Raw genomic sequence first — 230,686 nt, forward strand, 5'->3', positions numbered from 1 at the left:
GCTTATCAACGATAGCGATGTCAACATCACCTAGCGCTTTAGCGGTTGCACGAGCACGTACAACACCACCAAGGTCTGGAGAAACCACAACTGGGTTTTCTAGGCCACGGTTAGCCATGTCTTCTAGAAGAACTGGAGTACCGAAGATGTTATCAACAGGTACATCGAAGAAGCCTTGGATTTGCTCTGCGTGTAGGTCGATAGTAAGAACGCGGTCAACACCAACGTTAGAAAGGAAATCTGCAACAACTTTTGCAGTAATAGGCACACGAGCAGAACGTACACGACGATCTTGACGGGCATAACCGAAGTAAGGGATTACAGCAGTAATACGGCCAGCAGAAGCACGGCGCATTGCGTCAATCATTACCACCAATTCCATAAGGTTGTCATTGGTTGGTGCACAAGTTGATTGAATCAGGAATACATCGCTACCACGAACGTTTTCATTGATTTGAACAGCGACTTCGCCATCAGAAAAACGGTCTACAGTAGCATCGCCAAGAGAGATGTATAGACGATCAGCAATACGTTGGGCTAGTTCAGGTGTTGCGTTACCAGCAAATAGCTTCATATCAGGCACGGTGGAAACCTCGGGTTGCGTCCAGTTTTAAATAGATTGTGGGTGGGCTGATTGGTATTCAGCCAAAGTTTCTTTCAAAGGCGAAATGTTTCGTCCTCTCGCGACAAACGCGGAAACTGTGTCAGGCAGTTGCTCTAGCACCGATTCGGCTTCTTTTTTGCTGCTAAATTCAGCAAAAACGCATGAACCCGTACCAGTCAATCTCGACGGCGCGTATTGTAGCAGCCATGAAAGTTGCTTATCAACCTCTGGGTACAGCATTCGCACAATTTTTTCGCAATCGTTTACGTATTCTTGCTCTAGAAGCGTTGCTAGTGCTCGCTTCGGCGTATTTCGAGTTAATTCTGAATGTGTGAATATGTCTACAGTTGCTATGCTCACTTGAGGTTTAACAACGAGATACCATTTTTCATCCGGATTAGCGGGCTGTAGCTGTTCTCCAACCCCTTCTGCAAAGGCGGCGTGGCCTCGAACGAAGACAGGAACGTCTGCGCCAAGCTGCAAACCGATTTCGGCAAGTTGATCATCAGAGAGGTTGAGTTGCCATAAATAATTAAGCGCGACCAGCACGGTTGCTGCATTTGAAGAGCCTCCACCAATGCCACCTCCCATTGGCAACACTTTCTTGAGTTCAATATCCGCACCGAAAGACGTTGAGGTATATTGCTGCAGCGCAGTAGCGGCTTTCCAGATCAAGTTGTCTTCAAGTGCTACCCCAGGAATTTCTGGTGTGATTGTTATCGAGCTAGTTTCTGAGTTTGCACTAACCGTCAGTTCATCGCCAAACTCGACAAACTGAAATAAGGTCTGAAGTTCGTGATAACCATTATCGCGTCGGCCAGTGATATAGAGAAATAAATTCAGTTTAGCCGGAGAAGGCCAGTGGGTTGGCGTTGTTATCATTTTTTCAGTGTCCACTTCGAAACTACAATGTTGATTTTGTTCTCGTCTTGCTTGAATGACAATCGAGTAGGGAGTGGGATTGTCTCTACCTTAGTGTTGTCTTTACCAGATAATAGTGTACTCGGCATCTCTGTATTTCGATAGTTATCAAAATTCAGTGTCCATAGTTGGTTGCTAACTTGTTTGGTGAGAGATTCAAGCGTGTTGGTGGTGTTCAATTGGTAGTTATCGGCTTGGTCTGGAATGCCAAGGAACCATTGTGGTAGATGGTCAATGGGAATCTGTAATCCAGTAAGTTGTTCCACAAGAACGGAAGCACTTGCATGAGTAAAAACTTGGTCATCATAAGTGACTACCTTGGCACCCGATGGGTCAATGGTGAGGTTCAAGGCGGTTTGACCAAGGAAAGTGGTCAGTCTTAATTGACTCTGATTTGGGGAATGCTTCCAAATGAAATTTAGGCTTTGGCGTTGCTCTGGAGAAATGTAAGCGAGCTTGCCTGAGGCTTGATAGTTTTCTATCTGTAAAAGCCGATCTTGGTGACTTTGCCACTCGACGCTGGTCGGTTGTTCTGGGATAGAAGAGCAACCCACCATAATTATGGTCATAAAAATAAGAGACGTGATTTTACGAAGCTTGCTCATATTTGCTCACAACTTGTTCAAATTTATCTAAAAAACGTCTCAACTATAGCATTGAATTCACGAAGTCAGGAAAACAAATCCCGCTTGCTCTTTAAATAGAGCCATGCATCAAGTAAAATTCGCCCCTTGTTTCCATTCCCTGATCGAGAACTTCTGATACATGTCTTTGCTTGCCGTAGGTATCAATCACAATACAGCGTCGGTTGAATTGCGAGAAAAAGTCGCTTTTGGTCCAGATAAATTATCTGAGGCACTCAAGCAACTTAACGCAAATGCACACGTAAATGGAAGTGTCATACTTTCTACCTGTAATCGAACTGAAGTGTATTGTGACGTCAAAGGCGTGGCAAAAAACAAGCTCATCGATTGGTTGTCAGTTTTCCATCAAGTTAGCCCTGAAGAGCTAAAACCCAGCATTTATATCCATGAAGAGCAGGCTGCGATTAAACATTTAATGCGCGTAGCTTGTGGTTTGGACTCCTTGGTATTGGGTGAGCCGCAGATCTTAGGTCAGGTGAAGCAAGCTTATACGGACTCGCGAGAGAACAAATCTGTTGATGCTTCAATGGAAAAACTGTTCCAGAAATCATTTTCTGTCGCCAAGCGTGTTCGAACTGAAACTGAAATTGGCGGAAGCGCGGTATCTGTTGCTTACGCAGCCTGTACGTTAGCTAAACACATCTTTGAGTCGATTGCCGATTCAACCGTGTTATTGGTTGGTGCGGGTGAGACGATTGAATTGGTGGCTAAACACCTTTCTGCGAATGGCTGCACTAAGATGATAGTGGCTAACCGAACTCGTGAGCGTGCTTTAGGGCTAGCTGAAGAGTTTGGTGCTGAAGTGATCAGTCTGAATGAGATTCCTGACCATTTGCATAGAGCGGATATCGTGATCAGCTCAACTGCAAGCCCGCTGCCTATTATTGGTAAGGGCATGGTAGAGACCGCACTTAAGACAAGAAAACATCAACCTATGTTGTTGGTTGATATTGCAGTTCCTCGTGATGTGGAATCTCAGGTCGGCGATCTGAATGATGCTTACCTATATTCCGTTGACGATTTGCAGTCGATCGTTGATGGCAATATTGAACAACGAAAAGTAGAAGCGATTCAAGCTGAAGCAATAGTTAGTGAAGAAAGCGCCGCGTTCATGAGTTGGATGCGTTCACTGCAAGCGGTAGACAGTATTCGTGATTACCGTAAATCGGCCAATGAAATCCGAGAAGATTTATTAAGTAAGAGTTTACAATCACTTGCCGCTGGCGGTGACCCTGAGAAAGTCTTACTTGAGCTAAGTAATAAGCTCACAAACAAATTGATCCATGCTCCAACGCGTGCACTTCAAAGTGCAGCTGAGCAAGGAGAACCTGCAAAATTAATGGTCATTAGACAGAGTTTGGGCTTAGAAAACCCTCAATAATATTCGACCTCCAACAGAATAAGACATTATGAAAGCCTCGATTCTAATAAAGCTTGAAACACTTGTTGAACGCTATGAAGAAGTTCAACATCTACTTGGTGATCCCGGTGTACTTGGGAATCAAGACAAATTCCGTGCCTTGTCAAAAGAGTATTCTCAATTAGAAGAGGTGACGGGGTGCTTCAAATCATACCAGCAAGCTCAAGAAGATTTAGAAGCTGCTGAAGAGATGGCAAATGAAGACGACGCAGAAATGCGCGAAATGGCTCAAGAAGAGATCAAAGATGCGAAAGCGAACATTGAACGTCTGACTGATGAGCTGCAAATTCTTCTGATTCCAAAAGATCCAAACGATGAGCGTAACTGTTTCTTAGAGATTCGTGCCGGTGCTGGTGGTGATGAAGCGGGTATTTTTGCGGGTAACCTTTTCCGCATGTACTCTAGATTTGCCGAGAAAAAAGGTTGGCGCGTTGAAGTAATGAGCAGCAACGTTTCAGAGCAGGGCGGCTTCAAAGAGATGATCGCTAAAATCAGTGGCGACGCTGTTTACGGCACTATGAAGTTCGAGTCTGGCGGTCACCGTGTACAACGTGTACCTGAGACTGAGTCTCAAGGTCGTGTTCATACATCAGCATGTACTGTTGCGGTTATGCCTGAGATCCCAGAAGCTGATCTACCAGAAATCAAAGCTGGCGATCTTAAAATTGATACTTTCCGTGCATCTGGCGCGGGTGGTCAGCACGTTAACACCACGGATTCAGCAATCCGTATTACTCACTTACCAACCGGTACAGTAGTAGAGTGTCAAGACGAGCGTTCTCAGCATAAAAACAAAGCGAAAGCGATGGCTGTTCTTGCGGCTCGTATCGTTCAAGCTGAAGAAGAGCGTCGTGCTGCTGCGATTTCAGATACACGTCGTAACTTATTAGGTTCTGGTGACCGTAGTGACCGTATTCGTACGTACAACTACCCTCAAGGCCGTGTTTCTGATCACCGCATCAACTTAACTATCTACCGCCTGAACGAAGTTCTGGAAGGTGATATGCAAAGCCTGCTTGATCCTGTTCTACAAGAGCACCAAGCCGATCAACTAGCAGCACTTGCTGAGCACAACTAATTACTATGCAGTCAGCATATACGGTTGAAAGTGCTTTAAAGTCAGCAATCGTACAGCTTCAAGAGGGCGATAACACATCGCCCTCGATTGATGCTGCGGTACTGCTTTGCCACGCCTTAGATAAACCAAGATCTTACCTACTGACTTGGCCTGAGAAGCATCTCACTTCAGAACAAGAATCCGAATTTCATACCCTTCTAAAACGTCGCTTAACCGGTGAGCCTGTGGCTTATATTGTTGGTGAGCGTGAGTTTTGGTCGCTGCCGTTAAAAGTCTCTCCTTTTACTTTAATCCCACGTCCAGATACGGAGCGTTTGGTTGAAGTCGCTTTGGATAAAACTTACGGTAAACAAGGTGCGATTCTAGATTTAGGCACGGGCACAGGTGCTATCGCGTTAGCATTGGCGTCTGAGATGCCGAACCGACCAGTGACGGGTATTGATCTTCGTCCGGAAGCGCAGCAACTTGCGACAGAAAACGCTCAGCGATTAAATATCACTAACACCACTTTTTTACATGGCAGTTGGTTTGAGCCTTTGAACTCGGTGAATTCTGAAGAAGAAGTTGTGAAGTTCTCGTTGATTGTCTCGAACCCACCTTACATTGAGAAGAATGACCCTCATTTATCTCAAGGTGATGTGCGTTTTGAACCGATCACCGCGTTAGTTGCTGAAGAGAAAGGTTTAGCTGATATTCGATATATTTCTGAAAACGCACGCGGTTTTTTAGAAAACGAAGGCTGGCTAGCATTTGAACACGGCTATGACCAAGGCTTGGTGGTACGTGAGATAATGCAACAACTGGGCTACTTGGATGTGGTTACAGAAAAAGATTACGGTGGTAATGACCGAGTGACATTGGGTCGTTACTGTTCATAGGCTGCTGTTCATCATCTAGTGAGCAACAGATGATGAACTTGCTAAATTGATACCTTTAACCTCGACAATACACTTAACTCGATAATGCACTTAACGCGGAAATACAGAGAATTAACGCAGAAACACAGGGCATTAACGGGTATTGTTTGGCTCGTGTTAACGAAAGCACATATAAAAATATAAAGGAATACCATGTACGAAGGTTTAAAACATTTTCACCTACTAACGATTGCTATAAGCGCGCTACTTCTTTCGATTCGTTTCGCTCTGATGATGGTTAACTCACCAAAGCTTAAGCATCCTTTCTTGCAGCGTTTCCCTCATATTAATGATTCGTTGCTGTTGCTATCGGGTATTGGTTTGATTTTTATCACTGGCTTTATTCCATTTACACCAGCAGCGCCATGGTTAACCGAAAAACTAACTTGTGTTATGGCTTACATCGCACTGGGCTTCTTTGCACTTAAGTTGGGTAAAAACAAACTATTGAGAGTTTTCTCTTTCTTTGGTGCGCTTGGCTGGTTAGCGATGGCAGGCAAAATTGCAATGACGAAGACACCAACATTTTTCGGTTAATTATCTCCTTATTTCGGTTAGTTACGTATGTACGAATTTTTTGATGAAGACTTTGACCAGCTAGAGTTAGCTGAAGGTGCATTGATCTTAAATAAAGCGATTAACCCAGAAACTCAAGACAGCTGGGCTGAGCAAGAACTGGCGAGATTGTTAAAAGACGCTGAGTTTGCTTTGGTTAATGAAACCGATGAGCAGCAGAAGTTTGAATCTTTTATTCGACTATTCTTTTACGAGTGGGGTTTTGCTGGCGATAAAGATGCGTACTTCTCTTCGGAAAACGCATTCATCGATAAAGTGCTCGAGAGAAAGAAAGGCATCCCAGTGAGTCTTGGTGCGATTTTTCTTTTTCTAGGTCGCAAGCTAGGCTTCCCTGTAGAGGGCGTCTCTTTCCCTACTCAATTCTTGCTAAAAGTGAGTTGGTACGGGCAAGCAGCCGTCTATATTAACCCTTACAACGGTGAGTATGTTGGCGTACAAACTTTACGAGCTTGGTTAATCGGACATGATGGCCCACTCGCTAAGGTGAAAGCGGAACACTTAGACGTTGCCGATCACCCAACGATTATTGGTAAGTGGCTAGCGTTGCTTAAGAGTGCATTATTGCGAGAAGAGCGTTATACGCTTGCATTGAAGTGTACTGATCTTGCGTTAACCTTTGTGCCGGATGATCCGTATGAAATCCGTGACCGTGGCTTTATTTATCAGCAGCTAGACTGTCATCAAGTTGCTGCAACGGATTATCAATACTTTATCGACCAATGCCCAGATGACCCTGCATCTGAGTTACTGAAATCTCAAGTGAACGTCATGAACGAAAAGACAGTGGTTGTTCACTAATTAATAATTATTTAGAGAGAATATGATGGAACAGAAAACAGTACACATTGGTGACATGCCAATTGCTAACGACAAGCCATTTACGCTATTTGCAGGCATGAACGTTCTTGAATCTCGCGATCTAGCAATGCAGATCTGTGAGCATTACGTGAAAGTCACAGAGAAGTTGGGCATCCCTTACGTATTTAAGGCGTCTTTCGATAAAGCAAACCGCAGCTCAGTTCATTCATACCGTGGTCCAGGTATGGAAGAAGGTCTTAAAATCTTCCAAGAACTGAAAGATACCTTTGGCGTGAAAATTATCACGGATATCCACACAGAAGCACAAGCTCAGCCTGTTGCAGATGTGGTTGATGTAATCCAGCTTCCAGCGTTTCTTGCTCGTCAAACTGACCTTGTTGAAGCGATGGCTAAGACCGGCGCTGTAATCAACGTGAAGAAGCCTCAGTTCATGAGCCCAGATCAAGTGGGTAATATCGTTGATAAGTTTGCTGAGTGTGGCAACGACAACATCATTCTTTGTGAACGTGGTTCTTGCATGGGTTATGACAACTTAGTTGTTGATATGCTTGGTTTCGGTGTAATGAAAAAATCATCAAACGGCAGCCCAATTATCTTTGATGTGACTCACGCGCTTCAAATGCGTGATCCATCAGGTGCTGCCTCTGGCGGTCGTCGTGAGCAAACCGTTGAGCTTGCTAAAGCGGGTCTTGCGACGGGTATTGCGGGTCTGTTCCTTGAGGCACACCCGAACCCTGATCAAGCACGCTGTGATGGCCCATCGGCGCTACCTCTAGATAAACTAGAGCCGTTCTTGAAGCAAATGAAAGCACTTGATGACCTTATCAAAGGCTTTGACCACATAGATATCAAATAGCTTTGGCTGATGCTAAATAACTAGCATTAAATCGCTAATTTTAATGAATTTAAGTAGTTATTTAACTGCATAAGATAAACGCCCAACTCTTAGAGTTGGGCGTTTTTGTTTAACGGACATCCGTTCAGTTAATTAAAGCCTCGGCCTATTTTGACGATGACCAAGTTGTTTTTCGATGACTAAGTTGTTTTGACTATGACTAAGCTATTTTTCGATGACTAAGCTGTGTAGTCGTTAGCTAACTTGTTTTTCAGAGTACTAATCAACGGCAGATGATTAATTCTTTGTTAACAGAACCTCTGATTCCTTAAGAAAGTGGTATAGGTGTGTGAGGTCTGTCCTGTTTATAGTAAATTACTGATGTTCATCACACTTTATAAGTAAACGATTGCCTGTGATGCAGGGGAAGTTTGAGTGTAATCTCATAATTTTGTTACACTTAACTGCCGATCTATGCGTGACCAATTCGACATAAATATGAAATCGTCGTGTTACATCTAGAATGTTAATTTAAGATTAGTCATGTTGAAGTCTTATTGTTCGAACTCCAGGAAAGGGGTCGCAATAGATTATAAAAAGCAGTGGATTCCCCTAAAAAGTTCAAAGGTATGACAATGAAGCAACGCCTTATTCTAAAGACAGCACTAAGTGCTGCAATCCTAGCTACTCTAGCTGGATGTGCGTCTCAATCAACTCAAGATTGGAACCAAGACGAAACTTACAAGCTAACGGTTCTACACACTAACGACAACCATGGTCGCTTTTGGCAGAACAAATACGGTGAATACGGCATGTCTGCGCGTAAAACGCTTGTTGACCAACTTCGTGCTGAAGTTGAAGCAGAAGGCGGTAGCGTGTTGCTTCTATCTGGTGGTGACATCAACACCGGTGTGCCAGAGTCAGATCTTCAAGATGCAGAACCTGATTTCAAAGGTATGAATAAAATTGGTTACGATGCAATGGCATTGGGTAACCACGAGTTTGACAACTCTTTAGACGTACTACAAAAGCAGATCGACTGGGCTAACTTCCCAATGCTATCTGCAAACATCTACGACAAAGCAACAGGCGAACGCAAGTTCCAAGCTTACGAGATGTTTGAAAAGCAAGGTATCAAGATTGCTGTTATCGGTCTAACCACTGAAGATACGGCAAAAATCGGTAACCCTGAGTTCATCGCGAGCATTGACTTCCGTGACCCTAAAGAAGAAGCGAAGAAGCTAATTGCTGAACTTAAAGAAACAGAGAAGCCAGACTTAATCTTCGCTGTGACTCACATGGGTCACTACGAAAACGGCCAACGTGGTGTTAACGCACCGGGTGATGTAGCACTTGCTCGTTACCTAAACGAAGGCGACCTAGACATGATCGTTGGTGGTCACTCTCAAGAGCCTGTATGTATGGAAGGCCCTAACGTTGCGAAGAAAAACTTCAAGCCGGGTGATGAGTGTAAACCAGACGTACAGAACGGTACCTACATTGTTCAAGCTCACGAGTGGGGCAAGTACGTAGGTCGTGCTGATTACGAATTCCGTAACGGCGAGCTAGAGATGGTGAGCTACGATCTGGTTCCAGTTAACCTTAAGAAGAAAGTTAAGATTGACGGTAAGAAGCAACGTGTTCTTATTCAAGATGAGATCGCACAAGATCCAGAGTTGCTTGAATTCCTACGTCCTTTCCAAGAGCAAGGTCAAGCACAGCTAGAAGTTCAAATTGCTGAGACAAATGGCAAGCTTGAAGGCGATCGTAACGTGGTGCGTTTCCAACAAACTAACCTAGGTCGTTTGATTGCGACTTCTCACATGGAGCGTGCACAAGCAGACTTCGCTGTGATGAACTCTGGTGGCGTTCGTGACTCAATTGAAGCGGGCAATGTCACTTACAAAGATGTATTGAAGGTACAACCTTTTGCAAACATCCTGACTTACACAGACATGACAGGTAAAGAAGTTCTAGATTACCTAAACGTTGTGGCGACGAAACCAATCGATTCTGGTGCTTACGCGCAGTTCGCTGGCATTTCAATGACAGTAGCAAATGGTGAAGTATCGAATGTCTTCATCGGTGGCAAACAGCTTCGTTTAGACGAAACATACCGTTTCACAGTGCCAAGCTTCAACGCGGCTGGTGGCGACGGTTACCCTAAACTGTCAGATCACCCTGGTTACGTGAACACAGGTTTTGTTGATGCTGAAGTACTGAAAGAGTACCTAGAAGCGAATAGCCCAGTTGACGTGAACAAGTACGCACCTTCTGGTCAAATGGTTTACAAGTAATTAAACCCAGTTGATAGAGTCAATAGGTGCTAAATTAGATTGACTCTAGCACCATGATAAATTTAACTAAAGCGACGCCTCGGCGTCGCTTTTTGTTTATCTATCGTTTGGATTTGTTATGACCCCTGCAATCAATCTCGCCAAGAAAAAGAAAATCGCTCATAGCGTGCATCAATATCACCACGATGCGAATAACACGAATTATGGATTAGAGGCTGTCGAAGCGCTTGGTCAAGATCCCAAACGTGTATTTAAAACGCTTTTGTTCTGTTTGAATGGCGTCGCTAAAGATTTAGCTGTGGCCGTTATTCCCGTTGATCAGAAGCTAAACCTGAAGCTTGCGGCAAAAGCGGCAAAAGGCAAAAAAGCAGAGATGGCGAATCCTGATATTGCTCAGAAAACCACGGGTTATGTGGTGGGTGGGATCAGCCCTCTTGGTCAGAAAAAAGCCTTGCCTACCTTTGTTCATTCCAGCGCTACCGATTTTGAAACGATATGCGTGAGTGCAGGGAAGCGCGGGCTAGAAATTGAACTCGACCCGAAAGACTTAGCGCTACTGACTCGCGGTCAGTTTGCTGATCTATGTTTATAGTTTGTCGTCGTCATGATGATACAACTACCGAATGACAAACAAAAACGCCCGCTAGATTAACCTAGCGGGCGCTTTTATATTGAGTGTCTATCCTGAAATGTGCTTGTACATTGAGGACGAATTATGACTACTTCTTCAGACCTAAAGTACCACCAACACGCTTCGGTGCAGGCTTACCGCTTCGACGATCGTTATTGTTGCGATCTGTGCGGGTGCGATCCGAACTGTTTCTATCTGAATTAGAACGCTCTGAACGAGAGTTCGATTTCCAGTTCTCGGTATTGCCACCGCTTTCACCATTCGATGAGTTACGGCCATGTTTCGAGTTAGGCGCATGACGGAATTCATCTGCATTATTACCGCGATAGGTGCGAGTACGGTTCTCGTTTTGATTACGGCGCGCTGTGGAAGTTTGGTTTTCTTCACGGCTATCAAAAAGTTTTGCGTCTGTCGCTTTGCGAATGCGTTGACCTTTCGCGTTCATTTTTGATGCATCTTCAGTACTTACAGAGCCTTCACACATCGCTAAAATTTCAGTGATCTCTTCGTCGCTCAGGTAGCGCCATTTCCCGTTAGGAATGCCGTCTAATGAGATGTTCATAATACGAACACGGCGCAGCTTAAATACCTCGTAACCTAATGCTTCACACATACGGCGAATTTGGCGGTTAAGGCCTTGCGTTAGTGTGATTCGGAACGAAAATTTGGTTTCTTTCTCGACTTTACATGGCAAGGTAACAGTATCGAGAATATGAACGCCAGCGCCCATTTGCTTCAAGAACTCAGTCGTAATCGGCTTATCTACACGCACCACGTATTCTTTCTCGTGGTTGTTACCGGCACGTAGGATTTTGTTTACGATGTCGCCATCGTTGGTCAAGAAGATAAGACCATCAGAAGGCTTATCTAGACGACCAATAGGGAAAATACGTTTGTGGTGGCCGATAAAGTCGACGATGTTGCCAGGAATATCACGTTCAGTAGTACAGGTGATGCCTGTTGGTTTATTAAGAGCAATGTAGATCGGTTTCTCTTTTGAGCGAACAGGCTTATTGTCGATCTCAACATCATCACCGGGCAAGACCTTAGTACCCATTTCAGGGATCTTACCGTTAATAGTAACTCGGCCTGCATCAATGAGTTTGTCGGCTTCGCGGCGTGAGCAAAAACCAGTTTCACTGATGTATTTATTAAGGCGTTTAGCTTGGGATTCTTGTGACATGATATTCTCTTAGCGTTTCACAACGGAAATATAGATAAACAAAAAACAACTTTTGGATAGCTGCTTTGAGTTGGGATTCATTAACTGAGGACAATTTTAGCACTTGGTGTGAGTCTAGGCACTAAATATCGATCTTGATGCAATTCGCTATCAGTGTACTTATCTGTTTGAACCAGTTAACTGGTGCGTTTTTGATGGCGCTCTCTGTTCTCTAGCTTTTTCTCATTACTCTTTCTGAGCATAACGTAGACTGCGCCAGTACCACCATGAAATTGCTGAGCAGAGTGAACACATTGAACGTCGTTAATTTGCGTGAGCCAATTCGCCACGTAGCTTTTCATCATTGCTGGTGGATTCGAGCGCTCACCTTTACCGTGAACAATGATAACGGTGCGAACATCCATTCTTAAACACTGACGTAAAAATGAGAGTACTTCGTTACGAGCATCTTTCAGTGTTTTCCTATGAAGGTCGAGTTTGGCCTGAATAGGGTATTTGCCTAAGCGCAGCTTTTTGTATACGCCTTCTTGTACACCATCTTTCTTGTAAGCAATGACGTCGTCTGGCTTGATCATTGGTGAGTAGTCTAATGATAAGTAGTCTTTCTCGTCGTCAGACAGCCACATAGCAGCTTCACGCTTAGCAAGGTGAGATTCTGTGACTCGGTGTACTTTCTGGTGTTCGGCGGTGTCATGGTCGATACGTTTAACATCGCCCATCATTTCTTGGAATAGATCTAAGTCGTCATCATGAGACATAGTGTGTATCTCAAGTTGGAGAAGGATAGGGTAAGTATACCTAAGTTGAGGCCGGGTTTAAAAATGAAAAAACCGGAGAAGACAATAAGTCTGCTCCGGTGCAAAGCGTTTTTACATCCACCCAAAGAAAATGATACTTAAAAGTAGATGACTTAGGCTGAGCGATTCTAGTGAGGAGATTTTTCAGTCATAACTTTGTAGATGAAGAAGCCTCCATAGAACATCATGAGACCCAGAGCCCCGAATATTACTATCATTGAAGATAGTCCCACTGCATTACCAAATAGGAGTTCTAGCCAAAAGTCCATGTGTATACCTCAAAGTTATATGACATGGCTTAGTGTATTAAGTAGCGTTATCAATTCACTGATCTGGATCAATCCTGTTTCATAAGTTAAATACTTGTTGTTGAGTGTGTGTTTTTCGTCACATTAGCCGTTAGGTTGTACGTCTTTTGTTCGAACGATTCGATATTGTAAAAAAGAGTGAAAAAAGCTCTTGCGCATAAATTCAGAATCCGTATTATACGCTTCATCGACAGGCAATCAGCCAGTTAGATATCTCGGTGAATAGCGCAGCTTGGTAGCGCATCTGGTTTGGGACCAGAGGGTCGGGGGTTCGAATCCCTCTTCACCGACCACATTAAAGAAAGCCGTAGCACTCTTTGTAATAGAAGGGGCTACGGCTTTTTTGCATTTCAGGATAAAGATAATCACTTGGTCAACGGGTTCGCCTGATGTTCAAAATAAGCTCTTCACCGGCCACATTTAGAAAGCCTGCTCATTGAGCCGGCTTTCGTCGTTTCCGGGTATGAGAAATGGGATTAGAACTTAGGTAGGGTTCGCCTGATGTTCAAAATAAGCTCTTCAACGCCACATTAAAGAAGCCGTAGACCATTTATTATAGAGAAGGGCTACGACTTTTTTGCATTTCGGTATGTGCGTCATTCCCTAGAGTGACGAAGGAGCGAGTCGGGAATCTCTTGTTGTTCTAAACATCCCGCATAGAGAAAAGGATTGACTCAATAAGCCCGTCCCAAATCTGTTTACTTCACATCACAAGTGATGTTCTTGATTGGCGTCTCTGAGGTAACAAAGCAAACATACGCTTCAACAGAGTTATTTGGACCAATTCGAATGTAGCCTGCCTGTACTTCATCTTCGTTAAAAGTCACCGAGTGAGAGTTACCTGTCTTGCCATCGTAAAAGCTTGCTTCAAAATTACCATTCATTTGGCTTGCGATACGGTTGCGTGTCGTAGACGTCGTGAACGTAATATTCGCGCATCGCATGGGTGGCTTTTCAGTAATCAAAAACTGTCCGCTTTCTTTATCTAGCACGCCGCCTTTTGTATCTGGCTGAATGTCGATGGCTTGAAACTGTTCGATGGTACAAGTTTCTTTGGCAGACGCTGCCGTGGGCATCAGGATCGCGAGGGCTAAAGGTAAAGCGAAGAGTACTGGTTTCATGAGAACAACACCGTGTATAAAAAGAGCGAAAGATAATAGCACCGTTATGGTGCTATTAAATGTAATGATTCTGTTATTAGGTAATGGTTATATTATGAGAAGGTCATAGTATCGAATTTAGTTAATTGTCGTCACTAACCTCAAATTGACACTGAGCCTGTTGGCTTTGTGATTGTTGAGTGACATTAAAACCTTTCTCTTTTAACAACTGTAAAAGGTTACCTTCGCCAACTAGGTGCAAGGCGCCAACCACGATCAAATAATTCCCATTTGAATCGAGTTTCCAATCATTGGCGGATAGCTTGTTTGCCCAGTCGATATTGCGATTGGTTAAAAATGCCTTCTCTAGTTCAGGCGACATTTCTGACAGCTCTGCGAAGGCTTCCAGCTTCGCTAAATCACCTGCTTTCCAGCTTTCGATTAAGCAATGAACCACACGATCAGTTTGGTCAAATTCTTCAAGGCTACTGACTAACCATTCTTTACCGTCGTCCTTTTGTTTTGTCATCAGGTCTATTTGGAACTGTAGGGGCTCTAAACTGATTACCGGAACATCTTGGATCGTTGCTTTGTGAGCTAGCGTCGCATCAACGCCGCTGGCGGAGCCATAACCAAGGTTTTTTAGCTGCTGCATCTGTATGGAGAGAGAAGTCGCCCAAGGCGGTGAGCTGAGCAGTTGTTGCGTCGGCATCTCCAACGATTTTGATATGTCGGTTAATAATTGCAGTTGTTCTTCATTGAGCACATCGGCTGTGGTGAGTTTGTTGTGGGGATATACAACGCCATCAGACTTTCTGATATCCGTTTCGATAACTAACCCATCACTGTTTTTTAGCGCGTCGGTGATTGCTGAAGGAAGTGGGTACATACTCTCGTCCCCAACGTGCACGGAACCTAAGATAGTGAGTGTCAGTTCATCCTTTTTTGCTTGCCAATAAAGGGGCTCGGCGACCGCTTGCCTAGCTGAAAAAGCGAGAACGAATAAAGTCATGTAGAAGAATGGGCGCAAAGGGATCTCCTTTAGGAAGTCTTAAACTCGTTAAAATCGATTTTGACGGTGTTTTTTAACGGTTTTTTTTGAGAACGATGTCACGTTGTTTGTACGAAAAGTATAACAACACCAACAAACTCTTAAACCTTTGTCAGTAACAACGACACGATTTTATGAAATCCTTTCAAAAGATTGTGATTCAATTCTCAAATATTACGTCAAAATAAAACTGACGGAACTGTCGATGTCGGTAACTTTATGATTTTAATCAGGTTAATTTCATCAATATTTTTTAGATTTGAAGTCGATCACTTTATTAACTTGATTTAATTCACGGCGAAAAATAAGGCCATATAGTTTATCTAACTTTTGAAGCGTTCTATTTTGCTTCTAACTCAATTTTTTAAATTTATGGGTGAATACGATGTTGAAGAGAAACTTATTATCTGTAGCGGTACTGGCTGGTTTAACGGGGTGTGCGGTAACACAAGCACCAGAACAAAAGGTGGTTAATGCACTGGCTGATAACCTTGATGTGCAATACGAAATTTTGACGAGCCACGGCGCAAACGAAGGCATGGCTTGTCAGGATTTAGGCGCAGAGTGGGCATCATGTAACAAAGTGAACATGACTCTGACCAATGACGGTGAAGCGATCGATTCGAAAGATTGGACTATCTACTTCCACAGTATTCGCCTTATCTTAGATGTTGATAATGAGCAGTTTAAAATCACTCGTGTAACAGGCGACCTACACAAGCTAGAACCTACAGATAAGTTCGATGGTTTTGCCGCTGGTGAAGAAGTGATTCTTCCACTAACAAGTGAATACTGGCAACTGTTTGAAACCGACTTTATGCCGGGTGCATTTGTAACGGCGCCAAACGCTGAACCTAAGATGATTGCTTCATTGAATACGGAAGATGTCGCGTCGTTCGTAACAGGTTTGGAAGGAAACAACCTTAAGCGTACACCTGATGACAACAATGTCATGGCAACAGCGGTTACTCGCTTTGAAAAGAATGCTGATCTGGCAACGCAAGATGTATCAACCACTTTACTACCAACGCCAATGTCGGTAGAAGCGGGCGAAGGTTCAGTGAGCATTGCTGGTGGTATTGCCCTACCTAAAGACGCATTCGATGCTGAGCAGTTCGCTGCAATTGAAGAACGTGCAGATGTGGTAAACGTAGATGTGAGTGGCGACCTACCTGTTAGTGTTGCTGTTGTTCCTACTCAGTTTACGGGTGATTTAGCGAAATCTGGCGCTTATGAACTAAGCATCTCGGAAGAGGGGATTGCGATTAAAGCGTTTGATAAAACAGGTGCTTTCTACGCAGTTCAGTCTATTTTGGGCCTAATAGACAGTCAGAACGCTGAATCATTACCACAACTGTCGATCCAAGATGCGCCACGCTTTGACTACCGTGGTGTGATGGTGGATGTTGCTCGAAACTTCCACTCAAAAGATGCCATCCTAGCCACGCTAGATCAAATGGCAGCCTACAAGATGAACAAACTGCACCTTCACTTAACGGATGATGAAGGCTGGCGTTTAGAAATCCCGGGTTTACCAGAGCTAACGGATGTAGGGTCTAATCGTTGTTTTGATTTGGAAGAGCAAAGCTGTTTACTGCCTCAGCTAGGTTCGGGTCCAACAACAGACAACTTTGGCTCTGGTTTCTTTAGTAAAGCGGATTACGTCGAGATCTTAAGCTACGCAAAAGCGCGCAGCATCGAAGTTATTCCAGAAATTGATATGCCGGCACACGCTCGTTCTGCTGTGGTATCAATGGAAGCGCGTTACACTCGCCTAATGGCGGAAGGCAAAGAAGCTGAAGCAAGTGAATATCGCTTGATGGATCCACAAGATACTTCAAACGTGACGACGATTCAGTTCTACGATAAGCACAGCTTCATCAACCCATGCATGGAATCATCGACTCGCTTTGTTGATAAAGTGATTACTGAAATTGCAGCAATGCACAATCAAGCGGGCATGCCGCTAACGACTTGGCACTTTGGTGGCGATGAAGCGAAAAACATCAAGCTAGGCGCAGGCTTTCAAGATGTTGATGCTCAAGATAAAGTTGCATGGAAAGGTAACATTGAGCTAGACAAGCAAGACAAACCATTCCAACAGTCTCCACAATGTCAGTCTTTGATTGCTGATGGTTCAGTGAGTGATTTCGGTCACCTACCTGGCTACTTTGCAAAAGAAGTATCAAAAATTGTTGCAGACAAAGGAATTCCTCACTTCCAAGCTTGGCAAGATGGCTTGAAGTATGTGGAAGAGGGTGAATCTGGCTTCGCTACTGAAACGACTCGCGTTAACTTCTGGGACGTTCTTTACTGGGGCGGCACTTCATCAGTGTACGACTGGTCAGCGAAAGGTTATGACGTGATTGTCTCTAACCCAGATTACGTATACATGGATATGCCATACGAAGTAGATGCAGCAGAGCGCGGTTACTACTGGGCAACGCGTGCAACGGATACTCGTAAGATGTTCGGTTTCGCACCGGAAAACATGCCACAAAATGCGGAAACGTCATTAGACCGTGACGGCAATGGCTTCAGTGGTAAAGGCGAGATTGAAGCGAAACCTTTCTACGGTTTGTCAGCGCAGCTTTGGTCTGAAACTGTACGTACTGACGAGCAGTATGAATACATGGTGTTCCCTCGTGTTCTTGCAGCAGCAGAGCGTGCATGGCACCGAGCAGATTGGGAAAACGACTACAAAGTGGGCGTTGAGTACTCTCAAGATACTGACTTAGTGAATAAGCAGGCTCTAAACAGCGACTTTAATCGCTTCGCGAATATTGTTGGTCAACGTGAGCTGGCTAAGCTCGAGAAAGCGGGTATTGATTACCGACTACCAGTTCCAGGTGCTCAGGTTGTTGATGGTAAGCTAGCGATGAACGTTCAATTCCCAGGCGTAGAGCTTCAATACTCAGCTGATGGTGAAAACTGGCTGACTTATGATGAGCAGCAACGTCCTTCGGTTTCTGGTGAAACGTACATCCGCTCTATCTCTGAAAGTGGCGAGAAAGTAAGTCGAGTAACTTCGGTAAAATAATCGACAAGCAACATTAATAGAAGAGCTCCCTAGCTTTTATCTGATTCAGATAAGAGTGGGAGCTTTTTTTTCGTCCAAATCAAGTTAGCCACTTCTCTTAAACTGAAACATATAGAAATAGCCTTTATGTATATCGTCAACAATGTACATAAGGTGAGTTCCATCGCAAAAGTGACGCGCTTCTCATTATTCTCTTCAAAAAATAAGTCTCTCATCAAAAACTCTAAATCAGGTGTGATTCAACCAACTAAATCTAATTTTGCATCGTAAAATAATGTGATCCTGATCTGTACGTTTTTTAATCTTGAGTTTTTTATCAATTTTTATGTTTTTAAGTGACTGATTTTAATGTGTTAAATAACTTGTTCTTTTTTGATAGTGAGAGAGATCACTCTGCTCATTCTTTTATTTTGAAACGCAAATTAATTCGAGCAACATAGATTTCATGCCAGGGAGGCAACTAACTACTCAAGCGGTGAAGGTGAATGATATACCGAAGATGTGCCGCTGAAAAAATCAAACTAAGGCAGTTTACTATGAAAAAAATTATCGCTCTAAGTGCACTTTCTCTTGCTTTTGCTTCTAGTGCTTTTGCTGGTTCTTCTTACGTTACAGGTAACATCCAAATTCATGACGATGGCCGTATCCACGGTTCTGATATGACTTCTACGCTAGAAGCTGGTCACACGTTTGACAACTCTCTAGGCGGTTTCACGGTTTATTCTGAGTTTGATGGTATCCAATTGGGTGAGCTTGAAGGCCTGACTTCAGCTGAAACTGGTGGTGCGCCAACAACAGGTAACAACACTCCGGGTATCACTGTAGGTGGTGAGCAATCTTTCAACATCACTGACAAGTTATGGGTTGCTGCGGGTTACCAACACCTATTCTCTGCGGGTGAGAGTATTCAGTTCCGTCCATTAGTTAAGATCGGCTACAACTTCGATAACGGTATTTCTATTAGCAACCGTACTCGTGCACACATCGATGATACTTCTGCTAATGCTGATACAGATTACCGCATGGATAACCGCATTGGTTACACAGTGAATGCTGACCTAGCACTTAGCTACAACAACGTATACATGATTGATGCTGAAGCGATGGACCATGAGTTACGTGCTACATGGACTCGTCAAGGCGTTCAACCTTACTTTGAGTTCCGTAGCCAAGCTAACGGTGTAGATTTCGCAAACGGCGCTTCTAAGCAGAACAACGCATTCGTATTCGGTGCTTCTTACGGCTTCTAAGCCGATTCACTTGGCTGCTTAGTTTATTAGATTATTAGCCGAGTGAGCTTCTTCGCTAAATAGCTTTTTTGTTAAATCGCTTTTTGCTAAATAGCTTCTTAGCCAATTAGCGAGTAGAAATATAGCGGCACTAACAGCCCGGTTGGTGCCGCGACAAGATTTGCTTTACTGTCCAAAAGCAAAGAGCCTAGCAAGTAAACCACAGTCTTGGGTTTACTCATGCTAGGCTCTATTTTTATGACTTCTTTTTATTGCTTTGCGTTGGTCTAGTTAAGCTTTATTTTCCGTTGTAATGACGGTACTCAAACACCTGACCTTCTTCATTAAACGCATACACAGAATACTCGTCTTTCTTATCGCCATACTCCATGCCTGGTGAGCCCATTGGCATACCTGGAACCGCTAAGCCAATCGCATTGCGTGGTGGGTTTTCTAAAAAGGCTTTAACGTCCTCTGCTGGAATGTGCCCTTCAAATACGTAACCGTCGATCTCTGCCGTGTGGCAAGAGGCTAGTTTTTGCGTTACCCCTAACTTCTGCTTTATTGGATTCATATCATCGTGGAGCTTCTCTGTAACATCGAACCCAGCATCTCGCATATGTTCAGTCCATTCTGTGCAGCAGCCGCAGTATGGGGATTTGTGGTTTAGAACATCAGTAGCTAAAGCTTGTCCTGAGATTGCAGCGAGTGCAGTAAGAGTCATAATTTTACGAATCATGGTGAACCTCATGAATATGGTTTTTGTTGATATTAGAATGTGTGGGTTTAAACAGTCTTAATCTGTTGGCATTGCTTACTACCGTGATTGACGACATCGCCATCGCAGCGCCTGCAACTACAGGACTAAGCAGAAATCCGAAAAATGGGTAGAGCACACCGGCTGCGATAGGAATACCAAGCGAGTTATAGATGAAGGCACCAAACAGGTTTTGCTTCATGTTTCTTACGGTCGCTTGGGACAACTCGATCGCATTGCTTACTGATAATGGCGATGAGTTGAGTAGCGTCATTTGCGCACTTTCAATCGCGACATCACTGCCACTGCCCATTGCGATTCCTATATCTGCTTGAGCAAGAGCTGGTGCATCGTTAATACCGTCTCCGACCATAGCAACACTCTTATATTGCTGTTGAAGCTGAACAATATGCTGAGCTTTCTGCTCTGGAAGCACCTCCGAGATAACCTCGTCGATACCGACACTTTTACCAATCGCTTGAGCAACAGAATCGTTGTCGCCTGTTAATAGCACGGTGTGAATTCCGGCGGATTTTAGTTGAGCAATGGCTTGTTTGCTATCTATTTTTAATGCGTCTGAAATGCCCAATATACCTTCGAGTTTTTGGTCAATCACAATGAAAATAGGCGTCCACGCTTGCGAGCGGCAAAGTTCGATAAAATCCGCGCTAATCTCAGTATTGATGCCTAACTGGGTTAGGTATTTAAGCGAGCCAACTTGCACGTTCTTGCCGTTAATTGTTGCCTGTACGCCAAGCCCTCGTTGGTTTTCGAACTCGCTATGAGGTAGTGCTGAAACTTGTAGGCTCTCTGCATATTGGCAAACGGCTTTGGCGAGTGGGTGCTCAGATCCCACTTCTACTGAATAAGCATAAGCCAGTAACTCTTGCTCCGTTAGATTAGAGTAAAAGGCCTGTTGAACGGTTGGTTTTCCTTGGGTCAACGTACCTGTTTTATCAAACACAACAGCATCGATCTTGCTGGCAGACTGCAATACATCCGCATCTTTAATTAGAACGCCAAACTCAGCCGCTTTACCCACGCCAACAGTAATCGACAGTGGCGTTGCTAGGCCTAACGCACATGGACAAGCGATAATCAGTACTGTGGTTGATACGACTAGCATGTAGCTCGCGCTTGGCTGTGGGCCAAAGAAAAACCAAACTAAGGCGGCAACGGCTGCGATTGCGACGACGACCGGAACAAAAACGGCTGAGATAGAGTCAGCAAGCTTGGCAATCGCAGGTTTGCTGCTTTGTGCTTGGCGAACCATTTGAATGATTCGAGCCAACATGGTGCTTGAGCCAATTCCAGTTGCTTCAATAATTAAGCTGCCATCACCATTAATAGTTCCTGCTGAAACCCCATCATCGAGCGATTTGACGTTGGGAAGCGGTTCACCAGTCAACATTGATTCATCGATATAAGATTCGCCAGATACCACTACACCATCGACAGGTACTTTTTCTCCGGGTTTCACTCGTACTTGCATACCGACTTGAATCGCCTCTACGGCGATGGTTTGTTCTTTATCATCGACAATAACTACCGCTGTTTGAGGCTGTAAGTTAATCAGTGCCTGTAAAGATTTCGTGGTGCGTGCTTTGGCTTTGGCTTCAATGTAATGCCCTAAAGAAATAAGGCCGACAATCATTGCACTTGCTTCAAAATAGACATGACGCGATGGTTCTGGGAACCATGATGGAATCAGCACAACCAGCATTGAATAGAACCATGCAGCGCCCGTACCTAAAGCAACTAACGTATCCATCGTTGCACGCTTATGCATGAGAGACTGCCAAGCGTTAGTGAAGAAGCTGCGTCCTGAAGTCGCAAGCAGTATCAAACAGACCACACCAACTAATCCCCAAGCTAATTGGTCGTTAGATGTAGCAATGGTCATGCTGCCACCGAACAGACCCCACGCCATCAGCGGAGCACCGATAAACAGCGCGCTTACTGAATTCTTTAGGAAAGCTTTTTGGGTACGAAGTTGTTGCTCTCGCTGTTTTTGTTGTTGAGTTGCTGCGTCATCAACGAACTCGGCGCCGTAACCAGCGGCTTTCACCGATTCTATTAGAGCGTTTTCGATGACGTCACGTGTTTTAGAGGTGAAGACCAAGGCTGTCTGTTCCGCGAGGTTGATCTGAGCTTGGTCGACGAACTCATTCTTTTTCAGCGCTTTCTCTACCGAAGAAACACAACTTGCACACGTCATTCCCTCAAGAACAAGGTGGTAAGTATATTGGCTAGCTGCAGGTTTAGCTTGTGTCGGTTCAGCCGGCGTTGGTTTTTTATTTTCTTCTGAATCTGAACCTGAATTAGATAAAAGGTTATTGGCTTCAGAGTAGGGAGCTGCGTGATAACCCACACTTTCGACCAGCTCAATAATCTCGGATTCTTCAAGCAGAGTAACCAACGACAATTCATGTTTGGTGACGTTTAGATTTGAGGCTTGCTCAGTTTGTTGAATCGCCAGAGTCAGCTTGCTCACACACTTACCGCAGCTAAGACCAGATAGCGAAAGGTGCAGTTTATTACCCATGCTATAACCAAGCGTCGCTAGTTGTTCGTTGAGTTGAACGTAACTAAAAGGAGTGGAAATATCGATGTATGTCGGCGATATGTCGTTGATCTTCGTATTATCGAGACCATCAAACAGTGTGCGGACTTTCTTCGCACATCCCATGCAATTTAGGCCGTTGAGTGCAGTTGTGTAATGCTTCATATCGATACTCCAATTCTCATCTACGCCCAACATAAACCTTACCGTAAGGGTAAGGTCAAACATAAATTCAAGAATTTGATCTTAGTGGCATATGAATGGGTGGTTAAGTTTGTGGGATAGGCGAGAGTTAAAGAAAAGCATGGCTATAATTTACTGGCTCAGGCTATAGATTTGCTACATCGAAGCTGGATTTGGCCTTTCTACAGTCGCTTTCGCACAAGATCCGCGCATTAATCATTCACTACTGATTGTAGATTTAAGCGGTGGTGATAAAATAGCGCCCAAAATTTAGTGATATTTTTCTGTTGCAGGCTTTGTAATGGCAATCACTAAAAGAATCACCTACATAATCAAGGTATTTAAATGACGGTTAAAACTCGTTTTGCTCCTAGCCCAACTGGCTATCTTCACGTTGGTGGTGCACGTACTGCACTTTACTCTTGGCTATTCGCTAAGAATCAAGGTGGTGAATTCGTTCTGCGTATCGAAGACACGGACCTTGAGCGTAACTCTCAAGAAGCGGTTGATGCAATTCTAGAAGGCATGCAATGGATGGGTATGGAATGGGATGAAGGTCCTTACTACCAATCTAAGCGTTTTGACCGTTACAACGAAATGGTTGATAAGCTACTTGCTGAAGACAAAGCATTCAAATGTTACGCGTCTAAAGAACTGCTTGATGAGATTCGTGCAGTACAAGAAGAAAACAAAGAAATGGCTCGTTACGATGCGAACCACCCTAAAATTGTTGCAGCAAACGAAGCAGCAAAAGAAGGTGATGCATGCGTTATCCGTTTCCGTAACCCTAAAGAAGGTAGCGTAGTATTTGATGACCAAATCCGTGGTCGCATTGAAATCGCAAACAGCCAACTTGATGACCTAATCATTCGTCGTACAGACGGTGCTCCAACTTACAACTTCGTAGTTGTAGTGGATGACTGGGATATGGGCATTACACACGTTGTTCGCGGTGAAGACCACATCAACAACACACCTCGTCAAATCAACATCTACGAAGCACTAGGCGCGCCAGTTCCAACTTTCGCTCACTGTGCAATGATTCTTGGTGATGACGGTGCGAAACTTTCTAAGCGTCACGGTGCTGTATCAGTAATGCAATACCGCGATGAAGGTTACCTACCAAATGCACTAAACAACTACCTAGTTCGTTTAGGTTGGTCTCACGGTGATCAAGAGATCTTCTCTCAAGAAGAGATGATTGAATTCTTCAGCCTGAACGCAATTAGCAAGTCTGCATCTGCATTCAACACTGAAAAACTACTTTGGTTGAACAACCACTACATCAAGACTTCTGAGCCTGAGTATGTTGCAAAATACCTGCAATGGCACCTAGATGCACAAAAGATCGATACAACAAACGGCCCGGCTATCACTGAAGTGATCAAGCTAGTTGGCGAGCGTTGTAACACGCTTATCGAACTTGCTGAGCAATCTCGCTACTTCTACGAAGATTTCTCTGAGTTTGAAGCTGGCGCAGCGAAGAAGCACCTACGTGGTGTTGCTAAAGGCCCGCTAGAGCTTGCTCTTGCTAAGGTTGAAGCACTTGAAGAGTTCACTACAGCAAACATCAAAGATGGTGTGATTGCAGCAGTATGTGAAGAGCTAGAGATCGGTATGGGTAAAATCGGCATGCCACTTCGCGTAGCAGTAACAGGTGGCGGTCAGTCTCCTTCTGTTGATGCAGTGATGGAGCTTGTTGGTAAAGAGCGCGTAATCGCTCGCATCAAGATGGCTCTTGAGTTTATCGCTGAGCGTGAAGCTAACGCTTAATTGAGCTTTTGCTAGATTCAAAAAAGGGTCAGTAACTTGGTTACTGACCCTTTTTATTTGTCTCGAGTTTTAGCTAATCAATAAGCTTAAATCTTTTTGAAGATGATTGAGGTGTTAATTCCGCCAAAGGCAAAGTTGTTGCTCATCAGATATTCAACATCTAATTCACGACCTGAGCCTGTGATGTAATCAAGCTTGCCGCAGCGTTCGTCGATGTTCTCAAGGTTCAATGTTGGGCTGAACCAGCCTGAATGCATCATCTCTAGGCTCAACCAAGCTTCAATCGCACCACACGCACCAAGCGTATGGCCAAAGTAGCTTTTCAACGAACTGATTGGCACTTCACCAAAGATGTTTGCGGTCGCATTACTTTCTGCAATATCGCCTTTTTCAGTCGCCGTTCCGTGCGCAGAAACATAGCCAATTTTCTCAGCAGGAAGTTGTGCGTCTTTCAGTGCTTTCTCCATACAAATTTGCATGGTTTCCATCTGGGGTTGGGTCACATGAGCGGCATCGCAGTTGCTGGCAAAGCCGATGATCTCAGCGTAGATTTTTGCGCCACGAGCAACAGCATGTTCATACTCTTCAAGAACAAGCGTACCTGCGCCTTCACCGATGACTAGACCATCGCGCTCACTGTCGTAAGGGCTAGGGGATTTTTCTGGCGTGTCGTTTTTTAAACTGGTAGCAAAAAGGGTATCGAAAACGGCAGACTCAGTTGGGCATAGCTCTTCACCACCACCCGCAACCATCACGGTTTGGTAGCCGTGTTTGATCGCTTCATAGGCGTAACCAATCGCTTGGCTTCCTGAAGTACACGCACTGCTGGTGGGAATCACGCGGCCGCGCAGGCCAAAGAACAATCCTACGTTGACCGCAGCGGTGTGAGGCATCATTTGAACATAGGTGGTTGCAGTGATGGCGCGTGTCGACTTCTCGTTAAGCATCACACCAAATGCACCAACCGCATCGGTACTACCCGTCGAAGAGCCGTAAGCAATGCCTGTTTCGCCATTGGTTAAAATGTCGTGGCCAATCAGTCCGGCTTGTTCTAGTGCATTTTCTGTCGCAACGGTTGCTAGGCGAGACACACGTCCCATGCCGCGTACCTGTTTGCGTTTGTAGTGTTTTGGCAGTTGGAAGTCATCAACCGGAGCAGCTAGCTTAGTGTTGAGGCCATCATATTGCTCAAAACTTGGCATATATTGAGTGGCATTTTCACACGCTTTCAATTTTGGTTCGATGTGCTGCCAATCATTACCAAAGGCAGTAACACCTGACATGCCAGTTACAACAACGCGGCGGGTCATACTAAGCCTCCATTGACTGAAATTACTTGGCGAGTGACATAGCCTGCAATATCGGACATTAAGTAGCTCACTAGGCCTGCTACTTCTTTTGGCTCGCCCATACGGCGCAGTGGCACTTGAGGGAGCGCATGATCTTTCACGTGCTCATCAACCATGCCGGTATCAATTAAGCCTGGAGCGACACAGTTTACCGTGATCTTGCGTTTCGCTAACTCTAAAGCTAGAGACTTAGTTGCGCCAATTACGCCCGCTTTTGCTGCAGCATAGTTGGTTTGACCACGATTACCCATGATGCCCGATACAGACGCCAGAGTAACGATGCGACCGCCTTTGCGTTTCTGAACCATTGGCATCACGCACGGGTGAAGTACGTTGTAGAAGCTGTCGAGGTTGGTATGGATCACGCCATCCCACTCTTCTTCCGTCATGGCTGGGAATGCTGTGTCACGAGTAATACCCGCATTGTTCACCACACCATAGTAAGCGCCATGATCGGCAATATCTGACTCAAGTTTTTCGCGACACTCGCTGCGATTGCTGATATCAAATTGGATAAGACGCCCCGCGCCACCCAGTTCGGTGATCGACTTTAACGTGTCTTCAGCACCTTGCTTGTCACCCATGTAATGAACGGCAATTTCAAATCCTTCTTTCGCGAGTTGAATAGCGATCGCTTTACCAATGCCTTTGCTGGCACCTGTGACTAAAACCTGACGGGTCATGATGGGCTCCTAGTTTTCATTTCTTGTAATTTTTGTTCGGTCGGCACGTAGACATTGAGTTGGCATTGAGCCACTAACTGACCTTGGTCTTCGACTCTGGCGGTAAACACTGCCATGCCACTGTCTTCCATCAATTGCTCGGCGTAGATATCAAGGGTCTGACCTTGAGTAAACTCATCACACAGTGACTTGTAACGGCGAGAACCGAGTAAGAATCCGATTGGAGGAGTGGTACCGTTTTTCAGTGCATGATATCCAGACCATGCAGCCACAGATTGCGCCATAAATTCGATACCGACATAAGCCGGTACGGTTTGAGATTCAGCATTAAAGAACAGATTATGAGCTCCAATATCGACCTGACAGTGAATCGACAACGCCTCTACGTTGATAGCACGATCGATTAATATCATCGGATCATCGTGTGGAAGAAGTTGGTCTACAGAAGGGATATCAGTCATTTACTACACCAAAGATCAGGCTAATGTTGTTGCCACCAAAAGCGAACGAATTGCTTAAGATGTTCTTTACTTTAAGTTTCTGGGAACAGTTTACCAAATCAATCTCAATATCTTCAGCTTTATCCTGACATTTTTGTAAGGGAAGCGGTAAGTCATATTTTAAAATATGCCATGCTATTGCAGCCTCTATTGTACTTGCGGCTCCAAGAGTATGCCCGGTGAGAGGCTTGGTGGAACTGACGGGAACCTTGTTTGCAAAAATACGATGAATGGCTTTGCTTTCCATTGAATCATTGAGTGGAGTTGCGGTGCCATGAGCATTGATATAACCGATGTCTTCAGCTTGTAACTGAGCAGAATCTAACGCTTTTCTCATCGCTTGTTCTGCGCCATTTCCTTCAGGGTGGGGCGCTGAAATGTGGTGTGCATCAGAGCTATCACCACAGCCTAATAAAGCAATGCTAGGTATATTCTGGTTTGTATCAGCAACATTCAGTTTTGTTTTACTGAGCAACATAAATGCCGCTGCTTCACCGATGTTGATGCCATTTCGAGAGGCACTAAATGGCTGGCAATGTGTGGTCGAAAGTGCTTCCAGGCCATGAAAGCCATTGAGCGTCAGCTTACATAAGGTGTCTACACCTCCAACCAACACAGCATCAGCCATTCCAGAATCTAACAAGCGTTGAGCGGTAAGAAAAACACGGCCGCTTGATGAGCAGGCGGTCGAGATTGCGTAGCTTGGCCCTGTCAATGAGCAATATTGACTAACAAACTCAGAGGGATTCCCTAGCTCTTGTTTGGAGTAGTGATAATGCTCAGGAAACTCACCGTTTGCCAATTTATGTTTGAAAGCGGCTTCACCATCAGAAATCCCCGAGGTGCTTGTGCCGATAACCACAGCAATTCTATCTGCGCCAAATTGTGATTTTGCTTGCTCAATAGAATCTTTGATTTGGTTTAGGGCCGATAACGCGAGCTGGTTATTACGAGTAGCGTATTCGGCAAGGTGCTGAGGAATTTCAGGCAGTTCGCCCGCTACCTTACCAACGACAGTCGACTTGCCGTCATTCAGCATATCGTCCACTTCAACCATGTTCGAGCGGTGCTCATTTGTAAGGCAGTCGTGAATTTCAGCAACGCTTGAGCCTAGCGCCGAGTGGAAACCACAGTCTTGGATGTAAATAGGCATAGTGTTCAGCTCTTACTTGGGTTATCGACAATCGTTGAATTCAACGTTTGTATGGTGATGGTGTAGCCTTGAATCAAATGTTTGAAAACAATGTCGCCGCTAGTTTTGTCAGCTCCGGGCTCCGCTTGGTAATCAATTTGAATGATCGCCTGTTGGTTATCGTCAAACACTGTGCGGCTGTTTTCTGTGTCGACCAAATGCCAGTCGATATTTTTTAAAGGCTGAGTCCACGCCTCAACTGGCCATAGGGTCAGCATTAAATTAAATAGCACCTGTTCGGGTTGCGGCAGGGTCGCCCCAAGGCCAGATAAAACCTGTGTATCAATCACTTGGTTTTGGTACTGCAATGACAAAATTCGAGTACCCCAAGATGAAAAACCAGCTAACACCACTTTATCTGGTGTCACTTCAACTTGGACAGGAAGTTGTTGAGTCTCGTCTTGCCAGGTCGCGTTAATCAACTGGCTCGCCGTAAATGAGTATCCAAGCTCAGAAGGCAAAGGTAAGGCTAATTCGGTGTCATTATCGATAGACACACTTGCGCCAGTCGGCAGCTGAGAAACCATTGAACAGGCACTGAGTAGTAAACCCAATACAACGCCCAGCGTTATCTGTATTGTATTTTTCATCTAAAAGCCTCATGAGTTTTTGGTTTTCTTGCGGCTTTCTCTGTATTGATTGCGAGTGGAGAAAGCAACCACGCCACAAAAATACCCGTTAAGACGGTAACACCGAAGCTATGAATGGCATGAGTCTGACTTAGTGACAGTAAACCAAATGAAAGCAGCGTCGTGAGGCCAGACAAGGTAATGGCTAACAAGGTGCTCAGTGATTTCTTCTGCTCAGCAAAGAAAAGGGTGTAGTCGATGCCAATCCCTAGAATCAGAATCAGACCCAGTAAGTTAAACAGGTTTAAGGTCGAACCTAAAACGCCGGTGATCGCTAGCCCTGCGATTCCCGCAATCAAAGACGGCAACAGCATCAACAGGCTCTGTTTTACGCCATAGCGCCAACCTAAGACCATTCCAATGGCTGCCAATGCTATTAATAATAGCTCGGTGATCTTGACTCTGTATTCCGCAAAGAGAGCGGAGATTTCATCGGCTTTATTAAGGTATTTAACACCTTGTTGCTGAGCAAAGCTTGAATCGAGCCATTGAGAGAACAGTGCTGAGTTTGTAACGTCTTTGATCAAAATGACTGACGCCGCTTGTCCATCGATAGGTTTTAACCAAAGTGGTCGAACAGGTTCTGACACCGGAGATTCTAAAAATCCAGATACCGTGATTGGTTCGAATTCTGGTAGTTGTGGAAAAGTAGACCAACCTAGCGTGCTTTGTAAGATATGGCTTTGCTGGCGATATAGTTGTTCAACCAATTGATAGTTATCATGCTGGTCTTGTTTACTTAACAACTGCTGATTGATGCTGCGATATCCTGAGATACCTTGGCTATCGATTAAAGAGTCTAAGCTTGTGGTGATTTCTGCCAGTTTTTTGAGTAGCTTTTGGTCGCTCTTGGCAGTCACCAAAAGCATATTTTGGCCACTGCCTAATCCTGATATCTCAGTAATGGCTTGCTCTTGCTGTTTGAGTTGATCAGGCATCGCTTGAAGTTGGCGAATATCGTCGTCGTAGCGAATTTGACTGAGTGATATCAAGCTAACGACAGTCACTATTAATGGTAAGCCAATTCTAAACTTTTGGTTGCTCCAGAGACTTAACCAAGTATGCCAAAGCTTCGACAAGGGAAGCGGGCGTTCTTGGCTTGGTTTTGCAGCTAAAACTGGGTACCAACACACCACGCTGGCGTAAGCCGCAATAAGCCCAATCGACGAAAACAGAGCAAGTTGCTGTAAACCCGGGAAAGGTGCCACCAACAGACCTAGGTAGCCAATCAAGCTGGTGATCAGACCCAAGGTGATCGCAACGATAATATGTTTCAACCCTTTGTCGCTTTGCCATTGGTTACCAGCCGCCAAACGGTCAGTCAGGTAGTGAAAGGAGTAATCGATGGACACGCCAATTAAGCTGGCACCGAACACCAAACTAAACAGGTGAATCTTGCCGAAGATAGCGACGGTGCTTGCCAGCGCTACCAACAACCCAGTACTGATGGAAAGCAAGGATAAGGCAAGTGGAAGGGCACTACGAAACGTCAGCCACACCAATAAAACAACACCGGCTAATGAGCCCAAACCAATGGTACTGATTTCTGATTTCGCGCTTTCGGTGCCGTAATTTGCGTAGAACACCACACCGGTATGCTGCACTTTGACGCTAAACTGTTTTTCGACTTCGCGCTCAATGGAATCAAGATCAGGAAGTTGTTCTTGAATCGCCAAGCTATAAGGTGAGCCAGCCAGAGTTGCCGTGACCAAAATATGAGTTTGGTCATTAGATTGAGCGGTGAGGTACCCTTCTTTCAGAACAAAGTTACTTGATTGAACGCCAACAGCACTGATGTAGTCGCGAAATAGCAGAAATGGATCCATCGACAGTTCGGCTGCAGTGACGCCTGAGAAAGGATTGTACAGAGATTGGATGACATATTGAGCTCGCAAATCCGGCGAGTGTGTCAGTGTCTCTTTTTGTTGTTGGGTCAGCAGTTGAGCTCGGTGACGAAAGTAGAAATCGCTCCACTGGCTTTGGGTGCTGGCGTTGATTTTGCCTTGAACTTGCTGAAACAGAGTTGGCTGACTTGAAAAAGCTCTTTGGTTGAGAGCTTTTTCAAAAGCGTCGGTCGCAATCATGGCTTGGTTGATGTCGGGGGCGCTGATGATAAACACTACTTGCTCGCTCATCGAGCTGGATATCTGCTGAAAGGCTTGCTCTACCATTGGGTCTTGCTGGTTTTCTGGTAGTAACTTTAGAATGTTGCTTTCAATCGGTACCGACGAAGAAAAAGCGAATTGTTTTATTAACAATCCGCTAAATAGTACTACGATAACAAGCCAAACAAGGGCCAGACTAGAGTTGGAATTGTTGCGCTTCAGCATCTGATAATACTTCCGGTAGATGGCTTAATTGGCTAAATTCGATCACCGTGCTGTCTCCACGAATCTCTTTCAGCTCAATGCGTTCAATATCGTTGTTACCTTGTAGTGTGATGGCTTCAAATACCGCATTCATTGGCGTACTTTTGGGCTTTAGAGTGAGCGTCCATGACGTACTCTTTGTGCTTTCATTTACACTTTCATCTGAGCTTTGCTCAGTCGCGGGTTCAAACGACAGTGAGAATTGCTCTTGGAGTTTTTGAGTATCACCGTGGAACACCGATAGGAATATATGGCTGAAATAAAACGCCATCGGGTTTTCTTGGTCGGTGATGATCTTGGCTGGTTGATCAGCAAACCTTTGGCTCAGTTTGTTGTCGGTTAGCACCAAGCTAACAGGAAAGGGGGTAGTTTGTGTCCAAAGCAAACCATTCGACTTGTCTAACAGGAAAGTACCTTGTGATGTTAGAGGCTGGGCGAACATTTCCATGTTGCGTGTTTGGGTGAACTCACCACGCACTATGTTGTTTGCGCTTAATACTGTTTGCAGATCTGAAATAGAACCAACCGTAGCTGTACTTTCATTAGCAATAACAAAACTACTCGCCATCATTGAGGCAAGCCCTAGTAGTGCGATGCTGATGTGTTTGCGACTGCGTTTAAACAGACTCATGTTTCACCTGCTGCTGTGTGTTAGATACTTGAGGTTGGTCTGATTGTTGGTCGCTTGGTTGCTGCTCAGTTGATTGGGGTAAGCAGCCAAACTGGTGCCAGTGCCCGACTTTATCTGTAAACACTTTCGGTGAAGCGAAGCACATCTCTTGTTCTTCAATGGTCACCGCAACCTGCATTGTGTGGGCGCGTGTCATGCGAGCACCTGTGTTGGCATCGTGAATTTCGTAGTCAACACGCAGGCGGTTTTCCCATTCAGTCAACTTAGCCGATACCTTGATCTGATGATTGAACGGTATAGCCTTAATGTACTTTACACGCGTGTCGATGATTGGCCACATGTAGCCTGAATCCTTCATCTCATGGTAGTTGTACTCAATCTTATCCATCATGATGCGCCTTACTTCTTCAAAAAATCGAAAGTAATTGCCGTGATAGATCACGCCCATCGGGTCGGCATCTTGGAATGAGGTAATCAGAGTCACCTCAGATTGTAATGGATGAAGGATTTCAGACATAAATCGCTCTCAACAATATTGCGTAAAGGGTTAGCTACTCTATGAGTAAAGTGACCAGTGCTGACTTTGAATACGAGCAATGAAGTGGCGTAGATCGCCTTCAAGTGGTCGATCTTCTACGATAAATTCAAACTCTTTAAGCACTTCGTCGCGAATATGCTTTAGGTTTTCACTCATGTGGTGCTCATCAAGTTCATTGTGGCGTTTACGAAGCTCAAGCGCTTGTGTACCCGCCAGAAGAGATGCTGCCGCAACTTGTTCAGTCAGTTCAAGAACACGTAGACAATCACGAGCTGCGATGGTGCCCATACTGACTTTGTCTTGGTTGTGGCACTCGGTTGAACGAGAGAACACGCTTGCCGGCATGGTGTGTTTCAATGCCTCTGCTGTCCAAGCTGAAACGCCAATCTGTACCGCTTTGAAACCGTGGTTGATTGGTTTACGTTCGCCTTCAGCGCCTGTTAGGTTAAATGGCAGGCCGTTATTGAACTTGTAGTCCATTAGCTGCGCCATTTGGCGATCAAGTAGGTCTGCAAGGTTGGCTACCGCTGTTTTTAGGGTATCCATTGCCATTGCGATATGGCCACCGTAGAAGTGTCCACCGTGCAGTACGCGCTCATTGTCGCCATCGATAATTGGGTTATCGTTAGCGCTGTTTAGTTCGTTCTCAATCATTTGGCGTAGCCAAGGTAGAGAGTCTTGAACCACACCAATAACATGTGGAGCACAACGTAGTGAATAACGATCTTGTAGGCGATCACTGTTGCGTGGCGGGCGATCTGCTTGCAGGTCATCGCGCAGCCATGCTGCAACTTGTTGTTGACCAGGGTGAGGTTTCACTGCGAACAAGGCTTCATCGAAGTGGAAATCGTTGCCTTGCATACCCACAGACACCATTGCCGTGATCTTAGTCGATAGTTGAGCTAGGTATTCTGCGCGCTTGTAGGCGATACAAGCCAGAGCCGTCATTACTGACGTGCCATTCATCAATGCTAAGCCTTCTTTTGGCTTAAGCTTGATAGGGTTAATCCCTAGCTCTTTGTAGACGTCACTAGTAGGGCGAACTTCACCTTTGTAGATAACATCGCGCTCACCGATGAGTGCGGCTGCCAGATAAGACAGCGGCGTTAAATCGCCACTGGCACCCACCGATCCTTCTTGAGGAATACGTGGTGAGATATCTTGGTTGATCAGAGTAACGATCTGGTTGAGCAAATCATGAGTCACACCAGAGACACCTTGCGATAAAGAACAAAGGCGCGTTGCTAATACCGCACGAGATTGTTCGTGAGACAATATTTCGCCTAAACCACAACCATGAAAGCGTGTTAAATGCAGTGGTAGCTCATCAACTAGGTTTGGCGGAATCGCAACGGTACATGAGTCACCGTAGCCCGTTGTCACACCATAGATCACGCCTTCTTCTTTCAATAGGCGCTCTAAGAAAGCGACACCACGGTCGATCTTAGATGTGAAGGCTTCACTTGAGTTCATCGAGGCTTTTGCGCCTTGTGAGATAGCGACAACATCCTCAATCGTGAGGCGTTCGGCACCAAAGGTGATGCTATTTGGATTCTTTTTCGTCATGGTGCTTGCTCAATGTCCAAAAATTAAAAAAGTTGTACCACTGAAGCGGTGCTTTCAGTGTGTAGTGCTCAAGTCGGTCTGCGTATTTTTGCACGACTTGCTGTAAAGATTGTTCGCGAGTTTTTCTGGGTAGTTCTATCTTGTCGCTAAAATGCTCGAAATAGACATTAAAATGCGGCTTAGATTGTGAGTCATCACGTAGCCCAAATAATAGAAATACTGGCGCTTTGAGAACAGAGGCTAACATAAATGGTCCTTGAGGGAAGGGCGCTTCCTTACCCAAGAACTCTGCCCATACTGAACGGCTCTCTTTGCTGGTGGAAGTTCTATCGCCGACAATCACGATCCATTCGCCTTGCTCTAGTTTCTGTTGCAACAAGATAGCGGTATCAGGTCCCATTGACGTTACCTGAATCAGGTTTAAATCAGACTGCGGGTTAACCGCTTTCATCACCGAATTGAAACGCTCGGCGTGCTCGGTGAAAACCAGTGCATTGATTTTGATGTTTGAGTGTCTGCGACCTAAAGCGCGGCACAATTCGATATTGCCAAGATGAGAACCCAGAATCAGCACACCTTGTTGGTTTGCCACCATGCTCTCAAATTGTTCTTGACCATGAATGCTCAGGTTATCGACCGAAAAATCCCCTTTCCATGCAGCCAACTTGTCTAGCATGGTATGGCCAAACGAGAGCAGATGGTTATAACTGGTTAATTCCGCTGGTAACTCAATATTCTGTTGTTCAGCGTATGCCTTAAGCTGAAATAGGTACTGTTCTGAGGCGTTTCGTGCACGTTTGCCCGTTAGATGGTAGTAACGCATCACACCGCGTAAAATCAGATTAAATACGCCTCGGCCTAACAAGGTATAAACGGCCAATAACAGTTTGATTCCCAGCACAGTGCCGCGTTCTTGAGTACGTGACCAATGGGGTTGTTCTGAACCTATCTGTTCGGAATTTACCTGTCTTGAATCTGCCGAGGAACCTTGGCTATTTTCAGCCGATAAATTCTTCGCTGAGTCCGACTTGAAATGACGCGCGATCAATTTTGGCGCTCTTGGCAGCATGCCGAAGAACAGTCGCGTGTGCATCCAACTGATTTTTACGTTGTCCCACAGTGCATCGAAATGAGAGATCCCATTTTCTGGGTAGATAACACGCGTTTCAACGAAGTCGATATCGCAGCCTTCCCAATACAGGCGAACCAGAATCTCGATATCAAAGTCCATTCTCGAACCGACATCGTATTTATTCAGTACGGTTTGCGTCTTATCGATTGGATACGCTCTAAAGCCACACATGCTGTCTTTAATCGAGAGAGATAGGGTTTCTATCCATACCCAGATATGTGTCGCGTAGCGTCCGTAGAGCCTTGCCTTAGGCACGCTCTCGTCATAGACAGGCTGACCAGAGATAAGGCGCTGGGGCTTAGTTTGTGAAGCTTGGATTAATGTGGGTAGGGCGTCTAGGTCATGTTGCCCATCAGCATCAATTTGAATGGCATGACTAAAGCCGAGCTCTTGCGCTCGCTTGATACCCGCTTTTACTGCGCCGCCTTTGCCTTGGTTCTGATGAAGTGTTACCAAAGTCACGCTTGGGCTATCGGCAAGTGGAGTCAGAAGCTGTTTGGTCTCTAGTTCACTGCCATCATCAACAATAATGATCGGAAGTTTGAAATTAAGAAGTGATGAGACCACCGAGGGCATGGTTGCGCCGTGGTTAAAGCACGGAATTAGGAAGCAAGCCTTGTAGTTGCTTTCTTCAAGTGCGTGTTGAGAAACAGCCTCAGCGCTATTCACTTTTCTCTCCCAGCTTCATTTTGCCTGAAGAGTGAGTTTGTTCGCCATTGTTCGACGTGTAACTAAAGCTCAATTTATCTTTGTCAGCATCCCACTTGAGTGACAGCTGAATGGTCGAATCAGGCAGGATCGGCTCTTGGAATTTGATGACTTCCATGCCTTTAAAGTAACCAGGGACATTCAGCTCTTGAACTGCATAGTGAAGTGCCCAATCAATCTGTGTAACACCCGGAAGAATAGGGAAGCTCTTGAAGTGCCCCTTAAAATCGGTGATGTCTCCAGCAACATGGAGTGTCAAAGTCGATTCTTTCTCTACAGTGTCAACAGCAATGACGTTTGGTTTTCTCTTATCCATAGCGCGTGCTTAGAATCCTTGGGCTGAAAATGGGTGTTGTGACAAAAATATAAAAAGACAGTCTCAGTGTAAAACACGATAAGCGATTTCTATGATTTTACGAGCTGCTCTATGTGAGAGGTTAACCGCTTACCTTGGCTGTTGAGGGGAATCTCGTCAACAACACGATATTTTCTTGGGATAGCGATCGGTTCTAACCACTTTCTCAACTCTGAACGCAGCATCAACCAGAATTTACCTTTACTCATGGTGGCGAGTTTCGCTTGGCCTTCCTCTGATAATACCAAAACCGACGCTAAGATTAAGCGCTCAGGTTCTTCAAATGGAATCACCACGCACTCACTGATCCAAGGAAGTTGCTCTAGTCGCTTTTCGACTTCAACCAGTGATACTCGTTTTTCTTCTATCTTGATCACTCGATCGGTTCGGCCTTTCAATATGAATTGATTGCTCGAGACCATTTCGCACTCATCGGCGGTTTGATACCAGTTGTTTTTGTCGATGTACGGCGACAATAACTTAATGCAATTCTCACTGTTGAGACTAGCCTCAATACAGTCAAAAAGCTGCCAAGGTGTTTGAGCGCTCTCTTGCTGACGAAATGCGATACCGCCGGTTTCAGTGCTACCAAAAACCTCGATGGGAAAATGTCCTAACAAGTTAAGTGCTTGGTGAGCCGATTCGGTTGGTAAAGGGCCACCAGAAGAAAACACACCAGCTAGCTGTGCAGACTTTGTCTCGTGTTTTAATCGCTTGAGTAGCGCAGGGCTACTGATCAGCACGCTCTGTTTGTTAGCGTGAGATAGGATTTGTTCAGGGTACTCAAGGTTGCTTCGAGCAAATGGAACACCAGAACAGAGTGGCCATAAGATTCTAAACAGCAAACCATAGATATGTTGATGTGAGACCGTACTGTGGACTCGGTTGCCCTTAAGTAAATCGCCCCAGTTTTTATCTAGCTGAGCGATTTCAATATCTAGGTGCTCTAAGGTTTTGTCTATAGCTTTGGGCGTACCACTTGAACCTGAAGTAAACAGGGTCAAGTGGATGGCTGCCAAATCAATGGGCGCAAGATTATCGATTAGAGGTTGTTGTGCTTTGGGGTTTGAGTCCAATAAGGTTTGGATATTGCGAACGTTACTAACATCAACTTCACCAATCGAGTCATCAACTAACAGGCAGTCAAAATGTTCACTCAATTCGGCAAGTGCACAAGGTTGATAGTTACCCGGTAAGATGATGTGTTTTTTGCTGACAGCACATGCCAAAAAGGCCACCGAAAATAGGCAGCTGTCTTGGGTACAAATCGCAACTCGTTGAAAATGGGATGAAGATAAAAGGTTCACGAGTTGAGATAAGTCGTCGTTAAATGTTTGCCAAGTAATCTCACTATTGTCGTCAAAGCAGACAATAGATTCAGGGGCTCGGTTTTGAGTGAGGAGTTCAGACAATGAGATGTAAGATACGGTTTGGGTCATAACAATTTAACTCTGACGAATGCGCTGTCTTACCACCCACTCTCCTGCAAAGAGTAACCCGGCGAACAAATAGCTGAGTAAGCCATTGTATAGGGTCCAGATTTCAAGAGACTGGAAGCAGGTGTAAAGGGCGATAGAGCCATTGATAACAAAGAACAAACACCAAACTTTGGTGACTTTTCGTGTGTAATCAACGCCACTTTGCGGAAGTTCAGGCTCTTGGAGTCGAGCAAGACGTTCGATAATGGTTTGCGGTTGCCATAGGCTTGAAGCGAATACAGCCAACATACAAACATTAACGATGACGGGATAATAGGTTAACCAGCCATGCTGTTTGAAGGCTAACCCTAATGCCAGTAGAACAATTCCGGCACTTCCACTGATCCAAGCTAGGTGTTTTAGCTCTTTGATCTTAGCCTGACCGCCGGTGAAAATGCGGACAGCAAAGATAGCGGCTAAGACGATACCAACGGTTTGTAGGCCAAACTTGTTGAGTCCAAAGTAAACCGCTATTGGATAAGTGAAAAGTATGATTGCCGACAATAAAGTCAGCAGAGGACGCATTAGGCGTCCTTCAATAGTTCAGCCACAGACTCCACAACGTCATTAACGGTGCGTACTGCTTTGAACTCTTCAGGTTTGATCTTCTTACCCGTTACGTTCTGTAAATGAACGACCAAATCAACCGCATCAATGCTGTCTAGGTCTAGGTCGAGATAAAGGTGTGCTTCAGGCGTGATATCTTCAGCATCAAGCTCAAACAGCTCAATAAGCGCATCTTTAACCTGATTGTATACTTCTTGTTGGTTCGCTTGTGTCATAAAGATCTGTCTAGTTGTTTGTTTGAGAAGAGATGTAGTTCGCTAGATTTTCAACTGACGCAAAGTGCTGTCGAGTGTTTGAATCGTCGGCATCGATAACAATGTTGTACTTTTTCTTGATAGCAAGACCAAGCTCAAGTGCATCGATAGAATCTAGTCCAAGTCCATCACCAAATAGTGGAGCTTCTGTTTCAATCTCATCAATGCTCATGTCTTCAAGGTTCAATGCGTCGATGATCAGTTGTTTCAGTTCGTTGTGTAATGTTTCCACTTTGGCCTACTTAATGCTTTATCTGAATGCTGCTTTAAGGGGGCGATTCTACATTATGCGATGTATTTTCGAAATGCCGATATCGCCGGTTGTTTTATTGATTAGCTAAATGTTTTCTTCGGAAGGGAATATAGTATGTGCAAGATGATGATTAAGGCGTCTTGCTGCCGAAGTTAAGTTATTTGCATTCTCAATAAATGGTGCGACTTCTATTTTACCTTTCACCGCGATATGAAAAAAGGGTTTCGTAGCAGGAACTTGATACCATTTTTTCTCTTTCGTTAAGAATGTCGGAGAAACCGTAATATGAATCACGCGTAAATCGGTTTGTGTTCGAGTGGCAATTTGCGCCGCACCACGTTGTAATGATGGTTCAATTCCTGGTGTTGTGCGAGTCCCTTCGGGAAAAACCAGCAGTACATTGCCACGTGAAAAGCGTTCTTCACAACGTTCTAAAAGATCGTCAGGAGCTTGGTTGGGTATATAACCCGCCGCTTTGACAATCCTTTTCATAAAAGGGTTTTCCCAAATTGCGGCCTTAACGAGGCAATCACATTGAGGAAGTTGAGAGGCGATCAGCACATAGTCGATTAAGCTCGGATGGTTGGCAACGATGATGCAGTTGCGATCTTCGCGTAGCAGTTCGGCGCCATCAATTCTGTAATCAATTGCGCCTGTGAACTTCATGATTTGGCAAAAAGCATTGAAGGAGAAACGAATCAGTCGCTGAACTTTGAGCTCTCTTTCAATGGTATTGGGTGTCGTTATCGCAATAGAAGGTAAGATTATGAAGCTTAATACTAAGCCTCCCAGCCCAAAAGTGGTAAAGCAGAACCCTGTCGCAAACACTCGCCAATATTGGTCTAACTTGCTCATTGCTGTGTTCCTGTCTTGGCGTTATTTATCCACGACCAAGTTTGGTGCTTGCCAGCAACAGTCCACTTATTTGTACCCAATAAGATATGTTGGAGCGTTTGTAGCCCTTGTGGTAACCCGGAAGATGCTTGGTTGGCTTCTACTGTTCTAGTAATAGAGTATTCACTGCCAGTCGTGAGCACTAAGCCCAGAGCATAATCAGCATAGTGTTGTGTTTCGTATTCTTGGTAAAGCTCAGGTAAAGGCTGGTCGAAATCAATGACGAGCACACGATGTGACGGATACTGATGTAGGTAAAGATAAGCTTCGATCAGAGCATTGTGGAAAGTATCTTGCCCAGCAGCGATAGAGGTCAGTGGAATCGGCGCTTTTGCGGCAATCGTTGTGAGACCAGCAGCGGTATTGTGCACCGACTGCGAGAACGCCATTGGTGAGGCGTCATCACCTTCTAAGATTGATTGAATCAATGTGGCAGTTCGGTGCAGCTCACCATGTCGGCTGGCAAAAACCAGAAAATCAACCGAGGTGTCTTTTAATAGAGTCAATGCAGTTTGGACGGCAAGCTTACTTTGCAGGCTCATTCGACGGCGCATCATCGGCGGGATTGCTTTAAATTCAGTTGAGCCATCTTGTGGCCAATCTATATTTGTGCTCCATGTTTGCCATTCGGCAACGGAATTGAGCCCCGCAGAATTTGCAGACCATTTCTCAATATTAAACGACATTAATTGGGATTGATTTGACATAGAGTATTGATTTGCTTTGGGTCTAACTAAATACTATGCGTGCTTATAAATAAACACAGGTAAGGAATTTAAATGAAATTACTAAAAATAGCCGTTTCAATGTTATTCATATTCGTTCTTGCAGGGTGTGGACGTGTCCAACCTGTAATGAATGTTGAGGATACTCCAGTTGCACTTAATCTTCAAAGTAAACAGGTGAAATCAGCTATTTATGAGTCTGCTGAAAACCGAGGCTGGTTGGTTTCAGAAATAAAGCCTGGCTTGATCCGTGCAGAACTGTATGTTCGTTCACACCATGCTGTGATTGAAATTCCTTATAGTGACAAGTTTTACTCTATTCTTTACGTTGAATCAGAGAATTTGAAGTACGACGATGGTGAAATACACCGTAATTACAACCGTTGGGTTAATAACTTAAACGTTGATATTAAACGTAAGCTTGCACAAATGGCAGCTGAGTAATCCTCTATTATTTAAAGTTAGGTTTTTCGTGTCGGAATATAAATTAGATCCATTCAACGCATTAGAAGCAAAAACAGAAGCGCAGAAATTGTCTTTCGCTCCCATTGTTTTTCATACTGCCCGTACACTTCGTGATTTAGGTATCTTGAAAGCGTTAGATGACGCGGGTAATGATGGTTTACCTGCAGAGACTCTTTCGGAAATAACGGGCGTATCTGAGTACGGCGTAAAAGTTCTGCTTGATATGGCGTTAAGTGCTCATATTGTTACTTGGGACAAACCTAACTATAAAATGGCCAACCTTGGTTTTTACCTTCTGCACGATGGTATGACCAACGCAAACATGGATTTCACAGCCGATGTTTGTTACGCAGCGATGATGCATCTAACCGAAGCTATTGAAGAAGGCACACCTGCCGGCCTGAAAGAACTGGGTGATTGGGAAACCATTTACCAAGGCTTGTCTCAATTGCCAGAAAAAGCCAAAGATAGTTGGTTTAAGTTCGATCACTTCTATTCGGACCGTTCGTTCCCTGTTTTGCTTGAGAAAGTCTTCAGCAAGAAACCTAAATCGCTGGTGGATATCGGTGGTAACACCGGTAAGTGGGCAATGCAGTGCTGCAACCATGACTCCGACGTTGAGGTTACGATTGTTGATTTGCCACAGCAACTAGAAATGGCAATGGCAAACGCAACACAACATGGCCATCGAGACCGAGTGACTCCATTTCCAGCCAACATGCTCGATAAACAACAAGCGTTGCCGACAGGCGCGGATGTGTGGTGGATGAGCCAGTTCCTTGATTGCTTCTCGCCAATGGAAATTCTGAGCATATTAAAGCGTGTTCGCTCTCATATGTCAGAAGAGGCGACGGTCTATATCCTTGAATTGTTTTGGGATGCACAGAAATACGATGCGGCTTCTTATAGCTTAAACGCGACCTCTCTTTACTTCACTTGCTTGGCCAACGGCAACAGCCGTTTTTACCGCAGCGAAGATTTCTTAGAGATCGTTGAAGAAGCTGGCTTTGAAGTGGTGACCCGTACCGACGATATCGGCCTTGGTCATACGCTTCTTGAATTGAAAGCTGGCGCGCAATAAAAAATAACAAACATGGCTTAAATTAATGAAAAAACTGTCAACTCAAGTAGTGATCATCGGAGCTGGGCCATCAGGGTCTATTGCCGCGTCTTTGCTTCACAAAAAAGGCATCGATGTACGAGTGATTGAAAAGAGCCTTTTCCCGCGCTTTTCTATTGGTGAAAGCTTGTTACCGGCTTGCATGGAAGTGATTGAACAAGCTGGCATGAGCGAAGCGGTGGCTGACGCTAACTTCCAATTTAAAGATGGTGCCGCTTTTCGTAAAAATGGCGTGTACACCGCGTTCAATTTTGAAGATAAGTTCTCTGCTGGGCCGGGAACCACGTTTCAGGTTCAGCGAGGGGCCTTTGATAAGGTGTTAGCAGACACAGCCGAAGCACAAGGCGTTACTATTGATTATCAACATGAGTTGATGGGTATTAACTTCACTGAAGACAGTACCATTTTAGACGTACAAGTGCTTGATGGAGAACACTATCAGCTAGAAGCTCAATACGTGCTAGATGGCAGTGGATTTGGTCGCGTGCTACCTAAGATGCTTGATTTAGAGGAGCCATCATCGCTTCCTCCACGTAAAGCTATTTTCACGCATGTTAACGATCATATTTCAGAGGTTGATACCGACCTTGAATATGATCGAAACAAAATTCTGATCTCGGTGCACCCGACCAACCCTGACGTTTGGTATTGGTTGATCCCGTTTAGTAACGGAGTGTCTTCGTTTGGTGTCGTCGGTGAGCCTAAGTTCTTTGAATCATACCCACAAGATAAGATTGCCGCTATTAAGCAACTGGCAATGGAAGAGCCGGGTTTGGCTGAGATTTTGGCAAATGCAGAGTATCCGAACCCTGCGGGTGAAATCGGTGGCTATTCTGCCAACGTAAAACACCTTGCAACAGACAAGTATGCGCTATTGGGCAATGCCGGTGAGTTTCTTGACCCTGTTTTTTCATCAGGCGTGACGATTGCGATGAAGTCGGCTCAGTTTGCGGTTGAGTGCGTGGAAAAGCAGCTCAATGGTGAGAAGGTTGATTGGGACCGTGATTATGCGGATCCGCTGATGGTTGGCGTAAACACCTTTAGAACGTATGTTGAAGGGTGGTACTCAGGTACTTTGCAGGATGTGATTTTCTATCAAGATCCCAACCCGAAGATTAAGCAAATGGTGTGTTCTATTTTGGCTGGTTACGCATGGGATCAAACTAACCCCTATGTGAAAGAATCAAAACGCCGACTGACGACACTGTCGGAGATATGCCGAAGCTAGGTGGTCGATTAAGGTGTAGCAATCTGCTAAAGCACCATAATGATAAAGCCTATAAATCAAAACAGCCGCAATGCGGCTGTTTTTGTATCTGATAAATATGGAAAGCTGATTTTCAGTTAACTCGCTTTACTGAAGTTGATACTACTTCAGGTCGATGCTGTTCAGTCGTCCCATAAAGATAAGCAGCTCAATCACGTCTTTGTGGGCCTCAAGGAGCGCTCGTTTGGTTTGGCTGTAGGCGGCGAGTCGCCCGTGCTTTCTTATAGAACATACTTTGGTTTTGTATTTGTATTCACCACTTTCAGAGAATACGCGCCACTTAGCGATGTAGCATTCATCTCGATGTTCGGGATCTGTCTGAGTCGGGTTTGGTTTGAATACTATTTTAGGTTCTAAACTGTGCGGTAAACGCGTCATCAGATAGGGCTCTCTAAGGACTTTTGGCCAAAACTTTCCCCAGAGCTTTCTGCCAAGCTCATCTCTTAACTTGATGGTTTTCTTTAGTGCTTTGTCTTCACCCATACGAACAAAACCGACAGAACGATGTAACACCGTATCTTCGGGAGTATGGATGTGGATTTTAAAAGCGGTTTGGCCTTTCGATATAAATCGATAACCGGTCGCACCAATTAGATTATTCTGGCTCATAGTTTGCTAAATGATGATTATGTTATTAATAAGGTTACGACAAATACGTTAAAACCGAAACTAATCATCATGAAAAAAATAAAGCCTTAACAAAAGTGCTAAGGCTTTATTAGAAACTATGAAGTGAGCTTGTCGCTAACTACATGATTTTCTGCATTACATCACCAATTTGAATGCTTCCAGCAAGGCTAGGTTGATCAATCGTGAGCTCGGCTTCATTTTCATACACGCGAGAAACCGTCAGCGTGATATCGCTTTGAGAGACCTTATTACGTGGCAAGCCTCGTTGGTCGATAAACGAACCGGTGTGCCACAGTTGCAGTTTGTCACCTTGTTGAACGCCATGCATTCGACCTAAATCAATGGTCACAGTGTTACCAAATACTGCAGCTACCTCTGGAAGTGTGATTTTACATGATACTTCTGATTCCAAGTCCAACATAATATTGCGGCTGACGCGAAGCATCATACTGCCGTAGGTCGATGCCCAGAAACGAGCACTGCGCGTATCAACCTCACTGGTCTTAGCAAAAGGCCATTTTGCCACTTCACGGTAGCTACGGTTATAAACCTGATGACCTGTCTTACCGTCAAAGACTTGCATCTCTAACGCAAACTGGCGGTTTATAATGTCGTCTTTTAGAAGCTTGGATTCAATGGTCGCAGTTAAATCGGTGATATCACCGCCGATAATGTACTGTGCTCCCGTGTCTTGTGCGATCATTTTGATCACTTCCGGTCGACGCTTGTCGATATCGTAATTGGTTGTGCCAACAGAAACAAAGCTACGAGATTCTTGCGCCAGTTGTCGGTCAACGACATGGCTAAAATCATCACCAATATTATAGATTCTGCCCATTACAGCTTGTTGTGGGGAAGTCACATCAATGTTGCCGACCAAAAATGTTTTCTTATATTGGCTCTCATGGCAAGCATTTGCCGAAGGGTAGATGTCGATCCTTGCAGTGATCATTATATTGCCACTGCGTTTCTTCTCTTTTTCTACCAAGATGTAGCGCACTTCATGATTGGTAAATTGAAACTCTTTCTTCTTCGCGTCGAGGTAGGGCGTGAGGTTAGCAATGCTACCAATGTCAGCACCAGAGAACTGGATCGCTTTATATACCGCGTCTTCCAGCGCATGGACTCTTGCGGCTTCCTCTGACGATACGATGGTTGCTGTACCGGTAACTTCATACCAAGAGGCATGAGCACTGAAGCTTATGGTTATCAGTGAACTTATTGAAAATAAGTAAGAAATTATTTTTTTCATCTATTCGTTACCAGTTGGGTATAAATATTGCTTAACAAATAACTATAAGCTTGAAGCTGACTTAAGTGCGTTTTTCTTAATCTGAACCATTAATGAAAAGCAAAGACTGTTCCAACATTGTAATCCATTGAAAAGAATAATGGTGAGAACATATTGGAATAGGTAGCACTAAACATATCTGGAGATTAGAGAATGAAAAAATGGCTCGTAGTAATGAGTGTCATGTTACTGACATCATGCGCTTATTCGCCGATCTATAACGGCAAGTCTGAATATTCAGGCAGTCAGTTTATGTTGATGGACAGCCCTCGTCATACCATGGACTTTTTCGTGGAAAGTATGACTGAAGATTTGATCATTTCGAATACGAGTATTTCAGCAAGAACCCCAATTGCGATTACTTCGTTTGTTGACCTGCAACACATGGACACAACAAACTGGCTAGGTAATTCAGTTTCAGAAGGTTTTATTCATCAGTTTCAGCGTCGTGGCTTCAAGGTGGTTGATTTTAAAACAACCGGTTCGATCCAAGTGACTCACCAAGGTGATTTTGCATTAAGCCGTGATTGGAAAGACTTAGCTCAAGAGCAAGATGTCCAGTACGTGCTGACAGGCACTATGCTTCGTCAAGAGGGCGGTGTTCTTGTTAATGCTCGTGTGGTAGGCATGCAAACTCGTATTGTGGTTGCTTCCGCGCAAGGCTTTTTGCCAGCGGATCGTATTGGTCGAGATCTAGATACTCTGAACAGCATTCGAACTCAAGATGGTGTCATTATTCGTTCTGATCCAACGATGACTCAGCCTTACACCGTTATTCTTCGCCCCTAGGAGTTCGAGATGAAGAAGTTAATATTTGTTGTTGCCGCTTTGCTGCTTGTTGGCTGTCAGCCTCTGCAAAACATGAGGCCAGACGATTACTTAGTTGCCGTTGGTTACGCGAGTATCAGTGAGCAAAAGGGACGTAACGACGAGGAAAGGCGCATTCGTGCGATGAGAGCTTCCAAGATCGATGCTTATCGTGAACTTGCTGAACAAGTGTATGGCATGCGAGTGAGCGGCCGAGCAGAGCTTGAAGATCAACGCCTTGGCACTGAACGTACTTCTGGTGCAGTTGATGGCGTAATCCGTGGCGCAGAAGTAGTGCGCAGCTACCCAGTGGGTGATAGCTATGTAACAGAGCTCCAATTAGATATCCGTAAGATGGAACAGCTACGTAATTACGGTGAAGTTCAGGCAGTGCCTGAGAAGAGACAACAAACGTTGTTCTAGTTTTAGGAGCATCCAGTTATAGGCTTACCTAATTATATTGGCTGCCACTCGCTTTCCAGATGGCGTGTCGGCAACAAATAACGGTTATGACTAAAAAAGCGGCAAGTATGAAAATACTTGCCGCTTTTTTGTGTTTATCGTTTATTAGGGGTATTTACAGGTTTAGAGAGACTTTGACGGTGTAGTGAGAAGGGTAGGCTGAGATAGAGATAGAGATAGAGATACAGATACAGATACAGATACAGATACAAGCAAGAAGGGTGTTGTGCGAAGAAGATTAGCCCAATTAGGCTTTTACATTGGTTCCCAGCGTAGAAATCGTATGCGTTTGGCCACCGGCATTGTAAGTCATACCAATTTTACCATGGCTTTGCTGCATCATATTGCTGAGTTTTTTGAAACTGAGGTGTGCTCGATTCAAGGCTTCGCCATTGACTAGGTTCGCTTGGTGGCAGTCGTGCACTATGGACTTGATGGTCTCGACTAACTGAGCAAGTTCAGGGTTCTCGGTCAATTCTGAGATATTGGTATGGGTAGCAATTCGTTGATCGGTTGATCTTAGCTGTTCAACAAGGACCACTTTTTCTTTGGCGATTCGCTCAATATCGTTTGATTGTCGGCTCGTAATAGCGGTTTTCTCTGAACTTAGTAATTCAGATAAGGCTTTGGCATTTTGAAGTTGAAAATTAACTAAATCTGCTAGTGCCGCCATAACGTAAACCTATTCATAACCTCGTGTACTTTAAGACAATAACTTCAATGAAAAGTTAGTGTTTTCTTAAAGGCCTTTTAATTCATCTTCGAACTTGATCATGTTGTCAGCCAGTTTCTCTGGATCGACAGTGTATGAACCATTCGCAATCGCTTCTTTGATCGCAGCAACTTTTACAGAGTCAAAGCTTGGTTGTGCTGCCATGTCTTGATGGAGCTGGCCAATCGCTTTGCCTTGTTGGCTTAGTGAAACCGCGTCTTTGCTTGCTGGTGATTTAGTTGACGCATCAGAACGTGATGCCTCAGAGCTAGAATCAGAGCGTACTGCTGGTCGGTTAGTGGTCGTTAGGGTTTGCCCTGAACGAATATTATCAATGCCTGCCATAGTTAAGCCTTTTTCTTCAAAAATGGGAACCTGTACAGTCAATATCGACCAAGGGTTCGAATACTTTAGCAATTTTTAGCTCAATAGTCGAAAAGGGACAAAACACCGCAGCCGCTATATTTTGGCGTTAAAGTTGAGAGCAAAATAACTAACGATACCGTCAATTTAGAAGTAAAGAGTTAAAAGTAAACCGTGACTTCAGACATGCTGGTAACAATACCTTCAATTATACGCTGTGATTTATCATTTTTCACTCTTACTTGATCACCCATTGAGCCATCCGTAAGCGCAGTCCCTTTGGTGGTAATGGTCATGCCACCTTTTATTGCCTGTATGATAACCTTCTCGTTTCGGCATACGACACAGATATCGCCTCTTTCGACAACATCACCTGGCCTCAGGTTCTTTTTTACCTTAGCGCCGATCACTTGTTGGGGAGCGGTGAAACCTTGGCGACGAAACTTGTTAAGCGAAATCATAGCGGTGGTGACATCGTATTGACCAACGATTTCGCCTCTTGCTAGTGAGCGTGTTGTTGTGACTAGTGGTACTGACATTGAAAGGCGTACCGGCACGTAAACTCGCCACTCATCAGGAACACATTGCACTAAAACCGTAATGCTACTACGGGTATTGCTGGTGGTTGAGGCGCTGGTATCTAGAGGAATAGGGCAATCTGTTGCTTTGATTCTAGAGTCCACATTTGCTGAGTTAACAAAGAGTTCGCCGCCTTGTGGCTGCTCAACTGTCTCTAGGATGTGTTGTTCGGCCGCAGACTGAATCATTTCAATTTGCTCTGGAGTCGCAGCTTGTACAAAAAAACTAAACAATATTGATAAAATGCCGATAAACTTAGCGACAGTTTTAAAAGTAGCTCTACACATTGCTATGGAAAAAAGCGGCAGATTTGTTTTATGATATATCATTCCGTTTCTCTAGTGGTTCGTAGCCTGCAGTAGACTAACACTTTTTATCCAAAAAAGTTTGATATGGAGATGAGCTCATGACGGGTATTCTTGATTCAGTGAATCAGCGTACGCAACTCGTCGGTCAAAACCGATTAGAATTACTAACCTTTCGCCTAATGGGGCGTCAGCGTTACGGCATTAATGTTTTTAAAGTAAAAGAAGTACTTCAGTGCCCTAAACTGACAAAAATGCCAAACTTGAACCCACTGGTTAAAGGTGTAGCACACATTCGTGGCCAAACGATCTCTGTAATCGATTTGAGCTTAGCGATTGGTGGCCGTCCTACAACGGATGTTGAAAAGTGTTTTGTGGTTATTTCTGAGTTTAACCGAACCATTCAAGGTTTCTTGGTCAGTTCAGTAGAACGCATTATTAACATGCACTGGGAGTCGATTCTTCCGCCGCCAGATGGTGCAGGCAAAGCCCACTACCTGACTGCAGTCACCAACATTGATAATGAGCTGGTAGAAATTCTTGATGTAGAAAAAATTCTAGCGGAGATTTCACCTGTTGATGAAACAATGGACAGCAAAATTGCTGAAGAAATCGCACAAGTAGAACAAGGTAAAGAATTGGTTCGTCGTATCTTGATTGCTGATGATTCAACCGTTGCTCGTAAGCAGGTTCAGCGTGCGATTGAGTCGATTGGTTTTGAAGTTATTTCAGTGAAAGATGGTAAAGAAGCTTATGAGAAGCTGGTGGAGATGTCATCAGAAGGCAGTATTTACGATCAGATTTCATTGGTGATTTCAGATATCGAAATGCCAGAAATGGATGGCTATACGCTGACTGCTGAGATTCGTCGTCACGCCGAACTTAAAGATCTATACGTAATTTTACACTCATCATTGAGTGGTGTATTTAACCAAGCCATGGTTGAGCGTGTAGGAGCTAACTCCTTCATCGCGAAGTTCAACCCCGATGAGCTTGGTGCAGCGGTAAAAGCTGCGTTAACTAACTAAAAGAGACATTAATGACTGCTATAACAATAAGTGATCAAGAGTATCGCGATTTCAGCCGTTTCTTAGAATCTCAATGTGGCATTGTATTAGGTGACAGCAAACAGTACTTAGTGCGCAGCCGTCTAAGCCCATTAGTAACGAAGTTTAAGTTAGCTTCGTTGTCTGATTTGTTGAGAGATGTAGTAACAGGTCGAAACCGTGAGCTGCGCGTGGCTGCAGTCGATGCCATGACGACGAACGAGACACTTTGGTTCCGTGATACTTACCCGTTTGCTGTGCTTGCGGATAAACTTCTACCGGAAATAGCGGCAAATAAACGTCCTATTAAGATTTGGTCTGCGGCAAGCTCTTCAGGCCAAGAAGCATACTCAATGGCAATGACGATTCTTGAGACTCAAGCTCGTAAGCCAGGTATGTTGCCAAATGTATCGATTACCGCAACTGACATCTCAGCAAGTATGTTGGATATGTGCCGCACTGGCGCGTACGACAACCTTGCATTGGGACGTGGACTTTCTCCTGAGCGTCGTCGTACTTTCTTTGAAGATGCGGGCGATGGCCGTATGAAAGTGAAAGATAACGTTAAGCGCATGGTGAACTTCCGCCCTCAGAACCTGATGGACAGCTACGCATTGTTAGGTAAGTTCGACATCATCTTTTGTCGTAACGTGCTGATTTACTTCTCGCCTGATATGAAATCAAAGGTACTTAACCAGATGGCAAACAGCCTGAATCCTGGTGGTTACCTATTATTGGGTGCGTCTGAATCGTTAACAGGCTTAACGGATCGCTTTGAAATGGTTCGCTGTAATCCAGGCATCATCTACAAATTAAAGTAATGAGTGGCACCAGTACTAGGTGCAACGTTACTGCCTAATTTCAAAACCCAGCCAAGTGCTGGGTTTTCTTTTTTCCGTTAAAGCTATATCTTTAAGTCAGAGTGACATTCCAATTTACTCTATTTTTTGGCTTGTATATTGCAAGTTTACCCACGAGTAACCTGTAAAAGTATTGATAGCCCGCTTTGTTTTAAAAGTTGGTATATATATTGCTTTGGTTATCTCATAACAGTCAGTTCTTGAGTTGAGGTTTACATGGCTATTTCTTTTGACAATGCTTTGGGCATTCACCAACACACGGTTGGTGTACGTGAGCGTGCCGCTGAGGTGCTTTCCACCAATATCGCGCAAGCCAACACGCCTGGGTATAAAGCAAAAGGATTAGACTTTAAGAAATCACTGCAAGCGGCAAGTTCTGGGGCAAGCATTGGTCTTAGTCGTACAGATGGTCGGCACATTTCTGCCTCAACAACGGTGAACGGGGAAACGAAGTATCGAATTCCTACCCAACCTGATACAGGAGATGGCAACACGGTTGATTTGGATTTGGAAAGAAACCTTTTCATGCAAAACCAAATTAGGCATCAAGCCTCTCTCGACTTCTTAGGAAGTAAGTTCAAGAATTTAACTAAAGCGATTAAAGGGGAATAATTAGATGAGTTTATTCAATGTATTCAATGTGACTGGTTCTGCGATGAGTGCTGAATCTGTTCGTCTAAATACGACCTCGAGCAACCTTGCGAACGCGGACAGTGTAAGTAGTTCTGCTGAAGAAACTTACAAGGCTCGTCACGCAGTGTTCGGCGCTGAGTTAAATAAAGCACGCAACAGTGGTCACACTGTGCCTGTGAAAGTATTAGGTATTGTGGAAAGCGATAAGCCGCTGAGCGCGGAGTACAACCCGGATCACCCATTAGCGAACAACGAAGGCTATATCTACAAGCCTAACGTCAACGTTATGGAAGAAATGGCAAACATGATTTCGGCATCACGTGCGTACCAAACAAACGTACAGGTTGCTGACTCGAGTAAACAAATGCTGCTGCGTACGCTGCAGATGGGTCAATAAGGATAAGGAGGTAGCAAATGGCTGGAATCAACAACAATGTTGGTCAAAGCGGCTTGTCCTATGTTGACCAGCTGAAGAGTCTTCAAGATGGCGCGAAAAAGCCCGACGAAACAACAGGTAAGCAGGATCTTAAACAAGAAGACTTCTTATCTTTGTTGACTAAGCAATTAGCCCAACAAGACCCTTTTAAGCCGGTTAGCAATGACCAGATGATTGCGCAAATGGCTTCATTTGCGACCGTAGATGGCATTGGCAAAATGAATACACAGTTTGAAAGCTTGAATTCATCAATGACTTCTAACCAAGCATTACAGGCATCCTCTTTGGTTGGCCGCGATGTATTGGTTCCTGGTGCGGCAGGTGTGAAACCCGGTGATGGCGGTATGGCGTCAATGGTTAAGCTTCCTCAGGCAATGGACAATGTAATCGTCCGTGTTGAGAACGAAGTTGGACAATTGGTTCGCACTTTTGATATCGGCTCTAAACCATCAGGCGACACACGTGTTGAATGGGACGGAAAAGACGAAGACGGTAACCCATTGCCGGCTGGTAAATACAACGTGAAAGCGTCGGGTTTACTGGATGGCGAGAACACAGAGTTCCAAGTTTCCAGTTATGCGAACGTGAACAGTGTGCTTCTTGGTAAGGGCGATGGCAACGTACTACTCAATCTGGCTGGTTTCACATCGCCAGTACGACTTGCTGAAGTACTAGAAGTTGGTAAAGCGTAACGCTTTAAAAGAGTGATTATGCTAGCTAGAGAGATTAGGAGAATATTGGAATGTCATATGTAGCTTTAAGCGGTCTATCCGCTGCACAACTAGACCTGAATACAACCAGTAACAACATTGCGAACGCAAACACATTCGGCTTTAAAGAGTCACGTGCGGAGTTTGGCGATGTTTACTCAAGTTCGTTATTCACTAACGCAAAAACGACGGCAGGTGGCGGCGCGCAAGCTAGCCAAGTGGCGCAACAGTTCCATGAAGGTTCAAGTATTTATACGAACAACCCAATGGACTTACGTGTAAGTGGTACAGGTTTCTTTGCAGTATCGAAAGACCGTATGGTACCGGAGATCAATGAACTCACGCGTAATGGTGCATTTCACCTAAACAAAGACAACTACATGGTTACTGCTAACGATGAGTTTCTTTTAGGTTACGATGTTGATCCAAACTCGGGTGAAGTTCTTTCTTACGCGCCAAAGCCTCTCGACATTCCTGCTGAGTTTGGTAAGCCAAAACAGACAGAAAACATTGAAGTAGGAGTTAACCTTCCTGCAAACGGTGATCTTAAAGACCCGGCTGCATTTAACTTCAAAGATGCTGATACCTATAACCGTGCAACGTCTTCGACGGTATACGATTCTATGGGTCAGTCTTACAAGTTAACGACTTACTACCTCAAAGATCAGACTCAACCAAACACTTGGCAGACGTACTACACCATGTCAGATGAGAACGGTGAAAAGCCGGTCAATATCACGGGTGGTGATGCGACAAATGCACAAGGTCATGTTGGTCACACAATGAAGTTCAACAATGACGGTACGTTGGCGAGCCTTAACAATGGCCAGCCAATTAACTCTGAAGCACTAGGTGCTGGAGCTAACCCAATTGATTTGAACGGTGCTGATCCAACGCAAGTGCTTAAGTTTGGTCTAGATTCGTCAACTCAGTTTGCCGCTCCATTTGAACTCACTAAGTTCGATGAAGATGGCGCGACAACAGGTTTCTTAACCAAAATCGATTTCGATGAGTATGGCAGTGTTTTAGGTACTTACTCAAATGGTGAAAACGTGATGCTTGGCCGTGTAGGCTTGGTTCGTGTACCCAATGAGCAAGGCCTAGATAAGAAAGGCGGCACTCAGTGGGATTCTACTAATGACTCAGGTTCTAAAATCTGGGGTGAATCGAACAAAGGTTCATTTGGTAGCATCAACAACGGCTCGCTAGAGCAGTCGAACATCGATATGACACAAGAACTGGTTGATTTGATTTCTGCTCAACGTAACTTCCAAGCGAACTCGCGTTCTCTAGAAGTACACAACCAACTGCAACAGAATATTCTTCAGATTCGTTAATCGTTTCGAGCGTTTGAATCATCTGTGAATACCCAATTCAATATCATTGAATTGGGTATTGTTGTTGAATTTGATATGGCTGTTTGCTTTTCTATTTGCCGCCCCTATTGCCGCCCGGTAATGCCTCTGGCAACAATTATTCCTCAATGATCCTTTGACGATCACCCATCTTCGTTCTTTTTCCATTTAAATTACTGATAAATAACAGTAAAAAATATTGGCACAGTGTTTGCTTTATTAGCCCCAGAAGATGATTTTTTGGAGCAAAATTATGGATCGCGCACTGTTTCTTGCCATGAGTGGCGCTAAGCAAAATATGCAAGCTTTGCAGCTACGTGCTAACAACCTTGCCAACGTAAGTACAACGGGTTTCCGTGCTGATTTAGCACAAGCACGTTCAATGCAAGCGTACGGTGAAGGCATGCCTACTCGTGTTTTCAGCATGACAGAACGTCCGGGTCATAATTTCGCACAAGGTAGTGTGGTCACCACTGGCCGAGATCTTGATGTCACTATTCAAGGTGATGGTTGGATTTCAGTGATGGATAACACAGGCCGTGAAGGTTTAACGCGTAATGGTAATCTAAAGGTTGACCAAAACGGTTTGTTAACCAACGCAAGCGGTCACTTGGTGTTAGGTGAGAATGACGCGCCAATCACGCTCCCAATCCCGGTCAGCAAAGTAGAAATTGGTACAGATGGTACGATTTCGGTGATTCCTCAAGGCGCTCCAGCTGAAGAATTAGCGATTGTTGACCGTATTAAACTTGTACGCCCAGACAACCAAAGTTTGTTTAAAGATACGAATGGTCTATTCCGTTCGAAAAACCCAGATCAGGCATACGAAGCAGATGCAGCGGTAACGTTGCTTAAAGGTGCTATCGAAGGCAGTAACGTAAATGCTGTAGGTGAAATGACCAGCCTAATTGACTTGCAACGTCAGTTTGAAATGCAGGTCAAGATGATGAGCACGGCAGAGGAAATGGACAAGTCGTCTGATTCACTGCTTCGTATGAGCTAATAGAATTTAAAGGAATTTGCTATGCATCCAGCATTATGGGTAAGTAAAACAGGTTTAGACGCACAACAAACCAATATCTCAACGATTTCGAACAACCTTGCCAACGCCTCGACCATTGGTTTTAAAAAGAGTCGTGCGGTATTTGAAGATCTGTTCTATCAGAATATCAACCAGCCAGGTGGCCAATCGTCTCAAAATACTGAGCTGCCTAGTGGCTTGATGTTAGGTGCAGGTTCAAAAGTAGTCGCAACTCAAAAAGTGCACACTCACGGTAACGCGCAAACAACGTCGAACAGCTTAGATATGATGATTGAAGGCGACGGCTTCTTCCAAGTTGAAATGCCAGACGGTGAAACAGGTTACAGCCGAAATGGTCAGTTCACTCTGAACGGTGACGGCGCGATCGTTACATCAGGTCAAGGTTATGCTCTGCAACCAGAAATCGTGATTCCTGAAGATGCGATTTCGGTAACTGTTGGTAACGACGGTGAAGTATCAGTACGTCTACGTGGTGAGCAAAACAACGTCGTGGTTGGCCAAATCACCATCACTGACTTCGTAAACCCAGGTGGTTTAGAGCCTGTAGGTCAAAACCTTTACTTACCAACCGGTGCTAGTGGCGACCCGCAAGAGGGGGTTCCTGGCTTTGATGGCTTAGGTAATATTCGTCAGTCGATGCTCGAAACATCGAACGTCAACGTAACCGAAGAGCTGGTGAATATGATTGAAGCTCAACGTGTCTACGAAATGAATTCGAAAGTTATCTCGTCGGTAGACAAGATGATGAGCTTTGTTAACCAACAGCTGTAATTGGTTTATTAGCCGTTTAATTATTGATAATTAATTGATTTTTCCAATTAACTGACGTGTTTCTACCAATTGATCTATTTACCATTGCCTGCTGAGAGTATATCGCCATGAAACGTATTTTTTGTTTAGCTCTGTTTATGTCTATGACGGGGTGTTCTGTTTTGGATCCTATTGAGACTCCGGCAGAAGAAAACGCAACCACAGTGGTTGATGCCGTGGAAGGTGATAAGTCAGCGCAAGAGAGCTCAGGCATTATCGATACGCTTCGTGGTCGAACCGATCCAGTTGCTGGTGACCCAGCATGGGCGCCAATCAATCCAAAAGAAAAACCGGAACACTACGCAGCAGCAACGGGCTCACTGTTCAATGTTAATCACATTGGCAGCATGTATGACGACTCAAAACCTCGTGGTATTGGTGACATCATTACCGTGGCGTTAGACGAGAATACTCGAGCGACCAAGAAAGCCAACGCAGACATGTCTAAGTCGAATGATGCAACGATGGAGCCGCTGGCAGTTGGTGGTCAAGAGTTGACGATCGACAAGTACAACTTTTCTTATGATCTGAGCAACACCAACACCTTTGCGGGTGACGCGTCAGCCAACCAAAGTAACAGCATCAGCGGCTACATTACCGTTGAAGTTATCGAAGTCTTAGCCAATGGTAACCTAGTGGTCCGTGGTGAAAAGTGGATGACACTGAACACGGGCGATGAGTACATCCGCCTAAGCGGCACCATCCGTCCTGATGATATAGACTTCGAAAATACCATCGCTTCAAACCGTGTTTCTAACGCACGAATTCAGTATTCAGGTACGGGCGTGCAGAAAGATATGCAAGAGCCTGGATTCTTGGCACGATTCTTTAATGTATCTCTGTAGAGCTTGATAGGGCGTCGGGATACTGACAGCCCTCATCAATCACAAATATTTCGCTAAGTTATTATAAACTAAAGCAATACAGACAGGTTACTCAATGAAAAAACTCACACTCGTACTATTCGGCATGCTATTTCTTGCCACCAGTGCCCATGCTGCGCGTATTAAAGACGTGGCAAAAGTGGCGGGTGTTCGTAGTAACCAACTTGTCGGTTATGGTTTGGTTACGGGTTTGCCGGGGACAGGTGAGACAACTCCCTTTACCGATCAAACGTTTAACGCAATGCTGCAAAACTTTGGCATCCAATTGCCGCCCGGCACCAAGCCAAAAACTAAAAACGTCGCCGCGGTAATTGTTACCGCTGAACTCCCGGCATTCTCTAAGCAGGGCCAGGAAGTTGACGTAACGGTGTCTTCTATCGGATCAGCAAAAAGCCTTCGTGGTGGTACCTTACTGCAGACTTTCCTGAAAGGTCTAGACGGTCAGGTGTATGCGGTCGCGCAAGGTAACTTGGTAGTAAGTGGCTTTAGTGCACAAGGTAACGACGGTTCTAAGATTGTCGGTAACAACCCTAATGTCGGCATCATATCTAGCGGTGCGACGGTTGAACAAGAAATCCCAACTCCATTTGGCCGTGGTGACTACATCACTTTCAACCTAATCCAATCCGATTTTACAACGGCTCAGCGCTTGGCTGACGCGGTTAATAATTTCCTAGGCCCACAAATGGCTTCAGCGGTCGACGCGACTTCAGTCAAAGTTCGTGCGCCACGTGAAATCAGCCAACGCGTGGCTTTCTTATCGGCAATCGAAAACATCGAATTTGATCCTGCAGAGGGTTCTGCAAAAATTATTGTTAACTCCCGCACCGGTACTATTGTGGTTGGTAAGCACGTTCGCCTAAGAGCGGCGGCAGTAACCCACGGTGGTATGACGGTTGCAATCAAAGAAAATCTAAACGTAAGCCAGCCGAATGCATTCTCTGGTGGCCAAACGGTAGTGGTTCCTGATTCTGATATCGAAATCACGGAAGGCGATGGCAAGATGTTCAAATTTGAACCGGGCCTAACGCTGGATGATTTGGTCCGCGCAGTTAACGAAGTGGGCGCAGCGCCTTCTGACTTAATGGCAATCCTTCAAGCACTGAAACAAGCCGGTGCAATTGAAGGTCAATTGATCATTATCTAGGGAATAACGCATGATTAAGAATAACAATGACATCGGCTTTATTCACGACATCGGTAGTTTAGACCGTCTTCGTCAACAAGCCGTAAATGGTGAAGAAGGCAGCGAAAAAGAGGCGCTAACTGCGGCGGCAAAACAGTTTGAATCGATTTTTACTTCGATGCTGTTTAAGTCGATGCGTGATGCTAACTCTAGCTTTAAGTCGGATATGCTGAACAGCCAGAACGAGCAGTTTTATCGTCAGATGCAAGATGACCAAATGGCGAGTGAGTTGAGTGCTTCTGGTTCATTAGGCCTTGCGGACATGATTGTTGCTCAGCTAAGTGCAGGTCAAGCAAGTGATGCGACAGAAGACAAGGTTCGCAGTGAAGGTTTTGATACCTCACTGGAAAGACCTCAGTATTCAGGTCGTTCAGAAGAGAAAGTATCTCAAGTTCAACCAGCATCTGCTATGTCAGCAACAGCCATGTCAGCAGCAAAACAACCCGCTTCATTTGATTCTCCAGAATCGTTTGTTACGTCGATGAAGCCTTACGCTGAAAAAGCGGCGAGCGCACTCGGTGTTGACTCGTCACTGCTACTGGCGCAAGCGGCACTTGAAACAGGTTGGGGCTCTAAGATGATTAAGAACTCTTTGGGCAACAGTAATAACCTATTCAACATCAAAGCAGATAGAAGCTGGAAGGGCGATAAGGTCGCGACTCAAACTCTTGAGTTCCATGGCAAAACCGCCGTTAAAGAGTCTGCTTCTTTCCGTTCTTACTCTAATTTCGAAGATAGCTTTAATGATTACGTGAAGTTCTTGAATGAAAATCCAAGATACGAAACGGCGCTACAGCATCAAGGCAATTCAGAGAATTTCATCAAAGGTATTCATCAGGCTGGTTACGCAACTGACCCTAACTATGCAGACAAGGTTTTACGAGTTAAAGCCAAGATTGATGAGATGAACTAGCGTCATAAATCAACATAGAGAGCTTGCTACTGGCAGGCTCTTTTCTTCTCCGCCCCTTCAGTTCTTACGCGTAATCCATAGTTATCTCCTTACACTTCAATAAATTATCGTCTTTTAACTCTCCATTGTTTGTATTGGCACATATATTGCTTTTATCTTAGTAATATACGGTTGTAGTTAATCAGTTCATTCTGGTTTTGTTAAGTTTTTGGGGGGCATTATGGCGTCGGATCTTCTGAATGTAGGGGCACAAAGTGTTCTTACGGCTCAGAGACAGCTCAACACCACAGGTCATAACATTTCTAACGCCAACACAGAGGGCTATAGCCGCCAGTCTGTGATTCAAGGTGTGAATGACCCGCGCCAGTACGGTGGGCAATCCTACGGTATGGGTGTGCATGTGGAAAATGTTCGCCGCTCTTGGGATCAGTTTGCCGTCAAAGAACTTAACTTATCGACAACCAATGCCGCCAACAAAGGCGATACCGAAGCCAACCTCGATATGCTGTCGAGCATGTTGTCGTCGGTCGCTTCAAAGAAGATTCCAGAAAACCTCAACGAATGGTTTGATTCCGTTAAGACTCTCGCCGATACCCCGAATGATGTGGGTGCGCGTAAGGTCGTGTTAGAGAAAGCAGGGCTTGTCACTAAAACCTTGAATGAATTCCATGAAACGGTACGTCAACAGTCTGATTCTACGAATAAAAAGTTAGAAGTCGGCATCGAACGTGTTAACCAAATTGCGGTTGAGATTCGTGATGTTCAGCGTTTGATGATGCGAACACCAGGGCCTCACAATGATTTACGAGATCAGCACGAAAAGCTGATCAATGAGTTATCTGGCTACACCAAAGTGACAGTAACGCCACGCTCTAATGCGGAAGGATTTAACGTCCATATTGGTAATGGTCATACCTTGGTTTCTGGTAGCGAAGCCAGTCAACTGAAGTTGGTTGATGGTTTACCTGATACGCATCAGCGTCGACTGGCGATTGTGGAAGGTAAGTCTTTGAAGCCGATCACCAGTAATGATATAGATGGAAAAATCGGTGCCATGCTCGATATGCGAGACGAACATATCCCTGACATCATGGATGAACTTGGACGTTTGGCGACGGCTTTCTCTGAGAAAGTGAACTCACTGCAATCACAAGGTTTAGATCTCAATGGCAATGTTGGCCAAGACATCTTCACCGATGTGAACTCTGAGCGCGTGGCGAAATCACGCGTGACGGCTGGTAGCCAATCAAAGGCTGATGTTGCCGTATATATTGATGACACCTCTGCCTTAAAAGGCGGCGAGTACGGTCTTAAATATGACGGCAGTGACTATGTCGTGACCAAGCCTGACGGTGAAACCGTAAAAGTCAGCACGAATGCAGCAGGCAATGCTTTTTACCTAGATGGTATGCGAGTCGAAGTTCGAAACCCGCCGGAATTGGGTGAGAAGCTGTTACTGCGTCCAACTCGCAACTTTGCTGCTCAGATTCAGATGGAAACCAAAGACCCGAGAGATATTGCCGCACAAAGTTATGAGGCATCGACCACGTTTGCGAAAGGCTCGGCGGGGTTCAAAATCCTAGCGGCCGGTCAATTGCGTGAGTTTGAAGTGATTGTTTCACCAAAAGGTGAGCAGTTTGCCGTGACTGACCCGAAAGGCAATATTTTAATGCAGCCGCAGCCGTACCCACCTGAAGGTCCGGTTACGATTAATGGCACGACTTTCGAGTTGACCGCTGGGGCTGTGGCAAACGATAAATTTACGGCAAACCTTGTCCCATCAGAGGGTGACAACGGTAACTTGCGTAAGCTGCAAGATCTCCAAACCGGTAAGATCTTGAATGATGGTGAGTCTACGATTTTGGACCTTTACCATAACTTGAATACCAACACGGGCCTGAAAGCGTCGACGGCAAATCGCTTAAGCGACATTGCCACCTTAGAAAAAGAATCCGCTCAGGAACGTATTGCTTCAGTGTCGGGGGTTAACCTCGATGAAGAAGCGGCAAATATGATGAAATTTCAGCAAGCGTATATGGCTTCTTCACGCATCATGCAAGCAGCCAATGATACGTTCAATACTATTTTGGCTCTGAGGTAGGAAGTATAAATGTTGAATCGTATTTCTAGCTTCCACAATTACCAATCTGTTCAGAATGACTTGCGCCGTCAAGAGAACAAGATACATCACAACCAAGCACAACTTGCTTCCGGTAAGAAGTTGCAGTCGCCAAGTGATGATCCTCTTGCGACCCACTATTTACAAAATATTGGTCAGCAATCAGAGCAGCTTAAGCAATATAGTGACGCAATCGTCTTGGTTCGTAATCGATTAGAGCATCATGAGGTATTGGTCTCCAACACCGAAGGCTTTGCTGATGAAGCAAAACGAACCGTGATGGAAATGATTAACGGTGCGCTTTCTCCAGAGGACCGTTTAGCGAAGAAACGCGAGATCCAAGAGCTATCAAATAATTTCCTGCATCTAGCTAACTCTCAAGATGAGTCGGGTAACTACACGTTTGCGGGTACTAAGCCGAAGAATCAACCCTTCTTTAGAGATAACCAAGGTAACGTCAGCTATCAGGGCGATGACTATCAGCGAAAGATGCGTGTAGCGAGTAGCTTCGAGATGGCGATGAATGATCCAGGCAGTAAGTTATTTATGGAAATAGATAACCCGTTTGGTGATTACGAACCGCAGTACGAACTCGAACCCGCTTCTGAATTACTTTTGGAACGTGCGACGAACTCAGCTGAAGATGGGTCAACGTATAAAGTGACGTTCGTTGATATGCAGACAGGAAATTATGCTTATCAACTTGAAAAAGATGGCGCAGTGGTGGCCGCAGAAGACTTTGATCCTTCGACTGGCATTGTCTATGAAGGGCTGAATATCCAAATCAAAGGCCAAATCACTAAAGGTGATTCGATCACCTTAGAACCGCGAGAGACTTTCTCTATCTTTGATACGTTCAAAGAAGCTGCTGAGCAGGCTGAAAACCCGGTATCGGATGCATCAGCAACAGCGAAATTGCACCAAGTAACCGAAGAGTTCCACGCCGCGTTTATCCATTTGACCAAGGCGAGAACTGATGTTGGTGCGCGTTTAAGTACGCTGGATATTCAAGAGCAACAGCATGAAGATTTTAAGTTGTCTTTAGCCAAAGCGAAAAGCAACTTTGAAGATTTGGACTACTCGAAAGCCATCATTGAGTTCAATGAAAACTCTCGAGCATTGCAAGCTTCTCAACAAGCGTTTGGTAAAACCAAAGACCTGACCTTGTTTAACTATATTTAATGATCAATCGATATTTAGTGGTGAACTAACACTCACCATTGAAGTTAGATTCTTTGCCGTATGTGCTATGCCGTATGAGCGAATCACTTCAACCTTTGCCGGTTTTTTATACAAGATGTCATCTGTCTGAAAATAGCGGCAAAAAGCGGCAATGGGTCAACGAAGGTACTTTTTGTTCCCCAAGCTAGTTAAACCAAATCGAGTTAAGTTTTAATTTAAGTGATTGATTTTATATATATTAAAAATTAATCGAAACAGTATTAAACTTGGCATATAACTTGTATCTGTATTGGTCATTAAATGATTTATACAGATCTTAAACCCTGCATAGGGTTTAGCGAGTAATACACGGTCAGTGCTTATCCATATGAGAGTAAAGCTGGCCGCTTCGCAGAAAGTTTGCGAACTCATAAGGAGAGCAAAATGGCTATTAATGTAAGCACTAACGTTTCTGCTATGACAGCACAGCGTTACCTGAATAAAGCGTCTAATGATTTAGCGACCTCTATGGAGCGTTTGTCGTCAGGGCATAAAATCAACAGCGCGAAAGATGATGCAGCTGGTCTGCAAATCTCTAACCGTTTAACGGCGCAATCACGTGGTTTAGATGTGGCAATGCGTAATGCCAATGATGGTATTTCAATTGCACAAACCGCTGAAGGTGCGATGAACGAATCAACCAACGTGCTACAACGTATGCGTGATCTGGCGATTCAATCATCAAACGGTACGAACTCGGCAGCGGAACGTACCGCGCTTAATGAAGAGTCTTCGGCACTTCAAGATGAGCTAAACCGTATCGCGGAAACGACCTCGTTTGGTGGCCGTCGTCTGTTGAATGGTTCATTTGGTGAAGCATCTTTCCAGATAGGTTCTAGCTCTGGTGAAGCAATGATTATGGGACTCACTAGTGTTCGTGCTGATGATTTCCGTATGGGCGGTACTACGTTCGATTCTGAAAATGGTAAAGATAAAAGCTGGGAAGTGCCGCCAACCGCGAGCGACCTTAAGTTTGAATTCAGAACCAAAGCGGGTGAAGACATCGTTTTAGATATCAACACCAAAGCGGGTGATGATATTGAAGAGCTTGCTACTTACATTAATGGTCAATCTGATCTTGTGAACGCATCGGTTACCGATGATGGTCGCATTCAACTATTTGTTGCTGAACCTGACCTTGAAGGTGCAATGTCGATCTCTGGTGGCCTAGCATCTGAGCTAGGTATTAAGAGTGAAGGCCGTGCAACATCGGTTCAAGATATCAGCCTGACTAGCGTTGCAGGTTCACAAAACGCAATCAGCGTAATTGATTCTGCAATGAAGTACGTAGATTCACAGCGTGCTGATTTGGGTGCTAAACAGAACCGTCTAAGCCACAGTATTAATAACTTGGCAAACGTTCAAGAGAACGTAGACGCTTCTAACAGCCGAATCAAAGATACGGACTTTGCGAAAGAGACGACGCAAATGACCAAATCACAAATTCTGCAACAAGCAGGTACTTCGATACTTGCTCAAGCAAAACAGTTGCCTAACTCTGCAATGACACTATTGCAATAGTTATTGGTTGAACTTGCTGCTCGTGTTCAGACGTGAGCCATGCAGCAAGGGAAACTGGCAAGCATACTTACTATGAGTGTTTAGCTCTCTCATCTCTCACCTGCTATTCATTTTTACGGTAAGAATGCAACGGCGAGTCAGAAATGTGTTCATTTCTCGATGATCTCCACACAGGCTCTGACCTGCCAACTAGCCCCGGTTCTCTCAAAGGAAAAGGGGCTTTTTCCTTTCTGCTCTTTATCTCTCTGTTTTCTATCTTCTGCTTTTTTGTTTTCCTGTCTTTTGCGTTTCCCACTGGTTTCTAACTTTAGAATTCTGATCTTTAAGTTTCCATTCAACCCATTTTCTTCGTTACAAGTGTTCTGCTTGGCTAAATGAATTGCACAATCTTTATGCCCATCAATGATCTTTGGTGATTGATCATTTCTGAGCGTTGACCATTTTGAACGGTAGTTAGCGTGTTTTTTGAACAAATTAAGATTTATACCCGATTAAACTCTATCGCCTTTTTAGAAAAGTGTGAGATTTAACTTACTGATAAGTAAAAATTTAATATTTTATTTGTGGTTTTTTAAAAGTTTTTCTAAAGCTTCGGGATTTTGAGCCGTTATTAAATGTAACTTTGAGAGAACTACTTGGTTTTCCGAGACGTCGGAAACCGCTATACCGGAAAATCAATTGGAGAAATCACCATGGCAGTGAATGTAAATACAAACGTTTCAGCGATGACTGCGCAACGTTACCTAAACAACGCAAACAGCGCACAACAAACATCAATGGAGCGCCTAGCTTCAGGTTCTAAAATCAACAGCGCGAAAGATGACGCTGCGGGCCTACAAATCTCTAACCGTTTGAACGTTCAGAGCCGCGGCCTTGATGTTGCTGTTCGTAACGCGAACGACGGTATCTCTATTGCACAAACTGCTGAAGGTGCAATGAACGAGACAACCAACATCCTGCAACGTATGCGTGATTTGTCTCTACAATCTTCAAACGGCTCAAACTCAAAATCTGAGCGTGTAGCGATTCAAGAAGAAGTAACAGCACTGAATGACGAACTAAACCGTATCGCGGAAACCACGTCTTTTGGTGGCAACAAGCTGCTTAACGGTACTCACGGTACTAAATCATTCCAAATCGGTGCGGATAACGGTGAAGCGGTAATGCTTCAACTGAAAGACATGCGCTCTGATAACGCTCAGATGGGTGGTAAGAGCTACCAAACTGAGAACGCGAAAGACAAAGACTGGAACGTTCAAGCTGGCGCAAACGACCTAAAAATGTCGTTCACTGATAACTTCGGCCAAGCACAAGAAATCGATGTGTCTGCGAAAGCGGGCGACGACATCGAAGAGCTAGCAACTTACATCAACGGTCAACAAGACTCTGTTAAAGCGTCTGTAACTGAAGACGGTAAGCTGCAAATGTTTACTGGCAACAATAAAGTTGAAGGCGAAGTGGCATTCTCTGGCAGCCTTGCTGGTGAACTAGGCATGCAACCTGGCAAAGATGTAACGGTTGATACTATCGACGTAACATCAGTTGGCGGCGCACAAGAGTCTGTTGCAGTTATCGATGCGGCACTTAAGTATGTAGATAGCCACCGTGCTGAGCTAGGTGCTTTCCAAAACCGTTTCGACCACGCTATCAGCAACTTAGACAACATTAACGAGAACGTTAACGCATCTAAGAGCCGTATTAAAGATACCGATTTCGCGAAAGAAACGACTCAGATGACTAAGTCTCAGATCCTTTCTCAAGCTTCAAGCTCGATCCTTGCTCAAGCGAAGCAAGCGCCTAACTCGGCACTTAGCCTACTAGGTTAATCGATTAAAAAGCCACGTTGCCACGTTGGTTATAAGCGCTGTTGATCATAAGCGTTGTTGATCATAAACGTTAACGTTAGGCTTCCACAAATTAGCTCGTGGTGAGAGATGAGCGCTAAACAGACCCAGCTTCGGCTGGGTTTTTTATTGCCTGCAATTTGGCGAAGGTGTATTTGGAAAAGTGTAATGTTGGTTAATAGAAGCAAAAGCGAGATTCCCTATCACGTTCGTTCCTCACTGTAGGGAATGACGGGAATTGGGAAATGATGATTTCCTCGCTTACTACATCGAAGCAGTCTTTCGTCATCCCAGAATCGAGTAGAACGAGATATCAGGGATCTTTTTTGGTTTTTATATTCAACACCACGCCCATTAATCCGAGCTGAATGGAAACTTTAGCGAATGTCGCTCTATTAATTGAATCCCGATCACACTTTTCTTTGTTGTTGAAAAGAATATGAAAAAAAGCACATTTTTTATTAAAGCTTCTAATTAAGGGGCCGTTAAAGGGATTGAGAGAAATGATATGTACCAATGTAAGGTGAGAGAGACACTGGTGCATAAACAAAATTGACATGTATTTGTGTGAGGTGAGAGTCACATAAGTACATTAAAAAATGCCTAAAGGAGATCAACTATGGCGATTAATGTAAGCACTAATGTGTCTGCAATGACGGCTCAGCGCTACCTAAATAGCGCGGCTGAAGGTACTCAAAAATCAATGGAGCGTTTGTCTTCTGGCTATAAAATCAATAGCGCAAAAGATGATGCTGCAGGCCTACAAATCTCTAACCGCTTAACGTCGCAAAGCCGTGGCCTAGATATGGCTGTGAAAAACGCGAATGATGGTATCTCTATTGCACAGACAGCTGAAGGTGCAATGAATGAGTCAACTAACATTCTGCAACGTATGCGTGACCTTTCTCTTCAATCTTCAAATGGTTCAAACAGCAAATCTGAACGTGTTGCGATCCAAGAAGAAGTCTCTGCTCTAAACACAGAGCTTAACCGTATTGCTGAAACGACCTCTTTTGGTGGTAACAAGCTTCTTAACGGTACTTACGGCAGCCAATCTTTCCAAATCGGTGCAGATTCTGGTGAAGCAGTAATGCTGACTATGAATAACATGCGTACTGACACTCAAGACATGGGTGGCAAGAGCTACGGCGTTACAGAAGGCAAAGATGCTTCTTGGCGTGTAGCTGCAGGTTCTGATCTGACTATCAAATACAACGATAAGTTTGGTGAAGCACAAGAGTTGTCTATTTCTGCGAAGGAAGGCAACGATATGGAAGAACTAGCAACTTACATCAATGGTCAGAGCCAAGACGTTAAAGCGTCAGTTGGTGAAGGCGGCAAACTGCAACTTTTCGCTTCAAGCCAAAAAGTTGAAGGTGATGTTGAGTTCGGCGGCAGCCTTGCTGGTGAACTTGGTATTGGTGCAGCTAAAGACGTTACTGTTAACGACATTGACGTAACTTCGGTTGCTGGCGCGAACGAAGCGGTATCTATCATTGATGGCGCACTAAAATCTGTAGATAGTAACCGTGCTTCTCTTGGTGCTTTCCAAAACCGTTTTGACCACGCAATCAGCAACTTAGATAACATCAACGAAAACGTTAATGCGTCTAAGAGCCGTATCAAAGATACCGATTACGCGAAAGAAACGACAGCAATGACGAAGTCTCAAATCCTACAACAGGCGAGTACTTCTATCCTAGCTCAAGCAAAACAATCACCATCAGCAGCTCTAAGCTTATTGGGCTAAACTTACCTCGGTAAGTAGCGGTAAACTCTACTCTGGGTAGAGTTTTACTGTATGGCTCACAAAGGAGGGAGGGAGACTGTTATGGAAATACCATCCAACGCATCGAACATCCAGCCTTATGGCTCACCTAATGGCATTAAATTTGCAAGCGATGAAGGTAGTAGTGCGTCGAGCACTTCACGACTGAAAGAAGCAACATCTTATGGCAAGGTAGAAAAATCGAAAGAGCAAGCTACCGAAGCGGCGATTCAATTAGCTCAACATCGACAAGAGTTAAACGATGAAGAGCGAGTCAAGATGGTAGAGAAGGTAAACGAGTTTATCTCCTCTCTCAACAAGGGTGTTGCCTTTAAAGTCGATGAAGAGTCGGGGAGAGATGTGGTTACCATTTATGAGACCACAACCGGTGATATTATTCGCCAGATCCCTGACGAAGAAATGCTTGAAATTCTAAGACGCCTAGCAGCCCAAAATTCAAATAGTAGAATATTTGAGGTGAAGGTTTAAGTCGTATTATTGAGGTGGTTTAATGAGTTTTGGCCCAATGGGGATTTCGTCTGGCATGGATATCAATTCCATGGTCAGCAAAATTGTTGATTCGGAGCGTGTACCTAAACAGCAACGAATTGATAATGAACGAACGCGAATCGATACCAGCATTAGTGCCTATGGAAGACTCAGAGAATCCCTTGATTCGATGAAAAACCTGATGACAAACTTTCGTCAGGAAAAAGCTTTTGCTGTGCGAACAGTTGAAAGTACCGATGAAGGTCTTGTCTCTGCAACCGCGACTACCGAAGCGATCGCTGGCAAATATGCCATCGATGTGTTGCAGCTTGCCCAGAGTCATAAAGTGGCTTCTGATGTACTGTCAGAGGACATGAAATTTGGCCCAGGTAAGCTGCAGGTTTCGCTTGGTGATGACAGCTTTGATGTGCAAGTTGGCGACAGATCGAAACTTATCGATGTCGTTCGCAGTATAAACGGCGCAGATAGCAATCCAGGCGTTCGTGCATCTATTATTAATGATGTCGAAGGCCCACGACTTATTGTCGCCTCGAACCAGTCTGGTTCAGATCAGCAGATCAGCATTAATGTAGAGTCTGATGCTGCTAACCCTCTAAAAAAACTCGAATACAAAACTCTAGAAGAGCGTGTGAAGGCGCTTGAGAAAGCGCGCCTTGCTGCTCAAGATGTTCTTGCTCTAACCCCTGCAGGAAAAGCCGTTGAACTCATCGATGAAGCGATCGCTAACGATGACCTAAATGCGAGTGAAAAACTCGATGAAGACGGAAATGTTACCCCAGCAACCCAAACCGATTCTGCCTCAGATGTTGACGGAGACTCTCAAAGTCTTAGCTACGGCGAGCAAGCTGCAGCAGATGGTCAAGCTGCCCTAGACGCAGCTCAGGCGTCAAAGTCTGTGATGCCCGAAGACAATATCCCAGGTTGGACTGAGACAGCCTCAGGAACTCTTTTAGATTCTTACTACACACCAGAACTTGAGCTTGATGAAAAAGCGATAGAGAAGGCGCCTGACGTGCCGGGGTGGTCAAATGCTGCCTCGGGTACTCTGACCGATTCCTACGTGACGCCGAAAGAAGCTCAGCAAAAGCTGGAAGCTGAACAAGCGCGAATCGAAGATAAAATTTCACAAGAAAAAGCCGATTTGGCTGAGAAAGTTCAAAAAGGCGAATTGACCGCGGAACAAGCCAAAAAAATTGAGCGTGCGAAATTAGAACCCGAAGAGCGTGAGCTTTTAGAGAAAGTCGATAAAGTGCAAGCTGACCTCGAACAGGCACAACAGTCTTTTGATACCTACAGCGGTATGGCTGAAGTTCAGGCGGGGCAAGATTCAATGGTCGTTCTAGACGGTGTTGCACAGCTTTCGAGTAATAACAATGTGATTGAAGATGCCGTAGAAGGTATCGATATTACGGTGAAAGGCAAAACGCCAAAAGATAAGCCACCGGCCGAAATCGGTGTTGAGTACGACCGTAATAGTGTGCGCCAAGACATTGAATCTTTCGTTAACTCTTACAATCAGTTTTATCAAGTATCTAAGAACTTGGCGGGTGTTGATCCAACGACTGGCCAAAAAGGGCCGCTTTCTGGCGACAGTACTGTACGTAATGCCGACTCGCGATTGAAAGGGGTGTTCTCATCAAGTATTGAAGGCGCGCCTGCTAATCTCAAGTCATTGACTGAATTTGGTATCACGACCACAAGGCAAGGCTCGCTAGAAATTAACTACGACATGCTTGATCGTCAACTTAATAATAACTTCGATAAGTTGGGTGAGTTCTTTGGCGGCAACAACGGTTTCGCCAAAAAAGTGGAAGATGCGATTCAAGGTATCACTGGTATCACAGGTTCGATTCGTACTAGAGAAAAGAGCTTAGTCGAGCAAAACTACCGCTTGGTTGATGACCAAAGCGCACTCGATCGACGCATGGACAGCCTAGAAAACCGTACACATTCTAAGTTTACTGCCATGCAAGATGCGACTAGCAAGATGCAATCCCAGCTGGGCAGTATGATGAATGCGTTGGGCTAATAGATGAACAGTCAGCTGCAAGAGCTTTGTGAACTAGATCAATTAATTATCTCTAAGCTTGAATTTAGTGAAATTAATGCTGAAGAAATAACGCGGCTTGTCGATAACAGAGAACAGTTATTGCAAAACGTGCTTCAAATAATCGACTCACACCCCGACGTTAAGCAAAGTTCTGAATGGTTTGAAGCCATTACCAGAACCAGAAAATTAGTCGAATTGATGCAGTCTGAGACGAGTCGAGTAGGTAAGACCCTACACAAGTACCGTCACGGCGCTAAATCAGTTCAACAATACAAAAAGTTTTTATAAAAGAGGTTTACTATGCGCGGTTCTTTACAGGCATATAAAAAGGTATCAGTGGATAGTCAGCTAACAGCTGCCTCACCGCATAAGATTGTACAAATGCTAATGGCAGGTGCTATCGAGCGCTTGATTCAAGGTAAAGCGGCAATGCAAGCGGGCAACATCCCAGTGAAAGGCGAGCGACTTGGTAAGGCTCTGGATATCATTATTAGCCTACGTAGTTGCCTGTCTATGGACGATGGTGGCGATATTGCGAAAAACCTAGATCAACTTTATGAGTTCATGATCACGCAAATTTCTGCGGCAAATCACAAAAATGACCCACAGCCTATTGATGATGTTATCGATATTATCCGCGAAATTAAGAGCGCTTGGGACCAAATTCCGAACGAATATCACAACTTGACGTCTGCTGACGTAGGTATTTAAAGAAAAACTGCAGTTTTAACCAATCTCATATCCCTTAATTGGTTGGTTGCCTTATTTTTTTAATCAAATAAAATAGAAGCCATTAGATAGCCTAATGGCTTTTTTCGTTGCTGATTTCCTAAATTTGTCCACGTAGACCATAATCATTGATACTTTTCTCTGTTTTATCGATTACGTCGCTCACCGTTTTTCTGCATCGCACCAAAATAAAGGCAATAATTCCTACTTATGCAAGGTTTGGCAAAACTGCTTGTCGTCGACGATAGCGCTCAAGATCGTCACAATTTAAGCACAATATTAGAGTTTGTAGGAGAGAGCTGCGAAGTAATCAGCTCTGAACAAGCACGTAAAGTTGACTGGTCACTACAGTGGGCCGGCTGCATTATTGGTACCATTAAAGGTAAAGGCTTCAACGCATTACTGAATGAAAAGCTTGTTCACGCCAATCACATCCCTTTACTGGTGATTGGTAAAAACAATCACCCGGTTGACGAGCTAACTAACTATGTTGGCGAGCTTGAACTTCCTCTTAACTACCCGCAATTAAGTGATGCATTAAGGCACTGTAAAGATTTCTTAGGCCGCAAGGGCGTTCAAGTGGTGTCTTCGGCACGCAAGAACACACTGTTTCGCAGCCTAGTAGGGCAAAGTGCTGGCATTCAAGAAGTACGTCACTTAATTGAACAAGTCTCTTCTACGGAAGCGAACGTGCTGATTCTTGGTGAATCTGGTACCGGTAAAGAAGTCGTAGCGCGTAATATTCACTATCACTCTAAGCGCCGTTCTGGGCCTTTTGTGCCTGTGAATTGTGGTGCTATTCCACCAGACTTACTCGAAAGTGAGTTGTTTGGTCATGAGAAGGGCGCATTTACTGGTGCGATTACCGCACGAAAAGGTCGCTTTGAATTGGCTGAAGGTGGCACACTGTTTCTTGATGAAATTGGCGATATGCCAATGGCAATGCAAGTTAAGTTGTTGCGTGTACTGCAAGAGCGCTGTTTTGAACGCGTAGGTGGCAACAGCACCATTAAAGCTGACGTTCGTGTGATTGCAGCAACACACCGCAATCTTGAAGACATGATCGACGATGACTCGTTCCGTGAAGACCTTTATTACCGCTTGAATGTATTCCCGATTGAAATGCCGGCGCTTCAAGATCGTAAAGAAGATATTCCACTGTTGCTTCAAGAGCTAATGACTCGAATGGAAGCGGAAGGCAGTATGCCTATCTGCTTCACGGCACGTGCTATCAATTCTTTGATGGAGCACTACTGGCCAGGTAACGTTCGTGAGCTAGCGAACCTCGTTGAGCGAATGGTTATCCTGTATCCGAATAGCTTGGTTGATGTGAATCATCTACCCACTAAATATAGATACAGTGATATCCCTGAGTTCCAGCCTGAATTTAATCGCTTTGTGTCGGAAGAAGAGCAAGAACGTGATGCACTTTCTGATTTGTTCTCAGAAGATTTCAGCTTTGACCAGCAAGATGATCTTGCCGATAACGCGAATGCGCCTCAAGAGTTACCACCAGAAGGTGTTAATTTGAAAGAGCTGTTGGCGGATATGGAAGTGAACATGATTAACCAAGCCTTGGAAGCGCAGGGTGGCATTGTTGCCCGTGCTGCAGACATGCTTGGAATGCGCAGAACCACTCTGGTTGAAAAAATGCGGAAGTACAATCTACAGCGATAGAGCTCAGATTCGTGTTCAGCGATATCAAATTAAGACGGGTGTTGAGTTAAAGCATCGTTTTGGTTGAGAGAATAGAGAGGGCATAGTCGAGTTGTTGCTTGCTTAACTATGTGATAAATATAGCAAATAGCCTGACGCGTGTTTTACGTGTCAGGCTGTTTTAGTATTTGAGGCAAATTTTTGACATGCACGGATCTAACGAATCAGAAAATCAGTCACACCTAGATTCAGTTGAACAGCAGGTTGAGCGCTATAAGCAAGTGCTTGATGTGATGCCAGCAGGTGTCATCTTGTTAGATACTCATGGTGAAGTAAGGGAAGCGAACCCAGAAGCGCATCGAATTTTAGGTGTGGAACTGGTGGGCGAGAAGTGGTTTTCGGTGATTCAAAGTGCCTTTGATCCTAAAGACGATGATGGACATGAGATCTCACTGAAGAATGGGCGTAAGGTTCGTTTGGCTATTTCAGCTTCTACCACGGGTCAACTTATCTTGATTACCGACCTGACAGAAACTCGTCTTCTACAGTCTCGCGTGAGTGATCTTCAGCGCTTGTCGTCGTTAGGCAGAATGGTAGCCTCGTTGGCACACCAGGTTCGTACGCCACTTTCTAGTGCGATGTTATATGCATCAAACCTTGCCGCGCCGAACCTGCCGCCAGCAACAAAAACGCGCTTTCAATCTAAGCTTATGGATAGGCTCCATGACTTAGAGAAGCAAGTGAATGACATGCTGTTGTTTGCTAAAGGAGGCGACAATAAGGTTGTGAAGCCATTTACCGTTGCTGAACTGATCACTGAATTTCACCCAATGGTGGAAGCGGCATTAAAATCGAACCAGATTGATTATTGCCAGGAAGTGGAAGGCGAAGAGACTCAGATGTTTGGCAATGCTAATGCTATAGCTTCTGCTCTGAGCAACCTAGTTTTGAATGCGGCTCAAATTGCGGGTAAAGAATCGCAGATTGATGTTTTTTTTAGGCCTGTAAACGGCGAGCTTAAGATATCAGTGCAAGACAGTGGCCCCGGCGTACCGAAAGAGCTTCAAGGTAAAATTATGGAACCCTTCTTTACCACTCGTTCGCAAGGTACAGGTCTAGGTTTAGCCGTTGTACAAATGGTCTGTCGAGCACATGAAGGCCGACTGGAATTGATATCAGAAGAAGGGGATGGCGCATGCTTTACCATGTGTCTACCGCTGGAAAGAAGCGCTTCTTCTGAAGACTAATAAGTTTTAACTGAATTTACACTGGAGAATCCTATGGCTCAAAGCAAAGTGTTAATCGTCGAAGATGATGAAGGTCTACGCGAAGCCCTTGTCGACACTCTCGCGCTTGCTGGCTATGAATGGCTGGAAGCGGATTGTGCGGAAGATGCTCTGGTAAAATTGAAATCGAACTCCGTTGATATTGTTGTCTCTGATGTGCAGATGGCAGGTATGGGCGGCTTAGCACTGCTAAGAAATATCAAGCAGCATTGGCCAAATCTACCAGTATTGTTGATGACAGCGTATGCCAACATTGAAGACGCCGTTGCCGCAATGAAAGAGGGCGCTATAGACTATATGGCAAAGCCATTTGCGCCTGAAGTGCTGCTTAATATGGTGAGCCGTTATGCTCCGGTAAAATCGGATGATAATGGCGATGCCATCGTTGCCGATGAGAAAAGCATCAAACTAATGATGTTGGCTGATAAGGTGGCTAAAACCGATGCTAACGTCATGGTGTTGGGGCCAAGTGGCTCTGGTAAAGAGGTCATGTCTCGCTATATTCACAACGCTTCGAGCCGTAAAGACGGTCCGTTTGTTGCGATTAACTGTGCCGCGATTCCAGATAACATGTTGGAAGCAACACTGTTTGGCTACGATAAAGGCGCATTTACTGGTGCTATTCAAGCTTGTCCTGGTAAATTTGAGCAGGCTCAAGGCGGTACTATTTTGTTGGATGAGATCAGTGAAATGGATCTTAGCCTACAAGCGAAACTACTGCGCGTGTTGCAAGAGCGCGAAGTTGAACGTCTTGGTAGCCGTAAGAGTATCAAACTGGATGTTCGTGTTTTGGCAACCAGTAACCGCGATCTAAAGCAGTATGTTTCTGAAGGGAATTTCCGTGAAGATTTATACTACCGCCTGAATGTATTTCCAATTACTTGGCCAGCACTGTGTGAACGTAAAGGCGATATTGAGCCGCTTGCGAAGCACTTGGTTGAGCGCCATTGCACCAAACTTGGTATGCCCGTTCCTGTTCTGTCCGAGCAAGCCATCAGTAAGCTCGTCAATTATCCGTGGCCGGGTAATGTGCGTGAACTGGATAATGTCGTGCAGCGCGCTCTAATTCTGAGTGAGCAAGAAAATATTTCAGGTGAGCACATCTTACTTGAAGGTGTCGATTGGCAAGACGCAAGTGGCCTACAGCAAATTGTTGAAGGCAACAGTGTTGCCGCGCCAGATATTAAGCCGATTGCTGAAGCGAACCCTATTGGTAAAGTCTCGGCTGCCAGCGAAGGGCTTGGAAATGAGCTTCGAGATCAAGAGTATGCAATTATTCTTGAGACGCTGATCGCTTGTAATGGCCGACGTAAAGAAATGGCAGAAAAATTGGGCATTAGCCCTCGCACATTGCGTTATAAGTTGGCGAAAATGCGCGATGCTGGAATAGATATCCCAAACTGAGGATAGATTAGTAGTGTCAGCTTTCTGACTAGTGTAATACGATATCTAGTCAATTTAATGTGTGGCACGCTAATTGCTCTGTCAATAATACAGCTAAATAGATAGTCATAATTTTGACTCCTGAGGTAGTAGATGAGAATAGATGGTTTACAAGGCGAAATGCAGGCAATGATGGTTGAAGCTGCTAGCGCGCGTCCTGCTGCAACGGGGCAAGCGGTCGGTGCAGATTTTGGCAACATGCTGACGCAGGCCATTAATAACGTGAACTCATTACAAAAGACCTCAGGTGATCTTCAAGCTCGTTTTGATAGTGGCGACCAAAGCGTGTCTCTATCGGACGTGATGATTGCTCGTAATAAATCTAGTGTGGCTTTTGAGGCGACGATCCAAATTAGAAATAGATTGGTCGAATCGTACAAAGAGCTGATGAATATGCCGGTATAAGTTGGGTAATTAAATAGTGGCAGATAATAGTCAAACAACAGATTTAACCGTAAGCGACAGCAATGACCATGCACTCATTGCAGGTTCGGAGCTTGACGGAGAAGGGCAAAATCCCGATCTAGGTGAACGCAGTTCCTCTAAGTTCGATATGGCCGTCGGTGATCTCGATTTACTTCGTCAGGTCGTCTTAGTCCTATCTATTTCTATCTGTGTAGCGCTGATTGTGATGCTGTTTTTCTGGGTGAAAGAGCCAGAAATGCGTCCATTAGGGGCTTATGAAACAGAAGAGTTGATTCCCGTTCTTGATTACTTGGATCTACAAAAGATCGAATACACTCTTGAAGGTAACACTATCTCGGTACCCGCTAGTGAGTACAACTCATTAAAGCTTAATATGGTACGAGCGGGTTTGAACCAAGAGCGAAACGCCGGTGATGACATCCTCATGCAAGACATGGGTTTTGGTGTATCACAACGTTTAGAGCAAGAGCGCCTTAAGTTAAGTCGTGAAAGGCAGCTTGCGAAAGCCATTGAGCAGATGAAACAGGTACGTAAAGCTCAGGTTTTATTAGCCTTGCCAAAGCAGAGTGTCTTTGTTCGTCACAATCAAGAAGCCTCAGCTTCCGTATTTCTGACTCTGAAAACTGGCAGTAACCTCAAGCAGCAAGAAGTTGATTCTGTTGTCGACATGGTGGCAAGTGCCGTTCCGGGAATGAAAACCTCACGTATCACGGTGACCGATCAGCATGGCCGACTGTTGAACTCAGGTTCTCAAGACCCGATGTCAGCTGCGCGTCGTAAAGAACATGAGTTAGAGCGCAATCAAGAGCAAGCGCTGCGTGAAAAAATTGACTCTATCCTAATTCCTATTCTTGGGTTTGGTAACTATACCGCTCAGGTTGATATTCAGCTTGATTTTAGTGCTGTGGAACAAACGAGAAAACGTTTTGATCCGAATACGCCAGCGACTCGAAGTGAATACACGTTAGAAGATTACAACAACGGTAACACTGTGGCTGGTATTCCTGGTGCTTTGAGTAACCAGCCTCCTGCAGATGCTTCAATTCCTCAAGATGTCGCTCAGATGAAAGACGGTGCGATGACGGGGCAAGGCTCGGTTCACAAAGAAGCGACCCGAAACTTTGAGCTAGACACAACCATCAGCCATGAACGTAAACAGAGCGGCACGGTTAACCGTCAGACGGTATCGGTAGCGATCAAAGACCGTCAATCACTGAACCCTGATACGGGCGAAGTTGTTCATACGCCAATCCCTGCCAGTGAAATTAATGCGATTCGTCAGGTACTGATTGGTACTGTCGGCTTTGATGAAAATCGTGGCGATTTACTCAATGTGTTAAGCATGCAGTTCGCACCACAAGTGACGGATGTTGTCGCTGATGTACCAATTTGGGAACATCCAAACTTCAATGATTGGGTACGTTGGTTTGCGAGCGCGTTGGTTATTATCGTCGTGGTATTGGTACTTGTTCGCCCTGCAATGAAGAAACTGCTTAACCCAGCAGCTGACGATGATGATCAAATGTACGGCCCTGATGGTATGCCAATTGGCGCCGACGGCGAAACCAGCTTAATTGGTGGTGATATTGAAGGTGGTGAGCTGTTTGAATTTGGTTCAAGCATCGACTTACCTAACCTTCATAAAGACGAAGATGTGCTGAAAGCAGTACGTGCTCTTGTAGCGAATGAACCAGAGCTAGCAGCTCAAGTAGTTAAGAATTGGATGGTAGATGGCTAACGAAATAGTTCCACAACAAACGGAAGGTGGTGAAGTACTTGATGTCTCTGGCGTGGATATCGGTTCTATCTCAGGCGATGAACGCGCTGCGATCTTGTTGCTAAGTTTAAATGAAGAAGACGCTGCTGGTATTATTCGTCACCTAGAGCCAAAGCAGGTTCAGCGTGTGGGTAGTGCAATGGCGCGAGCGACTGATCTATCCCAAGAAAAAGTGGGAGCGGTTCACCGTGCTTTCTTAGATGATATTCAGAAGTACACCAACATTGGTATGGGCAGTGAAGACTTCATGCGTAATGCGCTGGTCGCTGCCTTGGGTGAAGACAAAGCGAATAACCTTGTTGATCAAATTCTTCTTGGTACTGGCTCGAAAGGTTTGGACTCACTTAAGTGGATGGATCCTCGTCAGGTGGCGAGTATCATCATCAACGAGCACCCTCAGATTCAAACCATTGTGTTGTCGTACCTCGATTCTGATCAGTCGGCTGAGATTCTGTCTCAATTCCCAGAAAGAGTTCGTCTGGATCTGATGATGCGTATCGCTAACCTTGAAGAAGTTCAACCTTCGGCTCTTGCTGAATTGAACGAAATCATGGAGAAACAGTTTGCGGGTCAAGCGGGTGCTCAAGCTGCCAAAATTGGTGGCCTGAAAGCCGCGGCTGAGATCATGAACTACATGGACAATAATGTGGAAGGCGTCTTGATGGATCAAATCCGTGATCAAGACGAAGATATGGCAACGCAGATTCAAGATCTTATGTTTGTCTTTGAAAACCTTATTGAAGTTGATGACCAAGGTGTTCAACGACTGCTGCGTGATGTTCCACAAGACGTTCTACAAAAAGCGCTTAAAGGTGCTGATGACGGTCTACGTGAGAAGATCTTCAAGAACATGTCTAAACGTGCTGCCGATATGATGAGAGACGACATTGAGGCGATGCCGCCAGTAAAAGTCTCCGACGTGGAAGCGGCTCAAAAAGAGATATTGGGTATTGCGAGGAAGATGGCAGACAGTGGCGAGATTATGCTGTCTGGTGGCGCCGACGAGTTCCTTTAATACAGAAACCTCAAGAGCCCCACACTGTTGGGGCTTTTCTTTATCCAATCTCGAACCCAAGATTAACTCTGTTCAACGGCTTGAATTTACAATGCAGCTGGACGCATTCATAGATAGGTACTGATATGTCAGGTGATAGAAAACGCGGCTTCCTTCGCCCTGAAGAAGATAATACGGTTGCCCAACCTCAGAAATGGGGGTTGCCTGACTACACCTCTGATGTGAATAAACAAGCCAAAGAAACGGCCTTTAATTACGATCCTAGTTGGATGCCGACGGTTGAAGAAGCCATTGAAGACGAAGAGCTTGTTCTGACTGAAGAGCAAATCGAACTGATTAAGCAAGGTGCTTATCAGGAAGGGCTTCATCAAGGCCAAGAAGCTGGCTTTAAACAGGGTTACGATAAAGGTAAAGAAGAAGGGTTTGCTGCAGGCCACGAAGAAGGCAACCAAGCCGGCAAGCTTGAAGGCGTGACTGCTGGTCAAGAGTACATTCAGCAGCAAGTTGCCATCTTTATGGGGCTAGCCAACCAGTTTGCTCAACCGTTAGAGCTGATGAACGCTCAGGTAGAGAAGCAATTGGTGGACATGGTACTGACCATGGTCAAAGAAGTGGTTCATGTTGAAGTGCAAACCAACCCACAAATCATATTAGATACCGTCAAAGAGTCGGTCGAGTCGTTGCCGATCTCAGGTCATGCGATCACATTGAAGCTTAATCCCGAAGACGTCGCGATTATTCGTTCTGCGTATGGCGAAACTGAATTGGATTGCCGCAATTGGACGTTAGTTGCAGAGCCGGCACTCAACCGTGGTGACGTACAAATCGAAGCGGGTGAGTCGAGCGTTAACTACCGCATGGAAGACCGTGTGAAAAACGTCATTCAAAACTTCTGTGGCGCAAACCGTCATCAGGGTCATGAGTAATGCTTGAATTAGCAAATCGTCTTAGCCAATACAAAGTCGAAGGGCTAAAATCGCGACCAATTGCCTCTGGTAAGTTAGTACGCGTTGTTGGCTTAACGCTTGAAGCGACCGGTTGTAAAGCACCCATCGGCAGCCTGTGTTTAGTAGAAACCATGTCTGGTCAGATGGAGGCCGAAGTCGTCGGCTTCTCTGGCGATAACTTATTTTTGATGCCGAGTGAACAAATCACTGGGATATTACCTGGCGCTCGTGTGACCCCCGTGACCACTGAAAGCGGTATCCCTGTTGGAATGGAATTGCTTGGCCGAGTGATCGACGGGGTGGGTAATCCACTTGATGGGCTAGGTCCAATCTATACCGAACAACGCGCTTCATTTAACGCTGAGCCAATCAACCCTTTAGCTCGAAAACCTATCTCTGAACCGCTCGATGTTGGCTTGAAGGCCATAAACGGTTTGCTGACGGTAGGCAAAGGTCAGCGTATTGGTCTATTTGCTGGTTCCGGTGTTGGTAAGTCGGTCACGCTCGGGATGATGACTCGAGGCACAACCGCACAAGTGGTGGTGGTAGGTCTAATCGGTGAGCGTGGACGAGAAGTTAAAGAATTTATTGAAGAGATTCTTGGCGAAGATGGACGCAAACGATCTGTGGTGGTCGCTGCTCCTGCGGATTCATCGCCACTGATGCGATTGAAAGGTTGTCAAACTGCACTGGCTGTAGCTGAGTACTTCCGCGACCAAGGTTTAGATGTTCTTTTATTAATGGATTCATTGACCCGTTTTGCTCAGGCTCAGCGTGAAATTGCTTTGTCTGTGGGTGAGCCGCCAGCAACCAAAGGTTATCCGCCATCAGTCTTCGCCAAGCTTCCTGCGCTGGTGGAACGTGCGGGTAACGGCAACGATGAACAAGGTTCTATCACGGCTTTCTTTACCGTTTTAACTGAAGGTGATGACTTACAAGACCCGATTGCCGATGCGTCACGAGCGATTCTTGATGGTCACATTGTTTTATCGCGTGAGATGGCCGATGCCGGACATTATCCTGCGATTGATGTTGAGAAATCCGTCAGTCGTGTTATGCCGCAAATCACCACCGAAGAACATGTATTGATGTCGAAAGCGGTGCGCCAAGTACTGTCTATCTGTCGTAAAAACCAAGATTTGGTATCGATTGGCGCTTACAAACCGGGGACTGATCCTGCCATTGATAGTGCCTTCACCTTGAAACCGAGGTTGGATGAGTACTTACAGCAAAAAATGAAAGAAACGGTTCCCTATGACATGTGTGTCAACATGTTGAAACATGTATTGGGTGGCTAACGAATGAATAAGGTTAGTCATGGATAACGCATTAGAATTTTTGCTCGACCAAGCCAAGGATCAAGAGAACCAAGCCGTACTCGCGCTCAACAAAGCGAATTCAGAGCTTCAAGGTTACTATGAGCAGGTCGCTCAGATTGAAAAGTACCGACTTGATTACTGTCAGCAACTTATTGATCGCGGAAAAGCTGGACTCACAGCGAGTCAGTATGGTCACTTGAACCGTTTCTTAACTCAACTAGATGAAACATTATCTAAACAGAGAGAAGCGGAGCATCATTTTAAAAACCAAGTCGACAACTGCCAAAACTACTGGATGGAGCTACGTAAAAAGCGTAAATCCTACGAGTGGTTGATGGAGAAAAAACAGAAAGAGAAGGCAAAGCTGCAAGATCAACGAGAACAAAAGCAAATGGATGAGTTCTCGACGCTGATGTATGGCCGAAAGAAGATGTGATCCTAAGCCCTGAATGACGAAGGTGTTGCCGTTCAGATTGTGAGAACAGAACTAATAGGCATGTTTCTTGCTCCGTTTTATATAAAATTGCGCGTTATGCCCAGCAAAGGCATGAAAAGCACCCGACTTTCTTTTTGTTGTCCGATTTATGGCAGCAAAGCTAGTAGATAGAGCTTGTATATATGAATGTTAGCCTTTCCTCAAATTCAGCGACCAACAAAACGTCATCGTTGTTGGACACCGGTTCTGCCTCTTCAAAGGTAGAAGAGACCGGCGACTCTAAAGGTTTCTTAGAGTCTTTTAAAGAAGCGCTAGGCTTTGAAGAAAGTGACAGCAAAGCGGCAGTAAAAGACACTGATGACGCCTCAAAATCAGACGGAAAACAGCTCTCTTCGGAAGACGAAGTATCGGCTGAAAAGACTAAAGGTGATTCAACTGAGTCTAAGATCGCTGATGAGGCTAGCGAAGCTCAAACCAAGCAGGCTAAAGCAACGACGGATGCTGAAAATACGGCTACTAGTAACGCAGCTACTGAACATACGTCTGAACTAAATTCACAGTCGAGCGATAAAGCCTCGTCGAAACCGTCTGATGACGATGCCTTGGCTGCGGCTCAGCCCAAAGCTGACCAGTCCCAGAAAGCTCTGGTTAATAGTGATTCTGATACACAATCCGCAGAGCTGAATGCTCAGGGGGCATCTCAAGCTAGTGCTGCGATGAGTGAAGGCAATAAATTGCTTGGTCAGTTGGACGAGGCAAACAAAACACTGAATCAGCCTGACAACGGCAAAGGCTTGCCTCAGCAAGTGAAGGCTGATGAAGCTCAAGGCAAGATTGTAGGTGCCACTGCTGTGGGCGTTCTTGCGACCGACACCGTGGGTAAACCGGCACAACAAACCAATGTAACAAATCAAGAAAACGGTCTTGAGATCGATTCTGAAATTGCCGTGCTTACCGGAGGTAAGGGTGTATCACAGTTGACTGATGATGAAATTCGACAGTTGATGGATAAAGGCGTCACCCCAGAACAAATTGAAGCGAGTATGAGCCGAGAGTTGCGCCAAAAGAACGCGGCCAGTTCGGTTGCTGTCGATCAGAGTCAAGCACTCTCAGCAGCGGATATGGAACTTGCAAAACAGGTTGATGCCCATACTAAAGCGTTAAACCAATTGAATGGACAGATCGAATCAGAACAGTCTGTTGTCGATGGTCTGGTTCAAAAGCAACAAAGTGGCGCTAAGTTGACCGTCGATGAGCAAGCTGCGCTGGCTCAAGCAACCTCTAACTTAGAAGTATTAAATCAACAGCTAACCAATGTTCAACAGCAAGCAACGGCTTTACTAAGCCAAGCTCCGAACGTGAACAGCACACCCGGTGAACCCGCCGCTATTGATTGGGACAACACTGATTCAAATGAAGCCAAAGCCTTAGCCGCGGTGGCATCAACAACGGCAGTAGCGACGGCTGCACAACAAGTATCAGCGCAGACCGCTTCTCAATCAGTAAATAATGCTCTTACGGATAAGGCGGCAATGCTGCACGCCAATAATGCGCATGCGGCCCAACAGGCAGCGGCTCAGCAATTACAACAAGGGAATGCAGCTCCAATGCAGCAGCAAGCGGCTTTAGATCCTAGCTTAACGGCACAAAGCCTAGCGATGAATGCAACGCCAGCAGCCACAAAAGCAGGCTCGACTGACGCGCTTCTTAAAGCGGGCGCTGGTGCCGCTGCATTGTCTGGTTTGGGTAAAGCGGGTGCTAAAGAAGATTCTAAAGATTCGACCTTGGCCCAGCAGCTCGCTTCTGCGGCTGGCGCACAAGGTACAGCAACGGTTGGTTCAGCACCTACGCGAGCTGAAATTCAAGCTGCTCAACAAGCGCCTTTACAGCTCACCAAAGAGCTAGCCAATGAGCAGGTCGCGGAAAAAGTCCAAATGATGATGTCTAAGAACCTCAAGAACTTGGACATTCGTCTCGACCCACCAGAATTGGGTCAGATGAAAATCCGCATGACCATGAATAATGATGTGGCGAACGTGCACTTTACGGTTAGTAATCAACAGGCAAGAGAGGTGATTGAACAAACCTTACCTCGCTTGAGGGAGATGCTTGCTCAACAAGGGCTACAGTTAGCCGATTCGTCAGTTCAACAACAGAACTCCGGTCAGGGGCAAGATAGATACAACAATGGTGAGCAACAATCCGGCGCTAACCGCACAAATGATGGCCAAGGTGATGAAAACCTTGATAGTGGCAGCAATCTTGAATTGAATGTCGCATCAAAGCGTGATGGAATTAGTTATTATGCCTAATATCAGGCTAAGAATGCTTGGTTGATAGAAAGAACCGTCAGTTAATCGAAAGAACAGGAAGTTAGAGTAAAGTATGGCAGAAGAACAAGATGCACCTAAAGGGAAGAGCAAGCTCCTTATCATCATTATAGCGGTAGTCGTTTTGCTGCTTGGCATAGGTGGTGCGCTGTTCTTTTTCTTAGGCTCCGATGATAGTGCCTCTGAATCTCAGTCTCAGCCAGCCACCGCAGTGGTCGCAGCAGAGCCTGTCATGTATGTTAATATTCCTCAGCCTTTCTTGTTTAATGTGACGGGGGATAAAAAAGATCGCCTAGTTCAGATAAAAGCACAGCTGATGGTACGTGGCAGTAAGAATGAAGACCTCGCACGTTACCACTCTCCACTCGTAGAAAGTACGCTACTGGCCACGTTCGCTTCGGCAACGGTCGATCAATTACGCTCACCCACTGGGCGAATTGAACTGCGTGACAAGGCAACTGAAGATATTAAAGCAAGTCTGGCTCAAGCTGTTGGCCAGCCTGTGATTGAAAAAGTGTTATTCACTGACTTCGTAATTCAATAGGTAATTTGTGACCGATTTATTAAGCCAAGACGAAATTGATGCGCTATTACATGGCGTTGATGATGTTGAAGAAGTTGAAGATGTCTTAGAAACCGAGAATGACAGTGCGGTCAATTTCGACTTCTCATCTCAAGATCGAATCGTCCGTGGTCGAATGCCGACCCTTGAACTTATTAACGAGCGCTTCGCACGTCATATGCGGATCAGTTTGTTCAATATGTTACGTAAAACGGCTGAAGTGTCGATCAATGGCGTACAAATGATGAAGTTTGGTGAGTACCAAAACACATTGTATGTACCCACCAGTTTAAACATGGTTCGTTTCCGCCCGTTGAAAGGCACGGCGCTGATCACTATGGAAGCACGCCTTGTATTTATTCTTGTAGAAAACTTTTTCGGTGGTGACGGCCGTTTCCACGCCAAGATTGAAGGCCGTGAATTCACGCCAACAGAAAGACGAATTATTCAGTTACTACTGAAAATTGTTTTTGAAGATTACAAAGAAGCTTGGTCTCCAGTGATGGGAGTTGAGTTTGAATACTTGGATTCTGAAGTGAACCCAAGCATGGCGAACATTGTGAGCCCAACCGAAGTGATTGTTGTGAGCTCATTCCACATTGAAGTGGATGGCGGTGGTGGTGATTTCCACGTCGTGATGCCTTATTCCATGGTTGAGCCGATTCGTGAATTGCTTGATGCCGGTGTTCAATCAGACAAAATGGAAACTGACGTTCGTTGGAGCACCGCGCTGCGTGATGAAATCATGGATGTGCCAGTCAATTTTCGCGTGAACTTGTTAGAGCAAGATATTTCCCTGCGTGATTTGATGGAATTGCGCCCAGGGGATGTCATTCCCATGAATATGCCTGAACACGCGACGATGTTTGTCGAAGAACTGCCGACTTATCGTGTGAAAATGGGGCGTTCTGGTGAGAAGCTCGCGGTACAGATTTCGGAAAAAATTCAAAGACCGCATGTGGTCAAAACTGATCTCGCTTTTCTAGGCAAAGACCTAATGTCTGAGCTCGAAAACAGCGATGATGACGAATAGCAAAATAGATAAAAGTATAGGAATTGGTAATGGAACCTAGTGAAGATCAAAAGCTAGCAGACGAATGGGCTGCAGCACTTGGTGAAGACCCTTTAGCACCGTCAATTGATGTTGATGATGTGCTTGCGGCACCACTTGATGAGCTAACCGATTCATCATCTCCGATTTCTGAAGATGAGCGTCGTAAACTGGATACCATCATGGATATCCCAGTGACTATCTCGATGGAAGTTGGCCGTTCTCAGATCAGTATCCGTAACTTACTTCAATTGAACCAAGGTTCGGTTGTAGAGCTCGATAGAATTGCTGGTGAGTCACTAGACGTGATGGTTAACGGTACTCTGATTGCTCACGGAGAAGTGGTTGTGGTGAACGACAAATTTGGTATTCGTTTGACTGATGTAATTAGCCAAACAGAACGAATTAAGAAGCTACGTTAATGCGCTTTTCGCCAAAAAGATTGGTGGGCTCGTCTCGCGGGAAAGCTGGTTTGTTTAGTGGAATGACCGGCTTGTTTCGTGGAATCACAAGCGTGTCCCGTGGAATATTGGGAATAGGGCTGTTGTCTATGCCTTCTATTGCCTTTGCCGCGCCACCTTCTCTTGATTTAGCGACCACTTTTGGGTCGCTAATTTTCGTTATCGCCTTCATCTTATTTATTGCTTGGTTACTCAAGCGAATGCAAGTGCCTGCGATGTCGAATCAACAAGGTTTGGCTATTGTTAGGCAAATTCCTGTTGGTACTAAAGAACGCATTGCGATTGTGCAAGCAGGTGATGAACAGTTCTTAGTCGGCATTACCACACAGTCGATTCAGCTGATCTCTAAGCTCGATAAACCTCTTACTCAGGAGATGCTGGAAAAAAGTACATTTTCAAGTCAGCTTTCCCAGCTAATTAAAAAAGATGCAAACAAGTAACGGACTTTTCACCTCATCTTACCTTTGCCAAATCGGATCTTTTCGAGCGGTAAAAGCGTTGTTGGTTCAGCTCATCCTCCTCTGTTCTTTAGTGTTCAGTGTGTCGGTATTTGCACAGGCTGAAGATGGCACCGTCATTCCAGCGAATACAGCAGGCTCAGAGTCGGTTACCATCAGCACGATGGAACAAGACCAAGCTAAATCGCAAACCATGACCACTGGTAGTTTAACGGGTAATGGTGGTGGCATTCCTGCCTTTACCATGACCACCAACGCCAATGGCGGTGAAGACTACTCGATCAATTTACAGATATTGGCCCTAATGACCATGCTTGGCTTCTTGCCGGCAATGGTAATTTTGATGACGTCGTTCACCCGTATTGTGGTGGTGATGTCGATTTTGCGTCAGGCGATGGGTCTCCAACAAACACCGTCTAACCAAGTGATTATTGGTATCGCGATATTTTTGACCTTTTTCATCATGTCACCAGTGATCAATCAAGTGAATGAGCAAGCGGTTCAGCCTTATCTCAATGAACAAATATCGGCACGACAGGCGTTCGACGTTGCCCAAGGCCCGATCAAGTCTTTCATGCTCAAACAAACCCGAATCAAAGATCTAGAAACCTTTGTTGAGATCTCGGGTGCGGAAGTGACTAACCCTGAAGATGTTTCCATGGCGGTTCTGATTCCAGCGTTTATCACATCGGAGTTGAAAACGGCTTTCCAAATTGGCTTCATGCTGTTCTTACCTTTCTTAATCATCGACTTGGTGGTCGCCTCGGTATTGATGGCTATGGGTATGATGATGTTGTCACCGATGATTGTATCGTTACCATTTAAGTTGATGCTGTTCGTTCTTGTTGATGGTTGGAACTTGATACTCTCCACTCTCGCCGGCAGTTTTGCCTTGTAGCTGGGGGAATAATGAATCCTGAAATATTCGTAGAGTTGTTCCGAGATGCACTTTGGATGGTACTGATAATGGTATGTGCCATTATTATTCCTAGCCTATTGATTGGTTTAGTCGTAGCGGTTTTCCAAGCTGCGACGTCTATCAACGAACAAACATTGAGTTTCCTACCGCGTTTGATCGTGACGTTATTGGCGTTGATGATGTTTGCTCACTGGATGACTCAGATGATGATGGAGTTTTTTTTCGAACTCATCGAACGCTTGCCGCAAGTTCTGTATTAAACCAATATGGAATACCCAACGAGCCTTGTACTAGAGTGGTTAGCCAATTATTTTTGGCCATACACTCGCATCTCAGCCATGCTGATGGTGATGACGGTAACAGGGGCACGCTTTGTGTCGCCGCGTATCCGTCTGTATTTAGGTTTGGCGATCACCTTTGCTGTGATGCCCGCAATCCCAGCTGTTCCTAAAGAGATTGAGCTGCTGTCCTTCCAAGGATTCTTGACGGTATTTGAACAAATCGTGATTGGTGTCGCCATGGGGTTTGTTACTCAGTTTTTGATTCAAACTTTTGTCATGCTCGGTCAGATTTTAGGTATGCAATCGAGTTTGGGTTTTGCCTCTATGGTCGATCCTGCGAACGGTCAAAATACGCCAGTACTTGGCCAACTGTTCATGCTGTTGGCGACCATGTTTTTCCTGGCGACCGATGGTCACTTGAAAATGTTGCAACTGGTGGTGTTCAGTTTTAAAACCTTGCCGATTGGCAGTGGGTCTTTAACCGCCGTCGATTTCAGAGAGCTGGCATTGTGGCTTGGAATCATGTTCAAAACAGCATTAGCGATGTCGTTATCGGGTATTATTGCGCTGCTGACGATTAACCTTTCATTTGGTGTAATGACACGTGCGGCACCTCAGCTAAACATATTTTCTTTGGGTTTTGCATTTGCGCTACTCGTGGGTCTGTTACTTTGTTGGTACATCCTTGGCGGATTGTTTAGCCACTATGAGCTATTTTGGATACAAGGCGAGCAACAGATATGTCGTCTAATCCGGTTAGATTGCTAGGAGACTGAAATGGCAGAGTCAGACGGTCAAGAACGCACAGAAGACGCCACGCCCAAACGCTTGCAACAGGCCAAAGAGAAAGGGCAGGTTGCAAGGTCAAAAGAGCTGGCGTCAGCATCGGTATTGATAGTCGGTGCGATTTCTTTAATGTGGTTTGGCGAATCGATGGCGAAGGCTTTGTTCGAGGCCATGCAACGCCTGTTTTCACTCAGTCGTGACGAGATTTTTGATACTAATAAGCTACTGGAAATAGCGGGTGGCGCATTAGTAAACCTGTTGTTCCCACTGTTCTTAATTCTGATCACTTTGTTTGTTGCTGCTGTGATTGGCGCTGCGGGTGTTGGTGGGGTCAATTTTTCAATGCAAGCCGCTATGCCAAAGGCATCTAAACTCAATCCTTTGAGTGGTATCAAGCGTATGTTTGGCTTACAAAGCTGGGTTGAACTGCTGAAATCTATCTTGAAAGTGGCTTTGGTATCGGGCATGGCCATTTATCTGATTCAAGCTTCTCAACATGACTTGATGCAGTTGAGTATGGATGTGTACCCCCAGAATATATTCCATGCCTTAGATATTTTGCTCAACTTTATCCTATTGATCAGTTGTTCTCTACTCATCGTGGTCGCCATTGATATCCCATTCCAGATTTGGCAACACGCCGATCAGCTGAAGATGACCAAGCAAGAAGTCAAAGACGAATTCAAAGACACTGAGGGTAAGCCCGAAGTGAAAGGTCGTATTCGTATGCTGCAACGAGAAGCCGCTCAACGTCGAATGATGGCTGACGTTCCTCAAGCGGATGTGATTGTGACCAACCCTGAACACTTTTCAGTGGCGCTTCGCTATAAGCAGAATCAAGATAAGGCACCAATTGTGGTTGCTAAAGGTGTCGATCACATGGCGATGAAGATCCGTGAAATCGCACGAGAAAATGACATCTATATTATTCCAGCACCGCCATTGGCTAGGGCGCTTTATCACACCACAGAGCTAGAACAACAAATTCCTGACGGTCTGTTTGCGGCAGTTGCACAAGTGCTTGCATATGTTTTCCAGCTTAAGCAATACCGAAAAAAAGGTGGAGAGAGGCCAAAACTGCAAGATTCTAATATGCCGATCCCACCTGATTTACGACATTAGATCAATTGCTTGAGCTCAGCTTGATGAACCCTGATAATAGCAACTTAGCTACCCCTCTTGTTTCCGAGGTGATGGCGATAATTTGACGTGAGATGTTGGTACAGTGTTTGCTATATCAATTCCGAACATATTAGCCCATAGCAACATAGCTTAGACCTAGGCCTCAATCTGCTTAGTGAGATAGCTACAACATAGCGAAACTGCCTAGATTTATGAAATTCACCCTGCCTTTTGCGGACAAGCTACCTAAAATTCCTAACCGTGCCATGCCTGCGATTGGCGCGCCTGTTATGGTGCTTGCAACGCTTGCTATGGTGGTGTTGCCCATTCCAGCTTTCTTGTTGGATATGTTCTTCACCTTCAACATTGCACTGTCTATGGTTGTGCTATTGGTTTCGGTTTATACCCGTCGGCCTTTAGACTTCGCTGCATTCCCGACCGTACTCCTGATTGCGACTCTGCTCCGCTTGGCCTTGAACGTTGCTTCGACACGTGTGGTATTGCTCCATGGCCATGAGGGTGGTGATGCTGCCGGTAACGTTATTGAAGCCTTTGGTAACGTGGTTATCGGTGGTAACTATGCGGTTGGTTTGGTGGTGTTCTTGATCCTGATGATCATCAACTTCATGGTTGTCACCAAAGGTGCGGGTCGTATCTCGGAAGTAAGTGCACGTTTTACCCTTGATGCTTTACCGGGTAAGCAGATGGCAATCGATGCCGACTTAAATGCAGGTTTGATCGACCAAGATCAGGCTCGTACTCGACGTTTTGAAGTGACCAAAGAAGCCGATTTCTACGGTTCAATGGACGGTGCATCTAAGTTTGTTAAAGGTGATGCGATCGCCGGTATCTTGATCTTGTTCATCAACATTATTGGTGGCTTGAGTATTGGTATGGTTCAGTTTGACCTTGGTTTTGGTGAAGCAATCGAAATCTATACACTACTGACTATCGGTGATGGTCTGGTTGCTCAAATTCCATCGTTATTACTTTCTATCGCTGCTGCGATGATGGTAACGCGTCAAAATACTGATGAAGATATGGGGCAACAGCTCTTCTTCCAACTGTTCGACAATCCTAAATCCTTGATGATCACCGCCGCTATCCTTGGCATCATGGGTATTGTGCCGGGTATGCCTCATTTCTCGTTCTTGAGCCTTGCTGTCGTTGCAGGTGCCGGTGCCTATTACATTGATAAAAAGAACAAGAAAAAAGCTGAACAACCCAACCTTCCAGCTACGGTTGAAGCGAGTGGGGAGACGGGTTCTCAGAAAGAACTTTCGTGGGATGATGTTCAGCCTGTTGATATTATTGGCTTAGAAGTTGGCTACCGCTTGATTCCTCTAGTTGACAGAGACCAAGGTGGCGAATTGCTTGAACGCGTTAAAGGGGTGCGTAAGAAGCTGTCTCAAGATTTTGGTTTCTTGATCCCAGCAGTACACATCCGCGATAACCTAGAATTGACGCCAAACAGTTACCGACTCACCTTAATGGGGGTTGCGGTTGGTGAGGCTGAGATTAAGCCGGATATGGAATTAGCCATTAACCCAGGCCAAGTGTATGGAATGATCGATGGTGAGCCGACGATTGACCCTGCCTTTGGTCTAGAAGCTGTGTGGATTCGTGAAGAGCAGCGTGAACATGCGCAAGCCTTAGGTTACACGGTTGTTGATTCATCAACCGTGTTGGCCACTCACCTCAGTCAACAGCTAACGAATAACGCATCACAACTGATTGGTCACGAAGAAGTACAAAACTTACTTGAGATGCTTAGCCGTTCAACGCCTAAGCTGGTGGAAGGCTTTGTACCGGACCAATTACAGCTTGGCGTCGTTGTGAAAGTGCTACAGAACCTATTGAATGAAGCCATTCCAATTCGTGATATTCGAACAATAGTCCAAACTTTGTCGGAGTACTCAAGTAAGAGTCAAGAACCTGACATACTTACGGCAGCTGTTCGTATCTCTTTGAAACGACTAATTGTTCAAGAAATCAATGGTATAGAGCCAGAACTACCCGTGATAACCTTGATCCCAGAGCTGGAACAAATCTTGCATCAAACCATGCAGGCATCCGGCGGAGAATCTGCTGGTATTGAACCTGGTTTAGCCGAACGTTTACAGACCTCACTCAGCCATGCCACACAAGAGCAAGAGCTGAAAGGTGAGCCAGCAGTGCTACTGACCTCTGGTGTATTGCGTTCAACTCTGGCTAAGTTCGTGAAGAACACGATCCCAAGCTTGAGAGTGTTATCTTACCAAGAGATACCGGACGAAAAGCAGATACGTATAGTACAAGCTGTTGGTAATTAAGCCGCCTAATTAGAACGGACGATCGAATTGAAAATTAAACGATTTTTTGCAAAAGATATGCGAACCGCACTGCTCCAAGTTAAAGAAGAACTTGGCTCAGAAGCGGTGATCATGTCTAACAAAAAGGTCGCAGGTGGCGTGGAAATTGTTGCCGCTATTGATGGCGAGTCTAGCCCGTCGACAGCGAGCCAGAGATTAAATAAACCTCAGCAGCCTGCGCAAAGCCAATATACGCAAATGGCCGCGCCCGCAACACCGGCAGGGCGTCGTCAATTAGACGATGACAAGGTTAGCCTACAGACGAATGCTGAAGGTGGACGCTCAATGACCAAACGCTTTGCGAATATGCTAAAGCAATACAGTCATGGCGCCGATGATGAGCCACAACACCGTGCAGAAAACGAAGACTCGTTGTCAGCATTGCTAAATCGCCAATCCAGCACGGGTCATAAGCCGCATAGTAATCATCAGCCACATAGTAATCGTCAGTCTCTCGGCAACCAGCCGTCTCTTGGCAATCAACAATCTTCTGGCAACCAACAGTCTTCCGGTAACCATCAATCTCACGGGAGCCTCGATTCAGCATTTGCTCGTGAAACAGGCTTATCTAAATTGATTGCCGAAGACCGCAGAGTAGAGCGTCCAGCACCTCGTTTGGATCCTACCCGTTATGATCGTGGTCGTGAAAACCCTCAATCGAAAGGTTCAGATGCTGAAATGGAGACGATGCGTGAAGAGATGACCTCAATTCGTCGTCTATTAGAGCATCAAGTATCAGGGCTAATGTGGCAAGAAGTTGAGCGTCGTGAACCGCTCAGAGCAATGCTAATCAAACGCCTTGAGCGTATGGGTGTATCTGCCGAGCTTGCCGATCAAATGGCCTGTTACATTCCTGAAGATACCAAGCCTGCACGTGCATGGAAGGCCTTGTTAGCTCTGGTTGCCGACCAGATCTCTGTCACGCAAAAAGATATTTTAAAACGCGGTGGTATTGTGGCCTTGTTGGGCCCGACTGGCGTAGGTAAAACAACGACTGTTGCTAAGCTAGCAGCACGCGCAGCCATGGAATATGGCGCCGACAACGTCGCACTAGTGACAACGGATACATATCGTATAGGTGCACATGAGCAGTTATCGATTTATGGTCGAATTATGGGTTGTCCTGTAAGAGTTGCTAAAGATTCTAGTGAATTGGCCGATGTAATATATCAGTTACGTAATCGTCGCCTGATTCTGGTCGATACTGCAGGCATGGGACAACGAGATGTTCGCCTATCTGAGCAGTTAGACACATTGATGCAAGAGAGTGGTTCCGTTATCAATAGTTACCTTGTGTTGCCTGCAACCGCACAGCGCAAAGTACTACAAGAAACCATTGAACACTTTAGAAGAATCCCGTTGTCGGGATGTATCCTGACTAAGCTGGATGAATCCCTTAGCTTGGGTGAGTTCATCAGTGTGGTAATACAAAATGCATTACCAGTTGCTTACATAGCAAATGGTCAACGAGTTCCTGAAGATATCGTCATAGCTCAGCCAAAGTATATGATTGCTAAGGCCAATGAGTTATTAGAAAAATCTACAGAGAATGAACCTCATTACTGGAATAGCGATTCTGAAGGGCTCTAGGCGGCGGATAAATATGAATGAGAATATGATACACGATCAAGCTAGCGGCCTCCGTCGCTTAACCAAGCCTTCACTCACAAAAGTTATCGCTGTAACCGGTGGTAAGGGAGGCGTCGGTAAATCGAATGTGACGTTAGGTATGGCTATTTGTATGGCTCGCCAAGGCAAGAAAGTCATGGTACTGGACGCCGACTTAGGGCTGGCTAACGTAGACATCATGCTGGGCATTCGTTCTAAACGAAACCTGGGTCATGTGTTGGCTGGCGAATGTGAACTTAAGGATGCGATTGTCGAAGGGCCGCACGGAATTAGAATTATTCCAGCGACATCTGGTACGCAAAGCATGACTGAACTTTCACACGCTCAACACGCTGGGTTGATTCGTGCGTTTGGTTCGCTTGAAGATGAGATGGATATCTTGTTGGTTGATACCGCTGCGGGTATTTCAGACATGGTAATTAGCTTCTCAAGAGCGGCGCAAGACGTGGTTGTTGTGGTCTGTGATGAGCCTACCTCAATCACAGATGCATATGCACTGATCAAACTTTTGAGCCGAGAGCACCAAGTTCAGCGATTCAAAATTGTTGCAAATATGGTCAGAAGCTACCGCGAAGGCCGAGAATTATTTGCAAAGTTGACTTTGGTCACAGAGCGCTTCTTGAATGTGAGCCTCGAACTCGTAGCATGTATTCCTTTAGATGATAAAGTACGTCAATCAGTCAAGAGACAGAAAATCGTAGTAGATGCGTACCCTCGCTCTCCAGCTGCATTGGCAATCAGCTCTTTGGCTAATAAAGCATTGACCTGGCCAATACCAAAAACGCCAAGTGGACACTTGGAGTTCTTTGTTGAAAGGCTGCTGAATCGTACTGAATTTATAGAGGAACCATTTGGTGAATAAAGCGCTTACTTACGATCAACATGCTAATCACAATAGCCAACAGGCTTTTTTTGAGAAGTATTCTGTGTTGGTTAAACGTATCGCTCATCACTTGTTGGGGCGATTACCGCCTAATGTCTTGGTTGATGACTTAATTCAAGCTGGCATGATTGGCTTGATTGAAGCACAACAAAACTATGATGGTACCAAAGGCGCAAGCTTTGAGACGTACGCAGGTATTCGGATTCGCGGAGCTATGTTGGATGACATTCGCCGTGGTGACTGGGTGCCGAGATCTGTTCATAAAAACAATCGAGAAATCAGCAGTGCAATCGCGGAATTAGAGGGTACCCTCAATCGCGACCCAAGTGATGCCGAAGTGGCAAAGCACATGGGGCTGAGTTTAGACCAGTACCACAACGCTTTAACTGATATTAATTGCTCAAGACTTGTCGGGATCGAAGATTTAGGCGTCTCAGATGATGTAATATCTCCGAATGAAGACTCTCAAGATAACACGCCTTTTCAAGGGGTTGCTGATGAGTCATTTCGTCAAGCTTTGATCGATTCGATAAAACAACTTCCGGAAAGGGAAGGCCTCGTGCTTTCGCTTTATTACGACGAAGAACTCAATTTAAAAGAGATTGGGGAAGTACTAGGTGTCAGCGAATCTCGTGTCAGCCAAATACTGAGCCAATCTATGCAGCGTTTACGCACTAAGTTAAGTGCTTGGACACAGAACGACTAACAACACTGATTCTATTCAGTGGAGGCTAATTTGAACAAAAACATGAAAATTCTCATTGTTGATGATTTTTCAACGATGCGCCGAATTGTTAAAAACCTACTTCGCGATTTAGGTTTCAACAACACTCAAGAAGCAGACGATGGTTTAACCGCGTTACCTATGCTGAAAAAAGGCGAATTTGATTTCGTGGTAACTGACTGGAACATGCCAGGCATGCAAGGTATTGACCTGCTTAAACACATTCGCGCAGATGCAGAACTTAAGCACCTCCCAGTGCTTATGATCACTGCGGAAGCGAAGCGTGAGCAGATCATCGAAGCAGCGCAAGCGGGTGTTAATGGTTACATTGTGAAGCCTTTCACTGCTGCAACGCTGAAAGAGAAACTTGATAAGATTTTTGATCGCTTATAAGCATCAATAAGTTTTAGGCACTTCTAGGCAAACACTGACCGATAAGTTCTCTGTTTATCTCGATAGCCTAAGCGCACAAAGTATGCGGAGTAAGGCCGAACTCAGGATGATTTCATTAGAACAAGCAAAAAAATTAGTAGAGCTGCTTGAGAACGATAAGCAGCAAGATGCTGATTCTCTTGTTAGAAGCATTTATGAAGACAATTTTAGTCTTCAAGACAATCCAATGCTTCAAGAAATAGGAAGTTTGACTCGCGACCTCCATGACTCTTTGACTCAATTCAATTTCGATGAGCGCATCAGCGTTATCGCAAATGATGAAATCCCTGACGCAAGGGATCGCCTTCAGTATGTCATTGATAAAACGGAAGTTGCGGCAAATAAGACGATGGACGCTGTCGATCGTTGTATGCCAATTGCAGACAACCTACACGAGTGTTTACTTCAAGTAAGGCCTCAATGGAATGAACTGATGCATGGCCGCATTGAGCTGGCAAAATTTAAAGCTTTATGTCACCGCATTGATGAATTGCTTGTCCAAGTAGAAGGCGATAGTACTGAACTACGTGGACAATTGACTGAAATCTTGATGGCTCAGGATTTCCAAGACTTAACTGGGCAGATAATTAGCAAAGTTATTACCTTGGTGAATGAGGTTGAAGGACGTTTGGTCGAGATTCTCACGGTATTCGGTGCGAATCAAACAGAGCCAACTCCAGAGTCAGAGAAGAAAGCATCTATTGCGCCTGAAGGTCCAATTATGAACCCAGAAGAGCGCGAAGACGCTGTTGCATCTCAGGATGAAGTCGACGATTTGTTATCCAGTCTTGGATTTTAAAGGTAACGTATGAGCTACGATTTAGACGAAGATATTCTTCAGGACTTTTTAGTCGAAGCAGGAGAGATCCTTGAACTCCTATCAGAGCAACTGGTAGAGCTAGAGAATAACCCTGACGACAAAGACCTATTAAATGCTATTTTCCGTGGTTTCCATACAGTAAAAGGTGGTGCTGGTTTCCTAGCATTGACTGAGCTGGTGGATACTTGTCATGGTGCTGAGAATGTGTTCGACATTCTACGAAACGGCCAACGCAGCGTAACATCAGGTTTGATGGATACGATGCTGCAGGCGCTAGATACAGTTAATGTACAGTTTCAAGCCGTGCAAGATCAGGAGCCTTTAGTGCCAGCTGATCAAGCTTTATTGGATGAACTTCACCGCCTCTGCAGACCGCAGTCTGCCGATGAAGCTGCCCCAGTCGAAGCACCAGTAATCGCTGAGCCAGTTTTTGAAGCGCCTGCTGAACCGATCGTCGAAAGCGCAAGTATTAGTGCCTCTTCAGTGGATGATATCTCTGAGGATGAGTTTGAGCGTCTGCTTGACGAGCTTCATGGTAAAGGTGGTTCGCCAACAGCATCTTCTGTACCAACACCGCCGCCAGCTCCTGTTGCTCCTCAACCGGTTGCTGAGAGCGGTGATATTACGGATGACGAATTCGAAAAGTTATTAGATGAACTGCATGGCGCGGGCAAGAGCCCGACGGCAGTAGGTTCACCGCCTCCTCCTCCGCCAGCACCTTCTTCCGCACCCGTTTCGGCGATGTCTGAAGGTGATGACCTGATGAGCGACGAAGAGTTTGAGAAGTTACTAGACCAGTTACATGGTTCAGGTAATGGACCAACTATTGAAGAGCTAGATGCAGCAACTAAACCTGCTGCAGCGAAGCCTATTGCCCCAGTGCCTGCTCCACAAGCAGCACCTAAGCCTCAGCCATCTGCACCTGTCGCTGTTAAAGAAGCACCAGCGAAAGCTGAAGTTAAAGCGCCAGCGAAGAAACAACAAGCCGACGCTACAGTTCGTGTCGACACGTCAACACTGGATACCATCATGAATATGGTGGGTGAGCTGGTACTGGTTCGTAATCGACTTGTGAGCCTTGGCTTAAACAGTAACGATGAAGAGATGGCAAAAGCTGTCTCAAATTTAGATGTTGTTACCGCAGACCTCCAAGGTGCGGTAATGAAGACTCGTATGCAGCCGATCAAGAAAGTTTTTGGTCGTTTCCCACGAGTTGTCCGCGACCTTGCTCGTAGTTTGAAGAAAGACATTGTTCTTGAAATGCGCGGGGAAGAAACGGATCTTGATAAGAATTTAGTTGAAGCACTTGCCGATCCACTGATTCACTTAGTGAGAAACTCTGTGGATCACGGTATTGAAATGCCTGAAGCCCGTATTGCAGCTGGCAAATCACAAACGGGTAAAGTGATTCTATCTGCCTCGCAAGAAGGTGACCATATTGAACTGGCTATCGTTGATGACGGTGGCGGTATGGACCCTGATAAGCTTCGTGCTATTGCGGTTAAACGTGGTCTGATGGATGAAGATGCAGCGTCTCGCTTATCAAACAAAGAGTGTTTCAATCTTATTTTTGCCCCTGGCTTTTCAAGCAAGGAGCAGATCTCGGATATCTCTGGCCGTGGTGTAGGTATGGACGTTGTGAAAACAGCGATCAACACACTGAATGGCTCGATTGATATCGATTCAGAGATGGGGCAAGGCACCAAGATTACGATCAAGGTTCCATTGACGCTAGCGATTCTACCAACCTTGATGGTCGGTGTTGCAGGTCACCCATTCGCATTGCCATTGGCATCTGTGAACGAGATTTTCCACTTAGACCTCAGCCGCACTAACGTGGTTGATGGCCAGCTGACGATTATCGTTCGCGATAAGTCTATTCCGTTGTTCTACTTGCAAAACTGGCTAGCACCTAAAGCGGGTATTGTGGAATTGCGTAAAGGACACGGCCATGTTGTTATCGTACAGCTTGGTAGTCAACGTGTTGGTTTTGTTGTTGATACGCTTATTGGCCAAGAAGAAGTTGTTATCAAACCACTTGATAAACTACTACAGGGCACGCCAGGAATGGCAGGCGCGACAATTACAAGTGATGGACACATTGCATTGATTCTAGATGTGCCGGACTTGTTGAAGCAGTACGCAGCTGCGTCAAGAATTTAATTTAAGGATAAATATGGCGATTAAAGTATTAGTCGTTGATGATTCGAGTTTTTTTCGTCGTCGCGTTAGCGAGATCATCAACTCAGAGGCTCGCCTAGAAGTCATTGATGTAGCAGTAAACGGTAAAGAAGCGGTCGAGAAAGCGAAACAGCTGAGACCTGACGTAATCACGATGGACATCGAAATGCCTGTCATGGACGGCATCACCGCCGTTCGTGAAATCATGGCTGCGTCGCCAACGCCTATTTTAATGTTTTCATCGCTAACGCATGATGGTGCGAGAGCAACGTTAGATGCGTTAGACGCTGGTGCTCTAGACTTCCTACCTAAGAAGTTTGAAGACATCGCACGTAACCGTGATGATGCTGTCGCATTGCTTCAACAACGTGTGATTCAGATTGCAGCAAAGCGTGCGTTTATGCGCCGTGCTCCTATTGCGCCACGATCTACAGCTACACCGGCAACAACTTCAACACCATTGCGCCAACCGATTTCAGCCGCAGTTTCAGCAGTGAAACCAGCGGTTGCATCAACGGCGAAATTCAGAGCTTCGGGTAAAAAGTATCAATTAACTGCAATTGGTACCTCTACTGGTGGCCCTGTTGCACTACAGAAAATTTTGACGCGCATCCCTGCACACTACCCACATCCGATTGTGTTAGTTCAGCATATGCCAGCAACGTTCACCGCCGCTTTTGCTAGCCGACTGAATACCTTATGTAAGATTGAAGTTCGCGAAGCACAGGACGGAGATGTGTTGAAACCTGGAGTGGCTTATCTTGCTCCTGGTGGTAAACAGATGATGGTTGACGGCCGTGCAGGATCTGCTCGCTTAAGAATTATCGATGGCGGCGACCGAATGAATTACAAACCTTGTGTGGATGTAACCTTCGGCTCTGCAGCGAAAATCTACGGCGACAAAGTCTTGTCTATGATACTGACCGGTATGGGCGCTGATGGTCGAGAAGGTTCGCGTATGTTAAAAACTGCGGGCTCGACAATCTGGGCGCAAGACGAAGATAGCTGTGTTGTATATGGTATGCCTCAAGCTGTAGCAAAAGCTGGCATTTCTACTGAAGACCTCCCTCTAGACCGCATTGCGGAAAGGATTTTGGTTGAAGTTGGGTTAGCTTAGGTAAATCGAAATGATTGTTTGGAGTGTTGCAAACCAAAAAGGTGGTGTTGGTAAAACGACCTCGACCGTGACCCTAGCAGGTTTACTTGCGTTGAAGGGGCACCGTGTTCTGTTGGTTGATACTGACCCGCATGCATCACTAACCACCTATCTGGGTTACGACTCAGATACGGTGGAATCGAGTCTGTTTGATCTATTTCAGTTGCGTGAGTTTAACGCGCCGACAGTAAGACCTTTGATTTTACAAACGGAAGTCGAAGGTATCGATATTATTCCCGCGCACATGTCTTTGGCAACATTAGACCGTGTGATGGGAAATCGAAGCGGTATGGGGTTGATCTTGAAGCGTGCTTTGGCGGCTTTGAAAGACGACTATGACTATGTACTTATCGATTGTCCGCCGATCTTGGGTGTGATGATGGTCAACGCATTGGCTGCCAGTGACCGTATTTTGATTCCGGTACAGACTGAGTTTTTGGCAATGAAGGGCTTAGAGCGCATGATTCGCACTTTGGCTATTATGCAGAAGTCTCGCAAAACACCATTTAAGGTGACGATTGTCCCGACGATGTACGACAAGCGAACTAAAGCATCACTGCAAACATTAACTCAGCTAAAAGAAGATTATCCAAATCAAGTTTGGACATCCGCTGTGCCGATAGACACTAAGTTTCGAGATGCTAGCCTAAAGCGCTTACCAGCATCTCATTTTGCATCGGGTAGTCGTGGTGTATTTGCTTACAAACAGCTGCTTATTTATCTCGAAAGGCTGGCGATAAATGAGCGCGAATAAAGAATCAACAATGGCGCGATCAAGTTTATCAAGTGAACAAGCACTTGATGATTACTTTAGTGCGCTGTTAGGTGATGAAATGCTGGATTCTGACGAATTTTTTGTTGACGAGACCAGCGATGAGTCATCATCTGCAGAGCCAGAGCCAGAGCCAGAGCCAGAGCCAGAGCCAGAGCCAGAGCCAGAGCCAGAGCCAGAGCCAGAGCCAGAGCCAGAGCCAGAGCCAGAGCCAGAGCCAGAGCCCAAATATTCGAGTTACTCGACCTATGCCGAGTTACGAGAAGCTGAATTTGAAGTGCCCAATCTGGAAGACGTTCAAAAATTACTGAGCCGCTTAGAAGCGACGAACGTGGTAGATGAACTGAATCTTGATGAATTAATGGATCAGAACACGCAGAAAATCGCTCAGCAAGCAGACATGCATATGTTTGATGCTGCGGTGGAATCCGTTCAGCTTTCTGTAGAGCCTGAGATTCAAGATTGGAACCTCCCAGAGTCAGATTCATCAATGGTTGTTGATCGACTTGTTGAACGACCAATTGAGCAGCAAGCCGAGTCTCCAATAGCTGAAGAGTCGCACGTTGAAGCTCTGCAAGACGAAACTCACACTGAAGAATCAGAAATTGAATCTATCAGTGAGCCCGAGGTTGAGCTTGAAACTCAATCTGGCGGTATTGAACGGTTTACATCTTGGGAAACTACGGCTCGAACAGAAGATTTTCAGGTACTGTATTTTGACGTCAACGGGGTAACATTTGCTGTTCCTCTTGATGAGCTTGGTGGTATTCATCGCCTTGAAGAGCTAAGCCATTTGATTGGTAAGCCTGCTTGGTATTTAGGTTTGCAAACAAATCGAGATAGTCAGTTAGATGTGGTCGACACCGCAAAGTGGGTGATGCCTGAGAAACTAACGAATGATGAATACAAAGAAAACTATCAATATATAGTGATGCTTGGCGAAAGCTTATGGGGGCTTGCGGGTACTGAACTTAAAGGTACCGAGCTTCTTAATACAGATAAAGTTCGTTGGCGAGAAATGGCAGGTAAACGCCCATGGCTCGCTGGTATGGTAAAAGAAAAAATGTGTGCTTTGATTCATGTTGAAGCATTGATCGCCATGCTAAACGCAGGGCTAGATGTAAAAGCATTAAGCTAGTAATAAGCATTAGGCTAACAATAAACGCATCAAGTTAATAATAGTGGTCGGTAACGACGGCAAGAGGATTAAATATGTCTCATATGAGTGAAATTGAAGTAAGAAAAGACCCAACCAATGATGAAGTACTTCAATGGGTGACATTCCAGCTAGAAGAAGAAACTTACGGCATTAATGTTATGCAGGTACGTGAAGTACTTCGCTACAGTGAAATTGCTCCAGTACCGGGTGCTCCAGATTACGTTCTAGGTATTATTAACCTGCGTGGTAACGTTGTTACTGTTATCGACACTCGTTCTCGCTTTGGTTTGATGCAAGGTGAAATCACAGACAACACTCGTATCATCGTTATTGAATCTGAGCGTCAAGTCATTGGCATTCTAGTAGACAGCGTTGCTGAAGTGGTTTACCTACGTTCTTCTGAAATCGACACTACTCCAAGTGTTGGTACTGATGAAAGTGCTAAGTTCATCCAAGGTGTAAGTAACCGTGATGGTAAGCTGCTTATCTTAGTAGATCTAAACAAACTACTAAGCGAAGACGAATGGGATGAGATGGCTCACCTGTAATGTTTGAAGCGCTTCCTTTAAGCCCTGTTGCTCTGATTGCCGGAGTCGGGGTTTTTACGTTATTCATCGTGATTTTGATTAGCAAAGTAAAACGTGCGATTCAAAAGCAGCTCGATCAGTCACGCCTGCAAGTTCGTAACTTGGACAAAGAGCTTCAAAAATCGAGCAAGCAATTGCTTGAGGTTCGCTCTGTCGTGGTTGGCCTTGGTCAGAAAGTGACGGAACAGCAAGATCTAATAAAGCACTTGAATGAACGCATTGTAGAGCTGGAACATGTTGATACCGATGGGCGCTTGTACACGCGTGCAACGAAGATGGTTCAGCTTGGTGCAGGGATAAACGAACTGATCGAAGAGTGTGAATTACCTAAAGCTGAAGCTGAGTTGATGATGTCTCTGCAGAATAAGCTCGCGGGTAAGGAAAAAATTCCTTCGTTAAGAAGTAACCCTTCATCGTACGATGAACAACCAGATGCATCTCATAAGCGCAGAGACCCAACTCGACGTCGTTAAATTGAGCGCTCGCTGCGTATTGAGTAATTGATGTTTATCGTGCACTCCTCTTAAAAGAAGCTTCGGCTTCTTTTTTTGTGCCTGACAGCTCTATATAGAACGATGTTTATAAGTGCTTGTATCTAAGGCAATATCTTGTTTGTTGATGAAAATGTGTAAATTGTGATGCGGTGGTAACAGTTTCTTACGGAGTTTGTTCTATCGAAAACGCCTAGTCCTGTTTTGTCACCATATTGGTGTGCTACTATAGCCCTTTCATTACTCGACTAAATTTACCTATGCTTGAAGTCTCAAATTTAACTGCTATTCGTGACGACAGGGTTCTATTTGAATCGTTGTCTTTTCAATTGAAACCCGGTGAGCTGGTTCAAGTTGAAGGTCGTAACGGTACTGGGAAAACGACACTCCTTAGGATTGTCACCGGGTTAGGTGATCGTGATGAAGGCACTATCTCTTGGGATGGTGAGTCCATTGAAACGAGTCGAGATGTGTATCACCAAAATTTGCTTTTTCTTGGTCACCAAACTGGCGTAAAACGCGAGCTTAGTGCCTATGAGAACCTGAGCTTCTATCAATCGATTCACAGCAGTGGAACGAGTAAGGAAGAACTTTACAATGCATTGGCTCAAGTCGGCCTTGCTGGACGAGAAGATGTGCCTGCAGGTCAACTTTCGGCGGGTCAACAGCGCCGTGTAGCATTGGCTCGTCTGTGGCTAAGTAAGCAAATGTTGTGGATTCTAGATGAACCGCTGACTGCCATTGATAAGCAGGGCGTTAAAGTTCTTGAGTCTCTTTTTTCTCAGCATGCAGACAACGGTGGCATTGTGTTATTAACCACACACCAAGATATGTTTGCTGATAGCCCGAAACTAAGAAAAATAAAGTTGGGTGAGTAATATGATTTCTTCAATGACAACGATCATTCGACGTGAGCTGTTGATCGCATTTCGTCGCCAAGCCGATATCTTTAACCCTCTGTGGTTTTTTATCATTGTCATCACCCTTTTCCCATTGAGTATCGGCCCTGAGCCAAACCTACTTGCGCGTATCGCAGCGGGCATTGTTTGGGTTGCTGCTTTACTTTCTGCATTACTCTCTCTCGAACGATTATTCCGAGATGATTTTCAAGATGGCGCCCTCGAGCAGATGATGCTGATGCCCATCCCGTTGCAGTTGGTAGTATTGTCCAAGGTCATAGCGCACTGGTTATTGACAGGGTTACCATTAATATTGATCAGTCCGTTGTTAGCGGTACTGCTGTCCTTGGATTTCGATACTTGGTTATCGGTGGTCTTAACGTTATTGGTTGGTACGCCTGCATTAAGCTTTATTGGTGCGATTGGTGTCGCTTTAACGGTTGGATTACAAAAAGGCGGTGTGCTGTTAAGTCTGCTTATTTTGCCGTTGTATATCCCAATTCTTATATTTGCTACATCCGCGATTGATGCGGCAGCACTAGGCGTTGCGTATAACGGACAATTAGCTGTGTTAGGGGCAATGCTAATGGGCGCAATGACGCTCACCCCATTTGCCATAAGCGCAGCGCTGAGAGTGAGTGTTAACTAGTTAATTATCCGATTAAAACTAGCTAACCAAGCGCTCACTTCCACTTTGTTTGTTCAGAGTGAACTAATTGAAGCTTTTAAACTCATAGAGTCACTGAAAGAGACAGTAAGCCAAAATAAATTATAATAATTATAGCTGTGATAGCTGTAAGCAATATGAAGTAAGAGTGAGATTACAACATGTGGAAATGGCTCCATCCCTATGCCAAAGCAGAAACCTCTTATCAGCTTGCTGGTAAACTTCTGCCGTGGTTCTCTATCCTAGCGCTATTGTGTCTATCAGTAGGTACTGTGTGGGGGCTTGCATTTGCGCCTTCTGATTACCAACAAGGCGATAGCTTCCGTATCATCTATATCCATGTTCCGTCTGCAATTTGGTCGATGGGCGTATACATGTCGATGGCAATTGCGGCATTTATCGGCTTGGTATGGCAGGTGAGATTATCAGACATGGCTGCATTGGCTATGGCGCCTATTGGTGCTGTATTTACCTTCATAGCGCTGCTAACCGGTGCTGTTTGGGGTAAACCAATGTGGGGTGCTTGGTGGGTTTGGGATGCGCGTTTGACCTCAGAGCTGATTCTTCTATTCCTATACTTGGGTGTGATTGCACTACACCACGCTTTTGACGACCAAAAAACCGCAGCGAAAGCAGCAGGTATTTTGGCGATCGTTGGTGTCATCAATCTACCTATCATTCACTTTTCAGTAGAGTGGTGGAATACACTTCACCAAGGCGCGACGATTACTAAGTTCGATCAGCCTTCTATTTCAAGTGACATGCTATGGCCGCTTCTTCTCAACATCTTCGGCTTCGCCTTTTTCTTTGGTGCTGTGACTATGGTTCGTTTTAGAAACGAAATCATTAGTAAAGAAAGTCACCGTCCGTGGGTTCGTAAACTCGCGGCTGATAAAGCGTAGTAGGGTAGGTAATTATGTATTTTGAATCTCTGAGTGATTTCTTTGCCATGGGTGGCTACGCCTCATATGTATGGAGTGCATTTGGAATCACATTCCTCGCGATGATCATTTTACTGGTCTTAAGCGTTCGTCGTGGTAAGCAATTACTAAATGAAGTACAAGCTAAGATTGATCGTCAAGCTCGTATCGATGCAGCAAAAAATATGGAGAACACTCTATGAACCCAAGACGTAAAAAGAGGCTGGGCATTGTCTTAGCGATCTTTTTTGGTATCAGTGCAACTGTTGGATTAATGGTTTATGCGCTTAACCAGAACATGGATCTGTTCTACACGCCAACTGAGCTTGTTAACGGCAAAGACGGCAAGAAACCTGAAGTTGGCCAACGTCTGCGTATTGGTGGCATGGTTGTAGTCGGTTCTGTAAGCCGTGACAACGAATCACTACGTGTAAGCTTTGACTTGAAAGATGTTGGTCCTAAAGTAACGATTTTATACGATGGCATTCTTCCTGATCTTTTCCGTGAAGGGCAAGGTATTGTTGCTCAAGGCGTTCTGAAAGATGCGACAACAATTGAAGCTTTCGAAGTCTTAGCGAAACACGATGAAGAGTACATGCCTTCTGAAGTTGCTGAAGCAATGAAGAAAACCCATGAGCCAATGCAGTACTCGACAGAACAAAAAGAAGGAAGTGCTCAATGATAGCCGAGATCGGCCACTTTGCCATGATCCTGTCCTTAGGGCTGGGATTGCTATTGAGTGTGCTCCCGCTGTATGGGGCAGCTCGAAATAACACATTATTAATGAATAGTGCGCGACCGCTATCATGGGGTATGTTCGGATTCCTAGCGATTTCGTTTTTTATCTTGTGCTACGCGTTCTACACCAATGATTTTACGGTTCAATACGTAGCAAGTAACTCGAATAGCCAACTTCCTTGGTACTACCGAATCACAGCGGTTTGGGGTGCTCATGAAGGTTCATTACTGCTTTGGGTTCTTATCCAAGCGGGTTGGACGGTTGCAGTAGCGACGTTTAGCCGTGGTATGCCTCAAGAGTCTGTGGCTCGCGTACTGGCTATCATGGGTTTGATTACTGTCGGCTTCTTGCTGTTCATTATCGTAACGTCTAACCCGTTCTTACGTACACTGCCTTACTTTCCTGTCGATGGCCGTGACTTGAACCCATTACTGCAAGACCCGGGTTTGATTATTCACCCGCCTATGCTTTACATGGGTTATGTAGGTTTCTCGGTTGCGTTCTCTTTCGCTATTGCTTCTCTAATGAGCGGTCGTCTAGATACGGCTTGGGCTCGTTGGTCTCGTCCTTGGACAATCGCTGCTTGGTTATTCCTAACGGTAGGTATCGCACTTGGTTCATGGTGGGCTTACTACGAACTTGGCTGGGGTGGTTGGTGGTTCTGGGATCCAGTAGAAAACGCTTCATTCATGCCTTGGTTGGCTGGTACAGCGCTGATGCACTCGCTTGCGGTAACAGAAAAGCGTGGCACATTTAAAGCCTGGACAGTATTGCTGGCTATCTCTGCATTCTCTTTAAGCTTACTAGGTACATTCTTAGTTCGTTCGGGCATCTTGGTATCTGTTCACGCATTCGCGTCAGATCCTGCTCGTGGTATGTTTATTCTAGGTTTCCTAGTGTTCGTTATCGGTGGTTCACTGCTGTTGTTTGCTGTTAAAGGCGCATCGGTTCGTGTCCGTGGTAACTTTGATTTGGTTTCTCGTGAAAACGCACTACTCGGCAACAATATCTTATTGATTGCTGCGTTAGTGGTTGTGTTAGTGGGTACGTTGTTACCACTCGTTCATAAGCAGTTAGGGCTGGGCTCGGTTTCAATCGGTGCACCATTCTTTGATATGTTGTTCTTCTGGTTAATGATCCCGTTCTCGTTCCTATTGGGTATCGGTCCACTGATCCGTTGGAAACGTGACAACCTGTCTAAGCTTATTAAGCCAATGTTAGTTTCGGGTATCTTCTCGTTAGGTTTAAGTGCACTAATGGTGACCATGCTAGCTGACCGCTTCAGTGGTACTGCTTTTGCTGGTTGGGTGATGGCGTTCTGGATCTTCTTCATGCACGGCTTTGAGCTGCATGAGCGTGCAACACACCGTCATACCTTCATGAAAGGCCTAACTAAGCTACCTCGTAGCCATTGGGCAATGATCTGTGGTCACATGGGTTTAGCCGTAACAGTGATCGGTATCGCGATGGTGCAAAACTACAGCATCGAACGTGATGTGCGTTTAGCGCCAGGCGAAAGCTACCAACTTGAAGAATACAGCTTCCTGTTTACAGGGGTTCGTGACAAAGATGGCCCTAACTACGATGGTTACATTGCTGACTTTGAAATTACCAAAGAAGGCAAATACATCAACAGGCTTCACGCTGAAAAACGTTTCTACACCACAGCTAAGTCTATGATGACTGAAGCGGCGATTGATCGTGGCGTAACGCGCGACCTTTATATCGCAATGGGTGAGCGTTTAGACGACAACAAATCTTGGGCTGTACGTATTTACTACAAACCATTTGTACGTTGGATCTGGGCGGGTTCTTTGATCATGTCGATTGGTGGTGTGATTGCTATCAGTGACCGTCGTTACCGTTTCCGTAAGCCAACGAAAAAGTCGGCTCAAGAGCAGGAGGCTTAATTCGAATGAACAAGAAGATTTTATTCATTCCATTGATTGCGTTCATGGTTCTAGCTGGAATCTTTGCAACTCAATTGATGCGTAACCAGTCGGGTGATGACCCGACTAAACTTGAATCCGTATTGATTGGTAAGCAGGTTCCTGAGTTTGGCCTAGAGGATTTGGAACAGCCGGGTAAGTTTCATGATCAAGCTATCTTTAAAGGTGAGCCTCTGCTTCTTAATGTGTGGGCGACTTGGTGTCCTACTTGTTATGCAGAGCACTCTTACCTGAATAAGTTAGCGGATCAAGGCGTTAAGATTATTGGCCTTAACTACAAAGATGATCGCAATAAAGCGGTTGGTTGGTTAAAAGAGCTGGGCAACCCGTACTTAATCAGCTTGTTCGATGGCAACGGTATGTTAGGTCTTGACCTTGGCGTATATGGCGCTCCTGAGACCTTCCTCATTGATGCCAGCGGCGTGGTGCGTTACCGCCATGTTGGTGACGTGAACCCGACTAACTGGGCATCGACGCTTCAGCCGATGTACCAAGAGTTATTGGAGGAGGCGAAATGATTAAACAAACACTTGTAGCAATGTTTGCCACCTTCGCTATCTCTGCGTCGGTAACGGCTGCGCCTATCGAATTTCATGAGTTTGATACGGTTGATCAAGAGCAACAATTTAAAGATTTGAGCAATACGCTTCGTTGCCCAAAATGTCAGAACAACACGATTGGTGATTCGAACGCGGAACTTGCGGTCGACTTGCGTCAAAAAGTGTATGAGATGACAAAAGAAGGCAAATCTGAGCAAGAAATTATTGATTATATGATTGCTCGTTACGGTAACTTTGTAACGTACAACCCGCCACTGACCTTAGCGACATCGATCCTATGGGTTGGTCCGTTTGCGGTTGTTGTATTAGGTTTTGGTTTGATTGTTTTACGAAGCAGAAAGTCAAAATCAAAAGCAGTAGAGTCCAATAAAGACTGGGATGCAGACAAAGAAGCACGTTTAAAAGCGTTACTCGACGAAGAGAACGACGGAGATAAACAGTAATGACTCTATTTTGGATTTCTACAATTGTCCTTTCGCTAGCAGCGGTTTTATTGATTGTTCTGCCTTTTTTGAACAAGAAGGAAAACAACGATGACGTGCTTCGTGATGAGTTGAATAAAGCCTTCTATAAAGATCGCTTAGTTGAATTAGAAGTAGAAGCTGAAGAAGGCCTTGTTGATAACCAGCAAGAACTGATCGCTGACTTAAAACAGTCGCTACTTGATGACGTTCCAACGCAAGAAAAAATCAAGAGAACACAAATATCTACGCTGGGTGTCGTTGTACCGTCAGTGATCCTGGTTCTGGTTGTAACTTATGGTATGTACTTTCAGTTTGGTGCATTAGATAAGGTTCAACACTGGCAAGAAGTGAGTTCGAACCTTCCTGAGTTGTCTAAAAAGTTAATGTCATCAGAAGGTGGCACGCTTACCGATGATGAACTTGAAGATTTGACTTTAGCGCTTCGTACTCGTCTTCACTATCAACCAAAAGATTCAACTGGTTGGTTACTGCTTGGTCGTATTGCATTAGCAAACCGTGACGCAGAAACAGCGAAAGATTCTATGGAAAGAGCTTACAAACTTGAGCCTAAGAATGAAGATGTTCAGCTAGGCTTTGCTCAAGCACTGATGCTTTCACCTGATGAAGCCGATCAAAACCAAGCTCGTTTAATTTTGAGCCGCTTGATTCAAAATGATTATGTTGATCTTCGTGTGTTCTCACTGCTAGCGTTTGATTCTTTTGAACGTCAAGATTATCCGGGTGCTGTGAAGTACTGGAGCATCATGCAACAGATGATTGGTCCACAAGACAGTCGCTACGAGATGTTGTCACGCAGTATTGAAAGTGCTCAGAAGAAAATGGGCGACACCATGGGTGTTGACCAAGGTAAGAGTGTTGCAGTAACGCTTGAGCTGTCTGGCGATGTGAATGCTGATCCTAAGTCTGTGTTGGTTGTTTCAGTACATAGAGCTGATGGTTCACCAATGCCGGTCGCTGCAGCCCGTTACCCATTGGGTTCTTTCCCTCGCACTGTTGTTCTCGATGATGGTAACAGCATGATGGAAGGATCTAAGTTGTCTAGCCTTGAAACTCTGATGGTTAGAGCTAGGCTTGATACAGATGGTAACGTTTCAACTCGCGATGGTGATTGGTACGGTGAAAGTGAAGTGGTTGAACTGGGTGTTCCAGTGACCATTAATATCAATAAGCAATATTAATCATCATTTTGCATAGGTGTTAGCTATTCCGATTTTGCAACAAACGGTATAGACTTACGCAACCAATTGAGGCCAGCGATTGCTGGCCTTTTTTTATTATATGAATTCCTTATGGAAAAGGTGATATGTCTGTCAGTGTTTTAAGACTCTCGAGTTTACTTTTTATCGCAAGCTTAACGGTGGGCTGTTCTAGCGCGCCAGATGAAAGCACGAACGATAATAACCTCGAAACCTCTGAATACGTCGAAGAATCCCACCCGAATGACCCTTTCGAAGGGTTCAACCGAGCGATGTGGGATATCAACTACGAATATCTTGATCCTTATTTAGTTCGTCCTGTTTCACTCGCTTATGTTGGCTATACCCCTGTTCCAGTTCGTTCTGGTATCTCAAATTTTTTAGCCAACTTAGACGAACCTGCGAGCATGGTGAACAACATATTCATGGGTAATGGCGAGAAAGCACTCGACCATTTCAACCGTTTTTGGATTAACTCAACTTTTGGTCTGTTGGGCCTAATCGATATTGCCAGTGAAGCGGGTATCACCAAATATGACGACAAGTCGTTTTCTGATGCGATTGGTCATTATGGGGTGGGTAACGGACCGTACTTTATGGTACCGGGTTATGGCCCTATTACGACTCGTGAAGTGACGGAGCAAGTGGATAGTTTATATGTGCCTTTAGCTCTGTTGAACTTCTGGGCGAGCCTCGGAAAGTGGGCATTTGAAGGTATGGAGACTCGAGCTCAGTTAGTTTCTCAAGAAGCTCTGTTGGATGACTCGCCAGATCCATATGCTCTAACTCGTGAAGTTTACATTCAGCGTCGTGACTTTAAAGCCGAAATCGAACCGGAAGAAGTCGATCTGGAAGAAGAAGATTTCATTGACGGATACCTAGAAGATTACTAGATATAAGATTTTGAACAACTGATAAAAGAAAGGCTCGATGTTGAAAATAACATCGAGCCTTTTTTATATTTGCTACTTTAGATTAAGTAACCAGATTAGAAACGGTAGTTAGCTTGGATACCTACTAGCCAAATGCTACCCGTCACTTCACCTTCGAAGCTACCGCCAAATAAATCCGCAGCAGTATCGGTTTCATGCATCTTAGCATCTTTCGCTAAAATGTAAGTGAAGCCGGCATCTAGAGTTAATTGCTCAGACCATTGGTATCCAGCACCAATGCTTAACCAAGTACGGTCTGTTTCTGGGATCGTTGCTGTACGGTGCTCTTCACTTACCGCTGAAGTGTCGTATGCAATACCAGAACGTAAAGCTAACTTAGGTGTCATTTGGTAAGTCGTACCAAGAGCAAAGCGGTAGTTGTCTTCCCAGTTCTCTTGTTTGATTTCTACGCTGTTTTCACCCGGAAAATCAGCAACAAGCTCTTTAAAACTGCTCCAGTTTGTCCAGTTAATGCTTGCGTGAACCGCAACTTTTTCAGTAAGCTGGTGGAAGCTAGCAAGTTCCGCTGTTGCTGGAAGAGCAAGATCCATTGAGCCGCTCTTGTGAGCTGCTGGGTTTGCTTGGTTGAAACCAAAGCCTTTTGCATAGCCTTCTAGAGTTAGGTCTACTTCTGATTTGTAGGTAAAGCCTAGGCGGTTGCTTTCATTGATCTGCCATGCTGTACCCACTTGCCAACCCCAAGCCGTATCATCGCCTTCCATATATTTTAAAGCAGTGCCTGCAGGTAAAGGAACTAGAGAGTTCGCTGTAGATACTGCACCAAAGCTACCTTCAGCCATGATGTAACGAACACCACCACCAATAGATACGCTCTCAAGTACTTGGTATGCCGCGTTTAGGTTTAGCTCCATTGTCGTAACACTTGCTTCGTTACCGTGGTTTGCGCCACCAAAGTCTTTACCTAAGTCTGTTTCCATACCGTAGTTAGTGCCCGCAGCAAAACCTAATGCAAACTTGTCGTTGTACTTATGAGAAACATAAAAGTTTGGAATTACTGCACTGTGTGCAAAATCACTAGAGTTTGATGAAGTAGACTGACCCATCATAGACGTAGAAGTACCGTCGATATCAATGTTCGGGTCAACATAGATAGCGCCAACAGAAACTTGTGTGCCTTCTAGGTAAGTCAGCATTGCTGGGTTACGCCATTGTGCGTCTGCACCGTCAGCCATTGCGGCTTCACCAGCGTACGCACGGCCTAAGCCCGTTGCTGAGTATTCTGCTAGTTGAAAACCGGCCGCGTGAGTGACGGTAGAAGTCGAAAGTAGTCCAACTGCCACTGCAGCAGATAGAAGAGTCTTATTCATTTTCATTATTATGTTCGCTGAATCATAAGTATTTAGTGTCGTGATTCTACGTTTAGAGCTATTACTTTAAAAATGAAATTCGAATAAAACAGTGTTTTAGGGATTAAATGAGTAAATGTGTTTAATTATTAGAGAAATAATCTAAATGTTTCGGCTGTGTTGCGAAGTTTGAGCGTACACTTGTAGGCATATTTTGCCTCTGCAGGCTACAGCTGTAAGCTTAAATTGATGTTGGTCAGAGGGTTATGCAATAAAAAAGGGTCGCGTAATGCGACCCTTTGGGATTGTTAACTTCGATTATATTAGAAGCTACGGCTATACTGCAGACCCATTAGGATTGCATCAGCATGTGTAGTGCCAGTAATTGATGAAACTGTTACTGGACCTAGCTCAGTTGTTTCTTTCACATCAACATCGTCACCCATTAGGTAAGTGAAGCCAAAGTCGATGTTTGATTTATCATCTAAGTGATACGTGAAGCCTGCAGAGAACCATTGACGGTCTGAATCAGGAACTGAAATAGAAGTTAGTTCGTCTTGTGCGCTTGTGTCATACATGTAACCAGCACGTAGAGTCCAATCGCGGCTCATGTAATATGTACCACCAATAGCGTAGTGCATGCCATTCTGCCATTCATACTCATTTAGTACGCCAGCATCTTTAGCTTCTAGCTTGTCGAAAGAGCTCCAACCTATCCATTGAACAGAGTAGTGTACAGCAAACTTGGTGTTTTCAATGCGGTGGTAACCAGAGAACTCTAATAGGTCTGGCAACGGCATTAACAAGGTATCGTTCTTATATTCGGTACCTGTATAGCTAATATCGCCTTTCGCTTCAAGTTCAGGAGAGTAGTGATAAGCTAAACCGAAACGGTTGTTTTCATCTAGCTCAAATACAGTACCCACGTTAAAGCCTAGTGCCCAACCATCAGCATCAACATTTAGAGCATCGCCCTGCATACCAAGAGGGTTTGGTCGTTGAAGTTCGCCTTTACCGTAGATTAAATCTAGACCAGCACCAAAGCTCCATTGGTCATTTAGGCGGTAAGAGCCAGCTAGACCAAAGTTAACGCTTTGTACATCTGTCAAGCCACCATACTCGTTACCAGCATAATCTGAAGAGAACTCAGTTTTAGTGCCGAAGTTAGAATAAGCGTTGATACCCCATGCAAACTTGTCATTAACAGGAACAATAAGGTGGATGTTTGGAGCGATAGAAGTATCACCTGCATCATCGTAGTTTGCATTTGAAGACAGAGGAGAAGAAACTCCGCCTGGATTGTAGCTAGCATCTTTAACTTCAATCATTGAAGTTATGCTTTCAAAACCAAGTGACAGTTCAACACTATCAAATAGTGCCATTGCTGCAGGGTTACGTGCCATTACTGACGCGTTATCTGCGATTACGGCGTCACCAGCGAAAGCACGGCCGATGCCGGTTGCTGATTGTGCGTTAATTTGAAAACCTGCTGCCATCGCTTGCGAAGACGCCAGTGTGATTGTTACTGCTAAAAGAGACTTTTTAAACAGACGCGTGTTGTTGGTAGTCATTCATTTATTCCTTTATATATCCGCCTCTACAGGGCGATTAATTTGAGCAATTGCTCAATGGTGGCTGATCCTATTCGCAAGTATACGATATACAAATCCGACCATTGGAAATTTTGAGGGTAAAATTATGGAAATGACGCCTATCTGGCACGAAAATGGTGTGAAATGCTGTTTTTTAGAGTTTTAACTCTAGAGGTATTGGTGCGGCGAATGGTTTTGCGGTTTATTGATAAATAAAGCCCAGCAATATCAGTGATATACTTGCTGGGCCTTTTGTTACGGGGCTTTGAGAGCAAATTAGCTCATTGGTTTGATCATTTTTGTCAGCTTTTCGGCGATTTTAGAGACATCCTCGCCATCTTCGCCGACAAGGATCAAACTGCTGCCATCGATCGGTGTTACTGAGCCTGACATGCCTTTTTCATCAAAGTCGATAGACTTGTCAGTCGGAATTCCAGTTAAAAACAGAGTGACCTTGCCTTTTTCGCCTTGAAAAACCATGTGCATTGCGTTGGACTTGCCAAAACCGCAATGGTTTAGGTAATACACATGATAAGGAAAGGCTTCATCAAACTGGTAAGCAAATGGATTCATTTTTGCGTTGATCTGTTGTGATGTCACTTGTTCGTCGATTGAACTAACAAAACTTTTCTCATCAACAACATGTTTCATCGCGGTATCGACCAAACTTGCTTGAGCTGGAGCAACCAGTGCGTTTCCCCAATTAACCTGTCCAACCAATAAGCCTGCAACGAACGCAACTGAAGCGGCCATCGCCATTGCTCGTCGAGCAAAAGTAGGTCTTACGACTTTACTTTCTTCGCTCGATGTTTGATTGAACAGAATGCGATCAGCAAGATCGTCGGGCACATCAACATTCATTGCTGAATGGATCTGCTTATCAAGCGATAGTACATCGTCTAAGAAGTGACTATTGGCTTCACTGCTTGCTACAGCATCGATAATATCTGGTGTTCGTTGTTTAGGTTCCGACAAAACACGACGACGAAATTCTAAATCATCCATTATGTTGCCCCCTCTCTGCCTCTTCTGTATCCAGCATCTCTTTCAACTGATTTCGAGCTCTGAATAAACGTGTCATTACTGTGTTTTTGTTGAGATTGAGGATATCTGCAATCTCTTCACCACTAAATCCACCAATCACTTGTAGGAAGAGTGGTTCACGGTAATCGACTTCAAGTTTCATGATCTGAGCTTGCAACCACAAATGTTGATGGTGCGGGTCATCACTGACACTAGCATCATTACCATGATCGTCGATATCAACTAGATCAAACTGTTTGCGTTCAAAACGTCGAGCATTCTCGCGTCGCAAGATGGTAATCAGCCAAGATTTAGCGGCTTTTTCATCTTGAAGGCTATCTAATGACTTCCATGCACGAAGGCAAGTTTCTTGCACTAAGTCTTCGGCAATGGTTTTGTCTTTGCATAACCAATAAGCGTAGCGAAAGAGGTCACGATGATAAGCACGCACGAGTGCTTCGTATTTTCTTTGTTTGTCCATATCAGAGTTGACCGGACGCTTGGCAGTTTTCTTTCCAAACATTTTTATTATCGACACACGAGCCTCCATAATTGCTCTGTGTATAGCTGTCTTCTATACGTTGTGCTTTGTTTTTATATTGTGTTTCGTTTTTAGAGCTACCGATTTGCAGGAAATCGTAAAATCACAATGAAAATTGATCTACTTCAAAATCTAAGGCTTCGAACAAGCTATAGTACACCTTGTCGTCTAGTTAGTCATTCGTGGCTAGCATGTTGAGCAAGACGACACTTCCTTTTGAAGGCTGACTTTACTTTCTCCTAATCAGGAAACTGATTATTTCAATTGGCGTTAAGTTAATTGCTTTATATACATTCCGACCACACAGTTTTGTGTGGTTTTTTTTTGCCTCAAGAAAACCATTCCCTACACAGCGATAACAGTCTTTGCTTACAATAGTTTAGTCTCTTACGACAACCTTTCCCCCAAAAAGGTTCGCCTGAATGCGCAGTTATATTTTCAAACAGTGAGATACTCGTATCACGTTTATTTAAACGCTCGTTTGATTTAATTAACAACTTCTTTACAATGCTTCAGGTCAGACCTCTTAACTTTAAGGAGAAACCATGGGCAAACAGGAAGTCAAAACGCGTTCTGGAGAACGTGTTGCCGTTGTCGCTGGACTACGAACCCCATTCGCTCGTCAGAGTACAGAATTTAGCCAAGTGCCTGCGGTTGACCTAGGCAAAATGGTTGTGAGCGAAATGCTTGCAAGAACAGATGTCGATCCTGCGCTTATCGAGCAAGTGGTGTTCGGCCAAGTCGTACAAATGCCAGAAGCACCGAATATTGCACGTGAAATCGTGTTGGGTACGGGCATGGACATCAATACCGATGCCTACAGTGTGACACGAGCATGTGCGACCAGCTTCCAAGCGGCTGTCAACGTGACCGAGAGCATTATGGCTGGCACGATTGATGTCGGTATTGCAGGCGGTGCGGATTCTTCTTCTGTATTGCCTATTGGTGTTTCGAAAAAGTTAGCGGCAAATTTATTAGCGCTGAGTAAAACGAAAACCATGGGTCAGAAGCTGAAGATTCTTAAAACACTTTCAGTAAAAGATCTGATGCCAGTGCCACCGGCAGTCGCAGAATACTCGACCGGTTTATCCATGGGACAAACGGCTGAGCAGATGGCGAAGACGCATGGTATTACTCGCGAAGCTCAAGACGCACTTGCTCACCGTTCTCACTCTTTGGCTTCTCAAGCATGGAAAGAAGGCAAGATTAAAGACGAAGTGATGACGGCGTTCCCAGCGCCTTATAAAAAGTACCTAGCGGAAGACAACAACGTTCGCCACGACTCAACGGTTGAAGGCTACGCGAAACTGCGCCCGGCATTCGATAGAAAGTACGGCAGTGTAACGGCAGCCAATGCAACGCCTCTTACCGATGGCGGTGCTGCGGTGATGTTGATGCGCGAAGGTAAAGCTAAAGAGCTAGGCTTAGAAGTGCTTGGCTATATTCGTGGCTATGCATTCTCAGCGATTGGTGTTGAAACGGATATGTTGATGGGGCCAACCTACGCGACCTCTCAAGTATTGAAGAACACAGGTCTAGAGTTGTCAGACCTAACGCTGATTGAGATGCACGAAGCATTCGCAGCCCAAGTTCTAGCGAACGTCAAAATGTTTGCAAGTGACGAGTTTGCTCAGAAGAATCTTGGCCGTGACAAAGCGATCGGTGAGATTGATATGGAAAAATTCAACGTGCTGGGTAGCTCAATTGCTTACGGACACCCGTTTGCTGCGACTGGTGCGCGCATGATGACTCAAACACTACGTGAACTGAAACGTCGTGGTGGCGGCTTGGCACTGAACACAGCGTGTGCGGCTGGTGGTTTAGGTGCAGCAATGATCTTGGAGGTAGAATAATGTCTACGACTCTTGATGCAACAACAGAAAAAGAAACCGTCGCTCAACCAGATTCAACGTCGGCGACTGAATTAACCAAAAAGAAAGCGACAGCATTTACTCTTAATATCGATGACCAAGATATTGCATGGCTTGCGATTGATGTGCCAAACGAGAAAATGAACACGCTGCAAGCGGCTTTTGCTGAAGAAATGAAAGCCATCTTCGAGCAGTTAAAAGAAAAACAAAGCCGAGTTAAAGGCTTAATCGTTCATTCACTAAAGCCAGATAACTTTATCGCTGGTGCTGATGTACGAATGCTTGATGCTTGTAAAACGGCTGACGAAGCACAGTCTCTTGCTCGTCAAGGGCAGGAGATGTTCCAAACACTCTCAGATCTTCCATATCCAGTAGTCGCAGCGATCCACGGTCCGTGTTTAGGTGGCGGTTTAGAACTTGCGCTGGCATGTGATTACCGCGTATGTACCGACTCAGACAAGACTCGCCTTGGCTTGCCAGAAGTACAGTTAGGTCTGTTACCAGGCTCTGGTGGTACACAGCGTTTACCTCGCCTTATCGGTTTGCTGCCATCTCTTGACCTTATTCTGACGGGTAAGCAGTTGCGCGCTAAGAAAGCGAAATCGCTCGGTGTTGTCGATGCTTGTGTGCCAGAAACTATCTTGCTTGAAGTCGCTAAGAGCTTTGTTGAAAAGAACTCAGGCGGCAAAAAAGGCAAGCGTCTTGCGTCTAAAAGCCAAGCTTCGACCAAAGAGAAGCTTATTTCACGCACGGGTCTTGGGCGTAAGGTTATTTTTGAACAGGCTTCGAAGAAAACCAACCAGAAAACACGCGGTAATTACCCTGCAGCCGATGCGATTCTTGATGTCATTCGTTACGGCCTTGAGAACGGTTTTGATAAAGGCCTTCAGTATGAAGCAAAGCGTTTCTCTGAACTGGTAATGACTTCAGAATCCAAAGCCCTGCGTTCGATTTTCTTTGCCACCACTGAAATGAAAAAAGAGCACGGCGCAGACGCAGAACCCAAAGCGGTTAAGCGTGTTGGTGTGCTGGGCGGTGGCCTTATGGGTGCTGGTATCAGCCATGTTAGCGTTGCCAAAGCGAAAGTGCCTGTTCGCATTAAAGACGTATCCAATGAAGGCGTTCTGAACGCGCTGAACTACAACTTTAAGTTGTTCGATAAGCAGCGTAAGCGTCGCATTCTGACTAAAGCTGGTCTGGAAAGTAAGCTGCTTCAGCTTTCTGGTGGTATCGACTTTACGAGCTTTAATCACACTGATGTGGTGATTGAAGCGGTATTTGAAGACCTCGATCTTAAGCAATCAATGGTTGCGGACATTGAAGCCAATGCAAAGCCAGAGACTATCTTTGCGACCAACACGTCTTCACTGCCAATCCATAAGATTGCGGAGAAGGCGCAGCGACCAGAAAACGTGGTCGGTCTTCACTACTTCAGTCCGGCAGAAAAAATGCCGTTAGTTGAAGTCATTCCTCATGAAACAACCTCAGAAGAGACGATTTCGACGGTTGTAGCATTAGCGAAGAAGCAAGGCAAAACGCCGATTGTTGTTAAAGACACAGCTGGTTTCTATGTGAACCGTATTCTTGCTCCGTACATGAATGAAGCCGCGCACTTATTATTGGCAAATGAGCCGATTGAAAAGCTCGATAGCACGTTATTGGACTTCGGTTTCCCGGTTGGCCCAATTACTTTGTTAGACGAGGTGGGTGTTGATATCGGCGCGAAGATTATTCCAATTTTAGTGAATGAGCTAGGCGATCGTTTCCAAGGCCCTGATGTGTTCGATATTCTTTTGAATGACAACCGTAAAGGCCGTAAGAGTGGCAAAGGTTTCTACACTTACAAAGGTAAGAAGAAAGAAGTCGATAAGTCAGTTTACAAGCTGCTTAAGCTGCAACCCGATCCTAAGTTGAGCGACAACGATATCGCGATGCGCTGTGTGTTACCTATGCTGAACGAAGCGGTTCGTTGTTTGGATGACGGTATTATCCGCAGCCCACGTGATGGCGATATTGGTGCTATTTTCGGTATCGGTTTCCCTCCATTCTTAGGAGGTCCGTTCCGATACATGGATCAAATCGGTATTAAGTCATTAGTTGAGATGATGAACGACTTCGCTAAGAAGTACGGTGATCGTTTTGCGCCTTGTGATGGCCTACTGACACGTGCTGGTTTGGATGAGTCTTTTTATAAGTAACTCTCTCTACAAGTAACGTTCTAGCACATTGATTATCAAGCCCGTATCAAGCAATTGATGCGGGCTTTTTTGTTTTATGAGCGAGTGTTAAAGGTATGAGATTCCCGACTCAGTCGTTCCTCCTTTTCGGGAATGACGGGGTAGTGATGTGTTCTGTCAGGTAGTGTTGGTTGGTGTGGGAGATTTCTAACTCGGTCGTTCCTCCCTCTTGGGAATGACGAAAGAGAGGCTGAAAGTAAGCTATTAGTGCTAATAGGGGGATTGTGGCTAATGCATTGCAATCGAAACTACCGTCATCTCCTAAAGCGACGCAGGAGCGTAATAGGAGATCTGATTTTGTGCTTCATCCAAGAAAAAAGGTTGATGCTCTCACATCAACCTTCTGTTTTTTTATCTAGAATCACTAACCAAGTTCGCAGTCTTTAGGGCGTAACTGAAACTCATCAATTGAGCCAATCTCCACACCTGCTGACAACTTATCTTCCTCATTATGAGCATTACCGTGCGCATGCATAATCAGGCGATTTGCCGTGCGAGGTTTAAGTTGGCTGACCACAAAACGCATCATGTCTGAGCGTGTTAGACCTTTGAGGTCTTCTAAGACCCGCTCTCTCTGATTGAATTCCAAGTCCTTATTGCCTATCGCAACCCATAAGCGTTGAGCGCGACCGCGCAAGGTAGTATCTGGCGTTGAAATCTGATTCCAGAGCCCGCGTTTACTGCTGTGCCATTGATAGTCGTTAAGCTCCAACAGCACCATGTAAAAGGCATTGAGGAATTCATCTATCGAGGCTAACAAGTCTGCTGGGGCAGCATTCGGTGATTGCACATATAACACAATACCCGGGTGTCGGTTCAACGGCATATTGCCAGTGCCGACCATATAGCCTAGCTGCTGCTTGGTACGAATCTCATGGAAGAAGGTGGCTGACATCAAATGGTTCGCCAATGAATACAGCGCAATATTTTTAGGCGAAATATCTGCACACTGGTAGTAAACCACGATGGCTGAATCATCTTGATTACATACGACTTCGCGTTGGAAGCTACCATTTTCACCCAACATGATTAATGGGCGTAGTGACTCTTCGTAAGCTTGGTCTTGAACACGTAATGCATCTTTTAGCGTTTCAGCCATCTTGTGTGCATCGGCTTTTTTCCAATCACCATACACAAACATTTCGACATGCAGTTCTGCCAAAATAGCTTGAACAAAAGAAGAGAGTTCATCGACCTCAATCGTTTCCAATGCTTCAATTAATACGGAATAGGGCGGGTTATTTGGCTGAAGAATTCCAGTCATCGCATTAAACAGCTGAGAAATAGGACGATCTTGCGACGCATTATTCCAGTTTCTGAGCAATTGATGCTTAATAGTTTCAAAGCGTGTTGGACTAAAGTCGCGTGCTTGGAAGCGCTCAAGGATCATATTAAGCAGCTGTGGTTGCTTTTCGCTGAATCCTGAAAGCGTGAGTGTTACACCGCCCTGATGGGTATACATGTTGTAGCCCATACCCGCAATCTCAGCCTGATACGTATCTTTTTCAAGCGAGTCCAAGAACATCTCTACACACAAGCGTGTTTTAACGATGTTTCTCGGGGTGGCGACTGAGTGTGGGCTGTCGATAGCGATATACACCACACCTTTAGGTACTCGAAATTGATGGTCTTGAAGGTGCCATAACTTAAAGCCATCCAGTTCTTCTAACAGTTGTGGGTGCTTAGCATCACCTTCGAGTTCAGCAGGGTCTAAGTCGTAGCAAATAAATGGGTTTTTACTTGGCAGCTCAAACATCCAGCCGGGGTTGATGCACGTAAAGCACTGGGTCTGCTCAGGGCTAAAAGGTGTGACGGAGTAGGGCGTAAAGTACCACTTCGCTTCTCTATCATATTCGAAACCTTGAGCTACGATGGTGACCCGCATGTTGTCGACAGATAAGTAGGGAAGCAAAGAGCGTTGTAACTCTTCGTCAAAGTGCGACATCTTATAATCACCATACACCACATCTTGCTCTTGATAGTGCTGCATGTTGATAACAAGATGACTGACGACATCGAGCGGTCTGGAGGGCTCTTGAAAGCGGAAAGCGGACTCTAAAACGGCGCGTTTTTCAAGATAACGCCACTTTTCGATGCCTTGTTGTTCAATGAGTTTGATGTACTGAAATATTGCTTGAACGACGTTATCGGTTTTGGTTAAGCCTTCGATGGTCATTGAGCAACTGATCGTGAAGTCACGATAGTTACTGCCACTTGCGCCTCCACCTGCCGAGAGGGAAGTAATCCAACCTTTCTCTTTCAGCTGCATCATCAAACTGCCTTCGCCTTCGTAACCGATAAGGTGTGCAAAGAATGATAATGGCTTAATCCCATAGTGCTCGTCCATGCTTGGCATAGGGAAGGTTAAAATTAGCTTTCGTACTTCTTTTATCGGCTCTACGTGTACCTGTACGCCAGTGCTTAACTCGCCAATAATCGGTACTTCAACCTTTTTACCTTGTAGTTTGTGATTGGTAATCGAGCTAAAACGCTCCTCAACCCAACTTTGCATTTCATTTAATGATTGATTGCCAGACAGTGTCAGCGTCATTAGATCGGCTGAATATTGTTGCTGGTGGAAAGCCAAGATCTCTTGTCGAATCGTTTCACCGTTTCTGTCACCTAACGTCTCGATATTACCGACAGAAAACTTCGAGAATGGGTGATTGTGATTCACCAGTTCTTTGGTAACTTGGTACAAGCGTCGCGAGTCGTCGTTGAGTTTCATCTTGTATTCTGAATCAACGGCTTGGCGTTCTTTGTCTAGTGCTTCTTCGTTAAAAAGTGGTGCTGTGAAAAATTGGCTGAAGCGATCGAGTGCGGTTTCAAAGGCATTCAATTCAACATCAAAAAAGAAGCAGGTGTGTTCGGTTCCGGTCCAAGCATTGTTGCTACCGCCATGTTGGCTGATAAAACTTTGGAACTCTCCGACCTTTGGATACTTTTCAGTTCCCAAAAATAGCATATGCTCTAAGTAGTGCGCTAAACCCTCTCGGTCGGTAGGGTCATCAAAATGCCCGACATTAACGGCGAGTGCGGCTGCAGCTTTTTGAGCGTTCTGATCGTGAACTAACAGTACTCGCAATCCGTTATCCAAGGTTACGTAACGGTATTGATGTTCATCATTAGGGCTTAAATGCACAGAAGCATCTCCAGAGAAGGTGGTTTTTAAATTATGTACGCGATGATTTGAGGTGCAAACCTTGCGATCACATTTTGGGATATGAAGAGCTTTTTGGCGACTTCTAAATCATTTTTATCGATTTTTATCAGTGATTTATTTTCTTTTAATAAGATTGTTAAGAAAGTCGAACTCTTTAGCAAGTGACTTGATATAATTATTTATATAGACTGCGGTTTCTCTAGTTTGAGAGCCAAACGCTAAGTAGCGTATCGCTGATATGGGATATATCGACTTTCGAAATGTTACGTAGACAGGACTGAACATGAAAATATTCATAATGCGCCACGGTGAAGCAGAACATTTTGCGGACTCGGATGCAGAACGAGCGTTAACCAAGCGCGGGAAAATGGCATCTCTTGCAGTGGCTCAAGCTGCAAATGAGCAGGGGATTAGTCAATTCGATAAAGTGCTTGTGAGCCCATATTTAAGGGCACAAGAAACGTGGTTAGAAATCTCTCAGGCGTTTTCTGGAAAGAAAGTAGAAACCTGTGATGATATTACGCCTTATGGAATGTCCGACGACGTGTTTGATTTGACCTTAGCAATGGCAGAAGTAGAAAAACTAGAGACCATTTTATTTGTTTCTCATTTACCTCTAGTGGGCTACTTAACAGCGGAATTTGCAACGGGCATGGCACCACCTATGTTTCCGACGTCAGGTTTGGCTTGCATTGAATTCGACCTTGAGACACAAAAAGGCGAGTTACTTTGGAACATCAATCCATAGTCGAGGTTTTATCTAACCTGTAGGCTGAAAGATAACAAAGAAAAGGGCACCTCAATGATTTGAGGTGCCCTTTTCTGTTTTTGACGTTGGAGGGAATGAATAGCGAGTCAGAGTTATTTGTCTGGAATAGCAAGCAAAACCAACAACGCACCGTTACCACCGAACTCTAAAGGTGCTTGGTGAAAGGCCATCACGTCAGGGTGCTGCGCTAACCACAAAGGCACCTTCTGTTTAAGGATGTGTTTACCGATACCGTGCTGAACACAGGCACACGCCACGCTCTCTTTCACGCAGTGCGCAATCATGGCACCTAACTCGCGTTTCGCTTCTTGTTGAGTCATACCGTGCATATCAAGATACACATCAGGTACGTAGACACCACGACGTAAGCGCTTCACCTCATACTTAGAGACATCATCACGCGCATAACGTGTTGGGCCTTCTTCGCTAAGATGCGGAATGAACTCATCCGAGAAATAAAACTCGCTATCACTGGCTTGTCTTGCCGTTCGAGTAATTTCTTTTTGCTTGGCATTTCTTTTTGGCTGCTGGACTATGGTATCCTGTTGCAACTTTTTAACGCCCTTTACTGCATCGTTGAATAGGGCGAAATCGTCATCGAAGTCGGTGTCTTTTTTGCTCATCAGGTTATGAATTCTAATTAGAAACGTAATTAGCAGTATTGTAGCGCTTTTCGGAGACAATTTTGGATAAGATTTTTGTAGAAGAAGCGGTATCAGAACTACACACGCTTCAAGATGTGATTCGTTGGACTGTTAGTCGCTTTAACGCAGCGGGCCTTTTTTATGGTCACGGCACTGATAACGCGTGGGATGAGGCGGTACAACTTATTTTACCTACTCTTTATCTGCCGATTGATGTTCCTTCGCATGTTATGAACTCTCGTCTAACGAGCAGCGAACGTCTGCGTATTGTTGAGCGCGTAATCAAGCGTATCAATGATCGTACACCAACGGCTTACCTAACCAACAAAGCTTGGTTCTGTGGTCTAGAGTTCTTCGTTGATGAACGCGTTCTTGTGCCTCGTTCGCCAATTGGTGAGCTGATCGAAGCTCAATTCCAACCTTGGTTAACTGAAGAGCCTACGCGCATCATGGACCTTTGTACGGGTAGTGGCTGTATTGCTATTGCTTGTGCTCATGCATTCCCTGACGCTGAAGTAGACGCGATTGATATCTCTACTGACGCATTGCAAGTTGCTGAGCAGAACGTTCAAGATCACGGCATGGAGCAGCAAGTGTTCCCAATCCGTTCAGATCTTTTCCGTGATTTGCCAAAAGAGAAATACAACCTGATCGTATCGAATCCACCTTACGTGGACGAAGAAGATATGAACAGCTTGCCAGAAGAGTTTACTCATGAACCAGAACTTGGCCTAGCGGCAGGTACTGATGGACTGAAATTGGTTCGTCGTATCTTAGCTAACGCGCCAAACTACCTAACGGATGATGGTATTCTGATCTGTGAAGTGGGCAACTCAATGGTTCACATGATGGATCAGTACCCAGAGATTCCATTCACTTGGATTGAATTCTCTAACGGTGGTCATGGCGTATTCATGATCACTCGTGAGCAGCTAGTGGCTTGCGCAGATGAGTTCTCTCTCTACAAAGACTAAGTTTTGTATTGACTAAGTTTGCACAGACTAAGGTTTATATAGACTAAGCTTTGTATCGAAAAAGCTTCTTTGATTAGATTCGGGTTACCTTCGTTATTAAAGAAACCCTATCTGTATTAATTTAAACGCCATGCAGCAATGCATGGCGTTTTTTATTGCCTAAATTTTGGATATCGTACTTAGCGTTGAGGATTCGTTGCATATTATTTAGTTGCTTAATGTGAATAACTATCACATATTGATGGTCAATGTTTAGTCGTTTTAGTGAGTTAAGGAGAATTCGCGATGAGCTTTGATACATGGATTTATTATTTATTAGCGGTGCTGGTTTTGACAGCTTCGCCCGGGCCAAGCTCTTTATTATGCATGACTAAAGGTGTGCAATCTGGCTTTAAACTATCGATATTTACCGCGCTGGGTAGCTTAACTGCGATTACTGGAATTCTAACGTTATCGTTTACCGGGCTAGGTGTGATTATTGCTTCGTCTGAGGTGGTGTTTAACGTCATTAAATGGACAGGAGCCGCTTACCTAATCTACCTTGGCTGGAAGTCTCTACGTTCTAGTCAGCAAGATTACGACAACCTATCCAATCAACAATCCGATTCTAAATCGGTTAAAGAAAGTGCTGCGCAGCATTACCTCAGTGGCTTTATTGTTGGCGCGAGCAATCCCAAAGCTATTCTATTTTTTACCGCACTTTTCCCACAATTTATTGACCCATCGATCGCTCTGGTTCCACAGTTCACCGTGTTTGCTTTGACCTTTATTGTAATGGAATTGTCTTGGTTATTGGTTTACGCCTATTTAGGGGCTAAATCGTCAAACTGGTTGTTCGCTAAAGGCCGAGCCAAGGTTTTTAATCGTGTCACTGGAGGTGTCTTTATTGGGGCTGGTGCACTGCTTTCGACGACCAGTCGAGCATAGCTTTTGATTTATCAAATAGTTGAATAGTTACAGAAGTTTCTTGGTGTTGTAATAAAAGGTTAATATTAATGTGCTTGCTGATATCGGCATAAAGTCGATATATTGGTGTTACACCATCACGTTCTCGAGGAGAGACATATGCAGCATCAAGAAATGATTCAACACAGTAATTTCGGCGTTATCAGTCGCACTTGGATTTTCTCTACCCTTTCTCTAGTGGGTATTCTTGCTCTAATGTAGTCAGTTTTATGGCTCAATATTTTCAGTTTTTATTATGAATACACTTGTTAAAAAGTCTTCAAAGTCAGAACTCTTATTCTCGTAAATGTGGCTCTTCTCATCAGTCTAGCCACTTAGCTTTTCCTCTTCTTAGCAGTACCTTTCTCTCAGTAACCTTTTTTCTCTGAATAGTCTCTTTGTCTGATTAACCCTTTTATCTCAATAGACCCACTGCATAACCTGATCTGAAGTTGTTATCAAACTGTGATAATCTTAAATCATCTTTTATCTACAGTGTGCCTCTCATGTCTGTCTGGGATTCTATTTCATTTAACAATCGATTTACCGCATTACCTCGACTGTTCTATACCCCAATTCAACCTACACCGCTCAGCAATGTCCAATGGCTCGCATGGAACCATAATCTTGCGAATGAACTTGGCTTTCCGTCATTTAAAAACGCTTCCGAGGAATTGCTTGAGACGTTATCTGGCAATGTTGAACCTGAGCAGTTTTCGCCAGTTGCAATGAAATACGCAGGTCACCAGTTTGGCTCTTATAACCCTGATTTAGGTGATGGAAGAGGGCTGTTATTAGCTCAAGTTGTCGCGAAAAGTGGTGAAACGTTCGACTTACACCTTAAAGGTGCAGGTAAAACCCCCTATTCACGTATGGGCGATGGTCGAGCGGTTATTCGCTCAACGGTTCGTGAGTATCTATGTAGCGAAGCGATGGCGGGTCTTAATATCCCAACCACACGTGCGTTGGCGATGATGACCAGCGACACACCCGTATATCGAGAGAAGCAAGAGTGGGGCGCATTGTTGGTGCGTGCTGCTGAGTCACATATTCGTTTCGGTCACTTTGAACACCTGTTTTATACCAATCAGTTGTCAGAACATAAATTATTGGCCGACAAAGTCATCGAATGGCACTTCCCAGAATGCCTCGATGAAGATAAACCCTACGCAGCCATGTTTAATCAGATTGTTGATCGCACCGCGGAAATGGTCGCATTGTGGCAAGCGAATGGTTTTGCTCACGGAGTGATGAACACTGATAACATGTCGATCATCGGGCAAACTTTCGATTATGGCCCATTCGCGTTCCTTGATGAATATGACCCAAGATTGATCTGTAATCACTCGGATTACCAAGGTCGTTATGCTTTCAATCAACAGCCTAGAATTGGATTGTGGAACCTATCGGCACTGGCTCACTCACTTTCACCGCTGGTGGATAAAGCTGATTTAGAGGCCGCGTTAGAACAGTACGAGCCACAAATGAACGGTTATTTCAGTCAACTGATGCGTCGTAAATTGGGGCTACTTTCCAAACAAGAAGGTGATACTCGCTTGTTTGAATCTATGTTCGAGCTGATGTCGCAAAACAAAGTCGATTATCCAAGGTTCTTTAGAACGCTGTCGAACCTAGATACCTTGTTGCCGCAGGAAGTGATTGATCTGATTATTGATCGAGATGCAGCAAAATTGTGGGTAGATAACTATTTGCAACGCTGCGAATTGGAAGACAGTTCAGTGACAGAGCGCTGCGAAAAGATGAGACAGGTAAACCCTAAATACATCCTTAGAAACTACCTAGCTCAGTTTGCGATAGATAAAGCCGAGCGCGGTGATAGCAGCGATATTGATGCACTAATGGTGGTGCTGGTAGACCCTTACGCGGAACATCCTGACTACGAACATCTTGCTGCGTTGCCGCCTGAGTGGGGCAAAGCCATGGAAATCAGCTGTTCCTCTTAACCTCCTATGATTCTTTGAGTCGCTAAGTACAGGTAGAGGTCACTAAGATGTGATCTTTATCTGTTTGTTCGTCTAACTTTACAAACATGTCAATAATCAAATAATCGGCCAGCCTATACACTATGTGAATAAGTTGTAAATTTAATAGGTTTGGGCGATGCCAACAAATACTCGAATTCTCGTGGTGGATGATGATCAAGAAATCCGCGAGCTGCTGGAAGAGTACCTCACAAAATCGGGTTTCGATGTCTCTTCTGTTGGAGACGGTGTTGAATTAGAAACCCACCTGCAAAGCCAAGGTTATCCAGACCTGATTCTGCTCGATGTGATGCTGCCCGGTGACGACGGTTTTACCTTGTGTCAGCGAGTACGAAAGCAATCCAATGTGCCTATCATTATGCTGACAGCAGTATCGGATGAAACCGATCAGATCATCGGCTTAGAAATTGGTGCTGATGATTACATTGCGAAGCCGTTTAGCCCTCGTCAGTTAATGGCGCGTATCAAAGCGTTATTACGCCGTGTTCAAGTGGTGGATGACAAGCCAAGTGATGCCTTGCCAAAGCAGATCATTTTTGGTGATTGGACGCTCGATACGCTCGCGCATCGAATTTCCCACAATGAAAACTCAGAAGAGATGGACTTGTCGGGCAGCGACTTTTCATTATTAATGTTGTTTTTAACTCGTCCAAACGAAGTTCTAGACCGTGACACCATCTCTTTCGCCACAAGAGGTCGCGAAGCGCTGCCTTTTGAACGTGGTATTGATGTGCAGCTTAGTCGCCTGAGAAGTCGATTAGGTGACAGCGCTAAATACCCTCACTACATCAAAACCATGCGCGGTAATGGCTACATTCTTGCTGTGCCGGTTCAGTATGAACACTAAGCATGACTTACTGTTAATGAAGTAATGCTAATTAAGTATTTCCAATGAAGTATTCTGTATGAAGTATCTCGTATGAACTGGTTGAGCAGGTTAAAGCCAAACTCTTTGGTCGCAAGAACCTTGTTGTTAACCTTGCTAGCGGTGGTGATCGCTCAGGGTATCGCAACGTCTATTTGGTATAGCGAATCCAAGCACAAAGAACTGGAGGGGATTCGTTCTGCCTCTTCGAGCATGGCGAACATGTTTGCCTCAACGGTGACTTTCTTCCAATCTCTGCCTGTTAAATATCGCCATATCGTGCTGGATCAGATCCGTAATATGGGCGGTACGCGTTTCTTTGTTTCTTTCAATAAAGAGGCTTTGATTGTCGAACCGATCCCCGATACCCGCTTAAAAACCGCCTCGATTGAAGCCATAGAAAGTGTTTTGAGTAGCAAACTCAATAAAGTGGCGTCAGTGCGGGTTGATTTCTCTCGACCTGAACACCTTCGCTTGCTTAAAAACGACATCTACTTAAGCGATCTCCCACGATCGTGGGCGCATCATACGTTAACGTTAGAACCTCTTAATCCACCTATCTTGGTTGTTCAGATTGAATTAGCCAGTCACGAATGGGTGTATATTGCCGCACTGTTGCCAGCGCCATATGTGAAACTCGACGATACGATTCTTGGCAGAGAGCAGGTGATCTTCTTAGTTTCTTCAACGCTTATTCTGCTGGTTTTAACTTACTTGATGATTCGTCGCCAAGTGAGGCCTCTTAAAAAGTTAGCAAGAGCAGCCAATGAAATGAGTATGGATATTCAGCAACCCCAATTGAAAGAAGAGGGGGCGACTGAACTGGTCACGGCAACCCGAGCCTTTAATCGCATGCAGCAGCGGATTCGTCGTTATGTTGCTGACCGAGAGCATTTGTTCTCTGCTATCTCTCATGACTTGAAGACACCAATCACCCGACTCAGGCTGCGTGCTGAGTTGTTGGAAAGCGAAGTAAAAAAAGACAAGTTTAACAAAGATCTGGATGAGCTTGAGATGATGGTTAAAGGTGCTTTGCAAGCGGTAAGAGACACCGATCTACACGAGAATAATGCCATTATTGACCTCAATGAAATGGTGCTCTCTGTGATTGAATCTCATAACCAGTACCAAACAAAGGTAGAGTTCGAGCCGGTCGTCATTGAGCCATTGGTCGCGAAACCACTGGCGATTAAGCGTGTACTGACCAACTTAATCGACAACGCAGTTAAGTATGGTTCATCTGCCGTAGTGGAAGTTAGTGGTGATGAGCTTTGGGTGGTCGTGACTATTCAAGACCGTGGTAATGGCATTCCAGAAGACAAACTAGAGATGGTCTTCGAACCTTACTTTAGGCTTGCAACCGACGACCAAGGGCACGGACTTGGCCTCGGGATCTGCCGAAATATCCTGCACGGACACGGCGGAGATCTCATTATTCGCAACTCCTCTCAAGGCGGCTTAGAAGCCAAAGTCTATATCCCCACAGGCCTAGAAGTGTAATGTAACAATTGTGTTACATAGGGCTTACCTTTTGTTTCAATCTTATCAATCAGAATAAGTAGACTCTTTATTGAACCGGACGTCGAGTCCGCTAAAACATGGAAGATAATAATGAAAATCAATAAAACCCTACTTACTCTATCTCTTCTTGCTGCCTCAACATTTTCTCAAGCTGGTGAAGTGGAAGTGCTTCACTGGTGGACTGCCGGTGGCGAAGCGAAATCCGCAGCGGTACTGAAAGAGATGATTGAAGAACAAGGCCATACTTGGAAAGATTTTGCTGTTGCTGGTGGCGGCGGTGAAAGTGCGATGACTGTTTTGAAAACTCGAGCAGTATCGGGCAATCCACCTTCTGCAGCGCAGATTAAAGGTCATGATATTCAGGAGTGGGGTGGTTTAGGTTTTCTAACGTCTCTCGATGCGACTGCTAAACAAGAACAATGGGATGAACTACTACCAGAAGTAGTGACTAAAGTGATGAAGTGGGATGGCGAATATGTGGCAGTTCCTGTCAACGTTCACCGTGTTAACTGGCTTTGGGCTAACCCTGTTGTTTTAGAAAAATCAGGCGTTACGGTTCCAACTACGTTAGATGAGTTCTTTGTTGCTGCAGACAAGATTAAAGCGGCTGGCTTCATTCCACTGGCTCACGGTGGCCAACCTTGGCAAGACGCAACCGTATTCGAAGCGGTGGCTCTTGATGTTCTAGGCAGTGAAGATTACAACAAAGCGTTCGTTGATCTTGATATGGACGTATTATCGGGCGACAAGATGGTGGAAGTGTTCACCAAGTTCAAAAAGATGCGTGACTACATCGACAGCAACTCTCCAGGTCGTGATTGGAACGTAGCAACTTCAATGGTTATCAATGGCGAAGCCGCGATGCAGATCATGGGTGATTGGGCGAAAGGTGAGTTTACTGCGGCAGGCAAAGTGCCGGGTAAAGATTACATCTGTGCACCAGCTCCAGGTACTGACGGCCAATTCACCTTCAATATCGATAGCTTTGCGTTCTTTGAGTTAAGTGACAAAGAGAACCAAAAAGCGCAGCAAGATCTAGCAAAAACCATTCTTACCAAAGATTTCCAAGAAGTCTTCAACCTTAACAAGGGTTCTATCCCTGTACGTCTAGATATGGACATGTCTAAGTTTGACCAATGTGCGTTGGACTCAATGGCAACCTTCAAAGCTAGTGCTGAATCGGGCGATCTTGTTCCGAGTATGGCTCATGGCCTAGCGACAACAAGCTACGCTCAAGGCGCTATCTATGACGTAGTGACCAACTTCTTCAACGAGAAAGATGCCGATCCTAAACAAGCGGCAGCTAAGTTAGCAAAAGCAGTGAAAGCCGCTATCTAATCTAACTTGATAAGTGACACACAACGCACGTGAGTGACGGGTTGTGTTGCTTTATCGAACCCCCAGGGTGGGTAGGCTCGTAGGGAGCCTATCTACTCTTCACTCCCAATTCTGATATGCGTGATGCTGATGTGGTGCCGAGAGGTAAGCCATTGGCTCGATTGTGCAACAAGGATAAGTTATGGAGCATGTTTTGACTGAGTCGACTCCAAAACCCACAAGGAGCCAGCCTGCACCGAAACCGAGTTTTGCTGACAGGTTGCAACATTGGTTACCTAAAATAGTACTGGCGCCGACCGCGTTAGTGACCGTGGTGTGCATCTACGGCTACATTTTTTGGACGGCAGCGTTGTCGTTCACCAACTCTCGATTTCTGCCGAGCTTTAACTTCGTTGGTTTAACCCAATATGAAAAGCTGATGGACAACGATCGCTGGATCACCTCAATCACCAACCTCGGTTTGTTTGGTTTTCTATTCATGGCGATTGCCATCTTGCTTGGTGTTGGTTTAGCGGTATTGCTTGACCAGAATATCCGTCAAGAAGGGGCGATTCGTACTATCTATCTCTACCCAATGGCATTGTCATTCATTGTGACGGGTACGGCTTGGAAATGGATTCTTAATCCGGGTCTTGGCATTGAAAAACTGATGCAAGATTGGGGATTTACTGACTTCAAATTTGATTGGCTAGTCGACTCTGAAATGTCGGTCTATACCTTGGTTATCGCGGCACTTTGGCAGTCTTCAGGGTTCGTGATGGCTATGTTCTTAGCGGGTTTGCGTGGTATTGATTCTTCAATCATTAAAGCGGCGCAAATTGATGGGGCAAGCTTACCTACCATCTATCTCAAAATCATTCTGCCTTGCTTGCGCCCTGTGGTTTTCAGTGCGGTGATCATTACGTCGCACATTGCGATTAAGAGCTTCGACCTTGTGACCGCAATGACGGCAGGTGGCCCCGGTTATTCATCGGATCTTCCTGCGCTATTTATGTACGCACACTCCTTTACTCGCGGTCAAATCGGCCTTGGTGCTGCCAGTGCCATGATGATGCTTGCCGGCATTTTAGCGATTCTCGTGCCTTATCTTTACTCTGAACTTAGGGAGAAAAAGTCATGATGAATAACATCAATTTTGCTCGAATCTTTATTTATTCAGCACTGCTTTTCTTCTGTTTAGTGTACCTAATGCCATTGTTCGTAATGGCGCTGACGTCATTCAAAACTCTGCCAGACATCAAGGCGGGCAACCTGATGAGTTTGCCAAAAGAGTGGGTGTTCGATGCTTGGTATAAAGCGTGGGACACCGCTTGTACTGGCGTTAAATGTGAAGGCATCAAAGGCTACTTCTGGAACTCGTTCCAAATGGTGATTCCTGCGGTTGCGATTTCAACATTGCTCGGTGCATTCAATGGTTATGTTGTGACGAAATGGCAATTCAGAGGTTCAAACCTGTTCTTTAGTTTGTTGTTATTTGGCTGCTTCATTCCATTCCAAGTGGTGCTACTACCAATGGCAACCATGCTCGGCAAGATGGGGCTAGCGAACACAACCATCGGCTTGGTGATTGTGCACGTTATCTACGGTATGGCATTTACCACGCTGTTTTTCCGTAACTTCTATATCTCGATTCCTGATGAATTGATCAAGGCGGCAAAGCTCGATGGTGCTGGCTTCTTTACGATTTTCTTCAAGATCTTATTACCGATCTCGACACCAATCATCATGGTGACGGTGATCTGGCAGTTCACCGCGATTTGGAATGACTTCTTGTTCGGAGTGGTCTATTCCGGCTCAGATACTCAGCCGATCACCGTGGCATTAAACAACCTAGTCAACACTAGCACTGGCGTTAAAGAATATAACGTCGACATGGCTGCCGCGATCATCGCCGCACTGCCAACTCTGTTGGTGTATGTCTTCGCAGGAAAATATTTTGTTCGTGGCCTAACGGCAGGATCAGTAAAAGGATAATTACCCATGGCAACATTAGATTTAAAACAGATCCGTAAAACCTATCGCAACGCGGACAACGAAACGTTAAAGGGCATCGACATCAGTATCGATTCGGGGGAATTTTTGATACTTGTCGGCCCTTCGGGGTGTGGGAAATCCACCTTGATGAACACCATCGCTGGGCTAGAGAATATTAGCTCGGGTGAGATTGTAATTGATGGCATAGACGTGGCGCAGGTTGAACCTAAAGATCGCGATATCGCGATGGTATTCCAGTCGTACGCGCTTTATCCAAACATGACGGTACGCGGCAATATCGCTTTCGGTTTGAAGATCCGCAAGATGCCGCAACAAGAAATTGATGCTGAGGTCAATCGAGTGGCAGAAATGCTGCAAATCGAACAGTTGCTTGATCGTAAACCGTCGCAACTTTCTGGTGGCCAGCGTCAACGTGTCGCGATGGGACGCGCTCTAGCTCGTCGTCCTAAGCTGTATCTATTTGATGAGCCGCTTTCTAACTTGGATGCCAAGCTGCGTGTTGAGATGCGTCATCAGATTAAACGTCTGCACCAGAAGCTGAATACCACGATTGTTTATGTAACCCATGATCAGATTGAAGCTATGACACTCGCTGATCGCATCGCAGTAATGAAAGACGGTGAACTGCAGCAGTTAGGCACACCGCAAGAGATCTACACCAAACCCAACAATATGTTTGTGGCTGGCTTTATGGGTTCACCATCAATGAACTTCATTAAAACCATGGTGGACTTGGATGAGGAACAGAATCCGATTATTAAAGTGGTCGGTACCGCAGATCAAGAACACCACATTCGTTTGCCACAAAGTATGCGCGACCAAGATGGCAAAGAGTTGGTGATAGGACTACGTCCTGAGCACATTACCGAGCAGCAGGGTGATGATGTTTCTGCCTCTACAAAGCTAGACTTACAGCTAGAGGTATTGGAACCGACAGGGCCAGATACTATTGCGATGGTTAAAGTGAACGACCAAGAAGTCGCGTGTCGTTTATCGCCAGAATTTGAAGTTTCCGTTGGGCAAATGGCACCACTGCATTTTGACCTATCCAAAGCGGTATTCTTCGATGCTCAAACCGAAGCGAGAATCGATTTCTAAGTTTTATAACGGGTTATATTTCTTTGAACACCTCATCTTTTGATGGGGTGTTTTTGTACCAGAATAGACAAATTCATATTAATGATAAAAAACTCAGTAGAGTCTATGCTTGATGGGAGATTAATTTTTATAAAAAGGATGTCTGCAATGAGAGTCCAATTACTTGCAGGAGCAATGTCACTTGCTCTTCTTTCCTCTCCTGTATCTGCTGTTGTTAATCATGATTTGAGAGACAGTTATATTGTCGTTTTAAAAGATAGTACGTCGGTGTCACGAGCGAGTGATATTGCACGTGAAGTTGCCAATGGGCGCGGTGTAGTCGGTCATCAATATAGCCATGCCCTGAAAGGATTTTCAGTCAAGGTCCCAGAACAAGCACTCAAGGGTCTTAAAAATAGGTTCCCTGAGATTGATTACATTGAGCCTGATATCGTCATGCATGCTTTGCCGCGAGGGGGTAAACCTAATCGAGGCGGAGGTGGAGATAGTGTTGAGCGAGACCCGCAACAGATCCCTTGGGGTGTAACCAGAGTCAACGGTGGGACAAGTGATATGAGTAACGCCTCAGTCGTTGCTTGGGTCATTGATTCGGGTATTGACAGCAACCATCCCGATTTGAACGTAAACAAATCTCGAGGGGCAAACTTCACTCGCGGTAAGAAAAACAATACGAATGATGGTAATGGTCACGGCACGCATGTAGCAGGAACGATTGGTGCCTATGATGATGGTTGGTTTTGATGTCGTTGGCGTTGCCCCCGGTGTGCAGGTAGTTCCAGTACGAGTTTTAGATAATAGTGGTAGTGGCTCAATGTCGGGCGTGATTGCAGGTGTTGATCATGTTGCACGCTATGGCGGCTCTGGTGACTGTGCCAATATGAGCTTGGGAGGAGCTGGATCTTCCGCTGCCTTAGATAGCGCTATTAAAACAGCTGCTGCCCAAGGGATATTTTTCTCAATCGCAGCGGGTAATTCAGGCCAGGATGCAAGTGGTTTTACGCCAGCTAGCACTAACGGTACAAACATATTTACTATCTCAGCATTTGGCGAAATTAACGATTGCTTCGCTTACTTTTCCAATTATGGTTCTGATGTAGATTACGCTCAACCGGGAGTCGATGTACTATCGACTAAAGCGGGAGGAGGAACGGTTTCTTACAATGGTACTTCAATGGCGGCTCCTCACTTTTGCGGAGTACTGTTAGTAACCGGTGGCTTATTCTCTTTAGATGGGGCTGTGAATAATGATCCTGATGGAGATCCGGACCTGATTGCAGTGAGCAATTAATTCGTTTAACAGTATTGAAAGCTTAATAGGTAAAACAATGCCGTTGTAGACAATAAAAAATGACCTGATGGGTCGTTTTTTATTTTGAATAATCATCGAGTAGACAGCTAATTATCATCAAAGCTGATATTTAGTGTGATGTGGCTATATAAAGCTGACGTAGAAACGCGTAGGATCACACTACTTTAGATCAAATACTAGGTTGCACTTTGGTGCATAGACAGAATAAAACATGAAACTAACAGCAAAACCAGCGGCGAATAACGCTTTACTTATTTCTATTACGACACCGGATTTTAAAGGTGACGAAGCAAAAGAGTCTCTTGCCGAACTTGCTCGCTTAGTGACAACCCTAGGGTTTAAAGTAGTCGGTACGCAATCGCAACACCACAGTTCATCTCAAAGACAGAATGTGCTGGGTGCCGGTAAGCTTGCTGAAATTGCACACCTAACTGGTTATCAAGGCTCTATTGAAGAAGCAGAAGATGAAGACTTTATTGATGAGTCGTTTGATTTTAATGTTGAAATCGATGAGCTAGATTTTGATGATCTTCCAACGGGCAACTTCCAATACGGTGCCGCTGATGTTGTGGTATTTGACTGTGATTTAAGCCCATCTCAAATGCGTACTGTTGAGGCGAGTTTGGGTGTGGAAGTATTTGACCGTACTGGCATCATCATCGAAATCTTCAGCCGTCACGCTCGTACTCGTACTGCTCGTCTGCAAGTTGATATCGCTCGTCTAAACTACTTAGTGCCACGACTTCGTGAAACTGCTGAGGGTGATAAAGAGCGTCAAATGGGTCAGGGCGCAGGTGAAACTTCACTAGAGCTAGACCGTCGTAACGTACGTGACCAAATTGCTGCGCTTAAGCGTGAGCTAGTAAGCGTACAAGATGAAATGAAGACCCGACGCACAAGGCGCGCGGAGCTTTTCACTGTTGCTTTAGTTGGCTACACCAATGCCGGTAAGTCTTCGATGATGCGTGCAATGACCGCAACCGAAGTGGTGGGTGAAGATAAACTGTTCGCAACGCTAGATACTACGGTTCGTGCACTTCAGCCGATTACTCAGCCACGTATCTTGGTTTCAGACACCGTTGGTTTCATCAAGAAATTGCCACACGATCTGGTTGCTTCATTCCACTCAACGCTAGCAGAAGCGCATGATGCTTCACTGCTTTTGTATGTGGTTGATGCTTCTGACGTTTCGTTCCGCGCTCAACTTGATGTGGTACACGACGTATTAGCACAAGTGGGCGTTGAAGGTAGCGAAAAACTATTAGTGCTTAATAAGTGCGATAGATTGACTGAAGAACAGCAATTAGAGCTGATCGAAGAATTCCCAGATGCGATGCTAACGTCGACTCGTGATCCGCTAGATATTACGAAGCTGCACAAGTACATCGTTGGTGTTGCTGAAGAAGGCATGATCGAAGAAGAGATCACTATCCCTTATTCTGGACAAGGCATCATCGGTGAGATTCGCTCAAATATGAGTGTGGTTAAAGAAGAGTACGACTACGAACACATCAAATTAACGGTTCGTTCAAGCGCCATTGATTTAGCGCGACTGAAAAAGCGTATGCAGAAGTCTTAATCTTTTAGCTAGCTTAAGAAAAATGACCAAAAGAAAAGCGACCCGTTAAGGTCGCTTTTTTTATTGGTTGAGCTTAATTAACGCTGTATTGAAATGCCTATGCCATTCTTTGCGTCGGCTTCCAACGTGCTAGTTCTGGGTCAAGCTTGATACCTTGCGAAGTCAGCAGGTTAACACGTGCTAAGTAAGCCGCACCGTGCATCAGGTGCTTAGCAAGGTCGACCGCATTACGCTGTTGGTAATCATCTAGGTAGCTGTCTTTTGCCCATGCGTTGAATGCGCCAAGTGCCGGGCCAGCCCATACTTGGTAATCCATTTCTCGACCTTGTTCACCTGTGTTTGACCAGCGGCTAGAAAGCCCTAAGTACCAACGGAAGATCAACGCCATCTTGCGCTTTGGGTTGCCTTCAGCACGTTCGATCTGTTTAGGGTCGCGCTCGTTAAAGTGCGCCACAGTTCCCGCCCAAATGTCATCCAGTGTTGAACGGAATACTTGTTTCTCAAGCTTCAGGCGTTCTTCTACTGGAATCGCTTCAATAGAATCGTAACGCGTGTATAGCTCGTACAGCTTGTTAGCACGCATCGGGAACAAGGTGCCACGCTTAACCACTTGCAGTTTCACGCCCATTTCGAACATGTCTGCCGCCGGAGCCATAGTCACGTCTGCCATTTCTGTTGTTGAAAGCAGCTTACGTGTGTGTTCGCTCGCGCCAGCCTCAACACACGCTTGGTTGATAGAGCCAGTAACAATGTAAGCTGCGCCCATGTTAAACGTCGCTAGAGCAGCGTCAGGCGTACCTACGCCACCACCACAACCTACACGTAATGGTGTTTTGAATTGGTATTGTGCTTGGATCTCTTCTTTCAACGCTAGAATGGTAGGAAGCAGAGTAACCAGTGGTCGGTTATCGGTGTGCCCGCCAGAATCGGCTTCAGCAGTAATATCGTCAGCCATAGGAACAAGCTGTGCCAGTTCCATTTGTTCTGCTGTGATACGGCCTTCATCAACCAAAGCTTGCAGCATTTTCACAGGAGCAGGTTGCATGAACTTACTTGCGACTTCAGTACGGCTTACCTTAGCAATAACTTTGTTGCCAATCTGAATCTCACCTTGTGCATCGCGGCTAAGGCCCGCGGCACGGTAGTGAACGACTTGCGGTGTTAGACCTAAGAAAGCAGAAGCCTCAACCGTTTTTACTTTATGCTTCAAAAACAGCTCAACACTGCCGCGTTCTAGTGCGGGTTCGCTTGGGCTGTGAATCAGATTAAACGCATAAGGGCCGTTTGGCAGTGCTGATTGAATACGATTAATCGCTTGCTCAACACGAGACGGGATTAAGCCCGCCGCGCCAAATGAACAAAGAATGCCAGCTTGGCCAAGGGCAATTACTAGCTCTTCAGATGAAATGCCGTTGGCCATTGCGCCTGCATAGTAAGCGTATTTCACGCCGTGGCAGCGACGAAAATCTTCGTCGCCTAGGCTTTGTGTACCAAGAGCTGGAGCAAATGCGCTAACAGGTTGGTTGTTCGCTGAACTTGCTGAATCGCCTGATGCAATCTCTGCTTGTTGGCTTACGCCTAAGCCTTTTTCTGGGTGGTTCACGACGTAACAAGCAAGGCTTAAATCTTTCAAGATTGTCGACATTGCTGCGTTATCGAAACGCGTTGTGTTCTCTTCGATCTGCCAAGGCCACGGAGATAGCTTTTCGTTATTGATTGTAGTTTGAGTTGTCATACTAAATTCTTTCCTAATTCTCTGTCTCTAATGGCGGCTTATGCTTTATCGATAGCAGAGGCTTTATCGATAACAGGAGCTTCTTCGATACAAATTGCGATGTCTTTCACTTCGTAAATACGCAGACCATCTTTGCTTAGGTTTGCGTCACCAACGATGATGCGTTTACCGTCTTCATCTTTAATTGCAGTGATGTGTACATCCAGAGACATCTGTTTGTTCAGAGGGTTAATCTGACCACGATATTTCCATTTCACTTCAGATTGGATTTGACCAAACTTAGGATTACGGAAGCCAGCGCCAAGGTCTTTGTTTAGCGCATAGGTTTGCATTAACTCGATGATCGCTTCGACACCTAGAGAGCCTGGCATTACCGGATCTTGATGGAAGTGGAACTGGAAGAACCAATCGCTTGGGTCAATCGTACGCTCAGCGTATAGGTAACCAAGGCCATCTTTACCACCATCGCTGGTGATCTGCACAGTATCGATAAAGTTCAAACGACCGCCAGCCAGCTGGTAGTGCTCTTGCACTTCACCAGTAGCAGAAATAGGTGCATTGAAGTAACGTGTCGTTTTGTCTAGCAGGTTGATGTTTACATCCGGTGTGCGGTTGTTATCAACGTGCCAAGGGTGAGTCACTTTACCGTTGTCCAAACCAAGTTGGTCTTTCAGTGCTGCGCCTTTGAAGTAACCAAATACCGCTGTACCTTGGTAGAAAGGCACGCCGTCAGTACTCAGTTCGAAGCTGAAGCTCTGTACGATGTTGGTGCCCATCTTTACGGTTGAAAGCAGACGAGAATCGTTGGTGATCGTTTTGCCACGTAAGTCGACGTTACGCAGCATTTTGCCGCTGCCGTCTAGGTTACGGAAAAACAGTTCTTCACCTGGGAAGCCCAGTGTGGTGCCCATGTAGCCTGAGATGAAGCCGTTTGGCTGCAGTGAAATCTCCATCAATACCGAGTAAGGCATTAGGGTCTGGTGGCTGTTTTCATCAAAGTACCATGCGTTTTCTGGCACTTCGTATTCTGCAATACACGATGAAGGCTTCTTGAAGTCGCCACGCTTACCATCGATTTCAACGACACGAGTGGTTAGCTGTAGGTCTCCACATGGAGTACGTGGTGGGATCATGCCACGGTAGATAGAGAAATCAGGACCAAAACATTTCTCGATATCGCCAGTCGCAAATTCGAACATGTGGTAAGGCGTGAACGGAACCGTATCGGGTGTGCGGTTCGGGTAATCAGGAGTTACCGGAGCTTCCACATGTTGAAGAGGAACCACACCTTTGTTAGGCGCTGTTGCTAGGTCTTCAATTTGTGCCATCAATGGTGCATTCGCTGAAGCCTGTTGGTTCACTGCTGGTGTATGGCCCAAGCTTTTATGGTCCAAGTTTTCGATAACAGGGGTCGCGACAGCTGTTTCTAAAGAAGGTAGGTAACGAGTACATTCGTCGTCTTCTTTGATCATCACACCCAAGTTTTGGAAATCAACAATCACTTTGCCGTTCAGTAAGATATCGATGTTGGCTTTTGCGTATGGGCGAGGGCTTAAACCAATTTCAGTCACTTCCATGCGGTAAGTCAGTTCTGCCGATTGCGGTAGAACTTGACCACGACAACGTACTTGTTGAGGGGCATTTTCCAGCGGTTGGAAACGGCCATTTTGAACAAGTGTGTGCATGCCAAGGTGCATCATGAAGAACTGAAGCAGTTGACCACAACCTTCTGCCATCAAAGATCCAGCCATTACTGAGTCATCTTTGAAGTGACAAGGGAAGTACCAGTGTTCAGGTTCTAGCTGTTTGTGACCTTCAATCAGACCAAGTCCCCATGTGCCGCCTTGCGGTTCAACACGGCTAACCTTTTCTATCATCATGAACTTCTCTGAGCTGAAGCACAAAGAAGGCTGGTGGCGATTAGATTGGTGAGTTGGGCCAAAACACTCTGCGATGTTTGCAGTCAGCAGGTGGCGCAGTTCTTGATGGTTAAACTGCGTTTTAGGACAGTGCAACATAGGGTCGAAGCGTTGCTTAGTTGCCAGCTTACGAGCCTTGATTTCATCTTCAGTGTGAATCACACCTTTGCCGTCTGCTAGCTCTTCATCAGTGAAGAAGCCCGCACAGCCGTTATCCATTTTCAGGATCATCTTGTCGCCAACGAAACACTCGTACGAGAAGAAGAACAGTAATGTGTCGCCATTGCGAGCAAAGTTGTTGATTGAGATATCGTAACGCAGTGTATCGCCACCACGAGGCAAGTCGCCAAGGAAGGTCAGCGTACAATCAAGCAGGCGATAAACACGCTCGCCTTTGTTTTCAAAATCAATGCCTAAGTAGCTGATCAGCATTAGATCACACTGACCAGATTCAACTGCAACAGCCCAAGGGATCTGACCATCAACAAGATACGGCGCATCAACTGGGATGTCGTATTCGGTGGTCATTGTGCTTGGTTTGTACTCGTTCATTGTCGCGTTGAGCTTAGTGACACGAGATACCAGTAGGTAGTCGGTGGTTGGCAAACGAACGCGGCGCGAGTAGCTATCAATGATAGCGTAATCAGGGCCAAATACGTTCGCAATATCGCCTTCAGCATACTCTACCAGATCATCGTAATCCCAAATGCATGGCTTACGGATAGGTTTTACTGGTGCTGGTGTTGCAAGTACGTTGACTGACTGAGCCTGAGTAGGTTGAGCTTGAACAGGCTGAGCTGGCATTTGTTGAGAAGCGGCTGAGCTATCTAAACCAGACGTCACTGCGTTTAGCTGTGCTTTTAATAGCGCATCAGCCATCTGCATGCCTTGGGCACGAGTGTGCAGGAATGCTTTGTGTACTTGCTGAGCTGCTTGCTGGTTTTGAGCAAAAGCTTGGTTTTGTGGTGTTACAGACGGCTGTAATGCTACATCCGTATTAGCGTCGCTTTGAGACGCGCCATTTTTAGCGGATAGGACATGAGTCATATTGCTGTGGTTACCTGTTAGCTGACTGTGGCGAGTTGGCGCCAGAGTAGGGGATACTGAAGTCGGAGTTTCGATTACTGGCTCTATCGCGTTCTGCGCTAATGCTTTCTTCTCTAACTCTTTTTGCGCAAGGGCTGCTTGAATGCTTGCTGTCGTTGGAACCGACGCCACTCTTGCTGCTTGTTTACCAGAAGCTTTCTGTTGAATCGTTGCTAAGTTAGTCATTGGGGTTTGGGCAATATGTTGATAGATATCGCGACCACCTAATGTCACTTGCTTAACCAATTGGCGCTTAGCATCACTCGCCAGTTCACTGCTTAAACGAACGGATAGTGATTGAGATTCAACACTCGATTGGCTTAGTAGCAGCTGTGAACATTGTCCTTCGCTGATGTTGGCAACAATCGCGCTCTTAGAGCTGACATTTGGATTCAGAGACTCAAGGTTCAGGTTGAGCAGACCGTGTAGCAGGCTTGCCATCCCAGAAGCTGCAGAGCAGTGACCCACACGTTGACTTGCTTGAGTAGTCTTTGTGTTCCCTAAACTTAGAGGCGAAGACTGATGAGATGAAGACTCTGGTGCATGGTTAAGTTCAAGCAGAGAAACATCGTTCGAGCTCATACCGACTTGAGTCAGTAACTCGTCAGCAACGGCATTGTTATGCTCGCTTGAGCCAAAGGCCAAGGCGTTGATGCTGCCGTAAGCCGTATCTTGGTCGCTAGCTACTCGGTTTTCTTCCACAAGAACAATTGCACCTGCGCCTTCGCCTACATTCCAACTGCCGTCTTGCGGTTGGCCGAATTTTGGAGAAAGTGACACTGGGCTCACGCTGTTCTTGAGAATCACATGTTCCGCACTGCCGCTTAGGTCGACGGCTGCAATCACAACGGCATCCATGGACTCTTGCGACATTAGGTTTTGCGCGACATCGATACAACGAGCAACTGACTGCTCAGCGGCTGAAATCGTAAAGGCAGGGCCGTTAAAGTCCCACAATGAAGAGATACGCGAAGCCATGATATTGCCGATGAAACTGGTGTATTGGTTCAGCTTGGCTGCGTCCATCACACTGTCCATCGCGATGGTTTCTAGCGATTGGTATTCATCTTGTGTTAGCTCAATACCCATGTTGGCAAAGCTGTCAGCCAGTTGGCTATGCAGGTTTACGCGTCCACGGAATTGGTGCATCTCAAGCTCTGTTTCCATCGCAACGAGTACTGCAACCTTTTGGCCTGATACAAGCTTGGCATCTTTGATGGCTTCGTCTGCAACTTTCATCAGTAGCAACTGCTGAGAGATCAAACGGTCATCTTCGTTTGGCGGCACTTTAAAACGTAGGAAATCGAGATCGAATTGATCGATGTACGCGCCGTTTGGAATGCCGTGTAAGCCAAACTGATTCAGTAGTTCTGGATGTCGGTCTAAGCCTTTCCAGCGTTTCTTAGGCAAGGCAATGAAAGCATCGTTGTTGGTTTCAATCGCAGTGCTCAGCGAGTTGATACTTTGCAGAGAACCGAAGTGAGACGCGAGGCCAGTAATGCTTAAATTAGACGGTTGTAGGCTTGGAGACGTTGACTCTAGAGCCTGGCTTACATGATTCGTGTCTGAATACGCTTCAAGCAGTAAGTGTGCGTTACAACCACCGAAACCAAATACAGAAACACCTGCGCAGCGCTCTGGGTTGCCCGCTTTGCTTGGCCAAGGTTGAACCTGCATTGGCAGAGTCTGTGGACCAAATAAACCTTCTGGTGAAGACAGTGGTTTGTCCAAATTAATACTTGGCGGAAGCACGCCTTCTTTCATCGCAAAGATCATCTTCATGATCCCCGGCATACCTGCCGCAGTCAGTAAGTGACCTAGGTTGGACTTCGCAGAACCAATCAATGGCGGGTTAGAACCATTCAATTTGTCAGCAAAGAAACGCTCCATTGAGGTTAACTCAACCTTGTCACCTAATGGTGTGCCGGTTGCGTGACACTCAATCACTTCGATGCTGTCTGGTGATAAGTTCGAAGCCTCGTAAGCGCGTTCAAAGGCTTGGACTTGTCCTTTGCTATTTGGGCTTAATACGAACTGACCACGGCCATCGTTCGACAAGCCAATACCGCTGACAACTGCGTAAATATTGTCGCCATCACGCTCTGCATCAGCTAAGCGTTTTAGCACTAAAACCCCCGCACCTTCGCCAGCAAACAGACCTTTACTGTTGCTATCAAACGGAACCGAAACACCGTGGTCAGGGTAAGCGTGGAAGATGGAAAAACCCATGTTGATAAAGAATGGGTCAGCACCTGATACCGCTCCTGCCAACATCATGTCGGCTTTGCCCGTGTTCAAGTAATCACACGCTAACTTCAATGAATACACTGAACTTGCACATGCCGCATCTAGGCTAAGTTGCACGTTACCTAAACCCAATGCATCAGCCACTAACTTAGAGGCGTTGTGTGCTGCAGCGCCATTGATAGGATTGAGGTCTTGCGCGGTTTCATTGGTTGGTAGCAGTGAAAATTGGTCATTAGCCAATTTATCTTTAAGTGCTTTCTCGACCACCGAGTGATACATCGGAAGAAACAGGTCGTTTGAACATGTGGTTGGGAACGAAAGGGCACCCATAATCACGCCTGTGCGCTCTAAAACATCGGCATTCAGATCAATGCCTGCGTCGACTAGCGCCTTACGACTGGTATCCAAAGCCCATAGAAAACTCTGGTCAACACCGTTGAACGACTCTGCTGTTAAGCGGTAGCCATTGCTATCGAAATTGAAGTTTTCGATGTAGCCGCCTTTGTCACAGTAAAAGCGGTCTGATTCGCCTTGTACGCCCTGATAGCTTTCGGGTTTAGCACCTAACTTTTCAGCGCTTAATGTGGTTCGAGAATCTTTTTTATCTAGCAAGTTTTGCCAAAAATCTTTTGGCGTATCCGCTTCTGGGTATTGGTTAGCAATACCGACAATCGCGATCTTATTGCACTTCGCTTGCTGTTTGTTTTGAGCCTGAGACTGGTTCGATTGAGAACTCATACTAGCTCTCCTTGATGATTCACTGCGCTGCCTTGAGACACACCACGTAATTGCTTAGCGGCGGTGATCTGTTGTTCTAGCCCTTGAATAAGTGGCTCGACAGACAGTGGAATTTGATGAGTAATGAGCTGGCCAATACACTTGATGAGCGTGACAACATCGTCGCCACCCTTGGCATTGGAAGCAATTGTGCAGTACTGGTCGGCTACGTTGTCGCTACGATTGATCTTGTCGATCAATGTGCTGGTTTGACGATCGGCACCGACTTCTATAAACAGACGAGCACCTTGTTGACGCGCACTCTGGATCAACGCGGTGAAATCTAACGTTGAACAGAAGGTGTCGGCAATCGAAAGGGCGATACTATCTCTGTCGATATTGATTGGTGCGCCAGTCGGTAGACCTGCTGCGCTGATAAAGCGGATATGCTTTGGCAACTCGTCGAACAGTGGTTGAGTGTAAAACTCCTGCACTTGGCTATGCTGGCTCAACGCTGGCGTGGTGTGCATTGCAGTAACACGGTTCGCGGCAATGCCACGTTTACCCAGTTTCTTGAGCAGAGCACGACAGGTGCTTTCACAGCCTGCCAGTACGCAAGTATCACCTTGGATGATAGCGAGATAAGCGCGCGGAAACTCTGGTAACAGAGCCTCAATCGCTTGTGCATCACTGCGAACCACAAAGCTATTCCATTGGATGCTTTCGTCGCCGTTCAGCTGCCAATCTTGACGCACTGCGGTGAGTTCGCCAGAAATAGCCGTGGTGAAGATAGGGCTAGTTTGAGTCATCTCAATCAGCGCATGTGGATTTTTCCAAACATTTAAGCTGGCCCACATGGAGGCTTCACCCTTGGAGTAGCCCAAGGCGAAATCTGGCTGCACTTTGAATTCATCACACAGCAGTTGTGTTAACAGATAACTACTGCCCACACCTGCAATTGCCAGCTCACTGAGCGACATTTCTTGCGCATCGTCAGCATAGGTTTTTTCAGCCTGTAGCATCTCTTTCAAGTTACCTTCGCGCTCTAAGCGGGCAAATAACTGTGGGAAATGGTGGTGAAATTCGCGCAACATACCGGGATAAACCGTGCCAACACCAGGGTAAACAAATGCAACACCACCTTTGCTTTGAGGCTTCGGTGAGAAACAACTGCCCGCTGGCGTTTTGTAGTGGCTACTGTCAGCCATTACTTTTGGCAACGCATTTTCTAGCGCTGTGATCTCTTGCAATGCAGCATCAATTGAAGCCGCTTGAATCACGATGTTTGCACCTCGGCCAGCATTGTGTTGAACGCTTTGGAAGTGACTTAGGTTTGAATGCATCAAGGTGGCGATAGCAAGTTCGCTGTCTGCCGATTCGTTAACGCATTTAAGCTCTTCTCTTAACGAGGTTAACTGAGAAATCAATTCGGCTTGTTCGCAGCCAGAAACCACAAACATCAAACGCTCGCTCGATAGCAAGGGCTTTGGTTCTTGCAAACCGGTCGCTTGAGTCAATATCAGGCTGGTGGCTTTTTGGCTATCGTCATTGAAAGTTAACGCAGCAACACGTGCTTTTTTCGGCTCAGTGAACCAGTAATTGTTAGGTAATGAATGGCTCGGTAATGAACGGCTCGATATCGCATTCACCATGTTCAACAATTTATCAAACTGCTGCGAAGCAGAGAGCGTAGAGTATTGCTGTTGATGGCTTAAATCTGTCGCGGGGCGGCGTGCAATACCCAGAGCTAGCTGAATGCTATCTCCGGTAGTTGCATCTACAAAACTCGCTAGATAAGCGTGTGGATGAATCTTGTTTTGAGCAGCGGCTAACGCACTCACCATCACTAAGGATTGTGAGTGAGAATCCAAACAGAGTTTAACGACACTACCTTGATTGACTGTCTCGATGGCGTGAGCAAGTGCTTGATTAAAATTGCCATCAACCACAACAGTTATCATGTCTGGGAACGAAGATAATAAGTCGGCAGAAAGCTCAGCCGCGTTTGCTGGCTGAGCTAAAAGAGCGATGCGCAATGGCATCGCTTTATTAGTAGGAACAGTCACTATGACAATTGCTCCTTTTCTGGGTTCTTAGTCGCCTCTTTCTTTGATACTGCTGAGCTAGACTTCGGCAAAAATGCGTCGTTTAAGCTCTTGCTGATGGTGACTTTTGCACCTTTCATTACCGCACTTAAACGACCATCTTGGTGGTAAAGCGAAATATCAGCTTGCAGTGAACGAGCCGTGCTTTTTATCACGCTCAGCTCTAGCCAACCTTGGTCACCATTGTGCATCGGTGCGTAACAAACAAACTCACCGATAGCAGACGGTAGGCTTGCCGCGCCGTATTTCAATCGAGCCCATACCAGCATTGCTTGCAACAGATAATCTTCAGCAAATGGTTGGCTATCGCCAAAGCCTTGCTTAGGAATAAATGATCCGCAGTCACTGTTTTCAATCTGTGGCAACTGGCATTGAGCCAATAAGCCTAAGCCGTCAAAGCGTTCGACTGAGGTAATACCTTGCAATCTTGGTCCGTGAAACAGAGTGCCGTCACTGTATAGAGCTTGTGCCGTTTTTACAGGTGCTGAAGTGTTGGCTTCAAAGCGCTTTTCTGACGCTTGTTGAACATCTTCAGACACTTGCACAGAGGCAACTTGCAACTGAGCTTGATACTGTGGTCGCCCTTGGCAACTGATCACCGCTTTTAGCTGATCTTTTGATTTAGCATCAATCGAAAGAACCAGTTTCAGCTCTTGTACTTCATCAGTATCAAAAATCACACCTTTCAGCAGTTTGTAGTTGTGAACGCTAACGTTCACCCCTAACAGTTGCTCTGCGACTTCACGCATCCATTGGATGGCACACACTGTCGGTAACACTGGGTTACCGGCAATGCAGTGATCTTGAATGAAAGGCAAAGCCTTAGGATCAAGATGACGTGTCACAGTGATGCTTGTATTCAGCGGACTCTTTGCAAGATGCACAGACTCCGCATTAAGCTTTTTTACAGCAGCTTCCTTGTTGTCAGAACCTTGCATGCTCGTACCAACCAGCAGTTGAATGCCAGTTTCGTTTAGTAGTTGAGAACTAAATAGCTCTGCACCCGCCTGAAGAGGAATCACGTACACACCACGCTCTGTGAACATACGTTTCAGTGCTGCGTTGACCATGCCACCGTCCCACGGTCCCCAGTTGAAGCTCATTACTTTCGCTTGAGGGTTACGCGCTGACAATTGCAGAGCCGCTTTGTTTAGGATCTCGTTAGACATCGAGTAATCACTTTGGCCTGTGTTTCCGTAGAAACCCGCCGCCGAAGAGAACATCGCAATCAGTTTTAGCTTGCTGCTATCAAGACCACCAAGAACCGCTTCTAGTCCGCCCACTTTCGTGCCGTAAACCATGTTCAGTTCATCAAGTGTTTTATCTTGAATGTGCTTGTCAGCCAGTACGCCTGCACCGTGGATAAGACCTGTGATGCCTTCGAAATTCGCCAGCGTTTTCGCTACTGACTCATGGTTCGATACATCTAGGCTTAGGTATTCAGCGCTCGCGCCAATCTCGTTGAAAGCGGCAAGTGCTGCGTTGATTTCAAGGCTGCTCAATACCGGTTTTAGCAAGGCATCAACTTTCTTCGGCGTTGGCTTATCACCCGTAGCTTGTAGGTGCGCAATTGCAGCAGGTTTTAGCTCTTTCTCTTGCTTGCCTTGTGCCCACTGAGGTAGCTCAGCTGAAGTAATATGCTTACTACGACCTGCAAGAATGAAATGAGATTTACATTGCTTAGCAAGCGTCAGTGCACATTCAAACGTCACGCCTTTAGCGCCACCCGTCACCAGAACTTTGTCGCTCTTGGTGAGTTGAGCGCCTGTGTTTTTAGTTTGTGCAGCGCCTGGTGTTGTCGCAATCAGTGTTGCACGACCAGATTCACCGTTTTCCGCATGGCTAAGGCCGATTTCCACCGTGTTGGTATCGATATCGAACAGTTCGCCTGTGATAGCTTCAGCTAGGTGACGAGCATCAATAGAAGCGTCAGCATCCAATGCACGGCAGAACACGTTTGACCATTCATGGCTCAGTGTCTTCGTTAGACCAGACAACGCGGCTTGGTTAAGTTCTGCATTCGCTAATTGCTTAGTATCTAGGTAACCAAAGCCACCATCGATACGGCTTAGTGTGAAGAACACACTGCGACCAGAAACGGCATTCAGTTGGCCATTTAGGTGCTTGGCGAATAAGAACGCTGTCGTCAGTGAAGCTCTTGAATCTGCATTCAAGTTAACCGCTTGCTCGTTGCTTTGTTTAGCATCAACGATAGCTTGTAAATGAATGAAGCCAGCAATCACTTTCTTCGACGTTTTAAGGTCTGCTTCGATGTTGTTAATAACTGCAGTCACACCAGCATCATCGACACTGTTGAGCGTGTAGCTCGCGATTTCACTGTTTAAAGGTGACGCGGCAGAAAGAGCACTACGCACTACGGCAACTTGAATGCCGTTAGCGGTCAACTTTTCTGCTAGAACACCGGCGTTGTGACCATCATCTGTGATCACGACACAAGCGTCTTTTGAGAAACAATCGACGAGTTTATCTGCCGCTGGTAGCTTTTTTAGCGCCACCTCATTGTGTGGAGGAAGTTCCGCTGTCGCTGTTTCTGCGATAGGCGTGACTGATTCAGCTTTTGGAGTCGCTACGGCTGCAGCAGCGGATAGCTTGCTTTGCATGTAGGTAACGATTTCACCAAGCGTACGACACTCAGCTAAGTCTTCAGGGTTTAGCTCTGGCAGCGTTGGTAGCTGGTCTTGAACCGTACCTAGAATTTCAACGCGTTTGATAGAGTCGATACCAAGGTCTGCTTCCATATCCATTGCTAGGTCGAGCATTTCTGCTGGGTAGCCTGTTTTGTCGGCAACCACTTCCATCATTGTGGATTGAACATGAGCAGGGTTTAGGTCGTTGCTCGTGCTTTCTGCAGCAGGAGCTACTGTCGTTGCTTCCGAACTAGGAGCTAACTTGCTATTCATGTAGTCAACGATTTCGCCAAGAGTACGACACTCAGCTAAATCTTCAGGGTTCAGCTCTGGCAATGTTGGTAGCTGGTCTTGAACTGTTCCAAGGATCTCAACACGTTTGATTGAGTCGATGCCAAGGTCTGCTTCCATGTCCATTGCTAGGTCTAGCATTTCTGTTGGGTAGCCTGTTTTATCAGCCACTACGCTCAGCATTGTGCTTTGAACTTGTTCTGCGTTTAAAGCGTTTGATACTGCTTGCGCTGATGCAGATGCTTGAGCTGCTACAGGAGTAGAAGCCGGAAGCTTACTGTTCATGCTTTTAGTATTCATGTAAGCAACGATCTCGCCTAGAGTACGACACTCAGCGAGATCTTCAGGGTTTAGTTCTGGAAGAGTCGGTAGTTCATCTTGAACCGTACCAAGAATCTCAACACGCTTGATTGAGTCGATACCAAGGTCAGCTTCCATGTCCATTGCTAGGTCTAGCATTTCAGTCGGGTAGCCTGTCTTCTCTGCGACTACTTCTAGCATGGTTTTTTGAACGACAGCGGCATCTAAACCGCTAGCTGCTTGAACTGAAGTTACTGCAGTTTGAGCGACTACAGGAGCAGAAGCTGGAAGCTTGCTGTTCATATAAGCAACGATTTCGCCAAGAGTACGACACTCAGCTAAGTCTTCAGGGTTTAGCTCTGGAAGAGTAGGCAGTTCATCTTGAACCGTACCAAGAATCTCAACACGTTTGATTGAGTCGATGCCAAGGTCTGCTTCCATATCCATTTCTAGATCAAGCATTTCTGTTGGGTAACCTGTCTTCTCAGCAACCACTTCTAGCATGGTTTGTTGAACGACTTTCGCATCAAGACCGTTAGCAGCTTGAACAGGAGCAGTTGCGCTTGGCTGTGCTGCCACAGGCGCTGATGCTGGCATCTTGCTGTTCATGTAGGTAACGATTTCACCAAGAGTACGACACTCAGCTAAATCTTCAGGGTTTAGCTCAGGTAGGTTCGGCATTTCGTCTTGAACGGTACCAAGGATCTCTACGCGCTTGATTGAGTCGATACCAAGGTCTGCTTCCATGTCCATTTCTAGATCAAGCATTTCCGTTGGGTAACCCGTTTTCTCAGCGACCACTTCTAGCATCACTTTTTCAGCATCGGCTGATTGTACTGCTATTGGTGCAGCCACAGGAGCCGGTTGCGCTTTAACTGGAACAGGTTGAGCTGCAACAGGCGCTGCCGCTTGAGCCGCTACTTGTGGTGCAGAACCAGCTTTCTGTACTGGAGCTTGTTGAGCTGTTGTATTTTGAACCGGTGCAGCTTGAACAGACTGAGCTTGTACAGGAGTCGCTTGTACTTGAGCTACAGGCTGTTGAACGATAGTTGTTGGAGTAGCTTGAATCACTGGCTGAGCATTTACAGACGCAACGAAGGTAGGTTGTGCCGTTTGTACTGAACCTTGCGTCAGCATATTAAGTGCAGAGCTGTTGCTGTGTGCTTGCATCTCGAGGTAATGAGCGTGAGCTTTTAGCGTTTCAGCTTGGTGCTGGTGGAACATTTCCATAGAACGCTGTAGGTTCTCAGGAATTGCTACGCCTGCTGTTGCCATTTTCGCTTGCTCAGACATTAGGGTGTTGAACGTGTCACCGTATTGCTGAGGAATCGCAAGGAACTGCTGATGTACTTCTGCTGCTTGTTGTTGAGCATTGAAGAATGATTGCAGTGAAGACTCATCAACCGTTACTGAAGCTGTTGGTTGAATAGTCGCTGGTGCAGGTTGCGCCACTTGAGGCTGCTGAGTTGCTGTTGCTACTCGTACACTTGGTGCTGCAACTGATTGTTGTACATTTGAAGCTTGAGGAGCAGGCACATGTACTTCAACGATTTCTGTTTTGATCACTTCTTTTTCCACGATTTTCTCGACTTCAACTTTCACTTCAACAATCTCAGTTTTTTCGGTGACGTTGCCCGAAGCCAGTGATTGATCCATTTTCTTACGAGTAGCAGGGCTGATGTAGTTGGTTGCATTCAGCTTGATGTTCATTGGTGATGCCTTTGCAGGTTCAGCAATGTCAGCTTGGTAAGGGTCAATGTTGTCTAATGAAACACCTGCCACGCACAGTTGAACCGCAGCTAAACGAAGCTGTTGGTCACTGTCACCTTTAGGGCTTGGGTTGATGCTGATTGCGTAAAGCTCTTCGTTCTTATCAGCCAATGTTTTCTCAACCAGCTTTTGAAGAATGTTCTTCGGACCGAACTCGACGAATACACGCGCACCGGCTTCATACATCGCTTCAATTTGCTCGCTGAAACGAACCGATTGCAGCATGTGCTGTTTGAATGCTTTCTTAATCGCTTTCGCGTCTTTGCTGTGCAGTTTGCCCGTTGCGTTTGAGTAAAGCGGCAGCGTTGGAGCGCTGAATGAAGCTTTATCAATTGCAGCAGCAAATGGTTTTTGAGCGTGAGCAACAAGCGGTGTGTGGAAAGCACCAGAAACTGGCAGAGCAATCGCTTTGAAGCCTTGTTCTGTTAGCGCTTGTGCTGCTTGTTGAACCGTCGCAGTTGGACCTGCAATAACCAGTTGAGTCGAAGCGTTGTAGTTGGCAATGCTCACGCCTTCGAATTGGCTGATGCAGCTTTCAACGGCTGGAAGCTTGTCTGCGTCTAAGATGACCGCAAACATAGTACCGCTGTCGCCTTGTTCAGGTGTTGCTGCCATTGCATCGCCACGAGCGAAAGCTAGCTGGTAGTAATCGTCTTGCGAGATAACACCCGATGCACATAGTGCACTTAGTTCACCAAAGCTATGACCTGCGACCATGTCAGCTTTGAAGCCAGCTTGAGTCATGATGTCGAACTGACCCATAGACACAGTGCCAATCGCACTTTGCGCATTGGCCGTGTTGGTTAGCACCGCTTCTTGAGCTTTGGTTGCTTCTGGTGTGAACGTTGGAATTGGGAACAGAATTTGCGACAGAGCCGTTTTCTTGTGCTGACCAAATACTTGATCCGCTTGAGCAAGCTGTTGGCGCATTTCAGGGTAATGACAAGCAAGCTCGCGGCCCATGTTCAGGTATTGCGAACCTTGACCTGCAAATAGCGCTGCCACTTTACCTGCACCGTTTTCAGCAATCAGTGCCGACTCACGATAGCTAGTACCGTTTGGCATCTGCCAATGTGTTTTGGTTTGGCTTTCAAGCATAGAAACCGCTTGAGTCAGTTGCGCTTGAAGGTCTGCTTGGTCAGTGACAACTAAACCAAGACGAGCGTGCTTAGCGTCAACTTCGCGTAGAGCGTGCTGCTCAGCAAGCGCTTCCAGTTTGAACACAGCGTCTGCAGCTTGAGTTGAAACTTGTTTTAGCTCATTGATCAGTGCTTGACGAGATTCAGCGCTGAATAACAGAGTCTGAGGTACTTGGCGCTGACGGTATTTGTCACCGCGAGCGTGTTCAGGCGTGTACTCTTCTAATACAACGTGGAAGTTAGTGCCACCAAAACCGAATGAGCTGATACCTGCACGGCGTGGTGTGCCGTCGACACGTTTCATCCAAGGACGCGTTTGTGTGTTTAGGTAGAACGGTGAGTTCTCGATATCCAACTTAGGATTCGGAGCTGATACGTTGATCGTTGGCGGCAGTACTTTGTGGTGCAGTGCTAAGGCAGCTTTGATTAAACCTGCAGTACCCGCGGTTGATTTAGTGTGACCAATTTGAGATTTCACAGAGCCTAACGCAATGTGTTGCTTCTCTTCATTGTTCTCACTGAATACTGAGTTTAGGCCACCAAATTCAGCAACATCACCCGCTGCAGTACCTGTGCCGTGCGCCTCTAGCAGACCAAGAGTGTGCGGTGCGAAACCAGCATCATCGTAAGCACGTTTTAGTGCTTTTGCTTGTCCTTCAGGGCGAGGTGCGTAAATACTCTTGAACTTACCATCCGAAGAAGAACCGACACCTTTAATCACGGAGTAGATTCTGTCGCCGTCGCGCTCTGCATCTTCAAGACGCTTAAGAGCAACCATGCCGATGCCTTCACCAATCATCATGCCTTTTGAGTCGATGTCGAAAGGTTGAATGGTTTCATTGGTGGTAAATGCAGGTGTTTTAGAGAAGCTCATGTACATGGTTGGTGAGTTATCAGTACACACACCACCTGTGATCATCATTTCACTGCGGCCTTCAACCAGCTCACTTAGAGCCATACGCATTGCGGCTAGAGAACCTGCACACGCAGCATCTACTACACAGTTGATGCCACCAAGGTCAAAGCGGTTAGCAATACGACCTGATATTACGTTACCCAATGAACCAGGGAATGAGTTCTCTTCCCAGTGGATGTATTGGTCTTGGAATTTTTTGATCAGCATTTCGCTGTCGTCGTCGCTGATACCACTGCTCTTGAATACTTTTTTCAAAACAGGGTATTGAAGACGAGCATTTAGGCTTTGAGCGATCTTTTGACCACCACCAACACCGAGCGTGATACCGATCTTATCGCGATCGTAGCCTTCAGGCAGCTTGGCATCTTCAAGTACTTCTTTTGCCACGATCAGAGAAAGCAGCTGCGACGTATCAGTCAGTTCTAGGATATTTGGCGGAAGACCGAACTCCATAGGGTTGAAGTCCACTTCTGGGATGAAACCACCGCGCTTACAGTAAGACTTGTCTGGCGTAGTACGATCTGAGTCGTAGTAATCTTCTGGACGCCAGTGCGTATCGGGCACTTCAGTAATAGCATCGATCTTTTCGCTAATAAGGTCCCAAAATTTATTCAGGTAACGAGAGTTTGCAAACATGCTCGCCATACCAACGATAGCGACAGGCATATCTTTAAGGCGTTTATTCAGTCGAGTATCGTCGACTGATTCCGGTGTATTTGTCTCGGGTTGGCTCATTATGAGTCTCCACTAGAAATCACAGAAAGTGATGTCGTGTTTTGAGGCTGCGCTTTTAAAATTAAAGAAAGAAAATCTGAAACAGATTTAGGGAAGCGCAGCTGAAAATTCAGGTTGCTGAGTGGCGGCAACCAGATAGAAATTAGGCTTTCGAAGTGCGTTGACTTACGAGAGTAGGGGAGGTGTTTCATGCGCGACGGTGGCATTCAAATGTTGAGGCGATGTCCATTAAAATCCTGTTCAAAGTCTGACTAAATGAAAAGTCGGTATCCGCAAAGAAAACGTGTGAATTTGTTTAATGGTTGAGCAGGCTACCCGAGGTGACTTATTGATACAATGCTCCGAGAGGCCACTATGATCTGTTCAGACCAGATGAATTTGGTATGGTTTTGATTTTTGCATTTTCAATTTAATTAACTTGTTGATAATTAATGGTTATGAGTTGTTATTTAGTGTTTTTACTCTATATTTTGATTTGGTGAGATCTATGTCATGTTTTTGTAAGTAACATTTAATGGATGCCTCTTGTGCAAGGCTAAGTGTGATCTGTGTTTTAATTTGTTATTATTTGAAAAATTGGTTTTAAGCCCGTATATGAAGGGTGTTTCCCTCCCGTATTCTCTAGGTTTCACTTAAATCATAGATGAGTTAAATTTGTTCGATTTGGTTGTTCCAATCGTGTTTTGAAGAGTGATTTCTAGAAGTGAGTTCGAGTTAAATGAAAACTTCCGTTGTTGATTTGTGGCTATGTTCTCTGAGTCATTTAAATGACCAGCCAGACAATGTATCGCAGCTCAAAAAGAGACTGACAGCCGATGAAATAGCTAAAGTTGAGCGCTATCGAATGCCCTCATCTCAAATTCAGGCTCTGTATGTTCGAAATTACCTAAGAAAGGTGCTGTCTCGCTATTCTGATTTGATGCCTGAAGCGTGGCGCTTTGAATATGGCGAGAAAGGAAAGCCAAGTTTAGTCGCCAAACAGCAACTCAAGACGGGGTTAAATTTCAATATTAGTCATAGCAAAGAACATTTGTTGATTGCAGTTTGCCAGATAGAAGGGAAGCAAGTTCAATTGGGTGTTGATATTGAACACGCAAGAAGTTCGACCAATATCGACTCGATCATGAAGCACTACTTTTCAGATAAAGAATTGGCGGATTTACTTGAGCTCAGCAAAGAAGAACAGAGAGAGCGTTTTTTCGATCTGTGGGCGTTGAAAGAGTCGTACATCAAAGCGACGGGTAAGGGGCTAGCCACATCGTTGCGAAGCTTTTCGTTCGAATTCTCCAATCTGACGGAGCAAACATTGCCAATTCACGCTTCGGATTTTCAGCCAAACTTGCAGGATGAAATTAGATTGTATCGCGAAATCAGGCTAGATAGCGGGATTGGGTTGGATTTGGGTTCTTATCAACAAGACGATATTTCTACAGATTGGCAATGTTGCTTGGGTCGATTAGATGACCAGTATCGTTTCGCCGTGACTCTTGGTGGGAATTTGCTACCCATGCAGATAGAGATGAGAACCTTTTCGTCGTCTCATCTCCTTTAAGCTAGTTTGGTGAGGCAAAATTAACTCGTTTCGCCAAGCATCGCTTTTAATACTTCAGCAGGCACGGGCTGCAGTTGCTTGTCTTTGTCTAAACAGACCATTTCGATATCACCAATCACCGCGGGTTTGGTTGCATCTTTACGCCACACTTCTTGTCGCCATAGCGTTTTGTATTTGCCATCAAGTTCAAAAGAGGTTCGGATGTCGCAGATCTCAGCGAATTCAACACCATCTTGAAAAGTCATGTTGGCTTTATAGACCGCAAAACCTAGTCCGTGCTCGTTCCACAATTCCGCCAATTTATCGCTACCCAAGACATGTTCGCGCGCACGCTCAAAGTACTTTAGAAAGTTAGGGTGATAAACCACACCTGAGTGATCGGTATCTTCATAGTAAATTTGTACTGGGTGATGGTAGATCTGACTCATTGGTATCAACTCTTATTAAGTGTAAATCTGACTAAGTTGTGCAGCACTCTACAGGATAGGTCGAAATTACTTCAAGGTATCATCGGCAATGTGGCTCTTGGTCAGACCTCATTCGGCCTTATTCATTACTAGGGCGTGTTGACCTTTCGTGGTTAAATTTTGTTCGAGATAAAAGCGTTTTAATCGCGGCGAGGGGGAAGTAGCCTAGTCATTCTAAGCAAATCTCCCTCAACAAAGAGTAAAACGCTTTTAGCCGAACCCTTCGGGCAGCGTTTGCTGGTCATTTCTACTACGTTATCGGCTTCTCATGTAGGCTAGCTACACATCAAAGCCTTTGCCTTGTATAAATACCCAGCAACTCGCTGCAAAAATCAGCTCGAAAGGTCAACACGCCCTAATATGTTGGTCAACTCCCACCCATTTACAAATATTCTATGTGTCATTTCCCACCCATTGATTTTTGCAGCGAGTTGGTGATTGCAGCAGGCAGATATCATGAAGCCTTATGGTTAAAGGGTTGTTAATGATTTGTGTCAATGTGGCGCGCTAATTGCCTTAGTGAAAGCACGCAGTTCCCATTGAAGGGCTGTTTTGTTTACTAAGGAGAATAATAATGTTTAAGCCTCTTACCCTGCTGTCTGTCTCTGCTCTGGCGCTCACAAGTTTTAATGCTGCTGCAAACTGTGATCCAGGTGAAATCGTGATTAAATTCAGTCATGTAACCAATACCGATAAGCACCCGAAAGGCATTGCCGCTTCTTTACTGGAAGAGCGAGTAAACACGGAAATGAATGGCAAAGCTTGTATGCAAGTTTTCCCTAACTCAACACTTTACGATGATAATAAGGTACTGGAAGCCCTGTTAAATGGTGATGTTCAAATGGCGGCGCCATCGTTGTCTAAATTTGAGAAGTTCACTAAGAAATACCGCATTTTTGACCTTCCTTTCCTATTTGAAGACGTAGAAGCCGTTGACCGTTTCCAAAACTCAGAATCTGGCGAAAAACTGAAGAATGCGATGAAGCGTCGTGGCCTTCAAGGTCTAGCGTTTTGGCACAATGGCATGAAACAGATGTCGGCGAATAAGCCTCTTATCAACCCTGAAGACGCGGAAGGTTTGAAATTCCGTGTTCAAGCATCAGACGTATTGGTGGCTCAGTTTGAACAACTAGGCGCTAACCCACAGAAGATGTCTTTCAAAGAAGTTTATGGTGGCCTGCAAACTAAGGTTATCGATGGTCAAGAGAACACATGGTCAAACATCTACGGTAAGAAGTTCTTTGAAGTACAAGACGGCGTAACTGAAACCAATCACGGTATCTTGGATTACCTAGTTGTAACGTCAAACGACTTCTGGAAAGACCTACCTGAAGAAGTACGTACACAGCTTGGCACTATCGTTCAAGAAGTCTCTGAAACACGTAATGCAGAATCTTCAAAAGTTAACCTAGCGAACAAAAATAACATCATCGAAGCCGGTGGTGAGGTTCGTACACTTACGCCTGAACAGCGTGAAGCATGGGTCGCTGCACTTCAACCAGTATGGAAGAAGTTTGAAAAAGACATCGGTTCAGACCTTATCGATGCAGCGTTAGCTTCAAACCAATAACACCGCTAAGGGAGTGGCGTGCATTTCGCCACTCCTTATTAAAATAACTATAAGCGGAGTCAATTATGGATAATCCTCAAATGGAACAACCAAATTCTAGCGAATCAGCACTGGAAACCTCTTTTTTTTCCAAAGTCGGAAGAGTTACAGATGTGATTGAAGAGTCATTAATCGCATTTTTCCTTGGCGCAATGACGCTACTTACTTTTGCCAATGTGGTATTCAGATACGCATTCAATGGCAATATCTTGTGGGCACTAGAACTGACTGTGTTCATGTTCGCTTGGATGGTGTTAGTGGGCGCATCTTATGGCGTTAAAAAACACTTCCACATTGGCGTTGATGTGATCATCAACCTTGCCCCAGAAAAGCTACGTAAAGTGTATGCGTTAATCGCTGTCACAAGCTGCCTAGCATTCTCAATCTTACTTCTTATCGGTTCTTGGAATTACTGGTACCCGTTCGCGACTGAGCGCGCTTGGTACGAGACCGATGATATTCCAATGCCCGAGATGCTTCAGTTTCTTGCTGACTGGCTGAATGAAGGCGAGCGATACGAGAAACTGCCACGTTTTATTCCTTATATGGCGCTGCCGATTGGTATGGCAATGCTGACGTTCCGATTCATCCAAATCGCTTATCAAGTGGCGACGGGCAAGCTTGACCGCATGATTGCAGGCCATGAAGCCGAAGAAGAGCTGGATGCATTGAAAGCTGATGTGTTAGCGGGTTCTGATGAAGACGCGACAGCGGTATTGGATTCGACTAAGCAAAACAAGGCGAACGAGTCGGGTACAAAATCTAACGGTAAGGAAGGCTAATCATGGCAATGTTATTTCTATTTTTAATGGTAATTGCTTTCATGTTGGTCGGTGTACCAATTGCGATTTCCCTTGGTTTATCGAGCGTCATATTCTTGTTGATGCATTCAGATGCGTCATTAGCTTCAGTCGCACAAACGTTGTTCAATGCATTTGCAGGCCACTACACACTCTTAGCGATCCCTTTCTTTATCTTGGCCTCTAGCTTCATGTCCACAGGTGGTGTGGCGAAACGTATTATCCGTTTTGCTATCGCAATGGTCGGCTGGTTCCGCGGCGGTTTAGCGATGGCGTCGGTTGTGGCATGTATGATGTTCGCAGCGTTATCTGGGTCGTCTCCAGCAACGGTAGTAGCAATCGGTAGTATTGTTATCGCTGGTATGATCAAAAACGGCTACACAAAAGAATTTGCGGCAGGGGTTATCTGTAATGCGGGTACTTTGGGTATCTTGATTCCACCATCCATCGTTATGGTTGTTTACGCTGCGGCGACGGATGTATCTGTAGGTCGCATGTTCCTTGGCGGCGTTATTCCTGGCCTGTTGGCGGGTGTGATGTTGATGATTGCTATCTACATTGCAGCACGTATTAAGAAGATTCCTGCACAGCCGTTTGTGGGCTGGGGTGAGATGTTCGCAGCAGCAAAAGACGCAAGTTGGGGTCTGCTACTGATTGTCATCATTTTGGGTGGTATCTACGGCGGTATCTTTACACCGACGGAAGCGGCGGCAGTGGCAGCAGTTTACGCGTTCTTTATTGCCAACTTTATCTATAAAGATATGGGGCCTTTCGCTGACAAGAAGAATACAAAGCCTGCTTTGGTTAAGGTGTTCCAAACCTTCTTCCATAAAGATACCAAAGACACGCTCTATGATGCAGGTAAGCTGACGATCATGCTGCTGTTTATCATTGCCAATGCTCTGATTCTTAAGCATGTACTGACAGAGGAACGCATTCCTCAGATGATCACTGAGTCTATGCTTTCTGCAGGCTTAGGTCCGATCACCTTCTTGATTGTGGTGAACGTTCTACTCTTGATTGGTGGGCAGTTCATGGAGCCATCAGGCTTGCTGATCATCGTTGCGCCATTGGTATTCCCAATTGCAATTGCACTGGGCATCGACCCAATTCACCTTGGCATCATGATGGTGGTGAACATGGAGATAGGGATGATAACGCCGCCTGTTGGGCTCAATTTGTTTGTGACTGCCGGGGTTGCCAAGATGTCGATGATGAACGTGGTAAAAGCAGCGTTGCCGTGGGTTGGCGTGATGTTCTTGTTCTTGATTATCGTAACTTACGTACCTTGGGTATCAACATGGTTACCGACCACGTTGATGGGGCCAGAGATCATCACTAAGTAGATAGTGAAGTAACAACGAAGTGATGAGGAGGGTTAAACCTCCTCATCGATAATCTTGCCATATCTAGAGCCTGAATCAATCTGCTCATAGAGCGCTCTTTTTGCCTCTAATTCTGGCGTGTATAGATCGACATGATTGTCAGTATAAAAAATACCATCTATCTCGAAAGTATCGGTGATCGAGGGAACTCTTGTTTTCTCACCCATAGTTATGTCCTTATTACTTTGATTGCATAACATCCTGTTATCAAAATAAGTATAGGTGATCTTGCTCCCAAATCTAATTTAGTTTTCGTTTTGTCTGTATGACTCTTTCACTAGATGGTGTTTTTGCATCTTATCGTAGAGTGTTTTTCGGGGAAGTTGCAGCCTATCCATCGTCTCTTTTATGCTGCCATTACACTCAATAAGCGCTTGCTTTAACGTGTTTTTCTCAAAATCACAAACCAGTTCTGCTAATGACAAATGTTGGGTCGACTCCGAAGTGCTGTCTGATAAGTGAGATAGCTTGCCTAAAAGTACGAAACGCTCCGCAGTGTTACGCAATTCTCGTACATTTCCCGGCCAATCGTGGGCTAAAAGCTCGTGCAGTTCTTTCTGTGGAATTGCCGGGGCTGTTTTGCCATAACGTGCCGCAGCGACCAGTAAGAAGTGGTGGAAGAGTGCTGGGATATCCTCTTGGCGGCTTCTCAACGGCGGTAAATCTAGGGTGACGACATTCAATCGGTAGTATAGGTCTTGTCTGAAAGTCCCTTCTTCAGCTGCCTTTTTCAAGTCAACTTTGGTTGCGGCGATTACTCGAATATCAAGTGGGACTAATCCGTTTGAGCCAACTCTTTCGATGACGCGTTCTTGCAAGACACGTAACAAGCGAATTTGTGCCTGCATCGGCATGGATTCGATCTCATCTAAGAATAGGGTTCCGCCTTGAGCAAACTCGAACTTGCCAATACGTTTACTCTCAGCACCTGTGAATGCGCCTTTTTCATGGCCATACAACTCACTTTCAATCAGATTTTCTGGAACCGCCCCGCAATTGACGGCAACAAAGTTTTGTTCTCGTCGACTGCTTTGCTCATGTAGGGATCGTGCGACTAATTCTTTGCCCGTGCCTGTCTCACCAAACAACAAAATATCGGCGTTAGTGTCGGCAACGTGGGTGATGATAGAACGCAGCTCGGTCATTGATTGCGTGTCACCAATGATTCTTGGTCCAAGCGCTTTACTGGCCTTGAGAGAGCGCTTCAATTCAAGATTCTCAAGGGTAAGTTGGCGTTTTTCTATCGCTCGCTTAGTGGTTTCGATTAGACGTTCATTGGCGAACGGCTTTTCAATGAAGTCATACGCGCCGTCTTGGATTGCTTGTACGGCCATGGAGATATCGCCGTGGCCAGTGATCATGATTACGGGGACTTCTTTGTCTTTGTGCATTACGGTGTTGAGCAAGTCATGCCCGGAAATACCCGGTAAACAGATATCAGTGATGATTACGTGGGGTAAGCCGTTCTCTTGAATTGCGAGCAGAGCAGATTCGGCATCGGGAAAGAACTCCGCTTCAATATCGGCGAGCTCAAAGCTCTGTTCAATCGCCATTCTTAGGTCGGATTCATCATCAATGAAATAGACGTGACACATAGTGATTCCTTTACTTCTTTGTATTCTGATTATCGCTGAGTTTTTTGCTTGTTGGTTGACTCGCTTGTTCAATAGCTAGCTTGCTAACGGTTTAATCTCAGTCTGTTGTTTTTGGTTTGGGTGTTGGTTTTTTTCTTTTTGTTCTTGCTCAACAAGGGGCAACTCTATGCTGAATCGAGCGCCACCTTGAGGGCTGTGACCGGTAACGAGCTTGCCGTTGATTCCGCTGATTATTTGTTGAGAAATCGATAACCCAAGTCCAAGTCCGTTTTTCTTGGTGGTATGGAAAGGTTCAAAAAAATCTCCGCTCGAAGAGGAAGTGAAGCCGGGGCCATTATCATCGACATGAATCAGCAAGGTGCTGGTTTGTTGATGGTCGGATTCCCTAACCTCTAACAGAATAGCTAATTGCTTGTCGCTTTGTTGTTCCATCGCCTGAATCGCGTTGGTCAGCAAATTAATGATCACTTGTTCCAATTGAATGGCGTTGGCGAGCACGCAAGCATCAAAGGTTTCAGGAAGCTCGTTGACCTTTACTCGTTCACTCTTGAGTTGTGGTTTCATCAGCTCTCTTGACGAGTGCAATACGGGAAGTATCTGCAACGTGTGTAGCTCTTCCGCGGTGGATTTCTTGGCGAAGGAGCGAAGCTGGTGGCTGATTTTCGCCATGCGATCAGTGAGCGCCGAGATTCGCGAGAGGTTGTCATCGACACGATCGGTCTTTTCTTTGGCAAGAAACAGTCGGCCGTTGTCGGCATAACTGCGAATCGCAGCGAGAGGGTTATTCAACTCATGGCTAATGCTTGCCGACATTTGCCCTAGCACCGCTAGTTTGGCGGCTTGGATGAGTTCGTCTTGTGTCTGCCTCAGTACATGTTCGGTTTCGATACGATGTTTAATCTCGACGTGCAGCTCTGATGTGCGCTCAAGTACTTGAAACTCTAGCTTTTGCTTGGCTTCAGATTGCAGCCTATCAATTTGGGCACGCCTTTGTTGTCGATGGTGATTGAGCTGCATCGTTAGATAAATAATCGCAAAGATAAGGCTCAAAACCACTAGGTAAGCCACCAGATCCCACCAAACTAAGTGGGTCGGAGAAAATACCCGTATGGTGAGTTTCGGTTCGGCTAAGAAGCGTGATGAGCTAAAGAATTGCTCTTGGACGAGCTTGTGCGGAGACTCAATATTGCTAGTCGCACTCTCGAAATTACCAGAGAAGTGAAGGCTTTCTATTTTGGTATCGAGATACTGCCTGCTTTCTTGAATTCGAGCTTGCTGTGCTTGGCTCAGCGGCTGAAGGCTTTTGAACAGCCATTCAGGATTACTCGACATGAATACGATTTGGTCTTTATCGTCAGCAACAAAAAAACTCTGTTTGCCTTTCCAACTTGCTTCAATCAGCGATAAATCCATCTTTACGACAATGACGCCAATAATCTCAGCGGCATAGGAGACGGGGTAAGAATAATAATAGCCTCGCTTCCCAGACGTTGAACCTAGCGCAAAATATTGATTTTCATTACCTTGAATGGCTTCTTGATAGTAGGGACGGAAAGCAAAGTTTCGACGAATAAAAGAATGCGGTTGATTCCAGTTACTGGCTGCGATAGTGGTGCCAATGCTGTCTAATAAATAAGTGTCGGACGCTTGAATCACCGAATTTACGTGCTCTAGATAGCGATTGGTGAGTTCGATTTGCGCAGAGTTACTTGGAGAGTGAAGGGCATCGACCAGTTCTTTGTCTTTTGAAAGCAGCTCTGGAATGTGCGCGAACTTATCCAATTGGCTTGAAATATGAACCGAAAAGCGGTCTAGCTTAGATTGATGATCATTTAACAAACTTTCATGACTTGTACTCCACACCCAATGACCGCCAAAGACCATCAGTAGACTGTATATGGCCATTAATAGTATTGGGATTCTAAAAGCTTGAAACATGAAGGCTCTCCGCTAATTTCTTTGGTAATCAATCAAGCCCGTCTTCTCTCATTTATGGTAGCAAATAGCGGTAGTTTTTGCTGAAAGGAGAAAGTCGACAGGTGGGGGTAGGTTAAGGGTTTGTAACGGGGATTGTTGAAAAAGTTATCGACTCTGAGGGGTAAAACAAGAGCAAGATCTCTTTTTAAGGTTTTTAGCAAAAAAAGCCCTCGATTCCCTTGAAAAAGTCGCTATTGTCCCCATTTCTGTTGTGCTAAGTGATGATTTGATCGTTTTTGTATCATTTAGTTGGACGAATTTAGAGCATTCATCATCATGCAGAGGTGAACGGCTCGACAGAGATTAAACAGATCGCTAGAATGTCGCATCTAAAATTTCTGTCCTGAGGCTAATCGGAGATACCTTTCTTGTTTCCGAAAACAAGCTTCACTGCTTTTTATAAGTGCGTGAAAACGTTTTATAACTGCGTGAGAACGTTCAATAAGCATGTGAAGAACGAAGATATCGCTGATTAGTCTGGTGTTTGGTTGAATAATCAATTCAGACATCAATGCTCGATTTTAAATTAGGTGTTCGGATAGAGCACTACACAAGAATGCAGCCAACAACGTCGGCTTTTGAATTAAAGCTAAGTTACGGCTCATATGCTCAGATTACTGAGCCAGTTTTGAGGTTTATATAATGCAAGTTACTGTTGAAACGCTAGAAGGCCTAGAGCGCCGTCTTAATATTACTGTTCCTGCTGCTAACATCGAAGATGCAGTTACAGCTGAACTACGCAACATCGCGAAAAACCGTCGTTTCGATGGTTTCCGTAAAGGCAAAGTGCCTATGAAGATGGTTGCTAAAATGTACGGCAAAGCAGTACGTCAAGACGTGATGGGCGAAGTAATGCAACGTCACTTCATCGAAGCGATCGTTAAAGAGAAAATCAACCCAGCTGGCGCACCTACTTTCGCACCAGTTGAAAACAACGAAGGCGCTGACCTAGTATTCAACGCAACTTTTGAAGTTTACCCAGAAGTTGAGCTGAAAGGTCTAGAAAACATCACTGTTGAGAAACCAGCAGTAGAAGTTAAAGAAGCTGACGTTGAAGAGATGATCGAAACTCTACGTAAGCAACAAGCAACTTGGACTGAAGTTGAAGCTGCTGCTGACGCTGGTTCTCGTGCAACTATCGACTTCGTTGGTTCTATCGACGGTGAAGAGTTCGAAGGCGGTAAAGCTGAGAACTTCCCACTAGAGATGGGTGCTGGTCGCATGATCCCTGGTTTTGAAGACGGTATCGTTGGTAAAACAGCAGGTATGGAATTCGAAATCGAAGTAAACTTCCCAGAAGATTACCACGCTGAAAACCTAAAAGGTAAAGCTGCTAAGTTCTCTATCAAGCTGAACAAAGTTGAAGCTCGTGAACTTCCAGAACTAAACGAAGAATTCGTTTCTAAGTTCGGCGCAGCTGAAGGCGTTGAAGGCCTTAAAGCTGAAGTTCGTAAGAACATGGAGCGTGAGCTTAAGCAAGCTGTTAAGAACCGCATCAAAGAGCAAGCAATCGACGGTCTAGTTAACGAAAACAACATCGACGTACCTTCTGCTCTAATCGATCAAGAGATCGGTGTTCTACGTCAACAAGCTGCTCAACGTTTTGGTGGCAACACTGAAGCTGCTGACCAACTTCCACGTGAGCTGTTCGAAGAGCAAGCTAAACGTCGCGTAGTTGTAGGTCTTCTTCTTGGTGAAGTAATCAAGACTGAAGAACTAAAAGCTGACGACGAGAAAGTTAAAGCTATCATCGAAGAGATGGCTACAGCATACGAAGATCCAACAGAAGTTATTGCTTACTACGAGCAAAACGAGCAAATGATGAACAACATGCGCAATGTTGCTCTAGAAGAGCAAGCTATTGATGCAATCATCGCTAAAGCTCAAGTTTCTGATAAAGAAGTTAGCTTCAACGAGCTAATGAATCAGCAACCTGCTTAATATAGTAATATCTGACGTAGAAGGTTGACGTACGGTCAACAATTCTGCTAACAATGGTCCGTATGATTTAATCATTCGGGCCATTTATTTTAGGGACATAAGAATATGAGCTACCAAGAAAAAAATACAATGCCATCGATTATGGACGCACTAGTTCCTATGGTGGTTGAACAGACTTCCCGTGGTGAACGTTCTTACGATATTTATTCTCGTCTATTAAAAGAACGTATCATTTTCTTAACAGGTCAAGTGGAAGACCACATGGCAAACCTTGTCGTGGCTCAACTGCTTTTCTTGGAATCAGAAAACCCAGACAAAGATATCTATCTTTACATCAACTCACCTGGCGGTAGCGTAACAGCGGGCATGTCTATCTACGACACAATGCAGTTCATCAAGCCAAACGTGAGCACAGTATGTATGGGTCAAGCTTGCTCTATGGGTGCATTCTTACTAGCGGGTGGTACTCCTGGTAAGCGTCACGTGCTTCCAAACTCACGTGTAATGATTCACCAGCCACTTGGCGGCTTCCAAGGCCAAGCGTCTGATATTCAAATTCACGCGCAAGAGATCCTAACGATCAAACAAAAGCTAAACAAACTATTGGCAGAGCACACTGGTCAGCCTTTAGAAGTTGTTGAGCGTGATACAGATCGTGATAATTTTATGTCTGCTGATCAAGCAGTAGAATACGGCTTGGTAGATTCAGTTCTTAATCACCGCGGTCAATAATTGCACGGCAATTGTTTAACGCAAAGTGATTCAAATTGATATACACTCAAGCATAGAGAGTAAAGGCTAAGAGGTTAGCGAATGACAGACAAAAGCAAAGAGGGTGGTAGCGGTAAACTGCTTTACTGCTCTTTCTGTGGCAAAAGCCAACACGAAGTTCGCAAGTTAATCGCAGGTCCTTCTGTTTACATTTGTGATGAATGTGTCGATCTTTGTAACGACATTATTCGTGAAGAAATTAAAGATGTTCTTCCTAAGAAAGAATCGGAATCGCTGCCAACGCCGCGTGAGATTCGTGAGCATCTTGACGACTATGTAATCGGTCAAGAATACGCGAAGAAAGTGCTAGCAGTTGCGGTATACAACCACTACAAGCGTTTGCGTAATGGTGACACGACAGCTGAAGGCGTAGAGCTAGGTAAGAGTAACATTCTTCTTATCGGTCCTACTGGTAGTGGTAAAACGCTACTGGCTGAAACACTGGCTCGTTTCCTAGACGTTCCATTCACAATGGCAGATGCAACAACATTAACCGAAGCCGGTTATGTGGGCGAAGATGTTGAAAACATCATCCAGAAGTTGCTTCAGAAGTGTGATTATGACGTAGCGAAAGCAGAACGCGGCATTGTTTACATCGATGAAATCGACAAGATTTCTCGTAAAGCTGAAAACCCATCAATCACGCGTGACGTGTCTGGTGAAGGTGTACAGCAAGCTCTACTTAAACTTGTTGAAGGTACAGTTGCTTCAGTTCCACCTCAAGGTGGTCGTAAGCATCCACAGCAAGAGTTCTTGCAAGTGGACACGTCTAAGATCCTATTTATTTGTGGCGGAGCGTTCTCTGGCCTAGATAAAGTGATTGAGCAACGTGTAGAAAAAGGTTCGAGCATCGGTTTTGGCGCAGAAGTGCGTTCAAAAGATGAAGCAAAAACTGTGGGTGAACTGTTCACTCAAGTTGAACCTGAAGATCTCGTGAAGTACGGTCTAATTCCGGAATTCATTGGTCGTCTACCCGTGACAACGACACTGACAGAACTTGACGAAGAAGCTCTAGTTCAAATTCTTTGTGAACCGAAGAATGCGCTTACTAAGCAGTACGCAGCATTATTTGAAATCGAAGAGACTGAATTAGAATTCCGCGACGATGCTCTACGTGCAATTGCGAAGAAAGCAATGGAACGTAAAACGGGTGCTCGTGGTCTGCGTTCTATCTTAGAGGGTGTTCTACTAGAAACTATGTACGAACTGCCATCTTCGACAGATGTAAGCAAGGTTGTGATAGATGAGTCGGTAATTAATGGTGAGTCAGAACCACTGTTGATTTACAGCAACTCAGATAACCAAGCAGCGGTTGCAGAGTAGGTCTTTTTTAGACAAGTCACTCAAATTGAAAAAGGAGGTAAGCAATTACCTCCTTTTTTTTATTCTTCCATTGAATCCAGTCGTTTAAGCCCCATATACTGCTTTATAAGTTAAAGCGGAAGAGAGAAATATATGAACTTGGAACGTTCCGAGCGTATCGAAATCCCCGTGCTACCTCTACGTGATGTAGTGGTTTACCCACACATGGTTATTCCATTGTTTGTCGGTCGTGAAAAATCGATTACTTGCCTTGAATCGGCAATGGAAGCTAACAAACAAGTACTACTTGTAGCGCAGAAAGAAGCGGACACTGATGAGCCTTCAATCGACGACCTATTTAACGTAGGTACAGTCGCTACTATTCTTCAGTTGCTAAAGCTGCCTGATGGTACTGTGAAAGTACTTGTCGAAGGTCAGCAGCGTGCAAAAATTCACCAGTTCAAAGAGAGTGAGTTTTTCTTAGCGGATGCCGAATACGTTGTAACCTCAGAACTTGACGAAAAAGAACAAGAAGTGGTTGTTCGCAGCGCGATCAATCAATTCGAAGGCTTTATTAAGCTAAACAAAAAAATCCCACCAGAAGTTCTAACGTCTCTGAACGGTATTGATGAGGCTGCACGCCTAGCCGATACGATTGCAGCGCACATGCCACTTAAATTGGTTGATAAGCAGCACGTTCTAGAAATCGCAGATGTGACTGAACGTCTGGAATTCTTAATGGGCCAGATGGAGTCAGAAATTGACATCCTGCAAGTTGAAAAACGCATTCGTGGCCGCGTTAAGAAGCAGATGGAGAAATCTCAGCGCGAGTACTACCTGAATGAGCAAATGAAAGCGATTCAGAAAGAACTGGGCGAGATGGATGACGCACCTGATGAATTCGAGACTCTGAAGAAGAAGATCGAAGATTCAAAAATGCCTCAAGAAGCTCGTGAAAAAACCGAGCAAGAACTGCAAAAACTGAAAATGATGTCGCCAATGTCTGCTGAAGCAACAGTAGTACGTAGCTACATTGATTGGATGGTTGGTGTTCCTTGGGCTAAGCGTTCAAAAGTTAAAAAGAATTTAGCGAAAGCGGAAGAGATCTTGAATGAAGACCACTACGGCTTAGAGCGTGTTAAAGAACGTATCCTTGAATACTTGGCAGTACAAAATCGAATTAACAAGCTAAAAGGTCCAATCCTTTGTCTTGTTGGTCCTCCTGGTGTCGGTAAAACCTCGCTAGGCCGTTCGATTGCAGCGGCAACGGGCCGTAAGTACACTCGTATGGCTCTTGGTGGCGTACGTGACGAAGCGGAAATCCGCGGTCACCGTCGTACTTACATCGGTTCACTTCCGGGTAAACTGATCCAGAAGATGTCTAAAGTTGGTGTTAAGAACCCACTGTTCCTATTAGATGAAATCGATAAGATGTCTTCTGATATGCGTGGCGACCCGTCTTCAGCGCTTCTAGAAGTGTTAGATCCAGAGCAAAACGTTGCATTCAACGATCACTACCTAGAAGTAGATTACGATCTGTCAGACGTCATGTTTGTTGCAACGTCTAACTCAATGGACATTCCAGGCCCGTTACTGGACCGTATGGAAGTGATTCGTCTGTCGGGTTACACAGAAGATGAAAAGCTGAACATCGCTAAAAGTCACTTACTGGACAAACAAGTCCAACGTAACGGTCTTAAGCCTCACGAGATTAATATCGAAGATTCAGCTATCGTTGGCATTATTCGTTATTACACGCGTGAAGCGGGTGTGCGTAATCTAGAGCGTGAAATCTCGAAGATTTGTCGTAAAGCAGTTAAGAATATCTTGCTAGACAGCAGCCTTAAGTCTGTAACGGTTAATATTGATAACCTGAAAGAGTACTTAGGCGTCCAACGTCATGATTTTGGTAAAGCGGATGAGAGTAACCGTATCGGTCAAGTGACTGGTTTAGCGTGGACTCAAGTGGGTGGTGATCTACTGACTATCGAAACTGAATCAATGCCAGGTAAAGGTAAGCTAACGCAAACCGGTTCTCTTGGCGATGTGATGAAAGAGTCGATTCAAGCAGCCATGACTGTGGTTCGTTCTCGTGCGGAAAATCTGGGTATTAACACAGATTTCTACGAGAAACGTGATATTCACGTTCACGTACCGGAAGGTGCAACACCAAAAGATGGCCCAAGTGCGGGTATCGCAATGTGTACTGCATTGGTATCCAGTCTAACGGGTAATCCTGTGAAAGCTGAGGTCGGTATGACAGGTGAAATTACCCTTCGTGGTGAAGTTTTACCTATCGGTGGCTTGAAAGAAAAACTGCTTGCAGCACACCGTGGCGGCATCAAAACTGTCTTGATTCCTAAAGACAATGAGCGTGATTTGGAAGAGATTCCAGACAATGTAATCGCTGACTTAAAGGTGATTCCGGTCCAATGGATTGATGAAGTACTTAAAGTCGCGCTAGAACGAGATCCGTCAGGGGTCGAGTTTGACGTGAAAAAATAGTGATGCATAGCAAAAATAAGTAAAGAATTACGCTGATAGACCCGAAAAGGCTTGTCAGCGTTTTTTTTGGACGCTAAGTTATTTGACTAAAGCGGCAGCCCTTTTGCAATAAGGCTTGCGGCTAAATTAAAACCAAAATGGAACGTACAGTCATCGAGAAGTAGTCACAGATGACACATAGGGGAAAAACAGTGAATAAAACACAACTAGTAGAATCAATCGCAGAAAACGCAGACATCTCTAAAGCTTCAGCTGGTCGCGCTCTAGACGCTTTCATCGAAGCAGTTGGCACAACGCTACAATCAGGTGACCAAGTTGCACTTGTTGGCTTTGGTACTTTCAGTGTTCGTACTCGTGCTGCTCGTACAGGTCGTAACCCAAAAACTGGTGAAGAGATCCAAATCGCAGAAGCTAAAGTACCTGGCTTCAAAGCAGGTAAAGCACTTAAAGACGCATGTAACTAATTTTCACTGCTGAAACCTCGCTTTTAGAGAGGGGAAGGCAGTAAAATGCGTTTACTGTTTGAAAAATGATGTTTCATTCTTAGACAGTATGTGTGCAAAGCACATTGAACTTATTTAAATTATGCGCATCCTACTGATGCGCATTTCTTTTTCTGATAATATCGCGTGAATAGATTTTTATTTTGAAGCCAATGCTTCATATCCGGAGAGCACTTAAATTATGATGGATCGATTACGCGAAGGCGTGAATAGCATCGCGGTAAAAATTATCCTTGGGTTGATTATCCTGTCATTCGTATTCGCAGGTGTAGGCAGCTACATCACCGGTGGCGGTAACAACGCAGCAGCTAAAGTTGGCAACACAGAAATTGCTCGTGGTGAGTTCGAACAAGCTTACCAAAACGAACGTAATCGTATGCAGTCTCAACTTGGCGATTACTTCGCTCAAATGCTTGCAGACTCTGCATACGTAGAGTCTTTCCGTAAATCAGTACTTGATCGCATGATCAACGATGTTCTACTTGAGCAGCAAGCTGAGTCACTAGGCTTACGAATCAGTGATTCTCAAATCCGTACAATGATTCTAGAAATGCCTCAGTTCCAAACTGCTGGTCAATTTGATCAAGAAGTTTACCAATCAGCACTGCGTCGTGCAGGTTTCAGCGCAGAAAGCTTCGCTGAATACATGCGTCGTGACCTAATGCGTAACCAGCTTGTGACTGCGCTTCAAGGCAGTGAATTTGTTCTTCAAGGTGAAATCGATACTCAGAGCAAGCTTATTGCTCAAACTCGTGACATTCGTACAGTGACCTTGTCTGTTGCTGATCTAGCGAAAGGCATCGAACTAACTGACGAGCAAATCGAACAGTACTATTCTGAGAACCCTCAAGCTTACACTCGTCCAGAGCAAGCTAAGGTGTCTTACATCGAGCTTTCAGCTGAAGCACTTAAGTCTCAGCTTGAAGTAAGCGATGAAGAAGCACAGAAATACTACCAAGAGCACCTAGACAAGTACTCAACTGAAGAGCAACGTAAAGTTAGCCACATCCTAGTTCAAGGCGACGACGAAGCGAAAGCTCAGTCAATCCTAGACGAGCTAAATGCAGGCGCTGATTTTGCTACGCTAGCGGAAGAGAAATCTGACGACTTCGGTAGTGCAGATGTTGGCGGTGACTTAGGTTGGATTGAACGCGATGTTATGGACCCAGCATTCGAAGACGCGGCTTTCGCTCTTGAGAATATTGGCGATACTACTGGCCTAGTTAAATCTGATTTTGGCTACCACATCATCAAGCTAGACGAAGTAAAAGCGTCTCAAGCTCAGCCTTATACAGAAGTCGCGGCTGAGATTAAGCAAGAACTACTAGACCAGCATGCTGTAGACCAGTTCTACGAACAGCAAACTGAGCTAGAGAAAGTAGCGTTTGAATTCCCAGATTCTTTGGATGACTCTGCTGAAGCTATCAATGCGAAGATCACGACAACAGATTTCATCTCTCAAGTTGACGCTCCGGAAGTTCTGATGACGCCTGCAGTTATGCAAGCTATCTTGAGCCCTGAAGTGAAAGAAGACGGTCTGAACTCTGAAGTTATCGAAGTTGCACCTGAGCACGTGATTGTTGTTCGTGTAGAAGAGACTCGCGACGAGACAGTTCTTCCTCTAGCTGAAGTGAAAGATCAAGTTGTCGCTGCATTGTCTGCTGTACAAGCTGAGCAACAAGCAGTTGAGCTAGGTGTTTCTCTAGTGAACGAGCTTAAGCAAGGTAACGAAGCAGTACTTGCAGATAACAACCTTGAGTTCACTGAACTTGAAACGATTGACCGTAACTCGCCACTAGCGGCGTCTGTATTCGCTCTAGCGAAACCAGAAGCAGGTCAAGCTGTGTTCGGTCAATCTAAAGACCAAGACGGTAATATCGTTGTTGTTGAGCTTTCTAAAGTAACGGCTGAAATCAACCCAGCTTACAGCACTCAAATTGGTGCACAGTTGGAACGAGTTGGTAATCAGCAAGACCTTACTAATGTACTAAACGTACTGCGTAAAAATGCAGACGTTGAATACTATGTAGTGGGTCAAGGTCAGTAAGCTCAGGTTAGCTTGAGTTAGATTAGCTCGGTAGTTAAGCCTGTTTGGTGGCTGACTACCGAGAATCAACATGTGATGGTTGTTGTTTTGCAAATTAGGTTTATTCGATAAATAAGAATTGCGAGCCAACAAACAAGCTGATGAAAACAAGATGTATAACGAAGCGGGTCACTTAGGTGACCCGCTTTATTTTTGTCTGGTGATTGTGTTATCTAGTGCGGTAAATGCATAAGTTACGTTTTTTGTTCAAAGGAACGGTTTATGCGCACGATATATTCAACACTACTTCTTTCATTTCTGATGGCCCTGAGCTCCCCAGCGTTTTCTGATAGCCCATCTAAAGCTGAGCTTTACGATGGCATCGAGATTACGGTAAACATCAATACTGCGACGGCAGAAGAACTCTCAGCGCTATTAGTTGGTGTTGGGGACAAGAAAGCCCAAGAGATCGTCGATTACAGAGATCAAAACGGTGCGTTTACGATTGCTGATGATTTGGTGAGTGTGAAAGGGATAGGTGAAGCGACGGTTGAAAAGAACCGCGAAAGAATTCAACTTTGATCCGTTTTTCTACTTGTTAGAAATGAAGCGATAGATATGAAGCCTCCGGCCAATGCACCTGCTAGGTGGGCTTCAATCGCGACACGAGCATTAATCAGTTCACCAGTCGTGCTAGAAGGGCCAATAAGCTGCTCCCAAGCGATTTTAGCGATTAATCCCAATACTAACAGCCAACTTGATCTCCTACCGTTTAAAGCCTCACTGAGCGCGAATAAGCCAAACAACCCATGCAAAGTGCCAGATAGGCCAACATAGATCTGAATACTCGAAAACAACAGAGCGATTCCAGTCACTAAACTAATCACAAGCAGAGCAAGAACAAGCTGTTTTTTACTCGGTTGAAACAGATAGCTGATGATCCATAAGCCTGCTAGATTCATCAGAAGGTGCGAGTAGTTGGTATGTGAAAAGTTTCCTGTTAGGATCCGCCACCATTGCCCCTCGGCAATCGCATTGCTATCCCATACGACCCAAGCTTGTATTGGCTCAAATTGGAATAAGACGCATAAAAGTGAAGTGAAAATTAAAACAGGGTACACATTAAATCCATGTCTCGTTATTGCCCCCAATGCAGCAAGGCTTTGAAAGCTTGTATTTGTCAGTGGGTTACACCACTCGAATCGAATGTTGAGCTTATCATTCTTCAGCACCCATCAGAAGAGCATCGCCCGATGGGAACTGCGCGCATCCTCTCGTTATCTCTAAATAACAGCGTGACGCTTGTCGGTGAAGATTTTTCAGACAACGAACAATTGAACGCATTGCTGGCCAATGAACATTACCAACATGTGATTTTATACCCAAGCGAAAACTCTGTTTCAGTTGAATCTGTGACATGCCCTAATAAGAAGCTGCGTGTGATTTTATTGGATGGGACGTGGAAGAAGGCGTTCAAGATGTGGCAGGTGTCGAGTAACTTGCATGCGCTGAGCACGGTTCATTTACCGAAAGACCTCAAGGGTAATTATCGAATCCGTAAAGCGCCCAGTGAAAACAGCCTTTCTACCGTCGAAGCCGGCTATCATTTGCTTAGCTTGCTAGAGAGTGATGGCGACTTTAGCCCTTTGCTAACGGCATTTGACCAAATGATTCAGTTTCAAATCAATCAAATGCCGCCGGGTGTGTTTGAGAAAAACTACTTAGATTAAGCCGATTCACTGGTACGAGTCAGGAATTAAAACTCGGTATGAGCTGAGAACAATTGCTGATGCATTTTCTGCGCAAGATCATCGGTCATTGATGAGATGTAATCCGCAATCACGCGCATTTTTATTGATTCATCTTGATGCTGTAGCCATTGCTTTTTGATGGGCAGTGGCAGCAAGCGTTCAGGATCTGCGCTGAATGCTTCAAACATATCCATGATGATCTGTTGGCCTTTGTATTCGATGACTTGAACTTGAGGCACTTGAATCACGAACTCGCTGACAAAGTGCTTCAGTTTATCGAGTGTGCCATCCATGCTCGGTTCAAGCACCGCATTGTAAGCCAACAGCACATTCTCAAAGCTAGCATCCACTCGTTCAATCGAAATACTGGTCAACAGAGCGTTAACGATCCCACCAATCGCATCTTTTCGACGATACTGCTCACCAGAGAAAAGCATCTCTGTAATTGAATCTAGGTGTTCACAAATCCAAGGATCGGCCATTTCTTTAAGTTGAGGGTAAGCTGAATCTACCCATTGAGCTTTGGTCACAGAGCCAAGCACAATGGCATCTTCTAAATCATGTACGCCATACGCGATGTCATCAGCCAACTCCATGATTGAACAATCAAGTGACTTATATTTGGTCTTATTGTGCTCAAGTGGCTCGGTATGCGTTTTTCTTTTCTGTTTTAGAAGCTGTTGGTCGCTGCTTGAAAGCGGCTCCAGTACCCAGTTAAAAAGTTCTTTATCATGATCGTAGATGCCTTTTGCTGGCATCCAATCTTTGGCTCGGAGTTGTCGTTGGTGCTTAACAGGCTCAGACTGTAATTTAGCTTGAACTTCGCTAAGAAGTGAAGGGTATTTAATCAGCCCCAACAGAGTGCGTCGAGATAGATTCATCCCGTGATGTTCGGTGTAAGGTTCTAGCTGGGTGACAATGCGAAACGTTTGGGCGTTGCCTTCAAAGCCACCGTGGTCGCGCATCATGTAGTTGAGTGCGACTTCACCACCATGCCCATAAGGCGGGTGGCCAATGTCGTGAGCTAAACACAGTGAATCAATCAAGCTATCTGAGGGGAGAAGATCTCGAAACTCGGGCTGCTTTTTCTTGAGTTGAGCTACAATGCCAGTACCAAGTTGTGCGGCTTCTAGCGAATGGGTAAGGCGAGTTCGGTGGAAATCGTTTACCGTGGTGCCATGAACTTGAGTTTTTGCTTGGAGGCGACGAAAAGCCGCAGAGTGAAGCACACGCGCACGATCGCGTTGATACGGGCTACGATGGTCATCACGCCTTATTTTATGTTCATCGTCATTTCGATGTTGCCATTCTTGTTCGAGTTCAAATGGTGGTTCGAGTGGAGAAGTCAAAATAGCACCTATCAATCTGATTTATTTAGCTAATTACACTCAAGTTATACCCAGCTAGCTTATCTCGTCTAGTGATAATTCAAAGCTTGGCGCAAATGTGGTGAGAAAGTAGTCCATTTCTGGGCTTTTACGCTGTTCGAGTGTTTCTTCCAGTCGGCGTTTGGCTTGCTCGTATTCATGATTGCCCGCACTGAGCTCCTCCAAGCATTTCAAATAAGCACAGATGGTGTCGGCTTGTTTAACGATGCTTTGCTCTTCTTTACTTGCTGTTCCAGATATCAAAAACGGGGCGAAGTCGTCTCGGAATTCTTCTGGCAGCATTGAAAGCAGTCTTTGCTCTGCTGCCGCTTCTATCTTCTTATACTCTTGTGCGATGTCTGGGTTGTAATATTTAACTGGCGTCGGTAAATCACCTGTTAGCACTTCACTGGTATCGTGATACATACCAAGCAGCGCAATGTGCTCGGGGTTGAGCTGGCCATCAAACTTCTTATTTTTAATCAATGCCAAGGCGTGTGCGACGAAAGCAACTTGCAGGCTATGTTCTGAAATGTTCTCACTTGAGACTGAGCGCATGAGGGGCCAGCGTTGGATAAGCTTCATACGGGCAAGATGGGCAAAGAAATGGCTCTGTTTCATGATCGTCCTTTCTAAACGGTGCTCCACTCGTATTGGTGCTTAACACCGTGATACGAGACAGCGGATACAAAAAAGGCTCCCAAACAGGAGCCCTTTAAGCATAGAAGTGATTGATTACAAGTTAAAGTCTTTTAAAACAGCAAATTGTAGTCATCTTTCTTTGTGTTAATTAACCTTCGATGAGGTCGTCTTGGCTGTAGGTCTGTAAGAAGCGCTCTAGACGACCAATCGCGATTTCTAGGTCTTCGATATGTGGCAGAGTCACGATGCGGAAGTGATCCGGTTTTGGCCAGTTGAAGCCAGTACCTTGAACCAATAGCACCTTCTCTTGCTTAAGGAAGTCGAGCACGAATTTCTGATCGTCTTTGATGTTGTACATGTTGGTGTCGATCTTAGGGAACAGGTACATCGCGCCTTTTGGTTTCACACAAGAAACGCCAGGGATCTTGTTGATCAGTTCCCATGCACGGTCACGTTGCTCAAGCAGTCGACCACCAGGAAGAATCAGTTCGTTGATACTCTGATAACCACCCAGTGCTGTTTGGATGGCGTGCTGCATTGGTACGTTGGCACACAAACGCATCGAGGCCAGCATTTCTAGCCCTTCAACGTAGCCTTTCGCTATGTGCTTCGGACCCGTTAAGAACATCCAGCCACCACGGAAACCACACACGCGGTAAGCCTTAGATAGACCATTGAATGTGACCATTAGTACGTCTTCAGCAAGCGTTGCGACTGAAGTATGTACGGCACCGTCGTAAAGTACTTTGTCGTAGATTTCATCAGCGAAGATGATCAAACCGTGCTCACGAGCAATCTCAACAACTTGTAATAGGAAATCACGGCTGTATACCGCGCCCGTTGGGTTGTTCGGGTTGATAAGAACGATGCCGCGAGTCTTTGGTGAGATCTTCGCACGCATGTCGTCTAGATCTGGATACCAATCAGCATCTTCATCACACATGTAGTGAACCGGTGTACCACCAGAAAGCGCAACAGACGCTGTCCATAGTGGGTAGTCCGGAGCGGGAACTAAGATTTCATCACCATTATCCAGTAGCGCCTGCATAGACATAACGATAAGCTCTGATGCGCCGTTACCAATGTAAACGTCTTCTACATCAAGGTTACGTAGGCCTTTTTTCTGGTAGTGCTGAACAACCGCTTTGCGGGCTGAATAGATGCCTTTTGAGTCACAGTAACCTTGAGATGTCGGTAGGTTACGAATTACATCAACAAGGATTTCATCAGGGGCGTCAAAACCAAATGGGGCGGGGTTACCAATATTAAGCTTCAGTATTTTATGCCCTTCTTCTTCCATGCGCTTAGCATGTTTGAGTACAGGTCCCCTGATTTCGTAGCATACGCTGTTGAGTTTTGACGACATCCCGATATTTTGCATTGCCGATTTCCTGAAATTAATTTAAATACTTTATTAAAGTACCGCAAAATGGGGTTTGATAGAATAAAAATCTGATGAATGTCGCATTTCAGTGTCACGTTTGGTCTTTTTGTTGTCACTCTTTTCTAAATTTTAATTAATCGCTTTCTTTGTTGTTGTCTAAGATGAATAAAGAGGCTGGATCGCTTAAAATCACAGGAATGTTCAAAAGATATAGTAGATTCTTGATCTAAGTGGGTGCTGCCCATAAAGTATCAAACTAATATAATAATAATTTAGATGTGAACGAGGTCGATTTGTCACATTTCCAGCAAACTATCTCCGCTTTGATTGAGCGAGTACAAAATGCCCAAGCAAGTGAAGTTCGTTGTGTTGAAGTTCTAACGCAAAAACCATCGTTTGCATTTATAGAATGGCTTCATGCTCAACCGCTCTTTCCAAAGTTCTACTGGCAGTCACGTGACACTCGTGAAGAGGTCGTCGCGCTCGGTCAACTGCACACTTTTTCTGATCCTGCTCCCGCGTACGCAATTCTTGGTGAAGACCAACGAATCTGGGGTGGACGTTCATTTGATGGACATACCGCAAAGAACCGTCGTTGCATGGAATCGTTTTTCTTCCTTCCTCAGGTTGAATTAATCCGCTTTGACGACACTTGGTCGCTAGCGGTTAACTTGTCTCCTGATCGCGTTGCCTCCATTAATGCTTTGAATAAGCTTTCTGTAGAAGCGGCGATATTGGCACCTTTGTCGGCTCACATTGAACAGATTAACCACGTTCCAGAACGAGAACAGTGGGGTAATTTGGTCGATAAAGTGCTTCAGGGCATTAGTGACGAAGAGTACAAGAAAGTGGTTTTAGCGCGTAAAACCACACTGCAGCTCGATGCGCCAATCTGCGCGGCTCAATTACTCAAGGCCAGCTACCTGCAAAACCATCACAGCTTTCACTTTATGTTGGTATTGGATTCTAAACACAGCTTTATTGGCTCAACGCCAGAGCGTTTGTACAGCCGATATGGGACAGAGCTTGATACTGAAGCTCTAGCGGGAACCATTGGTCGCGGAGAAAACGCGACAGAAGATATGGAGTTAGCGAACTGGCTTTCTCAAGACAGTAAAAACCTCAATGAGAACCAGTATGTGGTTGACGACATCATTGAGCGCCTCACTCCTCATTCTCAAACAGTTCATGTTGAAAAGGATACGCGTCTTGTGCGCTTGCGTAAGGTGCAGCATCTTAAGCGTAATATCCACGCTCAGCTTAATAATGGCGTTAACGGTGTGCAGTTGCTTGCTGCATTGCAGCCGACTGCTGCGGTGGCGGGTTTACCGCGTAAAGAGGCGATGGATTTCATTCTTGAACACGAACCGTTTGCGCGAGGCTGGTATGCAGGTTCTGTTGGCTATATCAGTCATCAGAGAGCGGAGTTTTGTGTCGCGATTCGAAGTGCGCTAGTTGTAAACGATCAAGTACAGTTGTTTGCTGGTGCGGGGATCGTGCCGGGATCGGTTGCTGAGCATGAATGGCAAGAATTGAACAAGAAGATGTCGACCTTACTCAGCTTGATTTCGGATCACCCGCCGTTGGGTGTGGCGTCATGAATCACGACCAAGCCGTATTAAATAGAGTTTGGAGTCACACATTACTTGAAGAGCTAGCACGCAACGGTGTTGAACATGTTTGTGTTGCACCCGGCTCTCGCTCAACGCCGTTAACTCTCGAAGCTGAAGCTAATCCCAAGTTAACCTTACACACGCACTTTGATGAGCGTGGTCTTGGATTCTTAGCTTTAGGTTTAGCTAAAGCCAGTGATAAGCCAGTTGCCGTGATTGTTACCTCTGGTACTGCTGTCGCTAACCTTCTTCCTGCGACGGCTGAATCTGGGCTGACACGCGAGAAGCTGATCTTGCTGACCTCTGATAGACCCATCGACTTGGTCGACTGTGGTGCCAATCAAGCGATTCAGCAACAGGGTATCTTTTCTTCCCATGTTGAAAGTGCTTTAAACTTACCAAGCCCTAGTACACAAGTTTCTCTGAATTGGTTACTGACATCGGTTGATCACGCCTTGGTGAAACAACGCAATGTTGGTGGTGCGATTCATATCAACTGTCCGTTCCCAGAACCTCTATATTCTGCGAATAGCGCGGAAATGTATACGGAATACACATCCAGTGTCGCTGTGTGGAAATCGGGAACAGGTTGTTACAGCCAAACGTTTTTACCTAATCAAGTGAACACACAACCTATTGCTCCAGGTGAGTATCTTGGACGTAAGGGTGTGGTTATTCTCGGTTCGCTAGATATTGAACAAGCGACAAAAGCTCAGCAGTTTGCTACTGCATTAGGCTGGCCAGTTTTTTGCGATCCTCAATCAGGTGTCACAAGTAATTGGAAACATTATGATCTGTGGATGCAGAGTGATGTAGCGAAAGAACAACTTAACCAATGTGATTTTATCCTTCAGTTCGGTGAGCGCATTGTTTCTAAGCGCCTTAATCATTGGATAAAGTCGCAAGCATCATCATTCTGCTCATCACAATATATTGTTGTGTCACCAGATACGCACCGAATCAACCAAGATCACCTGCCTCAAACCCATATCGTTGCTGCTATCGAGTCATGGGTGTCAGAGCAGCATTTACCCACCTTGTTAGGCCAGCATGCAGGTTGGGCGGCTCCTTTAATCGAGGTCGCAAATACTGTTCAGCAACTCGCCCTCGCGCAAATATCCAATAATGACCAATTGACGGAACTCAGTGTTGCCGTTGACTTGTCGTCTAGACTTAAAGGCAGAGAGCTATTTGTGGGAAATAGCTTGATGGTAAGGCTGGTGGATATGCTGTCATCAATATCTGCGAATCAAGTTTACAGTAACCGTGGTGCATCGGGCATTGATGGCTTGGTGGCGACGGCTGCGGGCGTGGTGAAAGCCAACCAGAATCCTTTGTTGATGTTGATTGGTGATACCTCTTTGTTGTACGACCTCAATTCACTGGCTCTGCTGACTCATAATTTAACGCCGATGGTTATTGTTGTGACCAACAATGACGGTGGTGCGATCTTTGACTTGTTGCCGGTACCAGAGCAGCAAAAACAGTCACTCTATCAAATGCCTCATGGTTTCAGTTTTGAACACGTTGCTGCGCAGTTCCAACTTGGTTACGCGGCGCCAGAAACCTTGAATTGCTATCAAAACATTATCGAACAACATTTCGAACAGGGTCAGGGTACCTTGCTCGTTGAAGTTAAGACGCCTCCCGAACAAGCGTCTACTTTACTGAAACAATTCAGTTCAATGCTCACCGAGGCATTAGCCTAAGGACTTTACATGCTTTACTCCAATTATTACCCAGCTGTACAAGAACCTTCCGACAAACCTTTGCTTGTTTTTTTACATGGTTTACTCGGAAGCGGGGATGATTGGAGTGCATGTCATCCATTCCTCGAGAATTTTCCTCTCCTTTGCATCGATTTACCCGGACACGGACAAAGTCGCTTTATCGATCCGGTAGGGTTTGATCATTGCTGCAAGAAAATTGTCCAGTGCATCACTGCTCAATTGGCGCTAAACGATCTTCCTGCTGATTATCCTATCGTGGTGATTGGCTACTCTATGGGGGGAAGGCTCGCCATGTATGGAGTGACAAGCCCTTGCTTTGAGACGCTCAACTTAGAGAAAGTCATCATTGAAGGTGGCAACTTTGGCTTGGAATGTGATGAAGAAAGAGCACAGAGGTTAGTACATGATACGCAGTGGGCTGTTCGCTTTGCGCAGCAGTCGATTGAAGATGTTTTAGACGATTGGTATCAACAAAGCGTCTTTTCTTCACTAAATCATGAGCAAAGACAAACTTTGGTCATAAAGCGTAGTGGTAACCTTGGAGTATCCGTAGCAAATATGTTGTTATCTACTTCGTTAGCTAAGCAACCGGATTTACGTGCCACATTGAAATCTCATGAGCATTTATTGCATTATGTGTGTGGAGAAAAAGATCGTAAATTCATGGAGCTAGCTGAGAATAGTGGCTTTGAATATAGTCAGGTTGATTACGCAGGTCATAATGTTCATTTTGAGCAACCAGAGTTGTTTTCAAACTTGATAATCCAATGTATCGCCAGTCGTCGCTAATCTGACTGAGCGGATCTCTAGTCTCAAGCACTATCAAAAGCAGAGCAACACCGTCACGACTACTTGTTAGTCGTGGTCTCTAATAGAACAATGGGAATCACCATGGCTAAAACAGTAGGCATCACAGAAGAAGAACTTTACGCGGCAGTTAACTGGAGCGATGAAAGCAGTCAATTTGAAGATATTCAGTACCACAAGTCTGACGACGGTATTGCGAAAATCACGATTGCGCGTCCTCAAGTCCACAATGCGTTCCGTCCACAAACCGTAAAAGAGATGATCAATGCACTGGCTGATGCTCGTTATGACGAGAAGGTTGGCGTAATCATTTTGACGGGTCTTGGTGAGAAGGCGTTCTGTTCTGGTGGTGACCAAAGTATTCGTGGTGACTACGGCGGCTACCAAGATGATTCAGGTACACACCACTTGAACGTACTTGATTTCCAACGTCAAATTCGTACTTGTCCAAAACCAGTAATCGCAGCGGTATCGGGTTGGGCAGTCGGCGGCGGTCATGTACTTCACATGATGGCAGACCTTACTATCGCAGCTGAAAACGCTCAGTTCGGTCAGACGGGTCCTAAAGTCGGTTCATTCGATGGCGGTTGGGGTGCTTCTTATATGGCTCGTATCGTTGGTCAGAAGAAAGCACGTGAAATCTGGTTCTTGTGTCGTTTCTACGATGCTCAAGAAGCATTGGACATGGGCCTGGTAAACACCGTGGTGCCTGTTGCTGACCTAGAAAAAGAAACCGTTCGTTGGTGTCGTGAAGTGCTTCAACATAGCCCAATGGCGCTGCGTTGCTTGAAAGCTGCACTAAACGCAGACTGTGATGGCCAAGCCGGTCTTCAAGAGTTGGCGGGTAACGCAACCATGATGTTCTACATGACAGAAGAAGGCCAAGAAGGCCGAAACGCATTTAACGAGAAGCGTCGACCTGATTTCGACAAATTTCCGCGTAACCCATAGTCTTTCTCTTCTTTAAAATGAGTCGCTAATAGCGGCTCGTTTTGTTTTGATGTTCCCCGTTTTTTAGGAAACTTTATGAACTCAGTGAATTCTCAGCGTCACGCTAAACTCTACCGTTATCAATTGCCTATGGATAGTGGAGTGATTCTTCGTGACAATAAGTTGAACGAACGCGTTGGCTATATCATCCAACTAGAGTGTGATGGTAAAACTGGCTTTGGCGAAGTCGCACCTTTGCCAGGTTTTAGCCAAGAAGATGCCGAACAAGCTGGCATTCAGCTTCAACACGAATTAGAGCTTTGGAGCCACAATAACCCTCAAACGCCTTTTGATGAGCTATATCCTTCTGTTGCCTTCGGCTTTTCAATGGCGATGATGGAATTACGAGGCGAACTCAACGCTGAAGGTAACTACCAAGCTGCGCCGTTGTGTACAGGCGACCCAGATGAATTGATCCCTGTGCTGAATGAGATGAAAGGCGAGAAGGTCGCGAAAGTGAAAGTCGGTCTCTACGAAGCGATTCGTGATGGCATGCTTGTCAGCTTATTCCTTGAGTCGATCCCTGATTTAACCTTAAGACTTGATGCTAACCGTGCATGGAAGCCGGAAAAGGCTAAGCAGTTTATCAAGTACATTGCGCCGTCACTGCGTCAACGTATTAGCTTTATTGAAGAGCCTTGCCAAAAACCAGAAGACAGCTTGGCATTTGCCATTGACCATGGCGTAGCGATTGCATGGGACGAAACATTGCAAGAAGCGGTGCGAAGCCCAGAGTTTGATCTTAGCGACCTTACTGGTGTTAAAGCTGTCGTGATCAAGCCAACTCTTATTGGTTCTGTCGAGCGTTGTGTGGCAATCATTGAGCGAGCACAGCAACTTGGCATTAAGCCTGTATTAAGCTCAAGCATAGAGTCGAGCCTTGGCTTAACTCAGATTGCTCGATTGGCACAACAATACTTACCTAATGAAGTGCCAGGGCTTGATACTATTGGTTTGTATCAACAACAACTCGAAGTCTCTTGGCCAGGTTGTCAGCTTCCGGTTTCTACTCTTGAACAGCAACGATTGATTTGGTCTTCTTAAGCTGATCGTTCGATTGGCTTAGATCATTTTCAATCTATAATTTGGTTATCTTATGATGCGCCCACAATCTAATCATCGCCCGCTTTGGGTACAGTGGGCGCAGCAAAACCCACATCAACCAGCGTTAGTGACTACTCACCACACTTATACTTGGCAGCAAGTGTCTGTGCTAGTGAGTGAGTACCAACAACAGCTATCTCATCAAGGGCTATCTGAAGGTGATGTACTGACGATTGTTGGTAAGAATCAAGCTGAAGTGATTCCTGCTTATCTTGCCGCACTTAATTTGGGTGCTATTTGCGCTTTCACCATGCCTCAACCTAGCTTACGCCTGAAGCAAAAGCTCGATTCCTTATATCAAGCGGGTCAACAAAGCTACCTTTGGCTTTTGGACAGTAGCGGGATAGAGCAATCAGAGACTGTCGATTTAAATACTCAGTTGGTGACCTTGTCTTGCTTAAATGAAGTGAAGGTCGATGGTGATGATAATCGGATAACGACATCTCAAGACTCCAACTTCAATCCGCAAAATCTAGCGAGCATCGTATTCACTTCTGGCTCTACCGGAAATCCCAAAGCAGTGGCTCACACGCTTGAGCAGCATTTATGCTCGGCGGTCGGGTTGCTTGAGGTGTTTCGTTATCAACAAGGTGACACTTGGTTACTGAGTTTACCTATGTACCATGTGTCAGGATTGGCGGTTGTCCATCGTTGGTTGGCGTCAGGTGGTTGCATCAAAATAGGCACAGGCCAGCTTGAAACCGATATAGAAGAATGCAGTCACGCTTCATTAGTCGCTACTCAGCTACATCGATTACTAAAGAGTAAGCAAGCACTTACTTTAACGCATGTACTTTTGGGTGGTAGCCATATTCCAGAAGCTCTTGGGCTTGAAGCTCAACAAATGGGTATCGAAACATGGCTTGGCTACGGCATGACAGAAGCGGCTTCAACAGTGACTGCGAAGCCCGTTGATTCTAGTAATACTGCAGGTTTTGTCCTTAACCATCGCCAGCTGAAAATTGAAGAACAACGTATCTTTATTGGCGGCGATACGCTCGCTTCCGGTTATTACCACCAAGGTAAATTAACGCCATTAGTTGATAAGAACGGCTGGTTCGATAGCAAAGATCTTGGTGAGTGGGTTGGTGAACAAGTGTCGATTATTGGTCGCGCCGACAATCAGTTTATTTCTGGTGGTGAGAACATTCATTGCGAAGAGATTGAGCGAGCACTCAATCAGTTGTCTGAGGTTAATCAGGCGTTTATTGTTCCTATTGAAGACGATGAGTTCGGGTTTCGACCTGTCGCTATTGTGGATTGTGCTGATTTGCCAACCAAAGAGTGGTTTGCTGAGCAATTGAATGGACGTCTTGAGCGGTTCAAATTTCCTGTTGAGTATTATCGAATGCCTGAGCAAGAACAGCAGGGTATTAAGGTCTCACGCGCTGGATTGGCCTCTTGGTTGTCTCAGCATAGGAGTTAAAGGTAAGCGCTTACCTCGACGTTATTTGCGAAGTTGTTAGGTGATTCAGTTGTTAGGTGACTAAGTTGGCAGGCGGTTAGTTAATTTAGCAATTAGATAGTTCAAAACAGAATTTATTATCTTTATAACCATCCATCATAATAAGTCCTATAAATAACGGATTATAGAATAAGGTCTTATTATGAAAATTGCCCTCATCATTGCGGTTTTACTGCAGATAGGCCAAGCGGTCACTTCGTCAGGGTTGACTCGCTCGTTGGCTGAACTCACCGCATTTGTGTTGGTTGTGGTACTTGTTTTAATGAAAAGAGAGAGCAAGAAGAGTGATAAGCCCCTGTTTGATTTGTGATTGTTGCAACAAAGAATATCTTTACCACAAACGATAAAGGCAAAGCCCATTTGAGCTTTGCCTTTTTGTTTTGTGGCTCGCTAATCTGAGTGTCTAGGTAACCGAACAACCAGTTAAAGCGTTTCTTTGCGAACTAAGCAAGAGTTAACCACGCCAAAGAGCCCGTCGAAATCATCGTCCACATCGTAATACCAAACATCAATGGCTTCGGCCCTGCTGCTTTTAACTTCTCTACAGAAATACCACAGCCAATTAAGAACAGACACACAACCAACGCGCGTTTGGACACATCAAAGATCCCTTGGTAGACCATCTCAAATTGTGGCAGCAAGTCACTGATAGCAATGGCGGCGCAGTAGAAGAAAATGAAGTAAGGAATCGTAATCTTCTTTTGATCGTTCTTGAAGATCATCGCGCTAACTAAAGCGATTGGGATGATCCAAAGTGCACGAGCGAGCTTCAATGTTGTCGCTGTCGTCAGTGCTTCTTCACCATAAGCCGAAGCTGCACCTACCACAGAAGATGTATCGTGAATTGCAATGGCGGCCCAAGTACCAAATGTTTGTTGGCTTAACTCAAGCGCGTGGCCAATCATCGGGAATAAGAATAGAGCTACCGAGTTCAACACAAATACCGTAGCTAACGCCAAGCCAATCTGTTCATCGTCTGCTTTAATCGCAGGTGCCACAGCTGCTATCGCGCTACCACCACAAATAGCGGTACCTGAAGAGATTAGGTAACCCGTGGTGCGATCCAACCCCATTCGTTTGGCTAAGAACCAACCAATGACTAACGTACCAATGATGGTCGTGACAATTAAACCAATACCGTCGCCTGTTACCGCCAATGCTTTTTCAAACTGAATGCCAAAGCCTAAGCCGACAATCGAGTAGGCCAATAACTTCTTTGTGAGTTTGCCTACTTCTAGATGCTCAGGGACTAAACCTAAACTAGCAAGCAGGAAGCCAATAACGAGGGCCGTCGGTGAGCTTACCCAAGGTGTTAAGCAAAACAGTGCAGCAAGATAAAATGGAGCAGACTTTTTTAGATTCATTGTATTTAGAGTCTTGTTGTATTGTCGCGTTATTGTAATGAGACCACTATACGTTCAATAAAATGATAAGTAAGTCTAAATGAATTGAACAAACGTTAAGGTAAACTTAACGCTTGTTCAGCTGATATGAATAAAGGGCTGGTTAGCTAGCGTAGTGTTCCACGAAGGTCTGAGACTGACTGCCTAAGAGTTTTGCACGAGGCATCTTTAGCGAGAATTGGCTTGCCAGCTTCTATTTCTAACTTGGTCCAGAAGCGGGTTGGTAACCCTTTGCAGGCACTGCCTTTATAACGACTGAAGTAGCTGCCCCATAGCCCTTTGAGAGCCATTGGAATGACTGACACAGGAGATCGTTTGATAATCAGCTCCATTCCACGCATGAACTCTGCGACTTCACCATCAGAGGTTAGCTTTCCTTCTGGAAAAATACACACGATGTGGCCTTCATGCAGGGCGCGTTCTACTTCTTTAAAAGCATTTCGAATAGAGCTACGGTTGGTTGCGGAGATTGGAATAACCTCAGCTCTTTTCAAAAAACGTCGAATAGGCGGCAACTTGGTGTAATCTTCTTCCATCACAAAGCGGATCAAGCGAGGGCAAACGGCGCTCAGCAATAATGCATCCATATAACTCACATGGTTGCAGATAATCAATGCGCCGCCTTTTTCTGGCAGGTGATGTAAATTTTTATGTTTAACTCGGTACATGGTGTGAGTGACCACCCACGTAAAGAAACGGAAAGCGTAAATAGGCACCTGATAAAACAGATACAGCATAACCAAAGTGTTTCCTATCGCGAGCAGTACAAATAGCTGTGGAATTGAAAGCTCCAGAATACTAAGGCAAACAATACCTAAAACAGCGCTCCCGACCATGAATAGCGAGTTGTAGATATTGAGCCCGGCGATTACTTGAGCTCGTTCATTTGGCTTTGCCCGTAGCTGCATTAGAGAGTAAAGCGGAACAATAAAAATACCACCAGAGATCCCCAGTAGTAGAAGATAAGCAAACAGCGGCCATAGTTCGGAATACGTCACAAACTGATGGAAAGAGTTAAAGTCAGGCAAAGACTCTGGAATGGATATCGCCATCAACAGGCCGAAGATCGAAATACCCAGGCTGCCCATTGGCACGATGCCGATTTCAATGCGGTGATTAGATAACTTATCGCAAGCCAACGAGCCAATCGCAATGCCTACCGAGAACAGTGCCAACAAAAACGCGACAGCGCTTTCAGTACCGTTTAGGTAAACTTTGGTGAAGTTGGGAAACTGAGTGAGGTAAGCTGCACCGAGGAACCAGAACCAGCTGATCGACATCAGTGCTTGAAAGGTTGGGCGGTCTTTTTTGGCAATAGCGAGTGTTGCGCGGGTTAGCTTTACTGGCTGCCACTTTACTTTCAGATCTGGTGCGTTACTTGGCGCTTGTGGGATAAAGCAACTTGATACATACCCGAGTACGGCGAAAGAAACAATACACACAGCAGCAATGAGTTTTGCGTTTTCTTCTGACGCAATAATACCAGCACCTAGAGTACCAATTAGAATGGCTAAGAATGTGCCTGTTTCAACCAAAGCATTTCCGGACACAAGCTCTTTGGTTTCTAACTGTTGCGGGAGTAGGGCGTACTTAACGGGGCCAAAGAAGGCACTTTGTGTCCCCATCAAAAACAGAAGTAACAGTAATATTTCGTAGCTTTCGTAGATAAATCCGATCGCACCTAGTGACATAATCACCACTTCAAGAAGCTTAACTTTACGGATAAACCACGATTTTTCGTATTTGTCAGCCAGTACACCAGCTAAAGCAGAAAATAGGAAGAAGGGTAGAATAAAAAGGCCAGCGGCCAAATTAATGAATAAATTGCTGGAAATAGGTAGCGTGTCTACGCTTGCGAAAGCAACAAATAGTAACAGGACATTTTTGAATATGTTGTCATTAAAGGCTCCCAGAAATTGGGTAATAAAGTAGGGTAGGAACCTTTTTTGCGTTAACAGCGAAGATTGGCTGCTGTTGTTCATTGTCTTTCCTTGGATGATTACCAGTTGGTTAAGTAGTTTGAGACTAGGTTATTGATCAACTCTTTACCATCGATAGGCTCAGAGGCGAAAAATTTATCATCAACGCTAAGTAGAGTAATTCCATGTACTCCAGACCATAATACGCGACTGGCTTTAACGACTTCGCTTTCAGTATGTTCAGGCGCAATCGCTATTAATAGTTGCTCTAACATACCTGTCATTCTATCTATACGGTTCGATTGCCATTCAGGAAGGTTTTCACCGTTCATGTTGTGCTCAAAGATAAGCTGCCAACGGTGAGGGTGTTTTTGTGCAAAATCGTGGTAGCAGTATGCAAGGTTGAATAGAGCTTGTTGAGGGTTGCTTGATTGTTCAACGACTGCAGCAGATTCTGACGCCAGTTCATCTAATGTTTGAGCAACAACATGTAATAGCAATAGGTTGTAGTTGCCAAACACATTCACCAAGGTACTTGGAACGTAACCAATCATATTGGCGATTTTGCGTAGACTTAACTCGTGATAAGAGTGCTCTTCTAAGAAGTCGGTCACCGTTTTTAAGGTTAATTGCACTAATTGTTCGCGAGTATGATCGTTTCGTCTTGCCATGGGTACTTTCTATTAAATGAACATCGTTCAATATTTTAATGCTGCCCCAGAGTGCCGTCAATCCCTTCGCTAGTTTAGTAATCAATTAATAGCCGCAATATTATGATACATGTGTAAACGCCGTGAATATTTCATTGTTCTTTGTTAACGAGTATGATTAAGGTGTCGAAAGATAAAAAACCTATAAAGGATAATAATGAAACGATTTTTCTCACTAGTCGCGATCCTGTTGGTAACAGTCGCGGTGACGCCAATCGCGGAAGCGAAAAAGTTTGGTGGTGGTAAGTCATTTGGCAAAAGCTTTAAAACGGCTCCAGCACCAAAACAACAAAACACGAATTCGATCCGTCAAGATCAAACGGGTAAGAACACAGCAGCTAACTCTAGCAAGAAAGGCCTTATGGGCGGTCTGCTAGGTGGTTTACTTGCTGGTGGTCTTTTAGCTGCATTCTTTGGTGGCGCATTTGAAGGTATCCAGTTCATGGATATTCTGATTATGGGTCTGATTGCTTTCCTTGCGTTCAAATTCCTACGCGGGATGTTGGGGGCGAAGCAGGGCTCCATGAATCAGCAGAATGGACGTGGCCAGCAGCCAGCATTCGGCGGCATGGGGCAAAACAAGTTTGAACAACCTGAGCAAAAGCCAAATGTTCATAACTTCGAGCAAGCACAACCTCAATCTCAAGGTGCGGCTGGTGGCTTCGGTTTTGGTTCACAAAGCGATGTTCCGCATAACTACCCACCGGGCTTTGATCAAGCGGCTTTCATCAATGGCTCTCGTGAGCACTACCGTACACTGCAAGGTGCATGGAACCACAACGAGCTAAATACGATTGAAGAGTATGTGTCTCCAAGCCTATTTGAAGACCTAAAATCTGAACGTGACAAGCTAGACGGTGATCAGCACACAGACGTAATGTACGTTGATGCTGAAATCGTTCGTGCAGACCATGACGGCAGCAAAGCGCAGTTAAGCCTACAGTTTAGCGGTCGCTACCGTGACACTGCAGATGGCGTTGAAGAAGATATCACAGATATCTGGCACTTAGAGCGTGACCTAACAACTGACAATGCACCTTGGCTAATTGTTGGTATTCAAGGCTAATTAGTCCAGTTTTGTGATTAAACGAAGAGCCCTCGCCAAATCGGTGAGGGCTCTTTTTTATATTCAGAAAGCAATTAGTACTGAGAGTGAGCTATGGCGCGTAGTTCAGTGTATGAGTGTGCATGCTTCCCCAATCATAGATCTCAAACTTTAGCTGGTTATCGCCAGTCTTTTTGAGGCTGATGCTCTCTTCGACACCGCTTGTTCCATCATAGTAATTACTCCAAGGACTATCAGGGCGCTGTTCACGTAAACTTTCAGACTGAACGCTAAGTTTGAGCGAAAGGGTGTCTGAAGGTTGATCGTTATTGATAAACGTATAGTCACCTGATTTTACGGATTCAGTTTTGAATACGTTCGTTCCGTTAATACCGCAGTCCCCATCTTGGTAAGTCACCTTTGTTATTGTGTAACTGTCCTGCGATAGCGCGAGTTGGTATCGTGCATTATCTGTTGATGCGGGTGAGCATTGGTTTGTGGTTTCTGTCCAAGTTCCATAAAATGCCTCAATACCAAAGGCTTTATGTAGATTTTTCCAAGGGCTCTTTTCATCAATTTCAATGGCAACTGGCAGTGATGCGATTTCATCATCTTGGTCTCGATAGCGATTGAAGCTGTCGAGTGAGAGTTCAGCTGGGTAGGTAATTGAAGAGCTAGTGTCTTTGATTTTGACAATACCAATCCCCGGTGAAAACCAAAGTTCTTGCATTAGTGATACTTGATCTAGGTTGATCGTCCCATAGGCAGGCGTATCGACCGTCACATCAAACGCTAGGGTGAACTCGATGTGCACGGCCTCATAGTAACCGTGTTGAGTTACTATGGTTTCAATACCATGATTTTTCCATATCGGTAGGACATTTGTATATGCGGGGCCTATATCTGGTGTAATGGTGGTTACGGCAGAGGTATAGCTTGTGTCCAAGCGTCCTCCTAATTCAGCGTAAGCCGGTAGAAGGGTAAATGGAGTGTTTGAAATATCAAAGTGCGCTTTGTAGTGAACACCATTAACCCAAACTTGATTGAAGGTGAGACCTTTTAGATTCAGCTGATCATCTTTGTATTCGAAAGATTGGGTAAATCCACTGTGGACCCAATTCAGTGAAAATGTCTCAATACCATTAGCATCAATGGTTACTGGAGAACTGGTGACTTGATAGCTTTGCCCTGTATTGTCATCACTATATTGCCAAACAGCGCCATGCTGCGCTGGCAGATATTGATTGGTAGAAATATCTGATGACGCGGGAGTCGAAGGAGAACTGGACCCTCCGCCGCCACACGCTGTTAATCCAATAAGACACAGACTCATCATCCAATAGTTGTTATTCATGATTTATTTTCCTTGCTTAGCCTAAACGACATTGTGCGTTTTAATGAGTATTCTCAGGAAAACCTTATGCTTATTGTTTTATAAAATATTGATATATCTCAATGGATTAACAAGAGGTGTGATTATTTAGTTATGAAATCTAAGAAGTATTGAATGCATCAAGTTCTGTAGGTCTACATAGTTTGAATAGAGTTTACGATTGTACTGGGCTAGAAGGGCTTACAGGAAGGTTCAGAAACGAAAAAAGCCAACTCAATGAGTTGGCTTTTCGATTTTCCAATTAAGGAGAATATGGTGGAGGGAGACGGATTCGAACCATCGAAGGCAGTGCCGGCAGATTTACAGTCTGCTCCCTTTGGCCACTCGGGAACCCCTCCAGGGTGTGTCTTACTCTTCACAAAGTAAGCCTAAATTGATGTTTTCCCATAAGCCCATCAATCAGGTTGTTCTCTTAACTCTCGAAAGAGGTAAGAAGAATATGGTGGAGGGAGACGGATTCGAACCATCGAAGGCAGTGCCGGCAGATTTACAGTCTGCTCCCTTTGGCCACTCGGGAACCCCTCCAGGGTGTGTCTTACTCTTCACAAAGTAAGCCTAAATTGATATTTTCCCATAAGCCCATCAATCAGGTTGTTCTCTTAACTCTTAAAAGAGGTAAGAAGAATATGGTGGAGGGAGACGGATTCGAACCATCGAAGGCAGTGCCGGCAGATTTACAGTCTGCTCCCTTTGGCCACTCGGGAACCCCTCCAGGGTGTGTCTTACTTTTCACAAAGTAAGCCTAAATTGATGTTTTCCCATAAGCCCATCAACTAGGTTGTTCTCTTAACTCTCAAAAGAGGTAAGAAGAATATGGTGGAGGGAGACGGATTCGAACCATCGAAGGCAGTGCCGGCAGATTTACAGTCTGCTCCCTTTGGCCACTCGGGAACCCCTCCAGGGTGTGTCTTACTCTTCACAAAGTAAGCCTAAATTGATGTTTTCCCATAAGCCCATCAATCAGGTTGTTCTCTTAACTCTCGAAAGAGGTAAGAAGAATATGGTGGAGGGAGACGGATTCGAACCATCGAAGGCAGTGCCGGCAGATTTACAGTCTGCTCCCTTTGGCCACTCGGGAACCCCTCCAGGGTGTGTCTTACTTTTCACAAAGTAAGCCTAAATTGATGTTTTCCCATAAGCCCATCAATCAGGTTGTTCTCTTATACTCTTAAAAGAGGTAAGAAGAATATGGTGGAGGGAGACGGATTCGAACCATCGAAGGCAGTGCCGGCAGATTTACAGTCTGCTCCCTTTGGCCACTCGGGAACCCCTCCAGGGTGTGTCTTACTTTTCACAAAGTAAGCCTAAATTGATGTTTTCCCATAAGCCCATCAATCAGGTTGTTCTCTTAACTCTCGAAAGAGGTAAGAAGAATATGGTGGAGGGAGACGGATTCGAACCATCGAAGGCGGAGCCGGCAGATTTACAGTCTGCTCCCTTTGGCCACTCGGGAACCCCTCCAGGGTGTTTTTCCTAACTCATAATGGATAGGCTAAAGAGATGTTTTTCCCAACGCATCTCTCAAGTGCGGAGCGCATCATAGCAAACACGTTAAACCTGTAAAGAGTTTTTCTTATGGTTTTGTGTTGAATGCTGCCTTTTTGGGCAAAGATGGCGAAAAGTACGCATATTGCTCGGGAAGTGAACATCTGTACTAAGGTTTACGTAGTGATAGGTAACACGTTGAGGTAACTCGCTTTCTACATTGTATTTGGTTTGTGCAACTCGCCAAGAAACGTAAATGGAATTTAATCTAGATTTACACTTCTTGACGTTACAGCATTCATCAGTTGATAGAATACGGTTAATTTCATTTATAGATATTAATACCAATCGTAGTAAGTAACTTGTCATTCTAGCTTGTTAAAATGCTCGATAACGGCGTTAGAATTTTTGATTGTAGGATAACTACTTATCGAAAATGCTGCCTTGTTCTCAAGCCTTTTCCCTACGCTATTTCTGACCACTTACTCACTGTGATTGGTATAAACCTTACTTGCAGACCATTATTATGAAGCATAAATCTGTTTTAACCCTGCTTAGCTTGTCGATTCTTATGGCGTCTCCAGCCGCACTAGCTAAACGCATGGGTCCTAGCACTGTCACTGTTGTTACTGAGCAAGTTGATATTCACCAAGTTAGCCAATCTCTTTCTTTGGTAGGTAAGTTAGAAGCAGAACAATCTGTGATCATTACCTCTGAAGTAGCGGGCAGAGTTGACTCTATCAACATCAAAGCCAATCAAGATGTCACCAAAGGGCAGATGTTGGTTCAATTAGATGACGACAAAGCAAAAGCTGCAGTTGCAGAAGCGCAAGCGTACTTAAAAGACGAAAAACGTAAGCTAGCGGAATTCCAACGACTAGTTAAACGCAACGCGATCACGCAAACTGAAATTGACGCTCAGAAAACCAATGTTGAAATCGCCAATGCTCGCCTAGCTGCCGCCAATGCCAATCTTAAAGACTTACACATCAGCGCGCCTTTCTCTGGCACGGTCGGTTTTATCGACTTTAGCCGCGGAAAAATGGTGACAGCAGGTACTGAGCTTGTGACTTTAGATGATTTGTCTGTGATGCAGTTAGATCTTCAAATTCCTGAGCGTTACCTTTCTAAGCTGTCTAAAGGCATGACAGTGACGGCTCGCACCAGTGCGTGGGGCGAGACTCAGTTCACTGGCACAGTGGTAGGCATTGATTCTCGTATTAATGCTGAAACTTTGAACCTTCGAGTTCGAATCCACTTTGGCAACAATAATGATTACCTAAAGCCGGGCATGCTAGTGGCAGCTGATATGGATTTCCCTCCTGTAGAAGCGCCGATTATCCCAGTTCAAGCGCTTGAGTATTCTGGTACTAAGCGTTTCGTCTATGTTATTGGCGAAGATAACAAAGCGACTCGTACCGAAGTGTTCTTGGGTGCGCGTATCGATAACGAAGTTGTGATCGACAAGGGCATCGAGATTGGCCAGAAGATCGTGGTGCAAGGTATCGTGAACATGCGTGACGGAGTGTTGGTTCAAGAGCTCGCCGTTAATCGCCCAGCTAAACTTGATGAAAATACAGCAGCACAAGAAGGCGCTAACTAATGTTGTTATCTGATGTTTCTGTAAAGAGACCAGTAGCGGCTGTCGTATTGAGTCTGCTTTTGGTTGTGTTTGGTATTGTCTCTTTCAATAAGCTTGCAGTTCGTGAGATGCCTGATATTGAAAGCCCGGTGGTATCGATCAGTACTCGTTATGAGGGTGCGTCTGCCACCATCATTGAAAGTCAAATAACCTCCAATCTTGAAGATCAGTTATCCGGCATCAGTGGTATCGATGAGATCGAATCCACAACGCGTAACGGTATGTCGCGTATCACGATTACTTTTGAGCTTGGTTACGACCTCAACACCGGTGTGAGTGATGTTCGTGATGCCGTAGCGCGTGCTCAGCGTTCATTGCCAGACGAAGCCGACGACCCAATTGTTTATAAGAACAACGGTAGTGGTGAAGCCTCGGTCTACATCAACTTAAGCTCGACGGAGATGGACCGAACGCAGTTAACCGATTACACCGAACGTGTGTTGATTGACCGCTTTAGTTTGATCTCAGGTGTGAGCTCGGTGGATATTTCTGGCGGTTTGTACAAAGTAATGTACGTGAAGCTGAAACCTGCGCAGATGGCAGGTCGTGGCGTTACTACTTCGGACATCACTTCTGCGTTAAACAGTGAGAACATTGAAAGCCCGGGTGGTGAAGTACGTAACGATGCGATTGTGATGTCGGTTCGTACTGCTCGTTCTTACACTGAAGCGGAAGATTTCGAATACCTAGTCGTTAAACGTGCCTCTGATAACACACCTATCTACTTAAAAGACGTAGCGGATGTTTACATTGGCGCAGAAAACGAGAACTCGACCTTTAAGAGTGACGGCGTTGTTAACGTTAGTATGGGCATTGTGCCTCAGTCAGATGCGAACCCACTTGAGGTTGCTGACTTAGTCCATAAAGAAGTTGAGGCGATTCAGAAGTTCCTGCCTGACGGGACTCGACTGGCGGTCGACTATGATTCAACTGTCTTTATCGATCGTTCGATCTCTGAGGTTTACAGCACACTCTTTATTACGGGTGGTTTAGTTATCCTCGTGCTTTACGTCTTCATTGGTCAAGCGCGTGCAACGCTGATTCCAGCAGTGACCGTTCCTGTATCGCTAATCTCGTCGTTTATTGCGGCGTACTACTTCGGCTTCTCTATCAACTTGATTACCTTGATGGCACTTATCCTGTCTATAGGTCTGGTGGTTGATGACGCTATCGTAGTGGTTGAGAACATCTTCCACCACATTGAACGTGGTGAATCGCCACTGCTTGCGGCTTATAAAGGGACGCGTGAAGTAGGATTCGCGGTAATCGCAACAACGCTTGTATTGGTGATGGTATTCCTGCCAATCTCGTTCATGGATGGCATGGTCGGTCTCCTGTTTACGGAGTTCTCGGTACTGTTGGCGATGTCGGTGATCTTCTCGTCGCTAGTCGCACTAACGTTAACGCCAGTGTTAGGCAGTAAAATCCTAAAAGCGAACGTTAAACCAAACCGTTTCAACCTGTTTGTCGAGCGCGTATTTGGCAAACTTGAGTCTGGATACCGCTCGGTATTGCGCCGTGCTTTAAACTGGCGTTGGGCAGCTCCAATTATCATTATCGCGTGTATGGGCGGTAGTTATGGCTTGATGCAACAAGTGCCGTCGCAACTGACGCCTCAAGAAGACCGTGGTGTTATCTTTGCGTTTGTTCGTGGTGCTGATGCAACCAGTTACAACCGTATGTCTGCCAATATGGACATCGTTGAAGAGCGCCTAATGCCGCTGCTTGGTCAAGGTTTCTTGAAGTCATTCAGTATTCAATCACCAGCGTTTGGTGGTAATGCTGGCGACCAAACGGGCTTCGTTATCATGATCCTGGAAGATTGGGATGAACGTGATGAAACCGCTCAGGAAGCGCTGAACGAAGTTCGTAAATCTTTAAATGGTATTCCTGATGTACGTGTATTCCCGTTCATGCCGGGCTTCAAAGGTGGTTCAAGTGAGCCTGTTCAATTCGTACTGGGTGGCTCTGATTACTCTGAGCTTCAGAAGTGGGGCGAACTGTTAAAGCAAGCGGCTGAAGACTCTCCAATGATGGAAGGTGCGGACATCGATTACTCTGAGAAAACACCAGAGTTATTAGTAACCGTAGATAAGCAACGTGCAGCCGAGCTAGGCGTTAGCGTTTCGGACATTTCAGATACGTTAGAGATCATGCTTGGCGGCCGTAGTGAAACCACTTTCGTTGACCGTGGTGAAGAGTACGATGTTTACTTGCGTGGTGATGAAAACAGCTTTAATAATGCCAATGACTTGAGCCAAATCTACATGCGAACTCAGTCTGGCGAGCTAGTTACGCTCGACACGCTGACGCACATTGAAGAAGTGGCATCCTCGATTCGTTTATCGCACTACAACAAGCAGAAATCGGTGACCATCAAAGCGAACCTAATGGAAGGCTACACGCTGGGTGATGCTCTGGATTTCCTTGATGAACAAGCGATTGAGCAGTTACCAGGCGATATCTCAGTGAGCTACTCTGGCGAGTCAAAAGACTTCAAAGAGAACCAATCGAGTATCTTAGTGGTGTTTGCGCTAGCGATGTTGGTGGCGTATTTGGTATTGGCTGCGCAGTTTGAGAGCTTCATTAACCCGCTGGTGGTGATGTTCACCGTACCTATGGGTATCTTTGGTGGTTTCTTAGGTTTGGTGTTGATGAATCAAGGGCTCAATGTCTACAGCCAGATTGGTATGATCATGTTGATCGGTATGGTGACCAAAAACGGTATCTTGATCGTAGAGTTTGCTAACCAACTTCGTGACCGTGGCATCGAATTTGAAAAGGCGATCATTGATGCTTCGGCTCGACGTTTACGTCCAATCTTGATGACGGCGTTCACCACACTAGCCGGTGCAATCCCATTGATTACTTCAACGGGCGCGGGTTACGAAAGCCGAGTGGCTGTGGGTACGGTTATCTTCTTTGGTATGGGCTTTGCGACCTTAGTTACTCTGTTCGTTATCCCTGCGATGTATCGACTGGTTTCGGGTACGACGCGTTCACCTGGCCATGTGGAAGCGGTTCTAAATAAAGAGCTGAGCCATGACAACGTGGGTAGAAGCAGTCACGGTTAATGAACATGGAATAGTGTAATAATATTGAAAAGCCTGCGTTTGCTCCTAGCGAATGGCAGGCTTTTTTTGTATAACAACTACAGCTCAACGAATGAATACAAGAAAACAAATAATAAAGGAAAGTAAAGTGGCTGAATTTAAATACAAAGATCTTTCTCAAGAAGAACAAGACAAACTAGACGCAGCAACCTTTCGTCGCCTGTTAGCACACTTAGATAGCAACAAAGATGTGCAAAATATCGACCTGATGATCTTGGCGGGCTTCTGCCGTAACTGTTTCAGCAAGTGGTACAAAGCCGAAGCTGAGCAACAAGGCCTAGACTTGGATATCGATGACGCTCGTGAGCGCGTTTATGGAATGACTTACGATGAGTGGAAGCAAAATCATCAGCCAAAGGCGACGCCTGAACAGCTAGCAGCATTTGAAGCGAAGCAGAAGCCAGAATAATTTGTCGTATTAGCAGTAACGATGTACAGATCAAGCAGCACTTAGAACAAACCGCATATAGCAAAAGAGCCCATCAGGGCTCTTTTTAATTTTGTACGCTAATCTTAGCTGTGAATGCTAGTGTCGAGCTTAAGCTAGCTCACCCGTTTGCGAGAAAGCTTCTAACTTCGCTGCGTAAGGTTGTAGGTCACCAATATTTAGATTTACCCACTCGTCATTAAAGTAAGTGTCTAGGTAACGTTCGCCACTGTCACATAATAAAGTCACGATAGAGCCTTTCTCTCCGCGTGCTTTCATTTCACTGGCTAGTTGAAGCACACCGTACATATTGGTACCGGTTGATGCACCAACTTTTCGGCCAAGAATATCAGACAGCCAATGCGTAGTAGCGATACTTGCTGCGTCTGGGATTTTTCGCATTTCGTCAACCACACCAGGAATGAAGCTTGGCTCTGCTCGTGGGCGACCAATACCTTCAATCTTGCTGAATGTATTGCCTTTCACGTTCGCATTGCCTGTTAGGAAGTATTCTTGGAATACAGAGTTTTCAGGGTCGACAACACAAAGCTTAGTTTCATGCTGTTGGTAGCGAATGAAGCGGCCGATAGTTGCAGAAGTACCGCCAGTACCTGGGCTCATTACTACCCAAGCTGGAACTGGGTGATCTTCCATCTGCATTTGATTGAAAATCGAGTTCGCGATGTTGTTGTTACCACGCCAGTCGGTTGCACGCTCAGCGTAAGTAAATTGATCCATGTAATGCCCATTCAACTCTTCAGCTAAACGACGAGACTCTGCGTAGATTTCGTCAGAACGCTCAACAAGGTGCGCTTGACCGCCGTAGAATTCAATCTGTTCAATTTTCTTTTTCGCTGTGCATTTTGGCATTACCGCAATAAACGGAAGACCAAGCAGGCGAGCAAAGTACGCTTCAGACACCGCTGTACTGCCTGATGACGATTCAATGATCGTGGTTTCTGGGCCAACCCAACCATTACAAATCGCATAGAGGAAAAGGGAACGCGCTAAACGATGCTTCAAAGAGCCTGTTGGGTGTGTACTTTCATCTTTAAGATAAATATCAATGCCTTCTACGCTAGGTAGATCGAGCTTGATCAGGTGCGTATCCGCTGAGCGTTGGTAATCGGCTTCAATTTTACGAATCGCGTTGTTAATCCATTGATGGTCAGTACACATAGGCGTTCTCCTGAGACTAAGTAGGAATTCTTTGTAATTGGTATGGTTATAATTTAGCGATATCCAAGGAGAAAAACTTTGCCATATTTCCTTTGTTTTGCTTAAATTGTAGAAAATTATTCTCTTTAAAACTGATTTGGTGAAAGTGTGATAGATGCCGTAGATAAAAAGATATTAAGGTTGTTACAAGAAGACAGCACGCTGTCGTTGAATGACATATCTGAAGCGGTCAACCTGACGACCACGCCTTGTTGGAAAAGACTTAAGCGGCTTGAAGAGAACGGAGTTATTGAGAAAAGAGTCGCGTTGTTGAACCCTGAAAAGCTCGATCTTTCCTTTACCGCGTTCGTATTGATTAAAACCAGTGATCATTCTCATGAGTGGTATGGTCGTTTTGTGAATACTGTGTCTGAATTTCCAGAAGTGATGGAGTTCTATCGTATGGCGGGCGAGTATGATTATATGATGAAGGTTCAGGTGAAAGACATGAAGTGCTTTGACGACTTTTACAAACGCTTAGTGAATAGCATTGATGGTATATCTAATGTGACGTCGACTTTTGCGATGGAACCACTGAAGTACACGACAGCATTGCCACTTTAAGCTTAACCTAATCTTATGCTACCTCTCGTTTCAGTTTAGACATCGCCTTTGCGATAAAGAAAAGGATTATTCATGTTTGCAAAAGTATCTACCGCTATCCAATTACTGCTAGCTGTCGCTATTTTTTACTTAGGCTACACCATCTATTCATTTACCAATAAAGTCGGTGACATCGTCGATACTTATCCGCAAGTTATTGAAGACTTATCGGGTCTCACCAAGGGATTGAAAGTGGAAGAGCTTTTGGCGTTTGCTGAGCATGTTAATGAACTGGCTCCTCAGGTGTTGGATACTGTAGAAGATGTCCGTAAAACCATCGATGAAGTTAATCAAACCGTTTCATCGGTTTATAGCAAAATCCCCGCTATCTTAGATGAAGTTAAGAGTGTTCGAACCGAAGTAGAGCAAGTAAGAACCGATGTTATTCCCCCAACACTGACGGAATTAAAACGATACCGTGTCGATGTAATGCCGCCAATGCTCGCGGAAAGTAAATCTTATCGAGAGCAAACCATTCCAGTGATTGTCACTGAATCCGAAATGCTTAGAGCTGAAGTGCCTGATATTTTGGTGCAAGCTAATTTGCTAGCCGATAAGAGTAGAGAGTTAGCTCAGGGAGCTGCAGAAGGTGCGGTGAAAGGGGTGGTGCTATCACCATTTAATCTACTGCGAGACGCGGGAGATGGCATTAAAATGCGAGTACAAAGTGAATTCGAGCCGACGTTAGAGGTTGAATAGAGTTTACTGTTTTTGTGTGACGTTCTTTCGTCAGCGTTACTAAAAAGGGGCTAGGTATGATACCTAGCCCCTTTTGGGTTTGAACGTGCTTGTTCGCCGTTTCTAAAAATGTACGTCGCTTTTAAAAAATGCTCACAGTTATAAAAAGTGTTTGCTCGTTACTTGGTAAAGCGCATCACACCTTCTTGAACGGCTGTCGCGACTAGCTCACCTTTTTGGTTGTAAATCTCACCACGTACTAAGCCGCGAGTGTTGGCCGCGGTCGGGCTTTCAATCGCATATAGCAGCCATTCATCCATTTTGAATGGACGGTGGAACCAAATAGAGTGGTCAATCGTCGCAACTTGGAAGTTGGGCGTCATGATTGACACTTCATGGGGGTGAAGTGCTGTCACCAAGAATCCCCAATCGGACGCGTAAGCCAGCAGGTATTGGTGAATCAATTGGTTGTCTGGCATTGCGCCATTTGCTCTTACCCAAAGGTACTGCTTCGCTTCCGCCTTCTTAGGATTGAGTGGATTCACGACCGTTACAGGGCGCATCTCAATCGGCTTTTCACCACAGAAGGTTTTACGCAGTTTCTCTGGTAGGAACTCAGCAATGTGGCTCGCTAACTCGGTTTCAGATGCAAAGTTCTCTGGCCCAGGAATATCAGGCATTGAAATCTGGTGCTCAAAGCCTGGAGCATCACCGTGATAAGAAGCCGTGAGATAGAAAATAGGGCGGCCATTTTGAATCGCTTTAACACGACGTGTGCTGAAGCTGCGTCCATCTCTTAGGTTCTCAACATCGTAGATAATTGGCTTTTCAGGATCGCCAGGAAATAGAAAGTAACTATGAAACGAGTGCACACTACGGTCGTCTTGAACGGTATAACGAGCAGCAGAAAGCGCTTGCCCTAATACTTGACCACCATAAACCTGTGGTAGACCTAGGTTCTCACTTTGCCCGCGGAACAGACCTTCTTCCAGCTTCTCTAGCTGAAGTAAACTTAATAATTCTTGTAAAGGTTGACTCATCGCCAGCATGCCTCTTGGTAAAATGGATGTCAGATTATTGTGTTAATCATTTAGCTTAGTCAGATATCTGTCAATAAATCATAGGGTTTCAAGACAGAATATGAAAGCTCTCTTATAATTGGTGGGTAGATTTGCCGAGTCCGGCAAACATGTTGAGAGAAATTGAATATGAAAAAGGCTCTAATTCTTATTACGTCTTTAGTATCGTTTGGCCTACTTGTTGGTTGCCAAGCAACATCAGAAACGAACGCTTCTCAGGAAGTGGTTGCAGAGAACACTCAAGTGATTTCAGGAACAGTAAGCTACCGTGAAAGAATTGCATTGCCAGAGAATGCCGTGGTGACTGTTACGCTAGAAGACATCTCACTGGCTGACGCACCATCGACAGTTATCGCAACTCAAGAGTTCACCACTGACGGTAAGCAAGTGCCGTTCGCATTCGAGCTGAGCTACGACAATAACAAGATTAAAGCTAACCACCGTTACAACATGCGCGCAACGATTCACGTTGACGGTAAACTGCGCTTCACTACTGACACTATTAAGTCAGTAATTACTGATGTAGAAAATACACAGCAAGCAGACCTACGTTTAGTTGGTGTTCGTTAACAAGAAATCGATGCCATTGTTAAGGCATCTTGATTGGCTTCACTTAGCCAGTTGAATTAGCGATTAGTGGCAGCTCTAGGGCTGCCATTTGTATATTCTGAGTTTGATCTTTCCTGCATCACTCACCTCAACCCCTTCTTTAACCAAATGCTGCTTTTGTCGGTCGAACGAATCACCCTTTAAAGATATTTCACCTTTGCTGTTAATCACTCTATACCAAGGTAGTTTACTTCCTTCAGGCAAGTTGCCTAATGCTCTACCTACATGTCGTGCATAGCCCGGAAAACCTGAAAAACGTGCTATGTCTCCATAAGTTGTTACTTTCCCATATGGAATTTGGTGAATCACAGCAAAGATTTGGGGCAAAAATTGGTCCATACTAAAAGTTCCTAGTTCATTAATACCACGGATCGGTAGAAGGAGAGGGCTATGGTATTTTCAACGTTTCAGTTCTTGATAACCACATTATTAGCGGTTGTCTGCGCGAGAGCAATCAGTTTAAGTGAGGGAGATATCCCAGTACTTGCAATGGTCATTCCTGCTTTATGGATTTTGCCGCAAGGAGGCATCGCAGGATTAGCTTTGCTTGTCTCCATGACCACTTATGGATTAACGCTACCGCTACAACCCATCACGCTCTCAGTCAGTGTATGGGTATTATTCCCACTATTGATGGTGGTCTTTTCAAAACGCAGCAGTTTGTCGGTCGTGATTATTTCTGGCTTGATCGTCGCAACGCTACAAGTCGGAATCATGGTCACGCAATCTGCAGGTAAGCTTGAAGGCGTTCCTTGGGTTACCACACTACAAACCTTGTCAATCATCGTTATTTGGTGGGCAGCGAATCACCTTAAACCAGCCAGCCGACACAGCTGGTGGTCATTAGGCTTAATACTTCCATTATGGATGGCCGATTTACCTTATGCCGCTTTGGTTGCTTTGTGTGTAACGGGCATCATGGCATCGATGGAAACACTGACGCGCTTGAAAACCTTCCGCTGGAATAAATTATTGTGTTGGACATTGCCGACGGTTGGTTTTGCGGCACTGGTGATTACCCCAAGCATCGAAGTGCCTAGTCCAGTCTTTGTGGTGTGGTTATGTCTATTAGGCACCGCGTGGATGACAGACTACATCATTCGTACAGAAGATAACGAAGACATCGATATCTAGTACGTAGATAACCCGAACCTTACAAATGCAGGTAAATGGTGAATTTACCTGCGATTTTCTAGTGGTTTGAATAAAGGATAAGCACTTAGACAGCAATTGTTCAAAAATAGGGTGGAAGGGCTTGCAATGGTTGCTGTGATGCTTAATAATCCAATCACTCTTTGAGGCAAGCCTCTTAGAAAACGAATCTATGGGGGCCTGGTCCTCCCGCAACAATAACTCGTGAACTCGGTCAGGCCTGGAAGGGAGCAGCCGCAGCGAGTGACTTGTGTGCCGGGATGTGGCTGGGTTCCCACCCCTTAAAAAAGCCGCTCTTAATGAGCGGCTTTTTGCTATCTGAAGCTTTTTAATTGTAGTTTTAAATAACGTCTTCAAGTCTATTGATTAGCTACTCTAGCGCTTACTTGTCTCGTACTAATCGCTCTTTATCTAATAACGCGCGTTTACGTTCCAATCCCCAACGGTATCCACCTAGCTCCCCATTACTTCTCAGAACGCGATGGCAAGGTATCAGCACGCCAATCCGGTTTTTACCACAAGCTGATGCTACCGCTCGAACGGCTTTTGGTTTGTCGATCTCATCGGCCACTTCACTGTAGCTCACAATATCGCCTTCTTTGATGCTCAATAAAAATTGCCATACCTTAATCTGAAATGCAGTTCCTCGAATATCGAGTGGCAAATCAGGTCTTGGGGCGCCTTGACTGATGTGCTGATCGAGAGCTTCTATCCAGAAATCCAACTCGGGCGTATCTAGTGACGCAGAAATTGTCAGTTCGGCTTTTGGGAACTCGCTACGCAATTGCTCTAATAGTGTTTGTTCATTGTCACCAAATTGCACGAAACAGACGCCTTTATCGGTCGCGGCCATCATCATGAAACCGAGTGAAGTTTGGCGGCATGCATAATTGATCGTTTCGCCAGCGCCTCCTGCTCGATAGGCTTTTGGTGCCATACCGATGTTGCGAGTTGCTTCTCCATAAACACGACTGATTGAGCCAAAACCAGAAGCGTAGATGGCATCGGTTACGCCGTCTCCTTGTTTTAGAGAGCTCTTAAAGTGACGCATTCGAACGGCATCTTGATACGCTTTAGGTGACACTCCGAATGCTTCTTTGAACAGCCTTTGTAATCGTGAGGGAGATAATTCCGCAATTTCACCTAAGCTAGAAAGTGTGAGTTTCTCATCAGCGTGTGCTTCAATGTGGCGTGCAACTTCTACCAATTTTTCTACTCGAGAGTTTCCCGGAAAAGGGTGGCAGCGTTTGCATGGCCTGAAGCCTGCCAACATCGCCATTTCAATGCTTTCAAAGAACCTCAAGTTCTCAGGTTTTGCAGGCCTCGCAGAACACGATGGCAAGCAATAAACACCCGTAGTGATAACACCATAGAAAAATTGCCCGTCGAAAAACTTGTCTCTGACGGCTATCGCTTTTCTCATTTCGAGTTCTGGTGGCATTGGCATGGCTTAATCTCTACTTAATTACTGGTTTATCACTATCTAACCGCATGTTCGGTGATGGTTCCATCCGTTTCTTGCTAACTAATTTTATTATAAGCACTTGAGGTTCAATCGCTCTTGGATTGAACAATATAGATATAACGCAAAAATCGGATGTTTTGTATTTCTGTGGGTCGCTAAGATTGATCACATACCAATTATTTAAGAGTGAACTGAACCATGACATCGACTATTAATATCTCAATGAATGCCCGTGTGTGGGCAATGCTGATTGTTCTTTCCATGCTATGGGGAGGATCGTTCTTCTTCGTTGGTGTTGTGGTTACTGATCTTCCTCCGTTAACCATAGTCGCGCTTAGAGTGGGAATTGCTGCCATCACTTTGTGGGTTATTGCTTTGATGATAGGGCTTCGCCCGCCTAAAGAGTTGCGTGTTTGGGGGGCTTTTTTAGGAATGGGTTTACTTAATAATATCGTCCCGTTCGCGCTTATCGTCTGGGGACAAACTCAAATTGCGTCTGGGCTAGCGTCGATTCTTAACGCAGCGACACCGATCTTCGCGGTTGTGGTGGCAGGAATACTATTACCTGATGAGCGTGTAACACCGCTAAAACTCGTGGGTGTCGGCATTGGTTTTGTTGGTGTGGTTGTGATGATAGGGTTGCCTGCTCTGAGCGGAGGTGGCAGTTTTATTGCTCAGTTGGCAATCATCGCGGCTGCTTTGTCATACGCTTTTGCAGGAGTGTACGGTCGTCGATTCAAAGCTATGAAGATCAATCCGATTATCACAGCGGCAGGGCAAGTAACAGCATCAACGATTGTTTTAACCCCTGTTGCGTTAATGGTGGATGGCCCACTTGATGTTGTAGCAATGAGTGGAGATACATGGGCGGCTATCGCTGGGCTTGCAGTTTTATCGACAGCGGTCGCGTATGTTCTGTACTTTAAAATTCTAGAACTGGCAGGGGCGACCAATGTATTACTCGTTACCTTGTTAGTGCCTATTTCCGCCATCTTGCTTGGTTCTCTGTTCCTCAATGAGTCGTTAGAAGTGATTCACTTTGTTGGCATGTTGTTGATCGCTATTGGCTTGTCAGCCATCGATGGAAGATTGTGGCGCCGTATTAAACTGGCAAAGACTTGAGTGGTATATCGCCCCCAATCTTCATCACAAAGCCGTTTTTAGTAAACGGCGTTAATTCGCAGGTAACACAACAGCAGACGCTTCTTCGTCTGAATCTTCTTTGTCTTCTACTTGGTCAGCAACCCAATCAATTGTCTTTGTTAAGTAGAGCTTGTTGGTTTCTATATCACACCAACTTTTTGACAGCCCTCGACGATTAAACTCACTGCCAATCGCTGCGAGTGTTTGGTTACTCGACCGTCCATAATACAGAGTGTCGCATAGTTGCAAGTTGGACATAGATTGCGGGTATGTATTAACCGATGAGGCGTTCATACTTAAAGCTTTGGATTGATTGTGTGTGCAGCCAGTTAGGCTTAAGACAAATAAGAGGGCTATGGTTTTTTTCATTCTATCTCTGACGACTACTGCTCGTTTAAAGAGCGATTATGAGCACTAATGTTGAAAGGGTTTGTCAATTTTTTGCCAAGCGATTGAATAGCAGGATCTTTGTCCCAGTTAGAACGTGTAATCGAGTGCTTTAAGCCAACGACAAAAGCGGTATTAACGACCAAATGCGCAATTTTGTACAAAAGTTGTGAGAGCCTATAGAGTAGACTGATAAGTCGCTCGATAATTAAAAGGCTTGGGGATGGTTATGGATAACAAAAAGTGTTCTAAAGAGAAAGCCGAATACAAGATCACAGAAGAACTCGGTGGCCTTGAAATCCTCAATGCAGAATATGAAAAGCAGAACTTCTCACGCCACAGCCACGAGGGCTACACGCTTGGAGTCATCGAACAGGGCGCTCAGCGTTTTTATCGAACGGGAGGGCATCATGTCGCACCTCAAGATGCCATCATTCTGGTCAACGCTGACGAAGTTCATAGCGGTCATTCCGCCACTGAAGGCGGTTGGGCGTATCGCGCGATGTACCCACTCCCAGAGCAACTTGCTAAGATCACTCAAGAGCTAAACTTACCGAACTACGGCGCGCCTTACTTCCCAAGAGCTGTTGTTGAAGATCCTGAACTCGCCAATCAGCTCAGATTAGTTTTCAACACGATTGATGAATCAGATAATCGCCTGCTAAGAGAAACTTTGATGTATGGGATGTTGGTTAAACTGATTAGCCGACATGGTAAATCTCCGCTTAATCCTCAACTCGATGGGAAGGCTCAGCGCCAGCTTGTCTTGGTGAAAGAGTTTCTAGATGATTTTCCACAGGCCGATGTGTCTTTAGATGAGCTGTCTAAACTGGCGGCTTTGAGCCCGTTTCACTTAGTGCGTTCTTTTCAGAAAGAATTTGGCCTTCCGCCACATGCGTATCAAATCCAATCTCGGTTAAGGCTTTCGCGTAAGTTGTTGAAACAAGGGCATACCATTTCAGATACGGCTCAAGAGTGTGGTTTTCACGACCAAAGCCATTTTCATCGGCACTTCAAAAAGGCCAATGGCTACACGCCGGGGCAATACATCAAGATGCTCTAAACTGGCGTGGCCAAATGCGGCCAAATGCGGATAAGTTCGGGCGGATAGGTGCGATGAGCAGGGTTACAAAATTGAGCAAGTTTGTACAATCGAACCAACTCAACTCTTTTTACATTGAATAACCAATGTGAAGAGAGAGCAGAATTAAATGGATAGTGAAAAAATGGATAGACGAACACAGTTATGGAAGGGCGTTTTAGCAGCAATGCCTTTGAGTATCGCGGTTATCCCTTGGGGAATACTAGCAGGCTCATACGCGATAGATGCTGGATTGAATCAACTTCAAGCGCAAGCCATGTCGGCTATTTTGTTTGCAGGTTCAGCGCAACTTGTCGCAGCCGGTATGTTCAAGGCGGGCATTGGTTTAGGCACTATGTTGCTGACTACCTTATTCATCACGTCTAGGCACTTTTTGTATAGCGTATCGATGCGTGACAAAATCAGTCATCTTCCAGCTCGTTGGCGTCTGTTGCTTGGCTTTTGGCTTACAGACGAGCTGTTCGCGATTTGCAGTGGGCAATCCCAACAAGAGTTTAATCGTTGGTATGCCGCAGGCGTGGGCGGCGGATTTTACCTCGTTTGGAATATTGCCAGCTTTGTCGGCATTGTCGCAGGTAGTCAAATTCCATCACTTAACGAAATTGGCCTCGATTTCGCGGTAGCCGCGACTTTCATTGCTTTGGTTTTTCCTTTGATTCGAACACTTCCTACGGTGGTGTGTGTCGTGGTGTCATTGGTGACCTCTGTGACAATGGCGGTCAATCAGATTGAAGGAGGGCTGATGATTGCTGCGATTTCTGGCATGTTAGCGGGCTTCATTAGTGAATCATTTGTTGAACGTAATAATGGTCAGAAACGAGCTAGTGAAGGGGAGTCAGTATGATTTGGTTAACGATATTACTCATGACTGCGATTGTTTTTTTTAGTCGGTATCTGTTTTTGGAGCCTGCAATCCCGCTTCGATTAAATCAAACCACGCGTCGCCTGCTGCGTTATTCAAGCCCTGCGGTATTAACGGCTATTTGGGGACCAATTGTATTTGCACCAGAGCAGACATTTTGGCCAAGTTTCGAAAACCCGTATTTGATCGGCGCTCTTGTGACTGGTCTGTTGATATGGAAAACCGGCAATGTGCTGTTAACGATCGGCGTCAGCATGGCGGTGTTTTTGTTCTATAACCTTGTCGCGGTTGATTTCCTTTTTCATTAATACGCAGCTCACTTGATACGGTGTGTCACGGCATTAGTTATCCTCGTTTCAAGTGTATGAGTCATTACTTGAAACGAGTACCCCTAGGTTCTATTTAGTATAAATATCTGTGCTCCTTTATTCAGAGGCGATCTGTCCTTACCTCCCTAAAAATTTCCGAATGATGTTTCTTATTTGAATGCAATTGATTTTATATAACTTCGTGCTGTTTAATTCGTTTTACTTATGGATTAAAAGAAAGTAAATTTGCAAATAATTCAACATGTTGAGTTGCTCTTTTACGTATGTCGATTTCGCAATTAGGTAAGGTTTAAATGAATTGGTTTATTGAAGTATTAAAGAAGCCTATGGAGTTTCGAGGGAGAGCTCGTCGCAAAGAGTACTGGTACTTTTTCGCTGTAAGCGTCGTAATTACTCTCGTTTTAACTCTCATAGATCAAGGGCTAGGTTGGTATAACTCGAATTCTGCGATCGGAATTTTAAGTGGGGTATTCTCTTTATTTATCATCTTACCAAGCTTATCAGTCACGATACGCAGGTTACACGATATGGGAAGGACTGGATGGTGGGTACTTCTCTTTTTTGTTCCTGTAGCCGGCTTTTTTATCATGTTATGTTTCTTAGCATTTAATGGTACTGCAGGAGCAAACAAGTATGGTGATAATCCTAGGTCGGTACCCCAAGTTTAATTTGCTCAATATGATGCGTTATCCGCGGCATTTAAGAGTGTGTTCGATGAGCTATCTATATGTCGAACGCATAGCGTAATTAATTTAACAGGATATAAGGGCTTAACAATGTACAGATTTCTCGTAATCTTATTTCTACTCGTACCTCTGAAATTATCGGCTGCACAAGATACTAAGCAAGCATTAGTACAAGAGCTTCTTCAGATCATGGATGTTGATTCCACGTTGGACGCGGTATACGTTCAAATGGATAGCATGATGACCAATATGTCTAAAGAGCTAGAGGTTTCGGAGTCAGAACGAGCTATCTTTGATGATTACTATCAAAGCATGAACGAGTTGATGAAAAAAGAGGTCAGTTGGCAAAAGCTAGAACCAACAATTGTAACGATCTACAGTAATCAATTCACTGAAGATGAGCTCGGTGCGATGATTGATTTCTACAAAACAGAACATGGGAAAAGCATCCTGAAAAAAATGCCAACTGTGACGACAGAGTCGATGGTTATGACTCAGTCATTAATGCAGCAAGTGATACCTAAGGTTCAAAAGCTAACGATCAAACTAAAACAAGATCTAAAAGCACATAGAGGCTCCTAATTAGAAGTCATCAGGTTGGTGATTCTAATTAACGCTCTATTCTTGTTCGATAATGCATCTATTCTCACAACACCGTGTGTATTCCATGTAATGACTTATGTGTTGCGAACGTAATCAGGCATAATAGCGTCCCCACAGCTGAATCATTTTAGGTGTGGGGATCGTGTTTTAAGGTTCTGGTAAGGAGTTAATTTGGCTAAGAAGTATTATGTGGTTTGGAACGGTCGTACACCGGGTATTTTTACTACTTGGAATGAGTGTAAATCGCAAGTCGATGGCTTTGCAGGGGCGAGATATAAATCGTTTCAAACACTAGGCGAGGCTGAATCTGCTTTCGGTGGTAAAACGTCGTCTGCGTCAGGTTCTGCTTCAACATCTGGATCTTCATCGACCAAGCCAAGTGCTGCGGGTAAGGCGACTAAAGCGAAGGTTCCGCCTCTCTCTCAACAACAAATCACTGATATGCCTTTTGATATCAAGATCTTTACTGATGGCGGTTGTGAGCCAAACCCAGGTGAAGCCGGTACAGGCTTAGCGGTGTACCTGAACAACGATTTAACTGAGTTGTGGTATGGCCTTTACCAGCCAATGGGTACTAACAATACCGCAGAGCTACAAGGTTTAAAGCAAGCATTTATAATTGCAAAAGAGAAACTGCAAGCCGGCTTGTCGGTTGCAATTTATAGTGACTCAAAATACTCGATTGACTGTATTACTAAGTGGGCAACGGGCTGGGAGAAAAAAGGCTGGACCAAGTCGGGCGGCGAGATCAAAAACCTCGATATTATTAAGCCTGCGTATGCTCTCTACCAAGAACTGGCTTCAAAAATCACCATCTACCATGTGAACGGACACGTTGGTATTGAAGGTAACGAATTGGCCGATAGAATGTCGATTGTGGCTATTTCATCGAAAGAGCAGGAGCTAGCTCAATATCGTGACATCGACGATATTGAGTCTATTTTGGCACTGCGAGCAGGCTAGCTAGGCTTCTTAATGAAAAGTTAATGAAAGTTACTGAAAGCATAAGTTGCCATCATTAGGCTGTGCTAAGTTGAGCGTTACATTTCAAATCAATGTAGCGCTCTTTTGTTTTTGCGGTGCTCCGTTTTCTTATGGTGCTTAGTTTTTTATGGTGCTGAGTAGTTAGTGTGATGCTCAGCTGACTGTGTTAATCCTTATTGAGCTGGGTTCTCTATCCAACGAGATAATTGCTGAGCTTGTTTGATCGAATTAAAACTGTCTTTCACTCTCTCACGTGCCTTTAACCCCATCGATGCTTTATCGTTACTGCTTAGTTGTGCAAAACGCTCAATCGCTTCTCTTAATTCTTCCACGTTCTTTTCGCTAACCACAAAACCTGTTTCTGGTGAGACGATCTCTTTGCATCCCATGATGTTGGTTGTAATGACTGGTGTGCCCACGGCCATCGCTTCTTTTAAAACCAGTGGACCTGTATCCACACATCCAGTTTCTGAAAAACAGAAGGGCGCGATTAGGCTGTCATAATTCGATAGTTTTTCTTTGACCCACTCGTGAGGTTTAGCGCCAAGAAATGTCACGTTTCGAGTGAGCCCTTGCTCTTTGACCTGCAATTTTAACTGTTGCTCTAAATCGCCAGTACCGATGATATCGAGATGAATATCGAGAGGTTCGGCAATCGGCGCTAATGCATCAATAAGATGGTGGATGCCTTTTTGCTCGACTAATCGGCCAAGGAAAACAAAGCGAAGTTGCTTCGTTTCGGTTTTTGGGTTGAGTTGGAATTGTTTGGTATTGACTCCGCAGTGCAGGAGTTTAATGTTTCCTTTTGCCATGGTGTTGAAGTCAGCGAGCATGTCTTTACATACTGCAACCACAAAATCACTCGATGAAATCTTATGTTCAATATCATAAGCGAACTCGTAAACATCATGACCGTGAGCCACGAATGAACAAGTGATGTTCAACAGTTTTGCCGCGACGATGGCGTGAGCTGTGGTGTGCTGACAGAAATGCGCATGAACGTGTTCGACGTCATTTTCCGCGAGTTGCAGCGCCAGTTTGAATCCATAAGCGAACAGTGACTTTTTGGGCATGCTGGTTTGCTTAGAAATAAATGAGACAGCCTTGATGAACCCTATCCAGTTGATGCTGGCGACTTTACCCATCCGAGCATTATTGCCTATTTCGACAATGTCGTAGTCGAACTGTTTTTCGCTGTTTTCAATTTCGAACGTCATTACACAAACATCGTGCCCACACGCTTTCACTGAGTCGACTTCTGTTTGGATGAAGGTCTCACTGAGTACAGGATAAGTTGGTGCTATAAATGCTACTTTCTTCATTTTTTGCTCCTTTGACTAATGCTATTAAAGTCAAATAAGCAAAATACGAACCAAGATAAAATCGTAGTTTTGGAGGGCTTTTCGATGGTTTTCCGAAGGTTATCTCCCAAGAAGTGGCTCATTTTCTCAAATTGATAATCAAATTGGAGTTTTGACGCTCATGTCTGATCACCCTGTTCGTCATTTTGAGAGTGTCTGCGTAGGCGACTGATCTAAAAGTGATTTCATAGCAATACACTCTCGGCATAGAACATGCAACGTCAGCCATATAACGTATAAATCTGAGGGCGTCATTATGGCTAAAGTAAGTGTTGTTATTCCTACCTACAATTGTTTGGATTACCTGCCGAAGGCAATTGGCAGCGTACTGAAGCAGACTCATCAAGATGTTGAGCTCATTGTCATTGACGATAACAGCAACGATGGAACGTCGACGTATCTCGCTTCGATAGACGATGAACGCATTATTACCTTATCCACATTGGGTGTCGGGGCGCCTCAAGCGAGAAACCTAGGGATTGAAAAAGCGACCGGAGAATACATCGCTTTTTTAGACGCAGACGACTTCTGGTTTCCTGAAAAACTCGAACGCCAACTCGAATTTCATCAACGATACCCAGATCTCGCGATGAGCTTTACTAACTACGAACACCTTACTGAAGATTACCAAGTGATAGTCGACTGCTTTAGTTACTGGTCGCAGTTTCAAGACCAAGACGAGCTGTTCATCAATATCGAGAACCCGTTGGAGTTCATCATTGAAAACAATGTAATTGGAACATCGACGGTCATGGTAAAAGCGGATGTGTTTTCTCAAACAGACAGTTTCAATGCTGACATCAAGTATGGGGAAGATTGGGAACTGTGGCTTCGAATGAGTGAAAGCCATCAGATTGGTGTGTTGAACTCTGTGCAGGTTGGCTACTTGATGAGAGCCAGCTCTGTTACCCAAACTGAAAGTCTTAAATTGAGAAATTTGCAGTCTATAGAGACTATTCTTCAACATTACCAAAATGACAGTCAACGATGGAATCTACCCACTTCCAGCTTCAAAATCGCAAAGGCGAGAATACTGGAAGGCTACGCTGACTATTATCGAGGCTTACAAAAAAACCGATTGGCTATCTCATACAGTATCCGCTCGTTAGTTTTGGCTCCGCAAAAACGAACGTTACGACATCTACTTGGAGACTGTAAGAGTTTCCTAATGCCTGCATTGTAAGGAATAGGTGTCTGCTATGGGGTCACTAAAACAGTCTGCCTATTACGCCATTGGCATTGTGATGATGAAAGGGATCTCACTCGTGATGATCCCCTATATCACCCATAAGATGACGTTGGTTGAATACGGTTCTTTAGAAGCCATTGTCTTATTGGCTGACATCGGGACGATCCTATTTAGCTTTGGGATTGTTGAGGCAATGTACCGGTATGTGGGCGTCGCTGAGGGTGAAGAAAAGAGAAAGCTTGTCTCGAACTGTTTCACGTTGAGTGTCTTGGTCTGTGTGCTAGGAGGGGCTTTAATTGCTCTTAGTATGCCGTTGTTGTTACTGATGCTTCCCGTCGAGTTCCAACCTTATCAAATCCTACTTTTGCTAATACCGACCATGTTAGATGGTGCGATTTCTATCCCGTTAACATTGATGCGAATGAATGCGATGGCTAAGCGCTTTTGCATGCTCAATGTGTTGAAAGCGAGTGTGCAAGCTGCTATGACGTTTGCATTGCTTGAAGCGGGTTATGGCATTGATGGTGTACTAATATCTGCCGCTGTTTCGAGTGTGTTATTGATGCTGTGTTTACTGCGTTATCAATGGCAGGAGATGGGCTCATTTGGCAGCCTCAAATACTCCGCTAAGATCCTAAAATTTGGATTGCCCACGTTAGTCGGTGGTGCTTCTATTTACATGATTACAGGCCTAGACCGTTGGGTGATGGCAAGCTTTGTTGGTGTTGAAGAACTTGCAATCTATGCGGTCAGCGGCAAGTTTGCATTGCTGCTTGGCTTGCTACTGCAGCCTTATGCTCTGTGGTGGTTTCCAAATCGGGTGGCCATGCTGCAACAACCTGATGGTAAAAAAGAGTGTGCGGACAGAGCGCTGGTCGGCGTTAATCTGGCCATTGTGTTGGGTTGTTTGATGATCCTCACTGTGCCTGGTTTTATTACTTTGATTTTGCCAAGCAGTTATCAATATGCAGGTACGATTGTTGTAGCACTCCTGGCGATTGGTGTGATTAAAAACGCTGGGGATTACCTCAACCTTGGTTGTTTCAGTGGTCACTCAAGCCAATCGCAAATGTGGATACAAGGCGGGTGTGCGATTCTAGCTGCGATTGGTTATGTCACCGTGACGCCCATTTATGGCGTGTGGGGCGTTGTAGTGGTGCTTTGTGGTACTTATGCCGTGAGGCTGTCACTGCTCTATATCGTAAGCCAAAAAATGGAATATTTACCTTATGATCACCGTAAATGGATGACAGCGCTCAGTATTGCGGTAGTTGCGGTCACTTGTGATCGATTGCTCGGGTTGGTGCTCGTTGATGTTCATGACTTTATTTTAGGAAGCTTTGTGGCAGTGATGACGCTTGTGGCCTTTATTAAATACTCGGTCATCATGATCCCTCAGGCGGTGCTTGATAGGTTCACGTCAAACAAACATTCACAGGTAAGTTGATATTACCTCCTACTTCAGAACTCGAATGTTTCTAAGTCAGTGAATCAAAAGTCTTAGAAATTTTAAATAAAACACTGTTCATAATGTTTATGATTAGATAGTATTTATAAGTTTGATGAATATTAACTATGGAAAGAATTATGAATAAGTGGATTGTACTTTCAGCTCTGTTTTCGACCTTCTCTTACGGTGCCTTAGACCTTTCTAACTCTGATTTATCAGCGGGAGACTTTGATGTACCAGAAGCCATCTCGTTGGAACAACAAAACATCGTATGTGAAAGTGTTGTTTGTAATTCTGTCTCTGAACCTAAATCTGTTCCGGTTGTTGGCGACGTACCTGAACGCGAGCCGAATCAAACGTTAGAAACTCTCGCGAGTGCGATTTATATCGTCGGTGAGATTGGCGTCGCGGAAAACCTGTCGACTCCAGAATACGAGCAATTTTTCGAAAACTAATTCAAGGGGTGTGGCAGAGTATTGGCACAGCTTTCAAGTGTTACTATAAAAGATTTCAAATGCTGTTATAAAAGGTAATATTGCGTTAAACGATTCAATAACCTTGGCATATTGTAACTAGGAAGCCCCAATGGAAATATGGAAGTTACTGCTGTTTATACCGGCCTGTTTTGCGCTCAACATGACGCCGGGCCCAAATAATCTATTGTCGTTGAATAACGCTCGTTGTTATGGTTTTCAAGCAGCTTTAGTTGCTGGGTTAGGAAGAATTGCTGCCTTTTCTGGCATGATCGCGTTAGCTGCATCGGGCTTAGCAGTTGTGCTGTATACTTCTGAAACCTTGTTCTTTCTCATCAAGCTGTTTGGCGCCATGTATTTATTGTGGATTGCGTTTAACTTATGGCGCTCACAAGCCAGTCCTATTGTTGGAATTGATCGTAACAAAAATTGGTTCGGCCTAGTCAAACAAGAGTTCACACTCGCAGCTGGCAACCCTAAAGCCATTCTTATCTTCACCGCATTTCTACCTCAATTCGTTGATGTTTCAGCTAACGTTAACACTCAGTTTTTTATCTTGGGAAGCACATTTCTTGTGTTAGAGATACTCGCTATTTCTATCTATGCTGCCTTTGGCTTATATCTACGAAATTGGTTTTCAAAACCTCAAATGGCCAAGCGCTTCAATAAAGCATGTTCTGTGTTTCTTGCTCTATCGGGTGCGAATCTGTTGGTTAGCCGTCAGTAGGGTTCGTTCTGCTGTTTACACGGATAGAAGGAATGCGATGAGTAATCAAGACCTCTCACAAATGGGCGCTGCGCAGGTTTCTTTAAATGAGCGTAATGGCTTTCCTTGTATACATAAACAAGGGGCTGGCGAGGTTGAAGTTGCTTTTTACCAACACGCAGCGCAGCATCTTGATGGAGTGAATACGCCTCAACTTCTTGCGGTCGATGGCTGTGAGCTTTATCTCGAATACATTCCTAATTCGGTTTGTCTTGCCGAGCTACAAATGACAAGTGACGTGTTTCAGCAACTCTCTTGTATTCATCAATCTCAATATGTGCCTAGTTTTAAAGTCAAAGAGCATTGTTGGACAGCGAGTGATACGAGTACTGCTTTAGCATCTCTGAAATTACCTCAAGTAACCCAAGAGAGTTTGCTGTGCATTCAGCAATTGAGTGGCGATCTTTTTGAGCATCAAACTTTGGTTTCTGGTGATGCGAACGAGGGCAATTGGGGGAGAAGAGATAATGGACAGTTGGTCCTATTTGATTGGGAGCGTTTTGGTTTTGGCAGCCCTGCGATAGATTTGGCACCACTCGTTTCGCGAATGGGTTCCTTGTCTGATTATGAGCGCATTGTTGATCGGTACCTTTGCCATAATACCTTGATTCCGCGTGAAGAATTAATAAAGCAATTGATCATGGCTAAAAGCTGGATCGTAGTAGAAGTGACGAATATATTAGTCACGCGTAACAACCCTGAAGCTTCGAAATACATCAATTGGTTTAGAGAGCAATTGCCAACTTGGCTGGCTTCAGTTGAAGGTCAGTTGTAGCTGAAGGGCGGTTGTAGTTAATCTATAAAGGTCTATCTATGAATATTGTCTGTGCGGAAAAACAAGAACTGGCTGATATCTACCAGCTTGAACGTGCTTTGTTTGGCGACCACGCCTATCCGCTATTTTTCTTTCGTCAGGCATTTGATTGCTGGGGGAAGGGCTTGTTGATAGCGAAACAAGAGTCGAAGGTTGCAGGCTATGTGTTGATGACGCCAACGAACAAACCACAAGAATATTGGATTCTGTCACTGGCCGTTGATGGTCAATTTCGAGGTATGGGAGTGGGACGTTCGTTGATGGAACAGGCGTTAGCGACACTGCCTGAAGAATCCAAGGTGTTACTTACCGTTGATCCAAATAATGCGTCGGCTTGTGCGCTTTATGTGTCTATGGGTTTTGTCACGATTAAAGAAGAGTCGAACTATTTTGGCGATGATGAGCCAAGGTTGGTGATGCAGCTCGTCGTCTAGTTTCTCGCTAACGTTGTTTATTGAAAGGCGCACACCTTAATTAAAGGTTCACAGAGCTAGGTCAACATCACGATACCGTGCATCAACACCACGCTAGAGGTCAGTCGGGTTCGCATATCAAAATAGCCATCGGGGCCTTCACTTTGGTTCTCTTCTCTCATTGACCTTTCCGCTCGCCAAACCGCAATATAGCCGATGATAAGAACTAGGGTAGTGATGAACTCTTTTTGTTCCCCAAGTAGCACCGCTACCCACGCGGCTAGCACAACCACGTTGCTTAGAATCAGCGCTTTGTTGCTCGATTGGCTTTCGAAATTTTCGATGCCATTTCCCCACAAAATACCCGACAAAAAACTCAATATGACGACGCTGTAGGTGATGAAGAGTGTTTCGCCGCTCAAGCCTAGGAATTGGCTGTCGGTCAGAGATAGCAGTAGGCCAAATAGAAACGGGATTAGCCCCATGTAACCCAGCTTGGCCATGGTATTGCGGGTTTGAGTTGTCGCCATGTAATCAGATCTCATAATTGCTGCTCGATTGCATTTTTGAGTGTCGCACTTACAGGTGATGTCGAGCTAGGGAAGGTCGCCACCACTTTGCCTTCTTTGCTGATCAAGAATTTGTAGAAGTTCCACTTGGGTGTCACGCCAGCTTGCTGTTGTATCTCTGCAAACACAGGGTTAGCGCTGCTGCCAGACAGCGAAGCTCGCGCCATCATAGGGAAGGTAACACCATAGTCGAGATAACAGACTTTAGCCGATTTCTCTTCGCTTCCTCGGTCTTGGCGGAAATCATTACTTGGGAAGCCGACAACTGTGAAGCCTTGATCTTTATAGGTCTGATGCAGTTGTTCGAGTTGTTCAAATTGTGGTGTGAAGCCACATTGGCTGGCTGTGTTTACAACCAAAAGGGTTTTACCTTGAAACTCTTCACAAAGCTCAATCTCTTCGTTTGAATTTAACAACCTTTGTTTGCCGTTGAGTATCTCAGGGCAGCTAGCTGAAAATGCGAATGAACTTGTTAGGCTCGCGATTAGGGCGGTGGAGCACAGCAGTGAATGTTTCATAGGTTTGGCTCATTTTAGTTGGCGTAACTGTTAGTACTGTTCAACGACTTAAAATGATCACTTTAAAGACCAGAATCGCTTAAGTATCAGCTATCGCTTAAGTGTCAATTGTCGCTTAGCAAATAGGGCACCACCAAGCGCCTGATGTTTACCTTGGCTCCAAGGCGAGATGCCAGTAGGTACATGCCTCCAATCTTTCGGTGGAGGAATAGAGCGTCTGCTGGTGGCGTGTGCCAATACTCTTGTTCCATGCTGAGTATGGTTCCTGCTTCACGAAGCCTTTGTGCTAAACCACTGGCTTTGAAGTCGTAATCTTCATCGACAAGCATGGGTTCACAGGCCATTTTCACTAAGTTGAGAATCGCTTGGCGCTGGTCTGGGAGGATGGTCTCGCTAAAAAATCCAATCTGCTCTAACGCCTTGTTGAGTCCTTGTTCATCGTGAGTAATCACAGAGGTAAAAGCCAAACGATAGCCATCACTGAAGCGGCCGCTGTATTCTCGGGTTGCTCCAAAGTCTAAAAGCCCAATCTGTCGCGTGTTTTCAACGTAAAGATAGTTGGCGAAGTTGGGATCGGTTTGCACCATCTTGAAGTCGAATAACTCTCTGAACAGAAGCTCGAGCAAGCTGTGCATCACAAAGTCACGGGTGCTTTGATCGTAACCTTCTATTTGCTCTATCGAGACGCCTTCAATGAAGTCCATTGCGAGCACTGATTCTGAAGACATTTGAGGGTGAATTTTAGGTACAACGAAGTGAGAGTGTTCTTTTAATACATTGTGATAACGAGTCGCATAGTCAGCCTCGCGAGCATAATCCGCTTCGTCGTGGAGTTGTTTTTTTGCCTCTTCTAATAAGCCTTTGTAATCGACAGACTTGGGAATCAAACCAACGATATTGAGCAATGTACCTACGTTGTCCACATCACTGTCGATGCTTTTTCGAATGCCTGGGTATTGGACTTTGATGGCAAGTTTGTCTCCCCCGTCACTGTAGGCTTGGTGAACCTGACCGATGGAAGCACTGGCGATGGGCTTAAAATTGAAGGAGATAAACTCCGCCTTCCAGTTCATTCCGAGCGAACTTTCTAACACTTGGTTGAGCTGTTTGGCTGGCAGTGGGTCGGCGTCTGAACGCAGGCGAGCGAGAATGTTGGCTAACTCGGGTTCAAGAATATCACCCGCATCCATCGACAACATTTGGCCGAGCTTCATCGCCGCCCCGCGCAAATGCGCCAGTTGATCGGTTAGACGAGCAATGTTTTGTGGCGTTAGCAGTAAGTCTTTTGCTTTGGGCCTGTTGCCTTGTGCGAGTTGCTTGGTACCTTCCGTTATCACATTGCCCGCGACTCTTGTTGCCAGTGAGGCAAACTTGCTGAATCTAGAAATTCGATGGGTAGGTAGATTTCTTTCTTTTGCCGACATAAAGGTTCTCACTTAGTTATCAAGACTCACTACAAAGTTCTATTAATCATTACCCAACCGAATGTTTTGTTGTGCTAACTTGTCTCGCGGAACAGTAAACAAAATTAATAAGGACAAAACATGAAGTTTATTTGGTTAAAAGTCGCGGTTACCGTTTTAGTTTTTGCTGCGCTGTTTGGTGTGGTGTATTACAAAGTCGCAAGTGGTATGTCTTAGCCAAGCACTATTTTGTGCAGCTGTTACCATCGCAGCGCGACTTTCCGGTTAACCAAAACGAGACTTTATATCGGTTCTTAGCAAACCGTAGATAACACCAATCTGCCATTGGCTTGAACATCGCCCAACGCAAAGGTGCGTATAGCCAACCTTTTCCTACTAAGCGCCACGCTTGGTAGGTCACGTCTAAACCTAGCAGCAGTTTTCCATTCTCATCCAGTGCATGCAAAATGGTGTTGGCTGCGTCCGCATCAATCTGAGGGTAGTCTGAAAAGGCTTCACTGTAGATATCGATGGTTTGAATCTTATTTTCGACATCATGCATCGCAAGTGCCGCCATCTCTTTTGCGCACAATGGACATGTCCCATCGTAAAATATCGTAAGTTGTGTCATCGTCTGTTCGCCTATCATTTCACTACCTGAACCTTCAGTTACCCGTTAAGTCGGCACCCGTCAATTCAATCGCTTGTTATTCAATAATCTAGCAATGGCTACGTGATTGTATCTTTTAAAGATCACTCTCCTCGTATCAAAGCTAAAAAAATGTCTGACGTAGACACTTTGTTCATCTTTTCAAGTCCTTGATTGTTTGGTCAAATCTCGGGTTTATGGACAAAGGATAACAAAGCGTCCAATAAAGGTGTGCCTTCAATATATAAACATCAATCAATTCAACAAGTTGAACTTGGCTTGGAATATGCTCTATCGAACCTACGAATTGCTAATGGATTTTCTCCAATTTGGGCATGGCAGAAAACCCTAAAAGCATAAGTATGGATAAATGGAGAGAGAACATGAAGGTTATAAATTATTTACTTAGTGTGCTTTTGTTGTTTAGTAGCCCCCAGTTGGTGTGGGCTACTGTTGATGTGATGGAACTTGATGGTAACGCGACCAGTGATAATAGTGGTATTGATTGGGATGACGTAAATGATCCTAACAGCATGGTTGGGATTGCAGAATTTTTCGAAAAAGACCGTAACGGTATCGACCAAATCTTTTGGAAGGGTGGATCAAAAGATGATTCCGACATTACAGATTGGGCGTTCCGTACCGCGTCACCACAACCAAAAGATGACTTTACCAATGCGTATGCCGCTGCCTTTGAAAGCGAAGGTGACTTGCTTATTTATTTTGGTGCAGACCGATATGCGAACAATGGTGATATGTACATTGGCTTCTGGTTCTTACAAGACCAGGTTGGATTGCCGGATGGAAAAACTAAGGGCGACTTTGTCGGGCAGCATGTCAATGGAGACATCCTTGTGCTGATTTCATTCCCTCAAGCGAGTGGCGGTAACCCATATATTGAAGTGTTGCAGTGGGATTTGAATAATGGTGATGTGACGGACAATATGACGAGGCTCTTCCAAACGGACGGTGATCCTAAATCGAATGATTTCGTGGGAGCAAGATGTGGCAGTGGCGCTATCGGTGTCGATAAGATCTGTGCGATTTCAAATGATGACTCTATTGGAGCAATACCGCTACCGAATGTACAAGGTTGGGACTATCTCGCGAAAACGGGGGAAACAACGTCTATTCCGACAGAGAGCTTTGTAGAAGGACGTCTGAATTTATCTGCGTTGTTGAACGATGAGTTTGGTATCAGCGACATTCCTTGTTTCAGTAGCTTCTTAGTGGAGTCACGAGCTTCTCGTTCGATTGATGCATCTTTGGCTGACTTCGTTGTCGGTTCATTCAGTTTATGTAGCATCAATATAGCGGCGACTTGTAACACAACCAGCTTTACGGTTGATGGCATGTTTAACATCGATTACACCGTGACGGTTACCAATACTGGCCCTGGTTCGTTAGGCACCAATGGTGATTACGAAGTGGCCTTTTTATCTGAGTCACCAATCTTAGGTGCGCTTCCTGTCGTGGGTAACGGCGATGAAGTGTGGAGTGTCGGCGAGTCATTCTCATTCATGGGTAATTACTTGTCGGTAAATAATGGTGCCGTCGGCGTAATAGATGGTGCGGTGGATCTTGATGGGCTTATCGTGAATGCTCAAGCGCCAGTGGCCTACAATTGTCCACCAATAGACTTGAGCCCGATGGTTGAGATTTCTAAGGTGTGTAATAGCTTCTTAGAGGTTGATGGCGGCCAAGTTGTGCTTAAGAAAACCTATGATGTTGAAATATGTAATACCGGTGATATCCCATTGGCCATTGAATCGCTGGTGGATTCTAAGGATGACTCTTTGAGCCGTTCTGATTTACCTACTGAAGTAGTCAACAGCAGTTATTACCTCGACTTTGCTTTACCTTGTGATGATCTTGAGGATGTGACCACATGTGGTGCTGGTAATATGTGTAGTACATTAAGTGCCGACCCTGAGTTGTTTGCTTGTAAAACAGGTGAAGGAGAGTGGATACCGAACTTTGGTGATGCGATTGGTCAAGTGTGTACACAAGTAAGTAAAACTTATGCACCAAATGTGTTACCAACCGGAACTGCAGGGATGCTATCTAATCAAGTAACAGCAACGTTTGACTCGCTGTTCTTGCAAGAAGCATTTATGGAAACATCGAACATTGCAACCTGTGATGTTTGTCCGTTTACTGTTCCTGAGCCATAAGCACTTTCATTAATTGAGTTCAACTAAACTCCAAAGCAGCCTAGTTCGTTAGGCTGCTTTATTAGTTACTTAGTTACTTACTTAGTTATTTAGTTAGCTAGGCGACTTAAATTACTATCTGATGTTTTTTAATCAGCTTGTATAAGGTTGTTCGGGAAATAGACAATGCTTTAGCGGATTGGGAAATATTGTAGTGGTGTTGCTGAATCACTCGACGAACATTTTTTGAAGAAAGTCGAGTATCATTTTCTGCGTCGGGCGACGCGTCTTTTAATTGAATCCCCATATGACGAGTAGAGAGGGCGCTTGAGTTAGAAAGAACAATCGCTCTTTTTATGCAGTTGAATAATTCTCTGACATTGCCTGGCCAATGGTACTGTTTCATTTGCTCAAGGGTGTCACTAGGCAGTTTGGTTTTGGATGCGTAATTGTGCTTCAGTTCAAATCGAACCAAATCTTCAATGTCTTCTTTGTGATCATTGAGTGGTACTAGGTCTAATGGAAGTACATTGATGCGATGAAAGAGATCCTTTCGAAATTTACCCGCAGCTACGGCTTGTTCGATATTGACGTTGGTGGCGAAAATTACACGGCAATCTACGGGCAATTGGTTATTACTGCCTAATCGCTCTATCAAGTTATTTTCTAGAAAGTGGAGCAAATAGGTTTGCAGCGACAGCTCAAGGTCGCCGATCTCATCCAAAAATAGCGTGCCACCGTTCGCTCTTTCCACATGTCCGACGTAGCGTTTATTAGCTCCCGTGAACGAGCCTTTTTCAAAGCCAAATAACTCTGAGTGAATCAGGGATTGTGGAATTGCGCCACAATTTACAGCGATGAAAGGTTTCTGCCTGCGGGCTGAAGCTTCATGTATTAAGCGCGCGCACAAGCTTTTGCCTGTGCCAGTTTCCCCTTGAATCAGCACTGGGAAATCGTTGTTAGCGATTTTAGCTATCTTCTTTTTAAGTTGCTGGATGGTGCTGGATTGCCCCACCAATTGATATTCATCGATCGAGATTGGCTTTGCCTTGTTTTGTTCGGAATCTACCATGCCGTACGCGTGCCCTAGATTTCGACAAAGCCATTCGGTATCAATAGGCAGATGGTAATAATCCCAGAAGGTTTGCTTAATAAGTGACAAGTCTTGGCTTGGTGGATGGTTACAGATAGCGATTGCTTTCAAACTCGGCGAATGAGCCTTCAGCGCTGCTATTTGCTCACATTGTTTGTCGATTGAAGATGATGTCAGACAGGAAACGACAATTGGTGCGTAGCTTTCGCTGCGTGTATCGAGTAAGTGAATGGCCTGTTCGGTTGTTTCTGCAACTTGAGCTTCCCAGTTATGGAGACGCAGTTCTCCCACCCACTGACTATGGTGCAGGCATGCGGTGTTGCATAACAAAATCACGGGACGAGTTGTTGGCTCAGGTGATACTCTTTTTGATGGCATTGTGCTCACTCTTCATGTTTCGATATCCATGATGAAACCTTCAGTAAGCCCCCTAAATATCCCATAAGCTTAGAAGCAAAATTCAATTAATTCGAGTACACAAATCTGATGGCGTTTGGCTGATAAGTGTCATTCTCTCAAGCGGGAAAGCCAATCTGGTGCTTTACTTACTGATATTTATGCTTATTAATAAAGGTATTCACGAATATCGTGTTTTTACTGTTTTGTTTATTGATGATCACACAGTAAACTCCGCGCTAGTCACTAACGATAAAGAGCTGATATTGATGATAATTAACGTAGCAAAAAAGTTCATTTTGGCAGCGTCTGCCCTGATGCTAAGTGGTTGTGTTAGCTACAGCGTGACTGAGCAAGAAATGACGAACTACCTTCAAGATTCGGTGATGTTAGAGCAAGAAGTGGGTGTACAAAACGTTATGTATGCGCAAGTCGCTGTTGATGACTTAGCGGTGCAGATTGGTCGAGCTGATGCCGAACGTGTGTCTGTTCTGGCGAACACCAATGCACAAGTTCAGGTGTTTAACGTGCCGAACATGAGGTTGGATCTTGATATCGAGTTCAGTGCGATTCCTGAATACGACAAAGAGAGTGGCGAGATTTATTTGAAATCACTGCGTTTAGAGCGCTTTGAAGAAAAAGATAAACAGCTTTCGCCTGAGGTCGCCAAACTACTTAAGCCTGCCGTTTCTATGATTGGTTTTGCGTTGTCTCAGTCGCCAGTTTACAAATTGGACAGCAATAAGGTTCAAGAGTCATTGATTAAGTCATCGGAACCGAATCTGGTGATTAAAGACAACAAGCTGGTTATCGAGTTATTCGATTAACCTTTTTCGTTTTAGCTTGGACTAAGAATTGAACATAGTGGCTGCCGATTAGGTGGCCATTTTTGTATGTTTTTAGTCGGTTCACTAATCTTATCGATCTATCTCATTTATTGAATTCGTCACGTATCTCACCTTTACTTTACTCTTGTGAGCAAGTCATCGCTTCAGTCATCAAATCATAAGAAAGAAAAGGTGAGCGAACTATGAAGAATCCAGTGATAGCGGATACCAAGCCAGTCAAAGTGGAGCTAATAGAAGGGGAGGAGTATTACTTCTGTACCTGTGGTAAATCGAAAAACCAACCTTACTGCGACGGCTCTCATGCAGGAACCGGCTTCAAACCGAAGAGTTTCGTGGCCGAGGAAAACGGCGACGCTTACCTTTGCCGCTGTAAATATTCGAACAACCTCCCTTTTTGTGATGGTACCCATAAACAGTTTACGGCTGATCAAGTGGGGCAAGAAGGCCCTGATGTTCATATCCAAGCGGCAACGCCAGACTTGTCTCCCGCAGCGAGCGCAACCAAAGAAGAGCCCACGGTCGAGTTCATCCATCAACTGGCGCGCGATGGTTTATCTAAGGTCGGGCATCATGGGCCCATGACCTCAATGGGTGTGCCAAGATATCTATTGCCGCATTGGGATGATATTCAGGTAATGGTTGCGCAAATGGCGACCAAACCTCTGCTTGAAAATGTGCCTGTGGGTACTGAGCTTATTATTGGGCCCAAAGCGAAAAAGCCGCTCAAGTTGAATATCTCCTTGTTTGTATCTGACATGAGTTTTGGCTCTTTGTCTGAAGAAGCGAAAGTCTCGTTGGCGACAGGTGCAGAACTCGCAGGGACGGGTATTTGTTCAGGAGAGGGCGGCATGTTACCCGAAGAGCAGGCGGCGAACTCTCGCTATTTTTACGAATTAGCCAGTGCTCAGTTTGGTTACGATGAATCTAAGCTAAAAAATGTCCAAGCCTTCCACTTTAAAGGCGGACAGGGTGCCAAAACCGGAACTGGCGGTCACCTACCGGGGGCGAAAAACATTGGCAAGATAGCAGAGGTGCGCGGCATTGAAGCGGGTACAGCGGCGATTTCGCCACCCACCTTTGTGGATCTAAAAACCGTCGAGGATTTCAAAAAGTTCGCCGACCGGGTTCGAGAAGTAACGGGCGGGATCCCAATTGGCTTCAAGTTGAGTGCCAATCATATTGAAGAGGATATTCAGTTCGCACTTGATGCCAGTGCTGATTACATCATTTTAGACGGTCGAGGCGGCGGTACAGGCGCGGCGCCAGAAATGTTCCGTGATCATATTAGTGTTCCTACTATTCCTGCATTAGCTCGTGCCAGAGCCTATCTAGACAAGCAAGGTGTCAGTGACAGAGTCACATTGATCATCACGGGCGGTTTGCGCGTGCCGATGGACTTTGTGAAAGCACTGGCGCTTGGCGCTGATGGTGTCGCTATTTCAAACAGTGCCATGCAGTCGATTGGGTGTGTGGCGGCCAGAATGTGTAACACCAATAATTGCCCGGCTGGCATCGCGACTCAAAAAGCCGATTTACGACAACGCTTAAATGTGGAAAAAGCATCGAACCAACTAAAGAACTTCTTCGAAGCCTCGACGGAGTTAATGCAAGTGATGGCGAGAGCGTGCGGCCATGATCATTTGAATCAGTTTAACCCTCATGACTTAGCAACGTGGAACCGTGAAATGGCAGAGCTATCCGGAGTCGTTTACTCTGGGGTCAGTCCATTAAACCAACTTAAGTAAATAATGTTTCGATAAAGCACACTCACTGTATTTTGGGTGTGCTTATTTTTGCCTGTGCAATACAAATTCATATTTTCCCTGCTGTAATTCACTGCTTTATCTTCGTTTTTAAATTATGTCCTATTCTCTTAAAATATCGCTTTACCTCAAGTTAACTTGAGGTTTTATCGTGATCCCCAATCTATCACCTTGTCGCCTAGTGCGGTTTTGATGTTATCAAACAGACGTTACGAATCTTCAGTTATGAACTTTGAGCTCCGTAATTGAAGTCATGAGTGCAAAAAGGTGAGAAAAATGAACAAGGATCAACAATGAAAGTATTAGCGATTGGCGCGACCAACAGTAAAGCATCGATTAACCAACAATTGGCAGCGTACACCGCAAGCTTAATTGAGGGCGCGCTAGTAGAGGTGCTCGATCTCAATGATTTCGAGATGCCCATTTACAGTGAAGACAGAGAAAAAGAGTCTGGCGTTCATCACCACGCGCAGCGCTTTTTTAGCAAGATTGGCGAAGCCGACGCTGTGGTCATCTCTTTTGCAGAGTACAACGGTTCATACACCGCAGCCTTTAAGAATGTGTTTGACTGGACATCACGAATCGACATGAAAGTGTATCAAGGTAAACCTGTGGTCATGCTTGCTACATCTCCGGGGCCTGGGGGCGCGACCTCCGTGTTGTCTTCAGCGGTTAATTCAGCGCCTAACTTTGATGCTGATGTGAAAGGCTCTATGTCAGTACCAAGCTTCTACGATAATTTCGATATGGAAACGGGAGAGATGATCAACCCAGAAATGATTGAACATCTTAAACTGATCATGAACAAAGTCGTTCGATAGACTTCTACTCAGTGAAGCAGTTAAAGGTGAGTAGATAGAACGCAAAGCGAAAAGACAGCCACCATTCAATGGCTGTCTTTATATCGGCGCTAGTTTGATAACTCAGCAGCGGTATCGGCGAAGATACCTGGCATATCTTTAGCTTCACGCTCAGTTTGGCCGCCATGTTTTAGAAATGCACCGATGATTGCCGCAGTTTTTTGCTCTTTTGCACGCTCTAAGAAGTATCTCAGTTCTAGTTCAGCGCCCGCTTGCTCATCTTTGATTGAGGTTGCGATGATCTCTTTGTACATCACGATGTCACGTATTTCTAATTGGCTGATCACGCCTAATGTTGCCGCTAAGAAATCTTCTAGTTCCGCTTTTGGTACAAACTGCGTAATGATGTTACGGCTCTCTGCTTGTTGAGCTGTAAAATCGTTGCCTAGTAGCAATGCTTGTAGCGCTTTATTTTTGCCCATGCGTCTTGCAAATTGCACTGCGCCTTGGCCACCGGTTGGGATGTTTACATGAATTTCTGGTTGTGCGAACGCTGAGTTTTCAGTGCCGTAAGCAAGGTCACACGCCATCACAAATTCATTACCGCCCCCACGAGCGACACCATCAACTGCTGCAACAGACACTTGTTTCATCGCTTTAATGTTCTCAATCATGTGGTTGAATTCAATCGAACCTGCTTGTCCACCTTGAGTCCCGTTTATCACATTGAGATCTAAGTGAGCCAAGAAGAAGCTCTCGTTCAATGATTTAAATACAACAACCTTGGTATCACGATCATCTTTTAATGAAAGAACAAATGCGTTGATCTCATTGATCAAGTCGAAAGTCAGCACGTTCACTGGTGGGTTGTTGATTGATACCGTTGCAATGCCATTTGAGTTAGTCACAGATAGTAATGTCATGGGGTTTTCCTCTAATAATTTGGGACTGAATGTTGTCTCCGTTATGTGCAGCTACTATAAATCTGTAATAAGATGAGAAAAATAGTCATATTAGCACTTAATTGGTGCTCTAAATGCAACAAAGGTCGTTATGGATATCTCGAGTCGTTTATTATTGTTACTTGAAGTGGTTGAGCTGGGGTCGTTTGTCAAAGTCGCTGAGCAAAGAAATGTCGACCGCTCTGTTATCTCAAAGCAGATCAGTCGTCTTGAAGAAGAGCTTGATGTTCGGTTATTGAATCGCACCACTCGTTCATTATCTCTGACAGCAGCAGGCAATGAGATGATCAATCAAGCGCATCAGCTTCGTGCACTGTTGAACGATACTCGACGCTTGGCGCAAAACTATCATGCAGAGCCTCGAGGGTTATTAAGAATCACCAGCTCTACTATGTTCGGTCGGCAATATGTTCAGCAGGCGATTGCGGTTTTTCAGAAGCAGTATCCAGATGTTGATTTTGAATTGAGACTCGAAGATCGAATCGTCGATATGGTTAAAGAAGGGTTTGATATTGGTTTCCGTATAGGTAAGCCCAAAAACTCTAGCCTGATCAGCCGCAAGATAGCCAGAAGTCGATTGTTGATTGTCGCTTCACCTGAGTTCATTGCTCTGCATGGCGAGATCAACACTATCGAAAAGCTGGAGTCATTACCTGCGACTATTTACGCTGCTCCGGGTTTGTTGATCGATAAGTTTTCTTATGTCGATCAAGAGGGGCAAGCACAGCATTTTCAGCTTAATGCCGCTTATAAAGTGAATGACGTTGAGATGATTTCCAAGAGCGCTTTAACCGGCAGTACTCTCGCCGTCGTCACGGCGCAGATGATTGAAGATGAAGTGCTCAGTGGAGAGTTGGTGCCTATTATGACCCACTTAAACTTGGATGACTTTGGCACTTTCTATGCGGTGTACCCACATCGAGATGCACCCATAAAAACCAAGCTCTTCATTGATACATTGAAAACCATTGTCGGTGAAGATAAACCTGTGTGGGAGCAAGGCATTCCCGGGTTTGACGACATGTATGGTAATCATCGAACAAAATCATAGCTCAAAAAATCAATACGTTAGGTTGCTTTGTTGCGCGTATTTTGTAATCTAGCCCAAACCTAAGTTTGAACCCAAACTTCAAGTTAAAGTGAACTCTATTATACTGGTTATTATCAGGAAGAAACGGCTATTCAAACAGGAAGTGAAAGATCATGAGAAACATCGTATACCTCACCATTGGCCAGTTGGCAGAGCGCAGTGGCGTGGCTCCTTCTGCGTTACGTTTTTACGAAACCAAGGGGTTGATTGCTTCGATTCGTACTAACGGAAATCAGCGTCGATATCAGTCGGCGATGTTGAGACGAATTGCTTTGAT

203 protein-coding genes, 8 tRNA genes, 1 other RNA gene and 4 pseudogenes (2 of these 216 cut by a window edge) are annotated in these 230,686 nt (G+C 45.1%); 140 read left to right on the forward strand and 76 right to left on the reverse strand.

Translation table 11 applies throughout. From position 1 onward, the window contains the following. The 3 genes in view from M4S28_RS04965 to lolB are tightly spaced (at most 27 nt apart) and all read right to left on the reverse strand, a layout consistent with a single transcriptional unit that may run on beyond the window. Positions 1 to 583: the 5' portion of a ribose-phosphate pyrophosphokinase gene (locus M4S28_RS04965; RefSeq protein WP_012603389.1), read on the reverse strand. It extends 362 nt beyond the left edge of the window; 583 of the gene's 945 nt are visible here — the first part of the coding sequence; the start codon lies at positions 581 to 583; the stop codon falls past the left edge of the window. 27 nt (positions 584 to 610) lie between these two features. Beyond that, positions 611 to 1,486, reverse strand: coding sequence for a 4-(cytidine 5'-diphospho)-2-C-methyl-D-erythritol kinase (gene ispE / locus M4S28_RS04970; RefSeq protein ID WP_004736233.1), 876 nt, complete (start codon positions 1,484 to 1,486; stop codon positions 611 to 613). Further along, complete coding sequence (lolB, locus tag M4S28_RS04975) at positions 1,483 to 2,130, reverse strand: lipoprotein insertase outer membrane protein LolB (RefSeq protein ID WP_249632409.1); 648 nt, start codon at positions 2,128 to 2,130, stop codon at positions 1,483 to 1,485. The genes ispE and lolB overlap by 4 nt, the downstream gene beginning before the upstream one ends. A 160-nt stretch (positions 2,131 to 2,290) precedes the next feature. Here lolB and hemA point away from each other — a divergent pair, with 160 nt between their 5' ends. The 8 genes from hemA (at position 2,291) to ybaK (ending at position 10,703) form a co-directional block, all read left to right on the forward strand. After that, positions 2,291 to 3,550 (forward strand): glutamyl-tRNA reductase, encoded by a 1,260-nt coding sequence (gene hemA, locus M4S28_RS04980; RefSeq protein WP_004736235.1) that lies wholly within the window; start codon positions 2,291 to 2,293, stop codon positions 3,548 to 3,550. A gap of 28 nt (positions 3,551 to 3,578) precedes the next feature. After that, positions 3,579 to 4,667, forward strand: coding sequence for a peptide chain release factor 1 (gene prfA, locus M4S28_RS04985; protein ID WP_004736236.1), 1,089 nt, complete (start codon positions 3,579 to 3,581; stop codon positions 4,665 to 4,667). 5 nt (positions 4,668 to 4,672) lie between these two features. Beyond that, complete coding sequence (gene prmC / locus M4S28_RS04990) at positions 4,673 to 5,545, forward strand: peptide chain release factor N(5)-glutamine methyltransferase (protein ID WP_249632410.1); 873 nt, start codon at positions 4,673 to 4,675, stop codon at positions 5,543 to 5,545. Between the two features lie 192 nt (positions 5,546 to 5,737). Further along, the gene (locus M4S28_RS04995; protein WP_004736238.1) at positions 5,738 to 6,121 is read left to right on the forward strand and encodes a SirB2 family protein; all 384 of its coding nucleotides are present in this window, start codon (positions 5,738 to 5,740) and stop codon (positions 6,119 to 6,121) included. Positions 6,122 to 6,148: 27 nt separating this feature from the next. After that, entirely contained in the window at positions 6,149 to 6,958 is an 810-nt protein-coding gene (locus tag M4S28_RS05000) for a SirB1 family protein (RefSeq protein WP_017076864.1), read from the forward strand. A 22-nt stretch (positions 6,959 to 6,980) separates the two neighbouring features. Next, on the forward strand, positions 6,981 to 7,835 hold the full coding sequence (kdsA, locus tag M4S28_RS05005; protein ID WP_017076863.1) for a 3-deoxy-8-phosphooctulonate synthase: 855 nt from the start codon (positions 6,981 to 6,983) through the stop codon (positions 7,833 to 7,835). A gap of 614 nt (positions 7,836 to 8,449) precedes the next feature. Continuing rightward, complete coding sequence (gene ushA / locus M4S28_RS05010) at positions 8,450 to 10,111, forward strand: bifunctional UDP-sugar hydrolase/5'-nucleotidase UshA (protein ID WP_004736242.1); 1,662 nt, start codon at positions 8,450 to 8,452, stop codon at positions 10,109 to 10,111. A gap of 118 nt (positions 10,112 to 10,229) precedes the next feature. Next, positions 10,230 to 10,703 carry a Cys-tRNA(Pro) deacylase gene (gene ybaK / locus M4S28_RS05015; protein ID WP_017076861.1) on the forward strand — a complete coding sequence of 158 codons (474 nt, stop codon included), beginning with the start codon at positions 10,230 to 10,232 and terminating at the stop codon, positions 10,701 to 10,703. Between the two features lie 127 nt (positions 10,704 to 10,830). Here the strand turns inward: ybaK and rluF are convergent, their stop codons facing one another. The 3 genes from rluF to M4S28_RS05030 form a co-directional block, all read right to left on the reverse strand. Further along, positions 10,831 to 11,925: a 23S rRNA pseudouridine(2604) synthase RluF gene (gene rluF, locus M4S28_RS05020; protein ID WP_249632411.1), complete on the reverse strand. Its 1,095-nt coding sequence runs from the start codon at positions 11,923 to 11,925 to the stop codon at positions 10,831 to 10,833. A 176-nt stretch (positions 11,926 to 12,101) separates the two neighbouring features. Continuing rightward, positions 12,102 to 12,683 (reverse strand): DNA endonuclease SmrA, encoded by a 582-nt coding sequence (gene smrA, locus M4S28_RS05025; RefSeq protein ID WP_017076135.1) that lies wholly within the window; start codon positions 12,681 to 12,683, stop codon positions 12,102 to 12,104. A 167-nt stretch (positions 12,684 to 12,850) separates the two neighbouring features. Beyond that, entirely contained in the window at positions 12,851 to 12,991 is a 141-nt protein-coding gene (locus M4S28_RS05030) for a DUF3149 domain-containing protein (RefSeq protein WP_004736246.1), read from the reverse strand. Positions 12,992 to 13,246: 255 nt separating this feature from the next. On the opposite strand from M4S28_RS05030, the gene M4S28_RS05035 reads away from it, so the two are divergent. After that, a tRNA-Pro gene (locus M4S28_RS05035) sits at positions 13,247 to 13,323 on the forward strand. Positions 13,324 to 13,728: 405 nt separating this feature from the next. On the opposite strand, the gene M4S28_RS05040 is transcribed toward M4S28_RS05035, so the two are convergent. After that, complete coding sequence (locus M4S28_RS05040; protein WP_249632412.1) at positions 13,729 to 14,151, reverse strand: hypothetical protein; 423 nt, start codon at positions 14,149 to 14,151, stop codon at positions 13,729 to 13,731. A gap of 121 nt (positions 14,152 to 14,272) precedes the next feature. Then, positions 14,273 to 15,160: a TraB/GumN family protein gene (locus tag M4S28_RS05045; RefSeq protein ID WP_249632413.1), complete on the reverse strand. Its 888-nt coding sequence runs from the start codon at positions 15,158 to 15,160 to the stop codon at positions 14,273 to 14,275. Positions 15,161 to 15,566: 406 nt separating this feature from the next. Between M4S28_RS05045 and M4S28_RS05050 the strand changes: the two genes are divergently transcribed. Beyond that, on the forward strand, positions 15,567 to 18,221 hold the full coding sequence (locus M4S28_RS05050) for a beta-N-acetylhexosaminidase (protein ID WP_249632414.1): 2,655 nt from the start codon (positions 15,567 to 15,569) through the stop codon (positions 18,219 to 18,221). Between the two features lie 536 nt (positions 18,222 to 18,757). Further along, a complete protein-coding gene (locus M4S28_RS05055) occupies positions 18,758 to 19,471 on the forward strand; it encodes an oligogalacturonate-specific porin KdgM family protein (protein WP_102441629.1) in 714 nt (237 codons plus the stop codon). Between the two features lie 98 nt (positions 19,472 to 19,569). Here M4S28_RS05055 and M4S28_RS26455 read toward each other — a convergent pair whose 3' ends face one another. Genes M4S28_RS26455 through M4S28_RS05065 form a run of 3 tightly spaced genes read right to left on the reverse strand, consistent with a single transcriptional unit; the run spans position 19,570 to position 22,998 of the window. Beyond that, positions 19,570 to 19,692 carry a hypothetical protein gene (locus M4S28_RS26455; protein ID WP_256799451.1) on the reverse strand — a complete coding sequence of 41 codons (123 nt, stop codon included), beginning with the start codon at positions 19,690 to 19,692 and terminating at the stop codon, positions 19,570 to 19,572. A 56-nt stretch (positions 19,693 to 19,748) separates the two neighbouring features. Next, positions 19,749 to 20,189, reverse strand: a complete 441-nt coding sequence (locus tag M4S28_RS05060) for a DUF411 domain-containing protein (RefSeq protein ID WP_004736129.1) — start codon at positions 20,187 to 20,189, stop codon at positions 19,749 to 19,751. Further along, complete coding sequence (locus tag M4S28_RS05065) at positions 20,179 to 22,998, reverse strand: heavy metal translocating P-type ATPase (RefSeq protein WP_249632415.1); 2,820 nt, start codon at positions 22,996 to 22,998, stop codon at positions 20,179 to 20,181. Before M4S28_RS05065 ends, M4S28_RS05060 begins: the two co-directional genes overlap by 11 nt. Positions 22,999 to 23,298: 300 nt before the next feature. Between M4S28_RS05065 and gltX the strand changes: the two genes are divergently transcribed. Then, a complete protein-coding gene (gltX, locus tag M4S28_RS05070; protein WP_017088096.1) occupies positions 23,299 to 24,726 on the forward strand; it encodes a glutamate--tRNA ligase in 1,428 nt (475 codons plus the stop codon). Positions 24,727 to 24,812: 86 nt separating this feature from the next. Here gltX and M4S28_RS05075 read toward each other — a convergent pair whose 3' ends face one another. The 17 genes from M4S28_RS05075 to M4S28_RS05155 form a co-directional block, all read right to left on the reverse strand. After that, positions 24,813 to 26,036: a beta-ketoacyl-ACP synthase gene (locus M4S28_RS05075; protein ID WP_102488681.1), complete on the reverse strand. Its 1,224-nt coding sequence runs from the start codon at positions 26,034 to 26,036 to the stop codon at positions 24,813 to 24,815. After that, complete coding sequence (locus M4S28_RS05080) at positions 26,033 to 26,758, reverse strand: 3-ketoacyl-ACP reductase FabG2 (RefSeq protein WP_249632416.1); 726 nt, start codon at positions 26,756 to 26,758, stop codon at positions 26,033 to 26,035. Before M4S28_RS05080 ends, M4S28_RS05075 begins: the two co-directional genes overlap by 4 nt. Then, positions 26,755 to 27,219: a hotdog family protein gene (locus M4S28_RS05085; protein WP_017095983.1), complete on the reverse strand. Its 465-nt coding sequence runs from the start codon at positions 27,217 to 27,219 to the stop codon at positions 26,755 to 26,757. The genes M4S28_RS05080 and M4S28_RS05085 overlap by 4 nt, the downstream gene beginning before the upstream one ends. After that, a complete protein-coding gene (locus tag M4S28_RS05090; RefSeq protein WP_249632417.1) occupies positions 27,212 to 28,411 on the reverse strand; it encodes a beta-ketoacyl-[acyl-carrier-protein] synthase family protein in 1,200 nt (399 codons plus the stop codon). Before M4S28_RS05090 ends, M4S28_RS05085 begins: the two co-directional genes overlap by 8 nt. Before the next feature lie 5 nt (positions 28,412 to 28,416). Then, on the reverse strand, positions 28,417 to 29,040 hold the full coding sequence (locus M4S28_RS05095) for a DUF3261 domain-containing protein (RefSeq protein ID WP_249632418.1): 624 nt from the start codon (positions 29,038 to 29,040) through the stop codon (positions 28,417 to 28,419). Continuing rightward, positions 29,037 to 31,409 carry an MMPL family transporter gene (locus M4S28_RS05100; RefSeq protein ID WP_249632419.1) on the reverse strand — a complete coding sequence of 791 codons (2,373 nt, stop codon included), beginning with the start codon at positions 31,407 to 31,409 and terminating at the stop codon, positions 29,037 to 29,039. The genes M4S28_RS05095 and M4S28_RS05100 overlap by 4 nt, the downstream gene beginning before the upstream one ends. After that, positions 31,381 to 32,079, reverse strand: a complete 699-nt coding sequence (locus tag M4S28_RS05105; RefSeq protein WP_249632420.1) for a LolA family protein — start codon at positions 32,077 to 32,079, stop codon at positions 31,381 to 31,383. Before M4S28_RS05105 ends, M4S28_RS05100 begins: the two co-directional genes overlap by 29 nt. Then, positions 32,066 to 32,596, reverse strand: a complete 531-nt coding sequence (locus M4S28_RS05110) for an acyl-CoA thioesterase (RefSeq protein WP_249632421.1) — start codon at positions 32,594 to 32,596, stop codon at positions 32,066 to 32,068. The genes M4S28_RS05105 and M4S28_RS05110 overlap by 14 nt, the downstream gene beginning before the upstream one ends. A gap of 39 nt (positions 32,597 to 32,635) precedes the next feature. Beyond that, the gene (locus M4S28_RS05115; RefSeq protein WP_065104919.1) at positions 32,636 to 34,183 is read right to left on the reverse strand and encodes an HAL/PAL/TAL family ammonia-lyase; all 1,548 of its coding nucleotides are present in this window, start codon (positions 34,181 to 34,183) and stop codon (positions 32,636 to 32,638) included. Next, positions 34,161 to 35,984 carry a glycosyltransferase family 2 protein gene (locus M4S28_RS05120; RefSeq protein ID WP_249632422.1) on the reverse strand — a complete coding sequence of 608 codons (1,824 nt, stop codon included), beginning with the start codon at positions 35,982 to 35,984 and terminating at the stop codon, positions 34,161 to 34,163. The genes M4S28_RS05115 and M4S28_RS05120 overlap by 23 nt, the downstream gene beginning before the upstream one ends. Further along, a complete protein-coding gene (locus tag M4S28_RS05125; RefSeq protein WP_102494505.1) occupies positions 35,977 to 36,339 on the reverse strand; it encodes an ApeI family dehydratase in 363 nt (120 codons plus the stop codon). The genes M4S28_RS05120 and M4S28_RS05125 overlap by 8 nt, the downstream gene beginning before the upstream one ends. Positions 36,340 to 36,428: 89 nt before the next feature. Further along, on the reverse strand, positions 36,429 to 37,817 hold the full coding sequence (locus tag M4S28_RS05130; RefSeq protein ID WP_249632423.1) for an AMP-binding protein: 1,389 nt from the start codon (positions 37,815 to 37,817) through the stop codon (positions 36,429 to 36,431). 6 nt (positions 37,818 to 37,823) lie between these two features. After that, a complete protein-coding gene (locus M4S28_RS05135; RefSeq protein WP_017084500.1) occupies positions 37,824 to 38,381 on the reverse strand; it encodes a COG4648 family protein in 558 nt (185 codons plus the stop codon). Beyond that, a complete protein-coding gene (locus M4S28_RS05140) occupies positions 38,381 to 38,638 on the reverse strand; it encodes an acyl carrier protein (RefSeq protein ID WP_004736153.1) in 258 nt (85 codons plus the stop codon). Before M4S28_RS05140 ends, M4S28_RS05135 begins: the two co-directional genes overlap by 1 nt. Before the next feature lie 10 nt (positions 38,639 to 38,648). After that, positions 38,649 to 38,909, reverse strand: a complete 261-nt coding sequence (locus M4S28_RS05145) for a phosphopantetheine-binding protein (RefSeq protein ID WP_004736154.1) — start codon at positions 38,907 to 38,909, stop codon at positions 38,649 to 38,651. 105 nt (positions 38,910 to 39,014) lie between these two features. After that, positions 39,015 to 39,785 (reverse strand): lysophospholipid acyltransferase family protein, encoded by a 771-nt coding sequence (locus tag M4S28_RS05150; RefSeq protein ID WP_017088083.1) that lies wholly within the window; start codon positions 39,783 to 39,785, stop codon positions 39,015 to 39,017. Next, complete coding sequence (locus tag M4S28_RS05155) at positions 39,782 to 40,531, reverse strand: beta-ketoacyl synthase chain length factor (protein WP_249632424.1); 750 nt, start codon at positions 40,529 to 40,531, stop codon at positions 39,782 to 39,784. Before M4S28_RS05155 ends, M4S28_RS05150 begins: the two co-directional genes overlap by 4 nt. 72 nt (positions 40,532 to 40,603) lie before the next feature. Here M4S28_RS05155 and M4S28_RS05160 point away from each other — a divergent pair, with 72 nt between their 5' ends. The 3 genes from M4S28_RS05160 to M4S28_RS05170 are packed head-to-tail and all read left to right on the forward strand — an operon-like array spanning position 40,604 to position 43,362. Further along, positions 40,604 to 40,993, forward strand: coding sequence for a hypothetical protein (locus M4S28_RS05160; protein WP_017084503.1), 390 nt, complete (start codon positions 40,604 to 40,606; stop codon positions 40,991 to 40,993). A 28-nt stretch (positions 40,994 to 41,021) separates the two neighbouring features. Next, positions 41,022 to 42,095: a methyltransferase gene (locus tag M4S28_RS05165; protein WP_102497700.1), complete on the forward strand. Its 1,074-nt coding sequence runs from the start codon at positions 41,022 to 41,024 to the stop codon at positions 42,093 to 42,095. Positions 42,096 to 42,120: 25 nt separating this feature from the next. Then, entirely contained in the window at positions 42,121 to 43,362 is a 1,242-nt protein-coding gene (locus M4S28_RS05170; RefSeq protein WP_249632425.1) for an NAD(P)/FAD-dependent oxidoreductase, read from the forward strand. A 141-nt stretch (positions 43,363 to 43,503) separates the two neighbouring features. Here the strand turns inward: M4S28_RS05170 and M4S28_RS05175 are convergent, their stop codons facing one another. Together M4S28_RS05175 and M4S28_RS05180 are read right to left on the reverse strand one after the other, a co-directional pair. After that, complete coding sequence (locus M4S28_RS05175) at positions 43,504 to 44,010, reverse strand: hypothetical protein (RefSeq protein ID WP_004736164.1); 507 nt, start codon at positions 44,008 to 44,010, stop codon at positions 43,504 to 43,506. A 139-nt stretch (positions 44,011 to 44,149) separates the two neighbouring features. Next, the gene (locus tag M4S28_RS05180) at positions 44,150 to 45,283 is read right to left on the reverse strand and encodes a flagellar assembly protein FlgT (RefSeq protein ID WP_017076832.1); all 1,134 of its coding nucleotides are present in this window, start codon (positions 45,281 to 45,283) and stop codon (positions 44,150 to 44,152) included. Between the two features lie 192 nt (positions 45,284 to 45,475). On the opposite strand from M4S28_RS05180, the gene M4S28_RS05185 reads away from it, so the two are divergent. Then, on the forward strand, positions 45,476 to 46,111 hold the full coding sequence (locus tag M4S28_RS05185) for a FlgO family outer membrane protein (RefSeq protein ID WP_004736167.1): 636 nt from the start codon (positions 45,476 to 45,478) through the stop codon (positions 46,109 to 46,111). 9 nt (positions 46,112 to 46,120) lie between these two features. Then, on the forward strand, positions 46,121 to 46,552 hold the full coding sequence (flgP, locus tag M4S28_RS05190) for a flagellar assembly lipoprotein FlgP (protein WP_004736169.1): 432 nt from the start codon (positions 46,121 to 46,123) through the stop codon (positions 46,550 to 46,552). A 286-nt stretch (positions 46,553 to 46,838) separates the two neighbouring features. Here the strand turns inward: flgP and M4S28_RS05195 are convergent, their stop codons facing one another. The 3 genes from M4S28_RS05195 to flgA form a co-directional block, all read right to left on the reverse strand. After that, positions 46,839 to 47,264 (reverse strand): flagella synthesis protein FlgN, encoded by a 426-nt coding sequence (locus M4S28_RS05195; RefSeq protein WP_102457445.1) that lies wholly within the window; start codon positions 47,262 to 47,264, stop codon positions 46,839 to 46,841. Between the two features lie 66 nt (positions 47,265 to 47,330). Further along, positions 47,331 to 47,648: a flagellar biosynthesis anti-sigma factor FlgM gene (gene flgM, locus M4S28_RS05200; RefSeq protein ID WP_108093648.1), complete on the reverse strand. Its 318-nt coding sequence runs from the start codon at positions 47,646 to 47,648 to the stop codon at positions 47,331 to 47,333. 179 nt (positions 47,649 to 47,827) lie between these two features. Continuing rightward, a complete protein-coding gene (gene flgA, locus M4S28_RS05205; RefSeq protein WP_017076831.1) occupies positions 47,828 to 48,574 on the reverse strand; it encodes a flagellar basal body P-ring formation chaperone FlgA in 747 nt (248 codons plus the stop codon). A gap of 77 nt (positions 48,575 to 48,651) precedes the next feature. Between flgA and M4S28_RS05210 the strand changes: the two genes are divergently transcribed. The 14 genes from M4S28_RS05210 to M4S28_RS05275 all read left to right on the forward strand — a co-directional run bounded on the left by M4S28_RS05210 (position 48,652) and on the right by M4S28_RS05275 (position 63,286). Continuing rightward, positions 48,652 to 49,578: a chemotaxis protein CheV gene (locus tag M4S28_RS05210; protein WP_102535163.1), complete on the forward strand. Its 927-nt coding sequence runs from the start codon at positions 48,652 to 48,654 to the stop codon at positions 49,576 to 49,578. A gap of 11 nt (positions 49,579 to 49,589) precedes the next feature. Further along, complete coding sequence (locus tag M4S28_RS05215) at positions 49,590 to 50,417, forward strand: protein-glutamate O-methyltransferase (protein WP_004736174.1); 828 nt, start codon at positions 49,590 to 49,592, stop codon at positions 50,415 to 50,417. 255 nt (positions 50,418 to 50,672) lie between these two features. Further along, entirely contained in the window at positions 50,673 to 51,068 is a 396-nt protein-coding gene (gene flgB, locus M4S28_RS05220; protein ID WP_249632426.1) for a flagellar basal body rod protein FlgB, read from the forward strand. 4 nt (positions 51,069 to 51,072) lie between these two features. Then, positions 51,073 to 51,486 carry a flagellar basal body rod protein FlgC gene (gene flgC / locus M4S28_RS05225; RefSeq protein WP_004736176.1) on the forward strand — a complete coding sequence of 138 codons (414 nt, stop codon included), beginning with the start codon at positions 51,073 to 51,075 and terminating at the stop codon, positions 51,484 to 51,486. 17 nt (positions 51,487 to 51,503) lie between these two features. Then, entirely contained in the window at positions 51,504 to 52,217 is a 714-nt protein-coding gene (gene flgD / locus M4S28_RS05230; protein WP_004736177.1) for a flagellar hook assembly protein FlgD, read from the forward strand. 50 nt (positions 52,218 to 52,267) lie between these two features. Next, positions 52,268 to 53,572 (forward strand): flagellar hook protein FlgE, encoded by a 1,305-nt coding sequence (gene flgE, locus M4S28_RS05235; RefSeq protein ID WP_017076830.1) that lies wholly within the window; start codon positions 52,268 to 52,270, stop codon positions 53,570 to 53,572. Between the two features lie 271 nt (positions 53,573 to 53,843). Next, entirely contained in the window at positions 53,844 to 54,593 is a 750-nt protein-coding gene (gene flgF, locus M4S28_RS05240) for a flagellar basal-body rod protein FlgF (RefSeq protein WP_017095944.1), read from the forward strand. A 21-nt stretch (positions 54,594 to 54,614) separates the two neighbouring features. Beyond that, positions 54,615 to 55,403, forward strand: a complete 789-nt coding sequence (gene flgG, locus M4S28_RS05245) for a flagellar basal-body rod protein FlgG (protein WP_004736180.1) — start codon at positions 54,615 to 54,617, stop codon at positions 55,401 to 55,403. 107 nt (positions 55,404 to 55,510) lie between these two features. After that, positions 55,511 to 56,287, forward strand: coding sequence for a flagellar basal body L-ring protein FlgH (flgH, locus tag M4S28_RS05250; RefSeq protein WP_017076829.1), 777 nt, complete (start codon positions 55,511 to 55,513; stop codon positions 56,285 to 56,287). A gap of 94 nt (positions 56,288 to 56,381) precedes the next feature. Continuing rightward, positions 56,382 to 57,473, forward strand: a complete 1,092-nt coding sequence (locus tag M4S28_RS05255; RefSeq protein ID WP_017076828.1) for a flagellar basal body P-ring protein FlgI — start codon at positions 56,382 to 56,384, stop codon at positions 57,471 to 57,473. 10 nt (positions 57,474 to 57,483) lie between these two features. Then, positions 57,484 to 58,425, forward strand: coding sequence for a flagellar assembly peptidoglycan hydrolase FlgJ (gene flgJ, locus M4S28_RS05260; RefSeq protein ID WP_108086865.1), 942 nt, complete (start codon positions 57,484 to 57,486; stop codon positions 58,423 to 58,425). A gap of 220 nt (positions 58,426 to 58,645) precedes the next feature. Next, entirely contained in the window at positions 58,646 to 60,526 is a 1,881-nt protein-coding gene (gene flgK, locus M4S28_RS05265) for a flagellar hook-associated protein FlgK (protein WP_017093267.1), read from the forward strand. Between the two features lie 9 nt (positions 60,527 to 60,535). After that, the gene (gene flgL, locus M4S28_RS05270; protein ID WP_004736186.1) at positions 60,536 to 61,726 is read left to right on the forward strand and encodes a flagellar hook-associated protein FlgL; all 1,191 of its coding nucleotides are present in this window, start codon (positions 60,536 to 60,538) and stop codon (positions 61,724 to 61,726) included. Between the two features lie 423 nt (positions 61,727 to 62,149). Next, positions 62,150 to 63,286 (forward strand): flagellin, encoded by a 1,137-nt coding sequence (locus tag M4S28_RS05275; protein ID WP_017076826.1) that lies wholly within the window; start codon positions 62,150 to 62,152, stop codon positions 63,284 to 63,286. 149 nt (positions 63,287 to 63,435) lie between these two features. Here the strand turns inward: M4S28_RS05275 and M4S28_RS05280 are convergent, their stop codons facing one another. Next, entirely contained in the window at positions 63,436 to 63,759 is a 324-nt protein-coding gene (locus M4S28_RS05280; protein WP_198594848.1) for a hypothetical protein, read from the reverse strand. A gap of 219 nt (positions 63,760 to 63,978) precedes the next feature. Here M4S28_RS05280 and M4S28_RS05285 point away from each other — a divergent pair, with 219 nt between their 5' ends. From M4S28_RS05285 to M4S28_RS05510, 47 genes and pseudogenes are all read left to right on the forward strand, one after another. After that, complete coding sequence (locus tag M4S28_RS05285) at positions 63,979 to 65,112, forward strand: flagellin (RefSeq protein WP_004736189.1); 1,134 nt, start codon at positions 63,979 to 63,981, stop codon at positions 65,110 to 65,112. 637 nt (positions 65,113 to 65,749) lie between these two features. Next, positions 65,750 to 66,880, forward strand: coding sequence for a flagellin (locus tag M4S28_RS05290; protein WP_004736190.1), 1,131 nt, complete (start codon positions 65,750 to 65,752; stop codon positions 66,878 to 66,880). Positions 66,881 to 66,961: 81 nt separating this feature from the next. After that, positions 66,962 to 67,387, forward strand: a complete 426-nt coding sequence (gene flaG / locus M4S28_RS05295) for a flagellar protein FlaG (protein ID WP_004736191.1) — start codon at positions 66,962 to 66,964, stop codon at positions 67,385 to 67,387. A 22-nt stretch (positions 67,388 to 67,409) separates the two neighbouring features. After that, the gene (fliD, locus tag M4S28_RS05300; protein ID WP_249632427.1) at positions 67,410 to 69,437 is read left to right on the forward strand and encodes a flagellar filament capping protein FliD; all 2,028 of its coding nucleotides are present in this window, start codon (positions 67,410 to 67,412) and stop codon (positions 69,435 to 69,437) included. Positions 69,438 to 69,440: 3 nt separating this feature from the next. Next, complete coding sequence (gene fliT / locus M4S28_RS05305) at positions 69,441 to 69,746, forward strand: flagellar protein FliT (protein ID WP_004736193.1); 306 nt, start codon at positions 69,441 to 69,443, stop codon at positions 69,744 to 69,746. Between the two features lie 12 nt (positions 69,747 to 69,758). After that, positions 69,759 to 70,169 (forward strand): flagellar export chaperone FliS, encoded by a 411-nt coding sequence (gene fliS, locus M4S28_RS05310; RefSeq protein ID WP_004736194.1) that lies wholly within the window; start codon positions 69,759 to 69,761, stop codon positions 70,167 to 70,169. A 228-nt stretch (positions 70,170 to 70,397) separates the two neighbouring features. Then, a complete protein-coding gene (locus tag M4S28_RS05315; RefSeq protein ID WP_004736195.1) occupies positions 70,398 to 71,864 on the forward strand; it encodes a sigma-54 dependent transcriptional regulator in 1,467 nt (488 codons plus the stop codon). A 185-nt stretch (positions 71,865 to 72,049) separates the two neighbouring features. Further along, positions 72,050 to 73,090 carry a sensor histidine kinase gene (locus tag M4S28_RS05320; protein WP_017095937.1) on the forward strand — a complete coding sequence of 347 codons (1,041 nt, stop codon included), beginning with the start codon at positions 72,050 to 72,052 and terminating at the stop codon, positions 73,088 to 73,090. Positions 73,091 to 73,123: 33 nt separating this feature from the next. Next, the gene (locus tag M4S28_RS05325; RefSeq protein ID WP_017084514.1) at positions 73,124 to 74,533 is read left to right on the forward strand and encodes a sigma-54-dependent transcriptional regulator; all 1,410 of its coding nucleotides are present in this window, start codon (positions 73,124 to 73,126) and stop codon (positions 74,531 to 74,533) included. A 132-nt stretch (positions 74,534 to 74,665) separates the two neighbouring features. Next, positions 74,666 to 74,977 (forward strand): flagellar hook-basal body complex protein FliE, encoded by a 312-nt coding sequence (fliE, locus tag M4S28_RS05330; protein WP_004736198.1) that lies wholly within the window; start codon positions 74,666 to 74,668, stop codon positions 74,975 to 74,977. 16 nt (positions 74,978 to 74,993) lie between these two features. After that, the gene (gene fliF / locus M4S28_RS05335) at positions 74,994 to 76,736 is read left to right on the forward strand and encodes a flagellar basal-body MS-ring/collar protein FliF (protein ID WP_017076821.1); all 1,743 of its coding nucleotides are present in this window, start codon (positions 74,994 to 74,996) and stop codon (positions 76,734 to 76,736) included. Beyond that, positions 76,729 to 77,790, forward strand: coding sequence for a flagellar motor switch protein FliG (gene fliG, locus M4S28_RS05340; protein ID WP_017076820.1), 1,062 nt, complete (start codon positions 76,729 to 76,731; stop codon positions 77,788 to 77,790). The genes fliF and fliG overlap by 8 nt, the downstream gene beginning before the upstream one ends. 125 nt (positions 77,791 to 77,915) lie before the next feature. Further along, positions 77,916 to 78,716, forward strand: a complete 801-nt coding sequence (gene fliH / locus M4S28_RS05345) for a flagellar assembly protein FliH (RefSeq protein ID WP_017090977.1) — start codon at positions 77,916 to 77,918, stop codon at positions 78,714 to 78,716. Then, positions 78,716 to 80,035 carry a flagellar protein export ATPase FliI gene (gene fliI, locus M4S28_RS05350; RefSeq protein ID WP_010439337.1) on the forward strand — a complete coding sequence of 440 codons (1,320 nt, stop codon included), beginning with the start codon at positions 78,716 to 78,718 and terminating at the stop codon, positions 80,033 to 80,035. The genes fliH and fliI overlap by 1 nt, the downstream gene beginning before the upstream one ends. A 19-nt stretch (positions 80,036 to 80,054) precedes the next feature. Next, a complete protein-coding gene (fliJ, locus tag M4S28_RS05355) occupies positions 80,055 to 80,492 on the forward strand; it encodes a flagellar export protein FliJ (protein WP_017076818.1) in 438 nt (145 codons plus the stop codon). 182 nt (positions 80,493 to 80,674) lie between these two features. After that, positions 80,675 to 81,089, forward strand: a pseudogene (locus tag M4S28_RS26595) (flagellar hook-length control protein FliK); the annotation flags it as partial. 74 nt (positions 81,090 to 81,163) lie between these two features. Further along, positions 81,164 to 82,804, forward strand: a pseudogene (locus tag M4S28_RS05360) (flagellar hook-length control protein FliK); the annotation flags it as partial. 73 nt (positions 82,805 to 82,877) lie between these two features. Beyond that, a complete protein-coding gene (gene fliL / locus M4S28_RS05365) occupies positions 82,878 to 83,366 on the forward strand; it encodes a flagellar basal body-associated protein FliL (RefSeq protein ID WP_004736206.1) in 489 nt (162 codons plus the stop codon). Between the two features lie 7 nt (positions 83,367 to 83,373). Next, complete coding sequence (gene fliM, locus M4S28_RS05370; RefSeq protein ID WP_004736207.1) at positions 83,374 to 84,417, forward strand: flagellar motor switch protein FliM; 1,044 nt, start codon at positions 83,374 to 83,376, stop codon at positions 84,415 to 84,417. A 29-nt stretch (positions 84,418 to 84,446) separates the two neighbouring features. Further along, positions 84,447 to 84,857, forward strand: a complete 411-nt coding sequence (gene fliN, locus M4S28_RS05375; protein ID WP_004736208.1) for a flagellar motor switch protein FliN — start codon at positions 84,447 to 84,449, stop codon at positions 84,855 to 84,857. Next, positions 84,857 to 85,336, forward strand: a complete 480-nt coding sequence (fliO, locus tag M4S28_RS05380) for a flagellar biosynthetic protein FliO (protein ID WP_249632429.1) — start codon at positions 84,857 to 84,859, stop codon at positions 85,334 to 85,336. Before fliN ends, fliO begins: the two co-directional genes overlap by 1 nt. Next, complete coding sequence (gene fliP / locus M4S28_RS05385; RefSeq protein ID WP_004736210.1) at positions 85,323 to 86,252, forward strand: flagellar type III secretion system pore protein FliP; 930 nt, start codon at positions 85,323 to 85,325, stop codon at positions 86,250 to 86,252. The genes fliO and fliP overlap by 14 nt, the downstream gene beginning before the upstream one ends. A gap of 11 nt (positions 86,253 to 86,263) precedes the next feature. Next, on the forward strand, positions 86,264 to 86,533 hold the full coding sequence (gene fliQ, locus M4S28_RS05390) for a flagellar biosynthesis protein FliQ (RefSeq protein ID WP_004736211.1): 270 nt from the start codon (positions 86,264 to 86,266) through the stop codon (positions 86,531 to 86,533). A gap of 6 nt (positions 86,534 to 86,539) precedes the next feature. Next, complete coding sequence (fliR, locus tag M4S28_RS05395) at positions 86,540 to 87,322, forward strand: flagellar biosynthetic protein FliR (protein WP_004736212.1); 783 nt, start codon at positions 86,540 to 86,542, stop codon at positions 87,320 to 87,322. 9 nt (positions 87,323 to 87,331) lie between these two features. Then, a complete protein-coding gene (flhB, locus tag M4S28_RS05400) occupies positions 87,332 to 88,462 on the forward strand; it encodes a flagellar biosynthesis protein FlhB (protein ID WP_004736213.1) in 1,131 nt (376 codons plus the stop codon). 212 nt (positions 88,463 to 88,674) lie between these two features. Continuing rightward, a complete protein-coding gene (gene flhA, locus M4S28_RS05405) occupies positions 88,675 to 90,774 on the forward strand; it encodes a flagellar biosynthesis protein FlhA (protein WP_004736214.1) in 2,100 nt (699 codons plus the stop codon). A 27-nt stretch (positions 90,775 to 90,801) separates the two neighbouring features. Then, a complete protein-coding gene (gene flhF, locus M4S28_RS05410) occupies positions 90,802 to 92,403 on the forward strand; it encodes a flagellar biosynthesis GTPase FlhF (protein ID WP_249632430.1) in 1,602 nt (533 codons plus the stop codon). A 13-nt stretch (positions 92,404 to 92,416) separates the two neighbouring features. Continuing rightward, positions 92,417 to 93,304 carry a MinD/ParA family protein gene (locus tag M4S28_RS05415; protein ID WP_004736216.1) on the forward strand — a complete coding sequence of 296 codons (888 nt, stop codon included), beginning with the start codon at positions 92,417 to 92,419 and terminating at the stop codon, positions 93,302 to 93,304. After that, positions 93,297 to 94,031 carry an RNA polymerase sigma factor FliA gene (locus M4S28_RS05420; protein WP_017076812.1) on the forward strand — a complete coding sequence of 245 codons (735 nt, stop codon included), beginning with the start codon at positions 93,297 to 93,299 and terminating at the stop codon, positions 94,029 to 94,031. Before M4S28_RS05415 ends, M4S28_RS05420 begins: the two co-directional genes overlap by 8 nt. A 42-nt stretch (positions 94,032 to 94,073) precedes the next feature. Beyond that, positions 94,074 to 94,442 carry a chemotaxis response regulator CheY gene (cheY, locus tag M4S28_RS05425; RefSeq protein WP_016767062.1) on the forward strand — a complete coding sequence of 123 codons (369 nt, stop codon included), beginning with the start codon at positions 94,074 to 94,076 and terminating at the stop codon, positions 94,440 to 94,442. Positions 94,443 to 94,548: 106 nt separating this feature from the next. Next, positions 94,549 to 95,280 (forward strand): protein phosphatase CheZ, encoded by a 732-nt coding sequence (locus M4S28_RS05430; RefSeq protein WP_249632431.1) that lies wholly within the window; start codon positions 94,549 to 94,551, stop codon positions 95,278 to 95,280. Between the two features lie 9 nt (positions 95,281 to 95,289). Continuing rightward, positions 95,290 to 97,464, forward strand: coding sequence for a chemotaxis protein CheA (locus tag M4S28_RS05435; RefSeq protein WP_249632432.1), 2,175 nt, complete (start codon positions 95,290 to 95,292; stop codon positions 97,462 to 97,464). A gap of 13 nt (positions 97,465 to 97,477) precedes the next feature. Further along, positions 97,478 to 98,599 carry a protein-glutamate methylesterase/protein-glutamine glutaminase gene (locus tag M4S28_RS05440; protein WP_249632433.1) on the forward strand — a complete coding sequence of 374 codons (1,122 nt, stop codon included), beginning with the start codon at positions 97,478 to 97,480 and terminating at the stop codon, positions 98,597 to 98,599. Between the two features lie 10 nt (positions 98,600 to 98,609). Further along, positions 98,610 to 99,392 carry a ParA family protein gene (locus tag M4S28_RS05445; protein ID WP_017076808.1) on the forward strand — a complete coding sequence of 261 codons (783 nt, stop codon included), beginning with the start codon at positions 98,610 to 98,612 and terminating at the stop codon, positions 99,390 to 99,392. Beyond that, on the forward strand, positions 99,379 to 100,548 hold the full coding sequence (locus tag M4S28_RS05450; RefSeq protein WP_249632434.1) for a chemotaxis protein CheW: 1,170 nt from the start codon (positions 99,379 to 99,381) through the stop codon (positions 100,546 to 100,548). The genes M4S28_RS05445 and M4S28_RS05450 overlap by 14 nt, the downstream gene beginning before the upstream one ends. A 74-nt stretch (positions 100,549 to 100,622) precedes the next feature. Continuing rightward, positions 100,623 to 101,117, forward strand: a complete 495-nt coding sequence (locus tag M4S28_RS05455) for a chemotaxis protein CheW (RefSeq protein WP_004736225.1) — start codon at positions 100,623 to 100,625, stop codon at positions 101,115 to 101,117. Beyond that, the gene (locus M4S28_RS05460) at positions 101,117 to 101,629 is read left to right on the forward strand and encodes a DUF2802 domain-containing protein (RefSeq protein ID WP_017090989.1); all 513 of its coding nucleotides are present in this window, start codon (positions 101,117 to 101,119) and stop codon (positions 101,627 to 101,629) included. The genes M4S28_RS05455 and M4S28_RS05460 overlap by 1 nt, the downstream gene beginning before the upstream one ends. Before the next feature lie 278 nt (positions 101,630 to 101,907). Continuing rightward, the gene (gene ccmA, locus M4S28_RS05465) at positions 101,908 to 102,525 is read left to right on the forward strand and encodes a cytochrome c biogenesis heme-transporting ATPase CcmA (RefSeq protein ID WP_249632435.1); all 618 of its coding nucleotides are present in this window, start codon (positions 101,908 to 101,910) and stop codon (positions 102,523 to 102,525) included. A 1-nt stretch (position 102,526) separates the two neighbouring features. Beyond that, positions 102,527 to 103,195, forward strand: a complete 669-nt coding sequence (gene ccmB, locus M4S28_RS05470; RefSeq protein WP_004736228.1) for a heme exporter protein CcmB — start codon at positions 102,527 to 102,529, stop codon at positions 103,193 to 103,195. A gap of 179 nt (positions 103,196 to 103,374) precedes the next feature. Then, positions 103,375 to 104,115 carry a heme ABC transporter permease gene (locus tag M4S28_RS05475; RefSeq protein WP_004736229.1) on the forward strand — a complete coding sequence of 247 codons (741 nt, stop codon included), beginning with the start codon at positions 103,375 to 103,377 and terminating at the stop codon, positions 104,113 to 104,115. Between the two features lie 14 nt (positions 104,116 to 104,129). Beyond that, positions 104,130 to 104,336, forward strand: a complete 207-nt coding sequence (gene ccmD / locus M4S28_RS05480; protein WP_004736230.1) for a heme exporter protein CcmD — start codon at positions 104,130 to 104,132, stop codon at positions 104,334 to 104,336. After that, positions 104,333 to 104,815, forward strand: a complete 483-nt coding sequence (ccmE, locus tag M4S28_RS05485; protein WP_017076805.1) for a cytochrome c maturation protein CcmE — start codon at positions 104,333 to 104,335, stop codon at positions 104,813 to 104,815. The genes ccmD and ccmE overlap by 4 nt, the downstream gene beginning before the upstream one ends. After that, positions 104,812 to 106,782 (forward strand): heme lyase CcmF/NrfE family subunit, encoded by a 1,971-nt coding sequence (locus M4S28_RS05490; protein WP_249632436.1) that lies wholly within the window; start codon positions 104,812 to 104,814, stop codon positions 106,780 to 106,782. Before ccmE ends, M4S28_RS05490 begins: the two co-directional genes overlap by 4 nt. A 5-nt stretch (positions 106,783 to 106,787) precedes the next feature. Further along, complete coding sequence (locus M4S28_RS05495) at positions 106,788 to 107,339, forward strand: DsbE family thiol:disulfide interchange protein (protein ID WP_017076803.1); 552 nt, start codon at positions 106,788 to 106,790, stop codon at positions 107,337 to 107,339. Then, positions 107,336 to 107,824 carry a cytochrome c-type biogenesis protein gene (locus M4S28_RS05500; protein ID WP_102455746.1) on the forward strand — a complete coding sequence of 163 codons (489 nt, stop codon included), beginning with the start codon at positions 107,336 to 107,338 and terminating at the stop codon, positions 107,822 to 107,824. Before M4S28_RS05495 ends, M4S28_RS05500 begins: the two co-directional genes overlap by 4 nt. Further along, positions 107,824 to 109,044 carry a c-type cytochrome biogenesis protein CcmI gene (gene ccmI, locus M4S28_RS05505; RefSeq protein WP_249632437.1) on the forward strand — a complete coding sequence of 407 codons (1,221 nt, stop codon included), beginning with the start codon at positions 107,824 to 107,826 and terminating at the stop codon, positions 109,042 to 109,044. The genes M4S28_RS05500 and ccmI overlap by 1 nt, the downstream gene beginning before the upstream one ends. Positions 109,045 to 109,169: 125 nt before the next feature. Then, positions 109,170 to 109,955, forward strand: a complete 786-nt coding sequence (locus M4S28_RS05510; RefSeq protein WP_017076800.1) for an MlaA family lipoprotein — start codon at positions 109,170 to 109,172, stop codon at positions 109,953 to 109,955. 95 nt (positions 109,956 to 110,050) lie between these two features. Here M4S28_RS05510 and M4S28_RS05515 read toward each other — a convergent pair whose 3' ends face one another. The 4 genes from M4S28_RS05515 to M4S28_RS05530 form a co-directional block, all read right to left on the reverse strand. Beyond that, positions 110,051 to 111,328 (reverse strand): outer membrane protein transport protein, encoded by a 1,278-nt coding sequence (locus M4S28_RS05515; protein ID WP_065605064.1) that lies wholly within the window; start codon positions 111,326 to 111,328, stop codon positions 110,051 to 110,053. Positions 111,329 to 111,624: 296 nt separating this feature from the next. Then, the gene (locus tag M4S28_RS05520) at positions 111,625 to 112,872 is read right to left on the reverse strand and encodes an outer membrane protein transport protein (RefSeq protein WP_102453150.1); all 1,248 of its coding nucleotides are present in this window, start codon (positions 112,870 to 112,872) and stop codon (positions 111,625 to 111,627) included. A gap of 297 nt (positions 112,873 to 113,169) precedes the next feature. Then, positions 113,170 to 113,898, reverse strand: coding sequence for a DUF3379 domain-containing protein (locus M4S28_RS05525; RefSeq protein ID WP_145565706.1), 729 nt, complete (start codon positions 113,896 to 113,898; stop codon positions 113,170 to 113,172). Next, on the reverse strand, positions 113,891 to 114,439 hold the full coding sequence (locus M4S28_RS05530; protein ID WP_029224857.1) for a sigma-70 family RNA polymerase sigma factor: 549 nt from the start codon (positions 114,437 to 114,439) through the stop codon (positions 113,891 to 113,893). The genes M4S28_RS05525 and M4S28_RS05530 overlap by 8 nt, the downstream gene beginning before the upstream one ends. A gap of 563 nt (positions 114,440 to 115,002) precedes the next feature. Here M4S28_RS05530 and fadI point away from each other — a divergent pair. Together fadI and fadJ are read left to right on the forward strand one after the other, a co-directional pair. Further along, entirely contained in the window at positions 115,003 to 116,310 is a 1,308-nt protein-coding gene (gene fadI, locus M4S28_RS05535) for an acetyl-CoA C-acyltransferase FadI (RefSeq protein WP_017076797.1), read from the forward strand. Then, a complete protein-coding gene (gene fadJ, locus M4S28_RS05540; RefSeq protein WP_249632438.1) occupies positions 116,310 to 118,526 on the forward strand; it encodes a fatty acid oxidation complex subunit alpha FadJ in 2,217 nt (738 codons plus the stop codon). Before fadI ends, fadJ begins: the two co-directional genes overlap by 1 nt. A gap of 403 nt (positions 118,527 to 118,929) precedes the next feature. Here the strand turns inward: fadJ and M4S28_RS05545 are convergent, their stop codons facing one another. Next, entirely contained in the window at positions 118,930 to 121,707 is a 2,778-nt protein-coding gene (locus M4S28_RS05545; RefSeq protein ID WP_249632439.1) for an insulinase family protein, read from the reverse strand. Between the two features lie 304 nt (positions 121,708 to 122,011). Here M4S28_RS05545 and sixA point away from each other — a divergent pair, with 304 nt between their 5' ends. After that, positions 122,012 to 122,476 carry a phosphohistidine phosphatase SixA gene (gene sixA, locus M4S28_RS05550; RefSeq protein ID WP_054548175.1) on the forward strand — a complete coding sequence of 155 codons (465 nt, stop codon included), beginning with the start codon at positions 122,012 to 122,014 and terminating at the stop codon, positions 122,474 to 122,476. A 113-nt stretch (positions 122,477 to 122,589) separates the two neighbouring features. Here the strand turns inward: sixA and smrB are convergent, their stop codons facing one another. Further along, a complete protein-coding gene (smrB, locus tag M4S28_RS05555; protein ID WP_004736048.1) occupies positions 122,590 to 123,120 on the reverse strand; it encodes an endonuclease SmrB in 531 nt (176 codons plus the stop codon). A 62-nt stretch (positions 123,121 to 123,182) separates the two neighbouring features. Here smrB and prmB point away from each other — a divergent pair, with 62 nt between their 5' ends. The 11 genes and pseudogenes from prmB to hflX all read left to right on the forward strand — a co-directional run bounded on the left by prmB (position 123,183) and on the right by hflX (position 136,768). Then, positions 123,183 to 124,115, forward strand: coding sequence for a 50S ribosomal protein L3 N(5)-glutamine methyltransferase (gene prmB, locus M4S28_RS05560; protein ID WP_017076792.1), 933 nt, complete (start codon positions 123,183 to 123,185; stop codon positions 124,113 to 124,115). Between the two features lie 285 nt (positions 124,116 to 124,400). After that, positions 124,401 to 125,042: a LysE family translocator gene (locus M4S28_RS05565; protein ID WP_017076791.1), complete on the forward strand. Its 642-nt coding sequence runs from the start codon at positions 124,401 to 124,403 to the stop codon at positions 125,040 to 125,042. A 524-nt stretch (positions 125,043 to 125,566) separates the two neighbouring features. After that, positions 125,567 to 127,024: a protein adenylyltransferase SelO gene (locus M4S28_RS05570; protein WP_249632440.1), complete on the forward strand. Its 1,458-nt coding sequence runs from the start codon at positions 125,567 to 125,569 to the stop codon at positions 127,022 to 127,024. Positions 127,025 to 127,181: 157 nt separating this feature from the next. Further along, positions 127,182 to 127,910: a response regulator gene (locus tag M4S28_RS05575; RefSeq protein ID WP_249632441.1), complete on the forward strand. Its 729-nt coding sequence runs from the start codon at positions 127,182 to 127,184 to the stop codon at positions 127,908 to 127,910. A gap of 72 nt (positions 127,911 to 127,982) precedes the next feature. Further along, on the forward strand, positions 127,983 to 129,428 hold the full coding sequence (locus M4S28_RS05580) for an ATP-binding protein (protein ID WP_249632442.1): 1,446 nt from the start codon (positions 127,983 to 127,985) through the stop codon (positions 129,426 to 129,428). Between the two features lie 111 nt (positions 129,429 to 129,539). Then, positions 129,540 to 130,787: an ABC transporter substrate-binding protein gene (locus tag M4S28_RS05585; RefSeq protein ID WP_004736057.1), complete on the forward strand. Its 1,248-nt coding sequence runs from the start codon at positions 129,540 to 129,542 to the stop codon at positions 130,785 to 130,787. A 181-nt stretch (positions 130,788 to 130,968) separates the two neighbouring features. Further along, the gene (locus M4S28_RS05590) at positions 130,969 to 131,907 is read left to right on the forward strand and encodes a carbohydrate ABC transporter permease (protein ID WP_099166264.1); all 939 of its coding nucleotides are present in this window, start codon (positions 130,969 to 130,971) and stop codon (positions 131,905 to 131,907) included. Next, the gene (locus M4S28_RS05595; RefSeq protein WP_004736059.1) at positions 131,904 to 132,761 is read left to right on the forward strand and encodes a carbohydrate ABC transporter permease; all 858 of its coding nucleotides are present in this window, start codon (positions 131,904 to 131,906) and stop codon (positions 132,759 to 132,761) included. The genes M4S28_RS05590 and M4S28_RS05595 overlap by 4 nt, the downstream gene beginning before the upstream one ends. A 6-nt stretch (positions 132,762 to 132,767) precedes the next feature. Then, a complete protein-coding gene (locus M4S28_RS05600; protein WP_004736060.1) occupies positions 132,768 to 133,880 on the forward strand; it encodes an ABC transporter ATP-binding protein in 1,113 nt (370 codons plus the stop codon). A gap of 138 nt (positions 133,881 to 134,018) precedes the next feature. Further along, positions 134,019 to 135,168 (forward strand): annotated as a pseudogene (locus M4S28_RS05605) (S8 family serine peptidase). A 232-nt stretch (positions 135,169 to 135,400) separates the two neighbouring features. Next, complete coding sequence (hflX, locus tag M4S28_RS05610; protein ID WP_017076784.1) at positions 135,401 to 136,768, forward strand: GTPase HflX; 1,368 nt, start codon at positions 135,401 to 135,403, stop codon at positions 136,766 to 136,768. A gap of 97 nt (positions 136,769 to 136,865) precedes the next feature. On the opposite strand, the gene pfaD is transcribed toward hflX, so the two are convergent. From pfaD to M4S28_RS26600, 5 genes are read right to left on the reverse strand one after another with little or no spacing between them, the layout of a single operon-like run. Beyond that, positions 136,866 to 138,503 (reverse strand): eicosapentaenoate synthase subunit PfaD, encoded by a 1,638-nt coding sequence (pfaD, locus tag M4S28_RS05615; protein ID WP_249632443.1) that lies wholly within the window; start codon positions 138,501 to 138,503, stop codon positions 136,866 to 136,868. Between the two features lie 38 nt (positions 138,504 to 138,541). Then, positions 138,542 to 144,493, reverse strand: coding sequence for a hotdog fold thioesterase (locus tag M4S28_RS05620; protein ID WP_249632444.1), 5,952 nt, complete (start codon positions 144,491 to 144,493; stop codon positions 138,542 to 138,544). Beyond that, on the reverse strand, positions 144,490 to 146,538 hold the full coding sequence (locus M4S28_RS05625; RefSeq protein ID WP_249632445.1) for a PfaB family protein: 2,049 nt from the start codon (positions 146,536 to 146,538) through the stop codon (positions 144,490 to 144,492). The genes M4S28_RS05620 and M4S28_RS05625 overlap by 4 nt, the downstream gene beginning before the upstream one ends. Beyond that, positions 146,538 to 154,376, reverse strand: coding sequence for a type I polyketide synthase (locus M4S28_RS05630; protein WP_249632446.1), 7,839 nt, complete (start codon positions 154,374 to 154,376; stop codon positions 146,538 to 146,540). Before M4S28_RS05630 ends, M4S28_RS05625 begins: the two co-directional genes overlap by 1 nt. Then, on the reverse strand, positions 154,376 to 154,567 hold the full coding sequence (locus M4S28_RS26600) for a hypothetical protein (protein WP_017076779.1): 192 nt from the start codon (positions 154,565 to 154,567) through the stop codon (positions 154,376 to 154,378). The genes M4S28_RS05630 and M4S28_RS26600 overlap by 1 nt, the downstream gene beginning before the upstream one ends. A 527-nt stretch (positions 154,568 to 155,094) precedes the next feature. Between M4S28_RS26600 and M4S28_RS05635 the strand changes: the two genes are divergently transcribed. Then, positions 155,095 to 155,928 (forward strand): 4'-phosphopantetheinyl transferase family protein, encoded by an 834-nt coding sequence (locus M4S28_RS05635; RefSeq protein WP_249632447.1) that lies wholly within the window; start codon positions 155,095 to 155,097, stop codon positions 155,926 to 155,928. 20 nt (positions 155,929 to 155,948) lie between these two features. Here M4S28_RS05635 and M4S28_RS05640 read toward each other — a convergent pair whose 3' ends face one another. Continuing rightward, the gene (locus M4S28_RS05640) at positions 155,949 to 156,356 is read right to left on the reverse strand and encodes a thioesterase family protein (RefSeq protein ID WP_004736070.1); all 408 of its coding nucleotides are present in this window, start codon (positions 156,354 to 156,356) and stop codon (positions 155,949 to 155,951) included. A gap of 613 nt (positions 156,357 to 156,969) precedes the next feature. Between M4S28_RS05640 and M4S28_RS05645 the strand changes: the two genes are divergently transcribed. The 3 genes from M4S28_RS05645 (at position 156,970) to M4S28_RS05655 (ending at position 160,150) form a co-directional block, all read left to right on the forward strand. Beyond that, entirely contained in the window at positions 156,970 to 157,965 is a 996-nt protein-coding gene (locus M4S28_RS05645) for a TRAP transporter substrate-binding protein (RefSeq protein WP_249632448.1), read from the forward strand. 65 nt (positions 157,966 to 158,030) lie between these two features. Further along, a complete protein-coding gene (locus M4S28_RS05650; RefSeq protein ID WP_193836232.1) occupies positions 158,031 to 158,786 on the forward strand; it encodes a TRAP transporter small permease in 756 nt (251 codons plus the stop codon). 2 nt (positions 158,787 to 158,788) lie between these two features. Then, positions 158,789 to 160,150 carry a TRAP transporter large permease gene (locus M4S28_RS05655; protein ID WP_004736074.1) on the forward strand — a complete coding sequence of 454 codons (1,362 nt, stop codon included), beginning with the start codon at positions 158,789 to 158,791 and terminating at the stop codon, positions 160,148 to 160,150. A gap of 32 nt (positions 160,151 to 160,182) precedes the next feature. Here M4S28_RS05655 and M4S28_RS05660 read toward each other — a convergent pair whose 3' ends face one another. The 3 genes from M4S28_RS05660 to M4S28_RS05670 all read right to left on the reverse strand — a co-directional run bounded on the left by M4S28_RS05660 (position 160,183) and on the right by M4S28_RS05670 (position 163,722). Next, on the reverse strand, positions 160,183 to 160,356 hold the full coding sequence (locus M4S28_RS05660) for a hypothetical protein (protein ID WP_004736075.1): 174 nt from the start codon (positions 160,354 to 160,356) through the stop codon (positions 160,183 to 160,185). 78 nt (positions 160,357 to 160,434) lie between these two features. Beyond that, positions 160,435 to 161,784 carry a sigma-54-dependent transcriptional regulator gene (locus M4S28_RS05665; protein ID WP_004736076.1) on the reverse strand — a complete coding sequence of 450 codons (1,350 nt, stop codon included), beginning with the start codon at positions 161,782 to 161,784 and terminating at the stop codon, positions 160,435 to 160,437. Between the two features lie 75 nt (positions 161,785 to 161,859). Beyond that, positions 161,860 to 163,722, reverse strand: a complete 1,863-nt coding sequence (locus tag M4S28_RS05670) for a sensor histidine kinase (protein ID WP_215921876.1) — start codon at positions 163,720 to 163,722, stop codon at positions 161,860 to 161,862. A 163-nt stretch (positions 163,723 to 163,885) separates the two neighbouring features. Here M4S28_RS05670 and M4S28_RS26530 point away from each other — a divergent pair. From M4S28_RS26530 to M4S28_RS05705, 8 genes and pseudogenes are all read left to right on the forward strand, one after another. Further along, positions 163,886 to 164,068: pseudogene (locus M4S28_RS26530) on the forward strand (hypothetical protein); the annotation flags it as partial. A gap of 335 nt (positions 164,069 to 164,403) precedes the next feature. Next, positions 164,404 to 165,702, forward strand: a complete 1,299-nt coding sequence (gene tig / locus M4S28_RS05675) for a trigger factor (protein WP_004736079.1) — start codon at positions 164,404 to 164,406, stop codon at positions 165,700 to 165,702. A gap of 105 nt (positions 165,703 to 165,807) precedes the next feature. Continuing rightward, positions 165,808 to 166,434 carry an ATP-dependent Clp endopeptidase proteolytic subunit ClpP gene (clpP, locus tag M4S28_RS05680; protein WP_004736080.1) on the forward strand — a complete coding sequence of 209 codons (627 nt, stop codon included), beginning with the start codon at positions 165,808 to 165,810 and terminating at the stop codon, positions 166,432 to 166,434. A gap of 81 nt (positions 166,435 to 166,515) precedes the next feature. Next, the gene (gene clpX / locus M4S28_RS05685) at positions 166,516 to 167,796 is read left to right on the forward strand and encodes an ATP-dependent protease ATP-binding subunit ClpX (protein ID WP_004736081.1); all 1,281 of its coding nucleotides are present in this window, start codon (positions 166,516 to 166,518) and stop codon (positions 167,794 to 167,796) included. A 132-nt stretch (positions 167,797 to 167,928) separates the two neighbouring features. Further along, on the forward strand, positions 167,929 to 170,280 hold the full coding sequence (gene lon / locus M4S28_RS05690) for an endopeptidase La (protein ID WP_249632449.1): 2,352 nt from the start codon (positions 167,929 to 167,931) through the stop codon (positions 170,278 to 170,280). A gap of 191 nt (positions 170,281 to 170,471) precedes the next feature. Then, positions 170,472 to 170,744: an HU family DNA-binding protein gene (locus tag M4S28_RS05695; protein WP_004736083.1), complete on the forward strand. Its 273-nt coding sequence runs from the start codon at positions 170,472 to 170,474 to the stop codon at positions 170,742 to 170,744. Between the two features lie 220 nt (positions 170,745 to 170,964). After that, a complete protein-coding gene (gene ppiD, locus M4S28_RS05700; protein WP_249632450.1) occupies positions 170,965 to 172,830 on the forward strand; it encodes a peptidylprolyl isomerase in 1,866 nt (621 codons plus the stop codon). A gap of 261 nt (positions 172,831 to 173,091) precedes the next feature. Next, positions 173,092 to 173,391, forward strand: coding sequence for a ComEA family DNA-binding protein (locus tag M4S28_RS05705; protein WP_102446061.1), 300 nt, complete (start codon positions 173,092 to 173,094; stop codon positions 173,389 to 173,391). Here M4S28_RS05705 and rrtA read toward each other — a convergent pair. Continuing rightward, positions 173,382 to 173,930 carry a rhombosortase gene (rrtA, locus tag M4S28_RS05710; protein WP_065682117.1) on the reverse strand — a complete coding sequence of 183 codons (549 nt, stop codon included), beginning with the start codon at positions 173,928 to 173,930 and terminating at the stop codon, positions 173,382 to 173,384. The genes M4S28_RS05705 and rrtA overlap by 10 nt on opposite strands. A 9-nt stretch (positions 173,931 to 173,939) precedes the next feature. Here rrtA and M4S28_RS05715 point away from each other — a divergent pair, with 9 nt between their 5' ends. After that, positions 173,940 to 174,539 (forward strand): tRNA-uridine aminocarboxypropyltransferase, encoded by a 600-nt coding sequence (locus M4S28_RS05715; protein WP_032554831.1) that lies wholly within the window; start codon positions 173,940 to 173,942, stop codon positions 174,537 to 174,539. A 26-nt stretch (positions 174,540 to 174,565) separates the two neighbouring features. On the opposite strand, the gene M4S28_RS05720 is transcribed toward M4S28_RS05715, so the two are convergent. From M4S28_RS05720 to M4S28_RS05730, 3 genes are all read right to left on the reverse strand, one after another. After that, positions 174,566 to 175,909 (reverse strand): anti-phage deoxyguanosine triphosphatase, encoded by a 1,344-nt coding sequence (locus M4S28_RS05720; RefSeq protein ID WP_249632451.1) that lies wholly within the window; start codon positions 175,907 to 175,909, stop codon positions 174,566 to 174,568. 54 nt (positions 175,910 to 175,963) lie between these two features. After that, the gene (gene yfbR, locus M4S28_RS05725; protein ID WP_017060613.1) at positions 175,964 to 176,548 is read right to left on the reverse strand and encodes a 5'-deoxynucleotidase; all 585 of its coding nucleotides are present in this window, start codon (positions 176,546 to 176,548) and stop codon (positions 175,964 to 175,966) included. A 169-nt stretch (positions 176,549 to 176,717) separates the two neighbouring features. Further along, positions 176,718 to 177,950, reverse strand: coding sequence for a pyridoxal phosphate-dependent aminotransferase (locus M4S28_RS05730; protein ID WP_004736094.1), 1,233 nt, complete (start codon positions 177,948 to 177,950; stop codon positions 176,718 to 176,720). A gap of 296 nt (positions 177,951 to 178,246) precedes the next feature. Between M4S28_RS05730 and M4S28_RS05735 the strand changes: the two genes are divergently transcribed. The 7 genes from M4S28_RS05735 (at position 178,247) to M4S28_RS05765 (ending at position 185,972) form a co-directional block, all read left to right on the forward strand. Beyond that, the gene (locus tag M4S28_RS05735) at positions 178,247 to 179,554 is read left to right on the forward strand and encodes an isochorismate synthase (protein WP_004736095.1); all 1,308 of its coding nucleotides are present in this window, start codon (positions 178,247 to 178,249) and stop codon (positions 179,552 to 179,554) included. Continuing rightward, positions 179,551 to 181,275 (forward strand): 2-succinyl-5-enolpyruvyl-6-hydroxy-3-cyclohexene-1-carboxylic-acid synthase, encoded by a 1,725-nt coding sequence (gene menD, locus M4S28_RS05740; RefSeq protein WP_249632705.1) that lies wholly within the window; start codon positions 179,551 to 179,553, stop codon positions 181,273 to 181,275. The genes M4S28_RS05735 and menD overlap by 4 nt, the downstream gene beginning before the upstream one ends. Positions 181,276 to 181,284: 9 nt before the next feature. Further along, positions 181,285 to 182,085 (forward strand): 2-succinyl-6-hydroxy-2,4-cyclohexadiene-1-carboxylate synthase, encoded by an 801-nt coding sequence (menH, locus tag M4S28_RS05745; RefSeq protein WP_017095601.1) that lies wholly within the window; start codon positions 181,285 to 181,287, stop codon positions 182,083 to 182,085. A gap of 102 nt (positions 182,086 to 182,187) precedes the next feature. After that, positions 182,188 to 183,054 carry a 1,4-dihydroxy-2-naphthoyl-CoA synthase gene (gene menB, locus M4S28_RS05750; protein WP_029222208.1) on the forward strand — a complete coding sequence of 289 codons (867 nt, stop codon included), beginning with the start codon at positions 182,188 to 182,190 and terminating at the stop codon, positions 183,052 to 183,054. Positions 183,055 to 183,129: 75 nt separating this feature from the next. Then, a complete protein-coding gene (menC, locus tag M4S28_RS05755; RefSeq protein WP_249632452.1) occupies positions 183,130 to 184,137 on the forward strand; it encodes an o-succinylbenzoate synthase in 1,008 nt (335 codons plus the stop codon). A gap of 52 nt (positions 184,138 to 184,189) precedes the next feature. Then, positions 184,190 to 185,623, forward strand: coding sequence for an o-succinylbenzoate--CoA ligase (gene menE, locus M4S28_RS05760; protein WP_249632453.1), 1,434 nt, complete (start codon positions 184,190 to 184,192; stop codon positions 185,621 to 185,623). Between the two features lie 181 nt (positions 185,624 to 185,804). Further along, positions 185,805 to 185,972, forward strand: a complete 168-nt coding sequence (locus M4S28_RS05765; protein ID WP_004736103.1) for a hypothetical protein — start codon at positions 185,805 to 185,807, stop codon at positions 185,970 to 185,972. 133 nt (positions 185,973 to 186,105) lie between these two features. Here the strand turns inward: M4S28_RS05765 and M4S28_RS05770 are convergent, their stop codons facing one another. The 3 genes from M4S28_RS05770 to M4S28_RS05780 all read right to left on the reverse strand — a co-directional run bounded on the left by M4S28_RS05770 (position 186,106) and on the right by M4S28_RS05780 (position 189,655). Next, positions 186,106 to 187,026, reverse strand: coding sequence for a YeiH family protein (locus M4S28_RS05770; protein ID WP_004736106.1), 921 nt, complete (start codon positions 187,024 to 187,026; stop codon positions 186,106 to 186,108). A 146-nt stretch (positions 187,027 to 187,172) separates the two neighbouring features. Further along, positions 187,173 to 189,047 (reverse strand): MFS transporter, encoded by a 1,875-nt coding sequence (locus M4S28_RS05775; RefSeq protein WP_249632454.1) that lies wholly within the window; start codon positions 189,045 to 189,047, stop codon positions 187,173 to 187,175. 17 nt (positions 189,048 to 189,064) lie between these two features. Continuing rightward, positions 189,065 to 189,655: a TetR/AcrR family transcriptional regulator gene (locus tag M4S28_RS05780; protein ID WP_102466158.1), complete on the reverse strand. Its 591-nt coding sequence runs from the start codon at positions 189,653 to 189,655 to the stop codon at positions 189,065 to 189,067. Between the two features lie 196 nt (positions 189,656 to 189,851). Between M4S28_RS05780 and M4S28_RS05785 the strand changes: the two genes are divergently transcribed. Continuing rightward, complete coding sequence (locus M4S28_RS05785; RefSeq protein ID WP_249632455.1) at positions 189,852 to 190,760, forward strand: Tim44 domain-containing protein; 909 nt, start codon at positions 189,852 to 189,854, stop codon at positions 190,758 to 190,760. Positions 190,761 to 190,851: 91 nt separating this feature from the next. Here the strand turns inward: M4S28_RS05785 and M4S28_RS05790 are convergent, their stop codons facing one another. From M4S28_RS05790 to M4S28_RS05825, 8 genes are all read right to left on the reverse strand, one after another. Next, positions 190,852 to 192,093 (reverse strand): hypothetical protein, encoded by a 1,242-nt coding sequence (locus tag M4S28_RS05790; RefSeq protein ID WP_249632456.1) that lies wholly within the window; start codon positions 192,091 to 192,093, stop codon positions 190,852 to 190,854. A 292-nt stretch (positions 192,094 to 192,385) separates the two neighbouring features. Further along, positions 192,386 to 192,470, reverse strand: a tRNA-Tyr gene (locus M4S28_RS05795). 102 nt (positions 192,471 to 192,572) lie between these two features. Then, positions 192,573 to 192,657, reverse strand: a tRNA-Tyr gene (locus tag M4S28_RS05800). A gap of 102 nt (positions 192,658 to 192,759) precedes the next feature. Continuing rightward, positions 192,760 to 192,844 (reverse strand) — tRNA-Tyr (locus M4S28_RS05805). A 102-nt stretch (positions 192,845 to 192,946) separates the two neighbouring features. After that, positions 192,947 to 193,031: transfer RNA gene (locus M4S28_RS05810), tRNA-Tyr, on the reverse strand. Positions 193,032 to 193,133: 102 nt separating this feature from the next. Then, positions 193,134 to 193,218: transfer RNA gene (locus M4S28_RS05815), tRNA-Tyr, on the reverse strand. Between the two features lie 103 nt (positions 193,219 to 193,321). Next, positions 193,322 to 193,406, reverse strand: a tRNA-Tyr gene (locus tag M4S28_RS05820). 102 nt (positions 193,407 to 193,508) lie between these two features. Next, a tRNA-Tyr gene (locus M4S28_RS05825) sits at positions 193,509 to 193,593 on the reverse strand. Positions 193,594 to 194,143: 550 nt separating this feature from the next. Here M4S28_RS05825 and M4S28_RS05830 point away from each other — a divergent pair. The 3 genes from M4S28_RS05830 (at position 194,144) to M4S28_RS05840 (ending at position 198,781) form a co-directional block, all read left to right on the forward strand. Beyond that, the gene (locus M4S28_RS05830) at positions 194,144 to 195,220 is read left to right on the forward strand and encodes an efflux RND transporter periplasmic adaptor subunit (RefSeq protein ID WP_249632457.1); all 1,077 of its coding nucleotides are present in this window, start codon (positions 194,144 to 194,146) and stop codon (positions 195,218 to 195,220) included. After that, complete coding sequence (vexH, locus tag M4S28_RS05835) at positions 195,220 to 198,333, forward strand: vibriobactin export RND transporter permease subunit VexH (protein ID WP_249632458.1); 3,114 nt, start codon at positions 195,220 to 195,222, stop codon at positions 198,331 to 198,333. Before M4S28_RS05830 ends, vexH begins: the two co-directional genes overlap by 1 nt. A 127-nt stretch (positions 198,334 to 198,460) precedes the next feature. Then, on the forward strand, positions 198,461 to 198,781 hold the full coding sequence (locus M4S28_RS05840; RefSeq protein WP_010439576.1) for a DUF1244 domain-containing protein: 321 nt from the start codon (positions 198,461 to 198,463) through the stop codon (positions 198,779 to 198,781). A gap of 129 nt (positions 198,782 to 198,910) precedes the next feature. On the opposite strand, the gene M4S28_RS05845 is transcribed toward M4S28_RS05840, so the two are convergent. Then, entirely contained in the window at positions 198,911 to 199,978 is a 1,068-nt protein-coding gene (locus tag M4S28_RS05845) for a PLP-dependent cysteine synthase family protein (protein WP_249632459.1), read from the reverse strand. A gap of 147 nt (positions 199,979 to 200,125) precedes the next feature. Between M4S28_RS05845 and M4S28_RS05850 the strand changes: the two genes are divergently transcribed. Both M4S28_RS05850 and M4S28_RS05855 read left to right on the forward strand, forming a co-directional pair. Then, positions 200,126 to 200,581 (forward strand): Lrp/AsnC family transcriptional regulator, encoded by a 456-nt coding sequence (locus M4S28_RS05850; RefSeq protein ID WP_017073561.1) that lies wholly within the window; start codon positions 200,126 to 200,128, stop codon positions 200,579 to 200,581. A gap of 72 nt (positions 200,582 to 200,653) precedes the next feature. After that, the gene (locus M4S28_RS05855; RefSeq protein WP_249632460.1) at positions 200,654 to 201,319 is read left to right on the forward strand and encodes a hypothetical protein; all 666 of its coding nucleotides are present in this window, start codon (positions 200,654 to 200,656) and stop codon (positions 201,317 to 201,319) included. A 158-nt stretch (positions 201,320 to 201,477) separates the two neighbouring features. Here the strand turns inward: M4S28_RS05855 and tesB are convergent, their stop codons facing one another. After that, complete coding sequence (gene tesB / locus M4S28_RS05860; protein WP_135458979.1) at positions 201,478 to 202,338, reverse strand: acyl-CoA thioesterase II; 861 nt, start codon at positions 202,336 to 202,338, stop codon at positions 201,478 to 201,480. Positions 202,339 to 202,506: 168 nt separating this feature from the next. On the opposite strand from tesB, the gene M4S28_RS05865 reads away from it, so the two are divergent. Beyond that, entirely contained in the window at positions 202,507 to 202,947 is a 441-nt protein-coding gene (locus M4S28_RS05865) for a YbaY family lipoprotein (RefSeq protein WP_029222253.1), read from the forward strand. 75 nt (positions 202,948 to 203,022) lie between these two features. On the opposite strand, the gene M4S28_RS05870 is transcribed toward M4S28_RS05865, so the two are convergent. Next, the gene (locus tag M4S28_RS05870) at positions 203,023 to 203,325 is read right to left on the reverse strand and encodes an MGMT family protein (protein WP_249632461.1); all 303 of its coding nucleotides are present in this window, start codon (positions 203,323 to 203,325) and stop codon (positions 203,023 to 203,025) included. A gap of 51 nt (positions 203,326 to 203,376) precedes the next feature. Here M4S28_RS05870 and M4S28_RS05875 point away from each other — a divergent pair, with 51 nt between their 5' ends. After that, positions 203,377 to 204,120, forward strand: coding sequence for a VP0952 family biofilm-associated protein (locus M4S28_RS05875; protein WP_249632462.1), 744 nt, complete (start codon positions 203,377 to 203,379; stop codon positions 204,118 to 204,120). Positions 204,121 to 204,316: 196 nt separating this feature from the next. Beyond that, positions 204,317 to 204,413, forward strand: an RNA gene (gene ffs / locus M4S28_RS05880) — signal recognition particle sRNA small type. Between the two features lie 107 nt (positions 204,414 to 204,520). Here the strand turns inward: ffs and M4S28_RS05885 are convergent. Beyond that, a complete protein-coding gene (locus M4S28_RS05885; protein ID WP_249632463.1) occupies positions 204,521 to 205,585 on the reverse strand; it encodes a bifunctional transcriptional activator/DNA repair enzyme AdaA in 1,065 nt (354 codons plus the stop codon). A 216-nt stretch (positions 205,586 to 205,801) separates the two neighbouring features. Between M4S28_RS05885 and M4S28_RS05890 the strand changes: the two genes are divergently transcribed. After that, the gene (locus tag M4S28_RS05890; protein WP_249632464.1) at positions 205,802 to 206,725 is read left to right on the forward strand and encodes a DMT family transporter; all 924 of its coding nucleotides are present in this window, start codon (positions 205,802 to 205,804) and stop codon (positions 206,723 to 206,725) included. A gap of 51 nt (positions 206,726 to 206,776) precedes the next feature. On the opposite strand, the gene M4S28_RS05895 is transcribed toward M4S28_RS05890, so the two are convergent. Continuing rightward, positions 206,777 to 207,115: a hypothetical protein gene (locus tag M4S28_RS05895; RefSeq protein ID WP_249632465.1), complete on the reverse strand. Its 339-nt coding sequence runs from the start codon at positions 207,113 to 207,115 to the stop codon at positions 206,777 to 206,779. 247 nt (positions 207,116 to 207,362) lie between these two features. Here M4S28_RS05895 and M4S28_RS05900 point away from each other — a divergent pair, with 247 nt between their 5' ends. From M4S28_RS05900 to M4S28_RS05925, 6 genes are all read left to right on the forward strand, one after another. Continuing rightward, positions 207,363 to 208,196, forward strand: a complete 834-nt coding sequence (locus tag M4S28_RS05900) for an AraC family transcriptional regulator (RefSeq protein WP_249632466.1) — start codon at positions 207,363 to 207,365, stop codon at positions 208,194 to 208,196. A gap of 148 nt (positions 208,197 to 208,344) precedes the next feature. Beyond that, on the forward strand, positions 208,345 to 209,079 hold the full coding sequence (locus tag M4S28_RS05905) for an AzlC family ABC transporter permease (protein ID WP_249632467.1): 735 nt from the start codon (positions 208,345 to 208,347) through the stop codon (positions 209,077 to 209,079). Further along, entirely contained in the window at positions 209,076 to 209,405 is a 330-nt protein-coding gene (locus tag M4S28_RS05910) for an AzlD domain-containing protein (protein WP_249632468.1), read from the forward strand. The genes M4S28_RS05905 and M4S28_RS05910 overlap by 4 nt, the downstream gene beginning before the upstream one ends. A gap of 347 nt (positions 209,406 to 209,752) precedes the next feature. Further along, positions 209,753 to 210,094 carry a DUF805 domain-containing protein gene (locus tag M4S28_RS05915; RefSeq protein ID WP_241903970.1) on the forward strand — a complete coding sequence of 114 codons (342 nt, stop codon included), beginning with the start codon at positions 209,753 to 209,755 and terminating at the stop codon, positions 210,092 to 210,094. A gap of 108 nt (positions 210,095 to 210,202) precedes the next feature. Then, positions 210,203 to 210,694 carry a DUF2059 domain-containing protein gene (locus tag M4S28_RS05920; protein WP_249632469.1) on the forward strand — a complete coding sequence of 164 codons (492 nt, stop codon included), beginning with the start codon at positions 210,203 to 210,205 and terminating at the stop codon, positions 210,692 to 210,694. A 192-nt stretch (positions 210,695 to 210,886) separates the two neighbouring features. Continuing rightward, positions 210,887 to 211,678, forward strand: coding sequence for a ribonuclease H family protein (locus tag M4S28_RS05925; protein WP_249632470.1), 792 nt, complete (start codon positions 210,887 to 210,889; stop codon positions 211,676 to 211,678). Between the two features lie 194 nt (positions 211,679 to 211,872). On the opposite strand, the gene M4S28_RS05930 is transcribed toward M4S28_RS05925, so the two are convergent. Beyond that, positions 211,873 to 213,021, reverse strand: a complete 1,149-nt coding sequence (locus M4S28_RS05930) for a glycosyltransferase family 4 protein (protein WP_102503326.1) — start codon at positions 213,019 to 213,021, stop codon at positions 211,873 to 211,875. A 295-nt stretch (positions 213,022 to 213,316) separates the two neighbouring features. Here M4S28_RS05930 and M4S28_RS05935 point away from each other — a divergent pair, with 295 nt between their 5' ends. The 6 genes from M4S28_RS05935 (at position 213,317) to M4S28_RS05960 (ending at position 218,186) form a co-directional block, all read left to right on the forward strand. Next, positions 213,317 to 214,243: a glycosyltransferase family 2 protein gene (locus M4S28_RS05935; protein ID WP_108161651.1), complete on the forward strand. Its 927-nt coding sequence runs from the start codon at positions 213,317 to 213,319 to the stop codon at positions 214,241 to 214,243. 16 nt (positions 214,244 to 214,259) lie between these two features. Beyond that, positions 214,260 to 215,696, forward strand: a complete 1,437-nt coding sequence (locus tag M4S28_RS05940; protein ID WP_249632471.1) for a lipopolysaccharide biosynthesis protein — start codon at positions 214,260 to 214,262, stop codon at positions 215,694 to 215,696. A gap of 140 nt (positions 215,697 to 215,836) precedes the next feature. Continuing rightward, complete coding sequence (locus M4S28_RS05945; protein ID WP_016768495.1) at positions 215,837 to 216,154, forward strand: hypothetical protein; 318 nt, start codon at positions 215,837 to 215,839, stop codon at positions 216,152 to 216,154. Between the two features lie 130 nt (positions 216,155 to 216,284). Continuing rightward, complete coding sequence (locus tag M4S28_RS05950) at positions 216,285 to 216,899, forward strand: LysE family translocator (protein ID WP_249632472.1); 615 nt, start codon at positions 216,285 to 216,287, stop codon at positions 216,897 to 216,899. 37 nt (positions 216,900 to 216,936) lie between these two features. Next, a complete protein-coding gene (locus M4S28_RS05955) occupies positions 216,937 to 217,713 on the forward strand; it encodes a phosphotransferase family protein (RefSeq protein ID WP_249632473.1) in 777 nt (258 codons plus the stop codon). 38 nt (positions 217,714 to 217,751) lie between these two features. Further along, the gene (locus M4S28_RS05960; RefSeq protein ID WP_249632474.1) at positions 217,752 to 218,186 is read left to right on the forward strand and encodes a GNAT family N-acetyltransferase; all 435 of its coding nucleotides are present in this window, start codon (positions 217,752 to 217,754) and stop codon (positions 218,184 to 218,186) included. Positions 218,187 to 218,242: 56 nt separating this feature from the next. On the opposite strand, the gene M4S28_RS05965 is transcribed toward M4S28_RS05960, so the two are convergent. The 4 genes from M4S28_RS05965 to M4S28_RS05980 all read right to left on the reverse strand — a co-directional run bounded on the left by M4S28_RS05965 (position 218,243) and on the right by M4S28_RS05980 (position 221,286). Further along, positions 218,243 to 218,710 (reverse strand): DUF3429 domain-containing protein, encoded by a 468-nt coding sequence (locus M4S28_RS05965; protein WP_249632475.1) that lies wholly within the window; start codon positions 218,708 to 218,710, stop codon positions 218,243 to 218,245. Further along, complete coding sequence (locus M4S28_RS05970) at positions 218,707 to 219,252, reverse strand: glutathione peroxidase (RefSeq protein ID WP_249632476.1); 546 nt, start codon at positions 219,250 to 219,252, stop codon at positions 218,707 to 218,709. Before M4S28_RS05970 ends, M4S28_RS05965 begins: the two co-directional genes overlap by 4 nt. 104 nt (positions 219,253 to 219,356) lie before the next feature. Continuing rightward, positions 219,357 to 220,676, reverse strand: coding sequence for an ABC1 kinase family protein (locus M4S28_RS05975; RefSeq protein ID WP_249632477.1), 1,320 nt, complete (start codon positions 220,674 to 220,676; stop codon positions 219,357 to 219,359). 223 nt (positions 220,677 to 220,899) lie between these two features. Next, entirely contained in the window at positions 220,900 to 221,286 is a 387-nt protein-coding gene (locus tag M4S28_RS05980) for a thiol-disulfide oxidoreductase DCC family protein (RefSeq protein ID WP_249632478.1), read from the reverse strand. 401 nt (positions 221,287 to 221,687) lie between these two features. Here M4S28_RS05980 and M4S28_RS05985 point away from each other — a divergent pair, with 401 nt between their 5' ends. Next, positions 221,688 to 223,478 (forward strand): hypothetical protein, encoded by a 1,791-nt coding sequence (locus M4S28_RS05985; protein ID WP_249632479.1) that lies wholly within the window; start codon positions 221,688 to 221,690, stop codon positions 223,476 to 223,478. 106 nt (positions 223,479 to 223,584) lie between these two features. Here the strand turns inward: M4S28_RS05985 and M4S28_RS05990 are convergent, their stop codons facing one another. Continuing rightward, on the reverse strand, positions 223,585 to 224,928 hold the full coding sequence (locus M4S28_RS05990; protein ID WP_249632480.1) for a sigma-54 interaction domain-containing protein: 1,344 nt from the start codon (positions 224,926 to 224,928) through the stop codon (positions 223,585 to 223,587). Between the two features lie 287 nt (positions 224,929 to 225,215). Here M4S28_RS05990 and M4S28_RS05995 point away from each other — a divergent pair, with 287 nt between their 5' ends. The 3 genes from M4S28_RS05995 (at position 225,216) to M4S28_RS06005 (ending at position 228,378) form a co-directional block, all read left to right on the forward strand. Beyond that, on the forward strand, positions 225,216 to 225,773 hold the full coding sequence (locus M4S28_RS05995) for a YceB family lipoprotein (RefSeq protein WP_249632706.1): 558 nt from the start codon (positions 225,216 to 225,218) through the stop codon (positions 225,771 to 225,773). A 203-nt stretch (positions 225,774 to 225,976) separates the two neighbouring features. After that, positions 225,977 to 227,539 (forward strand): glutamate synthase-related protein, encoded by a 1,563-nt coding sequence (locus M4S28_RS06000; RefSeq protein ID WP_249632481.1) that lies wholly within the window; start codon positions 225,977 to 225,979, stop codon positions 227,537 to 227,539. A 311-nt stretch (positions 227,540 to 227,850) separates the two neighbouring features. Beyond that, a complete protein-coding gene (locus tag M4S28_RS06005) occupies positions 227,851 to 228,378 on the forward strand; it encodes an NADPH-dependent FMN reductase (protein WP_249632482.1) in 528 nt (175 codons plus the stop codon). A gap of 89 nt (positions 228,379 to 228,467) precedes the next feature. Here M4S28_RS06005 and M4S28_RS06010 read toward each other — a convergent pair whose 3' ends face one another. Further along, positions 228,468 to 229,280: an enoyl-CoA hydratase/isomerase family protein gene (locus tag M4S28_RS06010; RefSeq protein ID WP_249632483.1), complete on the reverse strand. Its 813-nt coding sequence runs from the start codon at positions 229,278 to 229,280 to the stop codon at positions 228,468 to 228,470. Positions 229,281 to 229,410: 130 nt separating this feature from the next. Here M4S28_RS06010 and M4S28_RS06015 point away from each other — a divergent pair, with 130 nt between their 5' ends. Together M4S28_RS06015 and soxR are read left to right on the forward strand one after the other, a co-directional pair. Beyond that, the gene (locus M4S28_RS06015; RefSeq protein ID WP_249632484.1) at positions 229,411 to 230,370 is read left to right on the forward strand and encodes a LysR family transcriptional regulator; all 960 of its coding nucleotides are present in this window, start codon (positions 229,411 to 229,413) and stop codon (positions 230,368 to 230,370) included. A gap of 152 nt (positions 230,371 to 230,522) precedes the next feature. Then, positions 230,523 to 230,686: the start of a redox-sensitive transcriptional activator SoxR gene (gene soxR / locus M4S28_RS06020; RefSeq protein WP_004736387.1), read on the forward strand. 277 nt of this gene lie beyond the right edge of the window; 164 of the gene's 441 nt are visible here — the first part of the coding sequence; its start codon is at positions 230,523 to 230,525; the stop codon falls past the right edge of the window.

The sequence above is a fragment of the Vibrio sp. J383 genome, assembly GCF_023503985.1.
Taxonomy (GTDB): Bacteria; Pseudomonadota; Gammaproteobacteria; order Enterobacterales; family Vibrionaceae; genus Vibrio; species Vibrio splendidus.

Bases quoted from the DNA above. Each gene is read 5' to 3' on its own strand.
- ispE (WP_004736233.1), bottom strand. From the start codon at position 1,486: ATGATAACAACGCCAACCCACTGGCCTTCTCCGGCTAAACTGAATTTA.
- lolB (WP_249632409.1), bottom strand. From the start codon at position 2,130: ATGAGCAAGCTTCGTAAAATCACGTCTCTTATTTTTATGACCATAATT.
- hemA (WP_004736235.1), top strand. From the start codon at position 2,291: ATGTCTTTGCTTGCCGTAGGTATCAATCACAATACAGCGTCGGTTGAA.
- prfA (WP_004736236.1), top strand. From the start codon at position 3,579: ATGAAAGCCTCGATTCTAATAAAGCTTGAAACACTTGTTGAACGCTAT.
- prmC (WP_249632410.1), top strand. From the start codon at position 4,673: ATGCAGTCAGCATATACGGTTGAAAGTGCTTTAAAGTCAGCAATCGTA.
- M4S28_RS04995 (WP_004736238.1), top strand. From the start codon at position 5,738: ATGTACGAAGGTTTAAAACATTTTCACCTACTAACGATTGCTATAAGC.
- M4S28_RS05000 (WP_017076864.1), top strand. From the start codon at position 6,149: ATGTACGAATTTTTTGATGAAGACTTTGACCAGCTAGAGTTAGCTGAA.
- kdsA (WP_017076863.1), top strand. From the start codon at position 6,981: ATGATGGAACAGAAAACAGTACACATTGGTGACATGCCAATTGCTAAC.
- ushA (WP_004736242.1), top strand. From the start codon at position 8,450: ATGAAGCAACGCCTTATTCTAAAGACAGCACTAAGTGCTGCAATCCTA.
- ybaK (WP_017076861.1), top strand. From the start codon at position 10,230: ATGACCCCTGCAATCAATCTCGCCAAGAAAAAGAAAATCGCTCATAGC.
- rluF (WP_249632411.1), bottom strand. From the start codon at position 11,925: ATGTCACAAGAATCCCAAGCTAAACGCCTTAATAAATACATCAGTGAA.
- smrA (WP_017076135.1), bottom strand. From the start codon at position 12,683: ATGTCTCATGATGACGACTTAGATCTATTCCAAGAAATGATGGGCGAT.
- M4S28_RS05030 (WP_004736246.1), bottom strand. From the start codon at position 12,991: ATGGACTTTTGGCTAGAACTCCTATTTGGTAATGCAGTGGGACTATCT.
- M4S28_RS05040 (WP_249632412.1), bottom strand. From the start codon at position 14,151: ATGAAACCAGTACTCTTCGCTTTACCTTTAGCCCTCGCGATCCTGATG.
- M4S28_RS05050 (WP_249632414.1), top strand. From the start codon at position 15,567: ATGTTGAAGAGAAACTTATTATCTGTAGCGGTACTGGCTGGTTTAACG.
- M4S28_RS05055 (WP_102441629.1), top strand. From the start codon at position 18,758: ATGAAAAAAATTATCGCTCTAAGTGCACTTTCTCTTGCTTTTGCTTCT.
- M4S28_RS26455 (WP_256799451.1), bottom strand. From the start codon at position 19,692: ATGAGTAAACCCAAGACTGTGGTTTACTTGCTAGGCTCTTTGCTTTTG.
- M4S28_RS05060 (WP_004736129.1), bottom strand. From the start codon at position 20,189: ATGATTCGTAAAATTATGACTCTTACTGCACTCGCTGCAATCTCAGGA.
- M4S28_RS05065 (WP_249632415.1), bottom strand. From the start codon at position 22,998: ATGTTTGACCTTACCCTTACGGTAAGGTTTATGTTGGGCGTAGATGAG.
- gltX (WP_017088096.1), top strand. From the start codon at position 23,299: ATGACGGTTAAAACTCGTTTTGCTCCTAGCCCAACTGGCTATCTTCAC.
- M4S28_RS05075 (WP_102488681.1), bottom strand. From the start codon at position 26,036: ATGACCCGCCGCGTTGTTGTAACTGGCATGTCAGGTGTTACTGCCTTT.
- M4S28_RS05080 (WP_249632416.1), bottom strand. From the start codon at position 26,758: ATGACCCGTCAGGTTTTAGTCACAGGTGCCAGCAAAGGCATTGGTAAA.
- M4S28_RS05085 (WP_017095983.1), bottom strand. From the start codon at position 27,219: ATGACTGATATCCCTTCTGTAGACCAACTTCTTCCACACGATGATCCG.
- M4S28_RS05090 (WP_249632417.1), bottom strand. From the start codon at position 28,411: ATGCCTATTTACATCCAAGACTGTGGTTTCCACTCGGCGCTAGGCTCA.
- M4S28_RS05095 (WP_249632418.1), bottom strand. From the start codon at position 29,040: ATGAAAAATACAATACAGATAACGCTGGGCGTTGTATTGGGTTTACTA.
- M4S28_RS05100 (WP_249632419.1), bottom strand. From the start codon at position 31,409: ATGCTGAAGCGCAACAATTCCAACTCTAGTCTGGCCCTTGTTTGGCTT.
- M4S28_RS05105 (WP_249632420.1), bottom strand. From the start codon at position 32,079: ATGAGTCTGTTTAAACGCAGTCGCAAACACATCAGCATCGCACTACTA.
- M4S28_RS05110 (WP_249632421.1), bottom strand. From the start codon at position 32,596: ATGTCTGAAATCCTTCATCCATTACAATCTGAGGTGACTCTGATTACC.
- M4S28_RS05115 (WP_065104919.1), bottom strand. From the start codon at position 34,183: ATGACGAAAAAGAATCCAAATAGCATCACCTTTGGTGCCGAACGCCTC.
- M4S28_RS05125 (WP_102494505.1), bottom strand. From the start codon at position 36,339: ATGGATAAGAGAAAACCAAACGTCATTGCTGTTGACACTGTAGAGAAA.
- M4S28_RS05130 (WP_249632423.1), bottom strand. From the start codon at position 37,817: ATGACCCAAACCGTATCTTACATCTCATTGTCTGAACTCCTCACTCAA.
- M4S28_RS05135 (WP_017084500.1), bottom strand. From the start codon at position 38,381: ATGCGTCCTCTGCTGACTTTATTGTCGGCAATCATACTTTTCACTTAT.
- M4S28_RS05140 (WP_004736153.1), bottom strand. From the start codon at position 38,638: ATGACACAAGCGAACCAACAAGAAGTATACAATCAGGTTAAAGATGCG.
- M4S28_RS05150 (WP_017088083.1), bottom strand. From the start codon at position 39,785: ATGAGCAAGTTAGACCAATATTGGCGAGTGTTTGCGACAGGGTTCTGC.
- M4S28_RS05155 (WP_249632424.1), bottom strand. From the start codon at position 40,531: ATGTCAAATCAATCCCAATTAATGTCGTTTAATATTGAGAAATGGTCT.
- M4S28_RS05160 (WP_017084503.1), top strand. From the start codon at position 40,604: ATGAAATTACTAAAAATAGCCGTTTCAATGTTATTCATATTCGTTCTT.
- M4S28_RS05170 (WP_249632425.1), top strand. From the start codon at position 42,121: ATGAAAAAACTGTCAACTCAAGTAGTGATCATCGGAGCTGGGCCATCA.
- M4S28_RS05175 (WP_004736164.1), bottom strand. From the start codon at position 44,010: ATGAGCCAGAATAATCTAATTGGTGCGACCGGTTATCGATTTATATCG.
- M4S28_RS05180 (WP_017076832.1), bottom strand. From the start codon at position 45,283: ATGAAAAAAATAATTTCTTACTTATTTTCAATAAGTTCACTGATAACC.
- M4S28_RS05185 (WP_004736167.1), top strand. From the start codon at position 45,476: ATGAAAAAATGGCTCGTAGTAATGAGTGTCATGTTACTGACATCATGC.
- flgP (WP_004736169.1), top strand. From the start codon at position 46,121: ATGAAGAAGTTAATATTTGTTGTTGCCGCTTTGCTGCTTGTTGGCTGT.
- M4S28_RS05195 (WP_102457445.1), bottom strand. From the start codon at position 47,264: ATGGCGGCACTAGCAGATTTAGTTAATTTTCAACTTCAAAATGCCAAA.
- flgM (WP_108093648.1), bottom strand. From the start codon at position 47,648: ATGGCAGGCATTGATAATATTCGTTCAGGGCAAACCCTAACGACCACT.
- flgA (WP_017076831.1), bottom strand. From the start codon at position 48,574: ATGATATATCATAAAACAAATCTGCCGCTTTTTTCCATAGCAATGTGT.
- M4S28_RS05210 (WP_102535163.1), top strand. From the start codon at position 48,652: ATGACGGGTATTCTTGATTCAGTGAATCAGCGTACGCAACTCGTCGGT.
- M4S28_RS05215 (WP_004736174.1), top strand. From the start codon at position 49,590: ATGACTGCTATAACAATAAGTGATCAAGAGTATCGCGATTTCAGCCGT.
- flgB (WP_249632426.1), top strand. From the start codon at position 50,673: ATGGCTATTTCTTTTGACAATGCTTTGGGCATTCACCAACACACGGTT.
- flgC (WP_004736176.1), top strand. From the start codon at position 51,073: ATGAGTTTATTCAATGTATTCAATGTGACTGGTTCTGCGATGAGTGCT.
- flgD (WP_004736177.1), top strand. From the start codon at position 51,504: ATGGCTGGAATCAACAACAATGTTGGTCAAAGCGGCTTGTCCTATGTT.
- flgE (WP_017076830.1), top strand. From the start codon at position 52,268: ATGTCATATGTAGCTTTAAGCGGTCTATCCGCTGCACAACTAGACCTG.
- flgF (WP_017095944.1), top strand. From the start codon at position 53,844: ATGGATCGCGCACTGTTTCTTGCCATGAGTGGCGCTAAGCAAAATATG.
- flgG (WP_004736180.1), top strand. From the start codon at position 54,615: ATGCATCCAGCATTATGGGTAAGTAAAACAGGTTTAGACGCACAACAA.
- flgH (WP_017076829.1), top strand. From the start codon at position 55,511: ATGAAACGTATTTTTTGTTTAGCTCTGTTTATGTCTATGACGGGGTGT.
- M4S28_RS05255 (WP_017076828.1), top strand. From the start codon at position 56,382: ATGAAAAAACTCACACTCGTACTATTCGGCATGCTATTTCTTGCCACC.
- flgJ (WP_108086865.1), top strand. From the start codon at position 57,484: ATGATTAAGAATAACAATGACATCGGCTTTATTCACGACATCGGTAGT.
- flgK (WP_017093267.1), top strand. From the start codon at position 58,646: ATGGCGTCGGATCTTCTGAATGTAGGGGCACAAAGTGTTCTTACGGCT.
- flgL (WP_004736186.1), top strand. From the start codon at position 60,536: ATGTTGAATCGTATTTCTAGCTTCCACAATTACCAATCTGTTCAGAAT.
- M4S28_RS05275 (WP_017076826.1), top strand. From the start codon at position 62,150: ATGGCTATTAATGTAAGCACTAACGTTTCTGCTATGACAGCACAGCGT.
- M4S28_RS05285 (WP_004736189.1), top strand. From the start codon at position 63,979: ATGGCAGTGAATGTAAATACAAACGTTTCAGCGATGACTGCGCAACGT.
- M4S28_RS05290 (WP_004736190.1), top strand. From the start codon at position 65,750: ATGGCGATTAATGTAAGCACTAATGTGTCTGCAATGACGGCTCAGCGC.
- flaG (WP_004736191.1), top strand. From the start codon at position 66,962: ATGGAAATACCATCCAACGCATCGAACATCCAGCCTTATGGCTCACCT.
- fliD (WP_249632427.1), top strand. From the start codon at position 67,410: ATGAGTTTTGGCCCAATGGGGATTTCGTCTGGCATGGATATCAATTCC.
- fliT (WP_004736193.1), top strand. From the start codon at position 69,441: ATGAACAGTCAGCTGCAAGAGCTTTGTGAACTAGATCAATTAATTATC.
- fliS (WP_004736194.1), top strand. From the start codon at position 69,759: ATGCGCGGTTCTTTACAGGCATATAAAAAGGTATCAGTGGATAGTCAG.
- M4S28_RS05315 (WP_004736195.1), top strand. From the start codon at position 70,398: ATGCAAGGTTTGGCAAAACTGCTTGTCGTCGACGATAGCGCTCAAGAT.
- M4S28_RS05320 (WP_017095937.1), top strand. From the start codon at position 72,050: ATGCACGGATCTAACGAATCAGAAAATCAGTCACACCTAGATTCAGTT.
- M4S28_RS05325 (WP_017084514.1), top strand. From the start codon at position 73,124: ATGGCTCAAAGCAAAGTGTTAATCGTCGAAGATGATGAAGGTCTACGC.
- fliE (WP_004736198.1), top strand. From the start codon at position 74,666: ATGAGAATAGATGGTTTACAAGGCGAAATGCAGGCAATGATGGTTGAA.
- fliG (WP_017076820.1), top strand. From the start codon at position 76,729: ATGGCTAACGAAATAGTTCCACAACAAACGGAAGGTGGTGAAGTACTT.
- fliH (WP_017090977.1), top strand. From the start codon at position 77,916: ATGTCAGGTGATAGAAAACGCGGCTTCCTTCGCCCTGAAGAAGATAAT.
- fliI (WP_010439337.1), top strand. From the start codon at position 78,716: ATGCTTGAATTAGCAAATCGTCTTAGCCAATACAAAGTCGAAGGGCTA.
- fliJ (WP_017076818.1), top strand. From the start codon at position 80,055: ATGGATAACGCATTAGAATTTTTGCTCGACCAAGCCAAGGATCAAGAG.
- fliL (WP_004736206.1), top strand. From the start codon at position 82,878: ATGGCAGAAGAACAAGATGCACCTAAAGGGAAGAGCAAGCTCCTTATC.
- fliN (WP_004736208.1), top strand. From the start codon at position 84,447: ATGGAACCTAGTGAAGATCAAAAGCTAGCAGACGAATGGGCTGCAGCA.
- fliO (WP_249632429.1), top strand. From the start codon at position 84,857: ATGCGCTTTTCGCCAAAAAGATTGGTGGGCTCGTCTCGCGGGAAAGCT.
- fliP (WP_004736210.1), top strand. From the start codon at position 85,323: ATGCAAACAAGTAACGGACTTTTCACCTCATCTTACCTTTGCCAAATC.
- fliQ (WP_004736211.1), top strand. From the start codon at position 86,264: ATGAATCCTGAAATATTCGTAGAGTTGTTCCGAGATGCACTTTGGATG.
- fliR (WP_004736212.1), top strand. From the start codon at position 86,540: ATGGAATACCCAACGAGCCTTGTACTAGAGTGGTTAGCCAATTATTTT.
- flhB (WP_004736213.1), top strand. From the start codon at position 87,332: ATGGCAGAGTCAGACGGTCAAGAACGCACAGAAGACGCCACGCCCAAA.
- flhA (WP_004736214.1), top strand. From the start codon at position 88,675: ATGAAATTCACCCTGCCTTTTGCGGACAAGCTACCTAAAATTCCTAAC.
- M4S28_RS05415 (WP_004736216.1), top strand. From the start codon at position 92,417: ATGAATGAGAATATGATACACGATCAAGCTAGCGGCCTCCGTCGCTTA.
- cheY (WP_016767062.1), top strand. From the start codon at position 94,074: ATGAAAATTCTCATTGTTGATGATTTTTCAACGATGCGCCGAATTGTT.
- M4S28_RS05430 (WP_249632431.1), top strand. From the start codon at position 94,549: ATGATTTCATTAGAACAAGCAAAAAAATTAGTAGAGCTGCTTGAGAAC.
- M4S28_RS05435 (WP_249632432.1), top strand. From the start codon at position 95,290: ATGAGCTACGATTTAGACGAAGATATTCTTCAGGACTTTTTAGTCGAA.
- M4S28_RS05440 (WP_249632433.1), top strand. From the start codon at position 97,478: ATGGCGATTAAAGTATTAGTCGTTGATGATTCGAGTTTTTTTCGTCGT.
- M4S28_RS05445 (WP_017076808.1), top strand. From the start codon at position 98,610: ATGATTGTTTGGAGTGTTGCAAACCAAAAAGGTGGTGTTGGTAAAACG.
- M4S28_RS05450 (WP_249632434.1), top strand. From the start codon at position 99,379: ATGAGCGCGAATAAAGAATCAACAATGGCGCGATCAAGTTTATCAAGT.
- M4S28_RS05455 (WP_004736225.1), top strand. From the start codon at position 100,623: ATGTCTCATATGAGTGAAATTGAAGTAAGAAAAGACCCAACCAATGAT.
- M4S28_RS05460 (WP_017090989.1), top strand. From the start codon at position 101,117: ATGTTTGAAGCGCTTCCTTTAAGCCCTGTTGCTCTGATTGCCGGAGTC.
- ccmA (WP_249632435.1), top strand. From the start codon at position 101,908: ATGCTTGAAGTCTCAAATTTAACTGCTATTCGTGACGACAGGGTTCTA.
- ccmB (WP_004736228.1), top strand. From the start codon at position 102,527: ATGATTTCTTCAATGACAACGATCATTCGACGTGAGCTGTTGATCGCA.
- M4S28_RS05475 (WP_004736229.1), top strand. From the start codon at position 103,375: ATGTGGAAATGGCTCCATCCCTATGCCAAAGCAGAAACCTCTTATCAG.
- ccmD (WP_004736230.1), top strand. From the start codon at position 104,130: ATGTATTTTGAATCTCTGAGTGATTTCTTTGCCATGGGTGGCTACGCC.
- ccmE (WP_017076805.1), top strand. From the start codon at position 104,333: ATGAACCCAAGACGTAAAAAGAGGCTGGGCATTGTCTTAGCGATCTTT.
- M4S28_RS05490 (WP_249632436.1), top strand. From the start codon at position 104,812: ATGATAGCCGAGATCGGCCACTTTGCCATGATCCTGTCCTTAGGGCTG.
- M4S28_RS05495 (WP_017076803.1), top strand. From the start codon at position 106,788: ATGAACAAGAAGATTTTATTCATTCCATTGATTGCGTTCATGGTTCTA.
- M4S28_RS05500 (WP_102455746.1), top strand. From the start codon at position 107,336: ATGATTAAACAAACACTTGTAGCAATGTTTGCCACCTTCGCTATCTCT.
- ccmI (WP_249632437.1), top strand. From the start codon at position 107,824: ATGACTCTATTTTGGATTTCTACAATTGTCCTTTCGCTAGCAGCGGTT.
- M4S28_RS05510 (WP_017076800.1), top strand. From the start codon at position 109,170: ATGTCTGTCAGTGTTTTAAGACTCTCGAGTTTACTTTTTATCGCAAGC.
- M4S28_RS05515 (WP_065605064.1), bottom strand. From the start codon at position 111,328: ATGAAAATGAATAAGACTCTTCTATCTGCTGCAGTGGCAGTTGGACTA.
- M4S28_RS05520 (WP_102453150.1), bottom strand. From the start codon at position 112,872: ATGACTACCAACAACACGCGTCTGTTTAAAAAGTCTCTTTTAGCAGTA.
- M4S28_RS05525 (WP_145565706.1), bottom strand. From the start codon at position 113,898: ATGGATGATTTAGAATTTCGTCGTCGTGTTTTGTCGGAACCTAAACAA.
- M4S28_RS05530 (WP_029224857.1), bottom strand. From the start codon at position 114,439: ATGTTTGGAAAGAAAACTGCCAAGCGTCCGGTCAACTCTGATATGGAC.
- fadI (WP_017076797.1), top strand. From the start codon at position 115,003: ATGGGCAAACAGGAAGTCAAAACGCGTTCTGGAGAACGTGTTGCCGTT.
- fadJ (WP_249632438.1), top strand. From the start codon at position 116,310: ATGTCTACGACTCTTGATGCAACAACAGAAAAAGAAACCGTCGCTCAA.
- sixA (WP_054548175.1), top strand. From the start codon at position 122,012: ATGAAAATATTCATAATGCGCCACGGTGAAGCAGAACATTTTGCGGAC.
- smrB (WP_004736048.1), bottom strand. From the start codon at position 123,120: ATGAGCAAAAAAGACACCGACTTCGATGACGATTTCGCCCTATTCAAC.
- M4S28_RS05565 (WP_017076791.1), top strand. From the start codon at position 124,401: ATGAGCTTTGATACATGGATTTATTATTTATTAGCGGTGCTGGTTTTG.
- M4S28_RS05570 (WP_249632440.1), top strand. From the start codon at position 125,567: ATGTCTGTCTGGGATTCTATTTCATTTAACAATCGATTTACCGCATTA.
- M4S28_RS05575 (WP_249632441.1), top strand. From the start codon at position 127,182: ATGCCAACAAATACTCGAATTCTCGTGGTGGATGATGATCAAGAAATC.
- M4S28_RS05580 (WP_249632442.1), top strand. From the start codon at position 127,983: ATGAACTGGTTGAGCAGGTTAAAGCCAAACTCTTTGGTCGCAAGAACC.
- M4S28_RS05585 (WP_004736057.1), top strand. From the start codon at position 129,540: ATGAAAATCAATAAAACCCTACTTACTCTATCTCTTCTTGCTGCCTCA.
- M4S28_RS05590 (WP_099166264.1), top strand. From the start codon at position 130,969: ATGGAGCATGTTTTGACTGAGTCGACTCCAAAACCCACAAGGAGCCAG.
- M4S28_RS05595 (WP_004736059.1), top strand. From the start codon at position 131,904: ATGATGAATAACATCAATTTTGCTCGAATCTTTATTTATTCAGCACTG.
- M4S28_RS05600 (WP_004736060.1), top strand. From the start codon at position 132,768: ATGGCAACATTAGATTTAAAACAGATCCGTAAAACCTATCGCAACGCG.
- hflX (WP_017076784.1), top strand. From the start codon at position 135,401: ATGAAACTAACAGCAAAACCAGCGGCGAATAACGCTTTACTTATTTCT.
- pfaD (WP_249632443.1), bottom strand. From the start codon at position 138,503: ATGACAACTCAAACTACAATCAATAACGAAAAGCTATCTCCGTGGCCT.
- M4S28_RS05620 (WP_249632444.1), bottom strand. From the start codon at position 144,493: ATGAGTTCTCAATCGAACCAGTCTCAGGCTCAAAACAAACAGCAAGCG.
- M4S28_RS05630 (WP_249632446.1), bottom strand. From the start codon at position 154,376: ATGAGCCAACCCGAGACAAATACACCGGAATCAGTCGACGATACTCGA.
- M4S28_RS26600 (WP_017076779.1), bottom strand. From the start codon at position 154,567: ATGAAACACCTCCCCTACTCTCGTAAGTCAACGCACTTCGAAAGCCTA.
- M4S28_RS05635 (WP_249632447.1), top strand. From the start codon at position 155,095: ATGAAAACTTCCGTTGTTGATTTGTGGCTATGTTCTCTGAGTCATTTA.
- M4S28_RS05640 (WP_004736070.1), bottom strand. From the start codon at position 156,356: ATGAGTCAGATCTACCATCACCCAGTACAAATTTACTATGAAGATACC.
- M4S28_RS05645 (WP_249632448.1), top strand. From the start codon at position 156,970: ATGTTTAAGCCTCTTACCCTGCTGTCTGTCTCTGCTCTGGCGCTCACA.
- M4S28_RS05650 (WP_193836232.1), top strand. From the start codon at position 158,031: ATGGATAATCCTCAAATGGAACAACCAAATTCTAGCGAATCAGCACTG.
- M4S28_RS05655 (WP_004736074.1), top strand. From the start codon at position 158,789: ATGGCAATGTTATTTCTATTTTTAATGGTAATTGCTTTCATGTTGGTC.
- M4S28_RS05660 (WP_004736075.1), bottom strand. From the start codon at position 160,356: ATGGGTGAGAAAACAAGAGTTCCCTCGATCACCGATACTTTCGAGATA.
- M4S28_RS05665 (WP_004736076.1), bottom strand. From the start codon at position 161,784: ATGTGTCACGTCTATTTCATTGATGATGAATCCGACCTAAGAATGGCG.
- M4S28_RS05670 (WP_215921876.1), bottom strand. From the start codon at position 163,722: ATGTTTCAAGCTTTTAGAATCCCAATACTATTAATGGCCATATACAGT.
- tig (WP_004736079.1), top strand. From the start codon at position 164,404: ATGCAAGTTACTGTTGAAACGCTAGAAGGCCTAGAGCGCCGTCTTAAT.
- clpP (WP_004736080.1), top strand. From the start codon at position 165,808: ATGAGCTACCAAGAAAAAAATACAATGCCATCGATTATGGACGCACTA.
- clpX (WP_004736081.1), top strand. From the start codon at position 166,516: ATGACAGACAAAAGCAAAGAGGGTGGTAGCGGTAAACTGCTTTACTGC.
- lon (WP_249632449.1), top strand. From the start codon at position 167,929: ATGAACTTGGAACGTTCCGAGCGTATCGAAATCCCCGTGCTACCTCTA.
- ppiD (WP_249632450.1), top strand. From the start codon at position 170,965: ATGATGGATCGATTACGCGAAGGCGTGAATAGCATCGCGGTAAAAATT.
- M4S28_RS05705 (WP_102446061.1), top strand. From the start codon at position 173,092: ATGCGCACGATATATTCAACACTACTTCTTTCATTTCTGATGGCCCTG.
- M4S28_RS05715 (WP_032554831.1), top strand. From the start codon at position 173,940: ATGTCTCGTTATTGCCCCCAATGCAGCAAGGCTTTGAAAGCTTGTATT.
- yfbR (WP_017060613.1), bottom strand. From the start codon at position 176,548: ATGAAACAGAGCCATTTCTTTGCCCATCTTGCCCGTATGAAGCTTATC.
- M4S28_RS05730 (WP_004736094.1), bottom strand. From the start codon at position 177,950: ATGCAAAATATCGGGATGTCGTCAAAACTCAACAGCGTATGCTACGAA.
- menD (WP_249632705.1), top strand. From the start codon at position 179,551: ATGAATCACGACCAAGCCGTATTAAATAGAGTTTGGAGTCACACATTA.
- menH (WP_017095601.1), top strand. From the start codon at position 181,285: ATGCTTTACTCCAATTATTACCCAGCTGTACAAGAACCTTCCGACAAA.
- menB (WP_029222208.1), top strand. From the start codon at position 182,188: ATGGCTAAAACAGTAGGCATCACAGAAGAAGAACTTTACGCGGCAGTT.
- menC (WP_249632452.1), top strand. From the start codon at position 183,130: ATGAACTCAGTGAATTCTCAGCGTCACGCTAAACTCTACCGTTATCAA.
- menE (WP_249632453.1), top strand. From the start codon at position 184,190: ATGATGCGCCCACAATCTAATCATCGCCCGCTTTGGGTACAGTGGGCG.
- M4S28_RS05765 (WP_004736103.1), top strand. From the start codon at position 185,805: ATGAAAATTGCCCTCATCATTGCGGTTTTACTGCAGATAGGCCAAGCG.
- M4S28_RS05770 (WP_004736106.1), bottom strand. From the start codon at position 187,026: ATGAATCTAAAAAAGTCTGCTCCATTTTATCTTGCTGCACTGTTTTGC.
- M4S28_RS05775 (WP_249632454.1), bottom strand. From the start codon at position 189,047: ATGAACAACAGCAGCCAATCTTCGCTGTTAACGCAAAAAAGGTTCCTA.
- M4S28_RS05780 (WP_102466158.1), bottom strand. From the start codon at position 189,655: ATGGCAAGACGAAACGATCATACTCGCGAACAATTAGTGCAATTAACC.
- M4S28_RS05785 (WP_249632455.1), top strand. From the start codon at position 189,852: ATGAAACGATTTTTCTCACTAGTCGCGATCCTGTTGGTAACAGTCGCG.
- M4S28_RS05790 (WP_249632456.1), bottom strand. From the start codon at position 192,093: ATGAATAACAACTATTGGATGATGAGTCTGTGTCTTATTGGATTAACA.
- M4S28_RS05830 (WP_249632457.1), top strand. From the start codon at position 194,144: ATGAAGCATAAATCTGTTTTAACCCTGCTTAGCTTGTCGATTCTTATG.
- vexH (WP_249632458.1), top strand. From the start codon at position 195,220: ATGTTGTTATCTGATGTTTCTGTAAAGAGACCAGTAGCGGCTGTCGTA.
- M4S28_RS05845 (WP_249632459.1), bottom strand. From the start codon at position 199,978: ATGTGTACTGACCATCAATGGATTAACAACGCGATTCGTAAAATTGAA.
- M4S28_RS05855 (WP_249632460.1), top strand. From the start codon at position 200,654: ATGTTTGCAAAAGTATCTACCGCTATCCAATTACTGCTAGCTGTCGCT.
- tesB (WP_135458979.1), bottom strand. From the start codon at position 202,338: ATGAGTCAACCTTTACAAGAATTATTAAGTTTACTTCAGCTAGAGAAG.
- M4S28_RS05865 (WP_029222253.1), top strand. From the start codon at position 202,507: ATGAAAAAGGCTCTAATTCTTATTACGTCTTTAGTATCGTTTGGCCTA.
- M4S28_RS05870 (WP_249632461.1), bottom strand. From the start codon at position 203,325: ATGGACCAATTTTTGCCCCAAATCTTTGCTGTGATTCACCAAATTCCA.
- M4S28_RS05875 (WP_249632462.1), top strand. From the start codon at position 203,377: ATGGTATTTTCAACGTTTCAGTTCTTGATAACCACATTATTAGCGGTT.
- M4S28_RS05885 (WP_249632463.1), bottom strand. From the start codon at position 205,585: ATGCCAATGCCACCAGAACTCGAAATGAGAAAAGCGATAGCCGTCAGA.
- M4S28_RS05890 (WP_249632464.1), top strand. From the start codon at position 205,802: ATGACATCGACTATTAATATCTCAATGAATGCCCGTGTGTGGGCAATG.
- M4S28_RS05895 (WP_249632465.1), bottom strand. From the start codon at position 207,115: ATGAAAAAAACCATAGCCCTCTTATTTGTCTTAAGCCTAACTGGCTGC.
- M4S28_RS05900 (WP_249632466.1), top strand. From the start codon at position 207,363: ATGGATAACAAAAAGTGTTCTAAAGAGAAAGCCGAATACAAGATCACA.
- M4S28_RS05905 (WP_249632467.1), top strand. From the start codon at position 208,345: ATGGATAGTGAAAAAATGGATAGACGAACACAGTTATGGAAGGGCGTT.
- M4S28_RS05910 (WP_249632468.1), top strand. From the start codon at position 209,076: ATGATTTGGTTAACGATATTACTCATGACTGCGATTGTTTTTTTTAGT.
- M4S28_RS05915 (WP_241903970.1), top strand. From the start codon at position 209,753: ATGGAGTTTCGAGGGAGAGCTCGTCGCAAAGAGTACTGGTACTTTTTC.
- M4S28_RS05920 (WP_249632469.1), top strand. From the start codon at position 210,203: ATGTACAGATTTCTCGTAATCTTATTTCTACTCGTACCTCTGAAATTA.
- M4S28_RS05930 (WP_102503326.1), bottom strand. From the start codon at position 213,021: ATGAAGAAAGTAGCATTTATAGCACCAACTTATCCTGTACTCAGTGAG.
- M4S28_RS05935 (WP_108161651.1), top strand. From the start codon at position 213,317: ATGGCTAAAGTAAGTGTTGTTATTCCTACCTACAATTGTTTGGATTAC.
- M4S28_RS05940 (WP_249632471.1), top strand. From the start codon at position 214,260: ATGGGGTCACTAAAACAGTCTGCCTATTACGCCATTGGCATTGTGATG.
- M4S28_RS05945 (WP_016768495.1), top strand. From the start codon at position 215,837: ATGAATAAGTGGATTGTACTTTCAGCTCTGTTTTCGACCTTCTCTTAC.
- M4S28_RS05950 (WP_249632472.1), top strand. From the start codon at position 216,285: ATGGAAATATGGAAGTTACTGCTGTTTATACCGGCCTGTTTTGCGCTC.
- M4S28_RS05955 (WP_249632473.1), top strand. From the start codon at position 216,937: ATGAGTAATCAAGACCTCTCACAAATGGGCGCTGCGCAGGTTTCTTTA.
- M4S28_RS05960 (WP_249632474.1), top strand. From the start codon at position 217,752: ATGAATATTGTCTGTGCGGAAAAACAAGAACTGGCTGATATCTACCAG.
- M4S28_RS05965 (WP_249632475.1), bottom strand. From the start codon at position 218,710: ATGAGATCTGATTACATGGCGACAACTCAAACCCGCAATACCATGGCC.
- M4S28_RS05970 (WP_249632476.1), bottom strand. From the start codon at position 219,252: ATGAAACATTCACTGCTGTGCTCCACCGCCCTAATCGCGAGCCTAACA.
- M4S28_RS05975 (WP_249632477.1), bottom strand. From the start codon at position 220,676: ATGTCGGCAAAAGAAAGAAATCTACCTACCCATCGAATTTCTAGATTC.
- M4S28_RS05980 (WP_249632478.1), bottom strand. From the start codon at position 221,286: ATGACACAACTTACGATATTTTACGATGGGACATGTCCATTGTGCGCA.
- M4S28_RS05985 (WP_249632479.1), top strand. From the start codon at position 221,688: ATGAAGGTTATAAATTATTTACTTAGTGTGCTTTTGTTGTTTAGTAGC.
- M4S28_RS05990 (WP_249632480.1), bottom strand. From the start codon at position 224,928: ATGCCATCAAAAAGAGTATCACCTGAGCCAACAACTCGTCCCGTGATT.
- M4S28_RS05995 (WP_249632706.1), top strand. From the start codon at position 225,216: ATGATAATTAACGTAGCAAAAAAGTTCATTTTGGCAGCGTCTGCCCTG.
- M4S28_RS06000 (WP_249632481.1), top strand. From the start codon at position 225,977: ATGAAGAATCCAGTGATAGCGGATACCAAGCCAGTCAAAGTGGAGCTA.
- M4S28_RS06005 (WP_249632482.1), top strand. From the start codon at position 227,851: ATGAAAGTATTAGCGATTGGCGCGACCAACAGTAAAGCATCGATTAAC.
- M4S28_RS06010 (WP_249632483.1), bottom strand. From the start codon at position 229,280: ATGACATTACTATCTGTGACTAACTCAAATGGCATTGCAACGGTATCA.
- M4S28_RS06015 (WP_249632484.1), top strand. From the start codon at position 229,411: ATGGATATCTCGAGTCGTTTATTATTGTTACTTGAAGTGGTTGAGCTG.